General features: G+C 74.1%; 231 protein-coding genes, 1 tRNA gene and 2 riboswitches (2 of these 234 running past the window's edge). Of the genes, 108 read left to right on the top strand and 124 right to left on the bottom strand.

From position 1 onward, the window contains the following. The 4 genes from M3673_RS03915 to M3673_RS03930 form a co-directional block, all read left to right on the top strand. On the top strand, positions 1-654 hold the 3' portion of the coding sequence (locus M3673_RS03915; protein ID WP_251531774.1) for a cysteine desulfurase-like protein. Its footprint begins 561 nt before the window's first position; only the last 654 of its 1215 coding nucleotides appear in the window; the start codon falls outside the window, past its left edge; its stop codon occupies positions 652-654. Between the two features lie 116 nt (positions 655-770). After that, positions 771-1541: an exodeoxyribonuclease III gene (locus M3673_RS03920; RefSeq protein ID WP_251531776.1), complete on the top strand. Its 771-nt coding sequence runs from the start codon at positions 771-773 to the stop codon at positions 1539-1541. 464 nt (positions 1542-2005) lie between these two features. Further along, on the top strand, positions 2006-3082 hold the full coding sequence (locus M3673_RS03925) for a DNA recombination protein RmuC (protein WP_251531784.1): 1077 nt from the start codon (positions 2006-2008) through the stop codon (positions 3080-3082). 45 nt (positions 3083-3127) lie between these two features. Next, positions 3128-3637: a DUF6542 domain-containing protein gene (locus M3673_RS03930; RefSeq protein WP_156697677.1), complete on the top strand. Its 510-nt coding sequence runs from the start codon at positions 3128-3130 to the stop codon at positions 3635-3637. Here M3673_RS03930 and M3673_RS03935 read toward each other — a convergent pair. Beyond that, the gene (locus tag M3673_RS03935) at positions 3597-4217 is read right to left on the bottom strand and encodes an L-threonylcarbamoyladenylate synthase (protein WP_056862227.1); all 621 of its coding nucleotides are present in this window, start codon (positions 4215-4217) and stop codon (positions 3597-3599) included. The genes M3673_RS03930 and M3673_RS03935 overlap by 41 nt on opposite strands. 146 nt (positions 4218-4363) lie before the next feature. On the opposite strand from M3673_RS03935, the gene M3673_RS03940 reads away from it, so the two are divergent. Then, positions 4364-5419 (top strand): glycosyltransferase family 2 protein, encoded by a 1056-nt coding sequence (locus M3673_RS03940; protein ID WP_251531786.1) that lies wholly within the window; start codon positions 4364-4366, stop codon positions 5417-5419. A gap of 26 nt (positions 5420-5445) precedes the next feature. Next, on the top strand, positions 5446-5928 hold the full coding sequence (locus tag M3673_RS03945; protein ID WP_251531788.1) for a GtrA family protein: 483 nt from the start codon (positions 5446-5448) through the stop codon (positions 5926-5928). A gap of 1 nt (position 5929) precedes the next feature. On the opposite strand, the gene M3673_RS03950 is transcribed toward M3673_RS03945, so the two are convergent. Next, a complete protein-coding gene (locus M3673_RS03950; RefSeq protein WP_251531790.1) occupies positions 5930-6946 on the bottom strand; it encodes a phosphotransferase in 1017 nt (338 codons plus the stop codon). 40 nt (positions 6947-6986) lie between these two features. Further along, positions 6987-7991: a 4-hydroxy-3-methylbut-2-enyl diphosphate reductase gene (locus tag M3673_RS03955; protein ID WP_056904715.1), complete on the bottom strand. Its 1005-nt coding sequence runs from the start codon at positions 7989-7991 to the stop codon at positions 6987-6989. Positions 7992-8140: 149 nt separating this feature from the next. Here M3673_RS03955 and xseA point away from each other — a divergent pair, with 149 nt between their 5' ends. Both xseA and M3673_RS03965 read left to right on the top strand, forming a co-directional pair. After that, on the top strand, positions 8141-9406 hold the full coding sequence (xseA, locus tag M3673_RS03960) for an exodeoxyribonuclease VII large subunit (RefSeq protein ID WP_251531797.1): 1266 nt from the start codon (positions 8141-8143) through the stop codon (positions 9404-9406). Next, positions 9399-9617: an exodeoxyribonuclease VII small subunit gene (locus M3673_RS03965; RefSeq protein WP_056862222.1), complete on the top strand. Its 219-nt coding sequence runs from the start codon at positions 9399-9401 to the stop codon at positions 9615-9617. Before xseA ends, M3673_RS03965 begins: the two co-directional genes overlap by 8 nt. A 37-nt stretch (positions 9618-9654) precedes the next feature. Here the strand turns inward: M3673_RS03965 and M3673_RS03970 are convergent, their stop codons facing one another. Continuing rightward, on the bottom strand, positions 9655-10335 hold the full coding sequence (locus M3673_RS03970) for a DUF4245 family protein (protein WP_251531798.1): 681 nt from the start codon (positions 10333-10335) through the stop codon (positions 9655-9657). A 59-nt stretch (positions 10336-10394) separates the two neighbouring features. Between M3673_RS03970 and M3673_RS03975 the strand changes: the two genes are divergently transcribed. The 6 genes from M3673_RS03975 to glpX all read left to right on the top strand — a co-directional run bounded on the left by M3673_RS03975 (position 10395) and on the right by glpX (position 16333). Continuing rightward, positions 10395-11726 (top strand): SLC13 family permease, encoded by a 1332-nt coding sequence (locus M3673_RS03975; protein WP_251531799.1) that lies wholly within the window; start codon positions 10395-10397, stop codon positions 11724-11726. Positions 11727-12075: 349 nt separating this feature from the next. Beyond that, positions 12076-12492, top strand: a complete 417-nt coding sequence (locus M3673_RS03980; RefSeq protein WP_374108173.1) for a molybdopterin-binding protein — start codon at positions 12076-12078, stop codon at positions 12490-12492. A gap of 130 nt (positions 12493-12622) precedes the next feature. Then, positions 12623-13444, top strand: coding sequence for a molybdate ABC transporter substrate-binding protein (gene modA, locus M3673_RS03985; protein ID WP_251531808.1), 822 nt, complete (start codon positions 12623-12625; stop codon positions 13442-13444). Next, entirely contained in the window at positions 13441-14268 is an 828-nt protein-coding gene (gene modB, locus M3673_RS03990; protein ID WP_251531813.1) for a molybdate ABC transporter permease subunit, read from the top strand. Before modA ends, modB begins: the two co-directional genes overlap by 4 nt. Continuing rightward, positions 14250-15299, top strand: coding sequence for an ABC transporter ATP-binding protein (locus tag M3673_RS03995; protein ID WP_251531814.1), 1050 nt, complete (start codon positions 14250-14252; stop codon positions 15297-15299). The genes modB and M3673_RS03995 overlap by 19 nt, the downstream gene beginning before the upstream one ends. Next, positions 15296-16333, top strand: a complete 1038-nt coding sequence (gene glpX / locus M3673_RS04000; RefSeq protein ID WP_193662182.1) for a class II fructose-bisphosphatase — start codon at positions 15296-15298, stop codon at positions 16331-16333. The genes M3673_RS03995 and glpX overlap by 4 nt, the downstream gene beginning before the upstream one ends. A 120-nt stretch (positions 16334-16453) precedes the next feature. Here the strand turns inward: glpX and M3673_RS04005 are convergent, their stop codons facing one another. Continuing rightward, complete coding sequence (locus tag M3673_RS04005) at positions 16454-17308, bottom strand: alpha/beta hydrolase (protein ID WP_251531816.1); 855 nt, start codon at positions 17306-17308, stop codon at positions 16454-16456. A 97-nt stretch (positions 17309-17405) separates the two neighbouring features. On the opposite strand from M3673_RS04005, the gene M3673_RS04010 reads away from it, so the two are divergent. The 5 genes from M3673_RS04010 to M3673_RS04030 all read left to right on the top strand — a co-directional run bounded on the left by M3673_RS04010 (position 17406) and on the right by M3673_RS04030 (position 22884). After that, complete coding sequence (locus M3673_RS04010) at positions 17406-18356, top strand: alpha/beta fold hydrolase (RefSeq protein ID WP_251531817.1); 951 nt, start codon at positions 17406-17408, stop codon at positions 18354-18356. Between the two features lie 128 nt (positions 18357-18484). Then, a complete protein-coding gene (locus tag M3673_RS04015; RefSeq protein WP_193662184.1) occupies positions 18485-19861 on the top strand; it encodes an extracellular solute-binding protein in 1377 nt (458 codons plus the stop codon). After that, complete coding sequence (locus M3673_RS19545) at positions 19858-20832, top strand: carbohydrate ABC transporter permease (RefSeq protein ID WP_235557664.1); 975 nt, start codon at positions 19858-19860, stop codon at positions 20830-20832. The genes M3673_RS04015 and M3673_RS19545 overlap by 4 nt, the downstream gene beginning before the upstream one ends. A gap of 5 nt (positions 20833-20837) precedes the next feature. Then, on the top strand, positions 20838-21671 hold the full coding sequence (locus M3673_RS04025; protein ID WP_056862863.1) for a carbohydrate ABC transporter permease: 834 nt from the start codon (positions 20838-20840) through the stop codon (positions 21669-21671). A 7-nt stretch (positions 21672-21678) separates the two neighbouring features. Continuing rightward, positions 21679-22884, top strand: a complete 1206-nt coding sequence (locus M3673_RS04030; RefSeq protein ID WP_193662185.1) for an ABC transporter ATP-binding protein — start codon at positions 21679-21681, stop codon at positions 22882-22884. 78 nt (positions 22885-22962) lie between these two features. On the opposite strand, the gene M3673_RS04035 is transcribed toward M3673_RS04030, so the two are convergent. From M3673_RS04035 to M3673_RS04065, 7 genes are all read right to left on the bottom strand, one after another. Then, on the bottom strand, positions 22963-24045 hold the full coding sequence (locus tag M3673_RS04035; protein ID WP_193662186.1) for an ABC transporter ATP-binding protein: 1083 nt from the start codon (positions 24043-24045) through the stop codon (positions 22963-22965). 99 nt (positions 24046-24144) lie between these two features. Then, on the bottom strand, positions 24145-24831 hold the full coding sequence (locus M3673_RS04040) for a DUF1707 domain-containing protein (RefSeq protein ID WP_251531818.1): 687 nt from the start codon (positions 24829-24831) through the stop codon (positions 24145-24147). A gap of 29 nt (positions 24832-24860) precedes the next feature. Further along, positions 24861-26612, bottom strand: coding sequence for a phosphomethylpyrimidine synthase ThiC (gene thiC, locus M3673_RS04045; RefSeq protein WP_251531820.1), 1752 nt, complete (start codon positions 26610-26612; stop codon positions 24861-24863). A 117-nt stretch (positions 26613-26729) separates the two neighbouring features. Beyond that, a complete protein-coding gene (locus M3673_RS04050) occupies positions 26730-27539 on the bottom strand; it encodes a thiamine phosphate synthase (RefSeq protein ID WP_251531822.1) in 810 nt (269 codons plus the stop codon). Further along, positions 27536-28318: a thiazole synthase gene (locus M3673_RS04055; protein WP_251531824.1), complete on the bottom strand. Its 783-nt coding sequence runs from the start codon at positions 28316-28318 to the stop codon at positions 27536-27538. Before M3673_RS04055 ends, M3673_RS04050 begins: the two co-directional genes overlap by 4 nt. Beyond that, entirely contained in the window at positions 28315-28515 is a 201-nt protein-coding gene (gene thiS / locus M3673_RS04060) for a sulfur carrier protein ThiS (RefSeq protein ID WP_056862207.1), read from the bottom strand. The genes M3673_RS04055 and thiS overlap by 4 nt, the downstream gene beginning before the upstream one ends. Then, entirely contained in the window at positions 28512-29795 is a 1284-nt protein-coding gene (locus tag M3673_RS04065) for an FAD-dependent oxidoreductase (RefSeq protein ID WP_251531826.1), read from the bottom strand. Before M3673_RS04065 ends, thiS begins: the two co-directional genes overlap by 4 nt. Positions 29796-29907: 112 nt before the next feature. After that, a riboswitch (TPP riboswitch) is annotated at positions 29908-30017 on the bottom strand. 96 nt (positions 30018-30113) lie between these two features. On the opposite strand from M3673_RS04065, the gene M3673_RS04070 reads away from it, so the two are divergent. Continuing rightward, a complete protein-coding gene (locus tag M3673_RS04070) occupies positions 30114-31814 on the top strand; it encodes a fumarate hydratase (protein WP_200918912.1) in 1701 nt (566 codons plus the stop codon). Positions 31815-31883: 69 nt separating this feature from the next. Here the strand turns inward: M3673_RS04070 and M3673_RS04075 are convergent, their stop codons facing one another. Then, positions 31884-32192, bottom strand: coding sequence for a hypothetical protein (locus M3673_RS04075; RefSeq protein ID WP_056862204.1), 309 nt, complete (start codon positions 32190-32192; stop codon positions 31884-31886). A gap of 125 nt (positions 32193-32317) precedes the next feature. Beyond that, a complete protein-coding gene (locus M3673_RS04080) occupies positions 32318-32770 on the bottom strand; it encodes a DoxX family protein (protein WP_251531834.1) in 453 nt (150 codons plus the stop codon). 127 nt (positions 32771-32897) lie between these two features. Between M3673_RS04080 and M3673_RS04085 the strand changes: the two genes are divergently transcribed. Together M3673_RS04085 and M3673_RS04090 are read left to right on the top strand one after the other, a co-directional pair. Further along, positions 32898-33641, top strand: coding sequence for a hypothetical protein (locus M3673_RS04085; RefSeq protein ID WP_251531836.1), 744 nt, complete (start codon positions 32898-32900; stop codon positions 33639-33641). Continuing rightward, positions 33638-35077: an aspartate ammonia-lyase gene (locus M3673_RS04090; RefSeq protein ID WP_267477173.1), complete on the top strand. Its 1440-nt coding sequence runs from the start codon at positions 33638-33640 to the stop codon at positions 35075-35077. Before M3673_RS04085 ends, M3673_RS04090 begins: the two co-directional genes overlap by 4 nt. Positions 35078-35210: 133 nt before the next feature. On the opposite strand, the gene M3673_RS04095 is transcribed toward M3673_RS04090, so the two are convergent. The 3 genes from M3673_RS04095 to M3673_RS04105 form a co-directional block, all read right to left on the bottom strand. Continuing rightward, a complete protein-coding gene (locus tag M3673_RS04095) occupies positions 35211-35939 on the bottom strand; it encodes a lytic transglycosylase domain-containing protein (RefSeq protein WP_251531838.1) in 729 nt (242 codons plus the stop codon). A 234-nt stretch (positions 35940-36173) separates the two neighbouring features. Beyond that, positions 36174-37553: a PhoH family protein gene (locus M3673_RS04100; RefSeq protein WP_374108174.1), complete on the bottom strand. Its 1380-nt coding sequence runs from the start codon at positions 37551-37553 to the stop codon at positions 36174-36176. 322 nt (positions 37554-37875) lie between these two features. Further along, a complete protein-coding gene (locus tag M3673_RS04105; protein WP_056862192.1) occupies positions 37876-38649 on the bottom strand; it encodes an isoprenyl transferase in 774 nt (257 codons plus the stop codon). Between the two features lie 96 nt (positions 38650-38745). Here M3673_RS04105 and M3673_RS04110 point away from each other — a divergent pair, with 96 nt between their 5' ends. Beyond that, positions 38746-39480, top strand: coding sequence for a hemolysin III family protein (locus tag M3673_RS04110; protein WP_056862191.1), 735 nt, complete (start codon positions 38746-38748; stop codon positions 39478-39480). Between the two features lie 24 nt (positions 39481-39504). Next, positions 39505-40095: a sugar O-acetyltransferase gene (locus M3673_RS04115; RefSeq protein WP_056862190.1), complete on the top strand. Its 591-nt coding sequence runs from the start codon at positions 39505-39507 to the stop codon at positions 40093-40095. Positions 40096-40105: 10 nt separating this feature from the next. Here the strand turns inward: M3673_RS04115 and M3673_RS04120 are convergent, their stop codons facing one another. Further along, on the bottom strand, positions 40106-41122 hold the full coding sequence (locus M3673_RS04120; protein WP_251531867.1) for a LacI family DNA-binding transcriptional regulator: 1017 nt from the start codon (positions 41120-41122) through the stop codon (positions 40106-40108). 47 nt (positions 41123-41169) lie between these two features. On the opposite strand from M3673_RS04120, the gene M3673_RS04125 reads away from it, so the two are divergent. Further along, complete coding sequence (locus M3673_RS04125) at positions 41170-42576, top strand: GH1 family beta-glucosidase (RefSeq protein ID WP_251531876.1); 1407 nt, start codon at positions 41170-41172, stop codon at positions 42574-42576. On the opposite strand, the gene M3673_RS04130 is transcribed toward M3673_RS04125, so the two are convergent. The 3 genes from M3673_RS04130 to M3673_RS04140 form a co-directional block, all read right to left on the bottom strand. Beyond that, positions 42566-43525, bottom strand: a complete 960-nt coding sequence (locus M3673_RS04130) for a carbohydrate ABC transporter permease (RefSeq protein ID WP_056862187.1) — start codon at positions 43523-43525, stop codon at positions 42566-42568. The genes M3673_RS04125 and M3673_RS04130 overlap by 11 nt on opposite strands. Beyond that, positions 43522-44484 carry a carbohydrate ABC transporter permease gene (locus M3673_RS04135; RefSeq protein ID WP_082499881.1) on the bottom strand — a complete coding sequence of 321 codons (963 nt, stop codon included), beginning with the start codon at positions 44482-44484 and terminating at the stop codon, positions 43522-43524. The genes M3673_RS04130 and M3673_RS04135 overlap by 4 nt, the downstream gene beginning before the upstream one ends. Positions 44485-44658: 174 nt before the next feature. Continuing rightward, complete coding sequence (locus M3673_RS04140) at positions 44659-46035, bottom strand: ABC transporter substrate-binding protein (RefSeq protein WP_251531878.1); 1377 nt, start codon at positions 46033-46035, stop codon at positions 44659-44661. A 234-nt stretch (positions 46036-46269) separates the two neighbouring features. On the opposite strand from M3673_RS04140, the gene M3673_RS04145 reads away from it, so the two are divergent. The 4 genes from M3673_RS04145 to M3673_RS04160 all read left to right on the top strand — a co-directional run bounded on the left by M3673_RS04145 (position 46270) and on the right by M3673_RS04160 (position 49431). Next, positions 46270-47454: a serine/threonine-protein kinase gene (locus tag M3673_RS04145; RefSeq protein WP_251531880.1), complete on the top strand. Its 1185-nt coding sequence runs from the start codon at positions 46270-46272 to the stop codon at positions 47452-47454. Then, the gene (locus tag M3673_RS04150) at positions 47451-47999 is read left to right on the top strand and encodes a hypothetical protein (RefSeq protein ID WP_251531893.1); all 549 of its coding nucleotides are present in this window, start codon (positions 47451-47453) and stop codon (positions 47997-47999) included. The genes M3673_RS04145 and M3673_RS04150 overlap by 4 nt, the downstream gene beginning before the upstream one ends. Beyond that, on the top strand, positions 47996-48970 hold the full coding sequence (locus M3673_RS04155) for a YihY/virulence factor BrkB family protein (protein ID WP_251531901.1): 975 nt from the start codon (positions 47996-47998) through the stop codon (positions 48968-48970). Before M3673_RS04150 ends, M3673_RS04155 begins: the two co-directional genes overlap by 4 nt. A gap of 80 nt (positions 48971-49050) precedes the next feature. After that, positions 49051-49431 (top strand): co-chaperone YbbN, encoded by a 381-nt coding sequence (locus M3673_RS04160; RefSeq protein WP_251531909.1) that lies wholly within the window; start codon positions 49051-49053, stop codon positions 49429-49431. A 42-nt stretch (positions 49432-49473) separates the two neighbouring features. On the opposite strand, the gene M3673_RS04165 is transcribed toward M3673_RS04160, so the two are convergent. Together M3673_RS04165 and mca are read right to left on the bottom strand one after the other, a co-directional pair. Further along, positions 49474-49824, bottom strand: a complete 351-nt coding sequence (locus M3673_RS04165) for a hypothetical protein (protein WP_251531923.1) — start codon at positions 49822-49824, stop codon at positions 49474-49476. 12 nt (positions 49825-49836) lie between these two features. Next, positions 49837-50742, bottom strand: coding sequence for a mycothiol conjugate amidase Mca (mca, locus tag M3673_RS04170; protein ID WP_193662222.1), 906 nt, complete (start codon positions 50740-50742; stop codon positions 49837-49839). 82 nt (positions 50743-50824) lie between these two features. On the opposite strand from mca, the gene M3673_RS04175 reads away from it, so the two are divergent. Both M3673_RS04175 and greA read left to right on the top strand, forming a co-directional pair. Then, a complete protein-coding gene (locus tag M3673_RS04175; RefSeq protein WP_056862179.1) occupies positions 50825-51226 on the top strand; it encodes a DUF4307 domain-containing protein in 402 nt (133 codons plus the stop codon). A 202-nt stretch (positions 51227-51428) separates the two neighbouring features. Then, positions 51429-51938: a transcription elongation factor GreA gene (greA, locus tag M3673_RS04180; protein WP_056862178.1), complete on the top strand. Its 510-nt coding sequence runs from the start codon at positions 51429-51431 to the stop codon at positions 51936-51938. Between the two features lie 56 nt (positions 51939-51994). Here the strand turns inward: greA and ilvA are convergent, their stop codons facing one another. The 4 genes from ilvA to M3673_RS04200 all read right to left on the bottom strand — a co-directional run bounded on the left by ilvA (position 51995) and on the right by M3673_RS04200 (position 56805). Continuing rightward, positions 51995-53293, bottom strand: coding sequence for a threonine ammonia-lyase (gene ilvA, locus M3673_RS04185; protein WP_251531925.1), 1299 nt, complete (start codon positions 53291-53293; stop codon positions 51995-51997). Next, complete coding sequence (locus tag M3673_RS04190) at positions 53290-54648, bottom strand: AI-2E family transporter (protein WP_251531927.1); 1359 nt, start codon at positions 54646-54648, stop codon at positions 53290-53292. The genes ilvA and M3673_RS04190 overlap by 4 nt, the downstream gene beginning before the upstream one ends. Positions 54649-54710: 62 nt before the next feature. Continuing rightward, entirely contained in the window at positions 54711-55874 is a 1164-nt protein-coding gene (locus tag M3673_RS04195; RefSeq protein ID WP_056862177.1) for a cystathionine gamma-synthase, read from the bottom strand. 49 nt (positions 55875-55923) lie between these two features. Further along, positions 55924-56805: a 3,4-dioxygenase subunit beta gene (locus tag M3673_RS04200; RefSeq protein WP_251531936.1), complete on the bottom strand. Its 882-nt coding sequence runs from the start codon at positions 56803-56805 to the stop codon at positions 55924-55926. Between the two features lie 144 nt (positions 56806-56949). Here M3673_RS04200 and msrA point away from each other — a divergent pair, with 144 nt between their 5' ends. From msrA to M3673_RS04310, 22 genes are all read left to right on the top strand, one after another. Beyond that, positions 56950-57597, top strand: a complete 648-nt coding sequence (msrA, locus tag M3673_RS04205; protein ID WP_251532030.1) for a peptide-methionine (S)-S-oxide reductase MsrA — start codon at positions 56950-56952, stop codon at positions 57595-57597. A gap of 186 nt (positions 57598-57783) precedes the next feature. Beyond that, entirely contained in the window at positions 57784-58794 is a 1011-nt protein-coding gene (locus M3673_RS04210; protein WP_251532032.1) for an iron ABC transporter substrate-binding protein, read from the top strand. A gap of 8 nt (positions 58795-58802) precedes the next feature. Next, entirely contained in the window at positions 58803-60359 is a 1557-nt protein-coding gene (locus M3673_RS04215) for an iron ABC transporter permease (protein ID WP_251532053.1), read from the top strand. Further along, positions 60356-61417, top strand: a complete 1062-nt coding sequence (locus M3673_RS04220; protein ID WP_251532061.1) for an ABC transporter ATP-binding protein — start codon at positions 60356-60358, stop codon at positions 61415-61417. Before M3673_RS04215 ends, M3673_RS04220 begins: the two co-directional genes overlap by 4 nt. Then, positions 61414-63939, top strand: coding sequence for an AMP-binding protein (locus M3673_RS04225; RefSeq protein ID WP_251532078.1), 2526 nt, complete (start codon positions 61414-61416; stop codon positions 63937-63939). The genes M3673_RS04220 and M3673_RS04225 overlap by 4 nt, the downstream gene beginning before the upstream one ends. Further along, positions 63936-64586, top strand: a complete 651-nt coding sequence (locus tag M3673_RS04230) for a hypothetical protein (RefSeq protein ID WP_251532080.1) — start codon at positions 63936-63938, stop codon at positions 64584-64586. The genes M3673_RS04225 and M3673_RS04230 overlap by 4 nt, the downstream gene beginning before the upstream one ends. Before the next feature lie 10 nt (positions 64587-64596). Further along, positions 64597-65586: an arsenic resistance protein gene (locus M3673_RS04235; protein ID WP_251532082.1), complete on the top strand. Its 990-nt coding sequence runs from the start codon at positions 64597-64599 to the stop codon at positions 65584-65586. Between the two features lie 149 nt (positions 65587-65735). Next, positions 65736-66230 carry a hypothetical protein gene (locus M3673_RS04240; protein WP_193662231.1) on the top strand — a complete coding sequence of 165 codons (495 nt, stop codon included), beginning with the start codon at positions 65736-65738 and terminating at the stop codon, positions 66228-66230. Further along, on the top strand, positions 66227-76486 hold the full coding sequence (locus tag M3673_RS04245) for a non-ribosomal peptide synthetase (protein WP_251532084.1): 10260 nt from the start codon (positions 66227-66229) through the stop codon (positions 76484-76486). The genes M3673_RS04240 and M3673_RS04245 overlap by 4 nt, the downstream gene beginning before the upstream one ends. Positions 76487-76574: 88 nt before the next feature. Next, positions 76575-76778: an MbtH family protein gene (locus M3673_RS04250; protein ID WP_251532091.1), complete on the top strand. Its 204-nt coding sequence runs from the start codon at positions 76575-76577 to the stop codon at positions 76776-76778. Further along, on the top strand, positions 76771-77760 hold the full coding sequence (locus tag M3673_RS04255) for an ATP-binding cassette domain-containing protein (RefSeq protein WP_251532111.1): 990 nt from the start codon (positions 76771-76773) through the stop codon (positions 77758-77760). Before M3673_RS04250 ends, M3673_RS04255 begins: the two co-directional genes overlap by 8 nt. Next, positions 77757-78608 (top strand): ABC transporter permease, encoded by an 852-nt coding sequence (locus M3673_RS04260; RefSeq protein ID WP_193662234.1) that lies wholly within the window; start codon positions 77757-77759, stop codon positions 78606-78608. The genes M3673_RS04255 and M3673_RS04260 overlap by 4 nt, the downstream gene beginning before the upstream one ends. After that, a complete protein-coding gene (locus M3673_RS04265) occupies positions 78605-79144 on the top strand; it encodes a 4'-phosphopantetheinyl transferase superfamily protein (protein WP_251532156.1) in 540 nt (179 codons plus the stop codon). Before M3673_RS04260 ends, M3673_RS04265 begins: the two co-directional genes overlap by 4 nt. A gap of 79 nt (positions 79145-79223) precedes the next feature. Next, a complete protein-coding gene (locus M3673_RS04270; protein ID WP_251532163.1) occupies positions 79224-80054 on the top strand; it encodes an amidohydrolase family protein in 831 nt (276 codons plus the stop codon). A 70-nt stretch (positions 80055-80124) separates the two neighbouring features. Then, the gene (locus tag M3673_RS04275; protein WP_193662237.1) at positions 80125-80649 is read left to right on the top strand and encodes an MSMEG_0572/Sll0783 family nitrogen starvation response protein; all 525 of its coding nucleotides are present in this window, start codon (positions 80125-80127) and stop codon (positions 80647-80649) included. Positions 80650-80661: 12 nt separating this feature from the next. Next, positions 80662-81744, top strand: a complete 1083-nt coding sequence (locus M3673_RS04280; RefSeq protein ID WP_193662238.1) for an MSMEG_0568 family radical SAM protein — start codon at positions 80662-80664, stop codon at positions 81742-81744. Next, complete coding sequence (locus tag M3673_RS04285; protein ID WP_251532165.1) at positions 81741-83156, top strand: MSMEG_0567/sll0787 family protein; 1416 nt, start codon at positions 81741-81743, stop codon at positions 83154-83156. The genes M3673_RS04280 and M3673_RS04285 overlap by 4 nt, the downstream gene beginning before the upstream one ends. Continuing rightward, entirely contained in the window at positions 83153-84055 is a 903-nt protein-coding gene (locus M3673_RS04290; protein ID WP_251532167.1) for a carbon-nitrogen hydrolase family protein, read from the top strand. Before M3673_RS04285 ends, M3673_RS04290 begins: the two co-directional genes overlap by 4 nt. Next, positions 84048-84377, top strand: coding sequence for an MSMEG_0570 family nitrogen starvation response protein (locus tag M3673_RS04295; RefSeq protein WP_251532176.1), 330 nt, complete (start codon positions 84048-84050; stop codon positions 84375-84377). Before M3673_RS04290 ends, M3673_RS04295 begins: the two co-directional genes overlap by 8 nt. Continuing rightward, positions 84374-85645 carry an MSMEG_0569 family flavin-dependent oxidoreductase gene (locus tag M3673_RS04300; protein WP_251532177.1) on the top strand — a complete coding sequence of 424 codons (1272 nt, stop codon included), beginning with the start codon at positions 84374-84376 and terminating at the stop codon, positions 85643-85645. The genes M3673_RS04295 and M3673_RS04300 overlap by 4 nt, the downstream gene beginning before the upstream one ends. Next, entirely contained in the window at positions 85645-86484 is an 840-nt protein-coding gene (locus tag M3673_RS04305; protein WP_251532187.1) for a carbon-nitrogen hydrolase family protein, read from the top strand. Before M3673_RS04300 ends, M3673_RS04305 begins: the two co-directional genes overlap by 1 nt. After that, a complete protein-coding gene (locus M3673_RS04310) occupies positions 86481-87569 on the top strand; it encodes an MSMEG_0565 family glycosyltransferase (RefSeq protein WP_193662244.1) in 1089 nt (362 codons plus the stop codon). Before M3673_RS04305 ends, M3673_RS04310 begins: the two co-directional genes overlap by 4 nt. Positions 87570-87574: 5 nt before the next feature. Here M3673_RS04310 and M3673_RS04315 read toward each other — a convergent pair whose 3' ends face one another. Further along, positions 87575-88207, bottom strand: a complete 633-nt coding sequence (locus tag M3673_RS04315) for a methyltransferase domain-containing protein (RefSeq protein WP_251532189.1) — start codon at positions 88205-88207, stop codon at positions 87575-87577. 101 nt (positions 88208-88308) lie between these two features. Between M3673_RS04315 and M3673_RS04320 the strand changes: the two genes are divergently transcribed. Then, the gene (locus tag M3673_RS04320; protein ID WP_251532191.1) at positions 88309-88893 is read left to right on the top strand and encodes an XRE family transcriptional regulator; all 585 of its coding nucleotides are present in this window, start codon (positions 88309-88311) and stop codon (positions 88891-88893) included. A 13-nt stretch (positions 88894-88906) separates the two neighbouring features. Here the strand turns inward: M3673_RS04320 and M3673_RS04325 are convergent, their stop codons facing one another. From M3673_RS04325 to M3673_RS04365, 9 genes are all read right to left on the bottom strand, one after another. Then, a complete protein-coding gene (locus M3673_RS04325; RefSeq protein ID WP_193662247.1) occupies positions 88907-89962 on the bottom strand; it encodes an ABC transporter substrate-binding protein in 1056 nt (351 codons plus the stop codon). A 143-nt stretch (positions 89963-90105) separates the two neighbouring features. Then, the gene (locus tag M3673_RS04330) at positions 90106-90894 is read right to left on the bottom strand and encodes an ABC transporter ATP-binding protein (RefSeq protein WP_251532198.1); all 789 of its coding nucleotides are present in this window, start codon (positions 90892-90894) and stop codon (positions 90106-90108) included. Beyond that, positions 90891-91988, bottom strand: a complete 1098-nt coding sequence (locus M3673_RS04335; protein WP_374108175.1) for a FecCD family ABC transporter permease — start codon at positions 91986-91988, stop codon at positions 90891-90893. Before M3673_RS04335 ends, M3673_RS04330 begins: the two co-directional genes overlap by 4 nt. A gap of 47 nt (positions 91989-92035) precedes the next feature. Continuing rightward, a riboswitch (cobalamin riboswitch) is annotated at positions 92036-92216 on the bottom strand. 28 nt (positions 92217-92244) lie between these two features. Further along, positions 92245-92625, bottom strand: a complete 381-nt coding sequence (locus M3673_RS19550; RefSeq protein ID WP_308196092.1) for a LacI family DNA-binding transcriptional regulator — start codon at positions 92623-92625, stop codon at positions 92245-92247. Between the two features lie 3 nt (positions 92626-92628). Beyond that, complete coding sequence (locus tag M3673_RS04345; protein ID WP_251532200.1) at positions 92629-93621, bottom strand: acetylxylan esterase; 993 nt, start codon at positions 93619-93621, stop codon at positions 92629-92631. A 69-nt stretch (positions 93622-93690) separates the two neighbouring features. Further along, complete coding sequence (locus M3673_RS04350; RefSeq protein ID WP_251532202.1) at positions 93691-94515, bottom strand: carbohydrate ABC transporter permease; 825 nt, start codon at positions 94513-94515, stop codon at positions 93691-93693. Further along, on the bottom strand, positions 94512-95471 hold the full coding sequence (locus tag M3673_RS19555) for a carbohydrate ABC transporter permease (RefSeq protein WP_251532209.1): 960 nt from the start codon (positions 95469-95471) through the stop codon (positions 94512-94514). Before M3673_RS19555 ends, M3673_RS04350 begins: the two co-directional genes overlap by 4 nt. Next, positions 95468-96820: an ABC transporter substrate-binding protein gene (locus tag M3673_RS04360; protein WP_251532211.1), complete on the bottom strand. Its 1353-nt coding sequence runs from the start codon at positions 96818-96820 to the stop codon at positions 95468-95470. Before M3673_RS04360 ends, M3673_RS19555 begins: the two co-directional genes overlap by 4 nt. Positions 96821-96987: 167 nt before the next feature. After that, entirely contained in the window at positions 96988-98022 is a 1035-nt protein-coding gene (locus tag M3673_RS04365) for a LacI family DNA-binding transcriptional regulator (protein ID WP_251532213.1), read from the bottom strand. A gap of 134 nt (positions 98023-98156) precedes the next feature. Between M3673_RS04365 and M3673_RS04370 the strand changes: the two genes are divergently transcribed. The 5 genes from M3673_RS04370 to M3673_RS04390 all read left to right on the top strand — a co-directional run bounded on the left by M3673_RS04370 (position 98157) and on the right by M3673_RS04390 (position 102238). After that, entirely contained in the window at positions 98157-98330 is a 174-nt protein-coding gene (locus tag M3673_RS04370; protein ID WP_251532215.1) for a CsbD family protein, read from the top strand. A 204-nt stretch (positions 98331-98534) separates the two neighbouring features. Beyond that, positions 98535-99308 carry an aquaporin Z gene (gene aqpZ / locus M3673_RS04375; RefSeq protein WP_251532216.1) on the top strand — a complete coding sequence of 258 codons (774 nt, stop codon included), beginning with the start codon at positions 98535-98537 and terminating at the stop codon, positions 99306-99308. A gap of 68 nt (positions 99309-99376) precedes the next feature. Continuing rightward, the gene (locus M3673_RS04380) at positions 99377-99883 is read left to right on the top strand and encodes a TetR/AcrR family transcriptional regulator C-terminal domain-containing protein (RefSeq protein ID WP_251532218.1); all 507 of its coding nucleotides are present in this window, start codon (positions 99377-99379) and stop codon (positions 99881-99883) included. Further along, complete coding sequence (locus tag M3673_RS04385; protein WP_251532220.1) at positions 99870-100925, top strand: YihY/virulence factor BrkB family protein; 1056 nt, start codon at positions 99870-99872, stop codon at positions 100923-100925. The genes M3673_RS04380 and M3673_RS04385 overlap by 14 nt, the downstream gene beginning before the upstream one ends. A gap of 38 nt (positions 100926-100963) precedes the next feature. Continuing rightward, positions 100964-102238, top strand: coding sequence for an MFS transporter (locus M3673_RS04390; RefSeq protein WP_251532222.1), 1275 nt, complete (start codon positions 100964-100966; stop codon positions 102236-102238). Here M3673_RS04390 and M3673_RS04395 read toward each other — a convergent pair. Further along, positions 102235-102621, bottom strand: coding sequence for a hypothetical protein (locus tag M3673_RS04395; RefSeq protein WP_251532224.1), 387 nt, complete (start codon positions 102619-102621; stop codon positions 102235-102237). The two genes, M3673_RS04390 and M3673_RS04395, sit on opposite strands and share 4 nt — an antisense overlap. A 93-nt stretch (positions 102622-102714) precedes the next feature. Here M3673_RS04395 and M3673_RS04400 point away from each other — a divergent pair, with 93 nt between their 5' ends. Together M3673_RS04400 and M3673_RS04405 are read left to right on the top strand one after the other, a co-directional pair. Further along, positions 102715-104049 (top strand): AarF/ABC1/UbiB kinase family protein, encoded by a 1335-nt coding sequence (locus tag M3673_RS04400; RefSeq protein ID WP_251532226.1) that lies wholly within the window; start codon positions 102715-102717, stop codon positions 104047-104049. A gap of 24 nt (positions 104050-104073) precedes the next feature. Beyond that, complete coding sequence (locus tag M3673_RS04405; RefSeq protein WP_251532228.1) at positions 104074-104619, top strand: hypothetical protein; 546 nt, start codon at positions 104074-104076, stop codon at positions 104617-104619. Positions 104620-104632: 13 nt separating this feature from the next. Here the strand turns inward: M3673_RS04405 and M3673_RS04410 are convergent, their stop codons facing one another. The 4 genes from M3673_RS04410 to M3673_RS04425 form a co-directional block, all read right to left on the bottom strand. Then, positions 104633-105160, bottom strand: a complete 528-nt coding sequence (locus tag M3673_RS04410) for a GNAT family N-acetyltransferase (protein ID WP_251532230.1) — start codon at positions 105158-105160, stop codon at positions 104633-104635. A gap of 85 nt (positions 105161-105245) precedes the next feature. After that, entirely contained in the window at positions 105246-105635 is a 390-nt protein-coding gene (locus M3673_RS04415) for a pyridoxamine 5'-phosphate oxidase (protein WP_193662258.1), read from the bottom strand. Positions 105636-105667: 32 nt separating this feature from the next. After that, positions 105668-106309 (bottom strand): YigZ family protein, encoded by a 642-nt coding sequence (locus tag M3673_RS19560; RefSeq protein ID WP_193662259.1) that lies wholly within the window; start codon positions 106307-106309, stop codon positions 105668-105670. 4 nt (positions 106310-106313) lie between these two features. Then, positions 106314-107093, bottom strand: a complete 780-nt coding sequence (locus M3673_RS04425) for a TSUP family transporter (RefSeq protein WP_193662260.1) — start codon at positions 107091-107093, stop codon at positions 106314-106316. A gap of 44 nt (positions 107094-107137) precedes the next feature. Here M3673_RS04425 and bla point away from each other — a divergent pair, with 44 nt between their 5' ends. The 5 genes from bla (at position 107138) to M3673_RS04450 (ending at position 110138) form a co-directional block, all read left to right on the top strand. Then, on the top strand, positions 107138-108118 hold the full coding sequence (gene bla / locus M3673_RS04430; protein WP_251532232.1) for a class A beta-lactamase: 981 nt from the start codon (positions 107138-107140) through the stop codon (positions 108116-108118). 4 nt (positions 108119-108122) lie between these two features. Next, complete coding sequence (locus M3673_RS04435; protein WP_251532240.1) at positions 108123-109019, top strand: ABC transporter substrate-binding protein; 897 nt, start codon at positions 108123-108125, stop codon at positions 109017-109019. A gap of 96 nt (positions 109020-109115) precedes the next feature. Then, complete coding sequence (locus M3673_RS04440; RefSeq protein ID WP_251532242.1) at positions 109116-109457, top strand: hypothetical protein; 342 nt, start codon at positions 109116-109118, stop codon at positions 109455-109457. A gap of 36 nt (positions 109458-109493) precedes the next feature. Continuing rightward, positions 109494-109646, top strand: a complete 153-nt coding sequence (locus tag M3673_RS04445) for a hypothetical protein (protein ID WP_251532244.1) — start codon at positions 109494-109496, stop codon at positions 109644-109646. Between the two features lie 96 nt (positions 109647-109742). Beyond that, positions 109743-110138, top strand: coding sequence for a DUF2695 domain-containing protein (locus M3673_RS04450; RefSeq protein WP_251532246.1), 396 nt, complete (start codon positions 109743-109745; stop codon positions 110136-110138). 28 nt (positions 110139-110166) lie between these two features. Here M3673_RS04450 and M3673_RS04455 read toward each other — a convergent pair whose 3' ends face one another. The 3 genes from M3673_RS04455 to M3673_RS04465 are packed head-to-tail and all read right to left on the bottom strand — an operon-like array spanning position 110167 to position 114664. Continuing rightward, on the bottom strand, positions 110167-112248 hold the full coding sequence (locus M3673_RS04455) for a VWA domain-containing protein (RefSeq protein WP_251532249.1): 2082 nt from the start codon (positions 112246-112248) through the stop codon (positions 110167-110169). Next, positions 112241-113629, bottom strand: a complete 1389-nt coding sequence (locus M3673_RS04460) for a magnesium chelatase (protein ID WP_251532251.1) — start codon at positions 113627-113629, stop codon at positions 112241-112243. Before M3673_RS04460 ends, M3673_RS04455 begins: the two co-directional genes overlap by 8 nt. 54 nt (positions 113630-113683) lie before the next feature. After that, positions 113684-114664, bottom strand: a complete 981-nt coding sequence (locus tag M3673_RS04465; RefSeq protein WP_251532253.1) for a universal stress protein — start codon at positions 114662-114664, stop codon at positions 113684-113686. An 88-nt stretch (positions 114665-114752) separates the two neighbouring features. Here M3673_RS04465 and M3673_RS19565 point away from each other — a divergent pair, with 88 nt between their 5' ends. From M3673_RS19565 to M3673_RS04485, 4 genes are all read left to right on the top strand, one after another. Then, positions 114753-115598 carry an adenylate/guanylate cyclase domain-containing protein gene (locus M3673_RS19565; protein ID WP_251532255.1) on the top strand — a complete coding sequence of 282 codons (846 nt, stop codon included), beginning with the start codon at positions 114753-114755 and terminating at the stop codon, positions 115596-115598. Continuing rightward, entirely contained in the window at positions 115595-116014 is a 420-nt protein-coding gene (locus tag M3673_RS04475; RefSeq protein WP_374108176.1) for a YchJ family protein, read from the top strand. The genes M3673_RS19565 and M3673_RS04475 overlap by 4 nt, the downstream gene beginning before the upstream one ends. 90 nt (positions 116015-116104) lie before the next feature. Continuing rightward, positions 116105-116521 carry a pyridoxamine 5'-phosphate oxidase family protein gene (locus M3673_RS04480; RefSeq protein WP_251532257.1) on the top strand — a complete coding sequence of 139 codons (417 nt, stop codon included), beginning with the start codon at positions 116105-116107 and terminating at the stop codon, positions 116519-116521. Positions 116522-116631: 110 nt separating this feature from the next. Further along, positions 116632-118251 carry a GAF domain-containing protein gene (locus tag M3673_RS04485; RefSeq protein ID WP_251532259.1) on the top strand — a complete coding sequence of 540 codons (1620 nt, stop codon included), beginning with the start codon at positions 116632-116634 and terminating at the stop codon, positions 118249-118251. A gap of 22 nt (positions 118252-118273) precedes the next feature. Here the strand turns inward: M3673_RS04485 and M3673_RS04490 are convergent, their stop codons facing one another. Continuing rightward, the gene (locus tag M3673_RS04490) at positions 118274-118948 is read right to left on the bottom strand and encodes a response regulator transcription factor (protein ID WP_251532777.1); all 675 of its coding nucleotides are present in this window, start codon (positions 118946-118948) and stop codon (positions 118274-118276) included. 997 nt (positions 118949-119945) lie between these two features. Here M3673_RS04490 and M3673_RS04495 point away from each other — a divergent pair. Continuing rightward, the gene (locus M3673_RS04495) at positions 119946-120470 is read left to right on the top strand and encodes a GNAT family N-acetyltransferase (RefSeq protein WP_251532272.1); all 525 of its coding nucleotides are present in this window, start codon (positions 119946-119948) and stop codon (positions 120468-120470) included. Here the strand turns inward: M3673_RS04495 and M3673_RS04500 are convergent. From M3673_RS04500 to M3673_RS04520, 5 genes are all read right to left on the bottom strand, one after another. Beyond that, positions 120460-121494, bottom strand: coding sequence for a glycine betaine ABC transporter substrate-binding protein (locus M3673_RS04500; RefSeq protein WP_251532279.1), 1035 nt, complete (start codon positions 121492-121494; stop codon positions 120460-120462). The two genes, M3673_RS04495 and M3673_RS04500, sit on opposite strands and share 11 nt — an antisense overlap. 1 nt (position 121495) lies before the next feature. Continuing rightward, positions 121496-122314, bottom strand: a complete 819-nt coding sequence (locus M3673_RS04505) for an ABC transporter permease (protein ID WP_251532281.1) — start codon at positions 122312-122314, stop codon at positions 121496-121498. After that, the gene (locus M3673_RS04510) at positions 122311-123519 is read right to left on the bottom strand and encodes an ABC transporter ATP-binding protein (protein ID WP_251532289.1); all 1209 of its coding nucleotides are present in this window, start codon (positions 123517-123519) and stop codon (positions 122311-122313) included. The genes M3673_RS04505 and M3673_RS04510 overlap by 4 nt, the downstream gene beginning before the upstream one ends. Then, positions 123516-124157, bottom strand: a complete 642-nt coding sequence (locus M3673_RS04515) for an ABC transporter permease (protein ID WP_056904780.1) — start codon at positions 124155-124157, stop codon at positions 123516-123518. The genes M3673_RS04510 and M3673_RS04515 overlap by 4 nt, the downstream gene beginning before the upstream one ends. 138 nt (positions 124158-124295) lie before the next feature. Continuing rightward, positions 124296-125702 carry a cystathionine beta-synthase gene (locus M3673_RS04520; RefSeq protein WP_251532298.1) on the bottom strand — a complete coding sequence of 469 codons (1407 nt, stop codon included), beginning with the start codon at positions 125700-125702 and terminating at the stop codon, positions 124296-124298. A 69-nt stretch (positions 125703-125771) separates the two neighbouring features. Between M3673_RS04520 and M3673_RS04525 the strand changes: the two genes are divergently transcribed. After that, the gene (locus tag M3673_RS04525; protein ID WP_251532299.1) at positions 125772-126824 is read left to right on the top strand and encodes an SGNH/GDSL hydrolase family protein; all 1053 of its coding nucleotides are present in this window, start codon (positions 125772-125774) and stop codon (positions 126822-126824) included. A gap of 112 nt (positions 126825-126936) precedes the next feature. Here the strand turns inward: M3673_RS04525 and M3673_RS04530 are convergent, their stop codons facing one another. The 11 genes from M3673_RS04530 to eno form a co-directional block, all read right to left on the bottom strand. Then, positions 126937-127803 carry a Bax inhibitor-1/YccA family protein gene (locus M3673_RS04530; RefSeq protein ID WP_056862129.1) on the bottom strand — a complete coding sequence of 289 codons (867 nt, stop codon included), beginning with the start codon at positions 127801-127803 and terminating at the stop codon, positions 126937-126939. 163 nt (positions 127804-127966) lie between these two features. Further along, the gene (locus M3673_RS04535) at positions 127967-128581 is read right to left on the bottom strand and encodes a cyclopropane-fatty-acyl-phospholipid synthase family protein (RefSeq protein WP_251532301.1); all 615 of its coding nucleotides are present in this window, start codon (positions 128579-128581) and stop codon (positions 127967-127969) included. A 57-nt stretch (positions 128582-128638) separates the two neighbouring features. After that, positions 128639-128711, bottom strand: a tRNA-Leu gene (locus tag M3673_RS04540). A gap of 37 nt (positions 128712-128748) precedes the next feature. Then, positions 128749-129309 carry a peptide deformylase gene (gene def, locus M3673_RS04545; RefSeq protein WP_193662278.1) on the bottom strand — a complete coding sequence of 187 codons (561 nt, stop codon included), beginning with the start codon at positions 129307-129309 and terminating at the stop codon, positions 128749-128751. Further along, a complete protein-coding gene (locus M3673_RS04550; protein ID WP_251532302.1) occupies positions 129306-129845 on the bottom strand; it encodes an ACT domain-containing protein in 540 nt (179 codons plus the stop codon). Before M3673_RS04550 ends, def begins: the two co-directional genes overlap by 4 nt. Then, positions 129842-130639 carry a uracil-DNA glycosylase gene (locus M3673_RS04555; protein WP_308196093.1) on the bottom strand — a complete coding sequence of 266 codons (798 nt, stop codon included), beginning with the start codon at positions 130637-130639 and terminating at the stop codon, positions 129842-129844. Before M3673_RS04555 ends, M3673_RS04550 begins: the two co-directional genes overlap by 4 nt. 10 nt (positions 130640-130649) lie before the next feature. Continuing rightward, on the bottom strand, positions 130650-130955 hold the full coding sequence (locus M3673_RS04560; protein WP_056862124.1) for a hypothetical protein: 306 nt from the start codon (positions 130953-130955) through the stop codon (positions 130650-130652). Between the two features lie 58 nt (positions 130956-131013). After that, a complete protein-coding gene (locus M3673_RS04565; RefSeq protein WP_251532303.1) occupies positions 131014-131943 on the bottom strand; it encodes an exopolyphosphatase in 930 nt (309 codons plus the stop codon). Then, positions 131928-132425, bottom strand: coding sequence for a DUF501 domain-containing protein (locus M3673_RS04570; RefSeq protein WP_193662281.1), 498 nt, complete (start codon positions 132423-132425; stop codon positions 131928-131930). The genes M3673_RS04565 and M3673_RS04570 overlap by 16 nt, the downstream gene beginning before the upstream one ends. Then, positions 132422-132868, bottom strand: coding sequence for a septum formation initiator family protein (locus M3673_RS04575; RefSeq protein ID WP_227489012.1), 447 nt, complete (start codon positions 132866-132868; stop codon positions 132422-132424). The genes M3673_RS04570 and M3673_RS04575 overlap by 4 nt, the downstream gene beginning before the upstream one ends. A 189-nt stretch (positions 132869-133057) precedes the next feature. Beyond that, entirely contained in the window at positions 133058-134335 is a 1278-nt protein-coding gene (gene eno / locus M3673_RS04580) for a phosphopyruvate hydratase (RefSeq protein WP_251532304.1), read from the bottom strand. 135 nt (positions 134336-134470) lie between these two features. On the opposite strand from eno, the gene M3673_RS04585 reads away from it, so the two are divergent. Further along, positions 134471-135304, top strand: a complete 834-nt coding sequence (locus tag M3673_RS04585; RefSeq protein WP_251532305.1) for a class I SAM-dependent methyltransferase — start codon at positions 134471-134473, stop codon at positions 135302-135304. Positions 135305-135322: 18 nt separating this feature from the next. Here the strand turns inward: M3673_RS04585 and M3673_RS04590 are convergent, their stop codons facing one another. The 3 genes from M3673_RS04590 to mfd are packed head-to-tail and all read right to left on the bottom strand — an operon-like array spanning position 135323 to position 140240. Further along, entirely contained in the window at positions 135323-135985 is a 663-nt protein-coding gene (locus M3673_RS04590; RefSeq protein ID WP_251532306.1) for a MazG nucleotide pyrophosphohydrolase domain-containing protein, read from the bottom strand. 2 nt (positions 135986-135987) lie between these two features. Continuing rightward, positions 135988-136662 carry a hypothetical protein gene (locus tag M3673_RS04595; protein ID WP_251532307.1) on the bottom strand — a complete coding sequence of 225 codons (675 nt, stop codon included), beginning with the start codon at positions 136660-136662 and terminating at the stop codon, positions 135988-135990. Continuing rightward, entirely contained in the window at positions 136659-140240 is a 3582-nt protein-coding gene (gene mfd / locus M3673_RS04600) for a transcription-repair coupling factor (RefSeq protein ID WP_251532308.1), read from the bottom strand. The genes M3673_RS04595 and mfd overlap by 4 nt, the downstream gene beginning before the upstream one ends. Before the next feature lie 206 nt (positions 140241-140446). On the opposite strand from mfd, the gene M3673_RS04605 reads away from it, so the two are divergent. From M3673_RS04605 to M3673_RS04635, 7 genes are all read left to right on the top strand, one after another. Further along, positions 140447-141598 (top strand): acyl-CoA dehydrogenase family protein, encoded by a 1152-nt coding sequence (locus M3673_RS04605; protein ID WP_251532309.1) that lies wholly within the window; start codon positions 140447-140449, stop codon positions 141596-141598. A gap of 19 nt (positions 141599-141617) precedes the next feature. Then, on the top strand, positions 141618-142757 hold the full coding sequence (locus M3673_RS04610; RefSeq protein WP_193662305.1) for an acyl-CoA dehydrogenase family protein: 1140 nt from the start codon (positions 141618-141620) through the stop codon (positions 142755-142757). A 32-nt stretch (positions 142758-142789) separates the two neighbouring features. Continuing rightward, positions 142790-143743, top strand: a complete 954-nt coding sequence (locus M3673_RS04615; RefSeq protein ID WP_251532310.1) for a phosphatase PAP2 family protein — start codon at positions 142790-142792, stop codon at positions 143741-143743. Between the two features lie 37 nt (positions 143744-143780). Further along, entirely contained in the window at positions 143781-144530 is a 750-nt protein-coding gene (locus M3673_RS04620; protein ID WP_056904792.1) for an SDR family oxidoreductase, read from the top strand. A gap of 62 nt (positions 144531-144592) precedes the next feature. After that, positions 144593-145744, top strand: coding sequence for an acyl-CoA dehydrogenase family protein (locus M3673_RS04625; RefSeq protein WP_251532312.1), 1152 nt, complete (start codon positions 144593-144595; stop codon positions 145742-145744). A 49-nt stretch (positions 145745-145793) separates the two neighbouring features. Beyond that, positions 145794-146732, top strand: coding sequence for an alpha/beta hydrolase (locus M3673_RS04630; protein WP_251532313.1), 939 nt, complete (start codon positions 145794-145796; stop codon positions 146730-146732). A gap of 100 nt (positions 146733-146832) precedes the next feature. Next, a complete protein-coding gene (locus M3673_RS04635; protein WP_251532314.1) occupies positions 146833-147534 on the top strand; it encodes a hypothetical protein in 702 nt (233 codons plus the stop codon). 337 nt (positions 147535-147871) lie between these two features. Here the strand turns inward: M3673_RS04635 and M3673_RS04640 are convergent, their stop codons facing one another. Further along, positions 147872-149161 carry a helix-turn-helix domain-containing protein gene (locus M3673_RS04640; protein WP_251532315.1) on the bottom strand — a complete coding sequence of 430 codons (1290 nt, stop codon included), beginning with the start codon at positions 149159-149161 and terminating at the stop codon, positions 147872-147874. A gap of 250 nt (positions 149162-149411) precedes the next feature. Between M3673_RS04640 and M3673_RS04645 the strand changes: the two genes are divergently transcribed. The 5 genes from M3673_RS04645 to M3673_RS04665 are packed head-to-tail and all read left to right on the top strand — an operon-like array spanning position 149412 to position 154377. Further along, a complete protein-coding gene (locus tag M3673_RS04645; protein ID WP_251532332.1) occupies positions 149412-150275 on the top strand; it encodes an ABC transporter ATP-binding protein in 864 nt (287 codons plus the stop codon). 1 nt (position 150276) lies between these two features. Beyond that, on the top strand, positions 150277-150981 hold the full coding sequence (locus M3673_RS04650; RefSeq protein WP_056862108.1) for an ABC transporter ATP-binding protein: 705 nt from the start codon (positions 150277-150279) through the stop codon (positions 150979-150981). 26 nt (positions 150982-151007) lie between these two features. Continuing rightward, positions 151008-151886 carry a branched-chain amino acid ABC transporter permease gene (locus M3673_RS04655; protein ID WP_056862107.1) on the top strand — a complete coding sequence of 293 codons (879 nt, stop codon included), beginning with the start codon at positions 151008-151010 and terminating at the stop codon, positions 151884-151886. Further along, complete coding sequence (locus M3673_RS04660; RefSeq protein ID WP_251532334.1) at positions 151886-153037, top strand: branched-chain amino acid ABC transporter permease; 1152 nt, start codon at positions 151886-151888, stop codon at positions 153035-153037. Before M3673_RS04655 ends, M3673_RS04660 begins: the two co-directional genes overlap by 1 nt. Next, positions 153034-154377, top strand: coding sequence for an ABC transporter substrate-binding protein (locus tag M3673_RS04665; protein ID WP_056862106.1), 1344 nt, complete (start codon positions 153034-153036; stop codon positions 154375-154377). Before M3673_RS04660 ends, M3673_RS04665 begins: the two co-directional genes overlap by 4 nt. Positions 154378-154497: 120 nt before the next feature. Here M3673_RS04665 and M3673_RS04670 read toward each other — a convergent pair whose 3' ends face one another. The 3 genes from M3673_RS04670 to M3673_RS04680 are packed head-to-tail and all read right to left on the bottom strand — an operon-like array spanning position 154498 to position 156699. Beyond that, positions 154498-155118 (bottom strand): methyltransferase, encoded by a 621-nt coding sequence (locus M3673_RS04670; protein WP_251532336.1) that lies wholly within the window; start codon positions 155116-155118, stop codon positions 154498-154500. Beyond that, positions 155111-155941 carry a tRNA pseudouridine(38-40) synthase TruA gene (gene truA, locus M3673_RS04675; RefSeq protein ID WP_251532343.1) on the bottom strand — a complete coding sequence of 277 codons (831 nt, stop codon included), beginning with the start codon at positions 155939-155941 and terminating at the stop codon, positions 155111-155113. Before truA ends, M3673_RS04670 begins: the two co-directional genes overlap by 8 nt. Before the next feature lie 11 nt (positions 155942-155952). Next, positions 155953-156699: a hypothetical protein gene (locus tag M3673_RS04680; RefSeq protein ID WP_251532345.1), complete on the bottom strand. Its 747-nt coding sequence runs from the start codon at positions 156697-156699 to the stop codon at positions 155953-155955. A gap of 17 nt (positions 156700-156716) precedes the next feature. Between M3673_RS04680 and M3673_RS04685 the strand changes: the two genes are divergently transcribed. After that, entirely contained in the window at positions 156717-158411 is a 1695-nt protein-coding gene (locus M3673_RS04685; protein WP_251532346.1) for an FAD-dependent oxidoreductase, read from the top strand. An 18-nt stretch (positions 158412-158429) separates the two neighbouring features. Here M3673_RS04685 and M3673_RS04690 read toward each other — a convergent pair whose 3' ends face one another. Next, positions 158430-159329 (bottom strand): PfkB family carbohydrate kinase, encoded by a 900-nt coding sequence (locus M3673_RS04690; RefSeq protein WP_251532349.1) that lies wholly within the window; start codon positions 159327-159329, stop codon positions 158430-158432. A 62-nt stretch (positions 159330-159391) separates the two neighbouring features. Here M3673_RS04690 and M3673_RS04695 point away from each other — a divergent pair, with 62 nt between their 5' ends. After that, positions 159392-159751, top strand: a complete 360-nt coding sequence (locus M3673_RS04695; protein ID WP_193662440.1) for a GntR family transcriptional regulator — start codon at positions 159392-159394, stop codon at positions 159749-159751. Positions 159752-159829: 78 nt separating this feature from the next. Here M3673_RS04695 and rplQ read toward each other — a convergent pair whose 3' ends face one another. The 33 genes from rplQ to rpsJ all read right to left on the bottom strand — a co-directional run bounded on the left by rplQ (position 159830) and on the right by rpsJ (position 178685). Beyond that, positions 159830-160411, bottom strand: coding sequence for a 50S ribosomal protein L17 (rplQ, locus tag M3673_RS04700; protein ID WP_056904801.1), 582 nt, complete (start codon positions 160409-160411; stop codon positions 159830-159832). A 116-nt stretch (positions 160412-160527) separates the two neighbouring features. Continuing rightward, a complete protein-coding gene (locus tag M3673_RS04705) occupies positions 160528-161544 on the bottom strand; it encodes a DNA-directed RNA polymerase subunit alpha (protein WP_056862098.1) in 1017 nt (338 codons plus the stop codon). A gap of 124 nt (positions 161545-161668) precedes the next feature. Further along, positions 161669-162277 carry a 30S ribosomal protein S4 gene (gene rpsD / locus M3673_RS04710; protein ID WP_056862097.1) on the bottom strand — a complete coding sequence of 203 codons (609 nt, stop codon included), beginning with the start codon at positions 162275-162277 and terminating at the stop codon, positions 161669-161671. A 26-nt stretch (positions 162278-162303) separates the two neighbouring features. Next, complete coding sequence (gene rpsK, locus M3673_RS04715; protein WP_056862096.1) at positions 162304-162711, bottom strand: 30S ribosomal protein S11; 408 nt, start codon at positions 162709-162711, stop codon at positions 162304-162306. Positions 162712-162779: 68 nt separating this feature from the next. Further along, positions 162780-163154 carry a 30S ribosomal protein S13 gene (gene rpsM / locus M3673_RS04720; RefSeq protein WP_056862095.1) on the bottom strand — a complete coding sequence of 125 codons (375 nt, stop codon included), beginning with the start codon at positions 163152-163154 and terminating at the stop codon, positions 162780-162782. A gap of 209 nt (positions 163155-163363) precedes the next feature. Beyond that, on the bottom strand, positions 163364-163477 hold the full coding sequence (gene rpmJ, locus M3673_RS04725) for a 50S ribosomal protein L36 (RefSeq protein WP_056862094.1): 114 nt from the start codon (positions 163475-163477) through the stop codon (positions 163364-163366). A 74-nt stretch (positions 163478-163551) separates the two neighbouring features. Continuing rightward, entirely contained in the window at positions 163552-163773 is a 222-nt protein-coding gene (gene infA / locus M3673_RS04730) for a translation initiation factor IF-1 (protein ID WP_026145687.1), read from the bottom strand. A gap of 242 nt (positions 163774-164015) precedes the next feature. Next, positions 164016-165077 carry an LLM class flavin-dependent oxidoreductase gene (locus M3673_RS04735; RefSeq protein ID WP_251532351.1) on the bottom strand — a complete coding sequence of 354 codons (1062 nt, stop codon included), beginning with the start codon at positions 165075-165077 and terminating at the stop codon, positions 164016-164018. Between the two features lie 28 nt (positions 165078-165105). After that, positions 165106-166101, bottom strand: a complete 996-nt coding sequence (locus M3673_RS04740; protein WP_251532353.1) for a TerC family protein — start codon at positions 166099-166101, stop codon at positions 165106-165108. A gap of 81 nt (positions 166102-166182) precedes the next feature. After that, the gene (gene map, locus M3673_RS04745) at positions 166183-166998 is read right to left on the bottom strand and encodes a type I methionyl aminopeptidase (protein WP_285839195.1); all 816 of its coding nucleotides are present in this window, start codon (positions 166996-166998) and stop codon (positions 166183-166185) included. A gap of 8 nt (positions 166999-167006) precedes the next feature. After that, complete coding sequence (locus tag M3673_RS04750) at positions 167007-167582, bottom strand: adenylate kinase (protein ID WP_056862091.1); 576 nt, start codon at positions 167580-167582, stop codon at positions 167007-167009. Position 167583: 1 nt separating this feature from the next. Further along, positions 167584-168885, bottom strand: coding sequence for a preprotein translocase subunit SecY (gene secY, locus M3673_RS04755; RefSeq protein ID WP_056904803.1), 1302 nt, complete (start codon positions 168883-168885; stop codon positions 167584-167586). 169 nt (positions 168886-169054) lie between these two features. Continuing rightward, positions 169055-169495, bottom strand: coding sequence for a 50S ribosomal protein L15 (gene rplO, locus M3673_RS04760; protein ID WP_056862089.1), 441 nt, complete (start codon positions 169493-169495; stop codon positions 169055-169057). A 1-nt stretch (position 169496) separates the two neighbouring features. Next, on the bottom strand, positions 169497-169679 hold the full coding sequence (rpmD, locus tag M3673_RS04765; RefSeq protein ID WP_056862088.1) for a 50S ribosomal protein L30: 183 nt from the start codon (positions 169677-169679) through the stop codon (positions 169497-169499). Then, positions 169679-170308: a 30S ribosomal protein S5 gene (rpsE, locus tag M3673_RS04770; protein ID WP_056862087.1), complete on the bottom strand. Its 630-nt coding sequence runs from the start codon at positions 170306-170308 to the stop codon at positions 169679-169681. The genes rpmD and rpsE overlap by 1 nt, the downstream gene beginning before the upstream one ends. A 37-nt stretch (positions 170309-170345) precedes the next feature. Beyond that, positions 170346-170729, bottom strand: coding sequence for a 50S ribosomal protein L18 (rplR, locus tag M3673_RS04775; RefSeq protein WP_056862086.1), 384 nt, complete (start codon positions 170727-170729; stop codon positions 170346-170348). Between the two features lies 1 nt (position 170730). Continuing rightward, positions 170731-171270, bottom strand: a complete 540-nt coding sequence (rplF, locus tag M3673_RS04780; RefSeq protein WP_193662469.1) for a 50S ribosomal protein L6 — start codon at positions 171268-171270, stop codon at positions 170731-170733. Between the two features lie 30 nt (positions 171271-171300). Then, positions 171301-171708, bottom strand: coding sequence for a 30S ribosomal protein S8 (gene rpsH, locus M3673_RS04785; RefSeq protein WP_056862084.1), 408 nt, complete (start codon positions 171706-171708; stop codon positions 171301-171303). A gap of 82 nt (positions 171709-171790) precedes the next feature. After that, the gene (locus M3673_RS04790; RefSeq protein ID WP_011757321.1) at positions 171791-171976 is read right to left on the bottom strand and encodes a type Z 30S ribosomal protein S14; all 186 of its coding nucleotides are present in this window, start codon (positions 171974-171976) and stop codon (positions 171791-171793) included. A gap of 1 nt (position 171977) precedes the next feature. After that, positions 171978-172565 (bottom strand): 50S ribosomal protein L5, encoded by a 588-nt coding sequence (gene rplE, locus M3673_RS04795; protein WP_056862083.1) that lies wholly within the window; start codon positions 172563-172565, stop codon positions 171978-171980. Further along, complete coding sequence (gene rplX, locus M3673_RS04800; protein WP_056862082.1) at positions 172565-172927, bottom strand: 50S ribosomal protein L24; 363 nt, start codon at positions 172925-172927, stop codon at positions 172565-172567. The genes rplE and rplX overlap by 1 nt, the downstream gene beginning before the upstream one ends. Beyond that, positions 172927-173295 carry a 50S ribosomal protein L14 gene (gene rplN, locus M3673_RS04805; RefSeq protein ID WP_056862081.1) on the bottom strand — a complete coding sequence of 123 codons (369 nt, stop codon included), beginning with the start codon at positions 173293-173295 and terminating at the stop codon, positions 172927-172929. Before rplN ends, rplX begins: the two co-directional genes overlap by 1 nt. Positions 173296-173394: 99 nt before the next feature. Beyond that, positions 173395-173673, bottom strand: coding sequence for a 30S ribosomal protein S17 (gene rpsQ / locus M3673_RS04810; protein ID WP_056862080.1), 279 nt, complete (start codon positions 173671-173673; stop codon positions 173395-173397). Beyond that, on the bottom strand, positions 173670-173915 hold the full coding sequence (rpmC, locus tag M3673_RS04815) for a 50S ribosomal protein L29 (RefSeq protein WP_251532354.1): 246 nt from the start codon (positions 173913-173915) through the stop codon (positions 173670-173672). Before rpmC ends, rpsQ begins: the two co-directional genes overlap by 4 nt. Continuing rightward, a complete protein-coding gene (rplP, locus tag M3673_RS04820) occupies positions 173915-174334 on the bottom strand; it encodes a 50S ribosomal protein L16 (RefSeq protein WP_056862078.1) in 420 nt (139 codons plus the stop codon). The genes rpmC and rplP overlap by 1 nt, the downstream gene beginning before the upstream one ends. 5 nt (positions 174335-174339) lie before the next feature. Then, on the bottom strand, positions 174340-175176 hold the full coding sequence (rpsC, locus tag M3673_RS04825; RefSeq protein ID WP_056862077.1) for a 30S ribosomal protein S3: 837 nt from the start codon (positions 175174-175176) through the stop codon (positions 174340-174342). Further along, positions 175176-175601, bottom strand: coding sequence for a 50S ribosomal protein L22 (gene rplV / locus M3673_RS04830; RefSeq protein ID WP_082499867.1), 426 nt, complete (start codon positions 175599-175601; stop codon positions 175176-175178). The genes rpsC and rplV overlap by 1 nt, the downstream gene beginning before the upstream one ends. Before the next feature lie 34 nt (positions 175602-175635). Beyond that, entirely contained in the window at positions 175636-175917 is a 282-nt protein-coding gene (gene rpsS, locus M3673_RS04835) for a 30S ribosomal protein S19 (RefSeq protein ID WP_056599671.1), read from the bottom strand. Between the two features lie 5 nt (positions 175918-175922). Beyond that, positions 175923-176759, bottom strand: a complete 837-nt coding sequence (rplB, locus tag M3673_RS04840) for a 50S ribosomal protein L2 (protein ID WP_056862076.1) — start codon at positions 176757-176759, stop codon at positions 175923-175925. 29 nt (positions 176760-176788) lie between these two features. After that, positions 176789-177094 (bottom strand): 50S ribosomal protein L23, encoded by a 306-nt coding sequence (gene rplW / locus M3673_RS04845; RefSeq protein WP_056862075.1) that lies wholly within the window; start codon positions 177092-177094, stop codon positions 176789-176791. Further along, entirely contained in the window at positions 177091-177699 is a 609-nt protein-coding gene (gene rplD / locus M3673_RS04850) for a 50S ribosomal protein L4 (RefSeq protein WP_251532356.1), read from the bottom strand. The genes rplW and rplD overlap by 4 nt, the downstream gene beginning before the upstream one ends. Before the next feature lie 4 nt (positions 177700-177703). Next, entirely contained in the window at positions 177704-178366 is a 663-nt protein-coding gene (rplC, locus tag M3673_RS04855) for a 50S ribosomal protein L3 (protein WP_082499866.1), read from the bottom strand. A gap of 10 nt (positions 178367-178376) precedes the next feature. Continuing rightward, a complete protein-coding gene (gene rpsJ, locus M3673_RS04860) occupies positions 178377-178685 on the bottom strand; it encodes a 30S ribosomal protein S10 (protein WP_008360994.1) in 309 nt (102 codons plus the stop codon). Positions 178686-179343: 658 nt separating this feature from the next. Here rpsJ and M3673_RS04865 point away from each other — a divergent pair. The 5 genes from M3673_RS04865 to M3673_RS04885 are packed head-to-tail and all read left to right on the top strand — an operon-like array spanning position 179344 to position 184262. Continuing rightward, positions 179344-180264, top strand: coding sequence for a hypothetical protein (locus M3673_RS04865; protein ID WP_251532364.1), 921 nt, complete (start codon positions 179344-179346; stop codon positions 180262-180264). Next, positions 180261-180872 carry a DUF4129 domain-containing protein gene (locus M3673_RS04870; protein WP_193662506.1) on the top strand — a complete coding sequence of 204 codons (612 nt, stop codon included), beginning with the start codon at positions 180261-180263 and terminating at the stop codon, positions 180870-180872. The genes M3673_RS04865 and M3673_RS04870 overlap by 4 nt, the downstream gene beginning before the upstream one ends. Beyond that, positions 180869-181972 carry a DUF4350 domain-containing protein gene (locus M3673_RS04875; protein WP_251532366.1) on the top strand — a complete coding sequence of 368 codons (1104 nt, stop codon included), beginning with the start codon at positions 180869-180871 and terminating at the stop codon, positions 181970-181972. The genes M3673_RS04870 and M3673_RS04875 overlap by 4 nt, the downstream gene beginning before the upstream one ends. Next, a complete protein-coding gene (locus M3673_RS04880; protein WP_193662514.1) occupies positions 181969-182961 on the top strand; it encodes a MoxR family ATPase in 993 nt (330 codons plus the stop codon). Before M3673_RS04875 ends, M3673_RS04880 begins: the two co-directional genes overlap by 4 nt. 8 nt (positions 182962-182969) lie before the next feature. Then, the gene (locus tag M3673_RS04885) at positions 182970-184262 is read left to right on the top strand and encodes a DUF58 domain-containing protein (RefSeq protein ID WP_251532368.1); all 1293 of its coding nucleotides are present in this window, start codon (positions 182970-182972) and stop codon (positions 184260-184262) included. Between the two features lie 4 nt (positions 184263-184266). Here M3673_RS04885 and M3673_RS04890 read toward each other — a convergent pair whose 3' ends face one another. Beyond that, the gene (locus M3673_RS04890) at positions 184267-185262 is read right to left on the bottom strand and encodes a stage II sporulation protein M (protein WP_251532370.1); all 996 of its coding nucleotides are present in this window, start codon (positions 185260-185262) and stop codon (positions 184267-184269) included. A gap of 23 nt (positions 185263-185285) precedes the next feature. Here M3673_RS04890 and M3673_RS04895 point away from each other — a divergent pair, with 23 nt between their 5' ends. Next, the gene (locus M3673_RS04895; protein ID WP_251532372.1) at positions 185286-186095 is read left to right on the top strand and encodes an RDD family protein; all 810 of its coding nucleotides are present in this window, start codon (positions 185286-185288) and stop codon (positions 186093-186095) included. Between the two features lie 43 nt (positions 186096-186138). Here M3673_RS04895 and M3673_RS04900 read toward each other — a convergent pair whose 3' ends face one another. The 9 genes from M3673_RS04900 to M3673_RS04940 all read right to left on the bottom strand — a co-directional run bounded on the left by M3673_RS04900 (position 186139) and on the right by M3673_RS04940 (position 196196). After that, a complete protein-coding gene (locus tag M3673_RS04900) occupies positions 186139-187353 on the bottom strand; it encodes a S8 family peptidase (protein ID WP_056862838.1) in 1215 nt (404 codons plus the stop codon). Positions 187354-187522: 169 nt separating this feature from the next. Then, the gene (trmB, locus tag M3673_RS04905) at positions 187523-188245 is read right to left on the bottom strand and encodes a tRNA (guanosine(46)-N7)-methyltransferase TrmB (protein ID WP_251532380.1); all 723 of its coding nucleotides are present in this window, start codon (positions 188243-188245) and stop codon (positions 187523-187525) included. 116 nt (positions 188246-188361) lie between these two features. After that, positions 188362-189555, bottom strand: coding sequence for an elongation factor Tu (gene tuf / locus M3673_RS04910; RefSeq protein WP_056862065.1), 1194 nt, complete (start codon positions 189553-189555; stop codon positions 188362-188364). An 86-nt stretch (positions 189556-189641) separates the two neighbouring features. Beyond that, the gene (gene fusA, locus M3673_RS04915; RefSeq protein ID WP_082499865.1) at positions 189642-191753 is read right to left on the bottom strand and encodes an elongation factor G; all 2112 of its coding nucleotides are present in this window, start codon (positions 191751-191753) and stop codon (positions 189642-189644) included. Between the two features lie 77 nt (positions 191754-191830). Next, a complete protein-coding gene (gene rpsG / locus M3673_RS04920; RefSeq protein WP_056862064.1) occupies positions 191831-192301 on the bottom strand; it encodes a 30S ribosomal protein S7 in 471 nt (156 codons plus the stop codon). Between the two features lies 1 nt (position 192302). After that, positions 192303-192677: a 30S ribosomal protein S12 gene (rpsL, locus tag M3673_RS04925; RefSeq protein WP_056862063.1), complete on the bottom strand. Its 375-nt coding sequence runs from the start codon at positions 192675-192677 to the stop codon at positions 192303-192305. 196 nt (positions 192678-192873) lie between these two features. Beyond that, entirely contained in the window at positions 192874-194175 is a 1302-nt protein-coding gene (locus tag M3673_RS04930) for an MFS transporter (RefSeq protein WP_193662537.1), read from the bottom strand. Positions 194176-194219: 44 nt separating this feature from the next. Beyond that, a complete protein-coding gene (locus tag M3673_RS04935; RefSeq protein ID WP_251532382.1) occupies positions 194220-194669 on the bottom strand; it encodes a MarR family winged helix-turn-helix transcriptional regulator in 450 nt (149 codons plus the stop codon). A gap of 84 nt (positions 194670-194753) precedes the next feature. Further along, positions 194754-196196: an NCS2 family permease gene (locus M3673_RS04940; RefSeq protein WP_228942191.1), complete on the bottom strand. Its 1443-nt coding sequence runs from the start codon at positions 196194-196196 to the stop codon at positions 194754-194756. A gap of 117 nt (positions 196197-196313) precedes the next feature. Here M3673_RS04940 and M3673_RS19570 point away from each other — a divergent pair, with 117 nt between their 5' ends. Both M3673_RS19570 and M3673_RS04950 read left to right on the top strand, forming a co-directional pair. Continuing rightward, positions 196314-196616 carry a DUF2530 domain-containing protein gene (locus M3673_RS19570; protein ID WP_200918902.1) on the top strand — a complete coding sequence of 101 codons (303 nt, stop codon included), beginning with the start codon at positions 196314-196316 and terminating at the stop codon, positions 196614-196616. Further along, a complete protein-coding gene (locus M3673_RS04950) occupies positions 196609-197283 on the top strand; it encodes a bifunctional 2-polyprenyl-6-hydroxyphenol methylase/3-demethylubiquinol 3-O-methyltransferase UbiG (protein ID WP_193662547.1) in 675 nt (224 codons plus the stop codon). Before M3673_RS19570 ends, M3673_RS04950 begins: the two co-directional genes overlap by 8 nt. A 24-nt stretch (positions 197284-197307) precedes the next feature. Here M3673_RS04950 and M3673_RS04955 read toward each other — a convergent pair whose 3' ends face one another. Beyond that, complete coding sequence (locus M3673_RS04955; RefSeq protein WP_056862059.1) at positions 197308-198084, bottom strand: DUF3027 domain-containing protein; 777 nt, start codon at positions 198082-198084, stop codon at positions 197308-197310. Positions 198085-198178: 94 nt separating this feature from the next. On the opposite strand from M3673_RS04955, the gene M3673_RS04960 reads away from it, so the two are divergent. Beyond that, the gene (locus M3673_RS04960) at positions 198179-199618 is read left to right on the top strand and encodes an MFS transporter (RefSeq protein ID WP_227489015.1); all 1440 of its coding nucleotides are present in this window, start codon (positions 198179-198181) and stop codon (positions 199616-199618) included. Positions 199619-199624: 6 nt separating this feature from the next. Here M3673_RS04960 and M3673_RS04965 read toward each other — a convergent pair whose 3' ends face one another. The 3 genes from M3673_RS04965 to M3673_RS04975 all read right to left on the bottom strand — a co-directional run bounded on the left by M3673_RS04965 (position 199625) and on the right by M3673_RS04975 (position 202286). Then, a complete protein-coding gene (locus M3673_RS04965) occupies positions 199625-200020 on the bottom strand; it encodes a cold-shock protein (protein ID WP_056862058.1) in 396 nt (131 codons plus the stop codon). An 89-nt stretch (positions 200021-200109) separates the two neighbouring features. Next, complete coding sequence (locus M3673_RS04970) at positions 200110-200829, bottom strand: M50 family metallopeptidase (RefSeq protein WP_251532390.1); 720 nt, start codon at positions 200827-200829, stop codon at positions 200110-200112. Then, positions 200826-202286, bottom strand: a complete 1461-nt coding sequence (locus tag M3673_RS04975) for an HAD hydrolase-like protein (RefSeq protein WP_251532392.1) — start codon at positions 202284-202286, stop codon at positions 200826-200828. The genes M3673_RS04970 and M3673_RS04975 overlap by 4 nt, the downstream gene beginning before the upstream one ends. Before the next feature lie 143 nt (positions 202287-202429). On the opposite strand from M3673_RS04975, the gene M3673_RS04980 reads away from it, so the two are divergent. Further along, entirely contained in the window at positions 202430-204598 is a 2169-nt protein-coding gene (locus M3673_RS04980; RefSeq protein WP_251532394.1) for a S8 family serine peptidase, read from the top strand. 12 nt (positions 204599-204610) lie between these two features. On the opposite strand, the gene M3673_RS04985 is transcribed toward M3673_RS04980, so the two are convergent. From M3673_RS04985 to M3673_RS05005, 5 genes are all read right to left on the bottom strand, one after another. Further along, entirely contained in the window at positions 204611-206227 is a 1617-nt protein-coding gene (locus tag M3673_RS04985; RefSeq protein ID WP_251532396.1) for an AMP-binding protein, read from the bottom strand. 118 nt (positions 206228-206345) lie between these two features. After that, positions 206346-208754: an immune inhibitor A domain-containing protein gene (locus M3673_RS04990; protein WP_227489017.1), complete on the bottom strand. Its 2409-nt coding sequence runs from the start codon at positions 208752-208754 to the stop codon at positions 206346-206348. A 191-nt stretch (positions 208755-208945) separates the two neighbouring features. After that, complete coding sequence (locus tag M3673_RS04995; protein ID WP_251532398.1) at positions 208946-210025, bottom strand: RDD family protein; 1080 nt, start codon at positions 210023-210025, stop codon at positions 208946-208948. 11 nt (positions 210026-210036) lie between these two features. Then, positions 210037-211335, bottom strand: coding sequence for an FHA domain-containing protein (locus M3673_RS05000; RefSeq protein ID WP_251532404.1), 1299 nt, complete (start codon positions 211333-211335; stop codon positions 210037-210039). After that, positions 211332-212162: a PP2C family serine/threonine-protein phosphatase gene (locus M3673_RS05005; protein WP_251532407.1), complete on the bottom strand. Its 831-nt coding sequence runs from the start codon at positions 212160-212162 to the stop codon at positions 211332-211334. The genes M3673_RS05000 and M3673_RS05005 overlap by 4 nt, the downstream gene beginning before the upstream one ends. Positions 212163-212210: 48 nt before the next feature. Between M3673_RS05005 and M3673_RS05010 the strand changes: the two genes are divergently transcribed. Genes M3673_RS05010 through M3673_RS05020 form a run of 3 tightly spaced genes read left to right on the top strand, consistent with a single transcriptional unit; the run spans position 212211 to position 216712 of the window. Next, a complete protein-coding gene (locus M3673_RS05010) occupies positions 212211-214493 on the top strand; it encodes a helicase C-terminal domain-containing protein (RefSeq protein WP_251532409.1) in 2283 nt (760 codons plus the stop codon). A 10-nt stretch (positions 214494-214503) separates the two neighbouring features. After that, on the top strand, positions 214504-215031 hold the full coding sequence (locus M3673_RS05015; RefSeq protein ID WP_056862049.1) for a CGNR zinc finger domain-containing protein: 528 nt from the start codon (positions 214504-214506) through the stop codon (positions 215029-215031). A 40-nt stretch (positions 215032-215071) separates the two neighbouring features. Next, entirely contained in the window at positions 215072-216712 is a 1641-nt protein-coding gene (locus tag M3673_RS05020) for a DNA repair helicase XPB (protein ID WP_056862048.1), read from the top strand. Between the two features lie 55 nt (positions 216713-216767). On the opposite strand, the gene M3673_RS05025 is transcribed toward M3673_RS05020, so the two are convergent. Continuing rightward, positions 216768-216926: a hypothetical protein gene (locus M3673_RS05025; protein ID WP_156718289.1), complete on the bottom strand. Its 159-nt coding sequence runs from the start codon at positions 216924-216926 to the stop codon at positions 216768-216770. Between the two features lie 120 nt (positions 216927-217046). Between M3673_RS05025 and M3673_RS05030 the strand changes: the two genes are divergently transcribed. From M3673_RS05030 to M3673_RS05050, 5 genes are read left to right on the top strand one after another with little or no spacing between them, the layout of a single operon-like run. Continuing rightward, positions 217047-218216: an RtcB family protein gene (locus tag M3673_RS05030; RefSeq protein WP_251532410.1), complete on the top strand. Its 1170-nt coding sequence runs from the start codon at positions 217047-217049 to the stop codon at positions 218214-218216. Positions 218217-218275: 59 nt separating this feature from the next. Beyond that, on the top strand, positions 218276-219388 hold the full coding sequence (locus M3673_RS05035) for an iron ABC transporter permease (protein WP_251532412.1): 1113 nt from the start codon (positions 218276-218278) through the stop codon (positions 219386-219388). 40 nt (positions 219389-219428) lie between these two features. After that, the gene (locus M3673_RS05040; RefSeq protein WP_285838977.1) at positions 219429-220415 is read left to right on the top strand and encodes an ABC transporter substrate-binding protein; all 987 of its coding nucleotides are present in this window, start codon (positions 219429-219431) and stop codon (positions 220413-220415) included. Continuing rightward, on the top strand, positions 220412-221200 hold the full coding sequence (locus M3673_RS05045) for an ABC transporter ATP-binding protein (RefSeq protein ID WP_251532413.1): 789 nt from the start codon (positions 220412-220414) through the stop codon (positions 221198-221200). Before M3673_RS05040 ends, M3673_RS05045 begins: the two co-directional genes overlap by 4 nt. After that, positions 221197-221904 (top strand): class I SAM-dependent methyltransferase, encoded by a 708-nt coding sequence (locus M3673_RS05050; protein WP_251532415.1) that lies wholly within the window; start codon positions 221197-221199, stop codon positions 221902-221904. The genes M3673_RS05045 and M3673_RS05050 overlap by 4 nt, the downstream gene beginning before the upstream one ends. A 19-nt stretch (positions 221905-221923) precedes the next feature. Here the strand turns inward: M3673_RS05050 and M3673_RS05055 are convergent, their stop codons facing one another. Further along, complete coding sequence (locus tag M3673_RS05055) at positions 221924-224272, bottom strand: hypothetical protein (RefSeq protein WP_251532418.1); 2349 nt, start codon at positions 224270-224272, stop codon at positions 221924-221926. 168 nt (positions 224273-224440) lie between these two features. Between M3673_RS05055 and serA the strand changes: the two genes are divergently transcribed. The 3 genes in view from serA to M3673_RS05070 are tightly spaced (at most 53 nt apart) and all read left to right on the top strand, a layout consistent with a single transcriptional unit that may run on beyond the window. Continuing rightward, on the top strand, positions 224441-225640 hold the full coding sequence (serA, locus tag M3673_RS05060; RefSeq protein ID WP_056904829.1) for a phosphoglycerate dehydrogenase: 1200 nt from the start codon (positions 224441-224443) through the stop codon (positions 225638-225640). Positions 225641-225670: 30 nt separating this feature from the next. Beyond that, a complete protein-coding gene (locus M3673_RS05065; protein WP_056862040.1) occupies positions 225671-226549 on the top strand; it encodes an oxygenase MpaB family protein in 879 nt (292 codons plus the stop codon). Between the two features lie 53 nt (positions 226550-226602). Beyond that, positions 226603-226636: the 5' end (the start) of a hypothetical protein gene (locus M3673_RS05070; RefSeq protein ID WP_251532419.1), read on the top strand. 611 nt of this gene lie beyond the right edge of the window; the window shows 34 of its 645 coding nt (coding positions 1-34); its start codon is at positions 226603-226605; the stop codon falls past the right edge of the window.

Raw genomic sequence — 226636 nt, forward strand, 5'->3', positions numbered from 1 at the left:
GCGCTGTCGTACGTCGACGCCGTCCACCTGGTGCCCCACGCGGCCGTCGACGCGACCGCCCTGGGCGCCGACGTCGTCGTCTGCTCGCCCTACAAGCTCTTCGGTCCGCACCTCGGCGTGCTCGCCGCGCCGCCCGCGCTGCTGGAGCGGCTGCACCCCGACAAGCTGCTCCCCTCGACCGACGCCGTGCCGGAGCGCTTCGAGCTCGGCACGCTGCCCTACGAGCTGCTGGCCGGCGTCACCGCCGCCGTGGACTACGTCGCCGGTCTCGCCGAGCCCTCCTCGGTGCCCGCCGAGCTGACCCGGCGCGAGCGGGTCGTGGCCTCGATGGGCGCCGTCGAGCGCCACGAGGAGACGCTGCTGGCCCGGCTGCTCGACGGTCTCGCCGCGCTGCCCGGCGTCACGCTCGTCGGCTCCCCGGCCCACCGCACGCCCACCGTGCTCTTCTCCGTCGCCGGCCACCCCGGACCCCGGGTGCACGCCCACCTCGGGGCGCTCGGCGTCAACGCCCCCGCCGGCAACTTCTACGCCCTCGAGACCTCCCGGCGCCTCGGGCTCGGCGACGACGGGGCCGTGCGCGCCGGGCTCGCGGCCTACAGCAGCGACGACGACGTCGACCGGCTGCTCGCCGGGGTCTCCGCGCTGGTGCGCTGACCGGCTGGGGCGCCGACCCGCTGGAGCGCTGACCCGGCGGCGTACCGACCCGGGCCCGCCGGACCGGGGCCCACCCGGGCGCCCGCGGCGTCGGTGGCGGCGCCTAGGTTGTCGGGGTGCGCCTCGCGACCTGGAACGTCAACTCCCTCCGCTCCCGCATCGAGCGCGTCGAGGCCTTCGTGCAGCGCCACGACGTCGACGTGCTGGCCCTGCAGGAGACCAAGGCCCGCGAGGAGCAGCTGCCGCTGATGGGGCTGCAGTCGCTGGGCTACGAGGTGGCCTCGGTCGGCTACAGCCAGTGGAACGGCGTGGCCCTGCTCAGCCGCGTCGGCCTCGAGGACGTGCAGGTCGGCTTCGAGGGCATGCCGGGCTACGGCGACCCCGTGGCGCCCGAGGCCCGCGCGATCGGCGCCGTCTGCGGCGGGGTGCGGGTGTGGTCGCTCTACGTGCCCAACGGCCGCAAGCCCGACGACCCGCACTACGTCTACAAGCTGGACTGGCTGGCGCGGCTGCGCGAGGCGTCGCGCGCCTGGCTGGGCGAGGACACGGCGCTGGTCGGCGACTGGAACATCGCGCCGCTCGACTCCGACGTCTTCGACATCGAGCAGTTCCGCCGCTCCACCCACGTCACCCCGCCCGAGCGCGCGGCCTTCCAGGGCTTCCTCGACGACGGCTACGCCGAGGTCACCCGCGAGCACGCCCCCGGCTACACCTACTGGGACTACTACCGCCAGCGCTTCGAGCGCGACCGCGGCCTGAAGATCGACTTCGTCCTCGGCTCCCCCGGCCTGGCCGCCCGCACCACCGGCGCCTTCATCGACCGCGACGAGCGCGCCGGCACCGGCGCCTCCGACCACGCCCCCGTCGTCGTCGACCTGGCCGACTGAGCCCCACCCGCCCCGGCCGGCCCCGCGCGCGAGCCGTCCCCTTAAGCCCCTCCTGTCACACCGGTCGGCCCGGACCCGCACCTGTCGGCCCGTGCGTCGGCCGACCGGTGCGGGTTTCACCAGCCGGCCGGTGAAACCCGCGACCGCCCCCGCCGCGTGACGCGCCGCGGTCGGCGCCGTACCGGAGGCTCCGGCCGGAAGTGGCGGCAGACGACGCTCCCGGGCCCGGCGGAGCTGTCGTACGCCGCCACTTTCCGCACCCCACCGCGCGCCCCGGGGGACGTCGAGCGCCGAGCCCCACCCGTCACCTCAGCCCCACCGGTCGGCCCGGACCCGCACCTGTCGGCCCACGCGTCGGCCGACAGGTGCGGGTTTCGCCAGCCGACCGGTGAAACCCGCGACCGCCCGCGACCACCCCCGCCCGCCCCCACCCCACTGTCGGTGGCGTGCCGCATGCTGCGGGCATGGAGATCACGACGGTGCTGGGGGTGCTCGGGGCGGGGCTGGTGCTGGGGCTGGGCCTCGGGGTGGCCCTGGGGGTGCTATGGGCCCGGTCGCGGCCCGAGCACGTGGGCGCGCTGGGCCAGGGGCTGGTGGAGCAGGCCGAGGTGATGCAGGGGCTCGACCGGCTCAGCGACCAGCTGGTCGACCTGGAGCACCAGCGCGCGACGTGGCAGGGCCAGCTGCGCGAGCAGGTGGCCGACGTGCGCCACTCCACCGACGTGCTGCGCCGCGAGACCCAATCGCTGTCCACGGCGCTGCGCAAGCCGCAGGTGCGCGGGCGCTGGGGCGAGCTGCACCTGCGCCGCGCCGTCGAGCTGGCCGGCCTGGTCGACCGGTGCGACTTCAGCGAGCAGCACCGCCTCGACGACGGCGCACGACGCCCCGACCTGGTGGTGCACCTGGTCGGCGAGCGCCACGTCGTCATCGACGCGAAGGTCCCGCTCGACGCCTACCTCGACGCCACCTCCACCGACGACGAGACCGAGCACGCCGCCCACCTCCAGCGCCACGCCCGCCAGCTGCGGGCCCACGTGGCGCTGCTGTCGTCGAAGGCCTACTGGCGCTCGCTGCCCGAGACCCCGGAGTTCGTGGTGCTCTTCGTGCCGGCCGAGTCGTTCCTGGCCGCCGCGCTCGAGGCCGACCCCGGGCTCATCGAGCACGCCGCCGAGCGGCAGGTCGTGCTGGCCACCCCGACCACCCTCATCGCGCTGCTGCGCACCGTGGCCCACGGCTGGAGCCACGAGGTGCTCGCCGAGCGGGCCGCCGAGATCCACCGCCTCGGGCGCGACCTGCACTCCCGGGTCGCCACCCTGGGCGGCCACCTCGACCACGTCGGCCGCTCCCTCAACGCCGCGGTGGGCCACTACAACTCCGCGGTCGGCTCGCTGGAGTCACGCGTGCTCGTCACCACCCGCCGCTTCGCCGACCTGGGCGTCACCGACGACCCGCTGCCGACGCCGCGCACCGTGGAGCTGCGCGCCGTCGACCGGCGCGCCGCCCCCGAGGAGCCCGACGAGCGCCCTAGCGTGGCGTGGTGACCGGTCGCTCCCGGCCCGTCACCGAGGCAGTGAGGTGATCAGGCGATGACGTCGCACACCCTGTGGGAGGAAGGCCGCGCTCCCGCGCACGAGATGGTCGCGCTCGGCGTGGCCGTGCTGCTCACCGCCTCCGCCGTCGAGCTGCTGGTCGGCGCGGCCGTGATCGGCTGGCTCTTCGACCTCGCCTTCGTCGCGCTCGCCCTCGCGCTGGCCCTGCTGGTGCGCCCCCGCGACTTCTTCACCGTCGGCGTCCTGCCGCCCCTGCTCATGGTCGGCGTCTTCGCGATGCTCGGCGCCACCCGCCCCGGCGCGCTGGCCGACCCCGGCGACGGCGTGGTGCAGGTCGTCGTCACCGGGCTGGCCGACCACAGCCTCGCCCTCGTCGTGGGCTACGCCCTGTGCCTGCTGGCCCTCGCCGCGCGCAACCAGGTACGCCGCACCGGCGCACCCCTCCCCGGCTGGGCCACCGCGTGGCTGGAGCAGCGCGCGGGCGGCCCGGGCGGCCGCGGCGACCTCAGGCGAAGCGGTCCGGGTCCCCGGCACCCCGCCGGATGACCTCGGGAGCCCCCTCGGACCAGTCGACCACCGTGGTCGACTCCGCCGGGGTCTCCCCCGCCTCGATGACCAGGTCGACCTGGTGGTCGAGCTCCTCCTTGACGTCCCAGCCGCTCGTGCGGGGCTCGGACTCCCCGGGCAGGATCAGCGAGCTGCTCAGCAGCGGCTCCCCGAGCTCGGCGAGCAGCGCCTGCACCAGCACGTGGTCGGGGATCCGCACGCCGACGGTCTTCTTCTTGGGGTGCAGCAGCCGCCGCGGCACCTCGGGGGTGCCCGGCAGGATGAAGGTGTAGGGCCCCGGAGTCGCCGCGCGGATGGCGCGGAAGGCCGAGTTGTCGACGTGCACCATCTGGCCCAGCTGGGAGAAGTCGCGGCACACCAGCGTGAAGTGGTGCCGCTCGTCGAGGCCGCGGATCCGCAGGATCCGGTCGCGCCCCTCGCGGTTGCCCAGCTGGGCGCCCAGGGCGTAGCCGGAGTCGGTCGGGTAGGCGATCAGCGCGTCGTCGCGCAGCGCCTCCACCACCTGGGCCAGGAGCCGGGGCTGGGGGTTGTCCGGGTGCATGTCCACGTACCTCGCCACCGCTCGAGACTACGCCGCCCCGGCCCACAGCATCCGCCCGCCACTCACGGCGGGTCCGGGGGCGGCTCACAGCCCACGCAGAGGTGACCCGGGCTGACTGGGACCAGACCACCCCAGCCCCGACCCGTCTGCGAAGGGACCCGGCCATGCCCGCCCGCACCAGCCCCCGCGCCCTGCCCGTCCGCACCCCCGACACCCCGCGTCCGAAGATCGCCTACGTGCTGCCGGTCTACGACGAGGCCGACAACGTCGCGCCCTTCCACGCCGCGCTCACCGAGGCGACCGCCGTCCGCGACGACCTCGACTGGGAGTTCCTCTACGTCAACGACGGCAGCCGCGACGAGTCGCTGGCCCGGCTGCTCGAGCTGCGCCGCCACGACCCGCGCGTCGGCGTGCTCGACCTGGCTCGCAACTGCGGGCACCAGATCGCGGTCACCGCGGGCCTCGACGCCGCCGGCGACGCCGACGCGGTCATCGTCATGGACACCGACCTCCAGGACCCGCCCCGGGTCAGCCTCGAGATGGTCGGGCTGTGGGAGGACGGGGCCGACGTCGTCTACGCCCAGCGCCGCTCGCGGCGCGACACCCTCTTCAAGCGCACCACGGCCTGGGCGTTCTACCGCGTGCTCGACCGGCTGGCCTCGGTCGACATCCCCCGCGACGTCGGCGACTTCCGGCTCATGGACCGCCGCGTCGTGGCCGAGGTGGCCCGCTACCGCGAGCAGGACCGCTTCCTGCGCGGCATCGTCGCCCACGTCGGCTTCCGCCAGGAGGCGCTGCTCTTCGACCGCGACGAGCGCCACGCCGGCACCAGCGGCTACCCGCTGGGGCGCATGCTGGCCTTCGCCGCCAACGGCATCCTCGGCTTCTCCACCGCCCCGCTGCGCATGATCACGCGGCTCGGCTTCGCGCTCTCGGCGCTCAGCGTCGTCATGGCGGCCTACGTCGCCTCGGTGCGGCTGCTGCGCCCCGAGGACTCGGTGCCCGGCTGGGCCTTCCTCGGGGTGGGGATGTTCCTGCTCGCCGGGCTGCAGCTGGTGATGATGGGCGTCATCGGCAGCTACGTCGGGCGCACCTACACCCAGGTGCAGGGTCGCCCGCTCTACTCGTTGGCCCTCACCGCCCGCGGCGAGCACTCCGGCGTACGCTCACTGCCGCAGACCCCGCCCGACCTCCGGACCCAGCACGGGAGCGTGTCCTGACCTCCTCTCACCCGGCCCCGCAGCCCGTGCCGCCGCGCGAGCCCGCGAGCGAGCCCCCGAGCGCCACCCCGAGCGCCACCCCGAGCACGCGGCCGTCGCGACGCGAGCGTCTGCGCACGCTGCACGAGAGCACGCTGGTGCGCTTCGTGGCGGTCGGCGCGGTCAACACCGGCATCGACGTCGGGCTCTTCTGGCTGCTCCACGACACCCTGGGCATCGTGCTGGCCAACGTGGTCTCCACCGCCGCGGGCATGACCTTCAGCTTCGTGGTCAACGGCCTGCTGACCTTCCGCGCCGAGCGGCTGCGGCTCGGCGACGCCGTGCGCTTCGTGGCGAGCACCGGCACCGTGCTCTTCCTCGTGCAGCCGCTGGTCATCTACGCCCTGCTCGCCGTGCTCGGCGACGACGCGGTGCTGCTGGCCAAGCTCGGAGCGATCTGCGTCGTCATCGTGCTCAACTTCTGCGCCTACCGCTTCGTCGTCTGGCCCCGCCGCCGCACCCGCGCCTGACTCAGCCGGGTCCCACCACCGGCCCCACGTCGACCACCGCGTCCGACACCGTGCCCAGCACCGCGTCCAGCACCGCGGCGGCCATCGCCCGGCGAGCGGCGCAGCGGGCGGGCATCGTGCGCCCGTAGTAGGGGAAGGTGATGAGCGCGAGCAGCAGCGCCCAGCCCTGGCCGACCCGCCACGTCGCCTCGTCGACGTCGAGCAGCTCGCGCAGCAGGGCGCGGCCGGGGGCGTCGAGCACCTCCCACGCCACGACCAGGTCGACGGCCTGCCGGCCGACCCCGAGCGCGCCGAGGTCGAGCACGGCGGCGAGGCGGCCCTCGCGCACGAGCAGGTTCTCGGCCAGCAGGTCGCCGTGCAGCCAGCCCTCCGCGACCGGGCCGGCGACCTCGAGCGCCGCCTCCGCCACCAGCGCGCTCTGCCAGACGACGCGCACGCGGTCGAGGTCGAGCCCGAGGTCGGCCCACCTCGGCAGGGCGGCGCACACGGCCGCCGTCTCGCGCAGGTCCTCGTCGAGGTCGCCCAGCCGGCCGCCGCGGTAGCCCCGCAGCGCCGGGTCGGCCGCGGCCTGCGCCGGCACCGGGGCGGCCCACAGCCCCCGCAGGACCGCGGCCAGGTCGCGCGCCAGCGGCCCCGACGACCCGGCGTACGGCGTGAGCGCCGGCACCGCCGGCGGGGTGCCCTCGATCCACCGCGTCACCGACCAGGCCTCGGGGTAGCCCTCCCCGGGCCGCCCGCTCGCGACCACCTCGGGCACGACGACCCCGGGCGGCAGCGCGGCCGCGACCAGCGGTCCCCAGCGCCGCTCGGTCACCAGCGCGCGCGACCCGCCGGGCTGACGGGGCAGGCGCACCAGCAGGTCGTCGCCGAGGCGGAAGAGCCGGTTGGAGGAGCCCGACGCCTGCCCGTCGCCGCCCAGCGCCCGCAGCGGCAGGTCCGCGAGGTGTGGGTGCTGGGCCGCCAGCAGCCGGCGCACGAGCGGCTCGTCGACCTCGAGCTCGTCGTCGTGCAGCCTCACCCGAGCACCCTTCCGCGCCGTCCGGGTCCCGTCCGGGGGCCTACTGCGCGCGGGCCGCGGCCTTCATGTCGCGGCGCAGCTCCTTGGGCAGGGAGAAGATGAGCGACTCCTCGGCGCTGTGGACGGCCTTGGCGTCGGGGTAGCCGCGCTCGGCGAGGTAGGCCAGGACGCCCTGCACCAGGCTCTCGGGCACGCTGGCGCCGGAGGTGACGCTGACGGTGCGCACGCCGTCGAGCCAGGCCTCGTCGATCTCGGAGGCGTCGTCGACGCGGTAGGAGGCCTTGGCGCCGGCCTCGAGGGCCACCTCGACCAGGCGCACGGAGTTGGAGGAGTTGCCCGAGCCGACCACGATCAGCAGGTCGCAGCCGTGGGCGATCTCCTTGACCGCGAGCTGACGGTTCTGGGTGGCGTAGCAGATGTCGTCGCTCGGCGGGTCGAGCAGCTCGGGGAAGCGCTCGCGGATCGCGGCGACCGTCTCGAGGGTCTCGTCGACCGAGAGCGTGGTCTGGGAGAGCCAGGCCACGCGGGAGGGGTCGCGCACGACGATGCCGGCGACGTCGGCGGGGCTCTCGACGAGCTGGATGTGCTCGGGGGCCTCGCCCGCGGTGCCCTCGACCTCCTCGTGGCCGGCGTGGCCGATGAGGAGGATGTCGTAGTCGTCGGCGGCGAAGCGCTTGGCCTCGTGGTGGACCTTCGTGACCAGCGGGCAGGTGGCGTCGATGGTCTTGAGGGTGCGCTCCTCGGCCTGGCGGTGCACCTCGGGCGAGACGCCGTGGGCGGAGAAGACGACCGTGGCGCCCTCGGGCACCTCGACCAGCTCCTCGACGAAGATCGCGCCCCGCGCCTCGAGGTCGGCCACGACGTGCTTGTTGTGGACGATCTGCTTGCGCACGTAGACCGGGGCGCCGTAGAGGTCGAGCGCCTGCTCCACGGTGACGACCGCCCGGTCGACGCCCGCGCAGTAGCCCCGCGGCGCCGCCAGCAGGACGGCCTTCTCGGCCTCGTCGGGCGACAGGATCGGGGGCATCCCCATGTCGGTGCTCATGGCCCCCATCCTAGGCGGGCCGCGGGGAGCCTCCCGGCGGGCCGCCGGGCGGGGTCGGCGCCCTCCCCCGGGCCGGGTCCCGTGCGGTCCCCCGTGCTGTCCCCTGTGCTGTCCGTCGTGGTGTCCCCACCGTCGCCTAGGGTCCTCGCATGGCCATGGAGACCTCCGCGCAGTCGCCGGCCCCGGTGCGCCAGGTCGCCAACGCCATCGCCGGCTGGATCGACCGGCTGGGCGCGATCTGGGTCGAGGGCCAGATCGCCCAGGTCAACCGTCGCCCCGGCGTCCAGACCGTCTTCATGACCCTGCGCGACGCCGTGGCCGACCTGTCGGTGACCGTGACCTGCTCGCGCACCCTCTTCGACGGGCTCAACCCTCCCCTGGTCGAGGGCGCGAGCGTCGTCGTGCACGCCAAGCCGTCCTACTACGCCAACCGGGGCACGATCTCGCTCTACGCCCGCGAGATCCGCATGGTCGGCCTGGGCGAGCTGCTGGCGCGCCTCGAGCGGCGCCGCCAGCTGCTGGCCGCCGAGGGCCTCTTCGCCGCCGAGCTCAAGCGGCCCGCGCCCTTCCTGCCCACCCGCGTCGGCCTCGTCACGGCGCCCGGCTCGGCCGCCGAGCGCGACGTGGTCGACAACGCGCGTCGCCGCTGGCCGGCGGTGGAGTTCGAGACGGCCTACGCCGCGATGCAGGGTCCCCGGTGCGCCAGCGAGGTGATCGAGGCGCTGGGCCGCCTCGAGCGCCACGCCGACGTCGACGTGGTCGTCGTCGCCCGCGGCGGCGGCGCGGTCGAGGACCTGCTGCCCTTCTCCGACGAGGCCCTGCTGCGCGCGGTGCACGCGATGCGCACCCCCGTGGTCTCCGCGATCGGCCACGAGCCCGACTCCCCGCTGCTCGACCTGGTCGCCGACGTGCGCGCCTCCACGCCCACCGACGCCGCCAAGCTCATCGTGCCCGACGTGGCCGAGGAGGCCCGCGGCGTGGCCTGGGCCCGCGACCGGGTGCGCTCCACCCTCGACGCCTGGCTGCGCCGCGAGGCCGAGGGGCTCGCCGCGCTGCGCTCGCGCCCGGCGCTGGCCGACCCCCGCACCCTGCTCGACGCCCGCTCCGCCGAGCTCGACGCCCTGCTCGAGCGGGCCCGCCGCACGCTGGGCCACCGCCTCGACCGCGCTGCCGACGACGTGGGCCACCAGCGCGCCCGCGCCCGCGCCCTCTCCCCGCTGGAGACCCTGCGCCGCGGCTACGCCGTCCTGCAGGACGCCGAGGGCCGCGTCGTCACCTCCGTCGACGACCTGGCCGCCGCAGGCGCCGGGTCCACCGGGGCCGCGGGCGTCGAGGTCTCCGTGCGCGTCGCCGACGGCCGCATCCACGCCACCACCACCCGCACCACCCGCCTCGAGGAGCCCACCGATGCCTGAGCAGCCGCAGACCCCGTCCTACGAGGCCGCCCGCGAGGAGCTCGTGGAGGTCGTGCGCCGCCTCGAGGCGGGCGGCACGACCCTGGAGGAGTCACTCGCCCTGTGGGAGCGCGGCGAGCACCTCGCCCGGGTCTGCCAGGACTGGCTCGACGGCGCGCGCCAGCGCCTCGACGCCGTGGTCGCCGCCGACCGCGAGGGCTCCGAGGACTGAGGCGCGACCCGGGGGGCCGGTGCCCCGGCAGACCTCGTCAGGCGCCCGAGCCGCGCTCGGGCAGGGTCTCCACGGTGAGCTCGCCCAGCAGCTCCTGCAGCTCCTCGGGCGTCGCCGAGCCGTAGACGACCACAGTGCGCTCGTCGTCGCCGCTGCCGGTGGTCGCGACGTAGGCCGTGTCGCCGCCCTCGTCGGTGAAGGTCTGCCAGCTCGTGGCGACGTCGGAGTCGGGGGTGGCCAGCGCCTCGCCCTCGACCGCCTCGGGGTCGACGAGCTCCTCGACGAGGTCGTCGACGTCCTCGGCCTCCTCGTGCAGACCGGCGAAGCTCTCCTCGGGGGTCAGCAGCGCGAGCTCGAAGACCGGCTGCTCGCCGGGGGTGTAGGTGACGTCGTTGACCATCCAGCCCTCGGGCACCGCGGCGGGGTAGACGATCTCGCTGCCGGCGCCCTGCACCGGGCGCACGACCTCGCTGAGGTAGTCGACGCTGGTCGGCTCGAACTCCGGGGTGTCGCGGAAGGCGCCGCGGAAGAGCACGATGCCGATCACCGCCGCGACCAGCACGATCATCGAGCCGATGAGACCGCCGGTGGTGCGCTGGTAGCGACCCGGCTTGCCCTGGGGCTGACCGGCGCCCTGGCCGGGGTCCTGGCCGGGGGTCTGTCCGGGTGCCTGGCCCTCGGGCGCGGGCTGCGACGGGGGGCCGGGGGTCTCGCTCACGTGTCCATGCTGGCAGACCACCGGTACGACGACGCCCCGTGGGCTGCCATGCTCGCCGGGTGCAGATCCAGGAGGCCATCGCCGGGAGCCTCGCCGACGTCGTGGCCGTGGTCGCGCTCCTCGCGCTGCTGGTCACCGCCTACGCCCACCCCCGCCCGCTCGTCGAGGCCGCCGTGGCGGTCGTCGCCGGGCTGGCCGCGCTGACCACGGGTCGGCTCGGGCTCGACGCGGTGGGCAGCACGCTGGGCCACCTGGCCCCGGTGGTGGTGTTCCTCGCGGCCGTGCTCGTCGTGGCCGAGGTGTGCTCCCGCGCGGGGCTCTTCGCCGCCGCTGCCGCCGTCGTACGCCGCACCGACCGCGGCGACCCGCGCCGGCTGCTGCTCGGCGCCTTCGTGCTCGCCGCGGCCGTCACCTGCGTGCTCAGCCTCGACGCCACCGTCGTGCTCGTCACCCCCGTCGTGGTGGCCGCCGCCCGCGGCGCCGGCTGGTCCTCGCGGCCGGTGGCCTGGGCCTGCCTGCGCATGGCCAACTCCGCCTCGCTGCTGCTGCCGGTCTCCAACCTCACCAACCTGCTGGCGATGCGCGACCTCGACCTCACCTTCGCCGGCTTCGCCCTCGCGATGGCCCCCGTGCTCGTCGTGGTGCTGGTCGTCGAGTGGGTCGCGCTGCGCGTGCTCTTCCGTCGCGAGCTGAGCCCGGCCACGGCCTCCGGGGCGGGCGCGGTCGGCGGGCCCCGGGCGGGCGCGGTCGGCGAGGCCGGTGCGGACGAGGACGGCGGCGTGGCCGCGGTCGCGCCGCCCTGGGAGCGCGTGCCGCTGGTCGTCGTGACGCTCATGCTCGCGGGCTTCGCGGTCGGCTCCCCGCTGGGCGTCGAGCCGGGCTGGGTGGCCGCGGTGGCCGCGGTGGTGCTGATGGGCTGGGCCGCCCGCCGCGGGCTGCTGACGTGGCCCGAGGCGGCGCGCGCCACCCACCCGTCGTTCGCGCTCTTCGTGCTCGGTCTCGGCGTCGTCGTGGCGACCCTGACCACCGGCCCGCTCGGCGACGCGGTCGGGCGCCTGCTCCCCGCGCCCTCCGGCGCGCCGTCGTGGACCGACCTGCTGGTCGTCGCGCTCGTCGCCACGGTGCTGGCCAACCTCGTGACCAACCTCAGCGCGACGCTGCTGGTCGTGCCGCTCGTGGCCCCCCTCGGCACCGACGCCGTGCTCGCCGCCCTGCTGGGACTCAACATCGGCTCCGGGCTCACCTACACCGGCTCGCTGGCCAACCTGCTCTGGCGCCGCGGCCTGGGCCACAGCACGGCCGCACCGTCGATGCGCACCTTCCACGCGTGGTCGCTGACCACCACCCCGGTCGTGCTCCTCGCCGCGGTCACCGCCCTCGCCCTGACCTGACCCCAGCCGACCCGACCCGAGCCGACCCGACCCGAGCCGACCTGGCGCGGCCCCGCGTGACCGCCGCCTCGCGGCACCTGTCGGCCCGGACCCGCACCTGTCGGCCGACGCGTGGGCCGACAGGTGCGGGTATCACCAGCCGACCGGCGAAACCCGCCGTCGTACGCCGCCGCCGCACCGAGCACCTGTCGGCCCAGACCCGCACTTGTCGGCCGACGCGTGGGCCGACAGGTGCGGGTATCGCCAGCCGACCGGTGAAACCCGCCGCCGCAGTCAGTCACCGCAGAAGCGGCTCAGGATCCGGGTTTCGTCCGCCGACGCGGGCATGTGGGGGACAGATCCGCCGCGGATGAGGCATGATGCGGGCGTGACGACGTACCGGATCGCCGAGGCCGCCGAGCTGCTCGGGGTCAGCGACGACACGCTGCGCCGGTGGGTCGACTCGGGCCGGGTGGCGGCGATGCGACCCGACGGGCCGGCGGTCATCGCCGGCGCCGACCTGGCCGGCCTGGCCGAGACCCTGGTCGACGAGCCCGACCGCGAGCGCACCCGCGCCTCGGCGGTGAGCGCGCGCAACCGCCTCGTGGGCATCGTCACCCGCGTCAGGAAGGACACCGTCATGGCGCAGGTCGACCTCGTCTGCGGGCCCTACCGGCTGGTGTCGCTGATGAGCGCCGAGGCCGCCGAGGAGCTCGGCCTCGAGCGCGGCGTGCGCGCCATCGCCTCGGTGAAGTCCACCAACGTCGTCGTCGAGCGGCCCACCTGAGGTCGGTCGGGCCGCACCCCCACCGCAGATCCCACCGCAGATCCCGCCGCAAGACCCCGCCGCAGAGCCCGCCCCAGCCCACCGCACCACCCCGCACCACCACGCAGCCGCCGCAGACCAGGAGCGAGACATGAGCAGCACCGCCCCCCGCCGCACCCCCACCCGCACCAGCCGCCGCCTCGCCGCGACGGCCGCCGCGGTCGCGCTCGTCCTCCCCCTGGCCGCCTGCGGCGACGACGCCGACGGCAGCGGCGACACCGGGGGCGCGGGTGACGGCGCGGGCGACACCACGATCACCGTGCTGGCCGCCGCCTCGCTCACCGAGACCTTCACGACCCTGGCCGAGCAGTTCGAGGCCGACCACGAGGGCGTCGAGGTGGAGCTGGCCTTCGACTCCTCCGCCACCCTCGCCGGGCAGGCCGTCGAGGGCGCTCCGGCCGACGTCCTCGCCACCGCCGACTCCCGCACCATGGACACCGCCGCCGACGTGCTGGCCGCCGACCCGCAGGTCTTCGCCACCAACACCCTGGTCATGGCGGTGCCGGCCGGCAACCCGGCCGACCTGTCGGGCTTCGAGGACGTCGCCGACGGCGACGCCACCTACGTCGTGTGCGTCGACACCGCCCCGTGCGGTGCGATCTGGGCGGCCATCGCCTCCGAGGAGGGGGTGACCTCCCAGCCGGCCAGCCTCGAGGTCGACGTCAAGGCGGTGCTGGCCAAGGTCACCGGCGACGAGGCCGACGCCGGCTTCGTCTACGAGACCGACGCGGTCGCGGCCGGCGACCAGGTCGAGACCTTCGAGGTTCCGGGCGCCGAGGACCAGGTCACCGACTACCCCATCGCCCCGCTCGACCAGGCCGGCGACCCGGAACTCGCCCAGGAGTTCGTCGACCTGGTGCTCTCCGAGGCCGGCCAGCAGGTGCTGGCCGACGCCGGCTTCGGGCAGCCGTGACCCCACCCCCCGACGCGGGGGCGACCACGCGCTCCGGCTCCCACCTCGGCCGACCGCCGCTGGTGCTCGTCGTGCCCGGCGCGATGGCCGCGGCGCTGCTCGTCGTGCCCCTCGTGACCCTCGTGCTCGACACCCCCTGGGGCGACTTCCTCGACCAGCTCGGCTCGGCGCCGGTGCTCGCGGCGCTGCGGATCACCGCGCTGACCTCCGCGGTCACCGTGCTCGCCTGCCTCGTGCTGGGCACCCCCCTGGCGTGGCTGCTGGCGCGGGTCGACTTCGCCGGCCGCTCGGTGCTGCGCGCGGCGGTGGCCGTGCCGCTCGTGCTGCCCCCGGTCGTGGCCGGCGTCGCGCTCGTGACCGCGCTGGGCCGCAACGGCGTCGTGGGCTCGCTGCTGCGCGAGACCACCGGCCTCACCGTGCCCTTCACCACGACCGCCGTGGTCATCGCCCACACCTTCGTGGCCATGCCCTTCTACGTGCTGAGCGTGGAGGGCGCGCTGCGCACGGCCGGCGAGCGGTACGACGTCGTCGCGGCCACCCTGGGCGCGACCCGCTGGCACGCCTTCCGCCGGGTGACCCTGCCGCTGGCGATGCCGGGCGTGGTGGCCGGCGCCGTGCTGGCCTGGGCCCGCTCGCTGGGCGAGTTCGGCGCCACCATCACCTTCGCCGGCAACTTCCCCGGCACCACCCAGACCATGCCGTCGCTGATCTACACCCAGCTCCAGGCCGACCCCGCCGTGGCCCGCACGCTGAGCATGATCCTGCTGCTGGTCTCCGTCGGCGTGCTCGCCGGCCTGCGCAACCGATGGCTGACCACCTCGTGACCGGCTCCGAGGAGGCCCTGAGCGGGCCCGGCAGGGCCACCGGGCCGGGCCTCCACGCCCGGGTCAGGGTGCCCGGCCGTCTCGACGCCGAGGTCACCGCCGCCGCGGGGTCGGTGGTCGCGGTCATCGGGCCCAACGGCGCCGGCAAGTCCACCCTGCTCGGCGCCCTCGCCGGCACGACCGCGATGGCGGGCGAGGTCGAGGTCGGCGGGCGCAGCTGGACCGCCCCGCCGCTGGCCGTGCGCCACCGGCGCGTCGGGCTGGTCTTCCAGGACCAGTCGCTCTTCCCCCACCTCAGCGCGCTGGAGAACGTCGCCTTCGGCCTGCGCGCCCGCGGCCGGGCCCGCACCCCCGCGCGGGCCCGCGCGCAGGAGTGGCTCGACCGGCTCGGGGTCGGCGAGGTCGCCGCGCGCCGGCCCCGCCAGCTCTCGGGGGGCCAGGCGCAGCGGGTCGCGATCGCGCGGGCCCTGGCCACCGAGCCCGAGCTGCTGCTGCTCGACGAGCCCTTCTCCGGCCTCGACGTCGGCGTGGCCACCGCGCTGCGCATCGAGCTGGCCCGCCACCTCGCCGACTTCGCGGGGGTGGCGCTGCTGGTCACCCACCACGCCCTCGACGCGCTAACCCTCGCCGACGAGGTGCTGGTGCTCGACGGGGGCCGCGTCGCGCAGACCGGCACCCCCCGCGACGTGGCCGCCCACCCGCTCACCGACCACGTCGCTCGCCTGGTCGGGCTCAACGTGGTCGCCGACGCCGACACCAACCGGTCCTTCCCGCCCAGCGCCGTCACGGTCTCGCTGCGCGCGCCCGAGGGGTCGGCGCGCAACCGGTGGCGGGCCTCGGTGCTCAGCGTGGTGCCGCACGGTGACGCCGTACGCCTGCTCGCGCGCACCGACGGCGCGCAGGAGCTGATCGCCGACGTGACGCCCGAGGCCGCGGTCGAGCTCGGGCTCGACCCGGGCCGCGAGGTCTGGCTGACGGTGAAGGAGACGTCGGTCAGGACCTATCCCCGGACCGCTAGCATGCGCCCATGACCCGCCCCACGCCGCACCCCGCCGAGCCGGAGGCCCTCCGGGTCGCCCCGATGTCGCCCGACCGCAACCTGGCCCTCGAGCTGGTGCGCGTGACGGAGGCGGCCGCGATGGCCGCCGGACGCTGGGTGGGGCGGGGTGACAAGAACGGCGCCGACGAGGTCGCGGTCAACGCGATGCGCGTCATGATCTCGACCATCGGCATGAACGGCACCGTCGTCATCGGCGAGGGCGAGAAGGACAACGCCCCCATGCTCTACAACGGCGAGTCCGTGGGCGACGGCACCGGCCCGGAGTGCGACGTCGCCGTCGACCCCATCGACGGCACCACGCTGACCGCCAAGGGCATGAGCAACGCCGTGGCCGTGCTCGCGGTCTCGCCGCGCGGCTCGATGTACGACCCCTCCGCGGTCTTCTACATGGAGAAGCTGGTCGCCGGCCCCGAGGCCGCCGACGTCGTCGACATCCGCAACCCCGTCTCGGAGAACATCCGCGCCGTGGCCAAGGCCAAGGGCGCCAGCCCCTCCGACGTCACCGTCGTGCTCCTCGACCGTCCGCGCCACGCCGACCTGGCCGAGCAGATCCGCGCCACCGGCGCCCGGATCAAGTTCATCGTCGACGGCGACGTCGCGGGCGCGATCTCCGCGGCCCGCCCCGACAGCGGCGTCGACCTGCTGCTCGGCATCGGCGGCACGCCCGAGGGCATCATCGCCGCCACCGCGCTCAAGTGCATGGGCGGCGTCATCCAGGGCCGGCTGTGGCCCACCGACGACGACGAGCGCCAGCGCGCCCTCGACGCCGGCCACGACCTCGACCGCGTGCTGTCGACCGACGACCTGGTCACCGGCGACGACTGCTTCTTCGTGGCCACCGGCATCACCGACGGCGACCTCATGCGCGGCGTGCGCTACCGCGCCGGTGGCGCCACCACCGAGTCGCTGGTGATGCGCTCGCGCAGCGGCACCGTGCGCACCATCACCGCCGAGCACCGGCTGCAGAAGCTGAGCGCCTTCTCCTCCATCGACTTCGGCGGCTGAGCCCTGCGGCTGCGGACGTCATGCGGGACGTGGGTGCGCCTCCACCCTCCGCATGACGTCCCACCCGCAGCCCACCCGCGGCCGGCCCGTGCGCCCCTCGGCCCGCCCGCGGCGGAGGTCTCAGGCGATCTCGGCCGCCTGCAGCTCGCCGGCGGCACCGGCGCGGTGGCGGTGCAGGGCGGCGCCGACCTCGGCGGCCACGCGCGGGTCGACGGCCATGCCGAGGTGGGAGGCGCGCACCTCGACGGCGTGCGCCTCGGGGTCGACGCAGGCCTGCCAGTCCACGACCCCGTCGCGGCGGGAGTAGATCGCGGTGAAGCCCACGCCCGCGGGCATCGGCGAGCGGCTCTCCTCGAAGCTCTCCCGCGCGCAGGCCCCGGCCACGCACTCCTCCGACATCAGCCCGGGCACGCCGGCGCGGCTGAGCCGCACGAGGGTCTCGACGCCGGCGCTCAGCGCGCGGTGGTGGGCGCCGGGCGCCAGCATCGGGCTGCCCATGGTGACGATGCCCGACACCAGGTCGGGGCGGCGTACGGCGACGCCGCGCGCCAGCATGCCGCCGAGGCTGTGCCCGACGATCTGCACGCGGCTCTCGCGACGGATGGCGATCGACTCCAGGCGCGCCTCGAGACGGGTCGCCGCGGCCAGGGTGCAGCCGATGTTGACGTGGATCATCGAGCGGTAGGTGCGGAAGCCCTGGTGGCGCAGCGAGGAGCGCATCCACTGCAGCGACCCGTCGCCGGCCATGAAGCCGGGCACGAGCAGCACCGGGTCGGCGTCGCGGCCCCCCGCCCGCGTGGCGTAGGGCCGGCCCAGGCGCTCGCGCCGCTCGCCCACCGACCGCACGACGTGGCGCCCGGCCTCCCCGACCACGCGGCCCTCGCGCAGCATCGCCACCAGGGGCGGGCGGCGGAAGCCGTCGGGCAGCAGGAAGGAGCCGAGGGGGTCCAGCGAGCCGGGGGTCGCGTCGTTCATGCTCCGACGTTACGCCCACGTAACGCCGGTATGTGACCCCACTCACCCCATCGGGTCCGTTCGGGGGGCGGTATGGCCCATGCGGTTCACTGGGGCCATGGCCTCCCGGACGCCCCAGCAGGACGACCGCACCGACGACGCCCACGACGTGGCCGTCTCCGAGGAGCTCCTCGCTCCGGTGCGCCCCGACCTCGAGCTGTGCTACCAGACCTTCGGCGACCCCGACGACGAGCCGCTGCTGCTCGTGATGGGCCTCGGCGGCCCGATGACCTGGTGGGACGCCGAGCTGTGCCGCATGCTCGCGCGCCGGGGCTTCTACGTCGTTCGCTACGACAACCGCGACACCGGCCGCTCCAGCCGGATGCCCGGGCGGGTCGGGCGCACCGCCCTGGTGCGGGCCTTCGCCGGCACCAAGGTGCGCGCTCCCTACTCCATGGCCGACCTGGCCGGCGACGCCGTCGCGCTGCTCGACCACCTCGGGGTGCAGTCGGCCCACCTGGCCGGGGTCTCGATGGGCGGCATGATCGTGCAGACCGTCGCGATCGCCGAGCCCTCCCGGGTCAGGTCGGTGGCCAGCATCATGTCGACCACCGGCAAGCGCACGGTCGGCTGGCAGCACCCCTCCCTCCTGCCGGCGCTGATCGCCCGGGCCGGCGCCGGCCGCGAGGCCTACGTGCGCTCCAGCGAGAAGATGTGGCAGCTCATCGGCTCCCCCGCCTACCCGCAGACCGAGGAGGAGCGCCGCGCCCGCGCCGAGGAGACCTTCGACCGGGGCGTCAGCGCCCACGGCGTGATGCGCCAGATGCTCGCCATCCTCACCCAGCCCGACCGTGCCCCCCGCCTGCGCGCGGTGACGGCGCCCGCGGTCGTCGTGCACGGCCTGGCCGACAAGATGGTCCACGTCTCCGGCGGCCGCGCCACCGCCCGCGCCCTGCCCGGCGCGGAGCTGCTGCTGGTCGACGGCATGGGCCACGACATGCCCCCCGCCCTCTTCGAGACCTTCGTCGCCGCGATCCGGCGTACGGCGGACCGCGCCCGGCCGGCCTGACCCGACCCGACGCGGCCTGGCCCGCCGGGGCCACCGGTGCCCGCTCACCCCTCGCGGTGGAAGGGGTGGACATCCGCTCCGGGGAGGACTAGACGTGTGGGTCCACCCCGGACCGGAGAGGCTCCCCCATGCATCGAAGCGCCCCACCCTCCACCAGCGCGGGGGGCGGTGACACTCCCCTCCCCGCGCCCCCGCACCGATCCCGGCTCCCCCGTGCGGCCCGCCGGCCGCGCCGCACGATCGCGGGCCTGGCCGGCCTGGCGCTGGCCTCGAGCCTGCTGGCCGCCTGCGGCAGCGACGGCAAGCCGGTGCTGAACTGGTACATCAACCCCGACGGCCAGGCCACGCTCACCCAGCTCGCCGCCGACTGCAGCACCGACGACTACGACATCGAGATCCAGCTGCTGCCCACCGGCGCCACCGACCAGCGCACGCAGCTGGCCCGGCGCCTCGCGGCCTCCGACTCCGAGACCGACCTGATGAGCCTCGACCCGGTCTTCGTGCCGGAGTTCGCCAACGCCGGGTGGATCGCGGAGTGGCCCGAGGAGCTGGCCTCGCAGGTCGTCGACGACGACGTGCTCTCCGGCCCCGCCGAGACCGTGCGCTGGGACGACGGCGTCTACGCCGCGCCGCAGTGGGCCAACACCCAGGTGCTCTGGTACCGCAAGTCGCTGGCCGAGGCCGCCGGCCTCGACATGAGCCGGCCGGTCACCTGGTCGCAGGTCATCGAGGCCGCCGCCGACCAGGGCGGCACCGTCGGCGTGCAGGCCGACCGCTACGAGGCCTACATGGTGTGGATCAACTCGCTGGTCGCCGGCGCCGGGGGCGACATCGTCTCCGACACCGAGGCCGGCAGCGAGGCCCAGGTCGACATCGACTCCGAGGCCGGCCGGGCCGCCGCCACCGTCGTGCAGGAGCTCGCCGAGTCGGGCGCCGCCCAGCCCGACCTGTCGGTCTCCCGCGAGGGCACCAGCCTGCCCTTCATGTTCGACGGGCCGGGTGAGTTCATGACCAACTGGACCTTCGTCTACAAGAACTACGAGCCCACCGAGGGCGGCGCCTTCACCCAGGAGCAGTTCGACGACCTGGGATGGGCGCGCTACCCCCAGACCGTCGAGGGTGAGGAGTCCCGGCCCCCGGTCGGCGGCATCGACATCGCGGTCGGGGAGTTCACCGAGAACAAGGACTGGGCCTTCGAGGCCGCGCAGTGCGTGTCCTCCCCCGAGGCCCAGCAGCAGCTGGCCGTCACCGACGGCCTGATGCCCTCGCGGCAGTCGGTCTACGACGCCCAGGAGCTCGTCGACGCCTTCGACCCCAGCCTGCTGAGCCTCTTCCAGGAGAGCCTCGAGGCCGGCGCCCCGCGACCCAAGAGCGCCTACTACAACCTGATCTCGGGTGCGATCCAAGCCTCCTGGCACTCGCCCACCGAGGTCGACCCCGACACCACGCCCGCCGAGTCGGCGGACTACCTGCGTGAGGTCCTGCGCTCGGAGGCCCTGCTGTGAGCGCCGTGGCGCCCCCGGCCCGGGGCGAGGAGCGCGAGGCCACCGACAACCGTCGCGACCGGCGCAAGGACAAGCGCCCGGAGCTCTCCGACCGGGCCCGTCACGAGCAGCGCCTCGGCCAGCGGCTGGTCGCCCCGGCCGTGGTCATCATGCTGCTGGTCACGGCGTTCCCGATCCTGCGCGCGCTCTACCTGTCGTTCTACACCTACTCGCTGACCTCTCCCGAGGACCGTGCGTTCATCGGGATCGACAACTACGTCACGGCCCTGACCGACGGGCTGTTCTGGCGCGACATCGGCGTGACCGTGCTCTACATGGTGGTCACGGTCGCCATCGAGCTGGTGATCGGCTTCGCCTTCGCGATGGTCATGCACCGCGTGGTCTTCGCCCGCGGCATCATCCGGACCTCGATCCTGATCCCCTACGGCATCATCACCGTGGTCTCCGGCTTCGCCTGGCAGTTCGCGTTCACCTACCAGAACGGCTTCATCAACGGCTGGCTGCCGGGGATCAGCGACTCCTTCAACTGGTTCGGCGAGACCACGCCCGCGGTCATCGCGATCATGGTCTCGGAGATCTGGAAGACCACGCCCTTCATGTCGCTGCTGCTGCTGGCGGGCCTGGCCCAGGTCAGCGACGACATGATCGAGGCGGCCAAGGTCGACGGGGCCACCTGGTGGCAGCGGCTGTGGCGGGTGATCCTGCCCAACATGCGTGCGGCGATCATGGTCGCAGTGCTCTTCCGGGCCCTCGACGCCTACCGGATCTTCGACAACATCTTCGTCATGACCAGCGGTGCCGTGGGCACCGAGTCGATCTCGTTCCTGGTCTACCGCCAGACCATCGAGCAGTTCCAGCTCGGCATGGGCTCGGCCCTGTCGGTGCTGCTGTTCCTCTCGGTGCTGCTGGTGGCCTTCCTGATCGTCAAGCTGTTCCGGGTCGACCTGGCCAAGGCACGAGGAGAGGGGTGAGCGGCATGAAGCAGAAGATCGGACTCGTGGTCGGCGTCGGCCTGATCCTGGTGTGGTGCCTGCTGCCGGTGGTGTGGATCGTCTCGCTGTCCTTCAAGGACGCCGTCGCGGTCACCAACGGCAGCCCGGGCTTCTTCCCGGCCGACGGCGCGTTCGCCGGCCTCGACAACTACCGCGACGCCTGGGGCAACGACCAGTTCCGTCGCGCGATCGTCAACTCCCTGGGCATCAGCCTGATCTCGACCACGCTGTCGGTGATCCTGGCGACGCTGGCCGCCTACGCCATCGCGCGCCTGGAGTTCCGCGGCAAGAAGCTGGTGCTGACCACGGCGCTGGCCATCGCGATGTTCCCGGTGGTCTCGCTGGTCAGCCCGCTGTTCGACATGTGGCGCGCGATCGGGCTCTACGACACCTGGCCCGGGCTGATCATCCCCTACATGTCCTTCACGCTGCCGCTGGCGATCTGGACCCTGTCGGCCTTCTTCCGCGAGATCCCGTGGGAGATGGAGCAGGCGGCCCAGGTCGACGGCGCCACGTCGTGGCAGGCCTTCCGCAAGGTGATCGTGCCGCTCGCGGCGCCCGGGGTCTTCACCGCGGCGATCCTGACGTTCTTCTTCGCGTGGAACGACTTCGTCTTCGGCATCACCCTGACCTCGACGGAGGCGGCCCGGCCCATCCCGGCGTCGCTGTCCTTCTTCGTCGGCGCCGACCCGTTCAACCGGCCGGCCTCGCTGCTGGCCGCGGGAGCCGTCATCGCGACGATCCCGATCGTCATCATCGTCCTGATTTTCCAGCGCAAGATCGTGGCCGGGCTGACGTCCGGCGCGGTGAAGGGGTGACCTCGTCGTGGCTTCCATCCAGATGAAGAACATCGTCAAGAAGTACGGCGACGGCTTCCCGGCCGTGAACGACGTGTCGATCGACATCGCCGACGGGGAGTTCGTCATCCTCGTGGGCCCCTCGGGCTGCGGGAAGTCGACGCTGCTGCGGATGATCGTCGGCCTGGAGGACATCACCTCCGGCGACATGGTCATCGGCGAGAAGCGGGTCAACGACCTGGCCCCCCGCGACCGCAACCTGGCCATGGTCTTCCAGAACTACGCCCTCTACCCCCACCTCAGCGTCTACGAGAACATCGCGTTCCCGCTGCGCCTGGCCGGGGCCAAGGACGAGGAGGTCGACGCCAAGGTGCGCGAGGCCTCGAAGACCCTCGAGCTCGACGAGCACCTCGAGCGCAAGCCGGCCAACCTCTCGGGCGGCCAGCGCCAGCGGGTGGCGATGGGGCGCGCGATCGTGCGCGACGCCGACGCCTTCCTCTTCGACGAGCCGCTGTCGAACCTCGACGCCAAGCTGCGCGGGCAGATGCGCAGCGAGATCGCGCGGCTGCAGAAGAAGCTGGGCATCACCACCGTCTACGTCACCCACGACCAGACCGAGGCGATGACCCTGGGCGACCGCGTCGCGGTGCTCAAGCGCGGCCTGCTCCAGCAGCTGGCGAGCCCGCGCGAGCTCTACGGCAACCCGTGCAACCTCTTCGTGGCCGGCTTCATCGGCTCCCCGCCGATGAACTTCCTGCCCGCCGAGGTCGACGGCACCACCGTCACGCTGCCCTTCGGCAGCGTGCAGATCTCGGCCGAGAAGGCCGAGCGGGTCGCCGGCAAGGGCCTGCTCATCGCGGGCATCCGCCCCGAGGCCTTCGAGGACGCCTCCGTGGTCGACTCCGGGCGCGAGGGCTCCACCTTCCGCGCGACCGTCGAGGTCGTGGAGTGGCTGGGCAACGAGGCCTACGCCTACATCCCCTTCGAGGCCCCGCCGGAGGTGCAGCAGCAGCTGCAGCAGCTCGAGCGCGACCTCGACGGGGAGTCGCTGCGCACCCAGCTGGTGGTCGGGCTCGACGGCTCCAGCCGGATCGCGGAGGGCGACGAGGCCGAGATCTGGGTCGACACCTCCAAGATGCACCTCTTCGACCCGAGCACGGGTGAGAACCTCACCATCGACCACGACCACGCCGGCGAGGTGCCCGCCCGGGCCCTCGAGCCCACCCCGGGCTGAGCCGACCCGCACGACGCGAGACCGGCGCGCCCCCCGTGGGGGACGCGCCGGTCTCGTCGTACGTCGGGGGCCTGCGGCTCAGGCGGAGAGCCGCTCCCCGGTGTCGGTGTCGAAGACGTGCACGTGCTGGGGGTCGGTCGTGACGTGGATCGTCTCGCCCTTGTGCACGTGGTCGCGGCCGTTGACGCGCACGATGATGTTGTTGGGCGTGCCCTCCACCCCGCTGGTGCCGTAGACGAAGGCGTCGGCGCCGAGCTCCTCGACGACCGTCACCCGCACGGGCAGGCCGCCCTCGCCCTCGCCGACGATGCGCCACGACTCGGGGCGCACGCCGACCGTGACGTTGCCGCGCATGACCTGGGCGGCGGTCGGGTCGACCGGCACCTGGTAGTCGCCGATCTGCGCCTTGCCCTCGACCGCGGTGGCCTCCAGCAGGTTCATCTGCGGGGAGCCGATGAAGCCGGCGACGAAGAGGTTGGCGGGCCGGTCGTAGAGCGCCAGGGGCGTGTCGACCTGCTGGATGTAGCCGTCCTTCATCACCGCGACCCGGTCGCCCATGGTCATGGCCTCGACCTGGTCGTGGGTGACGTAGACGGTCGTGACGCCGAGGTCGGCCTGCAGCCGGGCGATGTCGGTGCGGGTCTGCACGCGCATCTTGGCGTCGAGGTTCGACAGCGGCTCGTCCATGCAGAAGACCTGCGGCTGGCGCACGATCGCACGGCCCATGGCCACGCGCTGGCGCTGTCCGCCGGAGAGCGCCTTGGGCTTGCGCTCGAGGTACTCCTCGAGGCCGAGGATGGCGGCGGCCTCCTTGACGCGCTTGTCGCGCTCGGCGGTGGGGACCTTGGCCATCTTGAGCGCGAAGCCCATGTTCTCGGCCACGGTCATGTGGGGGTAGAGCGCGTAGTTCTGGAACACCATCGCGATGTCGCGGTCCTTGGGCGGCATCGTGGTGATGTCGCGGTCGCCGATGCGGATGGTGCCGGAGTTGACCTCCTCCAGCCCGGCGAGCATGCGGAGGGTGGTGGACTTGCCGCACCCCGACGGGCCGACGAGGACCATGAACTCCCCGTCGCGCACCTCCAGATCGATGCCGGGCACCGCGGGCTTGTCCGCCCCGGGGTACCAGCGCTGTGCCTTCTCGAACGTCACTGAGGCCATGATGACCAGCTCCCTTCACCGGCAGGTACGTGCCGGACGATCCGTTGTGAAGTGACTCGGGTCACCCTAGAGCAGGGCAAGCGGTTGCGCGAGCAGTGCTCACGGCCGGCGGCCCAGTCGGCGCCGGGGCTCGCCGGGCATCGGCTTGCGCACCACCGTGACCGCCCCCATGAGCGCGAGTCCGCGCACGCGGACCACCGGGGAGTCCGCGCGCAGGTCGGGCTCGGTCCTGGCCCGGCCCTCCTCGAAGCTGCCCATGATCCCGGTGCCCTCCACCACGACCCGGGTGCCGGCGTTGACGGTGAGGTCGACCGAGCCCATGATCGCGCTGGCGTTGACGACGACCTCGCGGGTGGCGAACTGTGCCTGCCGCAGGTCGAGGGTGACCCCGCCCATCAGCGCGAACGCGGTGTGGGTGGGGCCCACCAGCCAGGCGCCCCGCCGGTCGCACCCGCTGAGCACCGCGCTGCTCGTGCTCGGCGCGGGCAGCGCGCCGGGCAGCGCTGCGGGCTGGGAGGCGGCCGGGTACGCCGGGTCCGGGTGGGCCGGCGGGCGCGGGGCCGCGGGCGGGAGCACGGGGAGCCCGCCGTGGCCGGGGAGGTCGGCCAGCAGGGGCACCAGGTCGGCGTAGGTCTTGGCGGCGTAGGTCGCCTCCAGTCGCTCGTCGAGCTCCTCGAGGTCGAGCCGTCCCTCGCCCGCCGCCCGGCGCAGGTGCTCGGCCACCTGGTGGCGCTCGGCGTCGGAGATCCGCAGCAGCATCGGGTCCTGGTCGGGACGGGGATCCATGCGCCCCAGCCTAGGCGGGCCGGGCGGGGCTAGCCGTCCACCCGGGCCGCCCCCTCCTCGGCGGCGGACCCGGTCGGAGCCTCGACGTAGACCGTGCCGCCGAGCTCGACGAACTGCGCCGACATCCGCGCCATGCCCGCCGCCGGGTCGAGGTCGGGATCGAGGGCGGGGTCGAGTGCGGGGTCGAGGTCGCCGAAGCGGTCGCGCACGTCCTGGCTGATCCGCATGGAGCAGAACTTCGGCCCGCACATCGAGCAGAAGTGGGCGGTCTTGGCGTTCTCCGCCGGCAGGGTCTCGTCGTGGAAGGCCTGGGCGGTGCGGGGGTCGAGGGAGAGCGCGAACTGGTCGTGCCAGCGGAACTCGAAGCGCGCCCGCGACAGCGCGTCGTCCCAGTCGCGCGCGCCGGGGTGGCCCTTGGCGACGTCGGCGGCGTGCGCGGCGAGCTTGTAGGTGATGACACCGGTCTTGACGTCGTCGCGGTCGGGCAGGCCGAGGTGCTCCTTGGGCGTGACGTAGCAGAGCATCGCCGTGCCGTGCATGGCGATGGCCGCGGCGCCGATGGCGCTGGTGATGTGGTCGTAGCCGGGCGCGACGTCGGTGGCGAGCGGGCCGAGGGTGTAGAAGGGCGCGCCGTGGCACCACTCCTGCTGCAGCCGCACGTTCTCCTCCACCAGGTGCAGCGGCACGTGCCCGGGGCCCTCCACCATCACCTGCACGTCGTGCTCCCAGGCGCGGGTGGTGAGCTCGGCCAGCGTGCGCAGCTCGGCGAGCTGGGCCTCGTCGTTGGCGTCGGCGACCGACCCCGGTCGCAGCCCGTCGCCCAGGCTGATGCTGACGTCGTAGGCGGCGAGGATCTCGCAGAGCTCGTCGAAGCGGGTGAAGAGGAAGTTCTCCTCGTGGTGGGCCAGGCACCAGCCGGCCATGATCGAGCCGCCGCGGCTGACGATGCCGGTGACGCGGCGCGCGGTGAGCGGCACGTGGCGCAGCAGCACCCCGGCGTGGACGGTCATGTAGTCGACGCCCTGCTCGCACTGCTCGACGACGGTGTCGCGGTAGACCTCCCAGGTCAGCCGGTCGGCCTCGCCGCCGACCTTCTCCAGCGCCTGGTAGATCGGCACGGTGCCGATCGGCACCGGCGAGCTGCGCACGATCCACTCGCGCGTGGTGTGGATGTCGTCGCCGGTCGAGAGGTCCATCACCGTGTCGGCGCCCCAGGTGGTGGCCCAGGTGAGCTTGTCGACCTCCTCGGCGATCGAGCTGGTGACCGCGGAGTTGCCGATGTTGGCGTTGACCTTCACCAGGAAGCGCCGCCCGATGACCATCGGCTCGGCCTCGGGGTGGTTGACGTTGAGCGGGATGATCGCGCGGCCCGCGGCGACCTCGCTGCGCACCAGCTCGACGTCGCAGCCCTCGCGCGCCGCGACGTACTCCATCTCCCGGGTCACCTCGCCCCGGCGCGCGTAGTGCAGCTGCGTGACGCGCACCCCGGGCACGGCGCGGCGCGGGGCCGCCGTCTCGCCGCGCCACGCCTCGGTCGCGGCCCCGCGACGCACAGCGGCGCGGCCGTCGTCGAGCAGCTGCGGGGCGCGTCCGGCGTAGGTCTCGGTGTCACCGCGCGCCGCGATCCAGTCGCCGCGCAGCCGCGGGAGGCCGACCTCGGGGTCGCAGCCGGGCCCGGCCGTGCAGTAGCGGTCGAAGGTCTCGCCGTTGGTCAGCGCCACGCGGGTCACCGGCGTGCCGGCCTCGGTCAGCACGCGGGAGTGGGCGGGGTGGGTGGTCATGGGGGGCTCCTCAGGTCGGGTCGGGTCGTGTCGGGTCAGGTCAGGTCAGGTCGGGGCGGGTCGGGCGCCGCGCGTCGTCACGCGCGGTTCGCTCGTCCACCGCCCCGTCGTGACGGGTCAGCGGAGGGGCTGGCGGGCCGGCAGAGCGGTCGACGGGGCGTGACAGCTCGCGCGCGCGGGTGGCTCGGGCGGCTGGCGCTCGGGCGGGTGTGAGGTGGGCGGCCGGGAAGCGGGTGGTGGGCCCCCGGGTGCTTGACGCCCAGGTGGCTGGGCAGCGAGTGCTCGGGAGGCGGGTGGGGGCAGGCGGGCCAGGAGGGCGGCCACCTCGGCGGCGGGGTCGCGGGCGCGCATGACGCCGCCCATCACGGCCACCCCGTGGGCGCCGGCGTCGAGCGCGGCGGCCACGTCGTCGCGGCCGATCCCGCCGAGGGCGAGCACCGGCACGCCGGCGTCCGCCGCCTCGGCGTACGCGGTCCGCGGCAGCGGCGGGAGGTGGCCGGGCTTGCTCAGCGAGACGCCGAAGGGCGACAGCACGACGTACGTCGCGCCCTCGGCCGCCGCCGTGCGGACCTCCCCCACCGCGTGGCAGGAGCGGCCCACCACCGGGCCGGCCGCCGAGGTCGCCCAGCGGCCGGGTCGCTGGTGGGCGGCCAGGTGCACGCCGTGGGCGGCGGGGTCGGGCAGCCGCGAGGAGATCACCACCAGACCGGGCAGCCGGGCGAGGGCGGCCAGGAGCGCGTGGCGCGCACGCGGGTGCAGGTCGGGCTCGCGCACGACCACCGCGCGCAGGCCGGCCTCCACGCACTCCGCGACGGTGCCCACCAGGCTCCGGCCCAGGCTCAGCTGGGAGCGGTCGGTGAGCAGCAGCAGGCGCGGCGGTCCGCCGGGTCCGGGCCACGGCGAGGGGCGGGTCGGCCGGGCGCTCACGCCCCCGCCCCGATCCGGCCCTCGACGGGGCTGGAGGCCCGGGCCGTGCGCCGGCGGGGCACCCGCCCGGCGTGCCGCGCGGCGTGACCGGCCTCGACGGCCAGCCGCAGGGCGCGCGCCATGCGCACGGGGTCCTCGGCGCGGGTCACGGCGGTCGCGGCGAGGACGGCGTCGCAGCCCAGCTCGAGCGCGAGCGCGGCGTCGCTGGCGGTGCCGACGCCCGCGTCGAGCACGACCGGCACGTCGACGGCGGCGACCAGGGCCTCGATGGCACGAGGGTTGAGCACGCCCAGCCCCGAGCCGATGGGCGAGCCCAGCGGCATCACCGCGGCGCAGCCGAGGTCGGCCAGCCGGCGCGCCACGACGGCGTCGTCGGTGGTGTAGGGCAGCACGGTGAAGCCGGAGCGCACCAGCGTCCCGGCGGCCTCGAGCAGCTCGACGGGGTCGGGCATCAGCGTGACCTCGTCGCCGACGACCTCGAGCTTGACCCAGTCGGTGCCGAGCGCCTCGCGGGCCAGCTCCGCGGTGAGCACGGCCTCGCGGGCGGTGGTGCAGCCGGCGGTGTTGGGCAGCACCCGCACGCCGGCGCGGTCGAGCACGTCAAGCACCCCGCCGGGGCCCCGGGCGCCGGTGCGCCGCATGCTCACCGTGACCAGGCCGGGGCGGGCGGCCGCCAGCACGGCGGGCAGCAACGCCACCGAGGGCAGACCGCCGGTGCCGAGCAGGAGCCGGGAGGCGAGCGCGACGCCACCGACCACGAGGTCGTCGTCGGCGCTCATCCGCCCTGCACCGCCGTCACGACCTCGACCACGTCGCCGTCGGCGAGGCGCCGGTCCGCCAGCTGCGCACGGGGCACGACGACGCCGTTGAGGGCGACCGCGCAGCCGCGCCCGGCGCCGGTGGGGGCCAGCAGCTCGGCCAGCGTGGTGGTGTCGTCGAGGCTGCGCGCCTCGCCGTTGAGCACGACGTGGGTCATGGGCGGTCTCCGGCCGGGTGGGGGTGTGCTGGGGCGGTCGGGTGGCGGTGCGGTGGCGCGGGCGGCGGATCGAGGCGGCGCGGATCGAGGCGGCGCGGATCGAGGCGGCGCGGATCGAGGCGGCGCGGATCGAGGCGGCGCGGATCGAGGCGGCGCGGATCGAGGCGGCGCGGGTCGAGGCGGCGTGGGTCGAGGGCGGGCTCGACGTGGCCGTGGTCGAGGTGGTCGGCCACCAGCGCGGCCACGAGCGGGGCGAGCAGCACGCCGTGGCGGAAGAGACCGACGGCCAGCACGGTGTCGCCGTCGGTGCCCGTGTCGCCGTCGGTGCCCGTGTCGCTGTCGGTGCCCGTGTCGCGGGCTCCCGGCGTCTCGCGCCCGCCGGTGCCCGTGTCGTGGCCGCCGTCGGCCCGACCCGCGGACCAGCGCGGCCCGGCCGGCCCCACGAGCGGCAGGTTGTCGGCCGTGGCCGGACGGTCGCGGGCGGTCGCCTCGAGCAGCTCGGCGCGGTCGAGCCCGGGCAGCAGCCGGCAGGCGGCCTCGAGCAGGCGGCGCACCCCGCCGGCGGTGACCACCGGGGGCGCGTCGTGCTCCTCGCTGGTCGCGCCGACGACCACCTCGCCGTCGGCGCGGGGCACGACGTAGACGGGCGCGCCGTGGACCCACCCGCGCACCGTGCGCTCGGGCGGGTCGTCGCTGCGCAGCCGCAGGATCTCCCCGCGCACGCCGCGCACCAGTCCGGTCGCGGCGATCCCGGTCGCGACCACCGTGCGGTCGACCGGAGCCCCCGACGGGGCCGGGAGGAGCCGGGCGCGGTGCCGGTCGAGCAGGGCGGCCACGACCTCGCGCGGGGCGACGCTGCCCTCGTCGGGCAGCAGGGCGGCTCCGGCGACGCCGGCGCCGAGGCGCGGCTCGAGGCTGCGGGCGGCCCGTCCGCCCACGACGTCGACGGGCCGGCCCAGGCGGGCCAGCAGCGCGGCCTGGCGCTCGACCAGCTGGAGGTCGGCGTCGTCACGACCGACGAGGAGCGTGCCGCCCGGGCGCAGCGCGACGCCCCAGCGGCGGGCGGCGGCCGGCCACAGCGCGAGGCTGCGCAGGCCCAGGTCGAGCAGCGCCTCCTCGCCGTGCCACACCTCGGCGGTGGGCGCGAGCATCCCCGCGGCGGCGTAGGACGCACCGCCACCGGGGGCCGGGTCGACGACCTCGACCTCGTGGCCGCGCCGCACCAGCTCGTCGGCGCAGGCCAGGCCGACGACCCCCGCGCCGAGCACCCGCACGCGCACGGGTCAGCCCCTCCGGGCCGAGCGGGGCGGAGCCCCGGCGCACCCCCTCGTCGGGGGACTCGACGGAGCGCTCGACGGCGGGCTCGGACGACGGGTGGTGGGACGTGACGACAGCACAGCTGCTCCTCGCTTCCTTCGCCGGCATGACCCGGATCAGGTTCGACGGTCGGAGCGGCTCAGCTCCCTCTCAGCTCGCTGCCGCGAGCTCCCGTGGTGGACGCCGTCGACCGTAGCAGCCGCTCCGGGCGCCTTCCAGGGGTCGACCGCGGAGCGGGGTCCTGCCCCACGGGGGCGCGCCCAGGCGTAGCCTTGCGGCCCGTGGCCAGCGAACCCGACTTCCGGTACTCCGACCTCCTCCCCACCGGCAAGGACGACACGCCCTACCGGTTGGTGACCGACGAGGGGGTCTCCACCTTCGAGGCCGGCGGGCGCACCTTCCTCCAGGTCGAGCCGGAGGCGATCCGGCGGCTGACCGCCGAGGCGATGCACGACATCAGCCACTACCTGCGCCCGGCCCACCTGGCCCAGCTGCGGAAGATCATCGACGACCCCGAGGCCTCCGGCAACGACCGCTTCGTGGCGCTCGACCTGCTCAAGAACGTCAACATCTCCGCCGGCGGCGTCCTGCCGATGTGCCAGGACACCGGCACCGCCATCGTCATGGGCAAGAAGTCCGAGGGCGTGCTCACCGGCGCCGACGACGGCGAGGCCATCAGCCGGGGCGTCTTCGACGCCTACACCCGGCTCAACCTGCGCTACTCCCAGCTGGCCCCGCTGACCACCTACGAGGAGAAGAACACCGGCAGCAACCTGCCGGCCCAGATCGAGCTCTACTCCACGCCCGCCGCCGACGGCTCGCCGGAGTACAAGTTCCTCTTCATGGCCAAGGGCGGTGGGTCGGCCAACAAGTCGTTCCTCTTCCAGGAGACCAAGGCGATCCTCAACCCGAAGCGGATGCTGGAGTTCCTCGACGAGAAGATCCGCTCCCTCGGCACCGCCGCGTGCCCGCCGTACCACCTCGCCGTGGTCATCGGCGGCACGAGCGCGGAGTTCGCGCTCAAGACCGCCAAGTACGCCTCGGCGCACTACCTCGACAACCTGCCCACCGAGGGCTCGATGAGCGCCCACGGCTTCCGCGACCTCGAGCTGGAGGAGCAGGTCTTCGAGCTGACCCAGTCCTTCGGGATCGGCGCGCAGTTCGGCGGCAAGTACTTCTGCCACGACGTGCGGGTCGTGCGCCTGCCGCGCCACGGCGCCTCGTGCCCGGTCGCGATCGCCGTCTCCTGCTCGGCCGACCGCCAGGCGCTGGGCAAGATCACCGCCGAGGGCGTCTTCCTCGAGCAGCTGGAGACCGACCCCGCGCAGTACCTCCCCGAGCCGGAGGTGCAGGACCTCGTCGGCGCCGGCGACGTCGTGCGCATCGACCTGACCCGCCCGATGGACGAGATCCTCGCCGAGCTCACCCGCCACCCGGTCAAGACCCGCCTCTCGCTCACCGGCCCGCTGGTGGTCGCCCGCGACATCGCGCACGCCAAGATCCAGGAGCGCCTCGACGCCGGCGAGGAGATGCCGCAGTACCTCCAGGACCACCCGGTCTACTACGCCGGCCCGGCCAAGACCCCCGACGGCATGGCGTCCGGCTCCTTCGGCCCCACCACCGCCGGGCGGATGGACTCCTACGTGCGGTCCTTCCAGGCCGCCGGCGGCTCGAAGGTGATGCTGGCCAAGGGCAACCGCTCGAAGCAGGTCACCGAGTCGTGCGAGGCCCACGGCGGCTTCTACCTCGGCTCCATCGGCGGACCCGCCGCCCGGCTGGCCCAGGACTGCATCACCTCGGTGGAGGTGCTGGAGTACGCCGAGCTCGGCATGGAGGCGGTGTGGAAGATCGAGGTCGAGGACTTCCCGGCCTTCATCGTCGTCGACGACAAGGGCAACGACTTCTTCACCGACCCCTCCGGCGCCGTCACCGTGCCGCTGAGCGCCCTGGGCGCCGGCCTGCGGGTGCGCTCGCAGGAGTAGCCCGACCCCGCGACGCACGACGCCCCCGCACCGGTCCGGTGCGGGGGCGTCGTGCGTCGCAGGGTCCGGTCAGGTACGTCGGGCGCCGGCGTTGGGGTTGGCGTTGGGCCCCGCAGGACCCTCGTCGACGGATCCGCTCTCGGCGTCGGGGGCGCCGGCGACGGCCTGGTCGGGCATGATCGGGTCGCCCGCGTCCTCGAGGTTGCCGACCTCGGAGAGCTGGCCGTCCTGGTCGCCGGGACCGGGGCGCTCGTGGGCGTTGTCCTTCTCCGCGGCGCGCTCCGGGTCGTGCTCGGTGTAGAGCTTCGAGCCGGCGGCGTCGGGCTTCGGCGTCGCGTGCTGGGATCCCTGGCCGGTGCCGGCCTCGTGGTCGCTCATCGGTCCTCCTCGCGGTCGGCGGGTCCGACCGTCTCGAACGTACTGCGCCGCCGGCCCGGCCCCGAGCCCACCGGGGGTCCCGGGGCCGATCCGGTCCCAAAGGGTGGGCGGGCCGGGTGGGCCGGTCAGGCCGCGACGGGCTCGCGGCGCGCTCCCCGGCCGGCGAGCACGTGGTCGAGGGCGAGGCGCCCCGGCACGACGCCGAGCACGAGCGCGCCGAGCCCCAGCGCGGCCACGAGCTCCCAGCCGCCCTCGGCGGCGAAGAGACCGCTGCCGCGGTGCACGAACCACCACGCGCCGGCCATCGTGGCCGCCACCAGCAGGCCGGCGACCGGCGTGAGCAGCCCGAGCACGAGCAGGACGCCGCCGCCGAGCTCGGCCACGACCGCGAAGACGGCCGCGGCCGTGGGGGCGGGGATGTCCAGCTGGGCGAAGCCGTCGGCCGTGGCGCCCACGCCCTGGTCGACGAGCTTCTGCCAGCCGTGGGCGATCAGCACGGCGCCGAGCAGCAGGCGGGCGAGCAGGAGCACGACGTCCTGCGCGGCGGGGGGCAGACGGTTCCCGAGAACGGTCGACACGGGGGTTCCTCCAGGGGGGGGGCGGGGGTCGGTAGTTGACGTTTCCACCACCGTAGGGAGCCCGACTGAGAGTGACCTGAGCCCCGCGTGACGGCCGTGTGACGCCCGGGTGACGTCGCGTCCCGCGATGGGCGAGGATGACGGGGTGCAGCCCGGAGCCGGTCCCGTCGAGGTCCACCACGTCGAGGTCCACCACGTCGAGGTCGCCCGCGCCGAGAGCGCGCGCGGCGAGCTGGTGCTGCGCGAGCGCCGCGGCGACGACGGCTCGCGCGCGCTGGAGCTGCGCGCCAACGGCGTCTTCGTCATGGACACCGTGGAGGTGCACACCGAGCGGGCGCTGGCCCGTGCCGCGCTGGAGCTGTGCGACGACCCCCGAGACGTCGTCGTCGGTGGTCTGGGCCTGGGCTACACGATGCACGAGGTGCTGGCCGACCCCCGGGTCGAGCGCTGCGCCGTGGTCGAGGTCGAGGAGGCGCTGGTCGCCTGGATGCGCGACGGCACCGTGCCGCACGGCCCCGCGCTGATGGCCGACGCCCGGGCCCGCGTGGTGGTGGCCGACGTCGCGGTCGCCCTCGCCGAGGCGCGCCCCGCGTCGTACGACCTGCTGCTGCTCGACGTCGACAACGGACCCGACCACCTCGTGCACGACGCCAACGCCTCGCTCTACCAGGCGCCGTTCCTCGACCGGGCCCGCAGCGTGCTGCGCCCCGGCGGGGTGCTGGTGGTGTGGTCGGCCGACGCCTCCCCGCGCCTGGAGGAGACGATGCGCGCGGTGCTCGGCGAGGTCGAGGCGCGCCCCTTCCCCGTGCGCCTGCAGGAGCGCGAGGAGACGTACTGGCTCTACGTCTCGCGGGTACCGTCCCAGGTGTGAGCGACTCCGACCTCCCCACCGGTTCCCCGACCCGCACCTCCCCCGCGTCCGACGGCCCGCCGACGCGGGTCGAGCACGACAGCATGGGCGAGGTGGAGGTGCCGCGCGACGCGCTGTGGCGGGCCCAGACCCAGCGTGCGGTGGAGAACTTCCCGATCAGCGGCACGCCGATCGAGCCGCGGCTGGTCGCGGCCATCGGCCAGGTCAAGGCGGCCGCGGCGCGCGCCAACGCCGCGCTGGGCATCCTGCCCGAGGAGCAGGCCGCCGCCATCGCGGCCGCCGCCGACGAGGTCGCCGCCGGCGCCCACGTCGAGGCCTTCCCCGTCGACGTCTTCCAGACCGGCTCCGGCACCAGCTCCAACATGAACGCCAACGAGGTGATCGCCTCGCTGGCCGCCCGCGCGGGCGTCGAGGTGCACCCCAACGACCACGTCAACGCCAGCCAGTCGAGCAACGACACCTTCCCGACCGCGATCCACGTGGCGGCCACCCTGGCCGTCACCGAGGACCTGCTGCCCGCCCTCGACGTGCTGGCCTCCTCCCTGGAGGCCAAGGCCGAGGAGTTCGCCGGGCTGGTGAAGTCGGGGCGCACCCACCTCATGGACGCCACCCCGGTGATGCTCGGCCAGGAGCTCGGCGGCTACGCCGCCACGGTGCGCTACGCCGCGGAGCGGCTGGAGTCGGTGCTCCCCCGGGTGCGCGAGCTGCCGCTGGGCGGCACGGCCGTCGGCACCGGCATCAACACCCCGCGGGGCTTCCCGCAGCGCGCCATCGCGCTGCTCGGCGAGCAGACCGGGCAGCCCTTCACCGAGGCCCGCGACCACTTCGAGGCCCAGGGCACCCGCGACTCCCTCGTCGAGCTCTCCGGGGTGCTGCGCACCTACGCCGTGGGCCTGACCAAGATCTGCAACGACCTGCGCTGGATGTCCTCGGGGCCCACCACGGGTCTGGCGGAGATCCACCTGCCCGACCTCCAGCCCGGCTCGAGCATCATGCCCGGCAAGGTCAACCCGGTCCTGCCCGAGGCCACGCTCATGGTCTGCGCCCAGGTCATCGGCAACGACACCACCGTCACCGTGGCCGGCGCCAGCGGCTCCTTCGAGCTCAACGTCGCGATGCCGGTGATCGCGCGCAACCTGCTGGAGTCGGTGCGCCTGCTCGCCACCTCCTCGACCCTGCTGGCGCGTCGCTGCGTCGACGGCGTCACCGCCGACGCCGGGCGCATGCGCGGCTACGCCGAGTCCTCGCCCTCCGTGGTGACCCCGCTCAACAAGCACATCGGCTACGAGGCCGCCGCGACGGTCGCCAAGCGGGCCCTCGCCGACGGCGCCACCATCCGCGAGACCGTCGTCGCGATGGGCTTCCTCGAGCGCGGCGAGCTCACCGAGGCCCAGCTCGACGAGGCCCTCGACGTGGAGTCGATGACGCACCCCTGAGCCCGGGCGACACGCGCCGCGGCAGCATGCCGCGACCCCGCGGGTCGGTCACTGCAGGACGTGATCGCCCACGTGTCGGCGCGCCGCTGGTCGACGCGGTCGAGGACGGACCGGCACCCGGTCGTCGCGCCGGTCAGTACCAGCCGACGCTCTCGCTGTGGGCCCAGGCGCCGCAGGGGCTGCCGTAGCGGTCCTGGATGTAACCCAGCCCCCACCGGATCTGCGTGGCGGGGTTGGTGGCCCAGTCGGCGCCGGCGGAGGCCATCTTCTCGCCGGGCAGCGCCTGCGGGATGCCGTAGGCCGAGGAGGTCGGGTTGTCGGCGTTCACGGTCCAGTTCGACTCGCGGGTCCACAGCGAGTCGAGGCAGCCGAACTGGTCGGAGGAGAAGCCGAACTCGCCCATCAGCGACTGCGCGATCGAGCGCGGGTCGAGGTCGGCGATGTCCTCGGTGCGGGTCAGCGCCGGGCCCTCGTCGGCCGAGAGCGCAGCGACCTTGGCCGGGTCGCTGGCGACGCGGCGGTCGGCGGAGCGCGACACGGCGGGCTGGCGCTCCTCGAGCACGGCGCTGCCGGTGACCAGCTCGACGCCGGCGGTCGCGTCGTCGGGGTCGACCGCCGCCGCGACCGGCGAGGCGGCGTCGGCGCTCACGGAGTCGGCGGCGCTCACGGCCGGGTCGGACCCGACCACACCACCGGCGACGCTCACGCCGGTGGCCGCGACGGCCAACGAGGAGAGGACCACGGTGCTACGCAGGGCCTGGCGGGGCACCTGGGCCACGCGCGAGGGCGCGGGAGCCGAGCGGTGCTTCGGGACGTACTTCACGTGCTTCGACAAGGCGATGGACTCACGGGTAGACGACACGGGCCGATGCTCTGGTCACGCGATCGGGCGGTCTGCCCCGGTGGATCACGAGTGACGAACGCCGTCCACCTTGCATGACCATCCAGGGGCACGCAAACCGAACCGCCACACCGGTGGACAAAGGTGGTGCGGGTCTCGTCACACCCGTCACAGCAGTCCCGTGGCGCCACACCGGCCCCGCCCGGAGTGGGCGGGGCCGGTGGCAGGCCGAGGGCCGGAGGTGCCGAGTCCGGGCTAGAGCGTGACGTTCTCCAGCATCTCGGTGACCAGTGCGGCGATGGGCGAGCGCTCGGAGCGCGTCAGCGTGACGTGGGCGAAGAGCGGGTGGCCCTTGAGCTTCTCGATCACCGCCACGACCCCGTCGTGGCGCCCGACCCGCAGGTTGTCGCGCTGCGCGACGTCGTGGGTGAGGACGACCTTGGAGTTGGCCCCGATGCGGGAGAGCACCGTGAGCAGCACGTTGCGCTCCAGCGACTGCGCCTCGTCGACGATGACGAAGGCGTCGTGCAGCGAACGGCCGCGGATGTGGGTCAGCGGGAGCACCTCGAGCATGCCGCGGTCGAGGATCTCGTCGATGACGTCGCGCGAGGTCATCGCGCCGAGGGTGTCGAAGACCGCCTGGCCCCAGGGCGACATCTTCTCCGACTCCGACCCGGGCAGGTAGCCGAGCTCCTGGCCCCCCACGGCGAAGAGCGGGCGGAAGACCACGACCTTCTTGTGCTGGCCGCGCTCGAGCACCGCCTCCAGCCCCGCGCACAGCGCCATGGCCGACTTGCCGGTGCCGGCGCGGCCGCCGAGCGACACGATGCCCACCTCGGGGTCGAGGAGCATCTCCAGCGCGATCCGCTGCTCCGCCGACCGGCCGTGGACACCGAACGCCTCCCGGTCGCCGCGCACGAGGTGGACCTGCTTGTCGGGTCCGACGCGGCCGAGCGCGGAGCCGCGGTCGGAGAGCAGCACGAGACCCTGGTGGCACGGCAGGTCGCGCGCGGCGTCGAGGTCGACGACGCCGTCGTCGTAGAGCTCGTCGAGGTCGCTGGCCGCGACCTCCAGCTCGGCCATGCCGGAGTAGCCGGTGTCGGAGTCGCTGATCGCCTCCGCGCGGTACTCCTGCGCGTCGAGCCCGACCGCCGAGGCCTTGATCCGCAGCGGCAGGTCCTTGGAGACCAGGGTGACCGCGAGGCCCTCGGTGGAGAGGTTGTGGGCGACGGCGAGGATGCGGGTGTCGTTGTCGCCGAGGCGGAAGCCCGAGGGCAGCGAGCTGGCGTCGGTGTGGTTGAGCTCGACGCGCAGGGTGCCGCCCTCCTCCCCCACCGGCACCGGCTCGTCGAGGCGGCCGTGGAGGATGCGCAGCTCGTCGAGCGTGCGCAGGGCGGTGCGGGCGAAGTAGCCCAGCTCGGGGTGGTGACGCTTGCCCTCGAGCTCGGTGATGACCACGACGGGGAGCACCACCTCGTGCTCGGCGAAGCGCTTGAGGGCACCGGGGTCGGCCAGCAGGACGCTGGTGTCGAGCACGTAGGTGCGCACCGCCGGCGCCGCGGCGCCGGCGGGGGCCTTGCGGCGGGTGCGGGTGGATCCGGGGGACTGCTGCGACTGCTGGGCCTGAGACGGCACGGGACACCCCTCACGGACCGCCGCGCGCACTCCTCGCCGCGGTCCTACTTCACACGGATGGACCGGGAAGGAACCCGCAGGCGGGAGTGCCCGCCTCCGTCCGCGCACGGCGAGGAGCCGTGCGTGGTGCAGTCGTGGGTGAGCACGATCGGGCCTCCTGGTACGGCGGGCTTCCCCACCCGCCGATGCTTGCGAAAGTAGCCCCCCGCCGACCTGTTTCGAGGCAACACGCCGTGACGCGCTCGTGAACGTCACCGGGCCGGGACAGGCGGACGCGCAGGGGCCCCGCCGTCGCCGCCGGGCGGGCGTCGGGCACTCGACCTCAGGAGCCGTGGCGGCGGTCGCGCAGGGCGTAGGCGCGGATCGCGCGCAGGAAGTCGACGCGGCGGAAGTCGGGCCAGTAGGCCTCGCAGAAGTAGAACTCCGACTTCGCGCTCTGCCACAGCAGGAAGCCGCCGAGCCGCTGCTCGCCGCTCGTGCGGATGACGAGGTCGGGGTCGGGCTGGCCCTTGGTGTAGAGGTGGGCGGAGATGTGGTCGACCTCCAGCTGGGCCGCGAGCTCCTCCAGCGAGGTCCCGCGCTCGGCGTGCTCGAGCAGCAGCGAGCGCACGGCGTCGGCGATCTCGCGCCGTCCGCCGTAGCCCACGGCGACGTTGACCAGCATGCCGTCGACCTCGCGCGTGGCCTCCTGCGCCGCCTTGAGCCGCTCCGCGGTGGCCGCCGGCAGCAGGTCGAGCGCGCCCACCGGGTGCAGCCGCCAGCGCTGCTGGTCGGCCAGGGAGGCCACGGCCTCCTCGATGATCTCCAGCAGCGGCTCGAGCTCGTCGGGCGGCCGGTTGAGGTTGTCGGTGGAGAGCAGCCACAGGGTGACGACGCCGATGCCGACCTCGTCGCACCAGCCGAGCAGCGGCTCGATGTTGGCGGCCCCGGCGCGGTGGCCGTGGGCGGTGTCGCGACCCACGGCGCGGGCCCACCGACGGTTGCCGTCGAGCATCACCCCGACGTGCTGGGGCAGGTTGGCGGGCATGCGCCGCAGCACCCGCGCCTCGTAGGCCGGGTAGAGCACGCTCCTGAGCCCGCGCTTCCAGTCCGCCACCGGACAAGGTTAGCGCCGTCGGGGCGGTGGTCACCGCCTCGCCGACCAGGCGTCCTGGCTTCGGCGGGTCGACGTGCCGGCCGGTACTGTCGGGCCATGGACCAGCACATCCCCCAGGCGGTGCGCTCGAGGGTCGACTCGGTGCAGGAGACCATCAGCGAGACCCTCGCCGACATCAAGCCGAAGCTGCGCGGGTGGCTGCACCTCGGCACGGCCCCGCTGACCCTGGCCGCGGGCATCGTGCTGGTCGTGCTGTCGCCGACGGAGACCACGAAGATCGGCTCGGCCGTCTTCACCGGCTCCGCGCTGCTGCTGTTCACCGTCTCGGCGATCTACCACACCGGCACCTGGTCGCCGGCCGTCTGGGGCTTCCTGCGCCGCTTCGACCACTCCAACATCTTCATCCTCATCGCGGGCTCCTACACCCCGCTGACGCTGATCCTGCTCGACGGCTCGCAACAGGTCGTGCTGCTGACGACCATCTGGTCCACCGCCCTGCTCGGCGTCGGCTTCCGGGTGCTGTGGACCGACGCGCCGCGCTGGCTCTACACCCCGATCTACATCGCGATGGGCTGGGCCGCGGTGTTCTTCATCCCCGGGTTCATCGAGGGCGCCACCGAGCAGCTCGGCACGTCGATGGCCATCGGCGTGCTGGTGCTCGTGGCCGCCGGCGGGGTGCTCTACACCCTCGGCGGCGCGGTCTACGGCTTCAAGCGGCCCAACCCCTCGCCGCGCTGGTTCGGCTTCCACGAGGTCTTCCACACCTTCACGATCCTGGCCTTCGCCAGCCACTACGTCGCGGTCTCGATGGCCACCTACTCGATGCGCTGACCGACGGCGTGGAAGCATCGGCGCATGCCTGACGCCCTGCCCGACCCGTCCTTCCCCGACAACCGCTCGATGCGCGAGCGGATGCTAGCCGGCGACCCCTACATCGCCGACGACCCCGACCTGGAGCGCGAGAGCCTCGCCGCGCGCGACCTCGCCCACCGCATCAACCACCTGCCGCCCTCGGAGGCGCGGGAGCGTCGCGCCCTGCTGGTCGAGCTCCTCGGCGCGATCGGCGCGGAGACCGAGATCCGCCCCCCGCTCCACGTCGACTACGGCTACCGCACCCGCATCGGCGCCCGCACCTTCGTCAACTTCGGCCTCGTCTGCCTCGACGTCGCCGAGGTGGTCATCGGCGACGACGTGCAGATCGGACCCAACGTCCAGCTGCTCACCCCCACCCACCCCGTCGAGGCCGAGCCGCGGCGCGCCAAGTGGGAGGGGGCGCGACCCATCACCATCGGCGACAACGTCTGGCTCGGCGGCGGCACGATCGTGTGCCCCGGCGTCACCATCGGCGCCAACACCGTGGTCGGCGCCGGCTCCGTGGTCACCCGCGACCTGCCCGCCGACGTCGTGGCCGTGGGCAACCCGGCCAAGGTCATCCGCCGACTCTGAGGGCCGGCCCTCACACCGCGGCGGTGGTGGCGCGCACGACCAGCTCGGTGGCCAGCTCGACGTGCTCGGGCACGACCTCGGCCGGACCGTCGGCACCGCCCAGGGAGCGCAGGATCTGCTGGGCGGCGATGCGGCCCTGCTCGTGCACGGGCTGGCGCACCGTGGTGAGGTCGAAGAACCGCGCCATCTCGTGGTCGTCGACGCCGACCACCGAGACGTCCTCTGGCACGCGCAGCCCGGCCTCGCGCAGCGCGCTCATCAGCCCGATCGCCATCTCGTCGGAGGCGCAGAAGACCGCGGTGGGGCGCTGGTCCATGGCCGCGACGGCGCGACCGCAGTCGACCCCGCCGTCGAGGGTGAAGCGACCGTCGAGCTCGAGCGCGGGGTCGAGCGGGAGCCCGGCGTCGCGCAGCGAGGAGTGGTAGCCCTCCAGCCGCGCGGTCGGCGTGGTGAAGTCGAGGCCGTCCTCGCCCAGACCCCCGACGAAGGCGATCCGGCGGTGACCCAGGTCGAGCAGGTGACGCATCGCGGTGCGCGACGCCTCGACGTCGTCGATCCTCACGCTCGACCACTCCTCGACCCGTGCGCCCAGGGTCACGACGGGGCTGCCCTGCCGCTGCATCGCCGCGATCTCCTCGGCGGTCGGCCCCAGCCCGACCACCAGCACGGCGTCGACGCGCTTGGTCAGCACCTGGGTCCGCAGCACCCGGTGCCGGGCCGCGGAGTCGCCGGCGAGGTTGTAGAGCAGCAGGTCGTAGCCCTGCTCGCGCAGCACCTGCTCGGCGCCGTGCACGACCGCGGCGAAGTACCACCGGGTCACGAACGGCACGACGATCGCCACCGAGCGGGTCTGGCCCCCGCTGGCCAGCCCGACCGCGTGCGGGGAGGGCACGTAGCCCAGCCGCACCGCGGCCTCGAGCACCCGCTCGCGGGTGGACTCCGAGACCCGCGGCAGCCCCCGCAGCGCGCGCGAGACCGTGGCGGTCGAGACACCGACCTCGCGGGCGAGGTCGTGGATGCCGGTCATCGGCGCCGTCCTGCCCGTCCGGGGGTGGCGGGCCGTACGGTGTGGCCATGAGCACAGTGGACCCGCGCCCGGCAGACACCGCAGCCCGCCTCCCGCACCGCCTGCCCGACGGGTCGGTGCTCGAGCTGGGCACCGCCACGGCGGCCTACCAGATCGAGGGCGCCGTCGACGTCGACGGCCGCGGCCCGTCGGTGTGGGACACCTTCACCGCGCGCCCCGGCACGATCAAGGACGCCAGCAGCGGCGCCACCGCGTGCGACTCCTACCACCGCCACCTCGAGGACGCCGACCTCGTGGCCGGCCTGGGGGTGCGGTGGTACCGCTTCTCGATCGCCTGGCCCCGCATCCAGCCCGAGGGCCGCGGCCGCGTGGAGACCCGCGGGCTCGACCACTACGACCGCGTCGTCGACGCGCTGCTGGAGCGCGGGATCGTGCCGACCGCGACGCTCTACCACTGGGACCTGCCGCAGGCCCTGGAGGACGAGGGCGGCTGGCTGGTGCGCAGCACGGCCGAGGCCTTCGCCGACTACGCCGAGGTCGTCGCCGACCGGCTGGCCGACCGTGTCGGGGTCTGGGCCACCCACAACGAGCCGTGGTGCACCGCCTACCTCGGCCACGCCGCGGGCGTCTTCGCCCCGGGTCGCCGCGAGGGCGGCGGCGCGCACCGCGCCGTGCACCACCTCAACCTCAGCCACGCCCTGGCCGCCGAGCGCATCCGCGCCGCGCACGCCGTCGACGTCGGCACGGTGCTCAACCTCGCCCCGGTGTGGCCGGAGCGGCCCGAGGCCGAGCCGCTGGCCGAGCGCATCGACGCGCTGCGCAACCGGGTGTGGCTCGATCCCCTCGTCGACGGGGAGTACGGCGAGAGCGTGCTCGCCGTGGCGCCGGAGCTCGCCGACGCCGAGCTCGTCCGGCCCGGCGACCTGGAGCTCGTGCAGGGCTCGGCCGACTGGCTCGGGGTCAACTACTACACCCCGACCCGCCCCGACCTGGTCGTGCCCGGCCGGCCGCCGCACCCCGAGGGCGCGGCGTACCCGGGGGTGGGCGACTTCGACCTGGTCGTGCGCGAGCCGCGCACCGACATCGGCTGGGAGGTCGTGGCCGACGGGCTGGAGGAGCTGCTCGTCGAGACCCACCGCCGCACCGGGCTGCCGATCCTCGTCACCGAGAACGGCGCCGCCTGCGCCGACGCCGAGCGGGTCGACGGGGTGGTGCAGGACGACGACCGCATCGACTATCTGCGCGGCCACCTCGCCGCCACCCACCGCGCCCGCGCGGCCGGCGCCGACGTGCGGGCCTACGTCGTGTGGACGCTGCTCGACAACTTCGAGTGGGCCGAGGGCTACACCAAGACCTTCGGCCTGGTCCACATCGACCCGGCGGACCAGACCCGCACCCCGAAGGCCTCCTACCGGTGGCTGGCTCAGGTCGCGCGGGGTGAGGTCACCCCTTGACACTGCCGGCCAGCAGCCCGCGCACGAAGTAGCGCTGCAGCGACAGGAACACCACGAGCGGCACGATCAGCGACACGAACGCCCCGGCCGAGAGCAGGTGCCAGTCCTCGCCGCGCTGACCGGCCAGGGCGGCCAGGCGCACGGTGAGCGGTGAGATGTCGAGGTTGCCGCCGCCGAAGACGAGGGCCACGAGCAGGTCGTTCCAGACCCACAGGAACTGGAAGATGCCGAAGGCGGCGATGGCCGGGGCCATCAGGGGCAGCATGATGCGCGTGAAGATCTGCACGTGCCCGGCGCCGTCGACGCGCGCCGACTCGATGAGCTCGCCGGGGATCTCGCGCATGAAGTTGTGCAGCAGGAAGATCGCCAGCGGGAGCGCGAAGATCGCGTGGGAGAGCCAGATCGTGTAGAAGCCCCCGCCGGGGGCGTCGCGGCCGGCCAGCGGCATCAGGTTGAACGGCGGCTCGACGTAGAGCGAGAGCAGCGGGATCAGCGTGACCTGGATCGGCACGATCTGGAGGGCGAAGATCGCCACGAAGAGCGCGTCGCGGCCCTTGAAGTCCATCCAGGCGAACGCGTAGGCGGCCAGGGTCGCCAGGCTGATGGGGATGAGCACGGCCGGGATGGTGATCACCGCGGAGTTGACCAGGTAGGTCGCCAGGTCGGTGTCGGCGCCGTTGATGACCTGCTTGTAGTTGTCGAGGGTGACGTTGGGGTCGGTGAAGAAGTTCCACCAGCCGCTGCCCTTGACCTCGCCCTCGGGGCGCAGCGAGGAGATGAAGAGCCCGAAGGTCGGCACCGTCCACAGCGCGGCGATGACGACCGCTGCGAGCGAGGCCCAGCGGTTGGTGAGCTGCTGCTTGGCCGCGGTGGACGCCGGGACCACGGGCTGGTCGCTCCCGGTCCCGGGGGTGCCGGGCGTGCCGACGAGGGGCGTGGCGGTGGTCATCGGGCCTCCAGCTTGCGCATCTGAACGATGTTGTAGATGACGATGGGCGTCACGAGGATGAAGATGACGACGGCCAGCGCGGTCGCCAGCCCTTCGTTGCCCGCGACGAAGTACTGGCGGTAGAACTCGTAGGCCAGCACGCTGGAGTCGAAGTTGCCGCCCGTGCTGGTGCGCACGATGTCGAAGACCTTCAGCGTGGCGATGCTGATGGTGGTCAGCACGACGATCAGCGAGGGCCGGATGCTCGGCACGGTGATGTGGCGGAAGAGCTTGAGGCCGTTGACGCCGTCGAGCCGCGCGGCCTCGACGATGTCCTCCGGGATGGCCTTGATCGAGGCCGAGAGGATCGTCATGGCGAAGCCGGCCTGGACCCAGACCATGATCACGATGAGGAACAGCGTGTTCCACGGGCCTGTCAGCAGCACCTGGTAGGTGTCGAAGCCCAGGCTCTTGAGCACCTGGTTGAGCAGGCCGATCTGGTCGGCGGAGGTCTGGCGGTAGTCGTAGACGAACTTCCAGATGATCGAGGCCCCCACCAGCGAGATCGCCATCGGCAGGAAGATCAGCGCCTTGGCGACCTTCTCGAAGCGGGACTTGTCGATGATGACGGCGTAGACCAGGCCGATGCCGGTGGCCAGCAGCGGGGTCAGCACCACCCACAGGGCGGTGTTGCGCAGCACGGTCAGCTGCTCCTTGTCGGTGACGACCGTGACGTAGTTCTCCAGCCCGACGAACTCCTCGCCGTTGGGGCCGTGGAAGGACTGCCAGACGGTCAGCACCGCGGGGTAGAGCAGGCCCACGGCGACGAGGAGCAGGGAGGGGCCGAGGAAGGCCGCCGCCTGGACGCGCTCGCCGCGGCGCGAGCGCAGCCGCTGGGTGGCCAGGAGGATCAGGGCCATCACGCCGAAGAACAGCACGACGGCGATCAGCATGTGGAGGAGCTTGTCGGAGGTGGTCACGTCTCACCGTTCCTGTCGGTGACCGCGTCGGGGCCCCGAGGGCTCGTCCGCCTGGTCACGCCGTACCTGGGGCTCGACGCTGTGCGCCGGCCGGCTCTGGGCGCCCCGGGAGCCGGGGCGGGGTCGACGTCGGGCCGCGGGCGCGGCCCGCGGGCCCGACGTCGGTGGCTCACCTCAGGAGGCGGGCCAGGACTCCTCGATGTTGGTCAGCGCGTCAGCGGTGCTCTGACCGGTGATCCACGCCGTCATCTCCTTCCAGAAGGAGCCGGCGCCGACGGCGCTGGGCATCTGGTCGGAGCCGTCGAAGCGGAAGACGGCGTCGGGGTCCTGGAACGTCTCGGCCGACAGGATGTCGATCGGGCTGCTCAGGTTGGAGATGTCGAGACCGGTGTTGGCGGTGACCCAGCCGCCGTCGGGCGTGGCCTTGGCCTTCTCGTTGGCCCACACGTCGGAGGACAGGTAGGTCTGGAAGGCCTGGACCTCGGGACGGCTGTCGAAGGCCGCCACGAACTCGCCGCCGCCGAGCACCGGGCGACCGAAGTCCTCGGTGACGGTGGGCAGGTAGAAGGCGAACACGTCGCCGTCCTCGGAGACCTCGGTGCCGGGCTCCCACTGGGCGGCGTAGAAGCTGGCCTGGCGGTGCATGACGCACTCGCCGTCGACGACGGGGTAGCCGGCGTCCTGGAAGGCGGTGGTGGCGATGGACTTCACGTCGCCGAGGCCGCCGTTGACGAACTCCTCGTCCTTGAGGATGCTGCCGACGCGGTCGAGCGCGGCGGCGACCTGCGGGTCGTCGAAGGGGATCTCGTGGTTGACCCACTGGTCGTAGACGTCGGGGCCGACCTCGCGGAGCATCGAGTCCTCGAGCCAGTCGGTGGTGACCCACCCGGTGGCGTCACCGGACTCGATGCCGGCGCACCAGGGCTTCATGCCCTTGGAGACGGCGTCCTCGGTGATGGCCATCATGTCGTCCCAGGTCTCGGGGATCTCCCAGCCGTTGTCGGCGAAGGTCTTCGGGGAGTACCACACGAAGGACTTCACGTTGGCGCCCAGCGGGGCGGCGTAGAAGGTGTCGTCGACGGTGCCGTAGGTCTTCCAGTCCTCGCCCCACCACTGGTCGACGTTCTCCGCGACCGTGTCGGGCGCCTCGACGACGGCGTCGTCGTCGCGCACGAGGCTGGCCAGCAGGCCCGGCTGCGGGATGTAGGCGATGTCGGGGGCGTTGCCGCCCTGCACGCGCACCTTGAGCTGGGTCTCGAACTCGCTGGAGCCCTCGTACTCGATCTCGGCGCCCGTGCACTCGGTGAAGAGCTCGTAGGACTTCTTCTGGGCGGCGTCCTCGGGGGCGATGATCGAGGTGTAGACGCTGACGCTGGTGCCGGTGAGGTCACCGAACTGGGTCAGCTGCTCGCATTCGGCCTTGCCCTCGCCGGGCGAGGTGCCACCGGCGGACTGGACCTCGGTGGACTCCTCCTCGGCGCAGCCGGCCAGGACCAGGCCGGCGGCCAGGACGACCGCCACACTGGCGTGTCGGATGGTGCGTGAGCGCATGGGGTGCTCCCTCTCTGGGTCGTGACCCAGACCACTGCCGAGCGTCCGGGGCAGGATGAATGAAAGCGCTTACGCAATCGGGGGGTCAAGGCGGGGCGATAACGATCGTGTAACGCACGTCACGTGACGCACGTCACCGTGTCGTCACCCCCGTGGGTGAGTGGGACACGTACGCCGTAAGCCGACCGCCCGGTCGGGAACGGGCCCCCGCCGCGCGACCGGTACGGTCCCGGGGTGACGACGACGATGGTCGCGGGCCGCTACCGGCTCGGCGAGGTCCTGGGTCGCGGCGGCATGGCCGACGTGCACCGCGCGACCGACACGGTGCTGGCCCGCGAGGTGGCGGTCAAGCTGCTGCGCAGCACCGCCGACCAGGCCAGCGACCGCGCCCGCTTCACCGCCGAGGCCCGCACCCTGGCCGGGCTCTCCCACCGCGGCCTGGTGACCGTGCTCGACGCCGGGGTCGACGAGGAGCACCCCTTCCTCGTGATGGAGCTCGTCGAGGGCCCCACGCTCGGCGCCCGCCTGGCCGACGGCCCGCTGCCCGCCGCGGAGGCGGCACGGATCGGCCAGCAGGTCGCCGACGCCCTCTCCTACGCCCACGGCCGCGGCGTCGTGCACCGCGACGTGAAGCCCGGCAACGTCCTGCTCGCCCCCGACGGGCGGGTCAAGCTGGCCGACTTCGGCATCGCGCGACTCATCGGCGACACCGTGCGCCACACCCAGACCGGCACCGCCGTGGGCACGGCGGCCTACCTCGCGCCGGAGCAGGTGCGCGGCGAGGAGCTCGACACCTCCGTCGACGTGTGGTCGCTGGGCCTGGTGCTGCTCGAGGCGCTCACCGGCGAGCGCGCCTACCCCGGCAGCCCCACCGAGTCGGCCATGGCCCGGCTGCACCGCCCGCCCCCGGTGCCCGCCGACCTCCCGCCGGGCTGGTCCGACCTGCTGCGCGCCATGACCGCGGCCGACCCGGCCGCGCGGCCGAGCACCGCCCAGGTGGCCGCCCGGCTGAGCGCGCTGCGGCAGGGCCCGCCCGCGGGTCCGCCCGGCCCGCCGCCGTACGTCGAGCCCGCGCGCACCGCCGTGCTCACCGCGCCGGTCGCGTCGCCCGGCTCTCCCCTACCCGCCAGGCCCCCCGGGCCCGCCACGCCTCCCCCGCCGCCGCTGCATCCGCCGACGGGCGGCCCGGGCCGACCCCGCCGGGGCCCGGGGGCGCGCCTGGCCGCGCTCGAGCCGCACCAGAAGGGCCTGGCCGGGGCGCTCGCCGGCATCGTGCTCCTCCTCGTGGTCGCGGCCCTGGCCTCCACCGGGAGCGCCGAGCCCCCCGCCGAGGTCGACCCCGCCCCCGGCGACGTGCCGGCCCGGCTCCAGAGCCCGCTGGAGGACCTCCACGACGCGGTCGGGGAGGCCGGCCGATGAGTCCCGCGCGCCCGGGCGGCCGCAGCCGCGGCGCCCTCGCGCTGGGCACGCTCGCACTGCTCGGCGGGGGCCTGCTCGGCTGCGCCGAGGAGACCACCACCGGGCCTCCCGCCGCCGTGACCGACGCCCTGGCCGCGGTCGACGAGGCCCTGGTGGCCCGCGACGCCGACGCGGGTCTCGACGCGCTCGACGCCCTGCGCGAGGCCGCCGACGAGGCCGGCGACGCCGGCGAGCTCACCGCCGCCGAGCAGGAGCGGATCGAGCGCGCCGCCGACCGCCTCGAGGCGGCCCTGGAGGCGGTGGAGGAGGCCGACGACACCGCGCCCGGGTCGTCGACGACCCCCACGCCCACCCCCACGCCCACGCCCACGCCCACCGCGTCTCCCTCCACCGACGCGGGCGAGCCCGACGAGGACGAGGACGAGCCCGACGAGGACGAGCCCGACGAGGACGAGGGCCCCGGCCCGAAGCCCGGCAAGGGACCTGCCGACAAGGGACCGGGGTCCGACAAGGGACCGAAGCCCGGCAAGGGCCCGAAGCCGTGACCACTGCCCGCCTCGTGCCGGTGACCGTCGAGCTCGACGGTGACGAGCTCGACGCCGAGGACGCCTGGCACCTCGCGCGCCGCCACGGGCTCAAGGCCGTCGCGGTCGGTGCCTTCGTGCGGTTCCGCTACGGCGACGGCTTCACCAACAGCCGGGCCCTGGCCCTGCAGGCCTGCCTGGCCGTGGTGCCCTTCCTGCTCGCCCTCACCGGCCTGGCCGCCGACGTCGACCAGGCCCGCGTGGCCGCCGTCATGGCCGCCACCATCGACGGCGTCTCGCCGGGCAGCGGCTCGGGCGACGCCCTGGCCGGGGCGGTCTCCGGCTCCGACACCAGCGAGGAGGCCGGCGAGGTCGCGCTCGTCCTCGGGCTGCTGCTGTCACTGGTGTCGATGACCACGGCCATGGCGCAGGTCGAGCGCGGCGCCAACCGCATCTACGGCATCCGTCGCGACCGGCCCGCGCGGGCCAAGTACGGCCGGGCCGCCGTGCTCACCGCGGTGCTCGCCGCACCCGCGGCCCTGGCCTTCCTGCTGCTCGTGGCCGGCGGCGCCTTCGCCGACGCCGTCACCGAGGCCTACGGCTGGTCGGATGCCTCACGGACCACGTGGAACGTGCTGCGCTGGCCGGTGGGGGTCGCGCTCGGCGTCCTCACCATCGCCGTGCTGCTCGACCACGCGCCACGACGCCGGCAGCCCGCGCTGAGCTGGCTGGCCCTCGGCGGCGTGGTCGCGGTGGCGCTCAGCATGCTGGCCACCGTGGGCCTGGCGGCCTACGTCGGGCTCAGCGACTCCTTCGGCAGCACCTACGGCCCCCTCGCGGGCATCGTGGCGCTGCTGCTGTGGTCGCTGATGAGCTCGGTGTCGTTCTTCTACGGCGTGGCGGTGTGCGCCCAGCTCGAGGCGCTGCGCGCCGGTCGCGACGACCCGGCCTACGACGACCCCGGCCGGCCCCACGGCCACGTGGTCGACTGAGGCGACACCCCGGGCGGCCCACCCGCCGCCCACCCACCGGGGCGGTGGGGCCAGGCGCGTGCCCGACGTACGGTGGGAGCATGGCCACCATCGAGCTGACCGGGGACAACTTCACCACCCACGTGCAGGGCGACGACATCCTGCTCGTCGACTTCTGGGCCAGCTGGTGCGGCCCGTGCAAGCAGTTCGCGCCGACCTACGAGGCGGCCTCCGAGGCCAACCCCGACATCACGTTCGGCTCGATCAACACCGAGGAGCAGCAGGAGCTGGCCGCCGCGGCCGGGATCCAGTCGATCCCCACCCTGATGGCCTTCCGCGAGGGCATCCTCGTCTTCGCCCAGCCCGGGGCGCTCCCCGCACCGGCGCTGGACCAGGTCATCGGCGCGGTGCGCGCCCTCGACATGGACGACGTGCGCAGGCAGGTCGCCGAGCAGCAGCAGCCCGGCGCCGGGCAGGGCTGAGACGGGAGTCCACCGCGACCCGCAGCCGCGGCAGGTCGGGCCTCAGGCCCGGGGCGTCGGCGGCGCGTCGCCGCGCTCGCCCGAGGGGTCGCCGCCCCGCTCCCTGGCCGGGTCGACCGCCGGGCCGGCCGCCGGGTCCGTTGCCGGGTCACCAGGGGTCCCGTCGGTCTCGGGGGCGTCGCCGTAGACGCCGGTCTTGCGCGCGGTCTCGACGTTGCGCAGCCGCTTGACGAGGCTGAAGAACAGGAAGATCACGAAGCCGACGAGGAGCAGGAACAGCCCCAGGGCCAGCCACCCGGCCTTGACGTCCTCGGGCTCGGGCGTCGGGTCGGCGACCCGCAGGACGAGCGCGGTGAGCTGGAGGCTGAGCTGCGATCCGAGCGTGGTCACCATGACGCCATCCTCTCAGGAGCCGTCGTAGGAGGCGTCGACGCCCGCGAAGAGGTCGTCCTCCGGCGTGGCCGAGGACACGTGGGCGGTGACGAGCTCGAAGTCCTCGGTGGGCCACACGTCGACCTGCACCTCGCGCGGGATGGCGAACCAGTGCCCGTCGGGGTCGATCTGGGTGGCGTGGGCCAGCAGCGCCTGGTCGCGCACGCCGAAGAAGTCGCCGCAGGGCACCTTGGTGGTGACCCGGGCGTCCCACTCCGGCTCCGGCTTCCACTCCTTGAGCCGCTCGCCCCACGGCGACTCCAGACCGTGGGCCACGGTGGCGTCGTGCAGGCGCTGCATGCGCTCGCGGTTGAAGGAGTGGTGGTAGTAGAGCTTGGCGACCTGCCAGGCGGCGCCGGCCTCGGGGAAGCGCTCCGGGTCGGCGGCGGCCTCGAAGGCGGCCACCGACACCTCGTGGCAGCGCACGTGGTCGGGGTGGGGGTAGCCGCCGCGCTCGTCGTAGGTGGTGAGCACGTGCGGGCGGACCGAGCGGATCAGCCGCACCAGACGCTCGGTGGCCTCCTCCAGCGGGGCCAGGCCGAAGCACCCCTCGGGCAGCGGGGGCTTCGGGTCGCCCTCGGGCCAGCCGGAGTCGACGAAGCCGAGCCAGTGCTGGGTGATCCCGAGGATGTCGCGCGCCCGCTCCATCTCCTGGCGTCGCACCTCGGAGATGTTCTGGAGGATGTCGGGGCGGTCCATCTTGGGGTTGAGGATCGAGCCGCGCTCGCCGCCGGTGCAGGTGACCACGTGCACCTCGGCGCCCTCGGCGACGTAGCGCGCGGTCGAGGCCGCGCCCTTGCTCGACTCGTCGTCGGGGTGGGCGTGGACGTGCATGAGCCGGAGGCCCGCGCGGGGTCCGGTGGCGTGCGACTGCGACATGGGCCCGAGTCTAGGTGGGCCGCTCCCCCGTCGCGCCGGGGCACCGGCGCAGCGCCCTGGACCCGCGTGTCACCCTGGTGGGGTGAGCTCCACCGACCTGATGACCCAGCGGTACGGCGCGCCTGCGCCCTGGCGGCGGCGTGCGCTCCTCGCGCTGGTCGCGGTGGTGGTGCTGGTCTTCGGCGGCTGGCTGACGTGGACCACCGTGGCCCACGCCGACCCGCCGGTGACCTCCGAGCTGGTCACCTTCGACACCGTCGACCAGCACACCGTCGACGCCACCGTGCAGGTCGACCTGCGCGACGCCGACGTCGAGGCCGACTGCCTGCTGCGCGCCTTCGCCGAGGACCACTCCACGGTGGGCGAGCTCGCCTTCACCCCCGAGTCCTCGGGCCGCCTCGACCTCACGATCCGCACCGAGCGGATGGCCACCTCGGTGGAGAAGATCGGCTGCACCGCCGAGGGCCAGCCCCGCCCCCGCTGACCCACCCCCTCGGGAGCGGATCCGCCCACGCCGTCGCCGGTATGGGTAAACTGCTCCTTCTGACCGTCCGCAGGGCCGTCCGGCAAGGGGCCCAGCACAGACGATCCGGGGTCCTTCGCCGACCGACCGGGGGCGGCCTGACCGATCCACCATCGACGAGCACGCGGCACGGCCGCAGCCGCTCACCCGCAGGAGTACACCCATGACGCAGTCGACCGAGCAGGGCACGATCTGGCTCACGCAGCAGGGCTTCGACAAGCTGCAGGCCGAGCTCGACGAGCTCAAGGGCCCCGTGCGCCAGGAGATCATCGACAAGATCAGCGCCGCGCGCGACGAGGGCGACCTCAAGGAGAACAGCGGCTACCACGCCGCCCGCGAGGAGCAGGGGCGCATCGAGGGCCGCATCCGCCAGCTCGAGGACATGCTGCGCCGCGCCGAGGTGGGCGAGACCCCCGAGGACGACGGCACCGTCTCCCCCGGCATGAAGGTGACCTACAAGTTCGTCGGCGACGACGACGACGAGGCCGAGACCTTCCTGCTCGGCGCGCGCGAGATGGAGGACGAGGACAGCGACCTCAAGGTCTACTCCCCGCAGTCGCCCCTCGGCTCCGCGATCATCGGCGCCTCGAAGGGCGACACGGTCTCCTACGTCGCTCCCAACGGCAAGGAGCTGCAGGTCGTCATCGTCGACGCGGTGCCCTACACCGGCTGATCATCGCCGGGGCGCCCCCGGGCCCAGCACCGCCAGCGCGGCTGCCGCGTCGAGCCTCACTCGACGACGCGGTAGCCGCGTTCGCGCATCCGGGCCAGCACCAGCGCGGAGTGCTCGGCACCCCGGGTCTCCAGCTGCAGCTGCACGGTGACCTCGTCCATGCCCAGCGAGGGCGAGATCCGCTCGTGGGCGACCTCGAGCACGTTGGAGCCGGTGGCGCCGACCTCGGTCAGCAGCTGGGCGAGGCCGCCCGGAGCGTCGGGGATGGTCACCTGGAGGTTGAGGTAGCGCCCGGCCGCGGCCATGCCGTGGCGGATCACCTTGCCCAGCAGCAGCGGGTCGACGTTGCCCCCGGAGAGCACCGCGACCGCGGGGGTCTCGAAGCGCTCGGGGTGGTCGAGGATGGCCGCCACGGCCGCGGCCCCGGCGGGCTCGACGACCATCTTGGCCCGCTCCACCAGCGCCAGGAGGGCCCGGGCGAGCAGGTCCTCGCTCACCGTGACGACCTCGTCGACGTGGTCGCGCACGGCCGCGAAGGTGATGTCGCCGGGGCGGCCCACGGCGATGCCGTCGGCCATGGTGCGCATGTGCTCCAGCGGCGTGGGCCGGCCCTGCTCGAGGGAGCCGGGGTAGGCCGCGGCGTCCTTGGCCTGCACCCCCACGACCCGTACGTCGGGCCGTGCGGCCTTGACCGCGAGCGCGATGCCCGCGAGGAGCCCGCCGCCCCCGGTGGGCACGACCACGGTGCGCACGTCGGGCATCTGCTCGAGCAGCTCCAGGCCCACGGTGCCCTGGCCCGCGACGACGTCGACGTGGTCGAAGGGGTGGATCATCACCGCCCCGGTGCGCTCGGCGAAGGCGCGCGCCGCCTCGAGGGCGTCCTCGAGGTAGCGCCCGGAGAAGACGACGTCGGCGCCGTAGCCGCGGGTGGCCCGCTCCTTGGGGATCGGGGCACCCTCGGGCATGAAGACGGTGGCGGCGATGCCCAGCTGCTGCGCGGCCAGCGCGACGCCCTGGGCGTGGTTGCCGGCCGAGGCCGCGACCACGCCGCGGGCGCGCTCCTCGGCGCTGAGCCGGCTGATCCGCACGAAGGCGCCACGGGCCTTGAAGGAGCCCGTGCGCTGGAGGTTCTCGCACTTGAGCCCGACCCGGCCGCCGGCGATGGCCGAGAGCCACCGCGACTCCTCCATGGGCGTGACGATGGCCGTGCCCTCGAGCACCTCACGGGCGGCCTCGACGTCGGCCAGGGTCACCTCCGGCACCGGTGGCACCGGCCCCAGCGGCACCCCGGGCCCCGCCGGCTCGGCGGTGGACTCGACGGTGCTCTCGCTGGTGGACCCGACGGGGTCGGTCATGCGTCCTCCTGGGTCGCGACGGGCTGCTCGCCCGTCACCTCGTAGTCGTCCTCGAGCGCCTCCACCGGGTCGTCGCCGACCACCGTGCTCGCCGCGAGGTGCTGGACCACCGCGTTGACGGCGGCGGCCAGCGGCACCGCCACCAGCGCCCCGGCGATCCCGGTGACGAGCACGCCCGCGGCGATCGCGACGATGACGCCGAGGGGGTGCACCGAGACCCAGCGTCCCATCAGGAAGGGCTGCAGCACGTGTCCCTCGACCTGCTGCACGAGGATGATCACGCCGAGCATGAGCAGCGCGGTGACGGGTCCCTGGTCGACCAGGGCCACGAGCACGGCGACGCTGCCGGCGATGGTGGCGCCGATCATCGGCACGAAGGCGCCGAGGAAGACGAGCACGCCGATGGCCAGCACGAAGGGCACCTGGAGCACGGCGGCGCCCAGCGCGATGCCGAGCGCGTCGACCGCGGCCACGATGACCGTGGCCCGCACGAACTGGGTGAGCGAGATCCAGGCCACCCGGCCGGAGCCGTCGACGTGGGCGCGGGCGGCGCGCGGGGTCAGCCGCACGATCCAGGCCCAGATGCGCTCCCCGTCGGCGAGGAAGAAGTAGAAGGAGAAGAGCACGATGAAGAAGCCGGCGAAGACGTGTCCCACCGCCGTGCCGACCTCGGTGATCCGGGCGGTGAGCTCACCGCCGTCGCTCTGGGCCCGGATGGCCTGCTGGGCCTGGTCGAGGTAGTCGTTGATCTGGGTGTCGCTGGCGTTGAGCGGACCCTCCTTGAGCCAGGTCCGGATCTCGCCGAGCCCGGCGACCGTCTGCTCGGCCAGGTCGGTCGCGCCGTTGGCGACCTGCTGGGTGGCGAAGGTCAGCAGCGAGCCCACGAGGGCCAGCGTGCCGAGCACCACCAGCAGCGCCGCCAGCCCGCGGGGCAGTCCGACCCGCTGGAGCAGGTCGACGACCGGCACGACCAGGGCGCTGATGAGCAGCGCGACGGCGAGCGGCAGCACGACCACCGCGAAGTAGCCCAGCGTCCAGGCGACCACGGCGCCGGCGGCGACGATCACCAGGAAGCGCCACGACCAGGCAGCGGCGAGGTCGACGCCCCACGGCACCTGGGCGCGGGTGAAGTTCGACCGGCCCGGCGTGATCGGGGCCGGCGTCAGCCGCCGCTCCCGCTCGTCGCGCAGCGCCGCCCACTGCTGGGCCAGCCGCGCCGCCAGCCCCTCGTCGCGCTCGGCGTCGGCGCGGGCCCGGCGCAACGCGCGGCGCCGGCGCACCTCCGCGCTCTCCGCACCCCCGAGGTCGCCCTCGGCGCCGTCCGGGGCCTCGGCCGGTCGTGCGTCGTCGTCCACCACCGCAGGCTATCCGCCGCACCGCCCCGCCCCGACCGGGGCGGGGGGCTCGTCCGGAGGGCTCAGCCCAGGGCGCGGTCGAGGTCGGCGAGCAGGTCGTCGGCGGTCTCGATGCCGACGCTGATCCTGATCAGGTCGGCGGGCACCTCCAGGTCGGTGCCGGCGACGCTGGCGTGGGTCATCCGGCCCGGGTGCTCGATGAGCGACTCGACCCCGCCCAGCGACTCCCCGAGGGTGAAGACCTCGGTGCGCTCGCAGACCGACAGCGCGGCGTCGACCCCTCCCGCGACGCGGAACGACACCATCCCGCCGTACCGGCGCATCTGGCGCGAGGCGATCTCGTGACCGGGGTGGGAGGCCAGGCCGGGGTAGACCACCTCCTCCACGCGCGGGTGGTCGAGGAGGAAGTCGACGACCTTCTCGGCGTTGTCGCAGTGGCGGTCCATGCGCAGCGCGAGGGTCTTGAGCCCGCGCAGGGTCAGCCAGGCGTCGAAGGGGCCGGCCACCGCACCGATGGCGTTCTGGTGGAAGGCGACCTTCTCGGCGACGTCGAGGTCGCGCACCACGAGCGCGCCGCCGACGACGTCGGAGTGCCCGCCGCAGTACTTCGTGGTCGAGTGCACCACCACGTCGGCGCCGAGGGTCAGCGGCTGCTGGAGGTAGGGCGAGGCGAAGGTGTTGTCGACGACCAGCAGCGCCCCGGCGTCGTGGGCCACCGCGGCCAGGGCCTCGATGTCGCCGATGGTGAGCAGCGGGTTGGTGGGGGTCTCGACCCAGACCAGGCGGGTGCTGCCCGGGCGGATCGCCGCCCGCACGGCGTCGACGTCGGAGACCGGCGCCGGGCTGTGCTCCAGGCCCCAGGCCCGCTCGACCTTGTCGAAGAGCCGGAACGTGCCGCCGTAGGCGTCGTCGGGGATGACCACGTGGTCGCCGGGGCGGCACAGCGCGCGCACCAGGGTGTCCTCGGCGGCGAGGCCGGAGGCGAAGGCGAAGGCCCGCTCCCCCTCCTCGAGCGCGGCCAGGTTGCCCTCGAGGGCGGTGCGGGTCGGGTTGGCCGAGCGGGAGTACTCGTAGCCGCCGCGCAGGCCGCCCACGCCGTCCTGCTTGTAGGTCGACGTGGCGTAGATCGGCGGGATCACCGCGCCCGTGGTCGGATCGGGCTCGTAGCCGGCGTGGATGGCGCGGGTCTCGAAGCCCGCCTTGCTCGGGTGCTGCTGCTCGCTCACCGCTCGAGGTTAGCGCCCGCCGGCCGGCGGCCGGAGGGTCAGGAGGCGCTCACAGGTCGACCGGGACCGTGAGCCGGGCGCGGAAGCCCCGCTCGACCGATCCGGACACGCTCGCGAGCTGGCGTACGCCGCCGTCGTCGCCGAAGACGCCGTAGGAGCCCAGCGAGACCCGCTCGAGGTTGGCCACCGACGCCGAGTAGCCCTCGGCCCGACGGTAGACCGCCATGCACTGGCGCCGCGGCAGCGCGAGCTGCGAGGTCGCCACCGGGTCGCCGCCGCCGGTCGCGTCGTCGACGGAGCGGAAGACCTCGACGTGCACGTGCGGCCATCGTCCCGGGTAACAGGCGGGCCAGATCGTGCGGAAGCCCATGCGACCCTTCGCACCACTGACCTGGACGCCGCGCAGGTAGTTCTGGTCCTCGATGCCCGGGGAGTAAATCGAGTAGCGCCCCTCGCGGTCGCAGTGCCAGGCGTAGACCGCCAGCCCGGCGGCCGGAGCGCACGTCGCGGTGTCGGTCAGGGTGAGCCTGATCCGCAGGTCGACACCCTCGGCGGTGCTTCCGGTGGTGCCGGCCGCGTCGCCGATGCTGGCACGGAGGTCACGGCGCACGATGCCGTCCTCGACGAGCACGTCAGGTCCGTTGGAGCCGTCACCGGGGTAGGGCCCGGCCGTCTCGCCCGGGATCTCCTCGACCGTGCAGGCCTGCGAGGTCACGCGAGCCAGCGCCGCGGTGGCCGCGCTCCCGCCCGAGAGCAGCGCGGCCGCTCCTGCGCCGGCGCCGCCGACGCCGAGCATCCCCAGGACGGCCCGGCGGTGGTGACGGTTCCTGCGGCGCCTCTGCTGCTCGCGCAGCACCACGAGGTCGTGGGCCAGGCCCTGGTCGAAGGGGTCGTCGTGGTCGTGGGACTCGTCGTGCCGGTGCTCGCTCATGGGCCGATCCCAGCGGCGACGGCTGGGTCGGGGCCTGCAGTGACCTGGCAGGGACCTGTGACCGCCCCGACCCGGGTGCCGCCGGGAAGGTTCGGGCAGCCCACGGCGTTGGGAAGGATGTAGGCAACGACCCGAGGAGGTCCCGTGTTCTTCACCCGCAAGCAGACCGACCTGATCGCTCCCGAGCAGACCCTGCCCGGTCGCAGCGAGAGCCCCTTCCGACTCGCCGAGCGCCACGTCGTGCTCGACGCCCCCGTGCGCACCGACGAGGCCCCCGAGGGCTACGAGGTCGCCGTCTTCGGCCTCGGCTGCTTCTGGGGAGCCGAGGAGATCTACTGGAAGACGCCCGGCGTCTGGTCGACGTCGGTGGGCTACGCCGGCGGCGACACGCCCAACCCGTCGTACGAGGAGGTGTGCTCGGGGCGCACCAACCACACCGAGGCCGTGCGGGTCGTCTTCGACCCCGCCCAGGTCTCCTACGCCGACCTCGTCAAGGCCTTCTTCGAGGTGCACGACCCGACCCAGGGCATGCGCCAGGGCAACGACGTCGGCACGCAGTACCGCTCCGCGATCTACTACACCTCCCCCGCCCAGGAGCAGACCGCGCGCGAGCTGACGAAGGTCTACGGCGACGAGCTGGCCCGCCGCGGCCTCGGCGAGGTCACCACCGAGATCCGCGAGGTGCCGACGTACTACTACGCCGAGGACCAGCACCAGCAGTACCTCGCGAAGAACCCCTACGGCTACCGCTGCCACGCCAACACCGGCGTGCGGTTCCCGCAGACCGCCTGAGCAGCGCCACCACCGTCCGGCGCCCGTAGCCGGACGGGCACACCCCCGGGCCGCGGCCCTCCAGCACCGTGGAGGACCGCGGCCCTGCTGCTGCCCGGACGACTTGAGCCCGTCCGACTCGGGTGCGGTAACGTAGGTAAGCCTCGCCTCACTTGAACGACGGTCACCTGCCTACGAAGGGGTCCCATGATCCGCCGCTCCCGGCTCGCGCCTGCTCTCGCGCTCGCCGTCCTCACGCCCGCACTGGTCTCCTGCAGCGGTGACGACGGGCCGAGCATCACCGTCTACAACGCCCAGCACGAGCAGCTGCTCGAGGAGCTGGCGCCGCAGTTCACCGAGGAGACGGGGATCGAGGTCGAGCTGCGCAACGGCAAGGACCTCGAGCTGTCCAACCAGCTGGTGCAGGAGGGCGACGCGTCGCCGGCCGACGTGTTCCTCACCGAGAACTCCCCGGCCATGTCCCAGGTCGAGGAGGCCGGGCTGTTCGCCCCGCTGCCCGGGGACCTCGTCGCCCCGATCCCGGCGCAGTACCGCCCCGCCAGCGGGTTGTGGACCGGCTTCGTCGCGCGCTCGACCGTGCTCGTCTACAACACCGACCTGGTGGACCCCGACGAGCTGCCGAACTCGATCCTCGACCTCGCCGACCCCGAGTGGGCCGGTCGCCTGTCCTTCTCCCCCACCGGCGCCGACTTCCAGGCCATCGTCGCCGCGGTGCTGGAGCTCGAGGGCGAGGACGCGACGCGGGAGTGGCTGGAGGGCATCAAGGCCAACGGCACCGTCTACGACGGCAACAACGTGGTGCTCGAGGCGGTCGACTCCGGTGAGTCCGAGGTCGGGATCATCTACCACTACTACTGGTACCGCGACCTCGCCGAGGGCGGCGACGTCAGCGACGACAGCGCGCTGTACTTCTTCGGCGACGAGGACCCCGGTGCGTTCGTGAGCGTCTCGGGCGCGGGCGTGCTCGCCTCGAGCGACGACGCGAGCGACGCCGAGAAGTTCGTGCAGTTCCTGGTGGACCGGACCGGCCAGCAGGCCCTGGCCGACAGCTACGCCCTGGAGTACCCCCTCAACCCCGACGTCCGGCTCGACCCCCCGGTCAAGCCCTTCGACGAGCTCCAGCCGCCCCGGGTCGACGTCTCCGACCTCGACTCGCGGACGGTGGTCGACCTCATGACCGAGGTGGGCTTCCTCTGAGCACCACGGTGACGGCGGTCCCTGCCGGCACCGGCGGTCGGCGGGCCCACCAGCGCGCGCCGTGGCCGCTGGTGCTCATCGGGCTCCTCGTCGCGGCCGCCTCCCTCGTCCCCCTCGGCTACGTGCTGTGGACCACCTCCGAGCTCGAGCCCGGGCAGGCGAGCGACTTCCTGGTCCGCCCGCGCGTGGGCGAGCTGCTGTGGAACACCGTGCGCCTGCTGCTCGTCGGGACCGCGCTCAGCGTGGCCCTCGGCACGGCCGCGGCGTGGGTGGTCGAGCGCACCGACCTGCCCGGTCGCGGCTGGTGGCACGGCCTGCTGTGCGCGCCGCTCGCGGTGCCCGCCTTCGTCAACGGCTACGGCTGGGTCTCCACCACCCACGCCGTGCAGAGCTTCGGCGGTGCCGTCCTGGTGGTGACGCTGTCCTACTACCCGCTGGTCTACCTGCCCACGGTCGCCGCGCTGCGCCGGCTCGACCCCAGCGTCGAGGAGGTGGCGCAGTCGCTGGGCCACGGGGCCCGCGGCGTCTTCTGGCGGGTCACGCTGCCCGCCATCAGCCCGGCGGTCCTGGGCGGCGCCCTCCTCGTCGGGCTCCACCTCCTCGCCGAGTACGGCGCACTGCAGCTGCTCAACTACCCCACGCTGACCACCGCGATCCTCCAGCAGTACGCCACCGTGTTCAACGGACCGCAGGCCACGCTGCTCGCCCTGGTGCTGGTCGGCTTCTGCGCCGTGCTGCTCGTCCTCGAGCTGGCCCTGCGCGGGCGTCGGCGGCGCTCGCGCGTCGGGTCGGGGGTCAGCCGGACCGGCGAGCGCGTCCCCCTCGGGCGGAGCAGGGCCGCCGTCGTCGCCGGCCTCTCCCTGCTGGTCGCCCTGGCGCTCGTGGTGCCCGTGACGAGCCTGCTGCGGTGGCTGGTGCGGGGCACCTCCACCCGGCTGGACGTCGACTCCCTGCTCGGTGCCCTCGGCTCCACCCTGGCCCTGGCCGCGGCCGGCGGTGCGCTGGCCACCGCGCTCGCGGTGCCGGTCGTGTGGCTCGCGGTCAGGCACCGCGGCCCGCTGGCCACGCTCGTCGAGCGCAGCACCTACGTCGCGGGGTCGCTGCCCGGCATCGTGGTCGCGCTCGCCCTCGTCACCGTGTCGATCCGGGTGCTGCCCGCGCTCTACCAGACGGTGGTGGTGCTGCTCGCGGCGTACGCCGTGCTGTTCCTGCCGCGCGCCGTGGTCAGCGTGCGCGCGTCGCTGGAGCTCGTGCCGCCCGGTCTCGACGAGGTGGCCCGGTCGCTCGGCTGCTCGGGCCCGGCGGCGGCCGCGCGGGTGACCGTGCCCCTCGTGGCGCCGGGCCTGGCCGCCTCGGTGGCGCTCGTGTCGCTCGCGGTCTCGACCGAGCTGACGGCCACGCTCCTCCTGGCTCCCATCGGCACCGAGACCCTCTCGACCCGCTTCTGGTCCGACGCCTCCTCGGTCGCCTACGGCGCCGCGGCCCCCTACGCCCTCGCGCTGGTGCTGCTGTCGGTCCCGGCGACGTGGCTGCTGGGCCGCGTCTCGCTCGGAGGGGCGTCGTGACGGCCGCGGCGCCAGCGCTGGAGGTGCGCGGCCTGAGCGTGGGCTACGGCGACGGCGACGTCGTCCACGACCTCGACCTCACCGTGACCGACGGGGTCACCGCCATCCTCGGCCCGTCGGGCTGCGGCAAGACCACGCTGCTGCGCACCGTCGCCGGGTTCGTCACCCCCCGCACGGGGACCGTCACGGTGGCCGGCCGGCCCGTGGTCGCCGACCGCACCGCGGTCGCCCCGCGGCACCGGCGGCTCGGCTACGTGCCGCAGGAGGGCGGGCTCTTCCCCCACCTCGACGTCGCGGCCAACGTGGTCTTCGGGCTCCCGCGCTCCCAGCGACGGGCCGCACGCGCCACCGTCGCGAGCCTCCTCGAGCTCGTCGACCTCCCCGACACCCTCGCCGACCGCTACCCCCACGAGCTGTCGGGCGGCCAGCAGCAGCGGGTCGCCCTGGCCCGGGCGCTGGCTCCCCGCCCCTCCATGGTGCTCCTCGACGAGCCCTTCTCCTCCCTCGACGCCGGCCTGCGGGAGGAGACCGGCCGCGCCGTCGTGCGGGCGCTGCGCCGGCGGGGTGCGGCCGCGCTGCTGGTGACCCACGACCAGGGCGAGGCGCTCTCCCTGGCCGACCAGGTCGCGGTGATGCACAGCGGACGGCTGCTCCAGGTCGGCCGGCCGGCCGCGGTCTACCTCTCGCCGGCCGACGAGCGCGTCGCCGACTTCGTCGGCCTGTCGGTGTTCCTCGACGGCACGGTCGAGGGGTCCGCGCCCGGTGCGGTGCGCTGCGCCCTGGGTGAGATCGGTCTGCGGGGTCCGGCCCCGGCGGGTCCGGTGCGCGTGGCCGTGCGCGCGGAGCAGGTGCAGGTGACCTCGGCCGAGCGCGGTGTGGCCGCCGAGGTCCTCGACACCAGCTTCTTCGGCCACGACGCCACCGTCCGGGTGCGGCTGGCCACCGGCGAGCTGGTCGTCGCGCGCACGCCGGCGGGCGTCGTGCCCCTGCCCGGGGAGAGGGTCGGCGTGGTCGTGACCGGCGACGTGGTGGCGTTCGCCTCGGACCGTCGGCCGTGACCGCGCTGCCCGCCCCCGGTCCGCTCGGCACCCGGCCGGAGCCCGACCTCGACCTGCGCCTCGACCTCGACCTGCTGGGGGGCGACCACGGTGACGTCGCCCTCGTCGACGGCGAGCGCCTGGTCACCTACGGCGAGCTCGCCGGGCTGGTCGCCGCCCGGGCCGCCGCCCTCGGCGGGACCCGACGGCTCCTCGCCGTCCGCGCCCGCAACGACCTCGACTCCGTCGTCGACCTCCTCGCCGCGTGGGCCCGGCGCCTCCCCGTCGTCCTGCTGGGGGCCGACGACGCCGCACGCCACCGCGAGGTGGAGCAGCGCTTCCTCGGGGCCGGCGACGAGGACCTCCACCCCGACCTGGCCCTGCTCCTGTCGACCTCGGGCTCGACCGGGTCGCCCAAGCTGGTGCGGCTCTCGCGCGCCAACGTCCTGGCCAACGCCGACAGCATCGCCTCCTACCTCGCTCTCACCACCGAGGACCGCGCGATCACCTCGCTGCCGATCCACTACTGCTACGGCCTGTCGGTGCTGACCTCCCACCTGCGGGCCGGTGCGGCCGTGGTGCTGACCGGTCTCTCGGTCACCGACGAGTGCTTCTGGCGCCTCGCCCGTCGCCACCGCGTCACCAGCCTGGCCGGCGTGCCCCACACCTTCGACCTGCTGGACGCCTCGGGGTTCGCCGAGCGCGACCTGCCCGACCTGCGCTACCTCACGCAGGCCGGCGGGCGGCTCGCTCCCGCCACGGTCCGGCGCTTCGCCGACCTCGGTCGACGACGCGGGTGGGACCTCTTCGTCATGTACGGCGCCACCGAGGCCACCGCCCGCATGGCCTACCTCCCGCCCCACCTCGCCGCGAGCCGGCCCGACGCCATCGGGCTGCCGGTGCCCGGCGGCGACCTGCGTCTCGCGCCGGTCGAGGGCCAGGACCTCCCCGACGGCGTCGGGGAGCTCGTCTACTCCGGGCCCAACGTGATGATGGGCTACGCCCTGGAGCGCGGCGACCTCGCGCGGGGCGGCGAGCTCGACGAGCTGCGCACCGGCGACCTCGGCCGGCAGTCCGACGACGGGCTGTGGGAGGTCGTGGGGCGCCTCGACCGCCACGTCAAGCTCTTCGGGCTGCGCCTCGACCTCGGACGCCTCGAGGAGGTGTGCGCCGTCCCCGTCCGCCTGGTGGAGCACGACGGCCGGCTCCACGTGTTCGTCGACCGCCCCCGGTCGGCGGCAGCGGCACGCGCGTCGCTGCGGGCGGCCACCGGCCTCCCCCACGGGGCCGTGGTGGTGCACACGCTGGCCGCGGTGCCGCTCACCTCGAGCGGCAAGGTCGACCACGCGGCCCTGCGCCGCCACGCCGCCTCCGCGGCCCGGGAGGCCTCGGCGCACGACGAGGGGGCAGGCCCGGTCACCGCCGAGCGTCTGCGCGACCTCTACGCCGTCGTGCTCGGTCGGCCCGACGCCACGACCGGCGACAGCTTCGTCGACCTCGGCGGCGACTCGCTGGCCTTCGTGGAGACCTCCACGCGACTCGCCGGCCTGCTCGGCGACCTCCCGGCGCGCTGGCCGCACCTGACCCCCGTCGAGCTGGCGCGCCGGGCGCGTCCCGTGCGTGCGTGGACCACCCTCCTCGAGGTGCCGACGGTCCTGCGCGCCGTGGCGATCCTGGCCATCGTCGCGTCCCACACCGACCTGGTGAGCCTCATGGGCGGCGCCCACGTGCTGCTGGCGGTCGCGGGCTACAACGTCGCGCGCTTCGCGCTCCCGGTGGAGGGACGCCGGCCTCGAATCCGCGCGATCCTCGCCACGGTCGCGGCGTTCGCCGTACCGGCCTCGGTCTGGATCCTCGTGGCCGGGGCGGTCACCGGCGACTACCGCCCCACGACAGCGCTCTACCTCAACCAGCTCCTCGGGCCCGACCGGTGGACCGACGACTGGGAGTTCTGGTTCCTCGAGGTCCTGGTGTGGAGCCTGCTCGCGCTGGCCGCCCTCCTCGCCGTGCCCGCCGTCGACCGGTGGCAGCGGGCGCACCGCTTCGCGGCCGCGATGGCCGCCGTGGTGGGCACCGTCGCGCTCCGCCTCGTGCTCGTGGGGTGGAGCACCGCCTCGCTGCAGGAGTACGCCGTCGCGACGGCCGCCTTCTGCGTCGCGCTGGGGTGGGCCGCCGCGGAGGCCCGGACCCCGGCGCAGCGGGCGGTCGTGGCGGCGGCGGTGGTCGTGGCCCTGGCGGGCTACTTCGGCGAGGACACGACCAGGCAGGTCGTCGCGGTGCTCGGCGTCGCGGCGCTCCTCCTGCGCCGGCCGGTGAGGGTGCCGACGCCGGTGGCGCGGCTGCTCGTGCCCGTCGCCCAGGCCTCGCTCTGGATCTACCTGACGCACTGGCAGGTCTACCCGCCCCTGGAGGACGCCGGGCACCCCTGGGCCGCCCTCGTGGCGAGCCTCGCGGTCGGCCTCGCCGCGGCACGGGCCCACCGGGTGCTCCTCGCGACGACGAGGCGGTCCGGACCACCTCGCGCCGCTACCCTTCGGCGGTGACCCCACCCCTCGACGCCCCCGCGGCGCCCCCGTCCCACCGGGTCGCGGCTGCGCTCGACGTCGCGGTCAAGACCCTCCTGGTGCTGCTGCTGGTGGGCCTCGTGCTCCGACCCGATCTCGGCAACCTCGAGGGCAAGGGCGCCACCGAGCGCGCCATCGCCTACCCCCTGCTCTCCTTCGCGCTCCCGGCGTGGTGGTGGCTGCGCGGCCGCGGGCGCACCGACTTCCCCTGGATCGCGGACCTGCTCATCAGCATCACCTGCTTCTCCGACCTGCTGGGCAACCGCCTCGACCTCTACGACACCGTCCGACGCTTCGACGACGTCGTCCACCTGGTCAACACCGGCCTCCTCACCGCGGCCTTCCTGATGCTCACCCTTCCCCGCCGGTCGACGCGCGGCCAGCACCTCGAGCGCGCTCTCGCCTTCGGCGCCACGGCCGCCCTGGCCTGGGAGCTGGCCGAGTACGCCGCCTTCCTCGCGACCTCCCAGGCCTCGGACCGCTACGCCGACACACTCGGTGACATGGCCCTGGGGGTCGTCGGCTCCGCTGGTGCGGCCCTCCTCGTCCACCGAGCACGCGACGCACGGCCCGCAGCCGCCCCGCAGCGGCGCCCGGCCGCGCAGCATGAGCACATCGCCGTCTGAACCTGGAGCGGTGCCCGCTCGGACCCGATCGCTGGTGGGGTGGTGCAACTCCCACCAGGTCGCGCTCTACCTCGTCGCGATGCTGGGCGGGGCGCTGCTCGGTCTCGCCGCCCCCCGGGCCGCCCCGTCGCTCGAGCACGCCATCAACCCGGTGCTGGCGCTGCTGCTCTTCGCGACCTTCCTGGGGGTGCCCCTCGTGGAGGTCGGCCGGGCGTTCGGCGACCTCCGCTTCCTCGCAGCGGTGCTGGGCGGCAACTTCCTGGTGGTGCCGCTCCTCGCCTTCGGGCTGTCGCGGTTCGTCGCCGACGACCGGGGGCTGACGCTCGGCGTGCTGCTGGTGCTGCTGACCCCGTGCATCGACTACGTCATCGTCTTCGCCGGCCTGGCCGGTGGCGCCCGGGCCCGACTGCTGGCGGCCGCGCCTCTGCTGATGCTCGCGCAGGTGCTCCTCCTCCCGGCGTACCTCCTCCTCTTCGCGGGCGGCGACGTCCTCGCGGTCGTGGAGCCCGCGCCGTTCGTCGAGGCCTTCCTCGTCCTGATCGTGGTGCCGCTCGCCGCTGCGGCGCTCGTGCAGGCGCTGGGACGTCGCCACCGCTCCGGGCGCGCCGTCGAGCGAGCCACGGCCGGCGCCATGGTGCCGCTGATGATGCTCACGCTGACCGTCGTGATCGGGTCCCAGATCGCCGCGGTCGGCTCCGAGGCGCTGCAGCTGGCCCGCCTGGTGCCCCTCTACGCCGCCTTCGTCGTGCTCGCCGTGCCGGTCGGCCTGGTCGTGGGCCGGTCCGCCGGGCTCGACGTGCCGGGCACGCGGGCGGCCGTCTTCTCCGTGACGACCCGCAACTCGCTGGTCGTGCTGCCGCTGGCCCTCGCGCTGCCCGAGCCGCTCGCGCTCGCCCCGCTGGCCGTCGTCACCCAGACGATGGTCGAGCTGCTGGCCATGCTGGTCCTCGTACGGCTGGTCCCCCGGCTCGTGCCGTCCTGGCCGTCCCGCGCCCGGTAACCGGTCACCGCTCGCCGGTAGTCGGTCGCTGCGGGCTCGTCGTCTGCTCCTTCGTCGCGGCGCTCGCAACGGATGGGTGCGAGGGCGGGTGACGTGGTCGACAGCCCCATTGCGTGATTAGCCGCCGCCTCACTGGTTCTCTGGATGACATGTCACCCAAGCGCGCCGCCCTGCTGTCCACCCTCGCGAGCGCGGCCCTGGTCGCGACCGGCGCCGGCGCCGCGCAGGCTGATGGGTCCCGCACCGACAGGTTCCCGGCCGACGGGCAGTCCCAGCTGGTCGGCCTGCAGCAGCAGGACGCCGACGGCAGCCAGCAGCTGGGCGTGCTCTCGACCTCGCACTCGGGTGAGCGGCGCCAGTCGCAGCTGCTCGGCGCCCAGCAGAGCTCGCGGGAGGGTCAGCAGCAGGCCGGCCTGCTCTCCCGGCAGTCCGACGACCGCGGGCGCACGCAGGACCAGCTGCTCGGCGCCCAGCAACAGGACTCCCGTGGCGACCAGCAGCAGCTCGGCCTCGCCCAGCAGCAGAGCGGAGGCCGCCAGCAGCAGCAGGCGGGGGCGCTGCAGGGCCAGCGCTCCGCGCCCACAGCGGCCACGCCCAGCACCCGCCTTGACCTCGCCGGTCTGATCGTCCTGGTCGTGCGATGAGCGCCGCGCCCGCCTTCGACGGTGTCCGCCTCGAGCTCACCGCGGCCCAGCGCGGACTCTGGTACGCCCAGCAGCTGGACCCCGACAACGTCGTCCTCAACATCGCGCACTACCTCGACGTGCCCGGCGAGATCGACGGCGCCGCCTACCGCAACGCCTGGGCTATGACGATCGACGAGATCGACGCGCTCCACGCCGGCTTCGGGGAGGACGCCGACGGCCCCTTCCAGCTCGTCGGCGACGGTGTGGACTGGGAGCTGCTCGAGCTCGACCTGCGCGACGAGAACGACCCGGAGGGGGCCGCCCGGTCGTGGATGGAGCAGGAGCTCCGCTCACCGGTCGATCTCGCGGCACCGCCGCTCTTCTCCGTCGCGCTGCTGCGCGTGGCCGACGGGCGCACCTTCTGCTACCAGCGCATCCACCACCTCGCCCTCGACGGCTACGGCGCCACGCTGGCGATGCTGCGGGTCAACGTGGTCTACAACGCACTCGTGCACGGCACCGACCCCGGTGAGCCCTTCACCGGTCCGCTGGTCGACCTGGTCGACGACGACCGGGAGTACCGCGCCTCGGACCGCTCCCAGGACCGCGACTTCTGGACCCGCGCGCTCGACGGCAACCCCTCGCCCACCCTGCTGGCCGACCCGCCGCAGGGCCTGCCCGACCAGCTCTCCCGCTGCAGCCGCGACGTGCCGGCGGCGACCGCCGAGGCCCTGGTGGCGGCAGCCAAGGACATGGGAGTCTCGCGCTCCACCCTGCTCATCGCCGCCTTCGCGGCCTACCTCCACCGCTTCACCGGCGACCGCGACGTCGTGCTGGGACTCCCGGTCACCGCGCGACGGGGCAAGACCTCCAAGGCCGTGCCCGGGATGGTCTCCAACATCGTGCCGCTGCGCCTCGACGTGCGCCCCGACACCGCGATCACCGACCTCGCGGCCCAGGTCTCCAGCCGGGTGCGGAGCCTGCTCAAGCACCAGCGCTACCGCCCCGAGGACATCCGGGCCGACCTCGGCCTCGGCCGCGACGCCCGGCTCGCCGGGCCGACCATCAACATCCTGCCCATCGAGGGCACGCTCGACTTCGGCGGCCACCCCGGGACCCTGCACAACCTGTCGGTGGGGCCGGTCGACGACATGTCGGTCGTCGTCTCCCGCGCCCCCGACGGCGAGGGCCTGCGCATCGACGTCGACGTCAACCCCGCCCTCTACGACACCGCGACCCTCGAGGGGCACCTCTCCCGATTCCTGGTCACCCTGGGATCGGTCGCCCGCCACCACGGCTCCACCGTCGGGGCCATCCGCATCGCCTCCGACGCCGACCGCGACGTCATCGCCGGCGCCACCCACGGCACCGCGGTCGACGTCGTGCAGCGCACCGTGCTGGACTTCTTCGAGTCCCAGGTCCGTCGCACCCCCGACGCCACCGCGCTGGTCGCCTCCGACTCCAGCGCGACCTTCAACGAGCTGGACCGCCGGGCCAACCGGCTGGCCCGCCTACTGCTGGCCCACGGCGCCGGGCGCGGCACCGCGGTCGCGGTCGCGCTGCCCCGGCGCTCGCAGTTCGCGATCAGCCTCGCAGCGGTGCACAAGGCCGGCGCCGTCGTGATGCCGATCGACCCGGAGTACCCCCCGGAGCGGGTGGCCCACATGCTGGGCGACGTCGCTCCCCGGGTCGTGGTCACCGACGTCTCGGTCGCCGACCGGCTGCCCGAGCTCCCCGAGGGCGCCACGCTGCTCGTCCTCGACGACCCCGATGTCCTGACCGACGTGCTCGGCCGCTCCAACGCCCCGGTCACCGACGAAGAGCGCGGTGGACGTGTCGGCGCCGGTGACCCGGCCTACGTCGTCTACACCTCGGGCTCCACCGGCCGCCCCAAGGGCATCGTGGTGCAGCACCGCTCGCTGGTGAACCTGTTCGTCTCGCACAGTGCTGAGATGTTCGCCCCCGCGCGCGCCGCGGTCGGCGGGCGGCCGCTGCGGGTCGCCCACATCACCCCGGTGTCCTTCGACGCCGGGTGGGACCCGATCCTCTGGCTGATCGGCGGCCACGAGCTGCACCTGGTCGACGAGCGGACGATGGCCGACCCCGAGGCCCTGGTGGACTTCCTCACCACCCGCGAGATCGACTTCGTCGAGACCACCCCCACCTACATGGAGCAGCTGGTCGCCTCCGGCCTCCTCGGCCGGGCCGGCGACTCCGTGCGCGTGGTCGCGCTCGGGGGCGAGGCCGTCGGGCGCGAGCTGTGGGATCTCCTGGGCGCGCGCGAGGACCTGCTCGCCTACAACCTCTTCGGCCCGGCCGAGTCGACCGTCGACGTCGTCACCACCCGCATCGGCGGCCACGACTCCCCGGTCATCGGCCGCCCGGTCGCCAACACCCGTGCCTACGTGCTCGACCCGGGCCTGCAGATGAAGCCGGTCGGCGCGCCGGGCGAGCTCTACCTCGCCGGAGCCGGCCTGGCCCGCTCCTACCTCGACCAGCCGGGCCGCACGGCGGAGCGCTTCGTGGCCGACCCCTTCGGCGGACCCGGCGACCGCATGTACCGCACTGGGGACGTCGCCCGCTGGCGCGCCGACGGCGTGCTGGAGTTCCTCGAGCGCGTCGACGACCAGGTCAAGGTCCGCGGGTTCCGGGTGGAGCTCGGTGAGATCGAGGCCCGGCTCGGCGAGCGCGACGACGTCCGCGCCGCCGCCGTGGTCGTCCGCGAGAGCGACGGCGTGCAGCAGCTGGTGGCCTACGTCGCCGGCGACCCCGCGTCGCTGACCCCGGCCGCCCTGCGCGAGACCGTCGCGGCCGCGGTGCCGGCGTACATGGTGCCGGCGCTCTACGTCGTGCTGCCCGAGATGCCGCTGACGCCCAACGGCAAGCTGGACCGCGAGGCCCTGCCCGTCCCCACCGGCGAGGAGACGGCGGCCGGCGCGGGCCGCGACCCGCAGACCCCGCAGGAGCGGCTGCTGGCCGGTCTCTTCGCCGAGACCCTCGGACTGCCGAAGGTCGGCGTGGACGACGACTTCTTCGACCTCGGCGGGCACTCGCTGCTCGCGACCCGCCTGGTCAGCCGCATCCGCAGCGCCGCGGGCGCCGAGCTGCCCATCCGCGCGCTCTTCGACCACCCGACCGTCGCCGGGCTCGCCCGGCAGCTCGTCGGGGCGCCGCAGAGCCGCACCGAGCTGCGCCCGATGCCGCGGCCCGAGGAGCTGCCCCTGTCCTTCGCCCAGCGGCGGCTGTGGTTCCTCAACCGGCTCGAGCCGGGCAGCGCGGCCTACAACATCCCTGCTGTGCTCCGGCTGAGCGGCGAGCTCGACGCGGCGGCGCTCGAGCACGCGGTGCAGGACCTGGTGGCGCGTCACGAGACCCTGCGCACCACCTTCCCCGAGATCGACGGCGAGCCCCGCCAGGTCGTGGCGGACCCCGCGGACGTCGACCTCGAGGTGGCGTACGACGACCTCCGCGACGCCCCGGCCGAGGGCCCCGGCTGCGCCGACGACGTGCAGCGCCGCGAGATCGCCCGCGGCTTCGACCTCACCCGGGAGCTGCCGCTGCGGGTGCGTCTGATCAGGCTGGGCGAGGACGAGCACCTCCTCTCGCTCGTGCTGCACCACGTCGCCGGCGACGGCTGGTCCCTCGGCCCGCTCGCCGCCGACCTGGCGGTGGCCTACGCCGCCCGGGTCGACAACGGCGTCCCGCCGGACTGGTCGCCCCTCCCGGTGCAGTACGCCGACTACACGCTGTGGCAGCGCGAGCTGCTCGGCGCGGAGGACGACCCCGACAGCGAGATCGCCCGCCAGCTCGAGCACTGGAAGCGGCAACTGGCCGGTCTGCCCACCGAGATCGACCTGCCCCGCGACCGGACCCGGCCCCGCGAGCCCGCCGCGGCCCCGGCCGACGGCGCCGGGTCGCAGGTCGAGGTCCACCTCGACCCCGACCTGCGCGACGCGCTCGCCGCGGTCGCCCGCGCCCACGACGTCAGCCTCTTCATGGTCGTCGAGGCCGCGCTGGCCGCGCTCCTGGGACGCCTCGGCGCCGGCGAGGACGTCGCGATCGGCGTGCCGGTGGCCGGCCGCACCGACGAGGCCCTCGACAGCCTCGTCGGGTTCTTCGTCAACACCCTCGTCCTGCGCAACGACCTCTCGGGCGACCCGTCCTTCGACGAGCTCGTCGAGCGCGTGAAGTCGACCGCCCTGGACGCCTACGCCCACCAGGACGTGCCCTTCGAGCGGGTCGTCGAGGAGGTCTCCCCGGAGCGCTCGCTCACGCGCCACCCGCTCTTCCAGGTCATGCTGGCCTTCCAGAACAACGCACCGGTCGAGCTCGCGCTGCCCGGGCTCGACGTGACGGTCGACGCCGCGGCCGGGCCCGCCGGTGCCAAGTTCGACCTCTCGGTCGACCTCGGCGAGGTCGAGCGGCCCGACGGGCGCACCGCCATCGTCGGCGCCGTCGAGTACGACCCGGCGCTGTTCGACGCCGCCACGGTGCGCGACCTCGTGCTGCGCTTCGAGCGGCTGCTCGGCGCCGTCGCGAGCGACCCCGGCGCCCCTGTCGGGGCGGCCCCCCTGCTCGACGACGCCGAGCGCGCCGCCGTCCTCGGGGCCACCGACCGCCGCGACCACGCCCACCGCGCCACCGTCGTGGACGCCTTCGCCGACACCGTCGCCGCACGTCCCGACGACGTCGCGCTGCGCGTCGGCGACCTCGCCCTGGACTTCGCCGCGCTCGACGCCCGCTCGGCCCGCCTGGCCGCCGTGCTCGTCGGCGCCGGCCACGCCGGCGAGCGGGTCGGCGTCGCCCTCCCGCGCGGGGCCGACCTCGTCGTCGCGCTCCTCGCGGTGCTGCGCGCCGGTGCGGTCTACCTCCCGATCGACCTGGAGTACCCCCGCGCCCGCATCGAGCACATCGTCACCGACGCCCGACCACGCACCGTGCTCACCGACGGCGCCTCGGTCGGCCGGCTCCCCGAGGGCACCCCGACGCTGCTGCTCGACGACGAGGCGACCCGTCGCCGGCTCGCCGGGCCGCACGCCGGGGACGACCTCCCCCGGGTCGCGCCCGAGGACGCGGCGTACCTCACCTACACCTCGGGGTCGACCGGACGCCCGAAGGGCGTACTGGTCGACCACGGCGCCCTGGGCAACCTCCACGCCCACCACCGGCACACGCTCCACGACCCCACCGCCGGCCGGCTCGGCCGACGGGTCCGCATGGCGCACACCACCGCGGTGTCCTTCGACGCGGCCTGGGACCCGGTGCTGTGGATGATCTCGGGTCACGAGCTCCACCTCGTCGACGACGACACCCGTCGCGACCCCGGGGCCCTGGTCTCGCTGGTGCGCGAGGCGGGGATCGACGCGGTCGAGACCACGCCGTCCTACGTGCAGGCGCTGATGGCCGAGGGCCTCGGCGAGACCGGTCTCAGCCTCGCCCTGCTCGGCGGCGAGGCCGTCGGCTCCGCGCTGTGGCGCGAGCTGCGTGCCCACCCCACGGTTCGTGGCGTCAACCTCTACGGGCCCACCGAGGCCTGTGTCGACACCGTCGTCGCCGACCTCGCCGACCACCCGACCCCGGTGCTCGGCCTGCCCGTCGACGGCGTCGCCGCCCACGTGCTCGACTCCCGGCTGCGTCCCGTGCCGGCCGGCGTGCCCGGCGAGCTCTACCTCTCCGGAGCCGCGCTGGCCCGCGGCTACGCGGGCCGTGCGGCCCAGACCGCCGAGCGCTTCGTGGCCGACCCGCACGGCGCGCCCGGCTCACGGATGTACCGCACCGGTGACCTGGCCCGGCGCACGCGCGACGGCGTGCTGGAGTTCGTCGGCCGCGTCGACGACCAGGTGAAGGTCCGCGGCTTCCGCGTCGAGCTCGGTGAGATCGAGTCGGTGCTGCGGGAGCAGGACGGCGTCGCGGCCGCCGCGGTGGCCGTGCAGGACCACCCGGCCGGCGCCGGCCGTCTCGCGGCCTGGGTGGTGCCCACCACCGGCGACGAGGTCGACCTCGCCGTGGTGCGCGCGGGCGCCGCGGAGGCCCTGCCCGACTACATGGTGCCCACGGCCTGGGCGAGCCTGAAGGCACTGCCGCTGACCCCCAACGGCAAGCTCGACCGCGCCGCCCTGCCGGCTGCCGAGGCCACGGTCGCCGGCGGCCGCGAGGCCCGCACCGACGACGAGCGGACCCTTGCGCGGCTCTACGCCGAGGTCCTCGGGCTCGACGAGCCCGCCCCGGTCGACCACGGCTTCTTCGACCTCGGGGGCCACTCCCTGCTGGCGACGCGCCTGGTCAGCCGGGTGCGTGCGGAGCTGGGCGTCGAGCTCGGTGTGCGAGCCCTCTTCGAGTCGCCCACCGTGGAGCGTCTCGCCGAGCGGCTGCCCGGAGCCGCCCACGCCCGGCGTGCCGTCACCGCCGCACAGCGGCCCGCGCTCGTGCCGCTGTCGTGGGCGCAGCACCGGCTGTGGTTCCTCAACCGTCTCGAGGACTCGAGCGCGGCCTACCACATCCCGCTGGCCCTGCGGCTCAGCGGCGACCTCGACGAGGACGCGCTCGAGGCCGCCCTGCGCGACCTCGTCGCGCGCCACGAGGTCCTGCGCACGACGCTGCCCGAGACCGACGGCGAGCCGCACCAGCTGGTGCACGACGACGTCGACCTCGTGCTCGAGCGGCGCGCCGTCGCCGACGCCGATCTTGAGGACGCGCTGCGCCGCCGCGCCGAGGCGCCGTTCGACCTCGCCGTCGACCGTCCGCTGCGCGCCTCCCTGCTGACCCTCGCTCCTCAGGAGCACGTGCTGCTGCTGGTGGTGCACCACGTCGCCGCCGACGGGTGGTCCCTCGGTCCGCTGGGCCGCGACCTCGCCGAGGCCTACACCGCGCGCCGGGCCGGGCGCACCCCCGACCGGGCGCCGCTCGCCGTCCAGTACGCCGACCACGCCCTGTGGCAGCACGACGTCCTCGGCGGGACCGCCGAGGAGGGCAGCGAGCTGGCCGACCAGCTCGCGTGGTGGTCCGAGCGGCTCGCGGACCTGCCCGCCGAGCTGGACCTCCCCACCGACCGCCCGCGCCCGACGCACAGCAGCAACGAGGGCGGCGAGGTGAGGTTCGCGATCGGGGCCGACCTCCACCGCCGCCTCGTCGACCTCGCCCGCCGCCACGACGCCAGCGCCTTCATGCTGCTCCACGCCACGCTGGCGGCCCTGCTCACCCGGCAGGGCGCCGGTGAGGACGTGCCGCTCGGCACCCCGGTGGCCGGACGCGGCGACGAGGCCCTCGACGACCTCGTCGGGTTCTTCGTCAACACCCTCGTCCTGCGCACCGACACCGCCGGTGACCCCACCCTGCCCGAGCTGCTCGACCGCGTGCGGCGCTCCGACGTCGAGGCGTTCGCCCGCGCCGACCTGCCCTTCGAGCGGCTCGTCGAGGCGCTCGCGCCCGAGCGGTCCCTCTCGCGGCACCCGCTCTTCCAGGTGATGCTCACCGCCGAGGCGGAGACCCCCGGCGACCTGGGGCTGCCCGGGCTCGACTCCGAGGTGCTACCGGTGGCCGCGGGCTCGGCGAAGTTCGACCTGTCGTTCTCGGTGGCCGAGCACCACGCCGACGGCGCGCCCGCCGGCATCAGTGGCGTGCTCGAGCACGCCCTCGACCTCTACGACAAGGGCACGGCACAGGCGCTCGCCGACCGGTGGGTCCGCCTGCTCGAGCGGTGGCTCGACGCCCCCTCGACCCCGCTGTCGGCGGTGCCCCTGCTGACCGAGGTCGAGCGCGGGGCGGTGCTGCCCGACCTCGTGGACACGCGCGAGCCAGCGGCGGCGACCGTGCTCGAGACCTGGTCACGCACGGTCGAGGCGCTTCCCGACGAGACGGCCCTGGTCGCACCCGGTCCTGACGGTCCCGAGTCCCTCAGCTACGCCGAGGTGGCCGAGCTGGCCGACCGACTGGCCGGCTGGCTGGCTCGTCGTGGTGTCGGTCGTGGCGACGTCGCGGCTCTCGCGGTGCCCCGCTCCGTGGCCAGCGTCGTGGGTCTGCTCGGCATCCTGCGGTCGGGGGCGACCTACCTGCCCCTCGACCCCGGGCAGCCCGCCGGACGCACCGAGGCCGTCCTCCGGGCCGCCTCCCCCGCCGTGGTGCTGGACGCCGCGGATCTCGGCGCCGTGCTGACCGGCACCGACGCGGTGCCGGAGCTGCCGCAGCCCCCGGCCCTGCCCGAAGGTCCGCGACCCGGCGACGCGGCGTACGTGCTGTTCACGTCGGGGTCGACGGGCGAGCCCAAGGGCGTCGTCGTCGAGCACCGCTCGCTCGCAGCGCTCCTGGCGCACCACCGCGAGGCCCTCGTGGCGCCCGCCGCGCGCGAGGCAGGACGCCGGCTGCGGGTCGCGCACACCACCGCGGTCACCTTCGACGCCTCCTGGGACCCGGTGCTGTGGATGCTCTCGGGTCACGAGCTGCACCTGGTGGACGACGAGACCCGCGTCGACCCCGAGGCGCTGGTGGCGCTGGTCTCCGAGCGCGGGATCGACGTGCTCGAGACGACGCCGTCCTACGTCGCCGAGCTGCTGCGCCTGGGGCTCCCGGACCTCGCGGTCACCGCGCTGGGCGGCGAGGCCGTCGGCGAGGACCTCTGGACCGACCTCGCGACCCGACCCGGGCGAGCGGTCAACCTCTACGGACCGACCGAGTCGACCGTCGACGCGGTGGTGGCCGACCTGGCCACCACGGCGCACCCCGTCATCGGCAGCCCGGTCGCAGGCACCCGCGCCCTGGTGCTCGACGACCGGCTGGCGCCGGTCGCCCCCGGCGTGCACGGCGAGCTCTACCTCGCCGGGGCCGGGCTGGCCCGGGCCTACCTGGGTCGGGCGGACCTGACGGCGGAGCGGTTCGTCGCCGACCCCTACGGCCCTCCCGGCTCGCGGATGTACCGCACCGGCGATCGCGCCCGTTGGACCGCCCGCGGCGACCTCGCGTTCGCCGGGCGGGTCGACGAACAGGTGAAGGTGCGTGGCTTCCGGGTGGAGCCCGGCGAGGTCGACGCGGTGCTGGCCGCCGTCGACGGCGTCGCCCGCGCCGCGACCGTCGCCGTCACCGACGGCTCCGGGTCGACCGCGCTGGCGTCCTACCTGGTGGCCGAGCCGGGCGTCGGGCTCGACATCGACGTCGTGCGGACGGCCGCGGCGCAGCGGCTGCCCGCCTACATGCTGCCGGGCGCGATGGCGGTGCTCCCCGAGCTCCCGCTGACCGCCCACGGCAAGCTCGACCGTCGTGCCCTGCCCGAGCCCGAGACCGTGCGGGGCAGCAGCGGCACCCCGCCCCGCACACCGCGCGAGCGGGTGCTCGCCTCGCTCTTCGCCGAGGTGCTCGGGACGTCGGAGGTCGGGGTCGACGACAGCTTCTTCGCCCTGGGCGGGCACTCGCTGCTGGCCACGCGACTGGTGTCGCGGATCCGCAGCGCGACCGGTGAGGCGCTGCCCGTGCGGGCCCTCTTCGAGACCCCCACGGTGGCAGGACTCGCGGCCCGCCTCGACGGGGAGCCCGCCGCGGACGTCGCCGGCGCCGCGGGGCTGGAGCGGCTGCTCACCCTGCGCGCCGACGGCGACCGGGCTCCCCTGGTCGCGATCCATCCGGTCTCGGGCCTGGCCTGGCCCTACGCCGCACTCGCGCCGCACGTGGCCGACCGGCCGCTGCTGGGGCTCCAGGCCCCCGGGCTGAGCGCCGACGACCCGCTGCCCGACGACGTCGAGCAGCTCGTGGACGGCTACGTCACCGCGCTGCGCCGCGTGCGGCCCCACGGGCCCTACGCCCTGCTGGGGTGGTCGCTCGGCGGTGTCCTGGCCCACCGGGTCGCGGCCCGCCTGCTGGCCGAGGGCGAGGAGGTCGAGCACCTCGTGCTGCTGGACTCCTACCCCCACGCCGTGCCGTTCGCGGCCGACCCCGACGATCCCGAGCCAGCCCTGTCCGCCTACCGGGAGGCCCAGGGGGGCTCGGCCGACGCGCTGCTCGACCTGCTCGGGGCCGAGGGCGCGCAACGGCTGGCCGGTGCGGTCGGCGCGGTCGGCGCGGTGCTGCGCGAGGCCGGCGACCCGCCGAGCATCGACGTGCCGACCACGCTGGTGGCAGCGACGCCGGGCCCTGAGGGCACCCCCCTGGCCGACCAGTGGACGCCGTACGTCGGGTCACGACCCACCGAGCATCGGGTCCCCCACGCCCACTTCGACCTCCTGGACCCCACGGCGCTGGTCGACGTGGGCCCTGTGGTCGGCAACACGCTCGCGGGACCACACCGGTGACGGCGCGGCCGCGAACCACCACGGTGCCCCGGCGACCCCGCGGCCACGACCACCCCACGCACCACCCGCACCCCCGAGGAGGAGCGAGATGACCAATCCGTTCGAGGACACCGACGCCCGCTACCACGTGCTCGTCAACGACGAGGGCCAGTACTCGCTGTGGCCCGTCTTCGTCGAGGTCCCCCAGGGCTGGCGCGCCGTGCTCGAGGACGCCACCCGCTCCGACGCCGTGGCCTGGGTAGAGGACAACTGGGACGACCCCACCACGCTGGGGGTCGCGGTCGGTGGCTGAGCATCGCGCCGCCCCCCTGCGTCCCGCCCTGCGCGCCACCGGCCTGAGGAAGCGCTTCGGCGACCACCAGGTCCTCGACGGCGTCGACCTGGAGGTCGCCCCCGGCTCCGTGCACGCGCTGCTGGGCCCCAACGGAGCCGGCAAGACCACGACCGTCCGGATCGTCTGCGGGCTGCTGCGCGCTGACGAGGGCCGCGCCGAGATCGCCGGCCACGACGTCGTCGCCCACAGCCGCGCCGCGCGCGGCGCGCTGGGCTTGTCGGGCCAGTACGCCGCCGTCGACGAGCACCTCACCGGCTTCGAGAACCTGCACCTGCTCGGCCGCCTCTACGGCATGCCGCGCCGCCGGGCCGCGGAGCGCGCCGAGGAGCTGCTCGACCGGTTCCGGCTCGACGACGTGGCCGGTCGCCGAGCGGGTCTCTACTCCGGAGGAATGCGCCGCCGTCTCGACCTCGCCGGCGCGCTCGTGGCGCGACCCCAGGTGGTCGTGCTCGACGAGCCGACCACCGGCCTGGACCCCCGCAGCCGCCTGGACATGTGGGCCGTGATCGAGGACCTCCTCCTCGACGGCGTCGCCGTGCTGCTGACCACGCAGTACCTCGAGGAGGCCGACCGCCTCGCCGACCTGATCACCGTCATCGACCGCGGCGTCGTGATCGCCCGGGGCAGCGCCGAGGAGCTCAAGGAGCGCGTGCAGGGCGCGACCCTCGCCTTGCAGGTACGCGACGGCGCAGGCCTCGCCCACGCCGCCCGCGCCCTCGGGGCCGTCGGGCTGGGCGAGCCGTGGGTCGACCACCGCACCGGTCGGGCCAGCATCGCCACCGACCGGGGACCCGAGGTCATGGCCGAGCTGCTCGCGCACCTCGCGCGCGTCGAGGTCGAGCTGGTCGACCTCGGTCTGCACCGCAGCTCCCTCGACGACGTCTTCCTCGCCCTCACCGGGCACGGCGCCGAGACCACCACGGACGGAGACCCCGTATGAGCACCCGCACCGAGACCCGCACCGACGTGACGTCGGAGGCCACGCTGCTCGCCGCCGGGGCCGAGACGCTGCGCAACGGCTTCGTGCTGACCGGTCGCAACATGCGCCACGTGGCCCGCATCCCCGGCCGCATCACCACGGGGCTGGTGCAGCCGGTCATGTTCGTGGTGCTCTTCGCCTTCGTCTTCGGTGGCAGCCTCGGGGGCGAGGACTACCGCCGGTTCCTCATGGCCGGCATCTTCGCCCAGAGCATGGTCTTCAACGCCTCCTTCACGACCGTCGGCCTGGCCAACGATCTCCAGAAGGGCATCGTCGAGCGGTTCCGGTCGCTGCCGATGTCGCCCCTGGCGGTGATCCTGGGCCGCACCACCTCCGACATGGTGGTCGGCGTCGCCACCCTCGTGGTCACCGCACTGTGCGGCCTGGCCGTCGGCTGGCGCGTCGAAGGCTCGGCGGCCGACGCCGCGCTCGCCTTCCTCGTGCTGGTGCTCTTCGGCTTCGCGATGTCCTGGGTCGGCGCCACGGTAGGTGTCTTCGCCCGCACCGTCGAGGTCGCCCAGAGCGCAGGCCTGATCTGGCTCTTCCCGCTCTCGCTCATCTCCACCGCCTTCGTGTCGGCCGAGAACATGCCCACCCCGCTGCGCGAGTTCGCCGCGTGGAACCCCGTCTCCGCCGTCGCCACCTCGGTGCGCGACCTGCTGGGCAATCCCACGCCGGCCACGCTGCCCCAGCCCGACACCTGGTCCCTGCAGCACCCGACGCTCTACGCCGTGCTGTCGTCGCTGGCGGTGCTGGCGGTGTTCATGCCGCTGGTGCTGGCCCGCTACAAGCGACTGACGCGGGGGTGATCGCATCGCCCCGTGACGCAGGGAGCGGCGCCGGGACCACCGACGGGATCGACGGGATCGACGGGATCGCCGTCAGGCTCGCCCCGGCGGGCACGTCGCCGTACGCCCTGCTGGGCGCGCTCGGCGCCGGGCGGGTGACCCGTCGCCCCGGCCGGGCCCCGGCGGCCGAGCACGGCCACGTCAGCGTCTCGCGCACCGACGGGCTCGTGGCGGTCGCCCTCTCCTCGAGACCGGTGGGCATCGACGTCGAGCGGGTGCGCCCGCTGCCCGATCTCGAGCAAGTCGTGCGCGACCACCTCGGCGCCGCCGATGCCGCAGCCGTGCGCGGCGCCGACGACCCGGTCGGGGCCTTCTACGACGTGTGGACGCGCCTGGAGGCGCTGCTGAAGGCCGAGGGCGTCGGGATCCTCGACGGTCTCGACCCGGCCCCCGCCGTGCGCGCGCGGTGGCGGGTCACCCCGCTCGACGCCGGGCCCGGCCACCGCGCATCCCTGGCGCACCCCGCCGACCGGTCCGCGGCGGGACCCGGCACGTAACACGACGCTTACGCGTGGCGCCGCGGATCGTCTTCCGCGCGAAACCACCCGGCAACACCGCGGGCGTTGGCTTCTCGCCATGACCCGCACCGCCCACCGCGACGCCCACCGGCACATCGGCCAGCTCCCGGCGTACGGCTTCTACGGCGGCCCACCGATCAGTCCCGACACCACGGCGCTGGAGACCGTGGCCGAGCTCGTCGCGACCCTCGACGCCGAGGGCACGGAGCGGGCGCTGGTGCTGCCCAACTACGGCGTGCCGGACCCCGCGGTGGCCTTCGGGCTCAACCACCTCGCCCTCGAGGCGGCGCAGCGCGACGACCGCGTGCGCTGCGGCCTGTGGGTGAGCCCGCAGCAGAGCGACGCGGCGCGCAACGACGAGGCTCTCGCCCTGGCCCGCGAGGACGGCGTGGTCGCGCTCAAGACCAGCTTCCTGCTGGGCGGGGCGCCCGACGCCCCCGACTGCGCCGAGCAGCTCGACCGGATGTTCACCACCGCCGCCGAGCTCGACCTCGTCGTGCACGTGCACACCTCGCCGGGTGCCGCCTCCGACGTCGACCGGATCAGCCGTCTCGTGGAGACCTACGGCGACGCCACGAAGATCCACCTCGTGCACCTGGGCGGGGGCATGAGCGGCCACCTCAAGCTCGTCGGCGGCCTCTTCTTCGACTGGATCGAGGCCGGCAAGCAGGTCTACACCGACACCAGCTGGGCCATCGGCTTCGCGCCGGCCTGGCTGGCCCAGGAGATCGAGCGCCGCGGCGTGGGCCACGACCGGGTCCTCTTCGCCACCGACGCCCCCTGGGGCGACTTCGCCGGTGAGCACGCCCGCCTGGCCGCGGCGGCCGGCGACGGCGCGCTCGCCGACGCCTTCTTCCACGCCAACTTCGACGCCCTCTACGGCACCTGAGACCCCACGGCACCACCCGCACCACCACCACGCACCACCCCAGCCCCGCACCCCAACCGAGGAGCCGCACATGTCCGTGTTCGACGACGAGATCCTGGCCGCGATGGAGAAGTCCCGCTCGGAGATCCCCCACCCCAGCCAGGAGAAGGGCACCAACCTCTACGGCTCGACCAAGCTCTTCCCCGACTACCAGGCCAGCGAGGGACAGTCCTGGCTCACCCTGGTGCACGGCATCCCCCACGAGTCGTCGGTGTCGTTCGTGGCGGTCCTCCAGACCACCCGCGCGCTGCGCAAGGGCTTCGACGCCACCCTCTACTTCTACGGCCCCGGCGCCCTGGCCTGCGCCGACACCCGCGGCTTCCCCACCACCGGCGACGTCGCCTTCCCCGGCAACCAGAACATGAACGACGCCATCAAGACCTTCATCGCCGAGGGCGGCACGGTGCTGTGCTGCCGCTTCGGGATGGCCCTGCACGGCCAGCGCGAGGAGGACCTCATCGAGGGCGTGATCCCCTGCCACCCGCTCGACGTGCAGGACGCCGTCATCCACTTCGCCAACAAGGGCGCCATCATCAACTCCGTCTACAACCTCTGAGCGGCTGACGTCATGACGGCCGACACCCGCGTGGACGTGGCGATCCTGGGCATCCGCCTCGCCGACCCGTCCGACGCCCCGGTCGCGCGCCGCGCGGGCGCCGGCCCCAGCGACGACGGGCACCTGCTCCTCGACGGTGTGGGGGCGGCGGTGCCGCTCAACCCGCGCAGCCCCTACACCGTGAGCGGCGGCAAGCTGCTCCTCGACGGCGCCGACACCGGCATGGGCGTCGAGGCGGTGGCCCGCCCCCGCTTCTACGACCTCCGGACCGCCGACGGCGTCCCCTACGAGCAGATCGCGCGGCTGCACTCCAGCAACGTGCTGGCCACGACCGTCGTCCAGACCTGCGTGCGGTACGCCGAGGCCGAGCGCTGCCGCTTCTGCGCGATCGAGGAGTCGCTGCGCGCCGGCGCGACGGTCGCGGTCAAGACGCCCGCGCAGATCGCCGAGGTGGCCCGCGCCGCCCACGACCTCGACGGCATCACCCAGCTCGTGATGACCACCGGCACCAGCAACGGTCGCGACCGCGGGGCCACCCACCTGGCCCGCTGCGTGCGGGCGGTGCGCGAGGTGCTGCCCGACCTGCCGATCCAGGTGCAGTGCGAGCCGCCGGGCGACCTGGCCTCGCTCCAGGAGCTCCACGACGCCGGCGCCCGCTCCATCGGCATCCACGTGGAGTCCCTCGACGAGGCCGCCCGCCTCGCCTGGATGCCCGGCAAGGGCTCGGTGCCGCTCGCCGACTACCGCGCCGCCTGGGCCGAGGCCGTGCGCGTCTTCGGGTGGAACCAGGTCTCGACCTACCTCCTCGTCGGCCTCGGCGAGGACCCCGACGAGCTCGTCGCCGGGGCGGTGGAGCTCATCGAGATGGGCGTCTACCCCTTCGTCGTGCCCTTCCGACCGCTGGCGGGCACGCTGGCCGTCGACGTCGACGGAGCCGTCGCCCCGAGGCCCGCCGACGTCTACCGGGTCACCACCGAGGTCGCTGCCGCGCTGCGCGCCCACGGCATGCTGGGCTCCGACCAGGCGGCGGGCTGCGCGGCCTGCGGGGCCTGCTCGGCCCTCGGCTCCTGCTCCTCGGCTGAGGCCGCGTCATGACGGGCCTGGTCGACGAGGTGGTCCTCACCGGCGCCCGCCGGGCGGCTCCGAGCCTCGACGCCTTCGTCGTGGTGCGCGCCGGGGCCCGCGAGGTCGCGGCCTACCACGCGCTGCGCCGCCAGGTGTTCGTGCGCGAGCAGGGCCTCTTCGTCGGCTCCGACCGCGACGACGTCGACGACGACCCGCGCACCGTGGTGCTGGTCGCCGTCGCCACCCACCCCGACGCCGGCGGCGAGGTGCTGGGCGGCGTGCGGCTCCACCCGGCCACCGCCGGGCGCGACCTCGGCTGGTGGCGCGGCTCGCGGCTCGCGGTGGCCTCCGACGCCCGGCTGCTGCTGGGCGTGGGCGCCGCCCTGGTGCGCGCGGCCTGCGCCGCGGCCGAGGCCGCGGGCGCGCTGCGCTTCGACGCCACGGTGCAGGCGCAGAACGAGCCCCTCTTCCGCCGCCTCGGCTGGGTGCCGCGCGAGCGCACCCACCGGCACGGCCACCCCCACGTGGTCGTGGACTGGCCGATCGGGCGGGTGCAGCGGCTGGTCGACGCCACCAAGGCCGCCCTGGGCGGCCTGCTCGACGAGGTGTCGGCCGGGGTGCCGGCCGGATTCCTGGGCGACGACGGCGCGCCCGTGCCCGGATCCGACCTCGTCGCCGCCTGCGACGCCGTGCTCCCCTCCATGGTCGAGCGCGACCCGGAGTGGGCCGGCTGGTGCGCCGTGCTGGTCAACCTCAACGACCTCTCCGCCATGGGCGCCGCCCCCGTCGCGCTGCTCGACTCCCTCGGCGCCCGCGACGCCTCCTTCGCCCGCCGTGTGCTCCGCGGGCTCACCGACGCCGGCCGCGCCTGGGGCGTGCCGGTCGTCGGCGGGCACACCCAGCTCGGCGTGCCCGCCGCCCTGTCGGTGACGGCCCTGGGCCGCACCGCGCGCCCCGTCGCGGGTGGCGGCGCCGACCCGGGGCAGACGCTGCGGGTCACCGCCGACCTCGGCGGCGGCTGGCGACCGGGCTACACCGGGTCGCAGTGGGACTCCTCCAGCCACCGCACCGGCGCGCAGCTGCGGGCTCTGGCCGGGGTCGTGCCCGCGCTGCGGCCCACCGCGGCCAAGGACGTCAGCATGAGCGGCCTGGTCGGCACCACCGGCATGCTCGCCGAGGCCTCCGGCTGCCGGGCCGTGCTCGACGTCGCGGCCGTCCCGGCCCCCGAGGGGGCGGCGTACGGCGACTGGCTGACCTGCTTCCCCGGCTTCGCCATGGTCACCGCCGAGGCGGCACCGGCCCGCGCGGCGCTGCCCCCCTTCGTCACCTCCGCCGCCTGCGGCGAGCTCACCTCCGGCGCGGGCGTCGGCCTGCGCTGGCCCGACGGCGTCGTCACCGACGCCGTCACCTCCACCGTCACCGGAATGGGGTCCTCCCGATGAGCACCACACCCACCACGCCCGGCACGCCCGGCACGCTCACCGTCGGGGCCGTCAGCGCAGGCTTCGGGCGCGACCTCGACGACAACCTGCGCCAGGTCGGCGACCTGGTGGCGCGGGCCCGCGAGCGCGGCACGTCGCTGCTGGCGCTGCCCGAGGCCTGCCTGGGCGGCTACCTGTCGGTGCTCGGCTCGGGACGCGACGGCACGCACCCCGACGCCCCCGACTCGCTCCCACCCGTGCTCGAGGCCGACGGACCCGAGCTGCGCCGCGTGGCCGCGCTCGCCCGCGAGATGACGCTCGTGGTCGGCTTCTGCGAGTCCGACGGCGGCCGACGCTTCAACAGCGCCGCGATCGTCTCCGGCGAGGGGGTGCTCGGCGTGCACCGCAAGGTGCACCAGCCCCTCGGCGAGAGTCTCTACTACGAGGCCGGCGACGTCTTCCGCGCCGTCGACACCGCCGTCGGGCGACTCGGCGCCCTCATCTGCTACGACAAGGCCTTCCCCGAGGCGGCCCGCGGCCTGGCCCTCGACGGCGCCGAGACCGTCGTGTGCATCTCGGCCTGGCCGGCCTCGCGCACCGCCACGGCCGGCGACCTGGCCGACGACCGCTGGAAGCGGCGCTTCGACCTCTTCGACCAGGCCCGGGCGCTGGAGAACCAGGTCCTCTGGGTGGCCTCCAACCAGGCCGGCACCTTCGGGTCGCTGCGCTTCGTCGGCTCGGCCAAGGTCGTCGGACCCGGCGGCGACGTGCTCGCCGCCACCGGCACCACCGAGGGCGTCGCCTACGCCCGGGTCGACGTCGAGGAGCTGCTCGGCACCGCCCGGCGCGCGATGTTCCACCTGCGCGACCGGCGCCCCGACCTCTACGTCGAGCACGAGCGGGTCGCGGCGCATGCCTGAGATGACGGTCTCGGTGCGCTGGCCCGACGGCAGCCTCCAGGACTGCTGGTCGCCCTCGCTGGTCATGCACGACCACCTCGCCCCCGGCGCCCGCTACACCGTCGCCGACTTCGCCCACCGCGCCACGACCGCGCTCGCCGAGGCCGGCGAGCGGGTGCGGCAGCGCTACGGCTTCGCCTGCACCTCGGCCGCAGCCAGCGCCGAGCTGGTGCGGCGCCGAGCCGCCGTGCACCGCCCCGACGACCTCGTCGAGGTCGTGCGGATGTGGCCCCCGCTGCCCGCCGCCGCACCCACCAGCCCCACGACCCCGGAGCTCCCATGACCACCGTGCACACCACCGTCGCCGTCGTCGGCGGCGGCCAGGCCGGGCTCGCGACGAGCTGGTGCCTGACCCGCGACGGGATCGACCACGTCGTGCTCGAGGCCGCCACGGCCGCCCACGAGTGGGCCGACACCCGCTGGGACAACTTCACCCTGGTCACCCCCAACTGGCACTGCCGCCTGCCGGGCTACACCTACGACGGCCCCGACCCCGACGGGTTCATGACCCGCGACGAGGTCGTGGCCTGGCTCGGGGGCTACGCCGCCACCTTCGACCCGCCGCTGCGCGAGCACACACGGGTCACCGCCCTGCGCCAGGGCGAGGCCGGCGGCTTCGTGCTCGAGAGCACCGGCCCCGACGGGGAGACCACCTGGAGCGCGGAGCACGTGGTCGTGGCCACCGGGGGCTACCACGTGCCGATCGTGCCGCCCTGGGCCGCGGCGCTCGACCCGGGCCTCACCCAGCTGGAGTCGGCCCACTACAAGCGCGCGGCCGACCTGCCCGACGGCGGCGTGCTCGTCGTCGGCAGCGGCCAGTCCGGCACCCAGATCGCCGAGGACCTCCACCTCGAGGGCCGCCAGGTGCACCTCGCCCTCGGCGACGCCCCGCGGGTCGCGCGCACCTACCGCGGCCGCGACTGCATGACCTGGCTGGCCGACATGGGCCTCTACGACACCGCGGTCGCGCAGTACCCCGGAGGCCTCGCGGCCCGGGAGAAGACCAACCACTACGTCACGGGGCGCGACGGCGGCCGCGACCTCGACCTGCGCCTGCTGGCCTCGCAGGGCATGCGGCTCCACGGCCTGCTGGCCGGCGGCCGCGGCACACGCCTGGAGTTCCGCCCGACGCTGACCGCGGCGCTCGACGCCGCGGACGCGACCTACAACTCCATCTGCGCCGACATCGACCGCTGGATCGAGCGCGAGGGGATCGACGCCCCGCCGCCCTCGCGCTACTCCCCCGTGTGGACCCCCGACGCCGACCCGCTCGAGCTCGACCTGGCCGCGGCCGGCGTCACCAGCGTGGTGTGGGCCATCGGCTACCGCCCCGACTACCGGTGGGTCGGCGTCGGCGCCTTCGACGGCAGCGGGCGCCCCACCCACCACCGCGGTGTCACGGCGGTGCCGGGGCTGTCCTTCCTCGGCCTGCCCTGGCTGCACACGTGGGGCTCGGGGCGCTTCCTCGGGATCGCCCGCGACGCCGAGCACGTGACGGCCACCATCCGCGAGTCCGTGGGGGCACGGCCACAGGTGCGCCGGGTCTCCTAGTGCCGGTCACCATCGGTGCCGTCGCCGCGCACTTCGGGCGCGACCTCGACCGCGCGCTGGCCAAGGTCGAGGGCATCGTCGTCGACGCGCGGGCGGCCGGCTGCGACGTCGTCGTGCTGCCCGACGCCGCCCTCGGCGGCTACCTCGACGACCTGCGCACCCCCTCCGGCCCGCCGCCCGCGCTGCTCCCCGACTCCGAGGAGCTGCGGCGGGTGGCCCGGATCGCCGGCGACACGGTGGTCTGCCTGGGGTACGCCGAGGCCGCCGACGACGGCAGCGGACGCATCTACAACGCCGCGGTCTGCCTCACCGGCGACGGCGTGCTCGGCCACCACCGCAAGGTGCACCTTCCGGCCGGCGAGTCGCGCGTCTACGCCCCCGGCGACGCCTTCCGCGCCTTCGACACCTCGGTCGGTCGCCTCGGCCTGCTCATCGACTACGACAAGACCTTCCCCGAGGCGGCCCGCGCGATGGCGCTCGACGGCGCACGTGTCCTGGCCTGCCTCTCGGCCTGGCCCGCCTCGGTGACCGACCGCGCCGAGCGGCTCGTGCACGACCGGCAGGCCCGCCTCTTCGACCTCTACGACTGTGCCCGCGCCGCGGAGAACCAGGTGGTCTGGGCCTCCTCCAACCAGACCGGCTCCCTGGGCTCGCTGCGCTTCCTGGGTCAGGCCAAGGTGGTGGGCCCGGGCGGCGACGTGCTCGCGCGCACCTCGACCAAGGGCGGGCTGGCCGTCGCGACGGTCGACGTCGACGGCGAGGTCGCCCGGGCCCGCCGCACGCTGCACCACCTCGACGAGCTCAGCCGCTCGGCCTACGCCCCGGGGAGGCACCCGTGAGGATCGCCCTGCTCACCTACTCCACCAAGCCCCGCGGCGGGGTCGTGCACACCCTCGCGCTGGCCGAGGCGCTGGCGGGCCTCGACGGGCTCGACGTGCACCTGTGGACCCTCGGCCGCGGCGGTGACACCGCGTTCTTCCGCCCCGTCGACCCGGCGGTCACCGTGCACGCGGTGCCCTTCCCCGACCTCGGCGACGAGGTCGGCCCCCGCATCCTGCGCTCGATCGACACCCTCGACCGGGCCTTCGCCGCCGAGCGCCCCGCCTACGACGTGGTCCACGCCCAGGACTGCATCAGCGCCAACGCCGCCATGCGCTCGGGGCCGTGCGTGCGCACCGTGCACCACCTCGACACCTTCACCACCCCCGAGCTGGTCGCCTGCCACGAGCGCGCCGTGGTCGAGCCGGTCGCGCGCGTCTGCGTCTCGGCCGCCGTCGCCGCGGAAGTCGAGGCCGGCTGGGGCCTGCCGGCCACCGTCATCGCCAACGGCGTCGACGCCGCCCGCTTCGAGGCCGGCGGGCGCGACACCGAGGGCCGCGCCCGCTGGCGACGGCGGTGCGGTCGCTACGTCCTGGCCCTCGGCGGCATCGAGCCCCGCAAGGGCACCCTCGACCTGCTCGAGGCCTACGCCCTGGCCCGGCGCGAGGTGCCCGACCTGCGCTTCGTGCTCGCCGGCGGCGAGACCCTCTTCGACTACCGCGACTACCGCGCTGCCTTCGACCGCCGCGCGGCCGAGCTGGGCGTGGAGCCCGAGGTGCTCGGCGTGGTCGCCCACGACGCCCTGCCCTCCCTGGTCGCCGAGGCCGCCGCCCTGGGCTTCGTGTCCACCCAGGAGGGCTTCGGCCTCGCCCCGCTCGAGGCCCTCGCCGCCGGGGTGCCCGTCGTGGCGCGCGACCTGCCCGTGCTGCGGGAGGTGCTCGGCGACCACGTCGCGTACGCCGCCACACCGGACGCGATCGCCGCCGCCCTGCTCGACGCCCTCGCCGCCCCGCCCGACCCCGCCCGCGGCCGGGCCCACAGCCACGGCTTCACCTGGCGGCGCGCCGCCGCGGAGCACCTCGCCTTCTACCGCGCGCTGGGCTGAGCCGCTCAGCGGCGCCGGGCACGCACGACGGCGTCGTGCACCGCCACCTCGCGCCCGTCGGGCACGGTCACGGTGCGGCGCGACTCGGTGGCCGTGACCACCTCCCACCGCGCCGGGTCGAGCCGCGCCACGACGTCGGCGGCGCGCACCGAGGCCTCCGCCGGCGGTCCCCCCTCCTCGCCGTGCCCGTGCTGGTGACCCTCGTCGTGGAGGTGACCGACCAGCAGCAGCGTGCCGCCGGGGGCGACCCAGCTCGCGAGACGGTCGTAGAAGTGCAGCTGCGGGGTGGCCGGGTGGGCGTAGTGGGTGGTGACGAGGTCGAAGCGCTCCTCGGGCTCCCAGACCGACAGGTCGGCCTCGACCCACCGGACCCGGTCGGCGACCCCGGCCGCGGCGGCCCGCTCGGCGGCCCGGGCGAGCGCGTCGGCGGCGATGTCGGCGCCGGTCACCCGCCAGCCGGCGCCGGCCAGCCACACCGCCTCCACCCCGGCGCCGCAGCCGGCCTCGAGCGCCGCGCCGGGCTCGAGGTCGCGGGTCTCGGCCACGAGGTGGGGGTGGGGCTCGCCGGCGGCCATGGCCAGGGCACGGTCGCCGCGCCAGACGGCGTCCCAGTAGTCCTTGTCGAACGCGTGCGTCACGGGTCTCCCTCCGTGGCCGCCACCGCGGCGGCCGTGGCTCCCGACGATGACGGTCTGGACCGCGCCTGGCAATCTCTGTTGCCGAACGGCAAACTGGCCCGGTGACCGACCCCCGGGAGCAGGCCGACCGCACCCTCGACGCCGTGGGCCCGCGACTGCGTGCCCTGCGCCAGCGCCGCGGCCTCACCCTCGGTGAGCTCGCCGACGAGACCGGCGTCTCCACCAGCACGCTGTCGCGGCTCGAGTCGGGGCTGCGCCGCCCCACCCTCGAGCAGCTGCTGCCCCTGGCCCGCGCCCACGGGGTCACCCTCGACGAGCTCGTCGACGCACCGGCCACCGGCGACCCCCGGGTGCACCTGCGCCCGGTGGCCACCGGTGACGGCGGCAGCGTCATCGCACTGACCCGGCGCCCCGGCGGCATCCAGGCCTACAAGTTCGTGCTGCCCACCGGCCGCGACGACGCGCGCCCCACCCTGCGCACCCACGAGGGCCACGACTGGGCCTACGTGCTCGACGGCACGCTGCGCCTCGTGCTCGGCGAGCACGACCTGCGTCTGGGCCCCGGCGAGGCCGTCGAGTTCGACACCCGCACCCCGCACTGGTTCGGGGCGACCTCGGCCGGCCCGGTGGAGTTCCTCAGCCTCATCGGGCGCCAGGGCCAGCGCGCCCACCTGCGCGCGCCCTGAGCCGGGCGCGGGCTCAGGGCCGCAGGTCGTGGGCGGGCTCGATGCCGGAGTCGGGCAGCAGGTCGACCTCCTCCAGGGCGGCGCGCAGCTGCTCGGCGGCGTCGATGTTCAGCGGGCTGCTGACCCAGGCGGCGTAGGGCAGGTCGAGGAAGCGCTCCTCGCGCACCGCGGGCAGGTCGCGAGTGGCGGGGTTGGCGCGCAGCACGGCGACCTTCTGCTCGAAGCTCTGGCCGGGGTAGTCGACGAAGGCGATGTAGTCGGGCCGGGCGGCCGCCACCCGCTCCCAGGACACGGTGGTCCAGGTGTCGGCGACGTCCTCGGTGGCGTTGCGGGCACCGGCGGCGTCGATGACGCCCTGCGGCCCGCCGTAGGAGCCGCTGGTGAAGGGCGAGGTGGTGCCGCTGTCGAAGAGGAACACGGTGGGCGTCTCCTCGGCGCGCGGCGCCTGCCGCAGCCGGGCCAGGCGCTCCTCGACGTCGGCGACCCGGGCGGCCGCGTCGTCCTCGTGCCCGGTGAGGCGGCCCAGCGCGGTCAGGTCGGTGCTCAGCGCCGTCCAGGGGTCGACGACGCCGCGGCTCTCGCCGTCGCCCTGGCGGCAGGACTCGGTGAGGGTCCAGGCGGCGATGCCGCGCTCGGCCAGCCCGTCGGGGGTGAGACCGGCGTCCTCGTCCCACCCGTAGTTCCAGCCGGCGAGCATGAGGTCGGGGCGCTGGAGCAGGACGTTCTCGACGGTGGGCCGGTCCTCGCTGGCCACCGGGAGGTCGGCCACGACGTCCTCGCCATAGACCCGGGAGAGGGCCTCGGCGTCGTCCTGGAGCCCGCTGATGCCGGCGACGGCGTCGGCCGCACCCACGGCGAGCACCATCGCGATCATGCCGCCGTCGTAGACGTAGAGCCGCTCGGCCGGGTCGGGGTAGGCGCGCTCCTCCCCGCAGTTGTCGAGCACGAGCGAGGCGCCGGTCGCGCCCGGCGAGCCCGCCGCCGGGTCGGTCGCGGGGCCGGCACCGCACGACGTCGTCAGGGCGAGGACCGCCACGGCCGCGAGCGCGGAGACGGGGCGGACGGCCATGAGACGGACCGGGAGGGGACGGGCGAGGAGGGGACGGGCGAGGAGGGGACGGTGCACGGAGGACCTGCCTTCGGGAGGGAGGAGCGACGGGAGGGCGGTGGGAGGGTGGTGGGAGGGCGGTGGGCCGACGCGGCGGAGCCGGGTCAGCGCAGGTGGCGGCCGGGGCCGACGACGAGGTGGTGGCGACCCCGCGGGTCGCTGAGGTGGGCGGCGTCGACGCCGAAGACGCGGGTGACGACGTCGGGGGTGAGCACGTCGTGCGGCGCGCCCGCGGCGTGGACCCGGCCCTCGTGGAGCACCACCACCTGGTCGGCGTAGGCCGCGGCGAGCGCGAGGTCGTGCAGCGCGGTGAGCACGGTGCGCCCGGAGGCACTCAGCAGCGCGAGCAGCGCCACCTGGTGGCTGACGTCGAGGTGGTTGGTCGGCTCGTCGAGCACGAGCAGCTCGCAGTCCTGCACCAGGCCGCGGGCCAGGCAGACGCGGCGCCGCTCGCCACCCGAGAGCTGGGCGCAGGGCCGGTCGAGGGCGGCGTCGAGGCCGACCTCGGCGAGGGCGGCGCGGGCGTGGGTCCGGTCGCCGTCGCCGCGCGCCCACGGCCGGTGGTGGGGCAGGCGACCCAGCGCCACGAACTCCCCCGCGGTCATGTCGGCCGGCGGGCTCTCCTCCTGCGCCACGAACGCCACGACCTGCGCCCGGCGGCGCGCCGGCAGGTCGTGGACCTCGCGGTCGCCGACCAGCACCGCCCCGGTCTCGGGGCGCTGGAGGCCCGCCAGCGTGCGCAGCAGCGTCGTCTTGCCCGAGCCGTTGACGCCGAGCACGGCGGTGGTGGTGCCGGGTGCCAGGTCGAGGTCGACGCCGCGCAGCACGACGCGCCCACCGACCGCGCACGACAGCGCCCGGGCCGTCAGGGCCGGTGCGGGCCGGCCGCTCACGCCCCGCCCCCGAAGTGGTAGCGCCGGCGCCCGAGCAGCAGCAGGAAGACCGGCGCGCCCACGAGGCCGGTGACCACGCTCAGCGGGATCTCCTGCGGGCTCACGACGGTGCGGGCGACCACGTCGACCCACACCAGGAAGACCGCGCCACCGAGCGCGGCCACCGGGAGCATCGCCCGGTGGCCGCCGCCGACGACCAGGCGCGCCAGGTGGGGCACGACGAGGCCGACGAAGCCGATGCCCCCCGAGACCGCCACCAGCACCCCGACGAGGGCGGAGGTGAGGACGAAGAGCGCGATCCGCAGCGCGGCGACCGGCACCCCCACCGCGGCGGCGGTGTCGTCGCCGGTGGCCAGCGCGTCGAGCCAGCCGTGCACGCCGAGGACGAGCACCGCCGCCACCAGCACCGCCGCCACGGGCGCCACCAGCTGCGCCCAGGTCGCGCCCGCGAGCGAGCCGAGCAGCCAGAAGAGCACCGACTCGGTGGCGCGCGGCTCGTCGCCGAGGAAGACCATGAGGCTGGAGACCGACGAGAAGGCCGACGACATCACCACCCCGGTCAGCACCAGCCGCAGCGGGGTCAGGCCGCCCTGGGCCAGCGAGACCCCGAAGACGAGCACCGCCGCGCCGAGCGCCCCGAGCAGGGCGCCCACCGACAGCGCCCACGCCCCGAGCGCGGCGAGCGCGCCGAAGGCGATGACCGCCGTCGCCCCGACGCCGGCACCCGCCGAGACCCCGAGCAGGTAGGGATCGGCCAGCGGGTTGCGCACCAGGGTCTGCATCGCCGTGCCGGCCAGCGCGAGCCCGGCGCCGACCACCGCCGCCATCAGCACGCGCGGGGCGCGCAGCTCCCAGACGATGACGTCGAGCACCGGGTCGGGGCCCGGGCGCCCGTGCAGCACGCGCTCGCGCACCACGTCGACGACGCCACCCACCGGCAGCCGCTCCGAGCCCAGCGCGAGGGCCACCACGAGCGAGACGAGCAGGGCCGCCAGCAGGCCCAGGTGCAGCGCGAGCCGCGGGCCGCGTCGTACGCCGGGCGGGGGCGGGTCGGCGGCGCGCGCGGGCGCGGTCGACGGGGCGGGACGGGTCACGGCCACAGGGGTCTCGCATCTGTCGGGGACCCGAGTCGCGCGGGCCGGCATCGGTCAGGCGAGCCAGCCGGTCTTCGGACTCGAGTTCGTCCCGGTGGGACACCTTCCCAGGCCACGGGCCCAGTGGTGCGTCGTCCCACCAGTCACTCTCACCGCTGCGCGTCAGCTCCGGATTCTCACCGGATTCCCGCACATCGTCAGATGTGTTCTGGCTCGCGGCGAAGTTAGCACGCCGCGGTCGCCCCCGGCGCCGCGCTCACCGGGCCCGGGCGGTCGAGGCCGCGGCGGTGCAGACGGTGTAGCCGAGCTCCCGGGCGGCCGCCTCGACCCGTGCGCGGGTGGGGGCGCTGACCCGGGGCGAGCCGGCGAGGGCGCGCGAGACCGTGGCGGGCGAGACCCCCGCGCGGGCCGCGACGTCGGCCATCGTGGCCGCCGCGGGGCCGGAGCCGCGACCCGCTCCGTGCGCCAGGTCGGCGGCCGGGGCGAAGCGCTCGTAGCCCACCCGTCGGGCGACGGCGCGCACGTGGTCGCGGGTCGCGGCGCCGACGCCGGGGGCGTCGTTGAGCGCCCGGGAGACCGAGGCCACCGAGACCCGCGCCTCCCGGGCCACGTCGACCACGGTGACCCGCGCGGGCACGGCTCAGGCCCGGCCGGGGGTGGGGCCGCCGAGGAGCTTGGCCAGCCACTCCAGCTGGGCCGCCTCCTGGTGGAACTGCCCTCCCTCGTGGTCGTTCCACGGGTAGACGACCAGCTCGCTGGGCCCGCCGTAGGTGTTGCGCGCCGCGTGCACGGTGGAGGGCGGGCAGACGGTGTCCATCAGCGCCACCGACATCAGCGCGGGCGCGGTGGCGCGGCGCCCCAGCACCGCGGCGTCGAAGTGGGCCAGCGTGGCGAAGGCGCGGTCGGCGGCGTCGCGGTGGGAGGCGAGGAACGCCGCCACCTCGAGGTAGGGGCCGGCCGAGGCGATGGCCACCCCGCGCGGCATGTCGCACAGGAAGGGCACGTCGGCGAGCACGCCGGCCAGCCCGTCGTGCAGGCCCGAGACGGCCAGGGCGATGCCGCCGCCCTGGCTGACGCCGGCGACGACGACCCGGTCGCGGTCGACGCCCGGCAGCGCGACGCCGGCGTCGACCGCCAGCACCGCGTCGGTGAGGAGCCGGCGGTAGTAGTGCCGGGCCGGGTCCTCCAGGCCGCGCGTCATGAAGCCCCCGAGGTACGACGGTCCGTGCCCGTGGGGGTCCGGGGTGTCGCCGACCCAGCCGCCGCCGGAGCCCTGGCCGCGGCTGTCGACGTCGAGGGTGGCGTAGCCCGCCAGCGTCCAGTGCGGCACCTGGTGGGGCAGGCCGCGGCCGCCGGTGTAGCCCTGGTAGCGGATGACCAGCGGGAGGTCGCCGCCCACCCCGGCGGGGCGGCGGTACCACGCCCGCACGGGCTCGCCGTCGTAGCCGCTGAGGGTCACGTCGCTCACCTCGACCAGGGGCAGGCGGGCGTCGACGGGCTCGACCCGGGGAGCGCGGGCGCGCGCGCGGGAGGCCTGGAGGGTCTCCTCCCAGAAGGCGGCGAGGCCGGTGGGCTCGGTGACGCTGCCGCGGTAGGCGGCGAGCTCGGCGGCGGGAAGGTCGTACTGGGGCACGGTGGTCCTCGAGGGGTCGGGAACGGGCGTGGACGGGCGTGGACGGGAGGGGCGCGAGGCGGCGGGCGGTCAGCCCTTGACGGCGCCCTGGAGCAGCGCGCGGGAGAACTGGCGCTGGAAGAGCACGAAGACCGCGACGGTGGGCGCCAGGATGAGCAGCGAGCCGGCGGAGAGCAGCGCGATGTCGGTGCCGTACTGGCCCTGGAAGGCGCCGAGCGCGCCGGCCATCGTGCGCTTGCTGGGGTCGCTGACCAGGACGATGGCGAGGATGAACTGGTTCCAGGTCCACAGGAAGAGCAGGATCGCCAGCGACGACAGCGCCGGCACGGCCAGCGGCAGGTGGATGTGGCGGAAGGTGCGCCAGGCCCCGGCGCCGTCGACGTAGGCCGCCTCGGAGAGCTCGACCGGCACGGTGAGGAAGTGCGCCCGCATCCAGAAGACCGCGAAGGGCATGTAGAGCGCGATGAGCGGCAGCACGAGCGCGGCGCGGGTGTTGAGCAGCCCGAGCGCCTCGATCTGGTAGTAGAGCGGCGTGATGAGCGACTCGAACGGGATGGTGAGCCCGAGCACGAAGAGCAGGAAGATCCACGACGCGCCGGGCACCTTGAGCGAGGCCAGCCCGTAGCCGGCCACGCTGGCCAGCACGAGCGCGGCGGGCACGACGCCGGCCACGATGAGCATGCTCGAGACCAGCAGCGGGGTGAGGTCGGCGACGCGGTAGGCGTCGACGAAGTTGTGCCACTGCGGGTCGGCGGGCCAGCTGAGCCCGGTGGGGATGCTGCCCTGCGGCTGGAGCGCGGTCAGCAGCAGGCTGGCGAAGGGCACGAGGGTCAGCACCATGAAGACGACGAGGAGGCCTCGTCCGGCGAGGTCGGCGCGGCGGGTCGCGGTCACTGGTCGGCCCTCTGGGTCAGTCGCTGGACGGGCACGATGGTGACGAGCACCAGCACCATGAGCACGACGGCCATGGCCGAGGCCTGGCCGATCTCGCGCTCGGTGAAGGCGAGGCGGTAGATCTCCACGCCGGGCACCATCGTGGAGCGGCCGGGGCCGCCCTGGGTCGAGATGTAGATGATGTCGAAGCTGGCCAGCGCCGCGATCATGGTGACCGTGACGCAGACGCCCAGCTCGCGGCGCAGACCGGGCAGGGTGACGTGGCGCAGCTCGCTGAGCCGCCCTGCCCCGTCGATGCGGGCCGCCTCGTAGAGCGAGGGGTCGATCTTGCTGATGCCGGTGAGCAGCAGCAGGGTGCACAGGCCGAGCATCACCCAGGAGCCGATGAGCCCCACCGCGGGCAGCGCGGTCTCGAAGTCGGCCAGCCAGGGCCGGGCGACGTCGCCGAGCCCGATCGCGCGCAGCACCTCGTTGGCGATGCCGTCGCTGGAGTAGACCCAGTCCCACACGATGCCGGCGGCCACCAGCGGGATGACCTGCGGGATGAAGAGCACGGTGCGCGAGACGGTCGCGAAGGGACCCGGTCGCAGCCCGTGCATCAGCGAGGCGGCGACCAGGCCGAGCACGACGGGCACGACGGTGAAGAACAGGATCAGCTCGAAGGCGTGCAGCAGCGTCTCGAGCTGGTCGGGGTCGGTGAGCACCCGGCGGTAGTTCTCCGCACCCACCCACGTGGCGGGGCCGATGCCGTTCCAGTCGTAGAGGGAGTACTGCACCGAGGTGCCGAGCGGGAAGAGCACGAAGTAGCCGTAGAAGACCAGGGCCGGCGCGACGAAGGCCAGGTGGCCCCACCGGCGCAGGCCGCCGGGGCGGGGACCGCGCCGGGGTGCGCGGCCCGTGGCGGCCGGGGAGGTCAGGGCCTCCCCAGCCGCCACGGGAGCTGCGGAGACGCTCACGACGACAGCTCGTCCTCGTAGGTCGCCTGGAGCGCCGGGGGGACGTCGGCGCCGCTGGTGCGCCCGTCGAGGAGCGACTGGAGCTCCGGGCGGATCGAGTTGGCGTAGATGCCGGAGGTGGCGTTGGCGATGAAGTCCACCAGCACCCCCGACTCCCCGATGGTCTGGGCGCCGGCGAGGGTCTGGGCGATCAGCGAGTCGGGGTCGACCTCGGGCAGCGGCAGCGAGGCGGGCCCGCCGGGGGCGGCGCCGCCCTGCTCGACGACGATCTCGCGGGCGGTCTCGTCGGTGTGCACCCAGTTCAGGAAGTAGGCCATCTCGTCGGCGTGCTCGGCCTTGGCCGGGATCGCGTAGGTGTTGGGGGCGCCCATCGCGACCGGGGCGTTGCCCTCCTCGACGGGGGGCATGAGGAAGAAGCCGACGTCCTCGCCCATGGAGGTGTCGAGGTTGGCCGACTCCCAGTCGCCGTTGAACATGAACAGGCCCTCGCCGTCGACGAAGCGGCCCATCATCGTGGTGTAGTCGAGGCTGTTGGCGTCGGAGGGGAAGTAGCCCTCCTCGGCCCAGCGCCCGACGTAGTCGGCCGCCTCGACGGCGGCCGGGGTGTCGATGGTGGCGCCGGGCTTCTGGTAGGTCCACGCGGCCACCTCGGCCGGGTCGCCCATCTGGTTCAGCAGGGCCTGGAACGGGAAGGCCACGCCGCCGATGTCGTTGAACTGCACGATCGGCTGCTCGCCGGCGGCCTTGGCCTCGGCCATGGCGTCCTCGAGCTCGTCGATGGTGGCCGGCGGCTCCTCGAGCCCGATCTCCTCGGCGATGCGGGTGTTGTAGTAGACGCCCGTCACCGAGTATCCCACGCCCATGGCGTAGAGCGAGCCGCTGCCGCGGGTGCCGTCGTCGTCGACCCGGAGCTGCTCGAGCTGCGACTCGGGGAACTCGTCCCAGCCGAAGGCGTCGTAGTAGGGGTCGAGGTCGAGCAGCAGCCCGTCCTTGGCCGCGTCGACGATCGTGGGCAGGCGGATGAGGTCGGGGGCGTCGTCGCTGGCCATGACGCGCGGGGCGTTCTCGGTCAGCGCGGCGAACTGGTCGCTGCGGATGTCGAAGGTGATGTTGGGGTGCTGGCGGGTGAACTCCTCGCTCAGCTCCTCGACCAGCGGGAAGCCGGTCTCGAGGTAGAGGTCCAGGGTCACGTCCTCGTCGGTGAGCTCGGTGCCCACCTCGCGGTCGGGGTCCTGGGTCGCGGTCTCGTTGCCCGACCCCGGCGCGCCGCAGCCGGCCACGGCCAGCACGGAGAGGGTCGCCACGAGGCCGGTGAGCCGGGCGGGGAAGCGGACGGTCGTCCTGGTCACGGGTGCTCCTTCGATCGGGGTGCCGCGGGTGGGACCCGAGTCCGCGACGGCGCCAACCTAAGTGGCGTCCGTCACGCGCGTCAACAACTTCTTGTAAAGCACTTTTCTAGAACGATCCAGTCGCTGTACGGGACCCTCGCTGGCCGCTCCGAGGACGCGGCGCCCCGTCACGGGGCGGCGGTGGAGGCGCGCTGCACCAGCGAGCAGTCGAGCACCGAGGTCTGGCGCTGCGGGGCGGCTGCCCCGGCGACGGCCGCCGCCATCGCCTGCAGCAGGAGGCGTACGGCGACCTCCCCGGACTCCTCGAAGGGCTGGTGCACCGTGGACAGGTCGGCGGCGTCGGCGACCGGCCCGTCGTCGAAGCCGAGCACGCTCACGTCGTCGGGCACCCGCAGCGCGAGCGCCCGCGCGGCCCGCACGACACCGAGCGCGAGGTCGTCGAAGTGGGCCATCACCGCCGTCGGCCGCCCGCCCGGTCCGCCGGCCAGCATCCCGGCCGCGACCTGCTCCGCGGCCGCCGCGGTGCCGAGGCAGGAGACCACCTCGAGGGTGGCCCCGGGCACCTCGGCGACCGCCTCGCGGAAGCCCCCGAGTCGGCGTCGCGCCTGCGACTCGTACTCCGCCTCCTGCCGCTCCAGCACGTAGCCGAGCCGGCGGTGGCCGAGGTCGAGCAGGTGCTGCGCGGCGGTGCGACCGGCGCCGAAGTCGTCGATGGTCACCACGCTGAAGGCGCCGCTGTCGGCGTCGACCACGACCACCGGCACCCCGTGGGCCAGCAGCCGCTCCTCGACCACCTGCTCGATCGAGGAGCCCATGACGATCAGGCCGTCGACCGCACCGCGCACGGGGATGCTCGCCAGCAGCGGTGTCGCGGCCGTGGCCGCCGACTCGTGGTCGAAGACCCCGACCTCCAGCTGCTGGCCGGAGGCGCCGCGGAGGATCCCGGTGAGCCGCTGGAGGTAGGACGGGTAGGCGGTGAAGGGAGCGACGACCCCGATCCGCCCGACCCGCTTGCGGGCCAGGTGCGCCGCGCTCGACTTCGGCACGTAGCCCAGCTCGTCGGCGACGGCGAGGACGCGCTCGCGGGTGGGCCGCGCCACCCGCTCGGGCTTGTTGAGCACGTTGGACACCGTCGAGATGCTCACCGCGGCCTCGCGGGCGACGTCGTAGATCGTCGCGGCGCGACGGGGGGGCCCCGGCATGGGGGGAGGCTACACACCGCCGACCCCCCGGCGTGATCCAGATCATCCCGGCCGCGCGTGACGATCGCGCAGGTCGGTGCGACTACCTGGTGTTCGCATCCACGAACGACCCACCACGCCGAGGAGGAACCATCATGGGCATCGCTGACAAGGTCAAGAACGCCGCTGAGGATGCTCTCGGCAAGGCCAAGGAGGTCGTCGGGGACGTCACCGGCAACGACTCGCTGAAGGCGGAGGGCAAGGCCGACCAGACCAAGGCCTCGGCCAAGAAGACCGGCGAGGACGTCAAGGACGTCTTCAAGGGCTGACCCGGGCCCCAGGCCCCCGGGGGCCGGTCGACGACCGGCGCGCCGCGTGACGCTCCCCCGCACCGCACTCCTCACGCCCAGCAGGCGGCTCTCCCGCGACCGGTCCGCGTCGTGCGAGGGCCGCCTGTCGCGCCCCGGACCGCCGGGGCCCCACCCACCGACCGACCGACGCCACCGCGCGTCACGACCAGGAGGCACGACCCGATGTCCCGCTCGACCACCACCCCGGCCCGCCCGCGCACCACTCCCGCACCGGCGCCGCCGGCGCTGCCGGTGCGCCTGGCCGCCGAGACCGTCGGCACCTTCTGGCTCGTGCTGGCCGGTTGCGGCACCGCCGTCCTGGCCGGTGACGAGGTCGGCTACCTCGGCGTCGCGCTGGCCTTCGGCCTGGCCGTGCTGACGATGGCCTACGCCGTCGGCCACGTCTCGGGCGGCCACTTCAACCCCGCCGTCAGCCTCGGCCTCGCGGTCGCCCGCCGCTTCGCGTGGCGCGACGTGCCGGCCTACGTCGGCGCCCAATTGGTGGGGGCGAGCGTCGCGGGCGGCCTGCTCTACGTCATCGCCTCGGGCCGCGAGGGCTTCACCACCGCCGATGGCTTCGCCACCAACGGCTACGGCGACCTGTCGCCGGCCGGCTACACCCTGCTCGCCGCCGCGGTCACCGAGGTCGTGCTCACCGCCGTCTTCGTCTTCGTCATCCTCGGCGTCACCGACCGTCGCGCACCTTCCGGCTTCGGCCCCCTGGCCATCGGCCTCACCCTGACGCTGGTGCACCTGGTCTCGATCCCGGTGACCAACACCTCGGTCAACCCCGCCCGCACCCTGGGCGTGGCCTGGTTCGACACCGCCGCCCTCGGCCAGTCCTGGCTCTTCATCGTCGCGCCCCTCGTCGGAGCCGCGCTGGCCGGTCTCGCCTACGCCGGCGCCACCGGCGACCGCCACGCGGGGGTCGACATCGAGGGCGACACGCGGCACTGACCCGCCTCCGGCCCGACGCAGGCCCTCGATTTACGCTGTAAACCACCGACGAGACCGCAAGGACACCCGTGGACGACCTGCCCCACCTCCTCGACCGGCTGCGCGCGGAGCGCCGCGCCGACCCGGGCGCGGCGCACTGCTGGCAGGACCACCTCCAGCGGCTGGCCCACGACCTGCGCCGCGTCGCGCTGGCCCGCCCGGAGGCCTTCGCCACCCTGGCGACGGCCCCCGCGGCGGCGCCGGGGCTGCGCCCGCCGCTGGGCGACGTCGACTGGGTCGAGGAGGTGCTGGTCGTGCTCGTCGACGGCGGGTTCGACGACGCGGCCGCGGTGGCGGCGTACCGTGCGTTCGTGACCTGCGTGCTCGGCCACCTGCTGCTCGAGGCCTCGCTGCACGCAGGTGGCCCCGACTCCCCCGACTCCCCCGGGGTGCCCGGCGACCCCGCGGCCCGGGGTCGCCGGCCCGTGCTCGACCGCCTCGGCGCCAGCCTGGCCGAGGACCACGACGCCGACGAGTTCGACGACGCCCTCGAGGCCGTCCTGGCCCGGATGGAGGCCCTGCGTGCCGAGCACTGAGACCCGCCCCGAGCACACCGAGGACGAGGGCCTGGTCTCCCGGATCGACCGCTTCCAGCAGCGCCACAAGGCCGTGGGCCTGCCCCTGGCGGTGGTCTACAAGTACGTCGACGACGCGGGCGGCAGCCTGTCGGCGCAGATCACCTACTACGCCTTCGTCTCGCTCTTCCCGCTGCTGCTCCTGGCCTCGACGATCCTCGGCTTCGTGCTCGTCGGCCACCCCGACCTCCAGGAGCGCCTGCTCGACTCCGCGCTGGCGCAGCTGCCGGCGGTCGGTGACGACCTCCAGCGCCCCGAGGGCCTCGGCGGCGGCGTGACCGGCATCGTCGTCGGTCTCGGCGGCGCGCTCTACGGCGCGATGGGCGTGGGCCAGGCGGTGCAGAACGCCGTCAACAACGCCTGGACCGTGCCGCGCAACCAGCGCCCCAACCCCATCGCCGCCCGCGGCCGCAGCCTGGTGCTGCTCGGCGTGATCGGAGCCGACGTGCTCGCCACCACGGCCGTCGCCGGGATCGTGGGCGCGATCGACGTGCTCGGCCCGCTCTCGTCGGTGGCGATCCTCGTCGGCACCCTGCTCATCCACGCCGCCGCCTTCTCCTTCGTCTTCCGTTTCGCCACGACCCGTGAGCTGGAGCGGCGCGACGTGCTGCCCGGGGCCTGCGTGGCGGCAGTGGCCTGGCTCGGGCTCCAGTACGCCGGGGTCGCGCTGGTCGGCGCCTCGAGCGGTGGCGCCAGCGCCACCAACGGCGTCTTCGCCGTCGTGCTGGGTCTGCTCGGCTTCCTCTACCTCACCAGCGTGATGCTGGTGCTCTGCCTGGAGCTCAACGTCGTGCTCGTCGACCGCCTCCACCCGCGCACCCTGCTGACGCCCTTCACCGACAACGTCACCCTCACCGAGGGCGACGTGCGCTCCTACACCGACCTGGCCAAGGCCCAGCAGCTCAAGGGCTTCCAGCGCGTCGAGGTGGGCTTCGCCACCGAGCACCTGCCCGACGACCTCCCCGAGGACCTCGGCGACGACAGGTCCTCCGGGCCCGGCTAGGTTCCGGGGGCCACCCCACCGCCGCCCAGGAGGCCGACGTGACCGCACCCACCGCCGGGACCGCCTCGGTCGGCGAGACCGAGCGCCTGCGCGTGCAGCGGCGCACGATGCGCGTGGTCGTGACCGGCCAGGTGCTGGGCGGTGCCGGGCTGGCCGCGGGCGTCACGGTCGGGGCGCTGCTGGCCCAGCAGATGCTCGGCTCCGACGGTCTGGCCGGGCTGCCCGTCGCGCTCTTCACCCTCGGCTCGGCGCTCGCGGCGTACGTCGTGGGGCGCACCAGCCAGCGGCTCGGGCGCCGCGTCGGGCTCGCCGCGGGCTTCCTGGCCGGCGGCGCCGGAGCGGCGGGCATCGTCGTGGCCGCCGCCCTCGACAGCGTCGTGCTGCTGCTCCCGGCCCTGCTGGTCTACGGCGCCGGCACGGCCACCAACCTCCAGGCGAGGTACGCCGGCACCGACCTGGCCTCCCCCGCCGAGCGCGGCCGCGCGATCAGCACCGCGCTGGTGGCCACCACGGTCGGCGCCGTCGCTGGGCCCAACCTCGTCGGGCCGCTGGGCCGCCTCGCCGTCGGGCTCGGTCTGCCCGCCCTGGCCGGGCCGTTCCTGCTCGCCGCGGTGGCCTACTCCGCGGCCGGGGTCGTGCTGCTCGCCCTGCTGCGGCCCGACCCCTTGCTGCTCGCCCGCCGCCTCGACACCGCACCCGCACCGGCCGCGGCCGGTGCGCCGGTCTCCCCCGACACCCGGCCCGGCACCCGCCCCGGCACCCGACCCGGCGCCCACGTCGGGGCCACCGTCATGGTGCTCACTCAGGTCACGATGGTGGCGATCATGACGATGACGCCGGTGCACATGCGCGAGCACGGCCACGACCTGGCCGACGTCGGCCTCGTGATCAGCCTGCACATCGCCGCGATGTACCTGCCCTCCCCGCTCACCGGCCGGCTGGTCGACCGGTGGGGCCGCACGCCGGTGGCGGTGCTCGCCGGCGCGGTGCTGCTGGCCTCCGGGGTCACCGCGGCCCTCGCGCCCGGCGACTCGCTCGTGCTCACCACCCTGGCCCTGGTGCTGCTCGGCCTGGGCTGGAACCTCGGCCTCATCGCCGGCACGGCCCTCGTGGTCGACGCCACCGAGCCGGCCACCCGGCCGCGCGTGCAGGGCAGCATCGACGTGCTGGTCGCCCTGGCCGGTGCCACCGGCGGCGTGCTGTCGGGCCTGGTGGTCGGCGCCAGCAGCTTCGCGACGCTCTCGCTGGGCGGCGGGCTGCTCGCCCTCGCCCTGCTTCCGGCGCTGCGCCGGGCCACCCCGCGACGGGCCTAGAGGGTCACGTCGCAGTAGTCGCCGGGACCGACCGGGTCGTGCCACGGCAGGCAGTAGGACCGGTCGGCGACCCAGCCGGTGCCCGCGAGCACCAGCACCGCCACGAGCGGCACCGCCGCGGCCAGGGCCAGGTGGGTGGCCGGGCGCAGCCGGCGTACGACGGGGCCGGCGCAGAGCGCGGCCGCCACCAGGAGCAGCGCCCCCTGGAGCAGCCAGCCGACGACGAGCACGGCGTCGGTCAGACCGCACGACGGCGTCGTCGACGTGCACGCGGTCATGACACCGAATCCGAGCAGCGCCGACCCGGCCGTGGCCAGCCCGAGCGTGATCAGCAGCCCGAACACCTGGAGGGCGGTGCGCAGCAGGATGAAGGAGTAGCTCATCGCCCCAGCCTCGGGGGCGCCGCACCCCGGCGCCTGAGCACGCGGGCTCGTCCGACCCCACCCGGATTAGGTCGGCTCGGGGAGGATGGGGCCATGCCCGAACTCCCCCGCAAGGCAGCAGCGCGCACGGCCCGCCTCGCGGCCCTGCCGCTGGGATACGCCGGCCGCAGCGCGCTCGGCTTCGGCAAGCGGATCGGCGGCAAGCCCGCCGAGACCGTCATGTCCGACATCCAGCAGCGCACGGCCGAGCAGGTCTTCCGCACCCTGGGCGAGCTCAAGGGCGGGGCCATGAAGTTCGGCCAGGCGCTCTCGGTGCTCGAGGCCGCCCTGCCCGAGGAGCTCGCCGGTCCCTACCGCGCCGAGCTGACCAAGCTCCAGGACTCCGCACCCCCCATGCCGACCCAGACCGTGCGCGACACCATCGCCTCCGACCTCGGCCCGACCTGGCGCAGCCAGCTGACCTGGCTCGACGGCGGCCCGACGGCGGCCGCCTCGATCGGCCAGGTGCACAAGGGCCGGTGGCACGACGGGCGCGACGTCGCGGTGAAGGTGCAGTACCCCGGCGCCGGCGACGCCCTGCGCTCCGACCTCAAGCAGCTCTCCCGCCTGGCCCGCACCATCGGGCCGATGGTGCCCGGTCTCGACGTCAAGCCGCTCATCGAGGAGATGCAGGCCCGCACCGAGGAGGAGCTCGACTACCGCCTCGAGGCCGAGGCCCAGCGGGCCTTCGCAGCCGCCTTCCGCGACGACCCCGACATCCTCGTGCCCGACGTGGTGGCCGCCGGCGACACCACCCTGGTCACCGAGTGGCTCGAGTCGACCTCCTCGCTGGCCAAGGTGGTCGCCGAGGGCACCCAGGCCGAGCGCGACCACTACGGCGAGCTCTTCGTGCGCTTCCTCGTGGGTGGGCCGGCGCGCACGGGCATGCTCCACGCCGACCCCCACCCCGGCAACTTCCGCATCCTGCCCCGCCGCGACGACGAGCCCGGCGGCATGGGCGTGCTCGACTTCGGCGCCGTCGCCCGGCTGCCCGAGGGGCGCCTGCCCGAGGCCACCGGCCGGCTCATCCGCATCGCCTCCACCGGCGACGCCGAGGCCCTCATGGAGGGGCTGCGGGGCGAGGGCTTCGTGCGCGACAAGGTCAGCCTCGACCCCCAGCAGCTGCTCGACTACCTCGCGCCCTTCGTCGAGCCGACCAAGACCGAGCGCTTCCGCTTCACCCGCGCCTGGATGCAGGAGCAGTTCCAGCGGATCAACAACCCCCGCGACCCCTCCTTCACCGTCGCCATCAAGATCAACCTGCCCCCGTCCTACCTCCTCATCCACCGCACCTGGCTGGGCGCGATCGGCATCCTCAGCCAGCTCGAGGCCGAGGTGCCCTTCCGCGAGATCCTCACCGAGTCGATGCCGGGCTTCGCGGAGGGCTGAGCCGGGGCATGGTTGGCTGGCCCGGTGGACGGTCGATCTCTCGGGAGCGTGGTCGGAGCCGCAGGTGGCGCGCTCTTCGTCTGGAACGCCGCCGGCGACCTGGCCGCCACCACCTGGCTGCGGGCCGCGGCAGTGGCCCTGCTCGTCCTGACCGTGGGTGCGGCACTGGTCGCCCGACGCGGTCGCGGCGGCCGCAGCGGCGGGGGCGCGGCACCCCCGCGCAGAGCGCTGCGCACCTACGGCTGGAGCGTCACGCTGATGGCGGTCGCGATCGTCGTCGGGGCGCGCGCGTGGGTGGCCCTCGACCTCGAGGCGGTGGTGCTGCCCTGGGTGGTGCTCGTCGTGGGCGCCCACTTCCTGCCCTTCGCACGCGCCTTCGGCGCACCCGTCTTCACCCGGCTCGGCGGCCTGCTGGTGCTGGTCGGCGGCGCCGGCGCGGTGGCGGCGGGCCTGGGCGTCGGGGACGCGGCGCCGGTCGCGGGGCTGCTCGCCGGGCTGGCGCTGCTCGCCTCCGGCCTCACCGCGGAGGTCCGCGGGCACGACCCGGGCCCCGCCGGCCCCGCGACCTGACCCGCTGGTGGTGCTAGGGCGTGGGGCCCGTCAGCGGCAGGTGCATCACGTGGAGCCCGACCAGGCCGTGGGCGCGGGAGTCGAAGGCCTCCGGCACGGTGCCGACGACGGTGAAGCCCAGCGAGCGCCACAGCGCCACGGCCGCGGTGTTGGTCTCGACCACCGCGTTGAACTGGATGGCGCGGAAGCCCTGGTCGCGGTGCCACCGCACCACGTGCTCGCCCAGCCGACGCCCGACCCCGCGCCCGCGGGCCCGCTCGGAGACCATGAAGGACGCCGTGCCGACGTGGGCGCCCCGGCCGGGCCGGTTGGGGCCCATCCTGGCGCTGCCGAGCACCTCGCCGTCCTCCTCGAGCACGACCACCGCCCCCGGGCCGCCGGTCCACAGGGCACGGGCCTCCTCTGAGGTGAGGTCCTCGGGGTAGGCGTAGGTCTCCCCGGCCCGCACGATCTGCTCGAAGAAGGTCCACACGCGCGGCCAGTCGGCCTCGGTCGCGGGACGGATGGCGGGGTCGGGCGCGGCGGAGGGCTGCTCGGTCACCCGGTCATCCTGCCTGGTCGTCCTGCCTGGTCGTCCTGCCTGGTCGTCCTGCCTGGTCGTCCTGCCTGGTCGTCCTGCCCCGCGCTCAGGTGACCGGCGCGCAGTCGTGGCCGCAGCCGCCCGCTCCCGGGGCGGGCGGCCCGTCGGCGTGGTCGGCCGGGCGGTGCAGCACCGCGCCGGTGGGCTCGACCCTCACGTCCTCGCCCGTGTCGCCGCAGGCCGTGGCGGTGCCGTCGACGAGCAGGCTGTGGCCGCGCGGCTCGCGGGGCGGGAAGAGCACGGTCACCGCCTCGTGGGCCGCGAGGTTGGCCAGCGTGCCGCGCCCGGGGGCACGCACGAGCAGCGTGCCGCCCTCGAGGGTCGGCTCGACCGTCACGGCCTTCACCCCGGCCGAGGTGGAGACGGTCAGCAGGTAGCCCGCGCCGAAGTCCTCGAGCGCGGCGGCCAGGTCGGCGATCTCCACGGGGATGCTCATGCCCCGAGCCTAGGCGCTGCCCGCGACCGGGGTCAGGCGTCGACCCAGCGGCGACCGACCTCGCGGGCCGCGAGCGCCCCGGAGCTCAGCTCGGCCAGCGTGGCGTGGAGGGCCGGCTCGCGCTCGGGGGCCACCCCCAGGCGCAGGGTGACGGCCCCGGCGTACGTCGCCCCGAGGACGCGGGTGCCGCGCGTCCGCAGCTCGCCCTCGATCCGGCCCGCGTCGGCGTGGGGCACGTCGACCTCGAGCTCGACGAGCAGCGAGCGGTGCACGACGTCGGCCTCGTCGAGCGCGGCGCGCACGGCGTCGCCGTAGGCGCGCACCAGGCCGCCGGCGCCCAGCAGCGTGCCGCCGAACCAGCGCGTCACCACCGCGACGACGTCGCTGAGGCCGGCCCCGCGCAGCACCTCGAGCATCGGGGCGCCGGCCGTGCCGGCGGGCTCGCCGTCGTCGGAGGAGCGCTCCACCGGCTGCGGCGGCGGACCGAGGACGAAGGCGGAGCAGTGGTGCCGTGCGTCGTGGTGGGCACGCCGCTGCCGCTCGACCACGGCCCGGGCGGCCTCCTCCGCGGCCCCGCCCCCGACGCGCTCCACGACGCACAGGAAGCGCGAGCGCCTCACCTCGGTCTCGACCGCGACCGAGCCGCGCACCGTCGCGTAGGCCTGGGCGCTCACGGGCTCACCACACCCCGAGCACGCCGCCGCCGAGGCGCACCACGAAGGCCGAGACCACGAGCAGGAAGAAGACCCGCACGAAGGCGGCGCCGCGCGCGACCGCCGTGCGCGCGCCGACGTAGGCGCCGAGCACGTTGCAGGCGCCCATGAGCAGCCCGATCTGCCACAGCACCGCGCCCTGGGGCACGAAGACGCACAGCGCGGCGAGGTTGGTGGCCCAGTTGGCCATCTTGGCCTGCGCGGAGGCGGCGAGGAAGCCGTAGCCGAGCAGGCCGACGAGGGCGAAGACGAAGAAGCTGCCGGTGCCCGGGCCCAGCGCCCCGTCGTAGAAGCCGACGAGGACCCCGACGCCGAGCGCAGCGGTGGTGTGGTGGTGGCCGGCGAAGCGCAGCGCGGTGACCTCGCCGAGGCTGGGCTTGAGCAGCACGTAGGCCCCCACCACCACCAGGGCGACGAGCACGATCGGCTCGAAGGCCCCGCGGGGCACCTGCGAGGCGACCAGTGCGCCCAGCGCGGAGCCGACGAAGGCGGCCAGCATGAGCGGCAGGAAGGTGCGCGGGTCGGGGCGCACGCGGCGGTAGAAGGTCACCGCGCTCGTGCTGGTGCCGCAGATCGAGGCCAGCTTGTTGGTCGCCAGCACCTGCACCGGCGAGGCGCCCGGCAGGCCGAGCAGCAGCGCCGGCAGCTGGATGAGACCGCCGCCGCCCACCACGGCGTCCACGAAGCCCGCCGAGACCGCCGCGAGGGCCAGGAGCGCGATCACGGTCAGCGACAGGTCCCCCACCGCGCCGACTGTAGGCGTCTGGCCGGGGCTGGTAGGCAGGAGGGGTGACGCGTGCCCTCCCGCCCCTGTCCGACCGCCCCCGCCGCCGCCTGCCCCGCGCGGCGGGTCTCCTCGCCCTCGTGCTGACCGCCGGCTGCGGCTCGGGCGCGGGGGGCGACGACGCCCCTGCACGCAGCAGCGGACCCTCGGGCGGCCCCGGGGCCACCTCCTCGGTCGACCCGCAGCAGCCGGCCACCGGGCGAGCCGCGTTCGCCGCCCTGGAGGAGCGGTACGCCGCCCGGGTCGGCGTCGTGGCCATCGACACCGCCACCGGTGAGACCGTGGCCCACCGCGCCGACGAGCGCTTCCCCTACGCCTCGACCGTCAAGGCGCTGGCCGCCGCGGTGCTGCTCGACCGCACGACGCCCTCCCAGCTCGAGCGGGTCGTGCCGGTGCGCCGCACCGACCTGGTCGAGTACTCCCCCGTGGTCGAGCAACGGGTGGGGCGCGGCCTCACCCTCGGCGCCGCCGCCGAGGCCGCCGTGCGGGTCAGCGACAACACCGCCGGCAACATCGTGCTCGAGGCGATCGGCGGGCCCGACGGCCTGCGTCGTGCCCTGCGCGGGCTGGGCGACCGGGTGACCGACCCGCGGCGCACCGAGCCGGCGCTCAACCGCTTCGAGCCCGGCGACGACCGCGACACCACCACGCCGCGGGCGCTGGCCACCACGCTGCGCACCCTCGCGGTCGACGACACCCTCGCTCCCTCCGACCGACGGCTGCTGCTGCGGTGGATGTCGGGCAACGAGACCGGTGACACCCTGGTGCGCGCCGGCGTGCCCGACGACTGGGCGGTCGCCGACAAGTCCGGGTCGGGGGCCACCTACGCCGCCCGCAACGACGTCGCCGTCGTCACCCCGCCCGGCCGCGCACCGGTCGTGGTGGCCGTCCTGACCCGCAGCGAGGACGTCGACGCCGTCGCGCGCGACGCCCTGGTCGCGGCGGCCGCCGGGGTCGTGGCCCGCGGGCTCGGAGAGGCAGACTGACGGCGTGCGCATCGTCTCCCTCCTCCCCGCCACCACCGAGGCGCTCTTCGCCATCGGCGCGGGCGACGACGTCGTCGGCGTGACCTTCGAGTGCGACACCCCCGCCGAGGCCCGCAGCCGCACCATCGTGTCGACCTCGGCGATGCCCGAGGGGCTGGCGCCGGAGGAGATCGACGCCTTCGTCTCCGCTGCGGCCGCACGCGGTGAGGACCTCTACCGTCTCGACGCCGGCGCCCTGGCAGGGCTCGACGCCGACCTCGTGGTGACCCAGGACCTCTGTGCGGTCTGCGCGGTCGACGTCGGCGTGGTCGACGAAGCGCTGGCGCACCTGGGCTGCACCGCGGAGGTCCTGACCTGCGACCCCCACACCCTGGCGGAGGTCCTCGACACCGTCGTCGCCCTGGGCCGGGCCACCGGCCGCGAGCCTGCCGCGCAGGCGCTCGCCGCCTCGCTGTCGACCCGCCTCGACGCCGTCCGGGCGCGCGTGGCGGGCCGGCCCCGCCCGCGGGTGGTGGTGCTGGAGTGGACCGACCCGCCCTACGCCCCCGGCCACTGGATCCCCGAGATGGTCGAGGCCGCCGGCGGTGAGTGCGTGCTCGGCGCTGCGGGCGAGAAGTCGACCCGGGTGCTGTGGGAGCGCGTGCACGAGGCGCGCCCCGACGTCGTGGTGGTCGCCCCGTGCGGCTACGACCGCGAGGGCGCGCGCCAGCAGGCCGACGCGCTCCTCACCGCGGGCCTGCTGCCCGCCGGGGCCCTCGTGCACCCCGTGGACGCCGACGCCCACTGGGCCCGCCCCGGCCCGCGCGTCGTCGACGGCGTCGAGGAGCTCGCCGCCGTGCTGCACCCCGCGGGAGACGTCGAGGGCCGTCGGGCGGTTGCGCCGCCGCACGCACCGGAGTAGGCCTGGGGTGACGGCGCCCGTCGGGGTGCCGCGCGGATGTGGAAGGTCGTGGTGGGGATGGTCCTGACGAGACGCGGGAGCCGCTCGGTGGGCGCCGTGGTGGCGTCGACAGTGGCCGTGCTGGTGACGACGGCGCTGCCGGCGAGCGCCGCGACGAGGACGTTCTCCGACAAGGCCGGCGACCTCGACCACCCCTCCGACCTGCGCGCGGTGACCGTGGTCAACCGGGAGGGCGCCGTGCGGGTGACGGTGGAGGTGCGCGACCTGCGCAAGAGCGGCCCGACGGTCACCGGGGGCTCGGTCTTCCTCGACACCGACGGTGACCGGGAGCCCGACTACGTGCTCACCGGCGGGTTCTTCGCCGGCACCGACTACGCGCTGCTGCGCACCTCCTCGTGGAGCCTGCGCGAGACCGGGGAGCGCGTGCTGTGCGACTAGGCCCTGCACCCCCGCTACGCCGACGACCTGGTCAGGATGCGCCTCGACACCGACTGCTTCGAGGCCGAGCCGGGCGAGGGCCCGGTGCGGGTGGAGGTCAGGGTCGCCGGCTCGCGGCCCGACGGCGGGGTCGCGGTCGATTGGTTGCGCTCGCCGCGCTCCTTCGGCGCGGCGGTGGCGCGGTCCTAGCGGCCCTCGTGCCTCCTCCGCCCGCGACTGTCGGTGCCCCCCGCTAGACCTGTCCGTACGCCGGAGCAGGGCGCACCGGACGGGAGCGGAGGACGCGTGCACGACCACGACACCCCGCCGTTGCGCGACCGCGTAGCGGTCCCGATCCTCGACGAGGCCGCCGAGGCGACCTGGCCGCGCCCGCGTGAGTGCTCGCTGTGCTTCGTGGCCCGGATGCTGCAGGCCCACGGCTGCGACGGCTCGATGCGCTGGGCCGAGCGCTTCCGCGAGGTGCGCTCCCCCACGGCGACGGGGCTGGAGCGGCGGCTCTCCCACCGAGGCGGCGGGTGCGACTGCGCCGCGCTCGCCGCGGGGTGGCGACCGGCCCGCCACGTGATGGAGCGCGACCTGCACACCGACGAGCTCAGCGCGCCCGCGCGGTGGCCCGACTGCGCAGGGGTGCGCCGGACGTCGTCGCGGGGCTGCGGCCACTGGGAGCGCGCCCCGCGCTGAGCCGAGGGCCCGAGGCGGGGCCGCGGCCTCAGTCGCCCCCGACCCACCAGCCCCGGCCGCCGCCGAAGAGACCGCCGTAGCCGCCGCCGCGGGCGCCGCCCTCGTCCCAGCCGCCGTCCCCGCCGGAGCGGCCGCTGCGGTCGCCGAGGTAGGAGCCGACCACGGCGGCGCCGAGGTCGTCGAGCTCGGGGGCGACGACCCGGCCGTCGACCCGCTGGGCCATCTGCTCGATGAAGCGGGCCAGACCGGGGTCCTCGCCGAGACGGAAGAAGGTGGTCTGGGCCCCCAGCCGCATCGCGTTGTCGAGCTCGCGCACGGCGTAGGCCACGGTGAGCGGGTGGGGCGGGTAGCTGAAGTAGACCTCGCCGCTGGTCTCCAGGTGGGAGGTCGGCTCGCCGTCGGTGACGATGAGCAGCACCGGCTGGGCGTTGGGGTGCTTGCGGAAGTGGCGGTTGGCCAGCAGCAGCGCGTGGTGCAGGTTGGTGCCCTTGTCCCACATGGCGTCGAGGGCGGTGAGCTCCTCGATCTCCATGACCTGGGCGCTGCGGCCGAAGCCGATCAGCTGCAGGTGGTCGCCGCGGAAGCGGCTGCGGATGAGGGTGTGCAGCGCCAGCGCGGTGCGCTTCATCGGCACCCAGCGCCCGTCCATCGCCATCGAGAACGACGTGTCGACCAGCAGCGCCACGCAGGCCTGGGTGCGGGCCTCGGTCTCCTGCACCTCGACGTCGTCGATGGTCAGCCGCACGCCGTCGGCGGCCGAGCCGCCCTCGGAGACCGTGCGCAGCACGGCGTTGGTGACCGTGCGGGTGACGTCCCACGGCTCGGTGTCGCCGAAGGCCCACGACCGGGTCGCGCCGGAGCGCTCGCCCGAGGCGCCGGCGCGGTCGAGGTCGCGCTGGCCCTGACGCCCGGAGATGCGCTGGGCCACGTCGCGCAGCAGCGACCTGCCGAGCTGGCGCATGGCCTTCGGGGTCAGCCGCAGCTGGCCGTCGGAGCCGCGCTGCAGCGTCCCGGAGTCGCGCAGCGCGTGCTCGAGCTGCTGCAGGGTGCGGGCGTCGACGCCCGCGGCGTCGCCGAGCTGCTTGGCCAGCAGCTCGAGGTCGAGGTCGTCCATGCGCGCGCCGCCGTAGGACTGCGAGAGCTGCTCGGAGAGCGCGTCGAGGTCGGCGAGGTCCTGGAAGGCGCCCGTGCCGTCGCCGAGGCCGAGGCCCTCCTGGCCGTCCATGCGCTCCGAGCCGCCCCAGTCCTCGCCGGGGCGCAGCGCCTGGAGGTTGCCGTCGAGACGGCCGAGCTGGTCCATCAGCTCCGGTGAGCCGAAGGCCTGCGCCGCCAGCGCGTCGAGCTCGTCGCGCTGCTCCTGGGTCATGGAGTTGCGCATCCGCTGGGCGGCGGCGGCGCGCTGGGCCAGGGAGTCGAGCAGCTCCTCCACGCTCTGGGGGTCCTCGGGGAATTGCTGGCCGTGCTCGTCCATGAAGTCGGCGAAGTCCTGCTCGGTGTCCTCGCCGCGACGGTGCTTGTCGAGCAGGTCGTTGAGGTCGGAGACCATCGCGGCGACCGCGGCGCGGTCCTCGTCGGTGGCGTTCTCCAGGGCCTGCTTCATGCCGGCGAAGCGCTGGTCGAGCATCTCGCGACCGAGCAGGTCCTTGATCTGCTCGAAGGCCTCGCGGGCCTCGCGCGACTGCCAGTCGTAGGACGACAGCTCGCTGACCGCGGCCGCGGGGCTCGGCGGGAGGCCCTCGAGCTGCATCTCGCGGAAGGCCCGGTCGGCGTCGTCCATCATCGCGTCGCGCGCCAGCTGCTTGCGCTCCTCGAGCACGGCGCGGTCGAGGAGCTCGCGCACCTCCTGCATCGTGCCGTCGAGGTTGTGGCGCGACAGCAGCTCGCGACGCTTCTCCGCGACCTGGCGGGCGAGGTCGTCGAGGCCCTGCTGGTCGCGGCCGCCGCGACGCAGGAACTCGCGCATCGCCCGCTCCGGCGAGGCACCGGCCATCACGTCCTCGCCGATGGCGTCGAGGGCCTCGGCCAGGTCGACGGGCGGGGCGAGCGGGTCGGCGCCCCCGTCGTAGCGGCCGTAGCTCGCGGCGCGGCGGCGGCTCCAGCGGTCAGCCATAGACGGTCTCGCCACCCCCGGACTCCTTGCTCACCTTGCGGGCGAGGTAGAGCCCCTCGAGGGCCAGCTCGATGGCGCCGGCGCGCTGGCCGTCGTTGGTCGCGCCGAGCCGGTCGCAGACGTCGTCGTAGAGCTCCGACTCCCCCAGCACCGGCAGCCCGGTGAGGAAGTCGCGGGCGGTGACCTGCTCGCCGGTGGTGACCATCACGCCCCTCTCGAGGGCGTCGACGAGCACGCCGAAGTCGAGACCGCGGAAGTGCGTGCGCACGGTCTCGGCGGTGGCGGTGCGCAGCAGGTGGGTGAGGATCTCACCCTCGCGGCCCTCCTCGCCCGACTCGAACTCGATCTTGCCGCCGAGCACGTCGACGGCGGTCTCGAGGTCCACCGGGCGCGCCACGGCGTCGTCCTCGCCCTGGGAGACCGCGCGGTGGATGGCGGCGGCCGCGATGGTCTCGGCGCCGGCGATGGCGAAGCGGGCCGAGACGCCGGAGCGCTGGTCGACCGAGGAGGACTCGCGCAGGTTGCGGGTGAAGCGGGCGAGGATCTCGACGAGGTAGTCGGGCACCTCGGCCACGAGGTCGGCCTCCTGCCGGATCACCGCGACCTCGTCGACCAGCTCGGTCGGGTAGTGGGTGCGGATCTCGGCGCCGAAGCGGTCCTTGAGCGGGGTGATGATGCGGCCGCGGTTGGTGTAGTCCTCGGGGTTGGCGCTGGCGACCACGAGGGTGTCGAGCGGCAGGCGCAGCACGTAGCCGCGGATCTGGATGTCGCGCTCCTCCATCACGTTGAGCATCGCCACCTGGATCCGCTCGGCGAGGTCGGGCAGCTCGTTGATGGCCACGATGCCGCGGTGGCTGCGCGGGATGAGCCCGAAGTGGATGGTCTCCGGGTCGCCCAGCGAGCGGCCCTCGGCCACCTTCATCGGGTCGACGTCGCCGATGAGGTCGGCCACGCTGGTGTCGGGGGTGGCCAGCTTCTCGGCGTAGCGCTCGTCGCGGTGGCGCCAGGTGATCGGCAGGGCGTCGCCGAGCTCGCCGGCCCGGCGGCGCGAGGCCACGGTGATGGGGTCGTAGGGGTGCTCGCCGAGCTCGGAGCCGGCGATGACCGGGGTCCACTCGTCGAGCAGGCCGACCATGGTGCGCAGCAGCCTGGTCTTGCCCTGGCCGCGCTCGCCGAGCAGCACGATGTCGTGGCCGGCGATGAGGGCGCGCTCGAGCTGGGGGATCACGGTGTCCTGGAGGCCGTGCAGGCCGGGCCAGGGGTCGCGGCCCTCGCGCAGGGCGGCGAGGAGGTTGTCGCGGATCTCGGTGCGCAGCGGGCGGTGCTCGTGGCCCGAGGCCCGCAGCTCGCCGACGGTGGTGGAGGTGGGAGCAGACGTCACGCGATCCACGCTACTGACGGGTCGCAACCGCGCCGTCGCGCGCCGGGACGCGGGTCAGGGGCGCTCGGCTCCCAGCGGGGCCACGGGCACCACGGCCACGGCGCCGTCGGCGTGCTCGAGCACGGCCGGGGCCACGGAGCCGAGCAGCAGCGAGCGCACCGGGGAGCCGGGGCGGTAGCCCACGACGGTGAGGTCGCGCCCCCGCGAGGCAGCGACGATCTCGTCGTCGGCCAGGCCGTAGGCGACGGTCAGGGTGACGTCGACGCCGGGGTGCCGCTCGGCCAGGCCGGCGACCGCCTCCGACAGCAGGGCGCGCACGTCGGCGACCTCGGGGTCCTCGGCCGGGGCGCGGTGCAGCCCGGCGGCGGTGGCCCGCACGTCCCAGACGCAGTGGAGCACCTCCAGCGGCAGGCCGCGCAGCGCCGCCTGCTGGTAGCCGAACTCGACCACCGCGAGCGAGCCCGGGGTGCCGTCGACGCCGACCAGCACCCCGCCGCGCGGGCGGTCGTCGGGGTGGGCGCCCCGACCCGCCCGGCCGGGGCGGCGCACGGCGGCGCCGGGGCGCACCACGACGACCGGGCAGTGGGCGTGGCGCGCGACGGCGACGCTCACCGAGCCCAGCAGCAGCGAGGCCACGGGGCCGCGCCCCCGCGACCCGAGCACGAGCAGCGAGGCGTGGCGGGAGAGGTCCTCCAGCATGGAGCGCGGGTCGTCGGCACGCATCAGCAGCACCACCTCGAGGTCGGGGTGGTCGGCCAGCACCCGCCCCCGGGCGTCCTGGAGCAGCGTGCACGCGTCGTCGCCCACGGCGTCGAGCACGTCGCGCGAGTCGATGCCGGCCTGGTCGAGCCACACCGAGCCCACCAGGCGGTAGGCGTGCACCAGGGCCAGGGGCCGGCGCAGCAGCAGGCACTGCCGCGCCGCCCACGCCAGCGCGAGGTCGGCGTCGTGGGAGCCGTCGATCCCGACGACCACGGCGCCGGTGGGCAGGTCGGCGGTCGGGCGGGCGGAGGAGGAGAGGTCGGTCACCGTCATGGCTCCAGCCTCACCAGCCCCGCGGGCGGCAGCCACGGACGAAGGTCCCGATCCCGCGGGCCCTCGGTCGTCGCTACGCTCTCGGCTCGTGACGCTCGCGGTGGTCCTCCTGGCGGCGCTCAGCGCCGTGCTCGCCGCTGCCGTGGCCGCGCTGGCCCTGTGCCTGTCGGCCGCCCGCCGGCGGGAGCGCGCGGCGCGGCGGCGCATCGCCGTGCTGGAGGCCGACCTCGACGTCGCCCTGCGCCCGCGTCCCGCGGCCACCCCGGCCGAGCGCGCCGTACGCCGGGTCGTGCGGACCGCCACCAGGGTCCGCGAGCAGGGCGTGGCGGGTCTGCTCCAGTCCTCGCTGGAGGACCTCCAGGCCTGGGCCGCCGAGCAGCAGCAGAGCGTGGCGAGCATGGCCAGCTCCGACGGTCGGGTGACGCTGCTGTTCTCCGACATCGAGGGGTCGACACGGCTCAACGAACGGCTCGGCGACGCCACCTGGGTGCGGGTGCTCCAGGCCCACGACATCCTCCTGCGCGCCCGGATCGAGCGCTACCGCGGCCAGGTGGTCAAGACCGCCGGCGACGGCTTCATGGTCGCCTTCCGCGATCCCGAGGCGGCCTGCCGCGCCGCCGTGGGGGTGCAGCGCGACCTCAAGCGCACCCTCGACCCCCGGCTGCGGCTGGTGGCGCCGGTGCGGGTCCGCATCGGCATCCACACCGGTCCCGTGGTCGCCCGCGACGGCGACTACTTCGGGCGCAACGTCGCCATGGCCGCCCGGGTCGCCGACACCGCCCAGGGCGGGGAGGTGCTGGCCAGCGAGGCCGTGCGCGCCGCCCTCGACGACGACGCCGCGGTCGACCTGGTCGAGGCCGGGGAGGTCGGGCTCAAGGGCCTGCCGGGCGTGCACGCCCTGTGGCGGGTCCTTCCCCGCGGGGAGGTCGGGTGAGCACCGGACCGCTGCGCGCGACCTGCCCGTGCGGCAGCGGCGCGGCCTACGACGCCTGCTGCGGGCGCCTGCACCGTGGCGCTGCGCGGGCGGAGACCCCCGAGGAGCTGATGCGCTCCCGCTACGCCGCCTTCGCGGTGGGCGACGCGGCGTACCTCTTCCGCACGTGGCACCCGCGCACCCGCCCCGACGACGTCGAGCTCGACCCCGCCACGGTGTGGACCGGGCTCGAGGTGCTCTCGGCCGGGGCCGACGACGTCGCCTTCGTGGCCCGCTACGAGCGGCACGGGCTCCCCGGCGAGCAGCGCGAGCACAGCCGCTTCGTGCGGCGGGCCGGGCGGTGGGTCTACCTCGACGGCAGCGGCGGCGACCACGGAGGCGACCACGGTGGCGACCACGGCGGGGCCGGCGGGTAGACCCCCTCGCGGAGCCGAGGACACCCGTCCCGTGGGGAGAGGACCATCGGCCCTCGCCGCGCCCGAGCGCCCCGGCGCAGGCTCGGAGGCGTGCTCCACCACCGCGACCTCTCCCCCGACGAGTGCCTCGCCCACCTGCGCGAGGCGGAGGTCGGCCGGATGGCCGTCTCCACGCCGGGCGGGCCCCACATCGTGCCGCTGACCTACGTGCTCCACGACGGCCGCGTGGTCGTGCGCACCAGCCCGTGGAGCATCGTCGGCACGCACGCCCGCGAGGGCCTGGTCGCCTTCGAGGTCGACGCGCTCGACGTGGCCAGCCGCAGCGGCTGGAGCGTGGTGGTGCGGGGGCGCGGGGAGTTCGTGACCGACCCCGCCCAGCTGGCGGCGGTGCGGGAGTGCTGGCCCGTGCCGTGGGCCGCCGGCACCCGCACGCTCGTGGTCGCGCTGCCGACCACCGACGTCACCGGCCGCAGCTTCGGTGCGTCGTCGGTCGCGCACTCGGCCTGACCGCCCTCACCCGCCCGACCGCCCCGCCCGGCCGATCCGCCCGGCCGACCCCGCACGACGGGCCGGGCCGGCCCTGACGCAGGAGGCCCTCCGTGCGCCACACTGAGCCGATGCCCCACCGTCGACTCGACCTCAGCGGCTCCACCCACGCGCTGCTGGACGCCGTGGTCGCCATCTCCTCCGACCTCGACCTCCACAGCGTGCTGCTGCGCATCGTGGAGTCGGCCGCCGAGCTCACCGGCGCCCAGTACGCCGCCCTGGGCGTCATCGGCCGCGACGGCGACCTGTCCGACTTCGTCACCACCGGCCTCGACGACGCCGAGCGTGAGGCGATCGGCGCCCCGCCGCACGGCCGGGGCATCCTGCGGCTGCTGGTCGACCACCCCGAGCCGCTGCGCCTGCAGGACCTCTCCGCCCACCCCGCCTCCTACGGCTTCCCCGCCCACCACCCCCCGATGCGGACCTTCCTCGGGGTGCCCGTGCGGGTGCGCGGCGCGGTCTTCGGCAATCTCTACCTGACGCAGAAGAGCCCTGTCGAGGACGCTGCGGAGCCCGAGCCCGGCTTCACCGACGAGGACGTCGCGCTGGTCGAGGCGCTGGCCTCGGCGGCCGGCTTCGTCATCGGCAACGCGCGCGCCTACGGCCTGAGCGAGCGACGGCGGGAGTGGCTGGAGGCCGCGGCGGTGCTGGGCGAGCACCTCCAGCCGCCCGTCGACCGGGGCGACACCCTCGTGCGCGTGGCCGAGGCGACCCGCACGGTGGGGCGTGCCCGCGCGGCGGCCGTGCTGCGCCTGCCCACCGGCCCGCAGGCCCCGACGATCGTGGCGCTGGCCTGCCACGAGGCCCAGCGCGAGGCGTTCACCGACCTGCTCGAGGCCGCCCTGCCGCTCGTCGCCGGCCACGTCGACGCGGTCGAGGGACCGCTGCCGGAGCCGGTCGACCTCGAGGTCGAGGGCCAGGCGGTCGTGCTGGTGCCCGTGCGGACCCACCTCACCTCGCCGGTCGCCCTCGCTGTGGTCACCGACCTCGCCCACGGACCGCAGGACGTCGAGGAGCGCGAGCTGCTGGTCTCCTTCGCCGACCAGGCCGCCCTGTCCCTCGACCGGGCGCAGGCGCTGGCCGAGCGGGCCCAGATGGCGGTCGTCTCCGACCGGGAGCGGATCGCCCGCGACCTGCACGACGTGGTGATCCAGCGCCTCTTCGCCACCGGCCTGCAGCTGCAGGGCGTCGGCATGCTGACCACCGACCGGGAGGTCGCGGCGCGGGTGGACCGCGCCGTCGACGACCTCGACGCCACGATCCGCGACATCCGCGGCACCATCTTCGCGCTGCGCCACCGCAGCGTGGCCACCCTGCGCGACGAGCTCGACGAGCTGGTCGGCGACGCCGCCCCCCTGCTCGGCTTCACCCCGCTGCTGCGCACCGAGGGCCCGGTCGACACCGCGGTCCCCGCCCGGGTGCGCGAGCACCTGCTGCCGGTGCTGCGCGAGGCCCTCAGCAACATCGCCCGCCACGCCGAGGCCGGGGCCGCCTGGGTCACCCTCGGCGTCGACGACGGCGAGGTGACGCTGCGCGTCGAGGACGACGGTCGCGGTCTGCCCGTCGAGCGCGTCGAGAGCGGGCTGCGCAACGCCGCCCACCGCGCCGAGGGGCTCGGGGGCTCCCTGGAGCTGGCCCCCCGCGAGCCGCGCGGCACGGTGCTGGTGTGGCGCGCCCGCGCCGGGTCGTGAGCCCGTGGGGCCCGGGTGCCGCTCAGTCCCGGGGGCTCCCGGCGCCCGGGCCCAGCAGTCGGCTGGCCAGCACGGCGGCCTGGGTGCGCCGCTCCAGGCCGAGCTTGGCCAGGATGCTCGACACGTAGTTCTTGACGGTCTTCTCCGCCAGGTGCACCCGCTCGCCGATCTGGCGGTTGGTGAGGCCCTCGGCGATGAGCGCGAGCAGCTTGAGCTCCTGGTCGGTCAGCTCGGCCAGCTCCGGCACGGTCGCCGAGCCGGTGCGCACCCGGTCGAGCACCCGGTCGGTGAGAGCGGGGTCGATGAGGGAGTGCCCCATGGCGACCGAGCGCACGGCGCCGACGAGGTCCTGGCCGCGGATCTGCTTGAGCACGTAGCCCGCGGCGCCGGCCATGATCGCGGCGAAGAGGGCCTCGTCGTCGTCGTAGGAGGTCAGCACCAGCGCCTTGATGCCGGGGTCCACGGCGCGCACCGCGCGGCACACCTCGATGCCCGAGCCGTCGGGCAGGCGGGCGTCGAGCACGGCCACGTCGGGGCGCAGGGCGGGGATGCGGGAGATGGCCTCGTGCGCCGAGCCCGACTCCCCGACCACCTCGATGCCGCCCGACTGCTCCAGCAGCGCACGGATGCCCTGGCGCACCACCTCGTGGTCGTCGAGGAGGAACACGCGGACCGGGCGGTCCTGCCCGGCCTGCACACTCCGGTCGCCCTGGTCGCTCGGGGTGTGGTCGGACGGTGTCTGGTCAGCCACGGTGCAGCTCCTCGGTCTCGGCCACCGGGTCGGGCCGTGGGGCCCGTCGTGACCACCCAGATCTACCACGTCCAGCCGGTCGAGCACCGCCGTGTACGCCGCGACGTCGGCCGCGGGGTCGACCAGCGCCCCGAAGAGCACCGCCCGCAGCAGCGCGGCGCGGGTCGCCGCACCGGCGTAGCGGTCGAGGCGGGCGGGGTCGGCGCCGCCGCGCACGAGGTCGAGGGCGGCGACCGCCTCGGCCCACAGCGGCGGGCGCCACGCCGGGTCGACGTCGACCACCACCGGGGCCCCGGCGGCGTCGAGCAGCACGTGCCCGGCGAGGTCGGCGTGCACGAGCTGGTGGCGGGTCGCCGCCGGGGAGGCCGCGACGGGGTCGAGCCCGTCGAGCAGGTCGGCGACGCGGCGCACGAGTCCCGCGGCACCGGCCGGGAGCGTGCCGGCTGCGGCACGCAGGTCGGCGCCGCCCGCGAAGGCCAGCCGCTCGGCGCGGGCCCGGGCGTCGGTGCGCTCCAGCACCACCGCGGGCGGCTCGGTCACGAGCGGGGCCAGCCGGGCGTGCAGCAGCCGCCCCGCGGCCAGCGTCACCGCAGGGTCGAGGCAGGCGGTCGTGCCCGGCTCCCAGCGGCTGGCCGCCCACCCCTCGACGACCCAGGCGCCGTCGCGCGCCGGCACCGGCATCGCCACCCGCAGGTCCTGGGCCCGGCGGTCGGGGCGCTCGTCGAGGCGCACGGCCAGGCGCGCCAGCAGCGGGCTCAGCCAGGCCTGCACGGCGGCGTCCCGACCGGGGCTGAGCACGAGGTCCCCGGCGCGCACGCTGTCGGTGAGCGCCCCGGGGAGCGGCTCGACGACCTCGGGCACCGCGAAGAGGTCGAGCACGTGGCTCGAGGGGGTCGCGGGGGTCGGCACGGCCCGGAGGCTACCGGGGCGGCAGGATGGCGACGTGTCCGACGTACGTGCCTCCGTCGCGGTGCGGCCGCGCCGCCCCGACGACCTGCCCGCCCTGGTCGCGGTGCTGGCCGCCCAGCAGCCCGGCTCGGGCTACCCGATGCGCTGGCCGCTGCCCTTCCCGGCCGAGGAGTTCGTGGTGCGCCCCGGCGAGCGCGCGGCCTGGGTGGCCGAGCGCGAGGGGCGCGTCGTCGGCCACGTCTCGGTCACCGACGTGCCGCCCGACATGGCCGAGGCCTTCGCGCGCCCGGCCCCGGAGCCCGCCCCGGCCATGGTGGCGGTGCTCTACGTCGACCCCGCGACCCAGGGCACCGGCACGGGCGGGCTGCTGCTCGACCGCGCCGTCGCCTGGATCCGCGACGCCGGGCTGCGCCCGGTGCTCGACGTGGCCCCCTCCCACCCGCGCGCACTGGCCGTCTACCGCCGGCGCGGCTGGGTCGAGGTCGGCACCGCCCGGCCCGCCTGGCTGCGCGCCGACCGACCCGACCTGATCCTCATGGAGCTGCCGCTCAGGCGATGAAGCCCTCCTGGCGCAGCCAGTCCTCGGCCACGTCGGAGGCCTCGCGGCCCTCGACGTCGATCTCGGCGTTGAGTCCCAGCAGCACCTCGTTGGTCAGCTCGGCGGCCACCGGGTCGACGAGCTCCTCGATCTCGGGGTGGTCCTCGACCAGCTGCTCGCCCACCACCAGCGAGATGTTGTAGTTGGGGAAGTACTGCCGGTCGTCCTCGAGCACGGTGAGGTCGAGGGCCAGGATCCGACCGTCGGTGGTGAACACCTCGCCGAAGGTGCACTCCCCCTGCGCGGTCGCCTCGTAGATCGCGCCGGTCTGGTAGAGCCCGATGTTGTCGTCGGGGGTGCCCTGGGCCTCGCCGCGCGGGATGTCGTAGGTCTTCAGCATGCCCGGCAGGCCGTCGGGCCGGTTCTCGAACTCCGACTCCACGCAGAAGGTGCGCTCGTCGACGGGGATGTCCTGGATCTGCGAGAGCTTGGTGATGCCCAGCCGCTCGGCGCTCTGCGCGGTCATGGCGAAGCCGTAGGTGTTGTTGGCCGGGGTGGGCGGCAGCCAGCGCAGGTCGTTCTCGGCCAGGTCGCGCTCGGCGACCGCCTCGTACTGCTCCTCGGTGCCCTCGATCGGCTCGTCCTCGCCGAGGTAGGAGATCCAGGCCGTGCCGGTGTACTCCCACATCGCGTCGATCTCGCCCTGCACCTGGGCCTGGCGGGCGGAGTTGCTGCCGGGGATGTTGGTGAGGTCGGTGACCTCGGCGCCGGCGGCCTTCATCAGGATGAGCACGATCTTGCCGAGCAGGATGTTCTCGGAGAAGTTCTTCGAGCCCACGGCGATCTCGGTGCCCTCCAGCGAGACGCCCTCGAGCGGACCGGCCAGGGTCGCGTCGGGCACGTAGCCGCCGGCGGTGCCCAGGCCGCAGCCCGCAGGCACGGCCAGCGCCGCGACGGCCAGCCCGGTGGCGGCCAGGCGGCGGGCGCGCGTGCGCAGACGGGTGGGGCGGGTGGGGTGGGTGGGGTGGGTGGCAGGACCGGTCATCTCAGACCCCCTTCGGTCGGGCGACGAACTCCAGGACCCGGCCCAGCCACTCCACGAGGAGGGCGAGCAGGGCCACGAGCAGCGCGCCGGAGACGACCAGCGAGTAGCGGAACAGGTTGATGCCGGCGACGATCATGGCGCCGAGCCCGCCGGCGTTGATGAAGGTCGCCAGGGCGGCGGTGCCGACGATGAGCACCAGCGCGGTGCGCACGCCCGACATGATCACCGGCAGCGCCAGCGGCAGCTCCACGCGCAGCAGCACCGACGCCGAGGTCATGCCGATGCCGCGCCCGGCCTCGACCAGGGTGGGGTCGACGCCCTGGAGGCCGACGATGGTGTTGCGGAGCACGGGCAGCACGCCGTAGACCACCAGGGCGATGATCGCGGTGCCGAAGCCGAAGCCGAGCCACAGCGCGAGCAGCACGATCAGCCCGACTGCAGGTGCGGCCTGGCCGGCGTTGGCCAGGCCCACGACCACGGGCGAGGCCGCCTTGAGCCGGCCCCGGGTCAGCGCGATGCCCAGGGGCACGGCGACGGCGACGACGAGCAGACCGGCCACGGCGGTGAGCTTGACGTGCTCGACCATGAGCGAGGTGACCGTCGACCAGGCCAGCTGGCTCTGCTCCACGGAGTCGAGGTCGGCGGTCTGGCGCCACACGACCCAGGCCCCGAAGGCCAGCGCGACCAGCACCGGCGGCAGCACGAGGAGCAGCAGCATCTCCGGGTCGAGGCGCCGTCCCCGGCGCTTCACCGGCGGGGCCTCGCCGGTCGGGTCGACCGTCGCGCCGGCCGAGGCCGTCGCGGCGCTCGTGGCGCTCATGCCCGCTCCCCCGCCGCCTGCTCGTGGGCCCGCTCCTCCACGGCACGGTCCTCGAGCAGGCGCATGTGGTCGGTGACGGTGTCGAAGGTGACGATGCCGATGTAGCGGTCGCGGTCACCGGTGACCACGGCGGCGCCGTGGCTGCTGGTGAGCATGGTGTCGAGCGCGTCGTTGAGCGTCGAGCGCTCGTCGACGGTGACGAGGTCCTCGGTGGGCTCCACGATCCGGTCGCCCTTGAGCTGGCGCAGCCAGGGCCAGCCGCGGGGGCGGTCACGGTCGTCGAGCACGATCACGGAGCGCTCGCCGGCCGCCTCGGCCCGCTGCACGGCGTCGGCGGTGGGCTCGCCGATGCGGGCGGTGACGGTCTCGCGCAGGTCGACCTCGTTGACCCGGGCCAGGCTGAGCTGCTTGAGCGTGGAGCCGGAGCCCACGAAGTCGCTGACGAAGTCGTCGGCCGGCGAGGCGAGCACCACCTCGGGGGTGTCGTACTGCGCGATGTGGCCGCCCTCGCGCAAGATCACGATCCTGTCGCCGAGCTTGATCGCCTCGTCGATGTCGTGGGTGACGCAGACGATGGTCTTGCGCAGCTCGCGCTGGATCGAGAGCAGCTCGTCCTGCAGTCGCTGGCGGGTGATCGGGTCGACGGCGCCGAAGGGCTCGTCCATGAGGATCACCGGCGGGTCGGCGGCCAGGCCGCGGGCCACGCCGACGCGCTGCTGCTGCCCGCCGGAGAGCTCGCGGGGGTAGCGGTCGCGGTAGCGCGAGGGGTCGAGCCCGACGAGGTCGAGCAGGTCGTCGACGCGGCCCTTGACCCGCGAGGCGTCCCAGCCGAGCATCTTCGGCACGATGGCGATGTTCTTGGCCACGGTCATGTGGGGGAAGAGGCTGCCGCCCTGGATGACGTAGCCGATCTTGCGGCGCAGCTCGTCGGCGCTGCTCTTCCGCACGTCCTCGCCGTCGATGAGGATCGTGCCCGAGGTGGGCTCGATGAGCCGGTTGATCATCTTCAGCGAGGTGGTCTTGCCGCAGCCCGAGGGCCCCACGAACATCACGATCTCGCCGGCGGGGATGGTCAGCGACAGCGACTCCACCGCCGCGGTCTTCTGGCCGGGGTAGCGCTTGACGACCTCCTCGAGGCGGATCTCCGCCCCGCTGATGCCGGTGGTCTGCGCGGTCGTGTGCTCGGTCGTGTGCTGCGTGGTCATGCCCTGATTCCCTTCGAGATGGTGAGCCGCCCGAGGAGCAGCAGGAGCACGTCGGCCACGAGGGCGACGAGGACGATGCCGAGGGTGCCGACCAGGGCGTAGTTGACGGCGTTGGCGCCGCCGATCTGGGCCAGGCCGGTGAAGATGTAGCCGCCGAGACCCGGCCCGAGGATGTACGCCGCGATCGCCGCGATGCCCATCGACATCTGGGTCGAGGTGCGCACCCCGGCGTGGATGACCGGCCAGGCCAGCGGCAGGCGCACCCGCCACAGCACCGCCAGCGGGCTCATGCCCATGCCGCGGGCCGACTCCACGAGCGTCGGGTCGACGCCCTGGAGGCCGACCACGGCGTTGCGCAGCACCGGCAGCAGGGCGTAGAAGGCGACCGCGACGAAGGCCGAGATCGGCTGGATGCCGGTGAGGGCCAGCATGACGCCGACCAGCGCCAGGGCCGGGATGGTGAGGCCGATCGCGCTCAGCGCGTTGGCCAGGCCCTGGAGCCACGAGTAGCGCACGATCACCACGGCCAGCAGCACCGCCAGCACGCTGGCCACCAGCACGGCCTGCATCACCAGGTTGAAGTGCTGGAACGTGTTGTACAGGATCTGGTCCTGCCGTTCCCTGACGAAGTCCCACACGTCGCGTCCACCGCCTCCAGGATCCGCCGGGGGTCAGCGGTCCGCGGCCACCACACCACAGGTGTGGCCTGTGCGTCGCGTGGTGTCACCCGGGTGGGTGAACACCCGTGACCCGCGCGGGGGCGACCATGCGCGGCCTCAGGACCGGGCGAGGAAGGCCAGCAGGTCCTGGCGCGTGAGCACCCCGACGGGCTTGCCGTCCTCCTGCACGAGCACGGCGTCGACCTCCTCCAGCAGGTGCACCGCCTCGCGGGCGTCCTCGCCGGCGCCGATGGTGCGCAGCGGCGGCGACATGTGGTCCTCGACCGGGTCGGTGAGCCGCGCGGTGCCGGCGTAGAGGGCGTCGAGCAGGGCGCGGTCGGAGACGGCGCCGGCCACCTCGGCCGCGACGATCGGCGGCTCGGCGCGCACGACGGGCATCTGCGAGACGCCGTACTCCTGGAGGATCGCCACGGCCTCGGCGATGGTCTCGGCCGGGTGGGTGTGCACCAGGTCGGGCAGCTGGCCGGACTTGCCGCGCAGCACCTCCCCCACGGTCTGGGCGTGGGGGGCGCCGTCGCCGGAGGGGAAGCCGTACTGCGCCAGCCAGTCGTCGTTGAAGATCTTGGTCAGGTAGCCGCGCCCGGAGTCGGGGAGGATGACGACGATGACGGCGTCCTCGCCCTCGGGGGTGCCGGCCAGCTCGTGGGCCAGCTGGCGCGCGGCGTAGGCCGCCATGCCGCACGAGCCGCCCACCAGGAGCGCCTCCTCGCGGGCCAGGCGGCGGGTGAAGGCGAAGGAGTCGGCGTCGGAGACCTCGATGATGCGGTCGGCGACACCGCGGTCGTAGGTCTCGGGCCAGAAGTCCTCGCCGACGCCCTCGACGAGGTAGGGCCGACCGGTGCCGCCGGAGTAGACCGAGCCGGCGGGGTCGGCCCCGACCACCTGGATCTCGCGGCCGGCCGCGGCGGCCTGCTCCTTGAGGTAGCGCCCGGTGCCGCTGATCGTGCCGCCGGTGCCGACGCCGCACACGAGGTGGGTGATCCGGCCCTCGGTCTGCGCCCAGATCTCCGGGCCGGTGGTCTCGTAGTGCGAGCGCGGGTTGTGGGGGTTGGAGTACTGGTCGGGCTTCCAGGCGCCGGGCTGGGAGGCCAGGCGGTCGGAGACGTTGTAGTAGGAGTCGGGGTGCTCCGGGGCCACCGCCGTCGGGCAGACCACGACCTCGGCGCCGTAGGCCTTGAGCACGTTGCGCTTGTCCTCGCTGACCTTGTCGGGGCACACGAAGACACAGCGGTAGCCCTTGGCCTGGGCGACCATGGCCAGCCCGACGCCGGTGTTGCCGGAGGTCGGCTCCACGATCGTGCCGCCGGGCTGCAGCGCGCCCGAGGCCTCGGCCGCCTCGATCATCCGGGTGGCGATGCGGTCCTTCACCGACCCGCCCGGGTTGAGGTACTCCACCTTGGCCAGCACCAGCGGGCCACCCGTCGCGGGGAGGTCGAGGGTGCGCGAGAGGCGCACCAGCGGGGTGTTGCCGATCAGGTCCAGGAGCGAGTCGACGTACTGCACCCGGCCAATCTAGGGCCCGTTCACCCCTCCCGGCGAAGTGTGGACGGGCGTGCTCCGTAGAATCCCCGCGTGGGAAAAGCAGCAGCGGCACGCAAGCTCGCCTCCGCCGCTGCCTTCGGCGGCGGCGGTCTGTCGGTGCTCGGCGCCGGTCTCTACGGCGTCCTGACCGCCGAGGCGCGCCTGGCGCGCAAGACGATCGGGCCGATCCTCGAGGAGCCGCCGCCCGACCCGACCGGCTGGTACGGCCGCGGCCGGCCCGGGCCCGCGATCAAGGTGGCCCTGCTCGGTGACTCCAGTGCCGCGGGCTACGGCGTCGAGCGGGTCGAGGAGACCCCCGGCGCGCTGGTCGCCTCCGGCGTCGCCGAGCACGCCGACCGCCGGGTCTACCTGCGCGACTTCGCCGTCGTCGGCGCCAAGTCCTCCGACCTCGGCGAGCAGATCGACCGGGCGCTGCCCATCGAGCCCGACGTCGCGGTCATCCTCATCGGCGCCAACGACGTCACCCACGTCGTGACGCCCACGGTCTCGGTGCGCCACCTCTCCGAGGGGGTGCGCCGCCTCCGCGAGGCCGGGGTGGCCGTCGTGGTCGGCACCTGCCCCGACCTCGGCACCCTCAAGCCCATCGCCCCGCCGCTCAAGCAGGTCGCCCGCGCCTGGTCGCGCCGCCTGGCCGCGGGCCAGACCATCGCGGTCATCGAGGAGGGCGGGCGCACCGTGTCGCTGGCCTCCGTGCTCGGCCCCGAGTTCGCCGCGGCGCCCGCGCTGCTCTTCGGCCCCGACCAGTTCCACCCCTCCGCCGCCGGCTACCGCTCGCTCTCCGCGGTGCTGCTGCCCTCCACGCTGGCGGCGCTCGGCGTCATCGACACCGACGAGGCCCAGCTCGAGGCCCTGCGGGGCGAGGGCGTGCTGCCCATCACCGCCGCCGCGATCCAGGCCGTCAACCACCCCGGCACCGAGCTGGGCGGCACCGAGATCGGTGGCAACCGGCTCGGCGTGCGCGGCCTGTGGGTCGAGCTGCGCCACCGTCGTCGCCGTCCCGAGACCGAGGGCGAGACCCCCGACGAGCACGACGAGGACGCGGGCGAGCAGGACACGCCCGACCCCGAGCTCGCCCGCGGCTGACCTCGCACCCACGACCCGGCGCAGACGGACGGAACCCCCCGGACCGAGGTCCGGGGGGTTCCGTGTTCCACGCCGACCTAGCGGGGCCGGACAGGTGGGTGCTGCTCCTGGGTCAGTCCTGCTGGAAGAAGGCCAGGATGCGCAGCAGGTTGGTGTAGATCCAGACCAGGCTGACGGTCATCGCGAACGCCGCGCGCCACGACTCACGCTCGGGCAGGCCGTTGGCGATGCCCTGCTCGACGAAGTCGAAGTCCATGATCAGCATGAAGACGCCGAGCACCAGACCGACCACCGCGAAGACGAGGCTGAGGCCGGTGCCGACGCCGAAGAAGCCGATCTGGGCGCCGAAGAGGCCGAGCACGAGCTCCATGACGGCCAGGCCGACCATGCCGAGCACGGCGGCGGTCACCATCATCCGGAACTTCGGGGTCACCTGGATGTTGAGGACCTTGTAGGCCGCCAGCGTGCCGGCGAAGGCCGCGAAGGTGCCGATGACCGCGCCCTGGACGACGCCGGGGTACATGACGTTGAAGAGCAGGCTCAGCGCACCGAGGGCGACACCCTCGAAGGCGGCGAAGACGAGCACGAGCGCCGGGCTGATGACCCGCTTGAAGGAGTTGACCATCGACAGCGCGAAGGCGCCGAGCGCGCCGATCGTCGCGGCCGCGCCCACCGTGGGCAGGGCGGTCTCGGCGGTGGTCTCGGTGACCTCCGGCATGGCGATCCAGGTCGCGAGGGCGGTCAGGATGACCACGCCGAGCGTGATCGCCGTCTTCTGCACGACGCTGTCGATCGTCATCGGGCCGGTGGTGGCCGGCGTCTGCTGGGCGGGGCCGCCCGGGGTGCCGACGCCCCACTGCGAGGGGTCGTTGGAGTAGCCGGGGTACCCGTTGCCCGCGTAGGTCTGGTTGCCGTAGGCGTTCGCGCCGGAGCGGTTGAACTCCTCCGACCGGCGGAACACCGGGTTGTTGCTCTGCATTGGTCTCTCCTTGGAGGCCGGTGGTGACCGCCTCCCTGACGGTTCACTGAGTGGGGACCACTGTAGGGGTCCTCACCAGCCTCAACGTCACACCCGTCCGGGGCGTTCCCGGCGCGGCTGTGAATCTCCTGAGCCGCCGGCGGGCCCCGACACCCGACCGGCGCTAGCGGCGTACGGCGTGCACGACCGTGTCGGTCACGGTGACGTCGGGGTCCTCCACCCGCTGGGTGCGGGTCGGGGCGTCGGCGCGGCGCACGTCCCAGTGCTGCGGGTCGAGCAGGCCCACGACCCGGTCGGGGGTGAAGAGGATGTCGTCGCCGTGGTGGTGGCGCACCCCGGTCTCGACGTCGTGGGGGTGGTGGCCCACCACGAGCAGCGAGCCGCCGGGCGCCACGGCGGCGCCGAGACGGGTGTAGAGCGGCGCGAAGAGCTGGGTCGGCACGTGCACGAAGTGGGCGCTGACCAGGTCGTACTGCTCGGGCAGGGTCTCGGCGAGCAGGTCGGCCTGCAGCCAGGTGGCCTCGACCCCCTCCTGCGCGGCCCGGGCCGCGCCCCGGTCGAGCGCGACCTGCGAGAGGTCGACGCCGGTGGCGCGCCAGCCGCGGTGGGCCAGCCACAGCACGTCGGCGCCCTCGCCGCACCCGATGTCGACCGCCGAGCCGGGGACGAGCCCGCCGACGACGTCGACGAGGTGGGGATTGGGCGCGCCGCTCCAGATCCGCTCGGAGGAGGAGTAGCGCTCGTCCCAGAACTCCGCGGTCCACATGTCGTCGGTCATGGGCCCATGCTCCCCCTTCAGGTCGACCTGAGGTCAACCTCCGGTGGTCGGTCGGGGTGCCCCCGGTGGGACTCGAACCCACACTGCGGCGCTTTTAAGGCGCCTTCCTCTGCCGTTGGGATACGGGGGCCGGCTCCGGTCCTCCGGCGGAGCGTCCGGTCGAGCGCCTAGAGGTAGGTCTTGCGAGCGTAGATCGCGTGGGCCCCGGCGGCGCGGTCGAGGAAGAGCAGCCCCTGGCAGTGGTCGATCTCGTGCTGCAGCGCGCGGGCCTCGAAGGCGCTGGTCGACACCTCCACCTCCTCGCCGGTGCCGGGCAGCTGGCCGCGCACCGTGATCCGGCCGGCGCGCTTCACGTCGCCGGTGAGGTCGGGCACGCTCATGCAGCCCTCGCGGGCCTTCTCGTTGCGGCTGGAGGAGACCACCTCGGCGTTGCAGAGCACGAAGGTGCCGTGGTGCTCACGGGTCTTGGGGTGCTCGGAGACGTCGACGCAGAAGACCTGCGCCCCCACGCCCACCTGCGGGGCGGCCAGGCCGACGCAGCCCGGGCTGACCCGCATCGTGGCCACCAGGTCGGCCGCGAGCCGCACGACCTCGGCGGAGGTCGGGTCGACCCGCTCCCCCACGCCCGACAGCACCGGGGCCGGCGCGGTGACGACGTCGAGCACCCGACCCTCCACGCCCAGCTCGGCCTCGGTCCAGGCCGCCACCCGGGGGTCGACAGCGCTCACAGGTCGTCGGCCTCGGCGCGGCGCAGCGTGGCCCCGACGCCCAGCGCCGTCGCCGCGGTGCGCACGGCGGCCTCGAGGGCGTCGACGTCGGCCCCGGCGGGCAGGTCGATCTCGGCCACGAGGAGGTAGAGGTCGCCGGCCAGGCGGGTGGTGAGGTCGGTGATGTTGCCGCCGACCTCGGCGACGCGGCCCACCACCGACGACACGATGCCGGGGCGGTCGCCGCCGTGCACGGTGAGCACCCAGGAGCTGCCCGCGGGCACGGCGCCGGCGCCCGGCGACACCGCGCGCACGGTCACGGTGAGCGAGCCGTCGTCGGCCAGCGGCGCCAGGGCCGCCTCGATCGCCGCGGCCGAGGGCTCGCCCGCGCAGACCAGCATCATCGCGAAGTGACCCCGCAGCAGGGTCATCGTGGAGTCCTCGAGGTTCAGCCCGAGCTCGGCCAGGCGGCCGGTGGTGTCGGCGATGATCCCCGGGCGGTCGTGGCCCAGGACGGTGATCGCGTGCTGGGTCGGGGGCGGCGTGGGGGTGCTCACCGCTCCATTGTCGCAAGGGCCGCGGCGCGGCCGAGCACCTCGTCCAGCATCGGCTCCGTCAGCCGCCCCGTGAACGTGTTCTGCTGGCTGGGGTGGTAGCAGCCCAGCAGCGGCACCTCCTCGCCGTCGGGCCGCACCAGCCGCGCCTGCGCACCGTGGCCGAACCTCGCGGCCGGCCGCGGCACCTGCCACCCGGCCCGCCGTACGCCGCCCAGCGCCGCCGCCCAGCCGAAGGCGCCGAGCGCGACCACGACGCGCACGTGCTCGCCCACCAGGGCCAGCTCGCGGTCGAGCCACGGGGCGCAGGTGTCGCGCTCGGCCGGGGTCGGCCTGTTCTGCGGCGGGGCGCAGCGCACGGCGGCCACCAGGCGCGTGTGCACCAGGCGCTGGCCGTCGCCGGCGTGCTCGCTGGTGGGCCGCTCCGCCAGCCCGACGCGGTGCAGCGAGGCGAAGAGCCAGTCGCCGGAGCGGTCGCCGGTGAAGACCCGCCCCGTGCGGTTGGCGCCGTGGGCGGCCGGGGCGAGGCCGACGACCAGCACCCGCGGATGCGCGGCGCCCCACCCGGCGACGGGGCGGCCCCAGTAGGGCTGGTCGGCGAAGGCGGCGCGCTTGGTGAGCGCCACCTCCTCGCGCCAGTCGACCAGCCGCGGGCAGGCCCGGCAGGTCGTCACCTCGCGGGCGAGCACCTCCAGCGGGGTGCGGGGCTCGGCCGGGTCGTCGGGCCAGCCGGTGCCGGGCGGCACCGGCGAGGCGAAGACCTCGCCGGTCAGCGGGTGGGGCAGCCCGTCCGGCACCGGCCCGACCTCAGAGCGGGGTCTGGGTGGTGGTCTGGGTGGCGACCGGGCCTCCGGTCGGGGACGCCGCGTCGTCGCTGCTCATCTTGTCCTTGGCGGCAGCGGCCACGTCGCCGGCCTTCTCGCGGGCGACCTCGGCAGCAGCGGTGGCCTGGGTGCGGGCGGTGTCGGCGGCCCTGTCCTTGGCCGACTGCACGCGCGGGTCGCGCGCGACCTTGCGGGCGGCGGTGACGATCTCGTCGTAGCGGTCACGGCCGGCGCGGGCGCCCAGCACGTAGCCGACGGCTCCGGCGGCGATCAGGGTGGTCTTGCTCATCGGTCGTTCTCCTCCTGTGGGGGGTGGATCACTCGAACCCCCCACTGTGCCGCCGCGCTCAGGCGGGCGGCACCACCCCTGCGGGGGCGGCCACCGACCAGGCGATCCCGTCGAGGATGTCGGTCTCGGAGGCCACGACCCCGGCGACCGCGGTGCGTCGCAGCACCCGCGAGAGCACCAGGGCACCGGCCCCGATGACGTCGGCGCGCCCCGGGTGCATCCAGGGCAGGGCCAGCCGCTCGGCCACCGTCATCGCCAGCAGCCGCTCGGTCAGCTCGTGCACCGCCTCGACGGGGAGCTCGGCGTGGTCGACGGCGTCGCGGTCGTAGGCCGGCAGGCCCAGCACCCCCGCGGCGACCGAGGTCGCGGTGCCGGCGACGCAGACCACCGTGCGGGCCGCGGCGGCGTCGACCGGGCAGGCGTCGAGGGCGGCGTCGACGTCGGCGACGCAGGCCGCCACCTCCGCCGCGGTCGGCGGGTCGGAGTGCAGGTGGCGCTCGTGCAGGCGCACCGAGCCGACGTCCATCGAGTGCGCCGCCGTCGGTGCCGCCCCGCCGAGGATCAGCTCGGTCGAGCCGCCGCCGACGTCGACGACCAGCACCGGCTCGGCCGGCGCGTCGAGCTCGCGCACGGCGCCGGCGTAGGCCAGGGCGGCCTCCTCGGCGCCGGAGAGCACCTCGGGCAGCACCCCGAGGCGCGCGCGCACGCCCTCGCGGAAGTCCTCGGCGTTGCTCGCGTCGCGGGTGGCCGAGGTGGCGCAGAAGCGGACGTCCTCGGCTCGCACCCCGTGCTCGGCCAGGATCGCGGCGTAGCGCTCGACCTCGGCGAAGGTGCGCTCCAGCGCCTCCGGGGAGAGCCGACCGGTGCGGTCGACGCCCGCGCCGAGGCGCACGACGGTGGCCTCGCGCACCAGCACCTCCGGCATGGTGCCGACCAGCAGCTTGATCGTGTTGGTGCCGCAGTCGACGGCGGCTACGGGCCGACGCACGGCCCCTGCTCCCACCACGGGCCCAGCAGCGCGAGCACCTCGTCGCCGAGCGGGTTGACGCCGGGGCCCTGCGCCAGGGCCTGGCCCGCGAGCACGTGCAGGCACTTGACCCGGCTCGGCATGCCCCCGGCGGAGATGCCGGCGATCTCGGGCACCGCGCCGGTCTGCTGCTCCAGCTCGCCGCGGGCCTCGAGGTAGCGCTCGTGGGCGCGGGCGTAGGCCGCGGCCAGCTCGGGGTCCTCGCCGAGGCGGGCCTCCATCTCCTTCATCAGCCCGGAGCCCTCCAGGGTCCCGATGCGGGAGGCGGCGCGGGGGCAGGTGAGGTAGAAGGTCGTCGGGAAGGGCGTGCCGTTGGGCAGGCGCGGCTCGGTGGTGACGACGTCGGGGCTGCCGCACGGGCAGCGGTGGCCCACGGCGTGGATGGCGCGGGGCTCGCGGCCCAGCTGCTCGCCGATGGCCGCCTCGTCGGCGGGGTCGATCACTGGTCGCTGTCCTCCTGGCCGCTGGGGGCCTGCTCCGGGGAGCCGTCGATCTCGGTGGCGGGCGGGGTGCCCTCGTCCTTCGGGGGGCGTCCGGCCGTCTCGACCGATGCCCACGCCTCGTCCCACCACGCGGTGGGCTCCTCGGGCGCGACGTCGGCGGGGTCGGTGAGCGTGGCCTCGGCCTCCAGCGGCTCGCCGTCCTCGTCGAGCACCACGAAGGAGCGCTCGCCGGGCATGACGTAGCCGAAGCGCTCGCGCGCCACCTGCTCGACGTACGCCGGGTCCTCCCAGCGCCGCTGCTCGCGCTCGAGCACGTCGATATCGGCCTGGCGCTCCGCGATCTCGGTGCGCAGGTCGTCGAGGTGGGCCCGCTGCTGGAGGTAGGCCCGCGCCGAGGAGGCGTAGGACACCGCGAGCACCGCGAGCACGAGCACGAGGATCATCGCGCGACCGGTCAGCCGCGGGCGCCGCACCGACGGGCCGGGCCCGTCGGGGGCACGGCCGGCCAGGGGGGCGCGGGTCCGCGGGCCGCCCGCGGGACGCCCGGGGCCTGACCGGCCCCGGGCTCCCGGCCGGGAGGCGGCCCCCCGCGCGGGGGTGCGTCGCTTGTCGGCCATGCCTCCTAGGGTCCCCTACGCGGTGTACCGCGGGAACGCCGACACACCGGCGTAGCGCGCGGCGTCGCCGAGCTCGTCCTCGATGCGCAGCAGCTGGTTGTACTTCGCGACGCGCTCGGAGCGGGCCGGGGCGCCGGTCTTGATCTGGCCGCAGTTGGTGGCCACCGCGAGGTCGGCGATGGTGGTGTCCTCGGTCTCGCCCGAGCGGTGGCTCATCATGCAGCGGTAGCCGTTGCGGTGGGCCAGCTCGACGGAGTCGAGGGTCTCGGTCAGCGAGCCGATCTGGTTGACCTTCACCAGCAGCGCGTTGGCCTGGCCGCCGGAGATGCCGCGCTGGAGGCGCTCGACGTTGGTGACGAAGAGGTCGTCGCCGACGATCTGGATCGTCGAGCCGAGCTGGTCGGTCATGGCCTTCCAGCCCTCCCAGTCGTCCTCGTCGAGGGGGTCCTCGATGGAGACGATCGGGTAGGCCTCGCACAGCTCGGCGTAGTAGGCCACCATCTCGGCCGCGGTCTTCGAGCCGCCCTCGAAGGCGTAGGTGCCGTCGGTGCAGAACTCGCTGGCCGCGACGTCCATGGCCAGGGCGATGTCGGTGCCCAGGGTCAGGCCGGCCGCGGCGACGGCCTCGGCGATGAGGTCCAGCGCGGCGCGGTTGGAGTCGAGGTCCGGGGCGAAGCCGCCCTCGTCGCCCAGGCCCGTGGCCAGGCCCTTCTTCTTCAGCACCGCCTTGAGCGCGTGGTAGACCTCCGCGCCCTGGCGCAGCGCCTCGCGGAAGGTGGGGGCGCCGATCGGCGCGATCATGAACTCCTGGATGTCGACGTTGGAGTCGGCGTGGGAGCCACCGTTGAGGATGTTCATCATCGGCACCGGCAGCACGTGGGCGTTGGGGCCGCCGACGTAGCGGTAGAGCGGGAGACCCGCGGAGTCGGCCGCCGCGCGGGCCACGGCCAGCGAGACGCCGAGGATCGCGTTGGCGCCGAGCTCGGCCTTGTTGGGGGTGGCGTCGAGGTCGAGCATGACCTGGTCGACCAGGCGCTGGTCGTCGGCGTCGAGGCCCTCCACGGCCGGGCCGATCTTCTCCACGACGCCGCGCACGGCGTTCTCGACGCCCTTGCCGAGGTAGCGGTCGCCGCCGTCGCGCAGCTCGACGGCCTCGAACGCGCCCGTGGAGGCGCCGCTGGGCACCATCGCCCGGGCGAAGGTGCCGTCGTCGAGGAGGACCTCGACCTCGACGGTGGGGTTGCCGCGGGAGTCGAGGATCTCGCGGGCGCCGACTGCTTCGATGGATGCCACTGGCTTGCTCCTGGTGCAGAGGTGTCTCGGGTGAGGGCCCGGCCAGCCTAGGGGACCCGGCACCCCGCGCCGACCCTGCGACCCCGTCGTCTCGGGTGAGCCGCCCCGCCCGCTCGCCGGGCAGGATCGGTGCGCATGGAGCCCCTGCCCCCGCCCGAGACCCGCATCCGCCAGGTGACCGCCCTCTTCGAGGGTCTCGCCGACACCTACGACACCTCCGACGTCGCCTTCAGCGGACCGGTCGGCGCCGAGCTGGTCCGTCGCCTCGCCCCGCAGGCCGGGGAGCGGGCCGTCGACCTGGGGTGCGCCCGCGGCGCCGTCACCTTCCCGCTGGCCGAGGCCGTCGGCGCCGAGGGCCACGTCGACGCCCTCGACCTGGCGCCGAGCATGGTCGAGCTGACCGCCGGCGAGGCCCGGCAGCGCGGCGCCTCCCAGGTCGAGGTCGTGCTCGGCGACGCGGTCGAGCCGCCGCTGGAGGAGTCGTCGTACGACGTGCTCGCCTCCTCGCTGCTCCTCTTCTTCCTGCCCGAGCCCGACGTCGCGCTCACGGAGTGGCGCCGGCTGGTGAGGCCCGGCGGGCGCGCCGGCTTCACGACCTTCGGCGCCTGGCCACCGGCGTGGCGGGCGGTGCTCGACGTCTTCGACGACCACGCCCGCCGCACCGGCCGGCGCAGCATGACCCAGGCCCCCGAGGTCGACGAGGACCAAGAGGTCACCGACTTCCTCACCGGCGCCGGCTGGAGCGACGTGGAGCACGCCACGCTCACCCACGACCTCGTCTTCGACGACCTCGACCACTGGCGACGCTGGTCGCTGACCACGTGGCTCACCGACGTGTGGATGCGCAGCCCCGTCGAGGAGCACCCCGAGATCCTCGACCGCGTCGGCGAGGTGCTCGAGGGCACCCGCGGCGACGACGGCCGGCTCCACCTGCAGCTGGTGGTGCGCTACACCCTCGCCCGCCCCTGAGCCGCCCCCGGAGGCCCGTCAGGTACGCCGTCGCACCGCGTCGCGCAGCGCCTGCTCGGGGTCGGTGCCGGCGGCGCGGGCCTCCGCGACCAGGCCCAGCAGCCGGTCGCCGAGGTCGTCGGGGTCGAGGTCCTCGACAGGTCGGCCCGCCCGGGCCAGCCGGTCGAGGGCCTTGTCGGCCAGCAGCAGGGCGGGGAGCGTGGCGGGCACGCCGTCGAGCAGCGCGGAGCGCGGCCTCTCCTCGGCCTTGATCCGCTGCCAGGCGTCGTCGACCGACGTCGCGTCGTCGTGGGCGACCGGGTCGGGGCCGAAGACGTGCGGGTTGCGCCGCACCATCTTCTCGGCCAGGCCGGCGGCCACGTCGTCGAGGTCGAAGTCGCCGTGCTCCTCGGCCACCGCGGCGTGGAAGTAGACCTGGAGCAGCAGGTCGCCGAGCTCCTCGCGCAGGTGGGAGGCGGCCGCGTCGCGACGCCGGGGGTCGCCGGCGTCCTCGGCCGCCGCGAACGCGTCGACGGCCTCGAGGGTCTCGTGGGCCTCCTCGAGCAGGTAGCGCGACAGCGAGCGGTGGGTCTGCTCGCGCTTCCAGGGGCACTCGGCGCGCAGGCGTCGCATCATCGTGCGGAAGACGAGCAGCGGCTCCTGCCCGCTCCCCTCCCGGCGCGGCTCCCCGGTGCCCGCCACGCTCAGCCGCAGCGCTGCGACGCGGGCAGGGCGGCGACCTGCTCCGAGGTCAGCTCCCCGTCGAGCGCGGTGGCGGCCTCCCCGACGGGGACCGAGAGCTCGGGCACGCTGCCGGCCTCCTGGCTGGCCACGTCGATCGAGGCGAAGCGGGGATTGGTCTCCACGCCGTTGTCGTCCTGCCACTGCTGCACCAGCTCGGTGGCCGCGGCCTGGGCCTCCTCGCCGCTCGTGCCCTCCTCCACCTGCGACGTCACCGCGCTGTTGAGCACGGCGGTGAAGAGGTCGGGCCCGGAGAACACGGGCAGCACGTCGTCGACCAGGTCGGGGTCGGCGCCGGTCAGCCCCTCCCGGGTGGTCTGCTCGACCTGGCGGCGCGCGGCCGCGACGTCCACGTCGTAGTCGGCGCCGATCTGCTCGGCCATCGAGCCCAGCACCAGGCTGTAGAGCACCTGGTCGCGGAAGGCGGCGCCGGCGATCGGGGCCTGGCCCTCGTTGGACTCCAGCAGCTCGCAGGTGTCGGCGGCGTAGGTGTCGACCTCGCTCAGCGTGATGTCCTCGTCGCCGACCGTCGCGGCGACGCCCGGGCGGATCGGGGTGTCGGCGACCCCGCAGCCCGCGAGCCCCGAGCCGAGGAGGACGACGGCGGCCAGACCGGCTGCCGGGCGGACGATCTTCACGTGGACTCCCGCGGGTCGATGATGGCGTCGATCACACTGCGGGCCCATTCAAGCAGGGCGATCCCGTCGATGGGCTTGCCACCCACGACCGCCGTCTGCGGCCGCGGCACGAGGATGGTGTCGACACCGGTCTTGACGATCGCCTTGGGATACATCCGCATCAGCCGCACCACCCGCGACTCCGGCAGGCTCACCGGCGCGAAGCGCACGTTCTTCCCCGCGACCGTCACCTCGCCCACGCCGGCCTGGCGGGCCCGGGCCCGGAAGCGCGCGACGAGCAGCAGCGACACGACCACGACCGGCGGCTCGCCGTAGCGGTCGAGCAGCTCCTCGTTGATCGCGTCGACGTCCTCGTCGGAGCGCACCTCGGCCAGGCGCTTGTAGATCTCCAGGCGCAGGCGCTCGCTGGGGATGTAGTCGTGGGGCAGGTGGGCGTCGACGGGCAGCTCGATGCGCACCTCGTCGAGCTCCGGCTCGCCCTCGCCCTTGAACTCGTGGACGGCCTCGCCGACCAGGCGCACGTAGAGGTCGAAGCCGACGTCGGCGATGTGGCCCGACTGCTCCCCGCCCAGCAGGTTGCCGGCGCCGCGGATCTCCAGGTCCTTCATCGCGATCGCCATGCCGCCGCCCAGGTCGGAGTGCTGGGCCAGCGTGGCCAGCCGCTCGTGGGCGGTCTCGGTCAGCGGCTTCTCCGCGGGGTAGAGGAAGTAGGCGTAGGCCCGCTCGCGGGAGCGGCCCACGCGCCCGCGCAACTGGTGCAGCTGGGAGAGGCCGAGGGTGTCGGAGCGCTCGATGATCATGGTGTTGGCGTTGGAGACGTCGAGGCCCGACTCCACCAGCGTCGTGCAGACCAGCACGTCGAAGCGCTTCTCCCAGAAGTCGAGCATCACCTGCTCGAGCTGCTTCTCCCCCATCTGCCCGTGGGCGGTGGCCACGCGCGCCTCGGGCACCAGCTCGCGGATGCGCGCGGCGGCCTTCTCGATCGACTGCACCCGGTTGTGGATGTAGAAGACCTGGCCCTCGCGCAGCAGCTCGCGGCGCACGGCCGCCACCACCTGGCGGTCCTCGTAGGCGCCGACGTAGGTCAGCACGGGGTGGCGCTCCTCGGGCGGGGTGGTGATAGTCGACATCTCCCGGATGCCGGTGATGGCCATCTCCAGGGTGCGCGGGATCGGCGTGGCCGACATCGACAGCACGTCGACGGAGGTGCGCAGCCGCTTCATCTGCTCCTTGTGCTCCACCCCGAAGCGCTGCTCCTCGTCGACGATGATCAGGCCCAGGTCCTTGAAGCGCACGTCGCGGTTGAGCAGGCGGTGGGTGCCGACGACGATGTCGATCGAGCCGTCGGCCATCCCCTTCATCACCTCGGCCGCCTCCTTGTCGCTCTGGAAGCGGCTCAGCGCCCGCAGCACGACCGGGAAGCCGCTCATCCGCTCGGCGAAGGTCGACAGGTGCTGGGTGACCAGCAGCGTGGTCGGCACCAGCACGGCGACCTGCTTGCCGTCCTGCACGGCCTTGAAGGCCGCCCGCACCGCGATCTCGGTCTTGCCGTAGCCCACGTCGCCGCAGACCAGCCGGTCCATCGGCACGACCTGGCGCATGTCGGCCTTGACCTCGTCGACCGTGGTCAGCTGGTCGACGGTCTCCTGGAAGGGGAAGGCGTCCTCCAGCTCACGCTGCCAGGGGGTGTCGGGGCCGAAGGCGTGGCCCTTGGTGGCCTGGCGCGCGGCGTAGAGCTTGATCAGCTCGGCGGCGATCTCGCGCACGGCCTTGCGGGCGCGGCTCTTGCGCTTGGACCAGTCGGCGCCGCCGAGCCGGTCGAGGCTGGGCTGCTCGCCGCCGACGTAGCGGGTGACCTGGTCGAGCGCGTCGGCGGGCACGTAGAGCCGGTCGGCCGGGCCGCCGCGCTTGGAGGCGCCGTACTCGAGCACGAGGTACTCGCGCACCGCGCCCCCGGCCTCGCGCTGCTTCATCTCGATGAAGCGGCCCACGCCGTGCTGCTCGTGCACGACGAAGTCGCCGGCCTTGAGCTCGAGGGGGTCGATCTGCTTCTTGCGCCGCGCCGGCATCTTGCGCATGTCGCGCGTGGAGGACTTCTGCCCCGAGATGTCCTCCCCGGTCAGCAGCACCAGCCGGTTGGTCTCGTCGACGAAGCCCTGGGTGAGGGACCCGCAGGTGACGGTCACGACGTCGTGACCCAGCTCGCCGTCGAGCCGCGCGGGCACGTCGTGCTCGCCGAGGGCCTCGACCATGCGGTTGGCCGGGCCGTGCCCGACGTGCACCACGACGGTGCGGAAGCCCGCGGCCCGCCAGCCCTCGAGGTCGGTGATGGCCTTCTCGACGTCGCCGCGGTAGGCGTCGACCGGGTGGGCCGGCAGGGCCCGGGTCGGCACGCCGGCGTCGCTGGCGCTCATGCCGGTGGCGGTCTCGGCGTCGTCGGCGATGCCGAAGGGGCTCATCGTCCACCACGGCTTGTGCTGCTCGAGGCTGGTCAGCCTCACCTCGGCCAGGTCCTGGTACGACGCAGCGCCCAGGTCGACCGGGGCGGTGCCCCCGCCGGCCGCTGCGGCCCAGCTCGCGCCGAGGAACTCCTCGCTGGTCGCGACCAGGTCGTGGGCGCGGCGGCGCGCCCGCTCGGGGTCGAGCACCAGCACGTGGGTGTCGGCCGGCATCAGGTCGACCAGCAGCTCCATCTCGTCGACCAGCACCGGGGCGAGCGACTCCATGCCCTCCACCGCGATGCCGGCGGCGATCTTGTCGGTCAGCTCCAGCAGCTGCGGGTGGCTGCGGCCCAGCTCGGCGGCCCGCTCGCGCACGGCGTCGGTGAGCAGCAGCTCGCGGCACGGCGGGGCCCAGAGCCGCTCGACCTTCTCCAGGGTGCGCTGGTCGGCGACGGAGAAGCTGCGGATCTCCTCGACGTCGTCGCCCCAGAACTCCACGCGCAGCGGGTGCTCCTCGGTCGGCGGGAAGACGTCGACGATGCCGCCGCGCACGGCGAACTCGCCGCGCTTCTCGACCAGGTCGACCCGGCTGTAGGCCGCGTCGGCCAGGCGCCGCACCACGTCGTCGAGGCCGGCGGCCTCGCCGCTGACCAGCTCGACGGGCTCGAGGTCGGCCAGGCCCGCGACCTGCGGCTGGAGCACCGAGCGCACCGGGGCCACGACCACCTTGAGCGGACCGTTGGAGGCGTCGGTGCCGGGGTGACGCAGGCGGCGCAGCACCGCCAGGCGGCGCCCGACGGTGTCGCTGCGCGGGCTGAGCCGCTCGTGGGGCAGCGTCTCCCAGCTGGGGTAGTAGGCCACCGTCGCGGGGTCGACGAGGTCGCCGAGCGCCCCGACCAGGTCCTCGGCCTCGCGGGCGGTCGCGGTCACGGCCAGCACGGTGCGGCCCTGGGCCACCAGGCCCGCCACCACGAAGGGCCGCAGCGCCTCGGGCCCGGTGAGGTCGAGCGCCCGCACGGCGCCGCCGGCGGCGTCGGCCAGCACCTCGGAGAGCGTGGCGTCGGCGAGCACGGCCCGCGCCAGCGCCGTCACCGCGGGGCTGGTCGACGGGGCGGGGGGAAGGACGGTGGTGGTCACGGAGCTCCTCGACTGACGGGCGTCACCCACGACGACGGCCCCCGGTCGAGACGACAGGGGGTGGTGACCAGCCCAGTCTAGGTCGCACCACCGACCACGGGATCGTCTGCGGCCCGGACGGGTGGGGGCGGGCAACCACCGGGAGGCCATGATGAGATCGGCACCACAGCACTGGGCCCCTCAGGGGCCGCGACGAGAGGCGTGACATGGAGCTGCAGCTGACGGCCGAGGAGCAGGAGTTCCGCGCGGAGATGCGCGACTTCTTCACCACCAAGGTCTCCCAGGAGGTCCGCGACGCGGTGGCCGCGGGCCACGAGCTCACCCGCGAGCAGATCGTGGAGGCCCACCAGACGCTCAACGCGGCCGGCCTCGCGGTGCCGCACTGGCCCGAGGAGTGGGGCGGCCGGGGCTGGAGCCAGATCCAGCGCCACATCTGGAACGAGGAGATGCAGGCCGCCGCGGTGCCGCCGCCGCTGGCCTTCAACGCCTCGATGATCGGTCCGGTCATCGCGCAGTTCGGCAGCCAGGAGATCAAGGAGCGTTTCCTGGCCAAGACCGCCAACCTCGACATCTGGTGGAGCCAGGGCTTCTCCGAGCCCGACGCCGGCTCCGACCTCGCCGGCCTGCGCACCACCGCGGTCCGCGACGGCGACGACTGGGTCGTCAACGGCCAGAAGACCTGGACCACGCTGGGGCAGTACGGCGACTGGATCTTCACCCTCGTGCGCACCGACCCGGAGGTGAAGAAGCAGAAGGGCATCTCGATGCTCCTCATCGACATGACCTCCCCCGGCGTCGAGGTGCGGCCCATCGAGCTCATCGACGGCGGGCACGAGGTCAACGAGGTGTGGTTCAGCGACGTGCGCGTCCCGGGCGAGAACCTCGTCGGTGAGCCCGGGCAGGGCTGGACGATGGCCAAGTTCCTGCTCGGCAACGAGCGCGTCGGTGTGGCCCCCGTGGGCTCCACCAAGCGCCGCCTGGCCCGGGCCAAGGAGCTGGCCGGCGAGCAGGCCCACGACCCGCTGACCGCGGCCCGCATCGCCGAGCTGGAGAACGAGCTGCTCGCCCTCGAGCTCACCGCCCTGCGCGTGGTCGCCCACTCCGCCGGCAGCGAGCCCCACCCGGCGAGCTCCGTGCTCAAGCTCAAGGGCACCGAGCTGCAGCAGGCCGTGAGCGAGCTGCTCGTCGACCTCGCCGGGCCCGGGTCGCTGGCGTCGGGCGCGGGCGACGACAGCGCCCTGCCCGACTGGGCGCGCCACGCGACCCCGTCGTACCTCAACCTGCGCAAGGCCTCCATCTACGGCGGCTCGAACGAGATCCAGCGCCAGATCATTTCCCGCACGATCCTCGGCCTCTGAGCCGGGCAGGAGACTCATCATGGACTTCACCTACGACGACGAGCAGGACGCCCTGCGCGACGCGGTGCGCGGACTGGTCGGCCGGGCCTACTCCGACTTCGAGCAGCGCCGCCAGACCACCAAGGCCGACCCGGGCTTCTCGGAGAAGGTCTGGACCCAGCTGGCCGAGATGGGCGTGCTGGGCCTGCCCTTCAGCGAGGACGACGGCGGGGTCGGCGCCGGGCCGGTCGAGATCTCGATCGTGGCCCAGGAGCTCGGCCGCGTCATCGCCCCCGAGCCCTACCTCACCAGCGTCGTGCTCGCCGGCGGGCTGGTCTCCGCGGTCGGCACGACCGAGCAGCGCGGCGAGGTGCTCGGCGCGCTGAGCGCCGGCGAGAGCGTGCTGGCGCTGGCCCACGACGAGCCCGGCTCGCGCTGGAGCCCCTCGGCCACCGCGGTCACCGCCACCGAGGAGGGCGGCTCCTGGACGCTGAGCGGCGTCAAGGAGCCGGTCGTCCACGGCGCACGCGCCGACCTGCTCGTGGTGAGCGCCGCGCTGCCCGACGGCGGCACCGGCCTCTTCCTCGTCGAGGGCTCGGCCGCCGAGCGCACCGACTACGCCACTTACGACGGCGGCCGCGCGGCCAAGGTGACCTTCTCCGGCACCGCCGCGACGCCGCTGGGCGAGGCGGGTCGCGACGTCACCGCCAGCATCGCCACGGTCCAGGACATCGGCCGGATCATGGCCTGCAACCAGGCCGTCGGCGCGATGGAGGTGGCGCTGCGCACCACCACGGAGTACCTCAAGAGCCGCAAGCAGTTCGGCGTGCCGCTCAACACCTTCCAGGCGCTCAACTTCCGGGCCGCCGACATGTACGTCTCCCTGGAGCTGGCCACGAGCCTGACCCAGTGGGCGACCATGGTGCTGGCCACCGGCGACGCCGAGGCCACCCGTGACGCCGCCCACCGCGCCTCGCTCCAGGTGAGCCGGGCCAGCCGCCACGTCGGCCAGGAGGCGATCCAGCTGCACGGGGGCATCGGCATGACCGCGGAGTACTCCGTGGGCAGCTACGTCTCGGTGCTCACCGCCCTCGAGCGGCTCCTCGGCGACGGCCAGCACCACCTCTCCGCGCTGGCCGGCGGCATCGGCGACTACGGCTCGATCGACCCGCTTCCCTGACACCGGCGGGAGGGGTCCTTAGGATCCCTCCCATGACGGGCACCGCCGAGGACACCACCCGCTCGGCACCCCCGGGCCTGCCGCCGACCACGAGCCGGGGCCCCCGGGCCCTGGCCATGGCGGTCTACGCCGTGCTGCTGGTGCTGTGGAGCGAGCTGCTCGGCATCCCCAACGACACCGTCCAGGTGTTCGTGTGGCTGTGGCTCGGCACGATCGCGTGGAACGTGCAGGCCCCGTGGCGCTACCACCTGCTGTTCCTGCGCGACTGGTCGCTCCCGGTCATCGGCCTGGTCGTCTACTTCTACAGCCGCGGCCTCACCGACGAGCTCGGTCTCCCGGTGCACGTGCAGATGCCGATCACCGTCGACGAGTGGCTCGGCGGGGGCGTCACGCCCACCGAGCGCCTGCAGGACGCGTGGTGCGGCGACCCGTGCCTGCGCGAGAGCCCGCCCCGGTGGTACGACGTCGTCCTGACCACCGTCTACGCCTCCCACTTCCTCACCGGCCTGACCATCGCGGCCGTGCTGTGGGTGCGCAACCGCACCCAGTGGGTGCGCTGGATGCGCCGCTTCCTGGCCATCAACTTCGGCGCCCTGGTCGTCTACGTCGTCTACCCAATGGCCCCGCCGTGGATGGCCTCCGAGCAGGGCTACCTCGGCGAGGTCACCCGGATCACCGGCCGCGGGTGGGCCGACCTGGGCCTGGGCCGCTTCGACCTCGTGCTCCAGGGTGTCGGCAACCCGGTCGCCGCCATGCCCTCGCTGCACGCGGGCATCACGTTCCTCGTCGCGCTCTACGGCGTGGGCCACCTGCGCACCCGCTGGCGCTGGCTGCTGCTGCTCTACCCGCTGCTGATGTCGGTGGCCCTGGTCTACTACGCCGAGCACTACGTCGTCGACGTGGTCGCCGGCGGGCTGCTGGCGGGCCTGGTGCTCGCCGGCTCCACCTGGTGGGAGCGCCGCCAGGAGCGCCCCACCCCCGCCTGACCCCCACCACCGACCGACCCACACGAGAGGCGCCACCGTGCGAGGACTCCAGGGCAGGACCGCCGTCGTCACCGGCGCCAGTCGCGGCATCGGCCTGGCCGTGGCCCAGCGGCTGGTTGCGGAGGGGGCGCGGGTCTGCGTCACCGCCCGCAAGCCCGAGGCGCTCGAGGAGGCCGTCGCGAGCCTCGGCGGCCCCGACCACGCGATCGGCGTGGCCGGCAACGCCGGTGACGCCGCGCACCGCGACGAGGCGGTGGCCCGCACCCTCGAGGCCTTCGGCAGCGTCGACCTGCTGGTCAACAACACCGGCATCAACCCCGCCTACGGCCCGCTGATGGCGCTCGACCTCGACGCCGCCCGCAAGATCGTGGACGTCAACGTGGTTGCCGCCCTCGGCTGGGTGCAGGTCGCCCACCGCGCCTGGATGGGCGAGCACGGCGGTGCGGTGGTCAACGTCGCCTCGGTCGCGGGCGTCAGCAGCGCCCCGGGCATCGCGATGTACGGCGCGAGCAAGGCGATGCTCATCCACCTGACCAAGGACCTCGCCGTCGAGCTCGGCCCGTCGGTGCGGGTCAACGCGGTCGCCCCCGCGGTCGTGAAGACCCGCTTCGCCGAGGCCCTCTTCGAGGGCCGCGAGGAGGAGGTCGCCGCGACGTACCCGCTGCGCCGCCTCGGTGTGCCCGACGACGTCGCGGGCGCCGTGGCGTTCCTGCTCTCCGAGGAGGCCTCCTGGCTGACCGGGCAGACCGTCGTGCTCGACGGCGGCGTCACCCTCGCCCACCGCTGAGCCCGGTCCGCCCGCCGGGACCGGGACTGTGACGGCGACCACCCGTGGGTCAGGATGAGGTCATGGACCTCTCCCTGAGCGACGAGCAGCAGAGCTTCCGCGACACCGCGCGGGCCTTCCTCGACAAGGAGGCCGTGCCCCACCGCATCCAGTGGGACCGCGACGAGGCGGTCGACCTCGCGATCGTGCCGAAGATGGCCGAGCTCGGCTTCTTCGGCCTGACCATCCCCGAGGAGTACGGCGGGCTGGGCGGCGACTACGTCACCTACGCCCTCGCCATGGAGGAGCTCGGCCGCGCCGACTCCGCCCTGCGGGGCATCGTCTCGGTCAGCAGCGGCCTGGTCGGCAAGTCGATCCTGTTCTTCGGCAGCGAGGAGCAGAAGCAGGAGTGGCTGCCGCAGCTGGCCACCGCCTCGAAGCTGGGCTGCTTCGGGCTCACCGAGCCCGGCACCGGCTCCGACGCCGGCAACCTGACCTCGCGCGCGGTCAAGGACGGCGACGACTACGTCCTCAACGGCCAGAAGCTGTTCATCACCAACGGCACCTGGGCCGACGTCGCCCTCGTCTTCGCCCGCACCAGCGACGACGGCCCCCGCGGGGTCACGGCGTTCCTGGTGCCCACCGACACCCCCGGCTTCGAGGCCCGCGAGATCAAGGGCAAGCTCGGGCTGCGCGGCCAGGCCACGGCCGAGCTGTTCCTCTCCGACGTGCGCGTGCCGGCCTCGGCCGTGCTCGGCGAGGTGGGCAAGGGCTTCAAGATCGCCATGAGCACCCTCGACAAGGGACGGCTGGCGGTCGCCGCCGGCTGCGTCGGCATCGTGCAGGGGTGCCTGGAGACCAGCGTCGACTACGCCCTCAACCGCACCCAGTTCGGCAAGCCCCTCGCGGGCTTCCAGCTGGTGCAGGACATGATCGCCGACATCTCCCTCGACGCCGACGCCGCGCGCCTGCTGGTGTGGCGCTGCGCCGACCTCGTCGACCGGGGCGAGCCCTTCGGCACCGCCGCCTCCAAGGCCAAGCTGTTCGCCTCCGAGGCCGCGGTGCGCGCGGCCAACAACTGCATCCAGGTGCACGGCGGCGCGGGCTACGTCGACGAGTACCCCGGCGCGAAGTACCTGCGCGACGCCCGGGTCATGACGCTCTACGAAGGCACCAGCCAGATCCAGAAGCTGCTCATCGGCCGCGCCGAGACCGGCATCAACGCCTTCGTCTGACCCCTCCCGCCCCTCGTTCTCTCCTCCACCCCTGACAGGAGCACCCCCCGTGCCGCTCGACCCCCAGCTGGCCACCCTGCTGCAGTTCCTCGCCGACTCCGGTGCGCCGTCGATGTCGGAGGGCACCGCCGAGCAGGCACGCCACGGCTTCCGCACCCTCGCCGTCGACCTGCGCGACCCCGCGGTGCTCCCGGAGGTCGAGCGGGTCGAGGACGTCGAGGTCCCGGGCGGCGACGGCCCGCGGCCGGCCCGGATCTACCGCCCGGCCGCCGACGGTCCGCTCCCCACCGTGGTGCTGCTGCACGGAGGGGGCTTCGTGGTCGGCGACCTCGACACCCACGACCTCTACGCCCGCTGCGTCGCCGACTCGTGCCACGCGGTCGTGGTCTCCGTCGACTACCGCCTCGCCCCCGAGCACCCCTTCCCCGCAGCGGTCGAGGACGCCGTCGCCGCCACCCGGTGGGCCGCCGAGCACCTCGCCGACCTCGGCGGCGACGACGTGCTGGCCGTCACCGGCGACTCCGCCGGGGGCAACCTCTCGGCGGTCGTCACCCAGGTCATGCGCGACGAGGGTCGCCCGCTCGACGCGCAGCTGCTCTTCTACCCCGCCACCGACCTGGCCGGCAGCTACCCCTCCACCACCGAGAACGCCGAGGGCTACTTCCTGGACCAGGCCACCATGCTGTGGTTCGGGGCGCACTACGTCGGCTCGGGCGGGGGTGAGGTGGTCGGGTCGCCCCGCTTCTCCCCCATGCTCGGCGACAAGGCGGGCCTGCCCCCCGCCGTCGTCGTCACCGCCGAGTTCGACCCGCTGCGCGACGACGGCAACGCCTACGCCGAGGCCCTGGCCGCAGCCGGCGTGCCGGTCGAGCACCGGGTGTTCCCCGGCCTCATCCACGGCTTCGTCGACATGGGACGCCACTCCGCCGCGGCCCAGGCCGCCGTGGAGGAGTCGCTGGCGCTCTTCCGGGGGCTGCTGCACCGCTGACCAGGAAGGGCCGAGCAGAGCCGCGCGGTCCGAGCAGAGCCGTGCGGCCCGTGCGGGGAGGAGCGGCCCGGGCGTGAGCGCCGGCGGGTAGCCTCGCGCCATGCGCCTGCGCCCGCTCCTCGCCCCCGTCGCCCTCTGCCTCGCCCTCGTCGCCGCCGGGTGCTCGTCCGACGACACCGCCGAGAAGTCCGCCGACAGCCCGGCCGCCACCGCCGCAGAGAGCCCCGCCGAGAGCACCGCCGCGGCGTCGCCCTCGGCGGACGCGTCGGAGCCCTCGGAGCCCGACACCGACACGCAGCAGGTCGCCACCGACCAGGTCGCCTTCGACGTGCCCGCGTCGTGGGTGACGGTCGACGCGGCCGAGGCCTTCTCCGGCGACGACGCCACCGAGGACCCGGTCGTCCAGGACCTCGCCGCCCGCCTCGGCGTCACCCCCGAGCAGGCCGTGCAGACCTTCGCCCAGATGGACCTCATCGTCACCAGCGACGGCGAGCGTGACGCGGGTGTCCTGACCAACCTCAACGTCGTGCACGTCCCCGGGGCCCTCCCCACCGAGTCCGCCGCGCGGGCCGAGCTGAAGCAGATCGGCGCCACCATCACCTCGATCGAGGCCGTCGAGACCGGTGCCGGCGACGCCCTCCGTGTCGCCTACACCCTGGAGGCCGGTGGCGGCCAGGTGCGCTCGCAGGCCCTGGCCGTCGACGTCGACGGGCAGCTCGTGACCATCACCGTCACCGCCGGCACCGAGACGACCAGCGACGAGCTCACCGACCTGGTCCTCGACTCCCTCACCGCCGCCTGACCAGCCGCTCCACCCAGCCGTCGGTGCCGCCCGGCGACCGGCCCGTGGGTCGGCGTCGGTGACCGACCGACCGGGAGTGGCGGGACACGACACCTCCGGCGGCCCTCGACCCGTCGTACGCCGCCACTCCCCGGGCGGGCCACGCTACGGCGACCGGCAGACCGACCGCGCCCTGCGCACCAGCACGTCGTCTCGGATCCGCGACGACCACGACACCCGGGCGACGACGTCGCCCGCCGCGCCATCGAGGGCGGGACCACCGGCGGGACCACGCGCCGCCTCAGCCGCTCCGTCGCCCGCGACCTCGACCGCTCGAGCACCGGGGGGACCGACGTCATCAGCGGTCGTAGGCCAGCAGGGCGAGCTCGAGCATCAGCTTGTCACGGGGGTTGGCGAGGTGGCGGCCGGTAAGCGCCTCGATCTGCTTGAGGCGGTAGATGACGGTGTTGCGGTGGCAGAAGAGCTCCTCCGCGGCGTGGGTCGGGGAGCCGTCGTGGCGCAGCAGGGCGCGCAGGGTGTCGACGAGGGTCGTGAGCTGGGCCTCGGGCTGGTTCAGCAGGTCGCCCAGGGTCTCGCGCAGCAGCAGCGGCGCGACCTGGGGGCTGCCCGCCAGCAGCACCTCGGGGAGCCGCTCGGACACCGAGACCACCTGGGCCCTGCCGCGCGGGAGGGTCTCGGCGGCGCGGGTGGCGAGCTGGTAGGCGGCGGCGAAGCCGGCGATCCCGTCGGGGCAGCCGGCGACGCCGACCCGACCGGCCGCGTGCGGCGCGAAGACCTGCGCCAGCCCGGGCTCGTCGGGCAGGGGGCCGGCGAGCAGGCCGAAGTGGGCCCCGGCGCGGACGTGCCACACCGCGGTGACCCCGAGCCGCTCGAGGCCGTCCTCGGCCAGCGTGAGGGCGTCGTCGAGCGAGCCGTCCTGGAGCGCGACCACGCAGGCGAGGTCGGCGTCGCCGCGGATGCCCAGCACCGCGAGCGCCTCGCCGGCGAAGTCGGGATCGGCGCCGCGACCCTCGAGCAGCGCGTCGAGCACGGTCTGCTGGCGCTGGAGGTCCTGGCGCTGGAGCCGGCGCGCCTCGCGGCGGTAGGCGTCGATGAGCACGGCGTTCTGGATGTCCAGGTCGGCCCAGACCCCCCGCCCGGCGAGGAGGAGCACGGCGTCGTCGACCCGCAGGTCGGCGGGGCCGGTCGAGGAGCGCTCCACGAGCGCCTGCCACAGCACCCGCGCGCCGAGCGTGTAGGCGTTCAGCACGACCTCCAGGGGCACCCCCTGGCGGGCGCGCCGCCGGCCGGTCTCCCGCCACACGTCGCGCGCGCCCTCGCCCCCCGGCTGCGCGCTGCCGCTGAGGATCTCCAGCCCTCGCCGGATGTGCATCCGGGTGCTCGCGCGCACGTCGAGACGCAGGTCGGGCCCCACGCGGTCGTAGACCTCGGCGTCGCGCTCGAGCAGGGTCAGCGTGATCTGGTCGGCGATGCGGTCGGCGTCGTCCACCAGCAGCCGCCAGGCCCGACGCACGTCGGCCGTCGTGGCGCGGTCGAAGCCGACCGGGTCGGGGGCCGGCCACGCCGACCGGCGGCCAGGAGCCCGCTCGGCCCCGGAGGAGGCGCCGGATCGCCCAGAGGAGGACACGGGACGACGTTCGCACTCCGTGCACAATCTTGACCAGCCCTTGACCCCGATCACTGCGCCGGATCCAAGGATCTTTGTGCTCCGCGCCTAGTGCACTTCCTGTGCGCTGCGACCAAAGTGGTGGCCGTCACACCGGGGCCCCACCCTCGACCTGGTCGACACCGTCCTCCCGCGGCGCCACCCCGCCGCGCGCGACCGACCTGCGACCGACCTGCGACGACCCCCGCCGACCCCCCGACGAAAGGGCGCGATGTCCGCGACCTCCTCCCCCGCTGCGCCGTCCCCCGGGGCCACCTCGGCCACCGGCCCCGTGCTCGAGCTGCGCGACGTGACCGTCACCTTCGGCGGCGTCACGGCCCTCTCGGGCGTGGGCCTCGCCGTCCGTCCGCACCAGGTGCTGGGGGTCATCGGCCCCAACGGCGCCGGCAAGACGACCCTCTTCAACGTCGCGTGCGGCTTCGTCACCCCCGACACCGGCACGATCGTGCGGGAGGGCCGCGAGCTGGGCCGCCTGCACGCCCACCAGCTGGCCGGCCTCGGCATGGCCCGCACGCTGCAGGGCCTCGGCCTCTTCGACCGGATGAGCGTGCTCGACAACGTCGTCGTCGGCGCCGACCGCCACGCGAGCGTGGGCTTCCTGGGCTCGCTGCTCGCCCTGCCCCGGGCGGCCCGCGAGGAGCGTGAGCTGCGCGAGCGGGCCCGCGCCGTGCTCGAGGAGCTCGGCATCGCGGCGTACGCCGACCGCTACCCGCCCAGCCTGCCCTACCCCGTGCGCAAGCGGGTCGCCCTCGCCCGGGCGCTGGCCGCCGAGCCGACGCTGCTGCTCCTCGACGAGCCCGCCAGCGGGCTGTCCGCCGACGAGATGGACGAGCTCGGCGACCTGGTGCGCAGCCTGACCGACCGGATGTCGGTGATGCTCGTGGAGCACCACATGGACCTGGTCATGCGCGTCTGCGACGAGATCACGGTGCTCGACTTCGGCCGCGTCATCGCCCACGGCACACCGGCCGAGGTCCGCGACGACCCCGCCGTGCTGGCCGCCTACCTCGGCGAGGTCGTCGGCGACGAGGACGCCCCCGGCGCCCTGCCCGCGACGCCCGAGGGAGGTCGCTGACGTGCTGACCCTCCACGAGCTGTCGACCAGCTACGGCCCCGTCAAGGCGCTGCAGCAGGTCTCCTTCACCGCCCGCGAGGGCGAGATCACCGCCGTCCTCGGGGCCAACGGCGCCGGCAAGACCACGCTGCTGCGCACGGTCTCGGGCCTGCAGCGCGCCGACTCCGGCACGATCGAGCTCGAGGGCAGGCGGCTGGGCAAGGTCGCGGCCGACCGGATGCCCGGGCTCGGCATGGCCCACGTGCCCGAGGGCCGCGGGGTGATCACCGAGCTCACCATCGAGGAGAACCTCCGCCTCGGGGGCCTGGGGCGCGGGCGGCGCGTGCAGCCCGCCGACCTCGACCGCGTCTACGACCTCTTCGCCATCCTCGGCGACCGTCGGGCGGCGCTGGCCCACACGCTCTCGGGCGGGGAGCGGCAGATGCTCGTCATCGGCCGCGCGCTCATGGCCGGGCCCCGGATGCTGCTGCTCGACGAGCCCTCCCTCGGCCTGGCCCCGCGCATCGTCGCCCAGATCTTCGACCTGCTGCGCGGGCTCGTGCAGTCCGACGGGCTGAGCGTGCTGCTCGTGGAGCAGAACGCCCGCAGCGCCCTGTCGGTCGCCGACCACGGCGTCGTGCTCAACCTCGGCCGTGTGGTGGCCGACGACGACGCGGCCACGCTGGCGGCCGACGACCAGCTCCGACACGCCTACCTCGGGTTCTGACCCGTGCGACGAGAAGGAGAGACCTCGTGCAGCAGCTGCTGAACACCGCCCTCGGCGGTCTGACCCTCGGCATGGTCTACGCCGCGTTCGCGCTGGCCCTCGTGCTGATCTTCCGCTCCACGCGGATCGTGAACTTCGCCCAGGCGCCGATGGCGATGGTGACCACCTTCATCGCCCTCACCCTCATCGACGCCGGCTACTCCTACTGGATCGGCTTCGCCGCCGCCCTGCTCGCGGGCCTCGTGCTCGGCGCGGTCGTCGAGCGGGTGCTGATCCGCCCGGTCGAGGACAAGCCCGAGATCAACGCCGTCATCCTCACCCTGGGCCTCTTCATCGTGCTCCACGCCCTCGCGGCCGTGGTGTTCGGCAACGCCTACCGCTCCTTCCCCGCGCCGTTCGGGATCCGCGGCTTCGAGGTCGGCGGCAGCACCATCGCGCTGACCGGCTTCGGGGTCTTCACCATCGGCGCGGTCGTGGTGGTGATGGCGCTGCTGGTGGCGCTCTTCCGCTTCACCGACGTGGGCCTGCGCATGCGGGCCGCGGCCTACAACCAGGAGGTCGCCCGCCTGCTGGGCGTCAGGGTCGGGCGCATGCTCACCCTCGGCTGGGCCCTGGCCGCGCTGGTCGGCTCCCTGGCCGGCATCCTCATCGCCGGCGGCAGCCTGGTCCACCCGGGCTACATGGACTCCGTCGTCGTCTACGGCTTCGTGGCCGCCGTGCTCGGCGGCCTGGAGAGCCCCATCGGCGCGGTGGTGGGGGGCCTGACCCTCGGCGTCTCGCTCAGCTTCGTCAGCGGCTACGTCGGCTCCGAGCTCGTCGCCCTGGCCGCCCTGGGCATCCTCATGCTGGTCCTGACCCTGCGACCCGGGGGCCTGTTCTCCCAGGCCGCGGAGAGGCGCGTCTGATGCCCGCGAAGCTGCAGCGCCTCTGGCGCGACTCCGTCCTGGGCCGCCACGTCCTCGTCGCCCTCGTCGGCCTGCTGGTCGTCCTGCTGCTGCTCGAGACGGTCAACGACTTCCGGGCCATCCAGCTCTCCTCGATGGCCTACCTCGGCATCGCCGCGGGCGGGCTGACCATCCTCACCGGCCTCAACGGCCAGATCTCGCTGGGCCACGGGGCGCTCATGGCGATCGGTGCCTACACCGCGGCCCTCATGCTGCCCGACCGCGACGCCTCGACGCCGCTGCCGCTGGTGGTGCTGGTGTCGGTGCTCGTCACGCTCGCGGTCGGTACGGCGGTCGGCGCGGCCGCCGCCCGTCTCCACGGCCCCTACCTCGCCGGCGCCACCCTGGCCCTGGCCGTCGCCGTGCCCGGCATCGCGCTCTACTTCGGCGAGACCCTCGGCGGGGAGCAGGGCCTGCGGGTCTCGATGCCCGACGTGCCGGTCTGGGCGCTGGACGCGGAGTACCTCCTCACCGGCACCGAGATGACCCGCAGCGGCTGGGTCGCCCTCATGGCGTGGACCACCCTCGCGGTCACCTACGTGCTGCTGGCCAACCTCTCCCGCGGCCGGGTCGGACGCCGGTGGCGCGCCGTGCGCGACGGCGAGGTCTCCGCGGAGCTGGCCGGCATCCGGCTGGGCCGCTCGCGGGTCTCGGCCTTCATGGTCAGCGCCGCCGCGGCGGGGGCGGCCGGCGCCATGCTGGCCTTCACCGTGCGGCTGGCCGCGCCCAGCGGCTTCACGCTCACCCTCAGCCTCACCCTGCTCACCGCGGTGGTCCTGGGCGGTCTGGGCAGCCTGGGCGGCGCCCTGGTCGGAGCGGCGCTGCTGACCTTCCTGCCGCCCTTCGTCACCAGCGTCGGCAGCGACGCCGGCCTCAGCGACCTGCGGGCCGCCGAGCTGGCGCCACTCGTCTACGGCCTGGTCATGATCGCGGTCATCCTGCTCGCCCCGGCCGGCATCGCCGGCTCCTTCCGCGCCTGGCGCATCCGCCGCCAGGCCCGGGTCGCCCTTGCCCCGGCGCCGGTCGCGGCCAGCACCACCGGCACGACCGGCACCCCCGACTCCCCCACCCGCAGCACCGTCCCCACCTCCTCGAAGGGAACACCCACATGACAAGACGAGCCAGGCTCATCGGCCCGCTGGCCGGACTGGTCGCCGCCTCCACGCTGCTCGCAGCGTGCGGCGCCGGCGGCGACCGCGAGTCCGACGGGGGCGGAGGTGACAGCGGCGGGTCGACCGACATCGGCGTCACCGACGACACCATCACCATCGGCGCCCACTTCCCGCTGACCGGCGTCGCGGCGCCGGGCTACAGCGAGATCCCGCTGGGCGCCGCGGCGTACTTCGACTACGTCAACGCCGCCGGCGGCATCAACGGCCGCCAGATCGACTACATCGTGCGCGACGACGGCTACAACCCCACCAACACCAGCACCGTCACCAACGAGCTGGTGCTCCAGGACGAGATCTTCGCGATGGTCGGCGGCCTCGGCACCCCGACCCACAGCGCGGTCGTGGACTTCCTCAACGACGAGGGCGTGCCCGACATGTTCGTCTCCTCGGGCTCGCTGCAGTGGGGCGACGACGTCGAGAACCGGCCCTACACCTTCGGCTGGCAGCCGGACTACGAGATCGAGGGCAAGATCATCGGCCAGTACGTCGCCGAGAACATGCCCGACGCCAAGGTGGGCCTCTTCCTCCAGGACGACGACCTGGGCGCCGACGCCGAGGTCGGGGTGCGCCAGTTCCTCGACGAGCAGATCGTCGAGGTGCAGCGCTACACCTCCGGCAACACCGACGTGGGCCCGCAGATCGCCGCGCTCCAGTCGGCCGACGCCGACCTCGTGCTGTCCTTCAACACCCCGTCCTACACCGCGCTGAGCCAGCTCGTGGCGCTGCGGCTGGGCTACGAGCCGCAGTGGTTCTACTCCAACATCGGCTCCGACCCCGAGCTCGTCGGCTCCCTGCTCTCGCGCTTCTCCGAGGGCGCGGTCGAGGGCGACAACTCCTCCCTCGACGGGATCCTGACCTCGGAGTACATCCCCGGCGTCGAGGACACCGACAACCCGTGGACCCAGCTGTGGCAGAAGGTCTGGGACCAGGAGGGCGAGGAGGGCGAGCTGAGCAACTTCCGCATCTACGGCATGTCCAGCGCCTACGCCTTCGTGCAGACCCTGGCCGCGGCCGGCGAGGACCTCACCCGCGACGGCCTCGTCGAGGCCCTCGAGGAGTCCGGCGAGTCGCTGGAGGGCCCGCAGCTGGCGCCCTTCCGCTACTCCGCCGACAGCCACCTCGGCATCTCCGGCGTGCAGCTGGTCGAGCTCAACGGCGGCGCCAGCGACCCGATCACCCCGGTGCTGGTCACCGACATCGGCGACGCCCCGATCGAGGAGGACAGCTCCGGCCAGGCCGACGACGCCCCGCCGGAGTCCGGCATCCCCGAGGCGCCCTGAGCCGGCCGCACCACCTGAGCCGCACAGCACGCTGAGCCGCACAGCACGCTGAGCCGCACGGCACGGGCCGTCCGTCCCCCCGGGGCGGGCGGCCCGTCTGCGTCCGTCCCCGGCCCGGCCTCAGCCCCGCCGCGTCTCCAGCACGCGGAAGCCCTTGGCGCTGGCCAGCCGCTCGGTGGGCCAGCCCTGCTCGCCCAGCCAGCGCTGCAACGAGTCGGCGCCGAGGTTCTTGCCCACCACCATCACCGCGCGACCGCCCGGCGCCAGGCGCGGCAGCCAGGTGAGCAGCAGCTCGTGGAGCGCGGCCTTGCCGATGCGGATGGGCGGGTTCGACCAGATCTCGTCGTACGTCGCGCCCTCGGCCACCGCGTCGGGCGTGAGCGCGGTGAAGCGGTCCGCGACGCCGAGCGCCGCGGCGTTCTCCCCCGCCAGCAGCACCGCGCGCTCGTTGACGTCGACGGCGGTGACCTCGGCCCCGGGCACGGCGACGGCCACGGCCAGCCCGATGACGCCGTAGCCGCAGCCCAGGTCGAGCACCCGCCCGGCCGACGGCGGCTCGGTCTCGCGGAAGAGCACCGCGGTGCCGACGTCGACCCGGCCGCGGGCGAAGACGCCCGACCCGGAGACGAGCTCGAGGTCGTGGCCCCACACGTGCGCCGCGACGGCGGCACGGGTGAAGGGCACCGAGGGGTCGGCGGTGAAGTAGTGGTCCTCGGAGCGGTCCTCGGGCTGGTCAGTCACAGGTCCTCCTGGCGCGGGTCTGCTCGGCGCGGGCGGCGAGCTGGTCGTCCTCGGCGTAGGCGACCTCCTCGAGCGTGAGGCCGTGGGCGTGGGCCACGGCCACCGCGGGCGAGCGGACGCCGGCGGCCAGCACCTCGGCGGGCCACGTCGTGGGACGGCGGCCGTCGCCGACGGCGAGCAGGCAGCCGACCAGCGAGCGCACCATGGAGTGGCAGAAGGCGTCGGCGCGCACGGTGGCCACGGCGAGACCGTCGGCGTCGCGCGACCACGCGAGCTCCAGCAGCGTGCGGATGGTGGTGGCCCCCTCGCGGCGGCGGCAGAAGGAGGCGAAGTCGTGCTGCCCGACCAGGTCGTCGGCGGCGGCCTGCATGGCCGCCAGGTCCAGCGGGCGCGACCAGGCCAGCACGTGGAGCCGCGCGAGCGGGTCGACGAGGTCGGGCCGGTCGGCCACGCGGTAGGCGTAGCGGCGCCAGGTGGCCCCGAAGCGGGCGTCGAAGCCCGGCGGGGCCTCGCTCACGCGGTGCACCCGCACGTCGGCGGCGAGGATGCCGTTGAGGCGGCGGGCCAGCGCCTCCAGCGGCGGCTCGGTCGCGCGCCCGGCCGAGGCCGCGAGCACCGCGGGGTCGACGTCGAGGTGGAGCACCTGGCCGCGGGCGTGGACGCCGGTGTCGGTGCGCCCGGCGCAGACCACCGGCACGCGCTCGCTGCGCAGCGCCGTGGCCAGCGCCGCCTCGACGTCGCCCTGCACGGTGCGCAGCGTCGGCTGCGCCGCCCACCCGTGGAAGCCGGTGCCGTCGTAGGCGAGATCGATCCGCAGGCGCACGGTGGACGATCCTAGGGCCCGGGCGGGCCGGGCGGCGGGCCGCCCGGTGTGCGCGGCGGTGCGGGTCGCGCGGCCGGCGCGGTGGCGGTGGCAGGCGCGTCGGCGGGCACGTCGTCCGGTGCGACGCCCGCGAGCCCGGCGGCGCGCAGCTCGAGGGTGGCCAGGGCGGCCACGGTCGCGGGGTCGCCGCGCCGCCAGCCGGCGGCGGCGTCGGGCACGCGGGCCAGGACGCGCACGGGCTGGCGGGCGAGCGCCCGCACGGCGTAGAGGTCGGGGTCGCCGCCGGCGCGCAGGTAGCGCCGCGCCAGGGTCGCGGTGAGCACGAAGCGCACCCGCCCGGGCAGCCACCACGGCAGCGCGACCAGCACCAGCAGCAGGGCGGTGACCACCCCCGACCAGAAGGCCACGCGGTCGACGGCGTCGGCGCCGTCGGCGCCGGCCTGCGCGATGCCCGCGGAGGCCTCGGCGGCCCGGTCGAAGGGGGCGGCGACCTCGTCGCCCACGACCGGAGTGCCGTCGAGGGTGTCCCCGGCGCCGGTGAGGTTGTCGGCCAGGCTGGTGCCCGCGTCGTCGACCTGGCGCACCTGGTCGGCCACCCCGCCGAGGGCGTCGGTGACCTGGGTGCCGGCCCAGACGGCCAGCACCACCCACAGCACCACGAGGAGGTCGAGGAGCAGCTGCCGCGTGCGGCGGGCCGGGTCGGCGGCGTAGAGCACCATCGGGCCACCCCACCACGCGCTGCCCCGGATCCGGTTCACCCGCCTAGGCTCGGGGCGTGAGCGACGACCCGGCCACCGTGGTGCCCCTGCAGCACCCCACCGCCCCCACCATCGTGCTGGTCTCCGGGACCCGCGCCGACGAGCTGCGCGAGCACTTCGGGCGCTACGAGCGCGAGTACGACCTGCGCACGGCCACCTCGTGCGCCGAGGCCGAGGAGGTCGCCGCCCGGGTGCGCACCGAGGGCGGCACCGTCGCCCTCTTCGTCACCGAGTCGGTGCTGCCCGACTGCCACGTGCTCGAGGCCTTCGGGCGCTGGCGCACCGTGGTGCCGACCGCCCGGCGGATGATCGCCGCCCACTGGGAGCGCTTCATCCCCGACGGCCCCCCGCTGCGCGCGGGCATGGCGGCCGGCAAGTACGACGCCTACCTGCTGATGCCGCGCGGCACCCGCGACGAGGAGTTCCACCACGCCGTCACCGACCTGCTCTCCGACTGGGGCTCCACGGTCGCCGACCCCGAGGTCGTCTCGGTCACGATCGTCGCGCCCGAGCAGGACGGCCTCACGCTGGCCATCCGCGACTACCTCGACCGGATGGGCATGCCCAGCCGGGTCCACCACCCCGACAGCGAGGGCGGCCGGCACGTGCGGGCGCTGGCCCGGCCGGACGCGGCGTACCCGCTGGTCCACGCGCTGAACCGCGAGGTGGTCGAGGCGCGCAGCGTGCGCGACGTCGCGCTGTCGGTCTACGGCGCCCCCGGCGACGTTGCCGTGGACGAGGTCGTCGACCTGGTCGTGGTCGGGGCTGGTCCCGCGGGCCTGGGCGCGGCCGTCTACGCCGCCTCCGAGGGGCTCTCCACCGTCGTGCTCGAGGCCGAGGCGATCGGCGGCCAGGCCGGCACCAGCTCCATGATCCGCAACTACCTGGGCTTCCCCCGCGGCATCTCGGGCATGCGGCTCTCCCAGCGCGCCCGCAACCAGGCCCTGCGCTTCGGCACGCAGTTCTTCACCGGCTGGTCGGTCGAGGCGCTCCTGCCCGGCGTCGACGGGGAGCCGCACGTCGTGCGCACCGAGGCCGGCGAGGTCAGGGCCCGCGCCGTCGTCGTCTCGACCGGCGTGGCCTACCGCAAGCTGCGCGTCGAGCCGCTGGAGGAGCTCGTGGGACGCGGCGTCCACTACGGCGCCGCGCTCACCGCGGCCCGCGAGATGGAGGGCCAGGACGTCTACGTCGTGGGCGGCGGCAACTCCGCCGGCCAGGCCGCGGTGCACCTGTCGCGCTTCGCCCGCTCGGTGACCGTGCTGGTGCGCCGGCCCTCACTGACCGAGACCATGTCGCAGTACCTCGTCGGCGAGATCGACCACAACCCGCGCATCGCGGTGCGCACCTGCACGGCCGTCGTCGACGGCGGCGGCGCGGGCCGGCTGGAGCGCCTCGTGCTCGAGGACACCCGCAGCGGCGCCCGCGAGGAGGTCGCCGCCGGCGGGCTGTTCCTGCTGCTGGGCGCTGAGCCGCACTGCGAGTGGCTGCCGGCGGAGGTCGAGCGCGACGCGCAGGGCTTCGTGCTCACCGGGCGCGACGTGCCCCGCGAGCGCTGGACCGACGGCCTGCCGCCCGCCGACCTCGCCACGACGCTGCCGGGCGTCTTCGCGGCCGGCGACATCCGCTCGGGCTCGATGAAGCGGGTCGCCGCCGCCAGCGGCGAGGGCGCCTCGGTGGTGCCGCTGGTCCACCGGTGGCTGGCCGGGCGCTGACGTGCGGGCGCCGGGGCGTCAGGCCATCTCGTGGCGCCACGGCGGGTCGGCGCCGGGGCGCGAGACGGTGATCGCCGCCGCCCGCGCCGCGTGCTCGAGCACCTCGACCACCACGTCGTCGCCGATCGGCCCGAGCCGGCCCCCGAGCAGCCCCCGCTCGGCGAGGGCGTCGACCAGCGCCGCGCCGAAGGTGTCGCCCGCGCCGATGGTGTCGGCCACCTCGACGCGTCGCGAGGCGACCACGACCTCTCCCTGGGCCGAGGTCCACGATGCACCGTCGGCGCCGCGCGTCACCACGACCACGGCCGCGCCGAGACCCCGCAGGTGCGCGACGGCCTCGGCGAGGTCGAGCTCGGGCCACAGCGCCTCGAGGTCCTCGTCGCTGGCCCGCACCAGGTCGGCGAGCCGGGCCACCCGCTCCACGCGCGCCACCACGTCGGGCCCGGTGCCGGTGATCGCGGGCCGGGCGTTGACGTCGTAGGTCACCGTGGCCGTGCCGCGCAGCTCCTCCAGCAGGGTCAGCACGTCCTCGGCCCCCGGGGCCAGCACGGCGCCCAGCGAGCAGGTGTGCACGGCCACCGGCGCCGGCTCGCGCTCCACGGGCAGCAGCCGCCAGTCGAGGTCGAACTCGTAGGACGCCGCCCCGTCGGCGCCGATCGTCGCCGCCGCGGTCGCCGTGCGGTCGATCGCCGCCGGGTCGCAGGCCAGCCGCACCCCGGCGGCCTCGAGGTAGTCGCGCACCATGGACCCGTGGTGGTCGTCGGCGAAGGCCGTCGCGAAGCGCACCGGGCGCCCCAGCCGGGCCAGCGCGACCGCGACGTTGGCCGCGCTGCCCCCGGCGTACTCCACCCGCTCCCCGCTCGCGCGGTGCACCACGTCGACCAGCGACTCCCCCACCACCAGCACCTGTGCATCCATAGGGATGCTTCTACCACGCCGGGCCCGACCGCGCCCCGCGCCCGGGCACTAGCGTGCAGCCCATGACCGTCCACCCGCTCGACCCCGCCTCCGGTGAGGCGCCCTTCGAGCAGCTGCGCACCCAGATCGCCCGCCGAGCCGCCTCCGGCGACCTGCCCGCCGGCACCCGGCTGCCGACCGTGCGCGCCCTGGCCGCCGAGCTCGGCGTCGCCGCCGGCACCGTGGCGCGCGCCTACCGCGAGCTCGAGGCCGACGGCGTGGTCGTGACCGAGGGACGCCGCGGCACCTCGGTCACCGCGGGCGCCGCCGCGTCCGGTCCGGCGGCCGGCGCCGCCGCGGCGGCGTACGTCGGGTCCGCGCGGCGCCTCGGTCTCTCCCTGGCCGAGGCGACCCGGCTCGTCGAGCAGGCCTGGCGCGGGTGAGCGGCCGGTGAGCCCGTGAACGGCACGAGGCCCGCCACCCCAGCGGGGTGGCGGGCCTCGGTGCGGTGAGGACCAGGCTCAGGCCTTGGTCTCGTCCTTGCTGTCGCCCTCGTCGGAGTCGGCCTCGGCGGCCTGCTCCTCGGCGACGACGCTGCCCTCGGGCGAGGCCTCGTCGGTCATCTCGACGGGCGCCTCGTCGGTGGCGGTCTCGTCGCTGGTGGTCTCCTCGGCGGGAGCCTCCTCGGCGGGCGCGGCCGGGGCGGCGGCAGCCGGAGCGGCGGTGCGGGGAGCCGAGGGGGTGTAGGCCTCGGTCACCAGCTCGATGACGGCCATGGGGGCGTTGTCGCCCTTGCGGGGGCCGAGCTTGGTGATGCGGGTGTAGCCACCGGGACGCTCCGACATGGTCGGGGCGATCTCGGTGAAGAGCACGTGCACGACGCCCTTGTCGCGGATGGTCTTGAGGACCTCGCGGCGGTTGTGCAGGTCGCCCTTCTTGGCCTTCGTGATCAGCTTCTCCGCGTAGGGACGCAGCGTGCGCGCCCGCGACTCGGTGGTGGTGATCCGGCCGTGCTCGAAGAGCGCGGTCGCGAGGTTGGCCAGGATGAGGCGCTGGTGGGCCGGGCTACCGCCGAGGCGGGGACCCTTCTTGGGCTTGGGCATGGCTCTCTCTCATTTCTCCCGGGCCGTACCAGGTACCCGGGTAGTCGACCGGCGCGGTGCCGGTCAGGGCTGGGTGCTGCGGGTGGTGCGGGGGTGGAGCGGGGTGGTGCTGGGACTCAGTACTGCTCGTCCTCGACGAAGGCGTCGTCGTCGTCCTCGCCGTAGGCGGCGAGAGCGGCGTGGGGGTCGAAGCCGGGGGCGCTGTCCTTGAGGGACAGGCCCATCTCGACCAGCTTGGCCTTGACCTCGTCGATCGACTTCGCGCCGAAGTTGCGGATGTCGAGCAGGTCCTGCTCGGAGCGGCTGATGAGCTCACCCACGGTGTGGATGCCCTCGCGCTTGAGGCAGTTGTAGGACCGCACGGTCAGCTGCAGGTCCTCGACCGGGAGGGCGAGGTCGGCGGCGAGCTGCTCGTCGACCGGGGAGGGGCCGATGTCGATGCCCTCGGCCTCGACGTTGAGCTCGCGGGCGAGGCCGAAGAGCTCGACGAGGGTCTTGCCGGCCGAGGCGATCGCGTCGCGGGGACGGATCGAGGGCTTGGTCTCGACGTCGATGACGAGCTTGTCGAAGTCGGTGCGCTGCTCGACGCGGGTGGCCTCGACCTTGTAGGTCACCTTCAGCACGGGGCTGTAGATCGAGTCGACCGGCATGCGGCCGATCTCGTTGTCGGCGCCCTTGTTCAGCACGGCCGAGACGTAGCCGCGGCCGCGCTCGACGACGAGCTCCATCTCGATCTTGCCCTTCTCGGACAGGGTCGCGATCTTGAGGTCGGGGTTGTGCACCTCGACACCGGCCGGGGGCGCGATGTCGGCCGCGGTGACGTCACCGGCACCCGACTTGCGCAGGTACATGGTGACCGGCTCGTCGTGCTCGGAGGAGACCACGAGGCCCTTGAGGTTCAGGATCAGCTCGGTGACGTCCTCGCGGACGCCGTCGATGGTCGAGAACTCGTGCAGGACGTTGTCGATCTTGATGCTGGTGACCGAGGCGCCGGGGATGGAGCTGAGCAGCGTGCGGCGCAGCGAGTTGCCGAGCGTGTAGCCGAAGCCGGGCTCGAGGGGCTCGATGACGAAGCGCGAGCGGAACTCGTCGACGGACTCTTCCGAGAGGGTGGGGCGCTGTGCGATGAGCACTGGTGTTTTCCTTTCCGGGCCCACCCGCTATTTGACGGGCCCGAACTGCGAGGATGTGGAAAGGGAGGGTGGAGCAGCAACAGGCGCCGCCCCCGGCCCGGAGGACGGGGGCGACACCCGAGGGTCACTTCTTCGAGTAGTACTCGACGATGAGCTGCTCCTGGACCGGAAGGTCGATCTGCGCCCGGGTCGGCACCTGGTGCACCAGGATCCGCATGCGGTTCGGCAGGGCCTCGAGCCAGGCCGGGACGACGCGCTCGCCGTGGGTCTCACGCGCGACGATGAACGGCGTGGTCTCCAGCGACTTCTCGCGGACGTCGATGATGTCGTGCGCGGTCACCTGGAACGACGGGATGTCGACCTTGTGGCCGTTGACCAGGAAGTGACCGTGGGTCACCAGCTGGCGGGCGTGGCGGCGCGTGCGGGCGAAGCCGGCACGGTAGACCACGTTGTCGAGACGGCACTCGAGCAGCTGCAGGAGGTTGTCACCGGTCTTGCCGGTGCGGCGCGAGGCCTCCTTGTAGTAGTTCAGGAACTGCTTCTCGAGCACGCCGTAGGTGAAGCGGGCCTTCTGCTTCTCGCGCAGCTGCAGGAGGTACTCGCTCTCCTTGATGCGGCCGCGGCCGTGGGCGCCGGGCGGGTAGGGACGACGCTCGAAAGCCTGGTCGCCACCGACGAGGTCGACACCGAGACGGCGCGACTTCCGGGTCATGGGTCCGGTGTAACGGGCCATGGTTCAGTCTCCTTCTAGGTCTCGGGTCAGACGCGGCGGCGCTTGGGAGGGCGGCAGCCGTTGTGCGGGGTGGGCGTGACGTCCTGGATGGTGCCGACCTCGAGGCCGATGGCACCCAGCGAGCGAATCGCGGTCTCACGACCCGACCCCGGACCCTTGACGAAGACGTCGATCTTCTTCATCCCGTGGTCCATGGCCCGACGCCCGGCGGCCTCGGCGGCCATCTGCGCGGCGTAGGGGGTGGACTTGCGCGAGCCCTTGAAGCCGACGGTGCCGGCCGAGGCCCACGAGATCACCGCACCGGTGGGGTCGGTGATCGTGACGATGGTGTTGTTGAACGTGCTCTTGATGTGGGCTTCGCCCTGAGCGACGTTCTTCTTCTCCTTGCGGCGCACCTTCTTGGCGCCGGCCGCTGCGCGGCTCTTGGGAGGCATGCGTTATCTCCTGGGGTAGCTGGTCGTTGAGGTGAGGAAGGGCAGGTGGGACGGCGCGGGCCGTCGCGTCACTTGGCCTTCTTCTTGCCGGCAACCGTGCGCTTGGGACCCTTGCGGGTGCGCGCGTTGGTCTTGGTGCGCTGACCGCGGACCGGAAGGCCCATGCGGTGGCGGCGACCCTGGTAGCTGCCGATCTCGATCTTGCGACGGATGTCGGCCTGGACCTCGCGACGGAGGTCACCCTCGATCTTGAAGTTGGCTTCGATGGCGTCGCGGAGCTTGACCAGCTCCTCGTCACCCAGCTGGTGCACGCGGGTGTTCGGGTCGACCCCGGTCTCGGCGAGCAGCTGCTGGGAGCGGGTACGGCCGATGCCGTAGATGTAGGTGAGAGCGATCTCGATGCGCTTGTCGCGCGGGAGATCCACTCCAACGAGGCGTGCCATGTGTCTGGCGGTCCCTTCGGGTAGTCCACAGAGGTTTCTGGTCGTGTCGCGCCCCGGGGGGATGTCGACGGCGAGCCGTCGTGCCCGGGCCCCGGCCTCTGCTCCGGGGGTGGTTCGCCGCGTCCAGGGCGGCTAAGCGATCACGTTGAGGTGTGTTCAGTTGTGGTGGTGCGGGTGGTGCGGGGTGCAGCCGGGCTGCAGCGGGCCTCTCAGCCCTGGCGCTGCTTGTGGCGCGGGTTCTCGCAGATGACCATGACGCGGCCGTGGCGACGGATCACCTGGCACTTGTCGCAGATCTTCTTGACGCTGGGGTTGACCTTCATCGCGGAGGTCCTTTCGTGGCCCCGGGGGGCTGTCGGCTTGACGCGTGCGCCGGCGAGCGGTCTCGCGGCACCGCTTACTTGTAGCGGTAGACGATGCGACCCCGGGTGAGGTCGTACGGCGAGAGCTCCACCACCACGCGGTCCTCGGGGAGGATCCGGATGTAGTGCTGGCGCATCTTGCCGCTGATGTGGGCGAGGACCTTGTGGCCGTTGCTCAGCTCGACGCGGAACATGGCATTGGGCAGGGCCTCCGTGATGGTGCCCTCGAGCTCGATCACGCCTTCTTTCTTCGGCATGTCCTCCACAATCTGTTGTCCGGTTGTCTACCGTGTGCTGCACCGCGGGGCGGGTGCCCTGCGGGTGGCCCGGGAACCTCCTCCGCCCGGGGGCGGTGGTGGACCTCGTGAAGCCGACCGGCGCTCCTCACCCGGCGGACGGGCAGCCTCGAGGAGCGCAGGACAGACCCACGTTGGGCCGACACGCCAGTTTAGTTCGCGGGCGCCCCAGAACCCTAATCAGCCCGAGCGCCGCGCTGGGCTCAGGCGGCGAGCAGCCGCAGCGTCTCCACGCGCGCGGGCGAGCTGCCGGGCTCGGTGCCCACGTGGGCGCCGGCCACCGGCACGACCATGACCTCGTCGACGTCGTACGTCGAGGCCAGCTCGGCCACCCGGGCGCGGGCCGCCTCGGGGGCGTCGATGACCCAGCGCGCGGCCATCGCGTCGATGACGTCCTGCTGCGCGGGCGGGGCCTGGACCTTCTCGGCCTCCTCCACCAGCACCTGCGCCTGCAGCGGCTGCCCGGTGCGCAGGGCCAGCATCATCTGCAGCTGCGGCAGGGCGCGCAGCCGGGCCTCCTCCGCGGTCGGCGCCACCGAGACGTTGACGGTCAGGAAGGTGCGCGGCTCGGCCAGTGCGGCGGAGGGTCGGAAGGTCGAGCGGTAGAGCTCGAGCGCCTCGGCGGTGCCGCTGCCGGAGAAGTGGTGGGCGAAGACGTAGGGCATGCCCTTCTCCGCGGCCAGGCGGGCGGAGTAGTCGGAGGAGCCCAGCAGCCACATCTCGGGCACCCCGGCGGCCGACGGGGTCGCCTTGAGGACCTGCTGGCGACCGGCCACCGCGACGGCGACGCCCTCGGGCTCCATCATGGCCAGCACGTTGTCGACGTACTCGGGGAAGCGGGTCACGGCCTCGTCGCTGACGCCGCCGGCCCCGTGGCGCAGGGCGTAGCTGGTGACCGGGTCGGTGCCGGGGGCGCGCCCGATGCCGAGGTCGATGCGACCCGGGTAGGCGGCCTCGAGGAGCGAGAACTGCTCGGCCACGACCAGCGGGGCGTGGTTGGGGAGCATGACGCCGCCCGAGCCCACGCGGAGCCGCTCGGTGGCGCCGGCGATCATCGCCATCACCACCGGGGGGTTGGTCGAGGCCACGGCCGGCATGTTGTGGTGCTCGGCCACCCAGTAGCGCCGGTAGCCCAGCGCGTCGGCCTCGCGCGCGAGCTCGAGCGTGGCGGCGAGGGCGTCGCCCGAGGTCTGGTCGCTGCGCACCGGCACGAGGTCGAGCACGGAGAGGGTGGGGCTGGTCTGGTGGCTGCGTGACTGGCTCATCACCGTCCCAACCCCACCCCGCGGAGGGCTATTCCGCGCCGATCGAGGCCTTGCGCCGGGTGCTGCGGTCCTTGAGCAGGCTGAGCACGGTGGTGACCGCGAGGGTGCCGACGATGACGAGCAGCGAGAGCCAGATCGGCACCTCGGGCGCCCACTCGATGTGCTCGCCGCCGTTGACGAAGGGCAGCTCGTTCTCGTGCATGGCGTGCAGGACGAGCTTGACGCCGATGAAGAAGAGCAGGAAGGCCAGGCCGTAGGAGAGGTAGACCAGACGCTGCAGCAGGTCGCCGATGAGGAAGTAGAGCTGGCGCAGGCCCATCAGCGCGAAGACGTTGGCGGTGAAGACCAGGTAGGGCTCGCTGGTGAGGCCGTAGATGGCCGGGATCGAGTCGAGGGCGAAGAGCAGGTCGGTCACGCCGAGGGAGAGCACCACGATGAACATCGGGGTGAGCATCCGCTTGCCGTTCTCCGAGACGGTGAACTTCACGCCGTTCCAGTGCTCGGTCAGCGGCAGCCGCTGGCGCGCGATCGCGACCAGCTTGGGCTCCTCGTAGTGCTCGTCGTCGTCGCCGCCCTCCTTGGCCAGCTTGACGGCGGTGTAGATGAGGAAGGCGCCGAAGAGGTAGAAGACCCAGCTGAAGTTCTCGATCGCCGCGGCGCCGACGCCGATGAAGATGCCGCGCAGCACCAGGGCGAGCACGATGCCGATGAGCAGCGCGGTCTGCTGGTACTGCCGCGGCACCTGCAGCTTGGTCATGATGATGATGAAGATGAACAGGTTGTCGACCGAGAGCGAGTACTCGGTCAGCCAGCCGGCGAAGAACTCCCCGCCGTACTGGCCACCGGCGAAGTACCAGACCCCCAGGCCGAAGACGACCGCGAGGGCGACGAAGCCGGCCAGGTGCAGCGAGGTCTCGCGGGTGGTGGGCTCGTGGGGCCGACGTCCGATGACGAAGACGTCGACGAGGAGCAGGCCGGTGGTGAGGAGGACCGTGGTCCACCACAGCCAGGGGGCGACGTCCACGACGGGACCTTTCCGATTGGTGTCAGTGGTGCAGCCGGGTCGGGGACCCGGTGCGGAGCGGGCTCACGGTACCCGCCGGGGTCACCGTCCGCCGAACGGGACGCCGAGGCCGGTGAGGGCCTCCTCGCCGCCGTCGAGGGCGGTCAGGACCCAGGCGCCGTCGGCGGTGAGGGCGAAGGTGTGCTCGAAGTGCGCGGCGCGGCTGCCGTCGGTGGTCACGACGGTCCAGTCGTCGTCGAGCACGTCGGTCTCGGCGCTGCCGAGGGTGATCATGGGCTCCACGGCCAGGGCCAGACCGCGGACGAGCTTGGGGCCCTTGCCGGGCTTGCCGTAGTTGGGGACGTTGGGCGGCAGGTGCATCTCGGTGCCGATCCCGTGCCCGGTGTAGTCCTCGAGGATGCCGTAGTCGCCCTGCGAGCGGACGTAGGTCTCGACCGCGTGACCGATGTCGGAGACCCGTCCGCCGAGCCGCGCCGCGGCGATGCCGCGCCACATCGACTCCTCGGTGACGCGCATCAGCTCCACGAGCTCCGCCGACACCTCGCCGACCGCCACGGTGATCGCGGCGTCGCCGTGCCACCCCTCGACGATCGCTCCGCAGTCGATGGAGATGACGTCACCGGGGGCCAGCACCTCGTCGGCGCCGGGGATGCCGTGCACCACCCGGTCGTTGACCGAGGCGCAGATCGAGGCGGGGAACCCGTGGTAGCCCTTGAAGGACGGCACTCCCCCGCCGCTGCGGATCGCGTCCTCCGCCACGGCGTCGAGCTCGGCGGTGCTGATGCCGGGACGCACCGAGGAGCGCAGCAGCTCCAGGGTCTCCCCCACGAGCAGGCCGGCGCGACGCATCGCGACGACCTGCTCCGGGGTCTTGATCTCCAGGCCGCGGTCGAGCAGGCCCACGGTCAGCTCTGCGGCAGGTCGTCGAGGGCGTCGAAGATCCGCTTGGTCACGTCGGCGACCTCGCCCATGCCGTCGACCTCGACCAGCAGGCCGCGATCGCGGTAGACCCCGATGAGCGGCTCGGTCTGCTCGGCGTAGACCTCCTGGCGGCGTCGGATGACGTCCTCGGTGTCGTCGGCGCGACCCTCGACCTGGGCGCGCTGGACCAGCCGGGCCACCAGCTCGTCCTCGTCGACGGTGAGCACGACCACGGCGTCGAGGGAGTGGCCGGTGAAGGCGATCATCCCGTCGAGCTCCTCGACCTGCGCCAGCGTGCGCGGGTAGCCGTCGAGCAGGAAGCCGGGCGTGGCGTCGTCCTCGTCGATGCGGTTGCGCACCATGAGGTTGGTGACCTCGTCGGGCACGTAGTCGCCGGCGTCCATGTACCGCTTGGCCTCGACGCCGAGGGGGGTGCCCTGGGAGACGTTGGCGCGGAAGATGTCACCGGTGGAGATGGCGGGGATGCCGAAGTGCTCGGCGACGAACTTGGCCTGGGTGCCTTTGCCGGCCCCGGGCGGGCCCATGAAGATCATTCGCATGTCAGCGGAGGAATCCTTCGTAGTTTCGCTGCTGGAGCTGGCTCTCGATCTGCTTCACCGTGTCCAGCGCGACGCCGACCATGATGAGGATCGAGGTGCCACCGAACGGGAAGTTCTGGTTGGCGTCGATCAGCACGAGGGCAATGAGCGGGATGAGGGCGATCAGTCCGAGGTAGAGCGCGCCCGGCAGCGTGATGCGGGACAGGACGTAGGACAGGTAGTCCTCGGTCGGCTTGCCCGCCCGGATCCCGGGGATGAAGCCGCCGTACTTCTTCATGTTGTCGGCCACCTCGACGGGGTTGAAGGTGATCGACACGTAGAAGTAGGTGAAGAAGACGATGAGCAGGAAGAACGTCGCCATGTAGAGCGGGTGGGCCCCGGTGACGAAGTACTTGCTGATCCACTCCACCCACGGCGAGGGGTTGGTCTGGTTGAACTGCACCGCCATCGCCGGCAGGTAGAGCAGCGAGGAGGCGAAGATGACCGGGATGATGCCGGCCTGGTTGACCTTCAGCGGGATGTAGGTCGAGCTGCCGCCGAACATCTTGCGTCCGACCATCCGGCGTGCGTACTGCACCGGGATCCGGCGCTGGGCCTGCTCGATGAAGATGACCGCGGCGATGATGACCAGGCCGATCGCGATGACCAGGCCGAAGACCCACCAGCCCTGGCTCTTCTGGACCTCCCAGAGCGCGGCCGGGAAGGTCGCGACGACCTGGGTGAAGATCAGGATCGACATGCCGTTGCCGATGCCGCGCTCGGTGATGAGCTCGCCGAGCCACATGATCACCGCGGTGCCGGCGGTCATGGTGATGACCATGACCAGGAAGGTCTGGGTGCCGTTGCTGTGCAGCAGCGGAAGGTTGCACTGCAGCAGGTTGCCCGAGCGCGCCAGCGCGACGATGCCCGTCGCCTGCAGCAGCGCGAGGCCCAGGGTGAGGTAGCGGGTGTACTGGGTGATCTTCGTCTGGCCCGCCTGGCCCTCCTTCTTCAGCGCCTCGAGCCGCGGGATGACCACGACGAGCAGCTGCAGGATGATGCTGGCGGTGATGTACGGCATGATGCCGAGCGCGAAGATCGTGAGCTGGAGCAGCGCTCCACCCGAGAACAGGTTGACCAGGCTGTAGAGGCTGGCGTTGTCACCTGTCTGCGCGATGTCGATGCACTGCTGGACGTTGGCGACGTTCACGCCGGGGGCGGGGATCTGCGACCCGGCCCGGAAGATCACGATGATCCCCAGGACGAAGAGCAGCTTGCGACGCAGGTCCGGTGTCCGGAAAGCGTTGGCGAAGGCGCCTAGCACGGGCAGATCCTCTTTCCTCACAACGATGAGCGGCTCCCACGGACGACCATGGAAGCCTCGGGAAGCCTAACAGGGGTGGTGACCCACACCTCGTCGGCCTCACGAGTGACGGCAAAGGCGCGGCCAGCACGCTGGTGAGCGGTGCCGGCCGCGCCTTGACGGGGCTGGGTCAGACCAGGCTGGTGGTGCCGCCTGCGGACTCGATCTTCTCCTTGGCCGAGGCCGAGAACGCGTGGGCGCTCACGTCGACCTTGACCGAGCAGTCGCCCTGGCCGAGGACCTTGACCGGGTGACCGTCGCGGACGGCGCCGCGGGCCACGAGCTCGTCGACGGTGACGGAGCCACCCTCGGGGAAGAGCGCGCTGATCCGGTCCAGGTTCACGACCTGGAACTCGACCTTGAACGGGTTCTTGAAGCCCTTGAGCTTGGGCAGACGCATGTGGATCGGCATCTGGCCACCCTCGAAGGCCACCGGGACCTGGTACCGGGCCTTGGTGCCCTTGGTACCGCGACCCGACGTCTTGCCCTTCGAGGCCTCACCGCGACCCACACGGGTCTTCGCGGTCTTGGCGCCCGGAGCGGGGCGCAGGTGGTGCAGCTTGAGCGTCATGTCAGTCGACCTCCTCGACCGTCACCAGGTGACGGACCGTGTTGACCATGCCGCGGATCTCGGGACGGTCCTCCTTGACGACGACGTCACCGATCCGCTTCAGGCCGAGGGTGCGCAGCGTCTCGCGCTGGTTGGCCTTGAGGCCGACCGTGCCCCTCTTCTGCTGGACCTTGAGCTGTGCCATCAGGAGGACACCTCCTGCGAGACGCCCGCGGGCACCTCGGTGCGCGCCTTGAGCAGCGCCGCCGGGGCGACGTCCTCGACCGGCAGGCCACGACGGGCGGCCACGGCCTCGGGCTGCTCGAGCATGCGCAGCGCCTCGACGGTCGCGTGCACGATGTTGATCTGGTTCGACGACCCGAGCGACTTGCTCAGGATGTCGTGGATGCCGGCGCACTCGAGCACCGCACGCACCGGGCCACCGGCGATGACGCCGGTACCGGGCGAGGCGGGACGCAGCATGACCACGCCTGCCGCCTTCTCACCCTGGACGGGGTGCGGGATCGTGCCCTGGATCCGGGGGACCCGGAAGAAGGCCTTCTTGGCCTCCTCGACACCCTTGGCGATCGCCGCGGGCACCTCCTTGGCCTTGCCGTAGCCGACTCCGACCAGACCTTCGCCGTCACCGACGACCACGAGGGCGGTGAAGCTGAAGCGACGACCACCCTTCACGACCTTCGCGACGCGGTTGATCGCCACGACGCGCTCGATGTAGGCGGTCTTGTCAGCCTGGCCACCGCGACGGTCGTCGCGACCGCGACGGTCACCAGACTGGCGCTCGCCACTGCGCTGTCCGCGCTGGGCTCCGCTCATGAGACTGTTCCTCTTCTCTTCACTTGCGATGTCTGGATCAGAACGTCAGGCCGCCCGAACGGGCGCCGTCCGCGAGGGCCGCGACGCGGCCGTGGTACTTGTTGCCGGCGCGGTCGAAGACGACCCCGTCGACACCGGCAGCCTTGGCGCGCTCGGCGACGAGCTCGCCGACCTTCTTCGCCTTGGCGGTCTTGTCGCCCTCGTAGCCGCGCAGGTCGGTCTCCATGGTGGAGGCCGAGGCCAGCGTCTTGCCGACCAGGTCGTCGACGACCTGGACGGTGATGTGCTTGGAGGAGCGGGTCACGACCAGGCGAGGACGCTCGGCGGTGCCGGCGACCTTCTTGCGGCCACGGACCTGGCGACGCAGGCGCGACTTGACGCGAGCGGCGGTGTGCTTGTTGTTCGAGAGCGAGATGCCCATGTCACTTACCAGCCTTTCCGACCTTGCGGCGGACCTGCTCGCCGGCGTAACGAACACCCTTGCCCTTGTAGGGCTCGGGCTTGCGCAGCTTGCGGATCTTCGCGGCCGTCTCGCCGACGAGCTGCTTGTCGATGCCCTGGACACCCAGGCGGGTCGGGCCGTCGACGGTGAAGGTGATGCCCTCGGGGGCGTCGAAGATGATCGGGTGGGAGTACCCGAGCTGGAACTCCAGCTGGGTCGGGCCCTTCGACAGGACGCGGTAGCCCACGCCGACGATCTCGAGCTTCTTCTCGTAGCCGTCGGTGACACCGACGACCATGTTGTGGATGAGCGTGCGGCTCAGGCCGTGCAGCGACTTGCTGATGCGGTGGTCGTCGGGGCGGGTGACGTCGAGGACGCCCTCCCCCTTCACCACGGCGATCGGCTCGGCGACGGTGTGCGTCAGGGCACCCTTGGGGCCCTTGACGGTCACCAGCTGGCCGTCGATCGCCACGTCGACACCGGACGGAACCGCGACGGGGAGCTTGCCAATACGCGACATGCTTTCAGTTCTCCTATCTCGGTCTCGTCGTCACCAGACGTAGGCGAGGACTTCTCCGCCCACGCCCTTCTGGTTGGCCTGTCGGTCGGTCAGCAGGCCCTGGCTCGTCGAGATGATCGCGACGCCCAGCCCGCCCAGCACCTTCGGGAGACCCGTGTGCTTGGCGTAGACCCGCAGGCCCGGCTTACTGATCCGGCGCACGCCCGCGATGGAGCGCTCCCGGTTGCGGCCGTACTTGAGCGTGATGGTCAGCGTCTTGCCGACCTCGCCCTCACCCGGCTCGGTGACGTCGTAGGAGGTGATGTAGCCCTCCTGCTTGAGGATGTCGGCGACACCCTGCTTGATCTTGCTGTACGGCATGGAAACCGCGTCGTGGTACGCCTGGTTGGCGTTACGCAGACGAGTGAGCATGTCTGCGATCGGGTCTGTCATCGTCATGGCCTGCTGCGGCCCTTTCTCCACCGTGGTTTCGCACCTGTAGCTCAGGTGCGACCTGCAGCGATCTTTGAATTGGGAAGGATTACCAGGAGGACTTGGTCACGCCGGGCAGCTCGCCCCGGTGCGCCATCTCTCGCAGGCAGATGCGGCACAGGCCGAACTTGCGGTAGACGGCCTTGGGCCGGCCACAGCGCTGGCAGCGGGTGTAGCCGCGGACAGCGAACTTCGGCTTGCGAGCGGCCTTGACCTTCAGAGCGGTCTTCGCCATGTCAGTTCTCCTTGAACGGGAAGCCCAGCTGCTTGAGCAGCGCGCGGCCCTGGTCGTCGGTCGTGGCCGTCGTGACGATGGTGATGTCCATGCCGCGGGAACGGTCGATCCGGTCCTGGTCGATCTCGTGGAACATGACCTGCTCGGTCAGACCGAAGGTGTAGTTGCCCCGGCCGTCGAACTGCTGGGGCGAGAGGCCGCGGAAGTCGCGGATGCGCGGGAGCGCCAGCGACAGCAGCCGGTCGAGGAACTCCCACATGCGGTCGCCGCGCAGCGTGGTGTGCGCACCGATCGGCATGCCCTCGCGCAGCTTGAACTGCGCGATCGACTTGCGGGCCTTGGTCACGAGCGGCTTCTGGCCGGTGATCGCGGTGAGGTCGCGCACGGCGCCCTCGATCAGCTTGGAGTCGCGGGCAGCCTCGCCCACACCCATGTTGACCACGATCTTGACCAGGCCGGGGACCTGCATGACGTTCCCGATCTCGAACTCCGACTGCAGCGCGGGGAGGATCTCCTCGCGGTAGCGGGTCTTCAGGCGGGGGGTGACCTTCGCGGACGCAGCCACGTCGGGGGTCTGGGTCTCGGTCATCAGATCTCCTTGCCGCTCTTGCGCGAGATGCGGACGCTGCGCTCGGCCTGGTACGTCGAGCCGTCGGGGCGACGCTTGGTGACCTCGTCACGGCGGAAGCCGATCCGGGTCACGCCGTCGCCCTCGACGAGCATCACGTTGGACACGTGGATGGGGGCCTCGGCGGTGATGATGCCGCCGGTGCTGCCCGAGCCGCCCTGGTTGACGACCTTGGTGTGCCGCTTGACGCGGTTGACACCCTCGACGATCACCCGCTGCTCCTCACGGAGCACCTGGATGACCTTGCCCTCGGCGCCCTTGTCCTTGCCGGCGATCACCTTGACGGTGTCGCCCTTCTTGATGTTCACGGACGACTTGGCCATCAGAGCACCTCCGGTGCGAGCGAGATGATCTTCATGAAGCGCTTGTCGCGCAGCTCGCGGCCCACGGGGCCGAAGATGCGCGTGCCGCGGGGCTCGCCGTCGTTCTTGAGGATCACGGCGGCGTTCTCGTCGAAGCGGATGTAGGAACCGTCGGGACGGCGACGCTCCTTGACGGTGCGCACGATCACGGCCTTGACGACATCGCCCTTCTTGACGTTGCCACCGGGGATCGCGTCCTTCACGGTGGCGACGATGACGTCACCGATGCCCGCGTAGCGCCGACCCGAGCCGCCGAGAACACGGATGCAGAGGATCTCCTTCGCACCGGTGTTGTCGGCGACCTTGAGTCGCGACTCCTGCTGGATCATTGAGTTTCTCCTGGTTGTCGAGCTGGTTCTCGCCGGCCTCGCGGGCCGTGAGCCTTGCCGAACTGGTGGGGTTGGATCTCGCCCGGCGAGGGCGAGGGGTTACTTCGCCTTCTCGAGGATCTCGATGACGCGCCAGCGCTTGGTCGCCGACAGCGGTCGGGTCTCCATGAGCAGGACGCGGTCACCGATGCCGCACTCGTTGGCCTCGTCGTGCGCCTTGAGCTTGCTCGTGCGGCGCAGGACCTTGCCGTAGAGGGCGTGCTTCACGCGGTCCTCGACGGACACGACCACGGTCTTGTCCATCTTGTCGCTCACGACCAGGCCCTCGCGGACCTTGCGGGCGTTGCGCTCCGTGGTCTCGGCAGTCTGCTCGCTCATGCGGCACCATCCTCGTTGTCAGAACCCGGCGCCGTGCGGATGCCGAGCTCACGCTCACGCACCACGGTGTAGATCCGGGCGATGTCCTTCTTGACCGTGCGCAGCCGGCCGTGGCTCTCGAGCTGGCCGGTGGCGGCCTGGAACCGGAGGTTGAACAGCTCCTCCTTGGCCTCGCGCAGCTTCGCCTCGAGGTCGACGTGGTTCATCTCGTCGAGCTCGTGGGCAGCGATACCGTTGGGCATCAGAATTCACCCGCCTCTCGCGAGATGAACCGGCACTTCATCGGGAGCTTGTGCATCGCGCGGCGCATGGCCTCGCGTGCGGTGCCCTCGTCGACGCCGGAGAGTTCGAACATGACGCGGCCGGGCTTGACGTTCGCCACCCACCACTCGGGGGAACCCTTACCAGAACCCATGCGGGTCTCGGCAGGCTTCTTGGTCAGCGGGCGGTCGGGGTAGATGTTGATCCACACCTTGCCGCCTCGCTTGATGTGACGGGTCATCGCGATACGGGCCGACTCGATCTGTCGGTTCGTGACGTAGTGACCCTCGATGGCCTGGATCCCGAACTCGCCGAAGGCGAGACGGGTGCCACCCTTGGCCGCACCGGTCCGCTTGGGGTGGTGCTGCTTGCGGTGCTTGACGCGTCGGGGCATCAGCATGTCGGTCAGGCCTCCGATCCGGACTCAGCGGCGACGGGGGCAGCGGCCTCGGCCGGCGCCTCCGTGGTGGTGGCGGGAGCCTCGGCGCCGCGGTCGGCACGCGTCGGGCGGTCGCCGCGCGAGCCACGGCTCGGGCGCTCCCCGCCACGCTGCGGACGACCACCGCGACCGGGGACCCCGGCGCGGGCGGCAGCCTGGGCCTGGCGCTCGGCACGGGTGCCGGCGACCTCGCCCTTGTAGATCCAGACCTTCACGCCGATGCGGCCGAAGGTCGTCTTGGCCTCGTAGAAGCCGTAGTCGATGTCGGCGCGCAGCGTGTGCAGCGGCACGCGACCCTCGCGGTAGAACTCGGTCCGCGACATCTCGGCGCCGTTGAGGCGACCCGAGCACTGGATCCGGATGCCCTTGGCACCCGAGCGCATCGTGGTCTGCATCGCCTTGCGCATGGCGCGACGGAACTGCACGCGGCCGGCGAGCTGCTCGGCGACGCCCTGGGCGACCAGCTGCGCGTCGACCTCGGGGTTCTTGACCTCGAGGATGTTCAGCTGCACCTGCTTGCCGGTGAGCTTCTCGAGCTCGCCGCGGATGCGGTCGGCCTCGGCGCCACGGCGACCGATGACGATGCCGGGGCGCGCGGTGTGGATGTCCACGCGCACACGGTCACGGGTGCGCTCGATCTCCACCTTCGAGATCCCGGCGCGCTCCATGCCCTTCGACAGCAGCTTGCGGATGGCGACGTCCTCGCCGACGTACGACTTGTACAGCTTGTCGGCGTACCAACGGGACTTGTGGTCCGTCGAGATGCCGAGGCGGAAGCCGTTCGGGTTGATCTTCTGGCCCATCAGGCCTTCCTGCCCTTCTTCTCGGCGACCACGGCAGCCGGCTGGACGACCAGCGTGATGTGGCTGGTGCGCTTGTTGATCCGCGTCGCACGGCCCTGGGCCCGGGGGCGCCAGCGCTTCATGGTGGGACCCTCGTCGACCATCGCGACGGAGACCACCAGGTCGCCACGGTCGAGACCCTCGGTGGTCTCGGCGTTGGCGACGGCGCTCTCCAGCACCTTGTAGACGGTCTCCGAGGCGGCCTGCGGCGCGAACTGCAGCAGGGCCAGGGCCTCGTCGACGTGCATGCCGCGGACCAGGTCCACGACACGACGGGCCTTCAGCGGGGTGATCCGCGTGTGACGCGCGCTCGCGAAGGCGCCCGGCTGGTCGCCGAGCAGCGACTCGCGTCGGGCGCTCGTGCGCCCTCGCTCAGTAACGCTCATAGCTCGTTCTCTCCAGTTCCCAGAGCCGGCCGCATCAGCGGCGGCGGCCCTTCCGGTCTTCCTTCACGTGCCCGCGGTAGGTGCGGGTGGGGGCGAACTCGCCCAGCTTGTGGCCGACCATCGAGTCGGTCACGAACACCGGGACGTGCTTGCGCCCGTCGTGCACGGCGATGGTGTGACCGATCATGTCGGGCACGATCATCGACCGGCGCGACCAGGTCTTGATGACGTTGTGCGAGCCCTTCTCGTTCTCGGCGTCCACCTTCTTCTGAAGGTGGTCGTCGATGAAGGGGCCCTTCTTCAGGCTGCGAGGCATGTCGGTTACTTCCTACCCTTGCCGGACTTGCGACGACGGATGATCTGGGAGTCGGAGGCCTTGCGCTTGCGCGTGCGGCCCTCGGGCTTGCCCCAGGGGGACACCGGGTGACGACCACCCGAGGTCTTGCCCTCGCCACCACCGTGCGGGTGGTCGACCGGGTTCATCACGACGCCTCGCACCGTCGGGCGCTTGCCCTTCCAGCGCATGCGGCCGGCCTTGCCCCAGTTGATGTTCGACTGCTCGGCGTTGCCGACCTCGCCGATCGTGGCGCGGCAGCGCACGTCGACGAAGCGCATCTCGCCCGAGGGCATGCGCAGCGTGGCGCGGCTGCCCTCACGGGCGACCAGCTGGGCGCTGTTGCCGGCGGAGCGGGCGATCTTCGCGCCGCCGCCGGGCCGCAGCTCCACGGCGTGGATGGTCGAACCGACCGGGATGTTGCGCAGCGGCAGGTTGTTGCCGGTCTTGATGTCGGCGTGGGGGCCGCTCTCGACCGGGGTGCCCTGCGTCAGGCCCTTCGGCGCGATGATGTAGCGCTTCTCGCCGTCGGCGTAGTGCAGCAGCGCGATGCGCGCGGTGCGGTTCGGGTCGTACTCGATGTGGGCGACCTTCGCCGGGACGCCGTCCTTGTCGTAGCGACGGAAGTCGATGATCCGGTAGGCGCGCTTGTGACCGCCGCCCTGGTGCCGGGTGGTGATCCGACCCTGGTTGTTGCGACCGCCCTTCTTGGGCAGCGGCACGACCAGGGACTTCTCCGGCGTGGTGCGGGTGATCTCGACGAAGTCGGCGACCGACGAGCCACGACGGCCCGGGGTGGTCGGCTTGTACTTGCGGATAGCCATTGTCTATGTCCTCGTATCCAGCTGCCCGGTCAGGAGACCGGACCCCCGAAGATGTCGATGCGGTGACCCTCGGCGAGGCTGACGATCGCGCGCTTCGTGTCCTTGCGCTTGCCCAGACCGTTGCGGGTCCGACGGGTCTTGCCCGCGCGGTTCAGCGTGTTCACCGAGGTGACCTTGACGCCGAAGATCTTCTCGACCGCGATCTTGATCTCGGTCTTGTTGGCGTCGGGGTGCACGACGAACGTGTACTTGTTCGCGTCGAGCAGGCCGTAGCTCTTCTCCGACACGACCGGCGCGAGCAGGACGTCGCGGTGGTCCTTGTGCAGGGTGCTCACTTGGCATCCTCCTTGGCGCTCACGAGCACGTCGTACGCGCCCTTGCTGAAGACCACGTCGTCGGCAGCGAGCACGTCGTAGGTGTTGAGCTGGTCGACGGCCACGATGTGCACGTGCTGCGCGTTGCGCAGCGAGAGCCAGGTGACGGAGTCGTTGCGCTCGAGCACCACGAGGAACTTCGTGCGCTCCGAGAGGCCGGCCAGGTTGGCCAGGGCGCTCTTGGTCGAGGGGACGTCGCCGGTGACGAGCGACTCCACGACGTGGATGCGGTCGTTGCGGGCCCGGTCGGAGAGGGCGGCGCGCAGGGCGGCGGCCTTCATCTTCTTGGGGGTGCGCTGGTCGTAGTTGCGCGGCTGCGGGCCGTGGACCACGCCACCGCCGGCGAACTGCGGCGCGCGGGTCGAGCCCTGGCGGGCGCGGCCGGTGCCCTTCTGCTTGTAGGGCTTGCGACCACCACCGCGGACCTCGGCCCGCGTCTTGGTGGCGTGCGTGCCCTGGCGCGCAGCGGCCTGCTGGGCCACGACGACCTGGTGCATCAGGGGGATGTTGACCGCCACGTCGAAGATCTCGGCGGGCAGGTCGACCTTGACGGTCTTGATAGCCATGTGCTCAGGCCTCCTGCGTCTTCTTGGCAGCCGAGCGGAGCACGATCAGCCCGCCGCGGGGGCCGGGAACGGCACCCTTGAGCAGGATCAGGCCCTTCTCGACGTCGACGGCGTGCACGGTGACGTTCTGGGTCGTGACCGTGTCACTACCCATCCGGCCGGCCATGCGGACGCCCTTGAACACTCGGCCCGGCGTGGCGCAGGCGCCGATCGAGCCGGGCTTGCGGTGGTTGCGGTGGGCACCGTGCGAGGCGGACACACCGGCGAAGCCGTGACGCTTCATGACACCGGCGAAGCCCTTGCCCTTGCTGGTGCCGGTGACGTCGATCTCCTCGCCCGCGGCGAAGGTGTCGACGGCGAGCTCCTGGCCCACGGTGTAGTCGCCGGCCGCAGCGGTGCGGATCTCGACGAGGTGACGGCGGGGGGTGGTGCCCGCGGTCTTGGTGAAGTGACCGGCCTGCGGCTTGTTGACCTTGCGGGCCTCGATCTCGCCGAACCCGATCTGCACGGCGTTGTAGCCGTCCTTCTCGGGGGTGCGGACCTGGGTGACCACGTTGGTGCTCGCGGCGATCACGGTCACGGGGACGATGCGGTTGTTCTCGTCCCACAGCTGGGTCATGCCGAGCTTCGTGCCCAGCAGGCCCTTCTGGTTGCGTTCCATCGTCATGTCAGTGACCTCAGAGCTTGATCTCGATGTCGACGCCGGCAGGCAGGTCGAGGCGCATGAGCGAGTCGACCGTCTTCGGCGTCGGGTCGATGATGTCGATGAGGCGCTTGTGGGTGCGCATCTCGAAGTGCTCGCGGGAGTCCTTGTACTTGTGGGGCGAGCGGATCACGCAGTACACGTTCTTCTCGGTCGGCAGCGGCACCGGGCCGGCGACCTTGGCACCCGTGCGGGTGACCGTGTCCACGATCTTGCGCGCCGAGGTGTCGATCACCTCGTGGTCATAGGCCTTGAGCCTGATGCGGATCTTCTGTCCCGCCATAGGTCTCGTCCGTCCTTCTTCTCAGCTGCCGCGTGCGTGTCCGGGATTCCTCGGGCTTGAGTGGGTCCCGCCCTGTTGCCATCACCTCGTGGCCGACCCCCGCGGTCGGGCGTGTCGCGCGGCCTGCACAAGGATCTGCGCTGGGCACGACACAGGACCGGGATCCTGCTCACGTCTGATCGGTGACGCCCGACGGTTCGTCAGGCTGATCGGGTCTCCTGGTGCGGTGCCGCCACGGGCCGACCACCACCGATCTCCCCATCACTGGGTGCCCCTCGAGGGAGCGGAGACGCGATTCAGTAGTCAAAATGTGGCGCACCCCGGCAACCCGCCGAAGCAACCGGACTATCTTGGCAGATCCCTCCGGTGGGGCCAAATCGTCCTGGCGACCGCCCGTGGAGGTCGGGTCGGGCACCGGTTCGAGCACCGGGTCGAGCACCGCCGATCGCGCGCACCTGCGAGGATAGCGGCCCACGCAGGTCGTGCCGGACCGGGCACGCACGACGGGAGAGCGATGTCGAACGACCACGGCCATCCGCCGCCCGGCGGCTGGGGCCCGCCGCCGCCGGGGTGGACCCCTCCTCCCGCGGGGCCGACCCCGCCGCCCGGCACGTGGGGGCCGCCCCCGGCCCCGCGGCCGGTGCACCGGCCCGGCGCGGTGCCGCTGCGGCCGCTGGGTCTGGGCGACCTCTACGACGCCGCCTTCCGCACGATCCGGCACAACCCGCAGGCCACCGTCGGTGCCGCCGTGCTGGTCGCCGCGGTGGCGATGGTGGTCCCCGTGCTGGTGACCAGCGTGCTGACCTTCACCGTCGACCTCAGCCTGCTCTCGGCCGACTCGCCGTCGACGGAGTCGGTGGTGGGCTTCCTCGGGTCGTTCGGCGCCCTGGGTGTCGGCACGCTCCTGCAGCAGGTGGGGCTCATCCTCGTGGCGGGCATGGTGGCCCACGTCGTGGCCGCGGCCGCCGTCGGTCGCCGCCTGAGCCTCGGCGAGGCGTGGCGGGCCACGGCCGGCCAACGGCTGCGGCTCGTCGGCCTCGCCGCGCTGCTCCTCGTGCTGACGCTGACGGTGCTGGCGCTCTACGCCGCCACCTACGTGCCCGTCGTGCTGCTGTCCACCGCCACCTGGCAGGTCGTGGTCTACGCCGTGCTCAGCGGACTGCTCCTGGTCGCGTTCATGACGTGGTTCTGGATCCGGGTCTACTACCTGCCCGCGCCGGCGCTGATGATGGAGGGCCTCACGATCCGCCAGGCCCTGCGCCGCGGCTACGGGCTGACCCGGGGCGCCTTCTGGCGCACCTTCGGCATCGCGCTGCTCACCGTCGTGCTCACCGGCGTGGCGAGCTCGGTGCTCACCCTGCCCTTCTCCTTCGGCGGACAGCTCGCCCTGCTGGCGGTCGGGCCGGAGTACCAGGTGCTCGGCCTGGTGCTGCTCCAGGCCCTGTCGACGGTCGTCTCCACGGCGTTCGTGGCCCCCTTCACCACCGCCGTCACGGCGCTGCAGTACCTCGACCTGCGCATCCGCCGCGAGGCCTACGACGTCGACCTGATGACCCAGGCGGGGATCACCCGGCCGTGACCCCGCTGCTCGTGGCGGGGCCGACCCCCTCCCCCGACGACGCCCGCACGGCGCTGCGCCAGGAGCTGCTGCGCCCGGAGTACCACGAGCGCGACGTGCTCCAGCAGGTGCTCGACGCGCTCCAGCGGCTCGTCGACGACGCCCTGGTCGCCGCGTCGGGGGCGCCTCCGCTGACCACGCTCGCCGCCGTCGTCGCGGCGCTGCTGCTCGTGCTCGCCCTCGGCTGGCTCCTCTCGCGGGCGCGCGGGTCGGCGCGCCTCGCCGGGCCCGCCGACGCCGTGCTCGCCGGCACCGGTGTCGGCGCCGACGAGCTCACCCGCCGCGCGCACGACGCCGCGGCCGACGGGCGCTGGGACGACGTGGTCGTCGAGGCCTTCCGTGCGCTCACCCTGCGCGAGGTCGAGCGCGGCCTGCTCGCCGACAACCCCGGTGCGACGGCCCGCGAGGTGGCCCTCGCCCTCGGTGCGGGCCACCCCCCGCTGGCCGACGCGGCCGCGGCCGCCGCCCGGACCTTCGACCTGGTGCGCTACGGCGAGCGCCGCGCCGACGAGGCCGCCGCGCGCGGCGTGCTCGACCTCCTCGACACCCTGGTCGGGGCGCGCCGGTGAGGCGGCTGCGACGCCACACCTCCGCCCTGGTCGTCGCGACCGCCCTCGCGCTCGCCGTGGTCGTCGCCGTGCTCCTCGGCGGCGGCGCCCGCACCACCGACCCCCTCGACCCCGACAACCCCGACCCCGACGGGGCGCAGGCCGTGGCCCGGGTGCTCGCCGACCGTGGCGTGCAGGTGGAGGTGGCCCGCGACGCCGCGGCGCTCGACGCGGCCGACGTCGACGCCGGCACCACCGTGGTCGTCACCGGCACCGAGGCACTGGGCCGCAGCACGGCCGAGGGCCTGCTGCGCGCCGCCGCCCCCGGCCGCCTGGTCGTGGTCGACGCCCGCCCGGGCGCGCTCGACGCCCTCGGTCTCGCGGCCGAGCCCGTGGCCGTCGACCCCGGCGACGGGCTCGCCGCCGGGTGCGGCACCCCGGCGCTGGCCGGACTCGTGCTCGCCACCGACACGGCCACGGCGTACGACGCGCCGGGCTGCTTCGGCAGCCGCGGACGCGCGGTGGTGGCCGAGGTCGGGGGCGTGACCCTCCTCGGGGCCGGGCAGGCGCTGAGCAACGACCAGGTGCTGCGTGCCGACAACGCCGCGGTGGCGCTGCGCCTGCTCGGTCAGGGGCAGCGCCTGGTGTGGTACGTGCCGTCGGTGGGTGACCTCGAGGGTGGCGACGCCGTCGGTCTCTCCGGGCTCGTGCCCCGCTGGGTCGCGCCCGGTCTCGTGCTCGCCGTGGTCGTGCTCCTGGCCGTCGTGCTCTGGCGGGGGCGGCGGCTGGGCCGGCTCTCGGTCGAGCCGCTGCCGGTGGCGGTGAGCGCCGTCGAGACCACCCTGAGCCGTGGCCGGCTCTACCACCACGCCGCCGACCGCGGCCACGCCGCGCGGGCGCTGCGCGAGGCCGCCCGACGGCGCGGTGCGGCCCGACTGCGCCTCCCGGTGGGCGCCGGGCTCGACGTCGTCGCGGAGCAGGTCGCCGCCCGCACCGGCCGGTCCGCGGCCGACGTCGCCCGTCTGCTCGACCCCGACTCCCCCGCTCCCGGCACCGACCGGGACCTGATCGCCCTGGCCGGCGCGCTGGCCGAGCTCGACCGAGAGGTACGCACCCCGTGACCGACACCCCCCGACCCCTGACCGGGACCCCCGCCCCGACCGGCGACCCCCGCGAGCGCATCGCCGCGGTCCGCGCCGAGGTGGCCAAGGCCGTCGTCGGCCAGGACGCCGCCGTCTCCGGCCTGCTCGTGGCCCTGCTGTGCGGCGGCCACGTGCTGATGGAGGGGGTGCCGGGCACGGCCAAGACCCTGCTCGTGCGCAGCCTCGCCGGCGCCCTCTCGGTCGGCACCCGGCGCGTGCAGTTCACCCCCGACCTGATGCCGGGCGACATCACCGGCTCGATGGTGATCGAGGGCCAGGGCGGTGAGCTGCGCTTCCGGGAGGGGCCCGTCTTCACCCAGCTGCTGCTGGCCGACGAGATCAACCGGACCCCGCCCAAGACCCAGTCGGCGCTGCTGGAGGCGATGGAGGAGGGCCAGGTCTCGGTGGACGGCACCTCCCACCCGCTGCCCGTGCCCTTCCTGGTCGCGGCCACCCAGAACCCCGTGGAGCACGAGGGCACCTACCCGCTGCCCGAGGCCCAGCTGGACCGGTTCCTGCTCAAGGTGGTGCTGCCGGTGCCCGGGCGCGAGGACGAGCTGGAGGTGCTGCACCGCCACGCCGCGGGCTTCGACCCCCGCGACGTGGCCGCCGCCGGCGTCCGCCCCGTCGCCGGCCCCGACGACGTCGCCGCGGGCCGCGCTGCCGTGGCCGCCGTGCAGGTCTCCCCGGAGGTCGTCGGCTACATCGTCGACATCGCCCGCGCCACCCGGACCTCCCCCTCGCTCAGCCTCGGTGTCAGCCCCCGCGGCACCACGGCGCTGCTGCGGACCTCGCGGGCCTGGGCGTGGCTCAACGGACGCGACTTCGTCACCCCCGACGACGTCAAGGCCCTCGCCCACGCCACGCTGGTGCACCGGCTGGGGCTGCGGCCCGAGGCCGAGCTCGAGGGTGTCGACGTCGGCCAGGTGCTCTCCTCGGCGATCGGCTCCGTGCCGGTCCCGCGCTGAGGAGCGCCGTGGCCGTCTCCGGTCGCCTCCCCCTGCTGCTGGCCCTCGGGCTGGTCGCGGTGGTGCTGCGCCCCGCCGTGGGCACGGTGTGGCTGTGGGTGCTGGTCGTCGGCGTGCTCGCGACGGCCGACCTCCTGCTCGCCCCGCGACCCGGCACCCTGCACCTGGAGCGCCGGCCCGTGCCGACGACCCGGCTGCACGAGGAGGTCGAGAGCGCGCTGCTGGTGCGCAACGACGGGCGCCGACGGGTGCACGGCGTGCTGCGCGACGCCTGGCAGCCCACCGCCGGGGCCGGGCCCGACCGGCACCGGCTCGACCTGGCCGGGGGCGCGACGGTGCTGCTGCGCACCCCGCTGCGCCCGCGCCGGCGCGGCGACCTGCGCGCCGTCGGCGTCACCGTGCGCTGCTGGGGGCCGCTCGGGCTGGTCGCGCGCCAGGCCACGACGGCCCTGCCCGGGAGCGTGCGGGCGCTCCCGGCGTTCGAGTCGCGCAAGCACCTGCCCTCCCGCCTGGCCCGGCTGCGCGACCTCGACGGGCGCGCCGCCGTGCGGGTGCGGGGCCAGGGCACCGAGTTCGACTCGCTGCGCGAGTACGTGCGCGGCGACGACGTGCGCTCCATCGACTGGCGCTCCACGGCCCGCAACCGCTCGGTGGTCGTGCGCACCTGGCAGCCCGAGCGCGACCGCCGGGTGGTGCTCGTGCTCGACACCTCACGCACCTCGGCCGGCCGCGTCGACGACGTGCCGCGCCTCGACTCCGCCATGGACGCCGCGCTGCTGCTGGGGGCGCTGGCCGCGCGCGCCGGCGACCGGGTCGACCTCCTGGCCGGTGACCGGGTCGTGCGGGCCCGGCTGCGCGCGGCCGGGGCCCGTGACGTCGCGGCGCGGCTCCAGGAGCAGATGGCCGACCTGGAGCCGGTGATCGTGGAGGCCGACTGGCGTGCGCTGGCCGGCGCCGTCACCGGCCTCGGGCGGCAGCGGGCACTGGTCGTGCTGCTGACCCCGCTCGAGCCCGCCGCGGTCGAGGAGGGCCTGCTGCCCGTGCTGCCCGTGCTCGTGCGCCACCACCGGGTGGTGGTGGCCTCCGTGCGCGACCCCGCGCTCGGCCGGCTGGCCGCCGCCCGCGGCACCGCCGAGGAGGTGTACGCCGCCGCGGCCGCCGAGCAGGTGCTCGAGCGCCGGACCCGCACCGCCGAGCTGCTGCGCGCCCTCGGGGTCGACGTGGTCGACGCCGACGCCGAGCGGCTGCCCCCCGCACTGGCCGACCACTACCTCGGGCTCAAGGCCCGCGGGCTGCTGTAGGGGCTCAGGCCTGGGTGGCGACCCGGTCCTCGAGCAGCGCGGCGTCGAGGTCGCCGGTGTGGCCCCGCTGCACCGCGCGGCGGCCCAGCACGAGGACGTAGGCGAGGAACACCGCCTCGGCGAGCACGCCGATGCCCACCCGGGCCCAGGTCGGCAGCCCCGAGGGCGTCACGAAGCCCTCGATGGCGCCCGAGACGAGGAGCACCACGACCAGCCCGAGGGCGACCGTGCCCGCCGTGCGGCCCTCGCGCGCGATCGACTGCCCCCGCGACAGCGCGCCGGGCTCGATCCACGACCAGAACAGCCGCAGCCCCACCCCGCCGGCCACGAAGACGGCCGTGAGTTCGAGCAGCCCGTGGGGCAGGATCAGGCCCCAGAACTGCTGCCCCCGGTCGGCGCGGTGCATGATCGAGCCGATGATCGCGAGGTTGCTGATGTTGGTGAAGAGCACGTAGACCACCGGCAGGCCCAGCACCCCGAGGGCGATGCAGAGCGCGGCGACCCAGGCGTTGTTGACCCACACCTGGGTGGCGAAGCTGCCGGCGGCGTACTCGCTGTAGTAGCCCTCGAAGTCCTGCTGCACCAGCTGGTCGACCTCGGCGGGCGAGAGCAGCGACTGCTCCACCACCGGGTTGTCGAGCAGCCACAGCATCATCACCGCGGTCACCACCACGTTGCCGGCCAGGCAGCCCAGCCACCACCAGCGCAGCCGGTAGAGAGCGGCGGGGAAGCGGTCGACGAAGAACGACGCCACGGTGCGCCACGAGCCGACCCGGGTGCCGACGGCGCGGTTGCGGGCGCGCGCCAGCAGCGAGGAGAGGTGGGCCACCAGGGTCGGGTCGGGAGCCGAGGCCCGCACGACCGAGAGGTGGGTGCCGACGCGCTGGTAGAGCTCGACCAGCTCGTCGCTGGCCGCCCCGTCGAGGCGCCGGCGGCCCACGAGCTCCTCGAGCCGCTGCCAGTCGCGCGCGTGCGCCTGCACGTAGGCGTCGAGGTCCACGCACCCAGCCTAGACTGGCGGCGATGTCGACCCCCGATCGCGCGCACCTCACCGCCGACGACCTCGTCACCGGCGACGCGGTCGCCCTCGACCTGCCGGCGGCCGGGCTCGGCGCCCGGATGGTGTCGGGGCTCATCGACGTGGTGGTGACCGTGGCGCTGCTCGTGGCCGTGGTGCTCCTGCTGCTCACCGCGACCCTGCAGGCCGACCAGGCCCTCGCCACCGTGGGCATGATCGGCTCGCTGATCGTGGTCTTCCTGGTCGTGCCGACCGCGGTCGAGACGCTCACCCGCGGCAAGTCGCTGGGCAAGTGGGCGATGGGGCTGCGCACGGTGCGCGACGACGCCGGGCCGATCTCCTTCCAGCACGCCTTCGTGCGGTCCCTGGTCGGCTTCGTGGAGGTCTACGCCTTCACCGGGGCCCCGGCCTTCCTCTCCGCGCTGGTCAGCTCCCGGGGCAAGCGGCTCGGCGACTACGCCGCCGGCACCTACGTCGTGCGCGAGCGGGTGCGTCTGCAGCTGGCGCCGCCGCTGCCGATGCCGCCACCGCTCGCCGCGTGGGCCCGCGGCGCCGACATCGCGCCGCTGCCCCTGGGTCTCGCGGTCGCCGTGCGTCAGCTGCTGGGGCGCCTGGGTCAGGTGGACCCCGCCGCGCGCGCGGGCCTGGCGGCCCGCCTGGCCGAGCAGGTGGCCCCGCACGTCTCACCGCCCCCGCCGCCCGGCACCCCGCCCGAGGCGTTCCTGGTGGCCGTCGTGGCCGCGCGCCGCGAGCGCGACACCGCCCGCCTGGAGCGCGAGGCCCGGATGCGCCAGCGGCTCACCTCACGCGGCTGAGCCCCCGACCGCGTCGGTCGGGGGCTCAGCGCGGGGCGTGTGCTCAGTAGCTGGTGAAGAGCAGGCGGTTGGGCGAGCCGTTGACGCCGGAGACCACGTTGGTGGTGGCGTTGCCGAGGAGGGCGTTGGTCACCGTGGCCGGGGAGGCCGAGGGGTTGGTCTGGAGGTACTGCGCGGCCACGCCCGCGACGTGCGGGGAGGCCATCGAGGTGCCCGAGATGGTGTTGGTGGCCGTCGAGCTGCCGATCCACGCCGAGGTGATCGAGGAGCCCGGCGCGAAGATGTCCACGCAGGAGCCGTAGTTGGAGTACGACGCACGGGCGTCGCTCGACGTCGTGGCGCCGACGGTGATGGCCGACGCGGCGCGGGCGGGCGAGACGTTGCAGGCGTTCTGGTTCTCGTTGCCGGCCGCGACCACGGTGGTGACACCGGCGTTGACCATGCGCTGGATGGCGGCGTCGGTGGCGCTGTCGGCGGGGCCGCCCAGGCTCATGTTGGCCACGGCCGGGCGCACGCCCTGGCCGGCGACCCAGTCCATGCCCGCGATGACGCCGGAGTTGGCGCCCGAGCCCTGGCAGTCGAGCACGCGCACGGGCACGAGGGTGACCTGCTTGGCCACGCCGTAGGTCGAGCCGCCGACGGTGCCGGCGACGTGGGTGCCGTGGCCGTTGCAGTCGCTGGTGCCGCGGCCGTCGTTGATGGCGGTGGCGCCGGCGGCGACGCGGCCGGCGAAGTCGGCGTGCGAGGCGTTGATGCCGGTGTCGATGACGTAGGCCCGCACACCGGAGCCGGTGGCGTTGTAGGTGAAGGTGCCCGAGCGGGGCAGCGAGCGCTGGTCGATGCGGTCCAGGCCCCAGGTGGCGTTGCTCTGGGTGGCGGAGATGGTCACGACCGCGTCCTGCTGCACGAACTGCGTGTCGGGGTCGGCACGCACGGCGTCGAGCTGCTCGGGGGTCAGCCGCGCGGCGTAGCCGCCCAGGTCGTCGTAGACCTCGGTGACCTTGCCGCCCTCGCCGGCGACGGCGCCGTCGGCCTCGGCGCGGACCTTGTCGGCCCCCTCCTTCAGCACGACGATGTAGCGCCCGGAGATCGCGTCGGAGCTGCGCAGCAGCGGGGCGGAGCCTGCCTCGGCCGGCGCGGTGGCGACGGTGTCGGAGCCGGCGGGGAGCGCGGTGGCGGCGGGGCTGCCCGCGACGCCGACCGCACCGAGGGCGAGCGCGGCGAGGGCCGCGGTCGACAGGGCTGCGTGCTTGACCATCTTCATGACCTCCAAGGACCGGGTCCCGGTCCCCACGTAGGACACACGTCCCGAGAGCGGACGGTGGACGACACCACGTCGTCGGGCACAACCTCTCCCGCACGCACACCCGGTGACTAGCGGGGAAACCCTCGCAGCGACCCTCGCGGCACCCTCGCCGCCCATCGGGTCAGACCCGGCGGTAGACCAGGTCGGTGATGGCCCGGCCGGCCTCGACGCCCTTGCGCTCGAACTTCGTCACCGGACGCTCGCCCCAGCGCTCCACGACGCCGCCCTCCAGGGCGGGCTCGGCGTCGAGCACGGCCTCCATCTGCTCGGCGTAGTCGCCCCAGTCGGTCGCCAGGCGCCAGGCGCCGCCGGGGCGCAGGCGGGAGGCGACCAGGGCCGCGAAGTCGGCGTCGACGAGGCGACGCTTGCGGTGCTTCTTCTTGTGCCACGGGTCGGGGAAGAAGGTCCAGACCTCCTCCAGGGTGCCCGGGGCGATGCGGTGCTCGGTGGTCCACACGGCGTCGACCCCGCAGAGGCGCACGTTGGTCGCCCCTGTCTCGGCCAGCCGCCACAGGGTGTCGGCCACGCCCGGGCGCCACACCTCCAGCGCCAGCACGTCGTACGCCGGTCGCGCGGCGGCCAGCACGGCGGTGGCCTCCCCCACGCCCGAGCCGATCTCGAGGATCATCGGCGCCTGCCGGCCGAACCAGGCGGCCCAGGAGAAGTCGGGGTCGTCGACGGCCTCGTCGGGCACGACCAGACCCTCGTGGTGGGCCTCCCACGCCTCGGCCTGGCGCGGGGTGAAGCGCTGGCCGCGCCGGGAGTAGCTGAGCACCTCGCGCACCCGACGGCCGTCGTCGGTGAGCTTGAGGTGGGGGCGGGCCGGGGTCACCCGGTCGGTCATGTCTCTCCTCGGCGTTGCTGGTGCGGGTGCGGGTGCTCGTGGTGGTGCTGGGGTGGTGCGGACGCGCAAGAGCCCCCAGCCCGAAGGCTGGGGGCTCTCACAGGTGCTTCAGTCGATCACTTGGTGATCTTGGTGACCCGACCGGCGCCGACGGTGCGGCCGCCCTCGCGGATCGCGAAGCGCAGACCCTCGTCCATGGCGATGGGCTGGATCAGCTCGACGGCCATCTCGGTGTTGTCACCGGGCATGACCATCTCGGTGCCCTCGGGCAGCGTCACGACGCCCGTCACGTCCGTGGTGCGGAAGTAGAACTGCGGGCGGTAGTTGTTGAAGAACGGCGTGTGACGGCCGCCCTCCTCCTTCGACAGGATGTAGACCGAGGCGTCGAAGTTGGTGTGCGGGGTCGTGGTGCCCGGCTTGATGACGACCATGCCGCGCTCGATGTCCTCGCGCTTGGTGCCGCGCAGGAGGAGACCGACGTTCTCGCCGGCCTGGCCCTCGTCGAGCAGCTTGCGGAACATCTCGACACCGGTGACGGTCGACTTCTGGGCCTTCTCGCGGATGCCGATGATCTCGACCTCCTCGTTGACCTTGACGATGCCGCGCTCGATGCGACCGGTGATGACGGTGCCGCGACCGGTGATCGTGAAGACGTCCTCGACGGGCATGAGGAACGGCTTGTCGGTCTCACGCTCGGGGGTCGGGATGGCCTCGTCGACCGCGTCCATGAGCTCCATGATCGAGTCGCCCCACTTGGCGTCGCCCTGCAGCGCCGGGAAGGCGGCCACGCGGACGACCGGGATGTCGTCGCCGGGGAACTCGTACTCCGAGAGGAGCTCGCGCACCTCCATCTCGACGAGCTCGATGAGCTCCTCGTCGTCGACCATGTCGCACTTGTTGAGCGCGACGACCAGGGCCGGCACGCCGACCTGGCGGGCGAGCAGCACGTGCTCACGCGTCTGGGGCATGGGGCCGTCGGTCGCGGCGACCACGAGGATCGCGCCGTCCATCTGAGCCGCGCCGGTGATCATGTTCTTGATGTAGTCGGCGTGACCGGGGCAGTCGACGTGCGCGTAGTGGCGGTTCTCGGTCTGGTACTCGACGTGCGCGATCGAGATCGTGATGCCGCGCTGACGCTCCTCGGGAGCCTTGTCGATGTCCTCGAACGCCGAAGCGGCGTTGAGGTCCGGGTGCTTGTCGTGCAGCACCTTCGTGATGGCAGCGGTCAGCGTCGTCTTGCCGTGGTCGATGTGACCGATGGTGCCGATGTTGACGTGCGGCTTGGTCCGCTCGAACTTCGCCTTAGCCACGGTGGGCTCCTCCTGTGGTGGTTGTTGCTTGACTCGTACTTGCTGGGGGTGGTGCCGAGGATCTGTCGCTGCGCAACCCTAGAGGGTCACTCGCCACGGACCTTCTTGATGATCTCGTCGGCGATGTTCGAAGGAACCTCGGCGTACGAGTCGAACTCCATCGAGTACGACGCCTGGCCGGAGGTCTTGGACCTCAGGTCACCGACGTACCCGAACATCTCGGACAGGGGCACGAGGGCGTTGATGACCATGTCACCGTGCCGCTCCTCCTGCGCCTGGATCTGGCCGCGCCGCGAGTTGATGTCACCGATGACCGTGCCGAGGAAGCCCTCGGGGGTGGTGACCTCGACCGCGAACATCGGCTCGAGCAGGACCGGCTTGGCCATGCGTGCGGCCTCCTTGAAGGCCTGGTTGCCGGCGATCTTGAACGCGAGCTCGGAGGAGTCGACGTCGTGGTAGGCGCCGTCCTCGAGGGTGAACTTCACGTCGACCATCGGGTAGCCGGCGAGCACGCCGAACTCCATGGCCTCCTGGCCGCCCTGGTCCACCGACGGGATGTACTCGCGCGGGACGCGACCGCCGGAGACGCTGTTGACGAACTCGTAGCCGGCACCCGTGCCGGTCTCCGGGTCGATGTTGGGGCCGAGGTTGATGACGACCTTCGCGAACTGACCCGAGCCACCGGTCTGCTTCTTGTGGGTGTAGCTGTGGCCCTTGACCTCCTTGCGGAGGGTCTCGCGGTAGGCGACCTGCGGCTTGCCGACGGTGGCCTCGACGCGGAACTCGCGCTTCATGCGGTCGACAAGGATCTCCAGGTGGAGCTCGCCCATGCCGGCGATGATCGTCTGGCCGGTCTCCTCGTCGGACTTGACCGTGAAGGTCGGGTCCTCGTCGGAGAGGCGCTGGATCGCCATGCCCAGCTTCTCCTGGTCGCTCTTGGTCTTGGGCTCGATCGCGACCTCGATCACCGGGGCCGGGAACGTCATCGACTCGAGGACGACCTGGTTCTGCGGGTCGGACAGGGTGTGACCGGTCTTGGTGTCCTTCAGACCCATGACGGCCACGATCTGGCCGGCGCCGACCGACGCGATCTCCTCACGCTTGTTGGCGTGCATCTGGTAGACCTTGCCGATCCGCTCCTTGCGGCCGTTGACCGAGTTCACCACGGTCGAGCCGGCCTCGAGCTTGCCGGAGTAGACCCGGACGTAGATCAGCTTGCCCAGGTGCGGGTCGGAGGCGATCTTGTAGGCCAGGCCGGAGAACGGCTCGTCGTCGGAGGGCTTCCGGACGATCTCCTGCTCCTCGTCCTTGGGCGAGTGACCCACGATGCCGTCGATGTCGAGCGGCGAGGGCAGGTACTTGACGACCGCGTCGAGCAGGGGCTGGACGCCCTTGTTCTTGAACGCGGTGCCGCACAGGACGGGGTTGAGCTTGTCGGCCAGGGTGGCGCGACGGATGGCGGCCTCGAGCTCCTCGACGGTGAAGTCCTCGCCCTCGAGGTACTTCTCCATGATGGCGTCGTCGGCGTCGGCCAGGGTCTCGAGGAGCTTGGTGCGGTACTCCTCGGCCTGCTCGGCCAGCTCGGCCGGGATCTCCTCGACCTCGTAGTCCTCACCCATCTTGGTCTCGCCGCGCCAGGTGAGGGCACGCATGCCGACCAGGTCGACGACACCGAGGAAGTCGGACTCCGCGCCGATGGGCAGCTGGAGCACGAGGGGGGTGGAGTTGAGGCGCTCGACCATCATGTCGACGCAGCGGAAGAAGTCGGCGCCCGTGCGGTCGAGCTTGTTGACGAAGCACATGCGGGGCACGGAGTACTTGTTGGCCTGGCGCCACACGGTCATGGTCTGGGGCTCCACACCGGCGACACCGTCGAAGACCGCGACGGCGCCGTCGAGGACGCGCAGCGAGCGCTCCACCTCGGCGGTGAAGTCGACGTGGCCCGGGGTGTCGATGATGTTGACCTGGTGGTTCTTCCACCAGCAGGTGGTCGCGGCGGACGTGATCGTGATGCCGCGCTCCTGCTCCTGCTCCATCCAGTCCATCGTGGCGGCGCCGTCGTGGACCTCACCGATCTTGTACGAGATGCCGGTGTAGAACAGGATCCGCTCGGTGGTGGTGGTCTTACCGGCGTCGATGTGAGCCATGATGCCGATGTTGCGGACCTTGTTGAGGTCCGTGGTGATGTCGACAGCCACTGTGAGTGCGTTCCTTAGAAAGTGGGAGTGGTGCGGTGGGGACGGAGCCCCTCACGAAGTGAGGGACTCCGCCGTGGTCACCAGCGGTAGTGCGCGAAGGCCTTGTTGGACTCGGCCATCTTGTGCGTGTCCTCGCGCTTCTTCACCGCGGCACCGAGGCCGTTGGAGGCGTCGAGGATCTCGTTCATGAGGCGCTCCGACATCGTCTTCTCGCGACGGTCGGCGGCGTAGCCGACGAGCCAGCGCAGCGCGAGCGTGGTGCCGCGCGTGCCCTTGACCTCGATCGGGACCTGGTAGGTCGCACCGCCGACGCGGCGGGACTTGACCTCGATGGCCGGCTTCACGTTGTCCATCGCACGCTTCAGCGTGACGACGGGGTCGGTGCCTGTCTTCTCGCGGCAGCCCTCGAGCGCGCCGTAGACGATGCGCTGCGCGACCTGCTTCTTGCCGTCCATGAGGACCTTCGACACGAGCTGGGAGACCAGCTGCGACCCGTAGACGGGGTCGATGTCGATCGGCCGCTTGGGAGCGGGACCCTTGCGCGGCATGTCAGCTCTTCTCCTTCTTGGCCCCGTAGCGGCTGCGCGCCTGCTTGCGGTTCTTCACGCCCTGGGTGTCGAGCGACCCACGGATGATCTTGTAGCGGACACCGGGGAGGTCCTTCACACGACCGCCGCGGACGAGCACGATCGAGTGCTCCTGGAGGTTGTGGCCCACGCCCGGGATGTAGGCCGTGACCTCGACGCCGCTGGACAGGCGCACACGGGCGACCTTGCGCAGGGCGGAGTTCGGCTTCTTCGGGGTGGTGGTGTAGACGCGGGTGCAGACACCGCGTCGCTGGGGCGAACCCTTGAGGGCAGGCGTCTTGTTCTTCGACACCTTGTCCTCGCGGCCCTTGCGGACCAGCTGGTTGATCGTGGGCACCTGGTGGTTCCCCTTCTGTGTCGCTCTCAGTGCGCGGCACCTTGCCGGGCACGATCTTCGTGCGCAGGTCGACTGCGCAGGTCCTGCATGTCCGGGTGGTGCGGAGCCAACCGGCGTTGCTCACCCCCGAGGTCGGGCGTGTCGCCCGAGTGACGGTGGCTTTCGTGCAGGTGGCCGGACGGTCAGGACCCGCCGATCACTTCCGAGCACGCGCAACGGCCTGGTTGTCCCAGACACGATGACCGAGGCTACCCGGCGCCTCCAGCCCGGTCAAAACGCTGCGGAGCCCGCCGCTGAGCCGTACGAGCACCGTCACGGCGAGCGCGACGCCGACCAGGGTGAGACCACCGCCGACCACCAACGTCCACCGCGCGCCGAGGTGCTCCCCCACCCAGCCGATGAAGGGCGAGCCCAGCGGCGTGCCGCCCATGACGATGGTCATGTAGAGCGCCATGACCCTCCCCCGCAGCGCGGGGTCGGACTCCAGCTGCAGGGTGGCGTTGGCGGAGTTGAGCAGGGTGAGGGTGCAGAAGCCGATCAGGGGCACGAAGCAGGCGAAGACCAGGTACGACGGGAGCAGCCCGGCCACGATGTTGGCCACGCCGAAGCCCACCCCCGAGAGCACGAGCAGCCGCAGCCGGATGCGGGTGCGCCGCGCCGCCAGCAGCGCCCCCACCAGCGAGCCGACCGCCATCGCCGAGCCCAGCACGCCGAACTCGCTGGCGCCCAGGCCGTAGACCTCGGTGGCCATGAGCGCGGAGGTGATCTGGAAGTTCATCCCGAAGGTGCCGGCGAAGAAGACCAGCACCAGGATCATCATCATCTTCGGCTGGCTGCGCACGTAGCGCACCCCCTCGCGCAGCATGCCCGGGGTGCGCCCGCGCAGCTCGGTGGTGTGCAGCAGCGCGGTGTCCATGCGCTGCAGCTGCCAGATCACCGCGGCGTAGGACACGGCGTTGACCAGGATCACCCAGCCCGTCGCCCGGGCCCCGCCGCCGAGCGCGCCGATCATCAGCCCGGCCAGCCCGGGCCCGGCGATGCGGGCGGTGTTGAAGGCCGCGGAGTTGAGGCTGACGGCGTTGGTGACGTCGTCGCGACCGACCATCTCCGAGACGAAGGACTGCCGCGCGGGGGCGTCGAAGGCCGACCCGATCCCGAAGAGGAAGGCCAGCACGAAGACGTGCCACGTCTGGGCCGCGCCGGTCACCGCGACCACGCCCAGCACCAGCGAGCAGACGGCCATCGTCACCTGCGTGACCTGGAGCAGCCGGCGCTTGGGGAAGCGGTCGGCGACGACCCCGGCGTACGGGGAGAGCAGCAGGACGGGCAGGAACTGCAGGCCCGTGGTGATGCCCAGGGCCGTGCCCCCACCGCCGAGGCTGAGCACCAGCCAGTCCTGGGCCACCCGCTGCATCCACGTCCCGGTGTTGGAGACCACGCTGCCGGCGAGGTACAGCCGGTAGTTGTGGTTGGCCAGGGCGCGGAACGTGGGGCTCAAGCGCTGATCAGTCCTTCGGGGTCGGGGCCGGGGCGGGGTGGGGATCAGTCGAGGCGGGCGAGGCGCTCGAGGACGGGGGCGGCGCTGCGCAGGACCGCGCGCTCGTCGGGGCCGAGCGAGGCCAGCGCGGTGGCCAGCCACTCGTCGCGACGACGACGGTCGGCCAGCACGGTCTCGCGACCCAGGTCGGTGAGCGCGACGACCACCTTGCGGCCGTCGTCGGCGTCGGCGCGGCGGTCCACGTGACCCCGCTCGGCCAGGGCGTTGACCACCCGGGTCATGCTCGGCGGCTGCACCCGCTCGTGGGCGGCGAGCGCGCCGACCGTGAGGTCGCCTTGGCGGAAGAGCGCACCCAGGACGGCCATGGCGTTCATCGACAGGTCGTTGTCGGGGTGGCGCTCGGCGGCCAGCCGGCGGCGCAGCCGCATCACCGAGAGCCGCAGCTCCGAGGCGAGCCCCGCGTCGGTGCGGGCGACCTTCTCCGTGGTGGGCATGTCATGGGCACAACTCATTACCCTTGCTAAGCATTCCCGCGACGGCAGGCCCGGCCCGGTCGCGCCGGGCCGGGCCTGCCCGGGTCAGGCCAGCAGGTCGGTGATCGGGTCGATCGCGAAGTAGACGACGAACAGCGCGGCCACGACCCACATCAGCGGGGCCACGGCACGCGCCTTGCCGCGCACGACCTTGATCAGCACGAAGGCGAGGAAGCCGGCGCCGATGCCGACGGTGATCGAGTAGGTGAAGGGCATGAGCACGATGGTGAGGAAGGCCGGCAGCGCGATCTCCAGGTCGTCCCAGTCGATCTCGCGCACCTGCTGCATCATCAGGAAGCCCACCAGCACCAGGGCCGGCACGGCCGCCTCCGACGGGATCACCGCGACCAGCGGCGCGAGGAAGATGGTGAGCAGGAACAGCACCCCGGTGACCACCGAGGCCAGCCCGGTGCGCGCGCCCTCGCCGACCCCGGAGGCCGACTCGATGTAGGAGGTGTTGGACGAGACGCCGGCCGCGCCGCCGCCGGCCGCGGCCAGCGAGTCGACGACCAGGATGCGCCGGGTGCGCGGGGGCATGCCGTCCTCGTCGAGCAGGTCGGCCTCCGCGCCGATGGCGGTCATGGTGCCCATGGTGTCGAAGAAGTCGGCCAGCAGCAGGGTGAAGACCAGCAGCAGCGCGGCGACGACGCCGATGCGGTCGAAGGAGCCGAGCAGGGAGAACTCCCCCAGCGTGCCGAAGTCGGGCGAGGCCACCAGGTCGGAGGGGAGCTCGGGCGTGGTGAGGCTCCAGCCGCCGACGTGGCCGATCTCCTCGACCAGCACGGCCACGGCGGTGGTCACGACGATGGCCACGAGGATCGCCCCGCGCACCTGGCGCACCCACAGCGCCACCACGAGCACCAGGCCGAGGGCGAAGACGAGGACGGGCCAGCCCGAGAGCTGACCGGTGGCGCCGAGCTGCACCGGCACGGTGGTGCCGGCGGCGTCGGGGATGCGCTGCACGAAGCCGGCGTCGACGAAGCCGATGAGCGCGATGAAGAGCCCGATGCCGACCGAGATGGCCACCTTGAGCTGCGCGGGCACGGCGTGGAAGACGGCCTCGCGGAAGCCGGTCAGCACCAGCACCAGGATCACCAGGCCCTCGAGCACGACCAGGCCCATCGCGTCGGCCCACGTCATCTGGGAGGCCACCGAGAAGGCCACGAAGGCGTTGAGCCCCAGCCCGGTGGCCAGCGCCATCGGGTAGTTGGCCACCACCCCCATCAGGATCGTGGCCACTCCCGCGACCAGCGAGGTGCCCGCCGCGATCACCGCGAGGTTGCCCGGCCCGGGGCCGCCCAGGGTCTGGCCATCGGCGTCGAGGGCGAAGCCCAGGATGAGGGGGTTGAGCACGACGATGTAGGCCATGGTCACGAACGTGACCACGCCGCCGCGCACCTCGCGGGCCACCGTCGAGCCGCGCTGGGAGATCTGGAAGAAGCCGTCGATGCCGGCAGGACGGCCCACGGGGCGCACAGGACTGCTCACGGGGAGCAACCTTCTCAGCCCGGGCACCGTCGCTGTCAACGCGGACCGACCCGTGGTCCTCCCCGTGGTCCTCCCCGTGGTCCGCGTGGTGGGGCGAGGGCCACTACAGTCGCCCGCGTGGAGCTCCGCGACGACCAGCCGACGCAGCACGAGATCGGCAACCGCACCTACGTCGTCGCCGACGTCGAGCCGCTCGACATCGACGGCGTGCGCACCGTCTGGGTCGGGGTCGGGCTGTGGCTGCTCGCCTTCGTCGCCCTCCTCCCGTTCTACGGCCGGCTCGAGGAGTCGGGACGCACCTGGTGGCTGTGGACGTGCCTGTCCGGCTTCGGCCTGGGCCTGCTGGGCGTCGAGTACTGCCGCCGGCGCCGGCGGGCCCGCGCCGACCAGGCCGACCAGGCCGACCGGGCCGATGACTGAGCCGTCGCCGCCGACGCGCTGGGCCCGGGGCGGGGAGGCCAACGCCGGCTACGCGCTGCGCTTCGCCGAGCTGGTCGAGGCCGGCGACGACGTGGACGGCGAGGCCCGGCTGGCCGACGCCCTGCTCCCCCGCGGCGGGCGCGTGCTCGACGCGGGCTCGGGCATGGGGCGCGTCGGCGCCGCGCTCCTCGGTCGCGGGCACCGGGTGGTGGGCTGCGAGCCCGACGCGGCGCTCGTGGCGCAGTCGCGGCGCACCTACCCCGGGCTGACGGTGCTGCCGGTCGACGTCCTCGAGCTCAACCCCGCGGTGCTCGAGGCCGCCGGCGCCCCGACCGGCTTCGACCTCGTCACCTGCGTGGGCAACGTCATGATCTTCCTGGCCGAGGGCACCGAGCGCGCGGTGCTGCGCCGGCTGCGCGACCTGCTCTCACCGACGGGGCGCCTCCTCGTCGGCTTCCACCTCGAGGGCGGGCCCACGACCAGCCGGGTCTACCCCGCCGCGGAGTTCGTCGCCGACGCCGAGGCCGCCGGCCTGCGCGTCGACCTGCGCCTGGGCGGCTACGACCTGCGCCCCGCCGACCCGGCGTACGCCGTGTGGGTGCTGAGCCGCGACGACGCGCCGGCCGCCGCGGGCGACCACCGCACCGTCACCCACGACCCGGCCTGAGCGGCCCGGCGCGGGAGGCCGGGCTCAGAAGCGCTCGACGTCGCCCGGGGTGAGGGTGTCGAAGACCGGCTCGGGCACGGGCACGGGCTCGTGCTTCTTGGCCAGGCGCACCTCGGAGTGGGCGCCGCAGCCGTGGTCGAAGGAGACCACGCGACCGTCGTCGTTGGCGTCGCCGTTGGCGCAGACGCCGAAGGTGTCCGACAGCGGGCCGGCCAGGCGCACGAGGAAGCCGCAGGAGTGGCAGTGGTCGGGGGCGGCCTGGGCCAGCGCCGAGCCGGGGCCGGCGTCACCGTCGTACCACCGCTGGGCCGCGAGGTCGCGGCCCTCGACCGACAGGGTGCGGACGCGGCCCAGGCCGAGGTCCTGGGCCACCTGGCGCACCTGGGCGCGGTCGTCGGCGTCGAGCGGGTCGTCGCCGTAGGACCAGGTCGGCACGAGGCGCGGGTCGTCGTCGTCGACCGGCAGCAGGTCGCCGGGCGAGAGGTCGCCGGGCTGCAGGCGCTCGCGGTAGGGCACCCAGGCCGGTGCGACGATGGCGGACTCACCGGGGATGAGGACGACCTCGTCGACGGTGACGGCCTTCTGCCGCGAGGCGCGCGCGACGGTGACCGACCAGCGCCAGCCGGAGTACCCCTTGCGCAGGCAGGCGAACTGGTGGGTGACGACGCGCTCGCCCTCCACGAGGTGCCCGAGGTGGTCGCCGACGTCGACGGCGTCGACCTCGGCGAGCAGGGCCTCCCGGGCGGCGTCGACGGCCGCGACCGTCGCGGGGTCGGGCTTGGCGCGCAGCACAGTGGTCACGGCGGGCAATCATGCCTCCTCCCACCCCGCGTGTCAGGTCGGGGTCCCGTGTCCCTCCCCTCGGACGGTCGGACCCCCAGGGCAGGATGTGCCCATGACCTCGCACGGACCCGACCCGGCCGACGAGCCGACCGTGCGGATGCCGCGTGCGCGCACCCGGTCGGTGGGGCGCGGCCTGGGCACGGGCGTGCGCGCCGGAGCCCGCGGGGTGGCCGGTGTCGCCCGCGGCACCGGGCGCGCCAGCCGCTACGTCGGGCGCCAGGCCGTGCGCGCCTCCCACGCCCAGGGCGCCGACCGCTCCGGGCTGTCGCGGCTGATCCAGATGCACTTCTTCAACACCGCCGGCGACGCGGCGGTGGCGATCTCGCTGGCCGGCAGCCTCTTCTTCCAGGTGCCCTCGGGCGAGGCGCGCGGGCAGGTGGCGCTCTTCCTGGGGCTGACGATGCTCCCCTTCGCGATCGTGGCGCCGCTCATCGGCCCCTTCCTCGACCGCTTCAGCCACGGCCGCCGGTGGGCCATCGGGGCGACCATGGCGATCCGGGCCGTGCTGTGCCTGACCCTGGCCGGGGCGGCCGACGGCGAGTCGCCGCTGCTCTTCGCCGCCGCCCTGGGGGTGCTGGTCTCCTCCAAGGCCTACGGCGTGACCCGCGCCGCCGCGGTGCCCCGGCTGCTGCCCGACGACTTCACGCTGGTCAAGGCCAACGGGCGCGTCTCCATGGCCGGCATCGTCGGCGCCACCGTCTCCGCCCCCCTCGCCGGCCTGGCCTCCCTGGCCGGCCCCGAGTGGTCGCTGCGCTACGCCTTCCTGCTCTTCGTGGCCGCCACGGTCGCGGCCATCCGGCTGCCCGCCTCCGTCGACTCCAGCCAGGGCGAGGAGACGTTGGTGCTGATGGCGCCTCCGGCCGACCGCGCCGTCGGCGACGGCACCACGCGCTCGGGGCGGCCCCGCACCCGGATCCCCACCGCCGTCGCCTTCGCGCTGCGCGCCAACTGCGGGCCGCGCTGGCTCTCCGGCTTCCTGCTGATGTTCATGGCCTTCCTGCTGCGCGAGAACCCTCCCGCGAGCAGCCTGCGCCCCGAGCTGCTCATCGGGATCGTCGTGGGCGCCGCCGGCGCCGGCAACGCCCTCGGTGTCGCGGCCGCCGCCCTGCTGCGGCGGATCAACCCCGCCGTGACCGTCGTGCTCGCGCTGCTGGCCGGCACCGGGGCGGCCCTGGTCGCCACACTGTTCTACGGCGTGCTCCCCCTGGCCCTGCTCGGCCTGGTGGCCGGCCTGTCGCAGTCGCTGGCGAAGTTCTGCCTCGACGCCACCATCCAGCGCGACATCCCCGAGCGGGTGCAGGCCAGCGCCTTCGCCCGCAGCGACACCACCCTCCAGCTGGCCTGGGTGGTCGGCGGCTTCATCGGCATCGCGCTGCCGCTCGAGCCCGCCCGGCTCGGCCTCGGCGTCGCCGTGGCCGTGCTCGGGGCGTGGTCGGTCTTCGTGCTCAGCTCCTCGCGCGGGGCCGTGCGGTCGGTCGCGCGCGTCTCCTGAGCCGCCTCAGAGCTCCAGCTCGTCGGCGAGGGCCCGCAGCAGCTTGGCCGTCGGACGCGCGGTGCGCGCGTCGGGGTGGCGGCCGTGGCGGTAGGCCTCGCCCACGCCGTCGAGCAGCGTGATGAGGTCCTCCACGATCGGCGCCATCTCGTCGGGCTTCTTGCGTCGTGCCTGCGACTGGTTGCGCGCCACCGAGGTCGGGGCGTCGAGCACGCGCACCTGGAGGGCCTGCTCGCCGCGACGACCCTGCGCCACCCCGAACTCCACCCGGGTGCCCGGCTTGATCGACGTCGTGCCGGCCGGGAGGGCGTCGGCGCGGACGTAGACGTCGTCGCCGCCGTCCTGGGAGAGGAAGCCGAAGCCCTTCTCCGCGTCGAACCACTTGACCTTGCCACTGGGCACGGCGACTTCCCCCGTCAGCTCTGCGTCGGGCCCCTGCGGACCGACCGACGGGAAGGATATGTGGGGCCCGGTGAGCCCCGCCATCGGGTTCAGAGCAGCTCGGGCGCGAGGGTCGAGACCCCCACGACCAGGCCCGCGAGGTTGGCCGCGAGCAGCACCAGCACCCACACCACGACCGGCAGCCGGGTCAGCCGGGCCAGCTGGTCGGGGTCGGAGCCCCGGCGTCGCGCCGCCCCCGCGCCCAGCAGCTCCAGCAGCGGCCGGGGCGAGGCCAGCAGCAGCAGCCAGGCGATGAGGTACGCCGCCACCGCCTGCGCGGTCGGCCCGCCGGCCCAGGAGACCACGCCGACGCCCGCCCCGAGGACGACCAGGGCCAGGGCGCCGTACAGGTTGCGGACCCAGAGCAGCATCAGCGCCGACAGCACCACCAGGCCCCACAGCAGGGCGAGGCTGCGCCCCGCCGCGAGCGCGAGGGCGGCCCCGAGGCCCAGCAGCGCCGGGGCGAGGTAGCCCGCGGCCAGCATCGCCACCATGCCCGGACCACGGGGACGGCCCCGCGACAGCGTCACGCCGGAGGTGTCGGAGTGCAGCCGGATGCCCTGCAGCCGGCGCCCGACGAGGACGGCGACGAGGGCGTGGCCGGCCTCGTGGACGACGGTGACGGCGAGCCGGACCCGCGGCCAGGTGCCGGGGGCGAGCACGAGCAGCGCCGCGACAGCACCGGTGAGCAGCACGAAGCGGGCCTCGGGCACGGGCTGGCGCGAGGTCACGTCGCCCCAGAGCCGGGCCCAGGTGTCCCCCGTGCTCACCGCCAGCGCTCGGGGTCGGGCAGGGCGTCGTTGAGCCCGCCGGAGCGGAAGCCGCGCTCGGCCACCTCCGCGTGGGCGAAGCCGGCCTCGCGCACCCGGGCCAGCACGGCGCCGGCGAGCACCGACGGCAGCGGGAGCAGGGCGGCGTCGACCTCGACCGAGGCCCGGTCCTCCCCCAGGTCGCGCACCCGCAGGTCGCGCAGCGGGAGCCCCGCGCCCGTGACCGACTCGCGCACCGCGGCCTCGGCCCGCTCGATGCGCGCCAGCCGGTGGGGGGTGACCTCGACGCCGTAGGCGACCCGGGAGGACAGGCAGGCCGCCGCCGGCTTGTCCCAGGTGGGCAGGGCCCAGCGACGCGAGACCTCGCGCACCTGCGCCTTGGTGAGGCCGGCGTCGGCGAGCGGGGTGAGCGCCCCCCGCTCGGCGGCGGCGCGGATGCCGGGGCGGAAGCCGGCGACGACGTCGTCGGCGTTGGTGCCCGTGGCGACGTGCTCGACCCCGCGCTCGCGGGCCAGCGGCACGAGCACGTCGAGCAGCTCGGCCTTGCAGAAGAAGCACCGGTCGCCGTCGTTGGCGCGGTAGCCCTCGCGCTCCATCTCGTGGGTGCGCGGGGTGAGCACCTCCACGCCGAGGCCCTCGGCGAAGGCGCGCGCGGGGTCGCGCTCGACCGCGGGCAGGGAGTCGGAGTAGCCGGTCACCGCCAGCACCCGCCCGGGCCCGAGGGCCCGCACGGCCGCGGCCAGCAGCAGGGCGCTGTCGGCCCCGCCGCTGTAGGCCACGGCCAGCGACCCCAGGTCGGCCAGCCGGGCCTCGAGCGCCGCCACCCGCGTGGTCAGCACGTGGTCGTCGAGCCACCCGGGGAAGTCCTCGAGGCTGTCGAGCACCACGTGGGTGCCGGCGTCGAGCAGCTCCTCGCGGGTGCAGCCGCCGGTGAGCACCGAGACGCTCGTGGCCCCCGCGGCCAGCGCGCCCTCGACGTCGTGCACGTGGTCGCCGACGTAGACGCCCGCGCCCTCGCGGCGCAGCGCGGTCGCCTTGCCCGCGCCCCAGACCCACCCCTCGAGCACGTCGACGTCGAGTCCGAGGTGCTCGACGTGGCGCCGGGCGTTGTCGGGGAACTTGCCGGTCACGACCACGATGCGGCCGCCGTGGCGGCGCACGGCCGCCAGCGCCTCGTGGGCGCCCGGCAGCACGGGCGTGGTGGTCACGGCGTGGTCGGGGTAGAGCGCGCGGAAGCGGTCGCCGGCCGGACCCACCGCCTCGGCCGGCAGGTGGGGTGCGAGGAGCTGGTCGAGCGGGGGGCCGAGCCGGGCTGTCATCTCCTCCACCGGCAGGGCGACGCCCAGCTCGTCACCGAGCACGCGCAGCAGCGCACGGAAGCCGGGGGCGGTGTCGATGAGGGTCATGTCGAGGTCGAAGCCGACCACCGGCGGCACGGCGGAGGGCGTCGGGGGCATGCCAGGAGCCTACGTGCGCGCACCCCTCGCCCCCCGCCTGTGGGGTTCGCCTCCCGCTGCGCCCGGCTGTCGGTCACAATGGGTGGTTCCCGCCCCTGCTCCCCGCCCCCGCGCCCGCCCCGCGACCCACCGACGAGGACCCCGTGACCACCGCCCGCCGCTCCCGCAGCCACCGCGCCGTCCGTCGCGCCGTGGCGGCCGCGGTCGCGCTGGCCGGGGCCGCGGCCCTGGCCGGTCCCGCCCCGGTCGCCGCTGCGCAGGACGGCACCGACCTGTGGCTGGTCACCCTCGCCGGACCCGGCACGGCCGGCGACACCTCCCCGCTGCCCGAGACGATGCTCGAGCTGAGCATGCGCGGCCAGCAGGACGCCGTGCTCGCCGCCGTCGGCGCCCCGGAGCCGGTCTACCGCTGGACCTCTGCGCTCAACGGCGTCGCCGTGCGCCTGACCCGGGCCCAGGCCGACGAGATCGCCGCCCAGCCCGGCGTCGTGGCCACCGAGCGCGACACCGTGCGCCCCCTGGCCGCCGCGCCCGGCCGCGGCAGCGCCACCGAGCGGCTGGTGCCCTCCGGACGCCAGCGCGGAGGCGCCGGCGTCGTCATCGGCGTCGTCGACTCCGGTCTCAGCCCCGACAGCCCCGCCTTCGCCTCGGTGCCGGGCCTGGGTGAGCGGCCCGCGCGCTTCCGCGGCGACTGCTCGCAGTCCGCCGACTGGGGCGCCAGCGCGTGCAACGGCAAGGTCGTGGGCGGCTCCTGGTTCCTCGCCGGCTTCGGCGAGGACGCGGTGCGCTCGGCCTCCTCGCTCTCCCCCCGGGACGACGACGGCCACGGCACGCAGGTCGCCTCGATCGCCGCCGGCAACGCCGGGGTCGCCGTGCGCGTCGACGACGACGAGCTCGGGTCCTACGCCGGCGTCGCGCCGCAGGCCAGGCTGGCGGTCTACAAGGCCTGCTGGACCGCGCCCGACCCCGCCGACGACGGGTGCTCCACCGCCGACCTGGTCTCGGCGGTGGACCGCGCCACCCACGACCGCGTCGACGTGCTCAACCTCTCGGTGGGCGGGAGCCCGGGCTTCGACGTGCTCGAGCGCGCCCTGCTGGGCGCGGCCGAGCAGGACGTCGTGGTGGTGGCCGCCGCCGGCAACGACGGCGAGCGCGCCTTCGCCTCCCACCCCTCGCCCTGGGTGACGACCGTGGGCGGCACCACCGGTCCCGACCGCCGCGGGAGCGTGGCGCTCGGCGGCGGTGGCCCCGTGGTCGAGGGCCTGATGGCCTCGCCGCGCGACGTCGGGCCGGCACGGCTCGTGGTCGGGGCCGACGTCAGCGCGCCGGGTGCCCGCATCGACGACGCCCGCGTGTGCGCGCCCGGCAGCCTCGACGCTGCGCGGGTGACCGGTGCCGTGGTGCTGTGCGACCGCGGCCGGGTGGGCCGGGTGGACAAGTCCGCGGCGGTGGAGCGGGCCGACGGCGTCGGCATGGTGCTGGCCAACGTGCGGCGCCAGTCGCTCGACACCGACCTGCACAGCGTGCCGACGGTGCACCTCGACCGCGCCGACGGCGACGCCGTGCGCACCTGGTCGCGCTCCCACCCGCTGGCCCGCGTGACCCTCACCTCCCTGGGCACCGACCGCGCCGCGTCGCAGGTCCTGGCGTGGTCGGGCTCCGGCGACCCCGCCGGGGCGGTGGTCAAGCCCGACGTCGTGGCCCCGGCGACCGGCGTGCTCGGCGCCGTGCCCTCCGACGTCCGCGGCACCCGGTGGGCCTTCGCCTCCGGCACCTCGGCCGCCACGGCCATCACCAGCGGCACCGCCGCCCTGCTCGTCGACCGGCGCGGGTGGTCGGCGACCGCGGTGCGCTCCGCCCTCGCCACCAGCGCGGCGCCGGTGCGCGGCACGTCGCCGCTGCGGGCCGGGGCCGGCCGGGTCAGGGCCGAGCGCGCCCTGCGCCCCGGGCTGGTCTACCTCACCGACCCCGCCGACTACCGCGCCTTCATCGACGGCCGGCTCGCCGGACGCGACCCCGAGCAGGTCCTCAACCTGCCCTCGGTGCTGCTGGGTGCCGAGGAGCGCCGCACACGACGCACGATCACCAACGTCGGCGGGCGCGCCCTCTACTTCTCCTCCTCCGCCCGCGGCTTCGCCCACCACCGCGCGGTGGTCACCCCGGCCGCCGTGCGCCTCGACCCGGGCGAGTCGGCCCGCTTCACCCTGACGCTGACCGCACGCCCCGGGGCGCCTCGCGGCGACGACGGCACGGTCGTGTGGCGCGGGGGCGACGGCACCCGCGCCAGCATCCCGGTCGTCGTCAGCCGCTGAGCGCCGGGCCCCTCAGGCCAGGCCCAGCGCCTTGGCGCTCTCCTCGCGCATGGCGACCTTGCGGATCTTGCCGGTGACGGTCATCGGGAACTCCTCGACCACCATGACGTAGCGCGGGATCTTGTAGTGCGAGAGCCGTCCCGAGGCGAAGGCCCGCACGGCGGCGGCGTCGAGGGGGGCCGCACCGGGTCGCATCCGCAGCCAGGCGCACAGCTCCTCGCCGTACTTCTCGTCGGGGACGCCGACGACCTGGACGTCCTCGACGTCGGGGTGGGTGTAGAGGAACTCCTCGATCTCGCGCGGGTAGATGTTCTCCCCGCCGCGGATCACCATGTCCTTGATCCGGCCGACGATCGTGCAGTAGCCGTCCTCGCGCATCTCGGCGAGGTCGCCGGTGTGCATCCAGCCGTCGGCGTCGATCGCCTCGGCCGTCTTGGCGGGGTCCTCCCAGTAGCCGAGCATCACGCTGTAGCCGCGGGTGCACAGCTCACCGGGCCGGCCGCGCTCCACGGTGAGCCCGCTGACCGGGTCGACGACCTTGATCTCCAGGTGCGGGTGGACCCGGCCGATGGTGGCGGTGCGTCGCTCCAGGTCGTCGTCGTCACGGGTCTGGCAGGAGACCGGGCTGGTCTCGGTCATGCCGTAGGCGATCGACACCTCGCTCATCCCCATGTCGTCGATGCAGCGTCGCATCACCTCGACCGGACAGATGGAGCCGGCCATGATCCCGCCCCGCAGCGCGCTCAGGTCGTGCGCGTCGATGTCGGGGAGGCTCTGCATGGCGATGAACATCGTGGGCACGCCGTAGAGCACGGTGCACCGCTCGTCCTGCACCGCGCGCAGCGTGGTGGCGGCGTCGAAGCCCGGCGCGGGGATCACCATCGTCGCGCCGTGGGTGGTGCAGCCGAGGTTGGCCATGACCATGCCGAAGCAGTGGTAGAAGGGCACCGGGATGCACAGCCGGTCCTCGTGGGTCAGGTTGATCGCCTCGGTGACCATGAAGCCGTTGTTGAGGATGTTGCGGTGGCTGAGCGTCGCGCCCTTGGGGTAGCCCGTCGTGCCGCTGGTGTACTGGATGTTGATGGCGTCGTCGGGGCGCAGCCCCGCCTGCCGCTCGGCGAGGGCCTCGGCTGCCACCGCCTCCCCCGCGGCCACCAGGTCGGCCCAGTCGTCGGTGTCGACGTAGACGGCCCGCTCCAGCGCGGGACAGTCCCCGCGGACCTGCTCGACCATGGCGCGGTAGTCGCTGCCCCGGTAGCTGCTGGTCGCCAGCAGCAGGCGCATGCCCGACTGCTCGACCGCGTAGGCCAGCTCGTGGGTGCGGTAGGCGGGGTTGACGTTGACCAGGACGATCCCGGCCTTGGCCGTGGCGAACTGCACGATCGTCCACTCCGCGCAGTTGGGCGCCCACATGCCGACCCGGTCGCCGGGCTCGAGGCCCGCGGCCATCAGCCCGCGGGCCACCGCGTCGACGTCGCGGTCGAGCTCGGCCCAGGTCCACCGGCGCCCGGTGGCGACCTCCACGAGGGCCTCGCGCTCGGCGTACGTCGCGGCCGTGCGGGTGAAGCTCTCCCCGATGGTCTCCTCCAGCAGCGGGGGCGTGGTCTCTCCGGCGGCGTAGGACTCCATGGGAGCAACGTAACGCCCGTCACGTTGTCGCCGGGTTGGCGCCGGCCGCGGCCGGGGCCCCGACGACGACGGACCCCGCCGATCCGGTGATCGACGGGGTCCGAGGAGGACGGGCGGGTCAGCTCGAGCGACCGACCTTCACCGTCATGTTGCCGTTCTTGGCCACCTTCACCACGCGGATCGTGGTGCCGGTCTGCGGCACGTCGACGCCGAACCAGCCGGGCTGGTAGAAGCCCGGGTGGGTGCCGACGCCGTGCTCGTCGCTGTCGAACCACCACGGGCGGGTGTCGTCGAAGACGGGCTGGGCGCGTCGCGCCGGGACCGTGAACTCGCGGCCCGCGTTGCTCAGGGTCTGGGCCTTGATGCGGCGCAGGCCGAAGGCGGAGTCGGCGGTGTTGACCCGGGTGCGGGCCAGCGTGTCGTCGGCGTAGTGGACGAAGTCCGGGTGCGCGTCGACCGGCAGGACCTGGCCGGAGCCGGGGTGGTCACCGACGTTGTTGTCGGTGTAGGAGGTGTCCCAGTAGGAGATGAGGGCACCGGGGGCGTAGCGGAAGAACTCCACGGTGTCGGGCTTCTTCTCGAGGTCCGGGAAGTTGTAGAGGTGCTTCAGCTGCTTGTCGCGACCGACGTACTGCCGGTTGTCGACGATGTAGGCGTTGAGGAACTCCTCCACCTCGGTGCCGGTCGAGGTCGTGAACCCGTCGAGCTCGAAGGCGGTGTCGCCCTCCTCGGCGGTGCCCACCGTCTCGCCGTCGACCGCGACGTTGTCGACCGCGAAGCCCGGGAGCACGAAGGCGCTGTCGGTGCGGTAGCGGAAGCGGATCGTGTCGGTGTCGGCCGGCAGGGTGGCGGTCAGGTCGACCCAGGCCCCGTCGGTCGTGCCCGAGATGCCGGTGCCGTCGGGGTTGAGGCCGCTGGCGTCCTCGCCCTCGAAGCTGACGCTGGTCGGCACGCCGGCGAAGGTCTCGCCGCCGTCGCTGGAGGCCTCGAGGTAGGCGTAGTCCCAACCCTCCTCGATGTCGTAGCGCGTCGTGGCGGTGAGCTCGCCCCCGCCGTCGACGGCCGCGGTCATGCGGGTGTCGAGGTCGTTGCCGGAGGTGGAGTAGTAGAACCGCTCGCCGCCGTCGGCGGCCGGCTCGCCGAGCTGGGAGACGACCTCCTTGTCGGGCAGGATCGTGATCAGGCCGTTGGCGGCGCTGCCCGAGGTCGACTGACCGGGTCGCAGCACGTGGGTGGAGCTGCGTCCGGCGCGGGCGACGTCGTAGTCGAGCCAGCCGAGCTGGAACTTCTCCCAGGCGCCGAAGGGCTGCGGGCGGTCGCCGATGCCCGGGTCGCCCGGCAGCGTGCCGCGCGACTGGCTCATCAGGCTCCAGAACTCCACGCTGTTGGAGGCGCCGCCGGTGTTGCCGGAGGTGTCGTAGAGGTCGGGCAGGCCGAGGTCGTGGCCGAACTCGTGGGCGAAGACCGACAGGCCGCCGTTCTCGGGCTGGATGGTGTAGTCGCCCACCCAGACACCGGTCGGGTTGTCGGGGATCTGCACGTTGGCGCCGCTGGCGTCGGAGACGCCGCCCTCGCCGACGTTCACGCCGCCGAGCTGGGCGCCGTCGGCCGGGCCCGTGCCGAGCGGCTCGATCTGGGCGTACCAGCGGTGGCTCCAGATGGCGTCCTCGCCGTAGGTCGGGTCGCCGTCGGCCTCGTCGCCGCCGGCGTGCACGACCTGGAAGTGGTCGATGTAGCCGTCGGGCTCGGAGAAGTCGCCGTCCTCGTCGAAGTCGTAGCGGTCCTGCTGGTCGAAGGTCTTGAGGTAGGCCTGGATCTGCTCCATCGACTGGCCGGCGTCGAGCCGGTCCTGGGTCCACTGCGCGAGGCCGTCGCGGATGAGGAACCAGGTGTTGTTGCAGACGATGTCGCCGCAGGTGTTGCGGCCGTAGCGGGCCTGGTTGAAGGGGACCTTCACCCAGGCGGTCACGTCGCCGTCGACGGAGTACTCACCGGAGGACTGCTGCTCGTAGAACGTGCGCATCCGGTTGAAGTACATGTCGCGGTAGTGCTTGCGGTCGTAGTTTGCCTGCCACAGCGTGGAGTTGTCGGTGGCGCGGTCGGGCTTCGGGATCTCGTTGTGGAGCGGGCCGTCGTAGGTGGTGGCCGGCTCCTGGCCCTCGGTGGTCCCACCGTCGGGGTAGGCGGAGTGGCGGGTGTCGCCGAACTCCGCCAGCACGACGAAGATCTTGTCGGTGCCGGACTGGGCCACGCGGCCGTAGGTGTCCTTGCCGATCTTCTGGCTCTCCCCCGAGCCGCCGTTGCGCAGGCGCTTCTCCACGGCGACCTGGCGCTCGGCCTCGTACTTGGCCTGCCAGGGCATGGTGAGGGAGTCGGTGGGGCGGGGCGCAGCGGCCTCGCCCGACGGGGCCGCCGAGGCGGCCGGGGCAGCCGGCGCGGCGCCGGACTGCGAAGCGGTCAGCGGCAGCGCGAGCGCTGCGGCGACCAGTGACGTGCTCGCGACGACGGCGAGTCTGGACCTGCGCAAAGTCATCCTCCTGGGACGGTTCCGAGTGGCGCTCCAGCGCCCGAGACAGGCCGCTCGGCGAGCCCCGTCGGATCACGGCAGGGTCGGGCGGTCGACCTCGTGCAGTCGACACGCCCGACCCCGGGCACCGGAAGAGGCACAGGCCATCGTTACCGAGTCGTGACCGGTCCGCAGCCCGGCCGACCCGGGGGTCACGACTCGCGCGAGACGTCCATGGAGCGGTCGCCGAAGCGGACCTTGTCGCCCGGCAGCAGCGTGACCGCCTTGCCCGCCGACAGCTCGCGGGTGACACCGGAGCGCACCAGGATCGAGCCGTTGGTCGAGCCGCGGTCCATGACCACCAGGGCGCCGTCGGGGGCGACGAGGAACTGGGCGTGGGTCTTCGACAGCGACATGTCGGAGGAGGGCAGGGGCACCAGGTGGCGCACGTCCTCCCCGCCTCGGGCCTGCGGCCCGCGACCGACCAGGGCGAGGCCCTCGACGACGAACGACTCCCCGGTGTCGAAGGCGACCCTCCAGCGCGCGGGGGCCGTGGTCGGCGACGACGGCGGGGCGGCGGGCGGTGCGGGCTCGGTGCGGATCCGGCGCCCCGCGGGGGGCGACGGGGGCGGGGGCGGCGGCGCCTGGGGGGCCCGCGGTGCCCGAGGGGCCTGCGCGGGCTCGGCGCGGGCCGGGGCGGGCACGGCGGCCGGGGCAGGCGCGGGAGCGGTCACCGGCTCGGGCTCGGGCGCGGCAAGGCGCAGCGCGGTGAGGTTGACGACGGCGCGCGGGCGCTCGGCCTCGCTCTCGACCTCGGGCGCGGGCCGCACGTCGACGACCACCGAGTGCCCCAGGTGGTCGTGCCAGCCGCGACGCCGGGCGCTGGCGTCCATGACCGCGGTCCACGCCAGCGTCGCCACCCCGAGGCCGAAGGTGGGCAGGGCACCCACGCCGAGCACGAGCTGGCGCACCAGCGCACGGCCCACGCCGATGGGCTCGCCGGTGCCGACGGCGACGACGCGCAGGCCGACGGCGGCCTTGCCGAGCGACACCCCCCGCAGGCCCAGCACGACCGCCGAGGCGAGCGAGACGACCAGCACGACCCCCACCACGGCGAGCACCGCCACGAGGGTGCCCGACCCGTCGGCCAGGAACGCCCAGGCGGCCCAGCCCGCGGCGGCGTAGAGACCCCACGCCACGAGGCGGTCGAGGGTGAAGGCGTAGAAGCGGCGGTCGAGCTCGGCCGCGGGGAAGCTGGTGGGAGCCGCCTCGCGGGCGGACACGTGGGACACCTCGACGCGCCTCAGGGCCGGGTGACCTGGATGGTCACGCCGTCGCCGAGGTCGATGAGCGCTCCGGGGATCAGCTGCACCGGGATGCCGGGCTGGAGCGACTCCGAGGGCAGGCCGGGCTGCACCAGCACGGTGCCGTTGGTCGAGCCCATGTCGGTGACGACGGCGCTGCCATGGTCGGCCCCCGACCCGGGGCGCACCTCGAGGTGGGTGGAGCTGATCTCCTGCTGCGGGCTCGGCACCGTGACCAGGCGCGGCTGCTCGGTGGAGGTGAAGCGCCGCGCCTCGGGGGCGCGGCCGACCAGGACCACCCGGTCGACGTCGACGGTGTCGCCGCTCGACACGACGAGCCGTGCCACGGGACGCGAGGTGACCGACGGCGCCTGCGGCTGGCCGGGGATGCCGGCCTGGGGACGCGCGAACTCGTCGGGGTCCCAGCTGCCGGCGCGGGTCATGCCGTCGTGGTCGTGGTCGGCCGGCGGCGGGTCGGGCTGGGGGTCGGGCTGGGGCTCGGGAGTCGGGTCGGGCTCGGGGGCCGCCGGCGGGGCGCTGGGCGGCGGGCTCGTCGGCGCCCACGCGGGGGGCGCCGGCGGCGCGGGAGGGAGGCTGTCGAAGCGCTCGGTCGGCAGGTCCTCGTACGCCGGCTCGACGGGCTCGGCGGCAGGCTCCGGCTCCGGCTCCGGCTCCGGCTCGGCCGCGGGCCCCGGCTCGGGCTCGTCGGGCACCGCGGCCTCCGCCGCGGCGGCGACCACCGGCGAGGGCTCCTCCTCGACCTGCGGCACCTCCGCGGGGGCGGGCACGTCGACGGGGGCGGGGACGTCGAGAGGCGCCGGCACGTCGAGCGGTGCGGCGGGCGCGGCCTCGACGGAGGCGGGTGGGTCGTCGACGCGGGCGACGCGCACCAGCCCGGGGCCGATCACGAGGTCGGGCCCGGCGGCGTCGCCGGAGACCGACACGGTGGTGGCGGTGACACCGGGCAGGGAGCGCTCCACCCAGGTCGTGGCCGCGGTGCCGTCGAGCTCGACCACCTCTCCCCCCGCGGTGAGGGTGCAGGTGACCGAGCCGCGCACCACGGCGCGGGTCGTGCCGTCGACCTCGCTGACGAGCACGAAGCCCGGCAGGTGGCGCAGGCCGCCGGCGATGAGGGCGTCGAGGACGGCGTCGCCGTCGGCGCCGTCGTCGACCATCTCCCACAGGGCGGCCACGCGGCCGCGCTCGGAGGGGGGCAGGGCCACGAGGACGTCGGGGCCCAGCACGGCGTACCAGTCGCCGGGACGGTAGGACCGGGGACGCGAGGGGGAGGGGGTCACGGCAGGGCTCCCAGCTTCTGCTCCAGGCTCACGCGCTGGCGCTCGGAGTCGTAGGGGTGGTCGTGGGCCAATCCCACCACATCGACGACGACGGCGGTGGCGTTGTCCTTGCCCCCGGCGGCGACGGCGGCGCGCACGACCTGCTCGGCCGCGTCGCGGGGGTCGGCGGCGGCGGCGAGGATCCGCGCGACGTGGTCGTCGCCGATCATGCCGGTCACCCCGTCGGAGCACAGCAGGAGCCGCTCGACGGCCGGCAGGGGCAGCAGGAAGTAGTCGGCCTCGGCGCCCTCGGTGGCGCCGAGGGCGCGGGTGATGATGTGGCGCTCGGGGTGCACGGCGGCGTCGTCGGCGGTGATCGTGCCGGCCTCGACGAGCTCCTGCACGACGCTGTGGTCGACGCTGACCTGCTCGAGCACGCCCTCGCTGAAGCGGTAGATGCGGGAGTCACCGAGGTTGGCCAGCAGCCACTTGGTCTCCCCGGCGTCCTCGACCAGCAGGGCGACGACGGCCGTCGTGCCGGCGTGGAAGGAGCCCGCGCCGCCGAGGCGCTGGTGCGCGCCGTACTGCTCGATGCGCTGCTGGCAGGCGGCGAGGGTGGCCGCGACCACCTCCGCGCCGCGACGGGGGTCGTAGCCCTCGTCGGCCAGCCGGGCGAACTCCTCGACCACGATCGCGCTCGCGACGTCGCCGCCGTCGTGGCCGCCCATGCCGTCGGCCACGACGAAGACCGGAGGCGCGACGAGGAAGGAGTCCTCGTTGACCTGGCGCACCAGCCCGACGTCGGTGGCCGCCCCGTGCTGCAGCTCGACCTGTCCCAGGGGGCTCATCGGCGGACCGACGCCCGCGACGAGGACCGGGTCGGTAGCGTGGGAGGGATGTCCGAGACGGGGTACCGATCGTTGGCCGACCAGCTGCGCGCCTGGTCGGACGAGCGGCTGTCCCGTCTGCTCGTCGCTCGACCCGATCTCGCCACTCCCGCCCCTCAAGACTCCAGCCAGCTCGCCTCGCGGGCTGCCACCCGGTCGTCGTTGCTGCGCACGCTCGACCAGCTGTCCCGGCTCGAGCTCTGCGTCCTTGATGCCCTCGTCGTCGCAGGTCAAACCACACCCGACGAAGTCGCCTCGCTGGTGCACGCCGACCCCGCCCGGGCCCGTGCCGCGCTCGAGCACCTCGTCGACGTGGCGCTCGTCTGGGAGTCGACGTCGGGCCCCCGTCCGCTCACCGGCGTGGCCGACCTGCTCACCGGCGGCGGCGACGTCGGGGTGAGCGGCCTGCGCCCGCGCAGCCAGCCCGCGCCCGACCCGGCCGCGGTCGCGTCCCACCTGGCCGCCCTCTCCCCCGCGGCGCGCGCGATGCTCGACCACGTCGCCGCCCAGGGCGGCGAGGCGACCACCGGCGCCGCACGCCACACGGTGCTGCCCGAGGACGCCACCACCCCCGCCGAGGAGCTGCTGTCGCGCCGCCTGCTGGTGGCCCGCGGCGGCGGCACCGTGGTGGTGCCCGGCGAGGTGGGCCTCGCGCTGCGCGGCGGGCGCACCACCACCGAGCCGGTCGACGCCGTGCCCGAGCTGGTCATCTCCGAGCGCGACCAGGCCCTCGTCGACCGCACCGCCGCCGGCGCGGCCTTCGACGCCGTACGACGCACCGAGCTGCTCCTCGACGCCTGGGGCACCCGGCCCCCCTCGGCCCTGCGCAGCGGCGGTCTCGGGGTGCGCGACCTGCGGGCCGCGGCGCTGCTCCTCCACGTCGACGAGGCGACGACCGCACTGCTGGTGGAGACCGCCGTCGCGGCGGGCCTGCTCGCGACCGGCGTCGGCGCCGACGGGGCGCCGGCCTGGCTGCCCAGCGACGACTACGACGCCTGGGCCGCGCGGCCCGCGGCCGACCGGTGGCGCCGGCTCGTCACCGCGTGGCTCGACAGCCCCCGCCTGCCGGGCATGGTGGGCAGCCGCGACACCGCGGGCAAGGCGTGGAACGCCCTGTCGCCCGACCTCTCGGGGGTGCACGTCGTGGAGACGCGCCGGATGACGCTGGAGGCGCTGGCCTCGGCCGGGCCGGGGCGCGTGCTGGCCAGCGGCACCGGGCCGCCCTCGCTGCACGCGCGGCTGTCGTGGCTGCGTCCGCGCCGGCCCCGCACCCGCACCGAGCAGGTCGGCTGGGTCGTCGCCGAGGCGGCCGCGCTGGGCCTGACCGGCCTGGGCGGGCTGGCCGGCTTCGCCCGCCCGCTCGTCGCCGACGAGCCGGACCGCGCGGCGGCCGAGCTCGCGCCGCTGCTGCCCGAGCCCCTCGACCACGTGCTGCTGCAGGCCGACCTGACGGCGGTGGCCCCCGGGCCGCTGGAGTCGGCGCTCGCGCGACGCCTCCAGGTCGTGGCCGACGTGGAGTCGCGCGGCGGCGCGACCGTCTACCGCTTCACCCCCGGCTCCGTGCGGCGCGCGCTCGACACCGGCTGGACCGCGGTGGAGCTCCACGACTTCCTGGGCTCGGTCTCGCGCACGCCGGTGCCGCAGCCGCTGACCTACCTGGTCGACGACACCGCACGGACCTTCGGCTCGGTGCGGGTGGGGCACGCCGAGGCCTTCCTGCGCGCCGACGACGAGACCGCGCTCTCGGAGATCCTCGGCCACCCGCAGGCCGCGGGCCTGGAGCTGCGCCGCCTGGCCCCGACGGTGCTGGTCTCGACGCTGCCGATCGACCTGCTGCTGCCCCGGCTGCGCGAGCTCGGTGCCGCGCCGGTCGTCGAGGCCCCCGACGGCACGGTCCACGTGGCCCGCCCCGACCAGCTGCGCGCCCGCACCCCCCGCGAGCGTCGCTCGCCGGGCCAGCGCGACGCCCGCGAGGGCGCGCGCGTGGCCGCGGTGGTCACCGCGGTGCGCTCGGGCGACCGCGCCACCAGCACCCGGCTCCAGGCGCCCGCGAGCGCCCTGACCCCGTCGGGCTCGCTGGCGGCGCTGCGCGAGGCGGTCGAGCTGGGGCTGAGCGTGCTCATCGGCTACGTCGACAACCACGGCACCCGCACCGAGCGCATCGTCGACCCGCTCGCGGTGGAGGGCGGCCAGCTCACCGCGCGCGACCACCGCGTCGACGACGTGCGGACCTTCGCGGTGCACCGGATCACCACGGTCAAGCCCGTCGAGCCCGGCGCCGCCGACTCGTAGGCTGGGCGCCATGGACGTCGCGGGCCACGCCGAGCAGGCCGCCCGGCTGGTCAACGCCACGGTGCTCGACGTCGACGACCTCGTCGCGGTGCTCTCGGAGCGCCCCGCGCTGGCCGCGCGGGTGACCGACCGCGACTGCATGCTCGTGCGGCGGCTGCAGCGCGACCTCGACCCCGTCTTCCGGGCGGCCGCCGAGGGCCGCGACGCGGCCGCCGTCGAGGCCCTCGACGCCCTGCTGGCCGCGCACCCGGTCACCCCGCGGCTCACGCCCGACCCGCACGCGCCCTCGGGCCTGCGCCTGGCCGTCGGGGGTCGCTCCGACGCCGTGGCCGAGCAGCTCCTCGCCGAGTCGCTGGTGGGCCTGGCCACCCTGGTGGCCGACCTCGGCGCCGCCCGGCTCGGCGTGTGCGGGGAGCCGCGCTGCTCGCAGGTGTGGGTCGACACCTCCTCCAACCGCTCCCGGCGCTACTGCTCCGGGCGGTGCGCCTCGCGGGTCCACGTGGCCGCCCACCGCGCGCGACGGCGTACGCCGGCCTGAGCCGACCGCCCGCCGCCCGGCGGCTCCGTAGACTCGCCAGGTGAACGACGGCCCCCTCATCGTCCAGTCCGACAAGACCCTGCTGCTCGAGATCGACCACGAGCGGGCGCAGGACTGCCGCAAGGCGATCGCCCCCTTCGCCGAGCTCGAGCGCTCCCCCGAGCACGTGCACACCTACCGGCTCACGCCGCTGGGGCTGTGGAACGCACGCGCCGCGGGCCACGACGCCGAGCAGGTCGTCGACACGCTGCTGGAGTACAGCCGCTACGCCGTGCCGCACTCGCTGCTGGTCGACGTGGCCGAGACCATGGCCCGCTACGGCCGGCTGCGCCTGGAGAAGCACCCGGTGCACGGGCTGACCCTGGTCAGCTCCGACCGCCCCGTGCTCGAGGAGGTGCTGCGGGCCAAGAAGATCGCCGGCATGATCGGCGCCCGCCTCGACGACGACACCGTGGTGGTCCACGGCTCCGAGCGCGGCAACCTCAAGCAGGCGCTGCTCAAGCTGGGCTGGCCGGCCGAGGACTTCGCCGGCTACGTCGACGGCGAGGCCCACCCCATCGACCTCGACGAGAGCGAGTGGCACCTGCGCGACTACCAGCGCGACGCCGCCGACTCCTTCTGGCACGGCGGCTCCGGCGTCGTCGTGCTGCCGTGCGGCGCCGGCAAGACGCTGGTCGGCGCGGCCGCGATGGCCCACGCCAAGGCCACCACGCTGATCCTGGTGACCAACACCGTCTCGGCCCGGCAGTGGAAGGACGAGCTGGTGAAGCGCACGTCGCTCACCGAGGACGAGATCGGCGAGTACTCCGGGGCGATGAAGGAGATCAAGCCGGTCACCATCGCGACCTACCAGGTGCTCACGCTGCGCCGCAAGGGCGCCTACCCCCACCTCGAGCTGCTCGACGCCCGCGACTGGGGCCTCATCGTCTACGACGAGGTGCACCTGCTGCCCGCGCCGATCTTCCGGATGACCGCCGACCTCCAGGCGCGCCGGCGCATCGGCCTCACCGCGACCCTGGTGCGCGAGGACGGCCGCGAGGGCGACGTCTTCTCCCTCATCGGGCCCAAGAGGTACGACGCGCCCTGGAAGGACATCGAGTCGCAGGGCTGGATCGCGCCGGCCGACTGCGTCGAGGTGCGGGTCTCGCTGCCGACAGACGAGCGGCTGGTCTACGCCACGGCCGAGCCCGAGGAGCGCTACCGCCTGGCCGCCTGCACCCACCACAAGGTCGACGTGGTGCGCGAGCTGGTCGCCCAGCATCCGGGCCAGCCCACCCTGGTCATCGGGCAGTACATCGAGCAGCTCGACGAGCTCGCCGCGGCCCTCGACGCCCCGGTCATCAAGGGCGAGACGACGGTCAAGGAGCGCCAGCGCCTCTTCGAGGCCTTCCGATCGGGCGAGATCGGCCTGTTGGTGGTGAGCAAGGTGGCGAACTTCTCCATCGACCTGCCCTCGGCCGAGGTGGCCATCCAGGTCTCCGGCTCCTTCGGCTCGCGCCAGGAGGAGGCCCAGCGCCTGGGCCGGCTGCTGCGGCCCAAGAGCGAGGGCAAGACCGCGCACTTCTACACGATCGTCTCGCGCGACACCGTCGACGCGGAGTTCGCCCAGAACCGCCAGCGCTTCCTGGCCGAGCAGGGCTACGCCTACCGCATCGTCGACGCCGAGGACCTGCCCGCCTGAGGAGGCCCCCGCCGGGGCCGCCCGCCGGGGCCGCCCGCCGGGGCCGCCGGCCGGGTCAGCGGCCGCGGCGGGCCCGGCGCACCAGCCACACGACGAGACCGAGCACCGCGAGCACGGACACGACGGCCACGGCGATCTCCGCCGGGGCGGGCAGCAGCGGGTCGAGCCCGCCGTCGTCGGTGACGGTCAGGAGGCGGTCGGTCGGCAGGCGCATGGGCGCATCCTCGCCCGCCGCGCCCCTGCACGCGCAAAACCGGGGGTGCAACCCGATTCCTGCTCCGTAGCGTCGCCGGTCGCCGGCCACCGTGGTCGGCGACCGATCAGGGGAAGGACGATGGAGAAGATCACCCCGAAGCTCCTCAGCTGGGCTTCCATCCTCGAGGACACCACCCGCGAGCAGGCGATGACGACGGCGCGCATGCCGTTCATCCACCCGCACCTCGCGCTGATGCCCGACGCGCACCTGGGTCTGGGGGCGACCGTCGGGTCGGTCATCCCGACCCTCGGCGCGATCATGCCCGCCGCCGTCGGCGTCGACATCGGCTGCGGCATGATCGCCGTGCGCACCCAGTGGACGGCCGACCGGCTGCCCACCGACCGGCGCCCCGTGCGCGAGGCCATCGAGCGGGCGGTGCCGCTCTCGGCCGGCGGCGCCAACCGCCGGGTCAGCCGCGAGCACACCCGGGAGCGGCTCGAGCTGCTGACCCGCCTCGCCGAGCAGGCCGGCTTCGAGCCGGCGGCGTACGCCCGGCGCTGGGAGCTCCAGCTCGGCACCCTGGGCTCGGGCAACCACTTCATCGAGGTGAGCGTCGACGAGGAGCAGCGGGTCTGGCTCTTCCTGCACTCGGGCTCGCGCGGGGTGGGCAACCGCATCGCGCAGCACCACATCGCCGTCGCGCGCGACCTCTGCGAGCGCTGGTGGGTGCCGCTGCCCGACAAGGACCTCGCCTACCTCGTCGAGGGCACTGCGGAGCTCGACGCCTACGTCGCCCAGATGCGGTGGGCGCAGACCTACGCGCTGCTCAACCGCGAGGAGATGATGGACCGCGTGGTGCGCCAGGTCGAGGAGTGGGTCGGCGAGGCTGTGGTGCGCACCGAGGAGATCAACTGCCACCACAACTACACCGAGCGCGAGCGGCACTTCGGTCGCGACGTGTGGCTCTCCCGCAAGGGCGCCATCAACGCCGAGGCCGGTCGGCCGGGGTTGATCCCCGGGTCGATGGGCACCGCCTCCTACGTCGTCGTCGGCAGGGGCGACCCGGTCTCGCTGCACTCCGCACCCCACGGCGCGGGGCGGGAGTACTCGCGGGCACGGGCCCGGCGCACCTTCACCCGCGAGCAGCTGCGGGAGGCGATGTCGGGCATCGAGTGGCGCGACTCCGAGGCCTTCCTCGACGAGATCCCGGGGGCCTACAAGGACATCGACCGCGTCATGGCCGACGCCTCCGACCTGGTCGAGGTCAGGCACGTGCTGCGGCAGGTGGTCAACGTCAAGGGCGACTGAGCCAGGCCTACGGCGACTGGTACGTTGTTGCGCATTGTTCGCAACAACCTCGGAGCGTCGTGATCCCCACCGCCACCCCGTCCGCCCGTCCGGGCCCCGCGCCCGGACGGGCGGACGACCCGCTCGGCCTCCGCGCGCGGCGGCGGCGTACGACGCTGTGGCTGCTCGGCCTCGGGGCCGGGCTGGTCGCCACCGTGCTGGTCGGGGTGGGCGCGGGGGCGGTCGGCATCGACCCCGCCACCGTGGCGCGCATCGTGGGGCACCACCTGGTGGGCCTGCCCGGCACCGCCGCCGTCGACCCCACCAGCGACGCCATCGTCTGGCAGGTGAGGCTGCCGCGGGTCGTGCTCGCCGTGCTCGTCGGCGCCGGGCTCGCCGTGTGCGGGGTCGCCCTCCAGGCCATGGTCCGCAACGTGCTGGCCGACCCCTACCTGCTCGGCATCAACTCCGGCGCCTCCACCGGCGCCGCGGCGGCCATCCTCTTCGGCCTCGGCGCCGGCCTCGGACAGCACGCGCTGCCCGCCAGCGCCTTCCTCGGCGCCGTGGCGGCCTCCGCGCTCGTGCTGGCCGTGGCCCGCTCGGGCGGGCGCCTCACCTCGACCCGCATGCTGCTCGCCGGCGTGGCCGTGGGCTACGCGCTGTCGGGGGTCACCAGCTTCCTGGTCTTCGCCTCCGGCTCCGCGGAGGGCGCGCGGTCGGTGATGTTCTGGCTGCTCGGCTCCCTCGGCCTGGCCCAGTGGGACGCCCCGCTCGCGGTGGTCGCCGTCGTCGTGATCCTCACCGTGGCGCTGCTGGCGGTGTGGGGCCGCGGGCTCGACGCGCTCGCCGTCGGCGACGAGACCGCCCACACCCTCGGGGTCTCCCCCGACCGCTTCCGGACCCTGCTGCTGCTGGTCGTGTCGCTGTGCGTCGCGGTGCTGGTGGCCGCCGCGGGCAGCATCGGCTTCGTGGGTCTCGTGGTGCCCCACCTCGCGCGCCGCGCCGTCGGCGCCGGCCACGTGCGGGTCGTGCCCACCGCCGCGCTCATGGGCGCGATCCTCCTCGTCTGGGCCGACGTCGCCAGCCGCGTGCTGCTCCAGCCGCAGGAGATCCCGATCGGGATCATCACCTCGGTCGTGGGCGCCCCCTTCCTCCTGCTGCTCATCCGCCGCCTCCACGCCACCGCGGCCTGACCCCTCCCTCCCCGTTCCCCCCTCCCCAGCTAGGAGACCCATGCCCCGCCCCCGTGGCTCCGTCCTCACCGCCTCCGTCCTCACCGCCTCCGTCCTCGCGCTCGCCGGCTGCGGCACCTCGACCGACGCGTCGGGCAGCGCCTCGGGCGGCGAGCCGGTGACGGTCGCCAACTGCGGCAGTGACGTCACCTTCCCCTCCGCCCCGGAGCGGGTGGTGATGCTGAAGAGCGCCGCGGTGCCCTACCTGCACGACCTCGGCGTGCTCGACCGGGTCGTCGCCCGCGCCGGGCTCTACCCGTCGGAGTACTACGACGAGCAGACCCTCGCCGAGCTCGACGCGATCCCCGAGCTGACCAGCGACACCGACACCAGCGGGCACCTGCAGATCTCCAAGGAGGTCGTCGTCGCCCAGCGGCCCGACCTCGTGCTGGGCGAGGTCGACAACCTCTCGCGCAGCAGCCTCGAGGCCGTCGACGTGCCACTGCTGGAGGAGCCGGCACTGTGCGAGACCGGCGGGAGCGAGCCCGGCTTCGACGACGTCTGGTCGCAGCTGGCGCTCTACGGCGAGGTCTTCGACCGTCCCGACGAGGCGGCCGCCGCCACCGCCGACCTGCAGGAGCGCCTCGCCGCCGTGGAGGCCGCGGTCGGCGAGCCGTCGGGGCGCACGGCCGCCGTGCTCTACCCCACGGTGGGCGGAGGCACGACGTACGCCTACGGCACCGGGTCGATGGCGCACCCGCAGCTGGAGGCCGCCGGCCTCGAGAACGTCTTCGGCGACGTCGACGAGCGGGTCTTCGAGGTCACCCTCGAGGAGCTGCTGGGCCGCGACCCCGACGTGGTCGTGCTGCTCCACACCGACGGCGACCCCGCCGCGGTCGAGGAGGCCCTGGTGGGGCTCCCCGGCGCGGAGCGGCTCACCGCCGTGCGCGAGGGGGAGGTGATGACGCAGCTGTTCAACTTCACCGAGCCCCCCAGCCCGCTGTCGGTCGACGGGCTGGAGGCGATCGTGGCGAGGTTCGGGGCGTGATCACCGCGACCGGGGTCTCCTGGGCCTACGCCGGCCGCCGCGTCGTCGACCGCGTCGACCTCCTCGCCCGCCCCGGCCGCGTGCTGGGGCTCATCGGCCCCAACGGCAGCGGCAAGACGACCCTGCTGCGCCTGCTGCACGGCGCGCTGCGCTCCCCCACCGGGCAGGTCGAGGTCGACGGCGACCCGGCCGCGTCGCTCGGCCCGCGGGAGGCGGCCCGGCGCCTCGCCGTCGTGGTGCAGGAGAGCGGCGGCGAGACCGCCCTGACGGTGGCGGAGATGGTCCTGCTGGGGCGCGGACCCCACCTGTCGACCTTCCAGCGCCTCGGGGCCGACGACCACGCGCTGGCCCTCGACTGCCTGCGCCGGGTCGGGGCCGACCACCTCGGCGCCCGCGCCTTCGCCGGGCTCTCCGGAGGTGAGCGGCAGCGCGTGCTCATCGCCCGCGCGCTGGCCCAGCAGGCGACGCACCTGCTCCTCGACGAGCCGACCAACCACCTCGACGTGCGCTACCAGCACGAGGTGCTCGGCCTGGTGCGAGGGCTCGTCGAGGGCCCCGACCCGAGCGCGGTCGTCGTGGTGCTGCACGACCTCAACCTGGCCGCCCGCTACTGCGACGACCTCGTGCTGCTCGGCGACGGCGCGGTCGTGGCCGCCGGGCCGGCCGGCACCGTGCTCGACCCGACCGTCCTCGAGCCCGTCTACGGCATCGGCATCCGCCGGGTCGAGGTCGACGGCCAGGTCCACCTGCTCTTCCAGCCCACCCACCAAGGAGCCCCCGCATGAGCGTCCAGGACCGCATGAACGACTACTGGAGCCGCCGGGCCCCGGCCTACGACGCCGGCCAGCACCGGCCCGAGCACCGGGGCCGCGACCGCGAGCTGTGGGCCGAGGTGTGGTCGGCGGCGCTGCCCCCGGCCCCGGCCGACGTGCTCGACCTCGGCTGCGGCAGCGGCTACGTCACCACCCTGCTCGCCGGGCTCGGCCACCGCGTCACCGGCATCGACCTGGCCGACGGCATGCTCGAGGTGGCGCAGCAGCGCGTCGCCGAGCTCCCCGCGACGACCCACCCGCCGCGGCTGCTGCGCGGCGACATGGTCGCGCCCGACTTCCCCGACGACAGCTTCGACGTGCTCGCCGGGCGCTACGTGCTCTGGACGCTGCGCGAGCCCGCCGCCGCCCTGGCCGCCTGGCGCCGCGTGCTGCGCCCCGACGGGGTGCTGGCCATGGTGGACAGCACGTGGTTCCCCGACGGGCTCGGGAGCCACGGCAGCGAGGACTTCACCGGCTCCTACGACGACGGCGTGCGCGCGGCCCTCCCGCTGGCCGAGGCCACCAGCATCGAGGCCAGCGCCCAGGCGCTGCGCGACGGCGGCTTCCGCGACGTCGAGGTGACCCCGCTGACCGGGCTGCTGGAGCTCGACCGGGCCCACGGCGCGGCGCCCGGGCACGACGTACGGCTGCAGTTCCTGCTGACCGCGCGCCCCTGACCGGCCCGGCCTGGCCGCCTCAGCCGCGGCCCCGGCGGTCGTCGTCGATGACCGACGCGCGGGCGACGTACTGGTCGGTCATCACGCCGTCGAGGGCCCAGGCGGTCAGCTGGAAGTCGTAGCGACGCGCCCCGCGCTCGTCGTCGGGCTGGTAGGCCAGCGGCACGACGCCACCGGTCTGCCCGGGAGCGAGGTCGAGCACGTAGCGCTCGAGCGAGCCGCGCGACTGACCGGTGGTGAGCACGAGCACCCGCGCCGGGCGGGTCAGGCCGGTGACCGTGAAGGGCAGGTCGACCGTGGCGGGCGCGGGGCCGTCGCCCTCGGGCCGGCGCACGTCGGCGAAGCTGATCGTGGCCATCCGCCGCTGCGGCACGGCGGCGAGGCGGTCGGGGGCGGCCGAGACGTCGGCGACCCAGACCCTCCCGTCGCCGCTGCGCGCGACCAGGTCGACCGCGGTGACGCGGGCGGGGTCGATGCCGGCGGCCTCGGAGGCGTCGACCAGCAGCGTCTGCCCCCAGATCTTGGTGCTGCCGCGCGGCAGCGCGCGCAGCACGCCGTCGCCCTCCGGTGTCACCACGGCGGTGGCGCCGTCGGCGTCGGTGAGGCGCACGTCGACCTGCACGTCGCCCAGCCGCGGGTCGACGAGGGTGCGCAGCTCGAGCCGACGCCCGGCGAGGTCGAGCGGCTCCTCCAGCACCAGTCCGGCGCGCTGGCCCGGGGCGTCCCACGACACCTCCAGGAAGCGGTGGGTCGGGGTGCGCTCCCCCGACGTGGTCCAGTGCGGGGTCACCTGGCCCGTGATGCCGCGCCCGCAGTCGGCGGCGCGCTGGGCGTAGGACGCGGTGCCGCGGCAGAAGCGCGAGGCCGCGCCGTCGGGCAGGGAGCGTCCGGCCTCGTCGCCGGGCGCGCGCACGTCGCGCCCGCCACCGACGGCGTGGCTGAGCACCTCGGCGTCGCCGGCCGACGCCGCGGTGACCCGCGAGCCGTCGAAGAGCGGCAGCACCGCGTCGTCGCCGGTGAAGAGCCGCACGGCCCCGGCGGTGTACGTCGCGCCCACCGCACGCTGCTCGGCGCCGTCGAGACGGCGCGGGTCGGCGGTGCCGCACGAGCGGTTCTCCCCGCCGAACCAGTCGTCGACCGACGGGGCCGCGGCCACGCCGGGGGTCCACTCGGAGTTGAAGAAGTTGTGGTTGGCGCCCAGCACCAGCACCGAGCTCTTCAGCGAGGTGTCGTCGGGGGCGACGTCACGGCCGTAGTCGGTGAAGCGCTGGCCCTGGAGGTCGAACACGTCGCCGTCGCAGGCCGGCAGCAGGGTCACGGTGGGCACGTAGGGCGCGGTCTGGGTGCCGAAGTCGGTCGGCGCGATGAGCACCTGACCGGCGACACGGTAGGGAGCCGACTGCGGGATCTGGATCGAGGCGCGGTCCACGCCCTCGCCGCCGCGGCTGTGGCCCACCAGCACGACCCGGTCGAGGTCGACGTCGTGGGAGGGCGCCAGGTCGACCCAGTGGTCGAGGTGGCGCGCGATGATCTCGGCGCGGGCGTCGGCGCCGCCGTCGTCGAGGCGGTAGTCCTGGGCGTTGATGCCGTTGACCCGGATCGAGACGGTGGCGTAGCCCTGGCTGGCCAGCAGTTCCTGGGTCTGCACGTAGCCCAGGTGGCTCGGGATCTCCTCGAAGCGGCCCGCGCAGGGCCAGTCGACGCTGTAGGCGCGCGGTCGGTCGGGGTCGTAGCACACGCCGTGACGACCGTGCTGGAAGAGCACGAGCGGCCGGGGCCCGGTCGCGGCGTCGGCGGCGGGCTCGACCACGTGGCCGACCATCTCGACCGGCTCGGGCATCCCCGGCAGCTTGACCGGGTCGAGCTCGTAGTCGCTGGCGACGGTGGCGAACGGCCCGGCCACCCCGGGGTCGTCGGCCAGCTCGGCGAAGCCCTGCGTGTACGGCGCGGTGGCCGCGCGGCCCGCGGCGAGCGGCGCGGTGGCCCGGGACGCGTCGAGCCCGGACTCGTCCAGGCGGTCGCCCGAGAGCAGCACGTCGAGGTCGGCGGGGTCGGGGCGCTGCGCGGAGCGCACCGTGGCGCTCACGGTGCGCCCGTCGGCGCTCACGGTCGGGGCCCCGAAGCCGAGGCCGGCGCCGGCGAGGGTCGGGCGGTCGGAGCCCAGCGGCAGCCGGCCCGGCGCGGTCCACGCCACCCGCCACGTCGCGGCGTCGACCCGCGACACCTGCCAGGCGCCGCGGTCGGCCGAGGTGGCGGCCGGCGCCGGCGGCGCGGCGGCGGTCGGGGTGGGCACGACGGCCGCGGCCGTCAACGGGAGCAGGATGGCGGCGAGCGCCGCGGCGGCACGGCGGGTGGGGCGCTGGAGCACGGGTGGGGTCCGTTCGTTCGGGGTGGGCGGTCTGCCCACCGACTCCTAGACGCACGAGAGCGTCGTCCGGTTGCCTCGCGCACGCCACATCCTGCGACCCACCGCCCCGGGCGTCCACGCCTCATCGGGTTTTCGGCGCAGCGGCGCGGCTTCTCTACCCTTGTCGGAGTGAAGGCACTGCTGCTCGAGAACATCCATCCGCTCGCCGTCCAGATCCTCGAGGGTCGCGGCTTCGAGGTCGAGCTGCGCGCCGGCTCCCTCTCCGAGGACGAGCTCGTGGAGACGCTCCCCGGCGTCGACCTGCTCGGCATCCGCTCCAACACCCACCTCACCGAGCGGGTGCTCGACGCCGCCACCGACCTGCAGGCCGTCGGCTGCTTCTGCATCGGCACCAACCAGGTCGACCTGGCCGCGGCCGCGGCCCGCGGCCTGGCCGTCTTCAACGCGCCCTTCTCCAACACCCGCAGCGTGGTGGAGCTGGTCATCGGCGAGATCATCGCGCTGGCCCGTCGCCTGCACGAGAAGTCGGGCAAGATGCACGCCGGTGTCTGGGACAAGTCGGCCAAGGGCAGCCACGAGATCCGCGGTCGCACCCTCGGCATCGTGGGCTACGGCAACATCGGCACCCAGCTGTCCAACCTGGCCGAGTCGATGGGCATGCGGGTCATCTTCTTCGACACCGCCGACCGGCTGGCCCACGGCAACGCGCAGCGCATGAAGACCCTCGACGACCTGCTCGAGCAGGCCGACGTCGTCACGCTGCACGTCGACGGCCGCCCCGGCAACGCCGGCTTCTTCGGCCCCGAGCAGTTCGCGCGGATGAAGCCGCGCTCGCTGTTCATCAACGCCGCGCGAGGCATGGTCGTCGACAACGAGTCGCTGCGCGAGCACATCCTCTCGGGCCACATCGCCGGCGCAGCCCTCGACGTCTTCCCGATCGAGCCCAAGGCCCAGGGCGACCCCTTCGAGTCGCCGCTGCGCGGTCTCGACAACGTCATCCTCACCCCGCACGTCGGCGGCTCCACGCAGGAGGCGCAGGAGGAGATCGGCTTCTTCGTCGCCAACAAGCTCGCCGGCTTCGCCCTCGAGGGCCGCACCGAGCTGTCGGTCGACCTGCCCGCCGTCATGGCCCCGCAGCTGCAGAGCGGGCACCGGCTGGGCTACCTCCACGTCAACGTGCCCGGCGTGCTCGCCTCGGTCAACCAGCTCATCGCCGAGTCGGGCAGCAACGTCACCGGTCAGTACCTCGCCACCTCCGGCGAGCAGGGCTACGTCGTCACCGACACCTCCGACCCCGTCCCGGAGTCGGCGATCAAGGCCCTGGCCGACTCCGAGCACACGCTCTGGGTCCGCACCTGGTCGGCCTGAGCCCCACCGCCCCGTCCGTAGGCTCGGGGCATGGGGACCGCGAGGGTGAGCGTGCGCGACCGGCTGGGCCAGGCGCTGTTCGAGCGCGTGGCCGGGCCCGACGGCGCCAAGCAGAGCGACCGGATCCACAACCGGCCCGGGCCGCGGTGGTTCGAGCCCGACAGCGCGATCGTGCGGGTGCACAGCGACGCCTCGATGTTCATCGGCGGGATCCGGGCGCTGCTCCTGCAGACGCTGCACCCCGCGGCGATGCGGGCGGTGGCCGAGCACTCGGGCTACCGCGGTGACATGTGGGGCCGCCTGGCGCGCACGAGCACGTTCCTCGCCACGACCACCTTCGGCCACGCCGAGGACGCCCAGACAGCGGTCGACGTCGTGCGCCGCATCCACGCCAAGGTCACCGGCACGATGCCCGACGGCACGCCGTACGCCGCCTCCGACCCCCACCTGCTGAGGTGGGTGCACGTCGCGGAGGTCGACTCCTTCCTGCTGGCCCACCAGGTCTACGGCAAGCAGCCGCTCGACCAGGCCGGGCGCGACGAGTACGTCGCCCAGGTCGGGGTCATCGCCGAGAAGCTGGGCGTCGTCGACCCGCCGCAGACCGAGGCCGAGCTGCGCGAGGCGCTGGCCGCCTACCGCCCCGAGCTGCGCGGCACCCCCGAGGCGCGTGAGGCCGTGGGCTACCTGCTCTTCAAGCCGCCGCTCCCCCTGCCCGCGCGGGCGCCCTACGGCGTGCTGGTGGCCGCCGCCGTGGCGCTGATGCCGGTGTGGACCCGGCTGCCGCTGAGGCTGCCCTGGCTGCCGGTGGGCGAGCGGACCGTCGTGCGGGCGCTGGGCGGCCTGGCCACCGGCACCATCCGGTGGGCGATGACGCCCTCGCAGGCCGCCCGCGCCGCCGCCGACGCCTGATCCACCCCCGACCCGGGCTGGCACCGGTGGATGCGTCCCCGTTGAATGGACCCATGGAACCTCCGCATCCGGACCTCTCCTCACGCT

Source organism: Nocardioides sp. P86, assembly GCF_023712465.1.
In the GTDB taxonomy this organism is placed as follows: domain Bacteria; phylum Actinomycetota; class Actinomycetes; order Propionibacteriales; family Nocardioidaceae; genus Nocardioides; species Nocardioides kribbensis.

Bases quoted from the DNA above. Each gene is read 5' to 3' on its own strand.
- infA (WP_026145687.1), bottom strand. From the start codon at position 163,773: ATGCCGAAGAAAGAAGGCGTGATCGAGCTCGAGGGCACCATCACGGAG.
- M3673_RS05050 (WP_251532415.1), top strand. From the start codon at position 221,197: ATGAGCGTCCAGGACCGCATGAACGACTACTGGAGCCGCCGGGCCCCG.
- M3673_RS04250 (WP_251532091.1), top strand. From the start codon at position 76,575: ATGACCAATCCGTTCGAGGACACCGACGCCCGCTACCACGTGCTCGTC.
- M3673_RS04130 (WP_056862187.1), bottom strand. From the start codon at position 43,525: ATGACCACCGCCACGCCCCTCGTCGGCACGCCCGGCACCCCCGGGACC.
- M3673_RS04270 (WP_251532163.1), top strand. From the start codon at position 79,224: ATGACCCGCACCGCCCACCGCGACGCCCACCGGCACATCGGCCAGCTC.
- M3673_RS04160 (WP_251531909.1), top strand. From the start codon at position 49,051: ATGGCCACCATCGAGCTGACCGGGGACAACTTCACCACCCACGTGCAG.
- M3673_RS04900 (WP_056862838.1), bottom strand. From the start codon at position 187,353: ATGGTCAAGCACGCAGCCCTGTCGACCGCGGCCCTCGCCGCGCTCGCC.
- M3673_RS04325 (WP_193662247.1), bottom strand. From the start codon at position 89,962: ATGGCCGTCCGCCCCGTCTCCGCGCTCGCGGCCGTGGCGGTCCTCGCC.
- M3673_RS05015 (WP_056862049.1), top strand. From the start codon at position 214,504: ATGGACGTCGCGGGCCACGCCGAGCAGGCCGCCCGGCTGGTCAACGCC.
- M3673_RS04040 (WP_251531818.1), bottom strand. From the start codon at position 24,831: ATGGATCCCCGTCCCGACCAGGACCCGATGCTGCTGCGGATCTCCGAC.
- M3673_RS04295 (WP_251532176.1), top strand. From the start codon at position 84,048: ATGCCTGAGATGACGGTCTCGGTGCGCTGGCCCGACGGCAGCCTCCAG.
- rpsJ (WP_008360994.1), bottom strand. From the start codon at position 178,685: ATGGCGGGACAGAAGATCCGCATCAGGCTCAAGGCCTATGACCACGAG.
- M3673_RS04605 (WP_251532309.1), top strand. From the start codon at position 140,447: ATGGAGCTGCAGCTGACGGCCGAGGAGCAGGAGTTCCGCGCGGAGATG.
- M3673_RS04140 (WP_251531878.1), bottom strand. From the start codon at position 46,035: ATGCGCTCACGCACCATCCGACACGCCAGTGTGGCGGTCGTCCTGGCC.
- M3673_RS04150 (WP_251531893.1), top strand. From the start codon at position 47,451: ATGAGTCCCGCGCGCCCGGGCGGCCGCAGCCGCGGCGCCCTCGCGCTG.
- M3673_RS04660 (WP_251532334.1), top strand. From the start codon at position 151,886: ATGCCCGCGAAGCTGCAGCGCCTCTGGCGCGACTCCGTCCTGGGCCGC.
- M3673_RS04790 (WP_011757321.1), bottom strand. From the start codon at position 171,976: ATGGCGAAGACCGCTCTGAAGGTCAAGGCCGCTCGCAAGCCGAAGTTC.
- M3673_RS04035 (WP_193662186.1), bottom strand. From the start codon at position 24,045: ATGGCCTCAGTGACGTTCGAGAAGGCACAGCGCTGGTACCCCGGGGCG.
- M3673_RS04510 (WP_251532289.1), bottom strand. From the start codon at position 123,519: ATGACCACGCAGCACACGACCGAGCACACGACCGCGCAGACCACCGGC.
- M3673_RS04445 (WP_251532244.1), top strand. From the start codon at position 109,494: ATGCGCCTCGACACCGACTGCTTCGAGGCCGAGCCGGGCGAGGGCCCG.
- M3673_RS04500 (WP_251532279.1), bottom strand. From the start codon at position 121,494: ATGACCGGTCCTGCCACCCACCCCACCCACCCCACCCGCCCCACCCGT.
- M3673_RS04960 (WP_227489015.1), top strand. From the start codon at position 198,179: ATGACCTCGCACGGACCCGACCCGGCCGACGAGCCGACCGTGCGGATG.
- M3673_RS04615 (WP_251532310.1), top strand. From the start codon at position 142,790: ATGACGGGCACCGCCGAGGACACCACCCGCTCGGCACCCCCGGGCCTG.
- M3673_RS04110 (WP_056862191.1), top strand. From the start codon at position 38,746: ATGGACCAGCACATCCCCCAGGCGGTGCGCTCGAGGGTCGACTCGGTG.
- M3673_RS04530 (WP_056862129.1), bottom strand. From the start codon at position 127,803: ATGCAGAGCAACAACCCGGTGTTCCGCCGGTCGGAGGAGTTCAACCGC.
- rplF (WP_193662469.1), bottom strand. From the start codon at position 171,270: ATGTCGCGTATTGGCAAGCTCCCCGTCGCGGTTCCGTCCGGTGTCGAC.
- thiC (WP_251531820.1), bottom strand. From the start codon at position 26,612: ATGACCACCCACCCCGCCCACTCCCGCGTGCTGACCGAGGCCGGCACG.
- rpsM (WP_056862095.1), bottom strand. From the start codon at position 163,154: ATGGCACGCCTCGTTGGAGTGGATCTCCCGCGCGACAAGCGCATCGAG.
- M3673_RS04025 (WP_056862863.1), top strand. From the start codon at position 20,838: ATGAAGCAGAAGATCGGACTCGTGGTCGGCGTCGGCCTGATCCTGGTG.
- M3673_RS04575 (WP_227489012.1), bottom strand. From the start codon at position 132,868: ATGATCCTCGTGCTCGTGCTCGCGGTGCTCGCGGTGTCCTACGCCTCC.
- rpsC (WP_056862077.1), bottom strand. From the start codon at position 175,176: ATGGGCCAGAAGATCAACCCGAACGGCTTCCGCCTCGGCATCTCGACG.
- rplP (WP_056862078.1), bottom strand. From the start codon at position 174,334: ATGCTGATGCCCCGACGCGTCAAGCACCGCAAGCAGCACCACCCCAAG.
- rpsH (WP_056862084.1), bottom strand. From the start codon at position 171,708: ATGACGATGACAGACCCGATCGCAGACATGCTCACTCGTCTGCGTAAC.
- M3673_RS04300 (WP_251532177.1), top strand. From the start codon at position 84,374: ATGACCACCGTGCACACCACCGTCGCCGTCGTCGGCGGCGGCCAGGCC.
- rplQ (WP_056904801.1), bottom strand. From the start codon at position 160,411: ATGCCCAAGCCCAAGAAGGGTCCCCGCCTCGGCGGTAGCCCGGCCCAC.
- M3673_RS04665 (WP_056862106.1), top strand. From the start codon at position 153,034: ATGACAAGACGAGCCAGGCTCATCGGCCCGCTGGCCGGACTGGTCGCC.
- M3673_RS03940 (WP_251531786.1), top strand. From the start codon at position 4,364: ATGCCCGCCCGCACCAGCCCCCGCGCCCTGCCCGTCCGCACCCCCGAC.
- M3673_RS04370 (WP_251532215.1), top strand. From the start codon at position 98,157: ATGGGCATCGCTGACAAGGTCAAGAACGCCGCTGAGGATGCTCTCGGC.
- M3673_RS04115 (WP_056862190.1), top strand. From the start codon at position 39,505: ATGCCTGACGCCCTGCCCGACCCGTCCTTCCCCGACAACCGCTCGATG.
- M3673_RS04200 (WP_251531936.1), bottom strand. From the start codon at position 56,805: ATGAGCGAGCACCGGCACGACGAGTCCCACGACCACGACGACCCCTTC.
- M3673_RS04690 (WP_251532349.1), bottom strand. From the start codon at position 159,329: ATGGATGCACAGGTGCTGGTGGTGGGGGAGTCGCTGGTCGACGTGGTG.
- M3673_RS05030 (WP_251532410.1), top strand. From the start codon at position 217,047: ATGGAGAAGATCACCCCGAAGCTCCTCAGCTGGGCTTCCATCCTCGAG.
- M3673_RS04245 (WP_251532084.1), top strand. From the start codon at position 66,227: ATGAGCGCCGCGCCCGCCTTCGACGGTGTCCGCCTCGAGCTCACCGCG.
- M3673_RS03995 (WP_251531814.1), top strand. From the start codon at position 14,250: ATGGCTGACCACCTCGTGACCGGCTCCGAGGAGGCCCTGAGCGGGCCC.
- M3673_RS03955 (WP_056904715.1), bottom strand. From the start codon at position 7,991: ATGAGCACCGACATGGGGATGCCCCCGATCCTGTCGCCCGACGAGGCC.
- M3673_RS04365 (WP_251532213.1), bottom strand. From the start codon at position 98,022: ATGCCGGGGCCCCCCCGTCGCGCCGCGACGATCTACGACGTCGCCCGC.
- rpsQ (WP_056862080.1), bottom strand. From the start codon at position 173,673: ATGAGCGAGCAGACTGCCGAGACCACGGAGCGCAACGCCCGCAAGGTC.
- M3673_RS05040 (WP_285838977.1), top strand. From the start codon at position 219,429: ATGCCCCGCCCCCGTGGCTCCGTCCTCACCGCCTCCGTCCTCACCGCC.
- M3673_RS04275 (WP_193662237.1), top strand. From the start codon at position 80,125: ATGTCCGTGTTCGACGACGAGATCCTGGCCGCGATGGAGAAGTCCCGC.
- rplD (WP_251532356.1), bottom strand. From the start codon at position 177,699: ATGGCTATCAAGACCGTCAAGGTCGACCTGCCCGCCGAGATCTTCGAC.
- M3673_RS04055 (WP_251531824.1), bottom strand. From the start codon at position 28,318: ATGAGCGCCGACGACGACCTCGTGGTCGGTGGCGTCGCGCTCGCCTCC.
- xseA (WP_251531797.1), top strand. From the start codon at position 8,141: ATGGCCATGGAGACCTCCGCGCAGTCGCCGGCCCCGGTGCGCCAGGTC.
- thiS (WP_056862207.1), bottom strand. From the start codon at position 28,515: ATGACCCACGTCGTGCTCAACGGCGAGGCGCGCAGCCTCGACGACACC.
- M3673_RS04010 (WP_251531817.1), top strand. From the start codon at position 17,406: ATGGCCTCCCGGACGCCCCAGCAGGACGACCGCACCGACGACGCCCAC.
- M3673_RS04400 (WP_251532226.1), top strand. From the start codon at position 102,715: ATGCCCGAACTCCCCCGCAAGGCAGCAGCGCGCACGGCCCGCCTCGCG.
- M3673_RS05005 (WP_251532407.1), bottom strand. From the start codon at position 212,162: ATGAGCCCCCTGGGACAGGTCGAGCTGCAGCACGGGGCGGCCACCGAC.
- rpsG (WP_056862064.1), bottom strand. From the start codon at position 192,301: ATGCCGCGCAAGGGTCCCGCTCCCAAGCGGCCGATCGACATCGACCCC.
- ilvA (WP_251531925.1), bottom strand. From the start codon at position 53,293: ATGACCGACCCCGTCGGGTCCACCAGCGAGAGCACCGTCGAGTCCACC.
- rpmD (WP_056862088.1), bottom strand. From the start codon at position 169,679: ATGGCACAGCTCAAGGTCCAGCAGAAGAGGGGCACGGTCGGCCTCAAG.
- M3673_RS03925 (WP_251531784.1), top strand. From the start codon at position 2,006: ATGGAGATCACGACGGTGCTGGGGGTGCTCGGGGCGGGGCTGGTGCTG.
- M3673_RS05025 (WP_156718289.1), bottom strand. From the start codon at position 216,926: ATGCGCCTGCCGACCGACCGCCTCCTGACCGTCACCGACGACGGCGGG.
- M3673_RS04395 (WP_251532224.1), bottom strand. From the start codon at position 102,621: ATGAGCTACTCCTTCATCCTGCTGCGCACCGCCCTCCAGGTGTTCGGG.
- M3673_RS04165 (WP_251531923.1), bottom strand. From the start codon at position 49,824: ATGGTGACCACGCTCGGATCGCAGCTCAGCCTCCAGCTCACCGCGCTC.
- M3673_RS03930 (WP_156697677.1), top strand. From the start codon at position 3,128: ATGACGTCGCACACCCTGTGGGAGGAAGGCCGCGCTCCCGCGCACGAG.
- mca (WP_193662222.1), bottom strand. From the start codon at position 50,742: ATGTCGCAGTCGCACGCCACCGGACCCCGCGCGGGCCTCCGGCTCATG.
- M3673_RS04950 (WP_193662547.1), top strand. From the start codon at position 196,609: ATGACTGAGCCGTCGCCGCCGACGCGCTGGGCCCGGGGCGGGGAGGCC.
- M3673_RS04240 (WP_193662231.1), top strand. From the start codon at position 65,736: ATGTCACCCAAGCGCGCCGCCCTGCTGTCCACCCTCGCGAGCGCGGCC.
- M3673_RS03980 (WP_374108173.1), top strand. From the start codon at position 12,076: ATGAGGCATGATGCGGGCGTGACGACGTACCGGATCGCCGAGGCCGCC.
- M3673_RS04610 (WP_193662305.1), top strand. From the start codon at position 141,618: ATGGACTTCACCTACGACGACGAGCAGGACGCCCTGCGCGACGCGGTG.
- M3673_RS04695 (WP_193662440.1), top strand. From the start codon at position 159,392: ATGACCGTCCACCCGCTCGACCCCGCCTCCGGTGAGGCGCCCTTCGAG.
- M3673_RS04005 (WP_251531816.1), bottom strand. From the start codon at position 17,308: ATGAACGACGCGACCCCCGGCTCGCTGGACCCCCTCGGCTCCTTCCTG.
- M3673_RS05065 (WP_056862040.1), top strand. From the start codon at position 225,671: ATGGGGACCGCGAGGGTGAGCGTGCGCGACCGGCTGGGCCAGGCGCTG.
- M3673_RS04085 (WP_251531836.1), top strand. From the start codon at position 32,898: ATGGGCGAGGATGACGGGGTGCAGCCCGGAGCCGGTCCCGTCGAGGTC.
- rpmJ (WP_056862094.1), bottom strand. From the start codon at position 163,477: ATGAAGGTCAACCCCAGCGTCAAGAAGATCTGCGACAAGTGCCAGGTG.
- M3673_RS04015 (WP_193662184.1), top strand. From the start codon at position 18,485: ATGCATCGAAGCGCCCCACCCTCCACCAGCGCGGGGGGCGGTGACACT.
- rplX (WP_056862082.1), bottom strand. From the start codon at position 172,927: ATGGCCAAGTCGTCCGTGAACATCAAGAAGGGCGACACCGTCAAGGTG.
- rpsE (WP_056862087.1), bottom strand. From the start codon at position 170,308: ATGAGCGGAGCCCAGCGCGGACAGCGCAGTGGCGAGCGCCAGTCTGGT.
- M3673_RS04985 (WP_251532396.1), bottom strand. From the start codon at position 206,227: ATGGAGTCCTACGCCGCCGGAGAGACCACGCCCCCGCTGCTGGAGGAG.
- greA (WP_056862178.1), top strand. From the start codon at position 51,429: ATGACGCAGTCGACCGAGCAGGGCACGATCTGGCTCACGCAGCAGGGC.
- rplB (WP_056862076.1), bottom strand. From the start codon at position 176,759: ATGGCTATCCGCAAGTACAAGCCGACCACCCCGGGCCGTCGTGGCTCG.
- rplR (WP_056862086.1), bottom strand. From the start codon at position 170,729: ATGGGCATCTCGCTCTCGAACAACAAGCACACCGCCGCTCGCGTCAAG.
- M3673_RS04635 (WP_251532314.1), top strand. From the start codon at position 146,833: ATGCGCCTGCGCCCGCTCCTCGCCCCCGTCGCCCTCTGCCTCGCCCTC.
- M3673_RS04455 (WP_251532249.1), bottom strand. From the start codon at position 112,248: ATGGCTGACCGCTGGAGCCGCCGCCGCGCCGCGAGCTACGGCCGCTAC.
- M3673_RS04560 (WP_056862124.1), bottom strand. From the start codon at position 130,955: ATGAGCAAGACCACCCTGATCGCCGCCGGAGCCGTCGGCTACGTGCTG.
- M3673_RS04210 (WP_251532032.1), top strand. From the start codon at position 57,784: ATGATCCGCCGCTCCCGGCTCGCGCCTGCTCTCGCGCTCGCCGTCCTC.
- M3673_RS04415 (WP_193662258.1), bottom strand. From the start codon at position 105,635: ATGAGCATCCCCGTGGAGATCGCCGACCTGGCCGCCGCGCTCGAGGAC.
- M3673_RS04750 (WP_056862091.1), bottom strand. From the start codon at position 167,582: ATGCGAATGATCTTCATGGGCCCGCCCGGGGCCGGCAAAGGCACCCAG.
- M3673_RS04895 (WP_251532372.1), top strand. From the start codon at position 185,286: ATGTCGACCCCCGATCGCGCGCACCTCACCGCCGACGACCTCGTCACC.
- M3673_RS04285 (WP_251532165.1), top strand. From the start codon at position 81,741: ATGACGGGCCTGGTCGACGAGGTGGTCCTCACCGGCGCCCGCCGGGCG.
- M3673_RS04120 (WP_251531867.1), bottom strand. From the start codon at position 41,122: ATGACCGGCATCCACGACCTCGCCCGCGAGGTCGGTGTCTCGACCGCC.
- M3673_RS03965 (WP_056862222.1), top strand. From the start codon at position 9,399: ATGCCTGAGCAGCCGCAGACCCCGTCCTACGAGGCCGCCCGCGAGGAG.
- M3673_RS04625 (WP_251532312.1), top strand. From the start codon at position 144,593: ATGGACCTCTCCCTGAGCGACGAGCAGCAGAGCTTCCGCGACACCGCG.
- rpmC (WP_251532354.1), bottom strand. From the start codon at position 173,915: ATGCCCAACGGTATCGCTGCCCACGAGCTCGACGAGATGAACCACGTC.
- rpsK (WP_056862096.1), bottom strand. From the start codon at position 162,711: ATGCCTCCCAAGAGCCGCGCAGCGGCCGGCGCCAAGAAGGTGCGCCGC.
- M3673_RS04465 (WP_251532253.1), bottom strand. From the start codon at position 114,664: ATGACGGTGACCGACCTCTCCTCCTCCGCCCGCCCGACCGCCGACCTG.
- M3673_RS04280 (WP_193662238.1), top strand. From the start codon at position 80,662: ATGACGGCCGACACCCGCGTGGACGTGGCGATCCTGGGCATCCGCCTC.
- rplO (WP_056862089.1), bottom strand. From the start codon at position 169,495: ATGACGCTCAAGCTGCACCACCTGCGCCCCGCTCCGGGCGCCAAGACC.
- M3673_RS04975 (WP_251532392.1), bottom strand. From the start codon at position 202,286: ATGCCCCCGACGCCCTCCGCCGTGCCGCCGGTGGTCGGCTTCGACCTC.
- rplV (WP_082499867.1), bottom strand. From the start codon at position 175,601: ATGAGCGTTACTGAGCGAGGGCGCACGAGCGCCCGACGCGAGTCGCTG.
- M3673_RS04585 (WP_251532305.1), top strand. From the start codon at position 134,471: ATGGAGCCCCTGCCCCCGCCCGAGACCCGCATCCGCCAGGTGACCGCC.
- M3673_RS04125 (WP_251531876.1), top strand. From the start codon at position 41,170: ATGAGCACAGTGGACCCGCGCCCGGCAGACACCGCAGCCCGCCTCCCG.
- M3673_RS04290 (WP_251532167.1), top strand. From the start codon at position 83,153: ATGAGCACCACACCCACCACGCCCGGCACGCCCGGCACGCTCACCGTC.
- M3673_RS04535 (WP_251532301.1), bottom strand. From the start codon at position 128,581: ATGACCGACGACATGTGGACCGCGGAGTTCTGGGACGAGCGCTACTCC.
- trmB (WP_251532380.1), bottom strand. From the start codon at position 188,245: ATGACCGACCGGGTGACCCCGGCCCGCCCCCACCTCAAGCTCACCGAC.
- M3673_RS04075 (WP_056862204.1), bottom strand. From the start codon at position 32,192: ATGAGCGACCACGAGGCCGGCACCGGCCAGGGATCCCAGCACGCGACG.
- M3673_RS04935 (WP_251532382.1), bottom strand. From the start codon at position 194,669: ATGCCCACCACGGAGAAGGTCGCCCGCACCGACGCGGGGCTCGCCTCG.
- rpsS (WP_056599671.1), bottom strand. From the start codon at position 175,917: ATGCCTCGCAGCCTGAAGAAGGGCCCCTTCATCGACGACCACCTTCAG.
- rpsD (WP_056862097.1), bottom strand. From the start codon at position 162,277: ATGGCCCGTTACACCGGACCCATGACCCGGAAGTCGCGCCGTCTCGGT.
- M3673_RS04735 (WP_251532351.1), bottom strand. From the start codon at position 165,077: ATGAGCCAGTCACGCAGCCACCAGACCAGCCCCACCCTCTCCGTGCTC.
- M3673_RS04485 (WP_251532259.1), top strand. From the start codon at position 116,632: ATGCCCCACCGTCGACTCGACCTCAGCGGCTCCACCCACGCGCTGCTG.
- aqpZ (WP_251532216.1), top strand. From the start codon at position 98,535: ATGTCCCGCTCGACCACCACCCCGGCCCGCCCGCGCACCACTCCCGCA.
- glpX (WP_193662182.1), top strand. From the start codon at position 15,296: ATGACCCGCCCCACGCCGCACCCCGCCGAGCCGGAGGCCCTCCGGGTC.
- M3673_RS04505 (WP_251532281.1), bottom strand. From the start codon at position 122,314: ATGAGCGCCACGAGCGCCGCGACGGCCTCGGCCGGCGCGACGGTCGAC.
- rplC (WP_082499866.1), bottom strand. From the start codon at position 178,366: ATGACGATGGAACGCAACCAGAAGGGCCTGCTGGGCACGAAGCTCGGC.
- rplE (WP_056862083.1), bottom strand. From the start codon at position 172,565: ATGACCGAGACCCAGACCCCCGACGTGGCTGCGTCCGCGAAGGTCACC.
- M3673_RS05010 (WP_251532409.1), top strand. From the start codon at position 212,211: ATGTCCGAGACGGGGTACCGATCGTTGGCCGACCAGCTGCGCGCCTGG.
- modA (WP_251531808.1), top strand. From the start codon at position 12,623: ATGAGCAGCACCGCCCCCCGCCGCACCCCCACCCGCACCAGCCGCCGC.
- M3673_RS04645 (WP_251532332.1), top strand. From the start codon at position 149,412: ATGTCCGCGACCTCCTCCCCCGCTGCGCCGTCCCCCGGGGCCACCTCG.
- M3673_RS04260 (WP_193662234.1), top strand. From the start codon at position 77,757: ATGAGCACCCGCACCGAGACCCGCACCGACGTGACGTCGGAGGCCACG.
- rplN (WP_056862081.1), bottom strand. From the start codon at position 173,295: ATGATCCAGCAGGAGTCGCGACTCAAGGTCGCCGACAACACCGGTGCG.